This is a genomic window from Lachnospiraceae bacterium (assembly GCA_025758065.1).
In the GTDB taxonomy this organism is placed as follows: domain Bacteria; phylum Bacillota; class Clostridia; order Lachnospirales; family Lachnospiraceae; genus Enterocloster.
In genome coordinates this window covers 717,672-948,357 of record CP107199.1, presented here as the reverse complement: position 1 = coordinate 948,357, position 230,686 = coordinate 717,672, and the positions used below count along the sequence as shown (strand labels likewise).

Annotated in this window: 220 protein-coding genes, 4 tRNA genes, 4 pseudogenes and 1 other annotated feature (2 of these 229 only partly in view); of the genes and pseudogenes, 173 read left to right on the top strand and 55 right to left on the bottom strand. The window is 44.7% G+C overall.

Annotated elements, in window-relative coordinates:
* From OGM16_04420 to OGM16_04375, 10 genes are all read left to right on the top strand, one after another.
* Nucleotides 1-786, top strand: the 3' portion of a protein-coding gene (locus OGM16_04420) for a fumarylacetoacetate hydrolase family protein (GenBank protein ID UYJ47523.1). Its footprint begins 111 nt before the window's first position; the window shows 786 of its 897 coding nt (coding positions 112-897); the start codon falls outside the window, past its left edge; the stop codon is at nucleotides 784-786.
* Between the two features lie 64 nt (nucleotides 787-850).
* On the top strand, nucleotides 851-1,315 hold the full coding sequence (locus tag OGM16_04415; protein UYJ47522.1) for a methylglyoxal synthase: 465 nt from the start codon (nucleotides 851-853) through the stop codon (nucleotides 1,313-1,315).
* Between the two features lie 39 nt (nucleotides 1,316-1,354).
* Complete coding sequence (gene glgB / locus OGM16_04410) at nucleotides 1,355-4,087, top strand: 1,4-alpha-glucan branching protein GlgB (GenBank protein UYJ47521.1); 2,733 nt, start codon at nucleotides 1,355-1,357, stop codon at nucleotides 4,085-4,087.
* 209 nt (nucleotides 4,088-4,296) lie between these two features.
* The gene (locus OGM16_04405) at nucleotides 4,297-5,832 is read left to right on the top strand and encodes a sensor histidine kinase (protein ID UYJ47520.1); all 1,536 of its coding nucleotides are present in this window, start codon (nucleotides 4,297-4,299) and stop codon (nucleotides 5,830-5,832) included.
* On the top strand, nucleotides 5,807-6,613 hold the full coding sequence (locus OGM16_04400; protein ID UYJ47519.1) for a response regulator: 807 nt from the start codon (nucleotides 5,807-5,809) through the stop codon (nucleotides 6,611-6,613). The genes OGM16_04405 and OGM16_04400 overlap by 26 nt, the downstream gene beginning before the upstream one ends.
* A 150-nt stretch (nucleotides 6,614-6,763) precedes the next feature.
* Nucleotides 6,764-7,879 carry a TRAP transporter substrate-binding protein gene (locus OGM16_04395; protein UYJ47518.1) on the top strand — a complete coding sequence of 372 codons (1,116 nt, stop codon included), beginning with the start codon at nucleotides 6,764-6,766 and terminating at the stop codon, nucleotides 7,877-7,879.
* 91 nt (nucleotides 7,880-7,970) lie between these two features.
* Complete coding sequence (locus tag OGM16_04390) at nucleotides 7,971-8,492, top strand: TRAP transporter small permease (GenBank protein ID UYJ47517.1); 522 nt, start codon at nucleotides 7,971-7,973, stop codon at nucleotides 8,490-8,492.
* Between the two features lies 1 nt (nucleotide 8,493).
* The gene (locus tag OGM16_04385) at nucleotides 8,494-9,789 is read left to right on the top strand and encodes a TRAP transporter large permease (protein ID UYJ47516.1); all 1,296 of its coding nucleotides are present in this window, start codon (nucleotides 8,494-8,496) and stop codon (nucleotides 9,787-9,789) included.
* A 371-nt stretch (nucleotides 9,790-10,160) separates the two neighbouring features.
* A complete protein-coding gene (locus OGM16_04380; GenBank protein ID UYJ47515.1) occupies nucleotides 10,161-10,646 on the top strand; it encodes a YcxB family protein in 486 nt (161 codons plus the stop codon).
* 52 nt (nucleotides 10,647-10,698) lie between these two features.
* The gene (locus OGM16_04375) at nucleotides 10,699-11,715 is read left to right on the top strand and encodes a TRAP transporter substrate-binding protein (GenBank protein ID UYJ47514.1); all 1,017 of its coding nucleotides are present in this window, start codon (nucleotides 10,699-10,701) and stop codon (nucleotides 11,713-11,715) included.
* A gap of 86 nt (nucleotides 11,716-11,801) precedes the next feature.
* Here OGM16_04375 and OGM16_04370 read toward each other — a convergent pair whose 3' ends face one another.
* Nucleotides 11,802-13,016, bottom strand: a complete 1,215-nt coding sequence (locus tag OGM16_04370; GenBank protein UYJ47513.1) for a hypothetical protein — start codon at nucleotides 13,014-13,016, stop codon at nucleotides 11,802-11,804.
* Nucleotides 13,017-13,367: 351 nt separating this feature from the next.
* Here OGM16_04370 and OGM16_04365 point away from each other — a divergent pair, with 351 nt between their 5' ends.
* From OGM16_04365 to OGM16_04350, 4 genes and pseudogenes are all read left to right on the top strand, one after another.
* A complete protein-coding gene (locus tag OGM16_04365; protein ID UYJ47512.1) occupies nucleotides 13,368-13,898 on the top strand; it encodes an HD domain-containing protein in 531 nt (176 codons plus the stop codon).
* 12 nt (nucleotides 13,899-13,910) lie between these two features.
* The gene (locus OGM16_04360) at nucleotides 13,911-15,233 is read left to right on the top strand and encodes a polysaccharide deacetylase family protein (GenBank protein UYJ47511.1); all 1,323 of its coding nucleotides are present in this window, start codon (nucleotides 13,911-13,913) and stop codon (nucleotides 15,231-15,233) included.
* Between the two features lie 15 nt (nucleotides 15,234-15,248).
* Nucleotides 15,249-16,091 (top strand): 5-dehydro-4-deoxy-D-glucuronate isomerase, encoded by an 843-nt coding sequence (gene kduI / locus OGM16_04355; GenBank protein UYJ47510.1) that lies wholly within the window; start codon nucleotides 15,249-15,251, stop codon nucleotides 16,089-16,091.
* A gap of 334 nt (nucleotides 16,092-16,425) precedes the next feature.
* A pseudogene (locus tag OGM16_04350) lies at nucleotides 16,426-16,737 on the top strand (SAM-dependent methyltransferase).
* A 65-nt stretch (nucleotides 16,738-16,802) separates the two neighbouring features.
* On the opposite strand, the gene OGM16_04345 reads toward OGM16_04350, so the two are convergent.
* From OGM16_04345 to OGM16_04315, 7 genes are all read right to left on the bottom strand, one after another.
* Nucleotides 16,803-17,180, bottom strand: a complete 378-nt coding sequence (locus tag OGM16_04345) for a DUF6088 family protein (protein ID UYJ47509.1) — start codon at nucleotides 17,178-17,180, stop codon at nucleotides 16,803-16,805.
* Between the two features lie 280 nt (nucleotides 17,181-17,460).
* On the bottom strand, nucleotides 17,461-18,507 hold the full coding sequence (locus tag OGM16_04340) for an FUSC family protein (GenBank protein ID UYJ47508.1): 1,047 nt from the start codon (nucleotides 18,505-18,507) through the stop codon (nucleotides 17,461-17,463).
* A gap of 31 nt (nucleotides 18,508-18,538) precedes the next feature.
* Nucleotides 18,539-19,582 carry a HAMP domain-containing histidine kinase gene (locus tag OGM16_04335; GenBank protein ID UYJ47507.1) on the bottom strand — a complete coding sequence of 348 codons (1,044 nt, stop codon included), beginning with the start codon at nucleotides 19,580-19,582 and terminating at the stop codon, nucleotides 18,539-18,541.
* Nucleotides 19,582-20,253 (bottom strand): response regulator transcription factor, encoded by a 672-nt coding sequence (locus tag OGM16_04330; protein UYJ47506.1) that lies wholly within the window; start codon nucleotides 20,251-20,253, stop codon nucleotides 19,582-19,584. Before OGM16_04330 ends, OGM16_04335 begins: the two co-directional genes overlap by 1 nt.
* A gap of 18 nt (nucleotides 20,254-20,271) precedes the next feature.
* Nucleotides 20,272-21,705 carry a phospholipase D family protein gene (locus OGM16_04325; GenBank protein ID UYJ47505.1) on the bottom strand — a complete coding sequence of 478 codons (1,434 nt, stop codon included), beginning with the start codon at nucleotides 21,703-21,705 and terminating at the stop codon, nucleotides 20,272-20,274.
* Between the two features lie 172 nt (nucleotides 21,706-21,877).
* Nucleotides 21,878-23,437, bottom strand: a complete 1,560-nt coding sequence (gene cls, locus OGM16_04320; GenBank protein ID UYJ47504.1) for a cardiolipin synthase — start codon at nucleotides 23,435-23,437, stop codon at nucleotides 21,878-21,880.
* A gap of 489 nt (nucleotides 23,438-23,926) precedes the next feature.
* Nucleotides 23,927-24,133, bottom strand: a complete 207-nt coding sequence (locus tag OGM16_04315; protein ID UYJ47503.1) for a hypothetical protein — start codon at nucleotides 24,131-24,133, stop codon at nucleotides 23,927-23,929.
* Between the two features lie 308 nt (nucleotides 24,134-24,441).
* On the opposite strand from OGM16_04315, the gene OGM16_04310 reads away from it, so the two are divergent.
* The gene (locus OGM16_04310) at nucleotides 24,442-25,674 is read left to right on the top strand and encodes an ATP-binding protein (protein UYJ47502.1); all 1,233 of its coding nucleotides are present in this window, start codon (nucleotides 24,442-24,444) and stop codon (nucleotides 25,672-25,674) included.
* Nucleotides 25,675-25,699: 25 nt separating this feature from the next.
* Nucleotides 25,700-26,002 (top strand): annotated as a pseudogene (locus OGM16_04305) (ATPase).
* Between the two features lie 266 nt (nucleotides 26,003-26,268).
* Here OGM16_04305 and OGM16_04300 read toward each other — a convergent pair.
* On the bottom strand, nucleotides 26,269-26,670 hold the full coding sequence (locus tag OGM16_04300) for a MerR family transcriptional regulator (protein ID UYJ47501.1): 402 nt from the start codon (nucleotides 26,668-26,670) through the stop codon (nucleotides 26,269-26,271).
* A 101-nt stretch (nucleotides 26,671-26,771) separates the two neighbouring features.
* Between OGM16_04300 and OGM16_04295 the strand changes: the two are divergent.
* The 3 genes and pseudogenes from OGM16_04295 (at nucleotide 26,772) to OGM16_04285 (ending at nucleotide 28,552) form a co-directional block, all read left to right on the top strand.
* Nucleotides 26,772-27,221, top strand: a pseudogene (locus OGM16_04295) (aldo/keto reductase).
* 84 nt (nucleotides 27,222-27,305) lie between these two features.
* Nucleotides 27,306-27,647 (top strand): transposase, encoded by a 342-nt coding sequence (locus OGM16_04290; protein UYJ47500.1) that lies wholly within the window; start codon nucleotides 27,306-27,308, stop codon nucleotides 27,645-27,647.
* Entirely contained in the window at nucleotides 27,644-28,552 is a 909-nt protein-coding gene (locus OGM16_04285) for an IS3 family transposase (protein UYJ47499.1), read from the top strand. Before OGM16_04290 ends, OGM16_04285 begins: the two co-directional genes overlap by 4 nt.
* A 538-nt stretch (nucleotides 28,553-29,090) precedes the next feature.
* Here OGM16_04285 and OGM16_04280 read toward each other — a convergent pair.
* From OGM16_04280 to OGM16_04255, 6 genes are all read right to left on the bottom strand, one after another.
* On the bottom strand, nucleotides 29,091-29,549 hold the full coding sequence (locus OGM16_04280; protein UYJ47498.1) for an S-layer homology domain-containing protein: 459 nt from the start codon (nucleotides 29,547-29,549) through the stop codon (nucleotides 29,091-29,093).
* A gap of 129 nt (nucleotides 29,550-29,678) precedes the next feature.
* On the bottom strand, nucleotides 29,679-29,864 hold the full coding sequence (locus OGM16_04275; protein UYJ47497.1) for a hypothetical protein: 186 nt from the start codon (nucleotides 29,862-29,864) through the stop codon (nucleotides 29,679-29,681).
* A gap of 80 nt (nucleotides 29,865-29,944) precedes the next feature.
* Nucleotides 29,945-30,871 carry a hypothetical protein gene (locus OGM16_04270; GenBank protein UYJ47496.1) on the bottom strand — a complete coding sequence of 309 codons (927 nt, stop codon included), beginning with the start codon at nucleotides 30,869-30,871 and terminating at the stop codon, nucleotides 29,945-29,947.
* 33 nt (nucleotides 30,872-30,904) lie between these two features.
* A complete protein-coding gene (locus tag OGM16_04265; protein ID UYJ47495.1) occupies nucleotides 30,905-31,066 on the bottom strand; it encodes a hypothetical protein in 162 nt (53 codons plus the stop codon).
* 19 nt (nucleotides 31,067-31,085) lie between these two features.
* Nucleotides 31,086-31,448 carry a hypothetical protein gene (locus OGM16_04260; protein UYJ47494.1) on the bottom strand — a complete coding sequence of 121 codons (363 nt, stop codon included), beginning with the start codon at nucleotides 31,446-31,448 and terminating at the stop codon, nucleotides 31,086-31,088.
* 14 nt (nucleotides 31,449-31,462) lie between these two features.
* A complete protein-coding gene (locus OGM16_04255; protein UYJ47493.1) occupies nucleotides 31,463-32,086 on the bottom strand; it encodes a hypothetical protein in 624 nt (207 codons plus the stop codon).
* Between the two features lie 48 nt (nucleotides 32,087-32,134).
* Between OGM16_04255 and OGM16_04250 the strand changes: the two are divergent.
* From OGM16_04250 to OGM16_04205, 10 genes and pseudogenes are all read left to right on the top strand, one after another.
* Nucleotides 32,135-33,826, top strand: a pseudogene (locus OGM16_04250) (ATP-binding protein).
* A gap of 2 nt (nucleotides 33,827-33,828) precedes the next feature.
* Nucleotides 33,829-34,203, top strand: coding sequence for a DUF3851 domain-containing protein (locus tag OGM16_04245; GenBank protein ID UYJ47492.1), 375 nt, complete (start codon nucleotides 33,829-33,831; stop codon nucleotides 34,201-34,203).
* Entirely contained in the window at nucleotides 34,196-35,905 is a 1,710-nt protein-coding gene (locus OGM16_04240) for a CHAP domain-containing protein (GenBank protein UYJ47491.1), read from the top strand. The genes OGM16_04245 and OGM16_04240 overlap by 8 nt, the downstream gene beginning before the upstream one ends.
* 29 nt (nucleotides 35,906-35,934) lie before the next feature.
* Complete coding sequence (locus OGM16_04235) at nucleotides 35,935-36,186, top strand: DUF4315 family protein (protein UYJ47490.1); 252 nt, start codon at nucleotides 35,935-35,937, stop codon at nucleotides 36,184-36,186.
* The gene (locus OGM16_04230) at nucleotides 36,176-36,928 is read left to right on the top strand and encodes a DUF4366 domain-containing protein (GenBank protein UYJ47489.1); all 753 of its coding nucleotides are present in this window, start codon (nucleotides 36,176-36,178) and stop codon (nucleotides 36,926-36,928) included. The genes OGM16_04235 and OGM16_04230 overlap by 11 nt, the downstream gene beginning before the upstream one ends.
* A gap of 147 nt (nucleotides 36,929-37,075) precedes the next feature.
* Nucleotides 37,076-37,783 (top strand): conjugal transfer protein TraG, encoded by a 708-nt coding sequence (locus OGM16_04225; protein UYJ47488.1) that lies wholly within the window; start codon nucleotides 37,076-37,078, stop codon nucleotides 37,781-37,783.
* Complete coding sequence (locus OGM16_04220) at nucleotides 37,764-39,863, top strand: DNA topoisomerase 3 (protein UYJ47487.1); 2,100 nt, start codon at nucleotides 37,764-37,766, stop codon at nucleotides 39,861-39,863. Before OGM16_04225 ends, OGM16_04220 begins: the two co-directional genes overlap by 20 nt.
* The gene (locus OGM16_04215; protein UYJ47486.1) at nucleotides 39,860-40,138 is read left to right on the top strand and encodes an immunoglobulin; all 279 of its coding nucleotides are present in this window, start codon (nucleotides 39,860-39,862) and stop codon (nucleotides 40,136-40,138) included. The genes OGM16_04220 and OGM16_04215 overlap by 4 nt, the downstream gene beginning before the upstream one ends.
* Nucleotides 40,139-40,144: 6 nt before the next feature.
* Entirely contained in the window at nucleotides 40,145-43,195 is a 3,051-nt protein-coding gene (locus OGM16_04210) for a YodL domain-containing protein (GenBank protein UYJ47485.1), read from the top strand.
* Nucleotide 43,196: 1 nt separating this feature from the next.
* Nucleotides 43,197-43,412 carry a transposon-transfer assisting family protein gene (locus tag OGM16_04205; protein ID UYJ47484.1) on the top strand — a complete coding sequence of 72 codons (216 nt, stop codon included), beginning with the start codon at nucleotides 43,197-43,199 and terminating at the stop codon, nucleotides 43,410-43,412.
* 96 nt (nucleotides 43,413-43,508) lie between these two features.
* Here the strand turns inward: OGM16_04205 and OGM16_04200 are convergent, their stop codons facing one another.
* Nucleotides 43,509-44,276, bottom strand: coding sequence for a hypothetical protein (locus OGM16_04200; GenBank protein UYJ47483.1), 768 nt, complete (start codon nucleotides 44,274-44,276; stop codon nucleotides 43,509-43,511).
* Here OGM16_04200 and OGM16_04195 point away from each other — a divergent pair.
* The 9 genes from OGM16_04195 (at nucleotide 44,263) to OGM16_04155 (ending at nucleotide 57,249) form a co-directional block, all read left to right on the top strand.
* On the top strand, nucleotides 44,263-44,619 hold the full coding sequence (locus tag OGM16_04195; protein UYJ47482.1) for a TnpV protein: 357 nt from the start codon (nucleotides 44,263-44,265) through the stop codon (nucleotides 44,617-44,619). The two genes, OGM16_04200 and OGM16_04195, sit on opposite strands and share 14 nt — an antisense overlap.
* A 119-nt stretch (nucleotides 44,620-44,738) precedes the next feature.
* A complete protein-coding gene (locus OGM16_04190) occupies nucleotides 44,739-52,274 on the top strand; it encodes an SNF2-related protein (GenBank protein ID UYJ48389.1) in 7,536 nt (2,511 codons plus the stop codon).
* A 1-nt stretch (nucleotide 52,275) separates the two neighbouring features.
* Entirely contained in the window at nucleotides 52,276-53,094 is an 819-nt protein-coding gene (locus tag OGM16_04185; protein UYJ47481.1) for a DUF3849 domain-containing protein, read from the top strand.
* A 2-nt stretch (nucleotides 53,095-53,096) separates the two neighbouring features.
* Nucleotides 53,097-53,435, top strand: a complete 339-nt coding sequence (locus OGM16_04180; protein ID UYJ47480.1) for a MobC family plasmid mobilization relaxosome protein — start codon at nucleotides 53,097-53,099, stop codon at nucleotides 53,433-53,435.
* Between the two features lie 155 nt (nucleotides 53,436-53,590).
* Nucleotides 53,591-53,890 (top strand): CD1845 family protein, encoded by a 300-nt coding sequence (locus OGM16_04175; GenBank protein ID UYJ47479.1) that lies wholly within the window; start codon nucleotides 53,591-53,593, stop codon nucleotides 53,888-53,890.
* Nucleotides 53,891-54,011: 121 nt separating this feature from the next.
* Entirely contained in the window at nucleotides 54,012-54,608 is a 597-nt protein-coding gene (locus tag OGM16_04170) for a type IV toxin-antitoxin system AbiEi family antitoxin domain-containing protein (GenBank protein UYJ47478.1), read from the top strand.
* Nucleotides 54,605-55,459 (top strand): nucleotidyl transferase AbiEii/AbiGii toxin family protein, encoded by an 855-nt coding sequence (locus OGM16_04165; GenBank protein ID UYJ47477.1) that lies wholly within the window; start codon nucleotides 54,605-54,607, stop codon nucleotides 55,457-55,459. The genes OGM16_04170 and OGM16_04165 overlap by 4 nt, the downstream gene beginning before the upstream one ends.
* Entirely contained in the window at nucleotides 55,456-55,782 is a 327-nt protein-coding gene (locus OGM16_04160; GenBank protein ID UYJ47476.1) for a hypothetical protein, read from the top strand. The genes OGM16_04165 and OGM16_04160 overlap by 4 nt, the downstream gene beginning before the upstream one ends.
* A 54-nt stretch (nucleotides 55,783-55,836) precedes the next feature.
* Nucleotides 55,837-57,249: a relaxase/mobilization nuclease domain-containing protein gene (locus OGM16_04155; protein UYJ47475.1), complete on the top strand. Its 1,413-nt coding sequence runs from the start codon at nucleotides 55,837-55,839 to the stop codon at nucleotides 57,247-57,249.
* A 188-nt stretch (nucleotides 57,250-57,437) separates the two neighbouring features.
* On the opposite strand, the gene OGM16_04150 is transcribed toward OGM16_04155, so the two are convergent.
* Nucleotides 57,438-57,752 carry a helix-turn-helix domain-containing protein gene (locus tag OGM16_04150; GenBank protein ID UYJ47474.1) on the bottom strand — a complete coding sequence of 105 codons (315 nt, stop codon included), beginning with the start codon at nucleotides 57,750-57,752 and terminating at the stop codon, nucleotides 57,438-57,440.
* A 157-nt stretch (nucleotides 57,753-57,909) separates the two neighbouring features.
* On the opposite strand from OGM16_04150, the gene OGM16_04145 reads away from it, so the two are divergent.
* The 43 genes from OGM16_04145 to OGM16_03935 all read left to right on the top strand — a co-directional run bounded on the left by OGM16_04145 (nucleotide 57,910) and on the right by OGM16_03935 (nucleotide 91,042).
* Nucleotides 57,910-58,452 carry a DUF1273 domain-containing protein gene (locus OGM16_04145; GenBank protein UYJ47473.1) on the top strand — a complete coding sequence of 181 codons (543 nt, stop codon included), beginning with the start codon at nucleotides 57,910-57,912 and terminating at the stop codon, nucleotides 58,450-58,452.
* A 107-nt stretch (nucleotides 58,453-58,559) separates the two neighbouring features.
* Nucleotides 58,560-58,730, top strand: coding sequence for a hypothetical protein (locus OGM16_04140; GenBank protein UYJ47472.1), 171 nt, complete (start codon nucleotides 58,560-58,562; stop codon nucleotides 58,728-58,730).
* Nucleotides 58,731-58,745: 15 nt separating this feature from the next.
* Nucleotides 58,746-59,861 (top strand): hypothetical protein, encoded by a 1,116-nt coding sequence (locus tag OGM16_04135; GenBank protein ID UYJ47471.1) that lies wholly within the window; start codon nucleotides 58,746-58,748, stop codon nucleotides 59,859-59,861.
* Nucleotides 59,862-59,877: 16 nt separating this feature from the next.
* On the top strand, nucleotides 59,878-60,156 hold the full coding sequence (locus OGM16_04130) for a hypothetical protein (GenBank protein ID UYJ47470.1): 279 nt from the start codon (nucleotides 59,878-59,880) through the stop codon (nucleotides 60,154-60,156).
* An 18-nt stretch (nucleotides 60,157-60,174) separates the two neighbouring features.
* Nucleotides 60,175-62,193, top strand: a complete 2,019-nt coding sequence (locus OGM16_04125) for a DUF2185 domain-containing protein (protein ID UYJ47469.1) — start codon at nucleotides 60,175-60,177, stop codon at nucleotides 62,191-62,193.
* Nucleotides 62,194-62,427, top strand: a complete 234-nt coding sequence (locus OGM16_04120) for an immunity 17 family protein (GenBank protein ID UYJ47468.1) — start codon at nucleotides 62,194-62,196, stop codon at nucleotides 62,425-62,427.
* A gap of 13 nt (nucleotides 62,428-62,440) precedes the next feature.
* A complete protein-coding gene (locus tag OGM16_04115) occupies nucleotides 62,441-62,653 on the top strand; it encodes a hypothetical protein (GenBank protein UYJ47467.1) in 213 nt (70 codons plus the stop codon).
* Nucleotides 62,650-63,060: a hypothetical protein gene (locus OGM16_04110; GenBank protein ID UYJ47466.1), complete on the top strand. Its 411-nt coding sequence runs from the start codon at nucleotides 62,650-62,652 to the stop codon at nucleotides 63,058-63,060. Before OGM16_04115 ends, OGM16_04110 begins: the two co-directional genes overlap by 4 nt.
* The gene (locus OGM16_04105; protein ID UYJ47465.1) at nucleotides 63,036-63,623 is read left to right on the top strand and encodes a hypothetical protein; all 588 of its coding nucleotides are present in this window, start codon (nucleotides 63,036-63,038) and stop codon (nucleotides 63,621-63,623) included. The genes OGM16_04110 and OGM16_04105 overlap by 25 nt, the downstream gene beginning before the upstream one ends.
* 14 nt (nucleotides 63,624-63,637) lie before the next feature.
* The gene (locus tag OGM16_04100) at nucleotides 63,638-63,979 is read left to right on the top strand and encodes a hypothetical protein (GenBank protein ID UYJ47464.1); all 342 of its coding nucleotides are present in this window, start codon (nucleotides 63,638-63,640) and stop codon (nucleotides 63,977-63,979) included.
* 7 nt (nucleotides 63,980-63,986) lie between these two features.
* Complete coding sequence (locus OGM16_04095) at nucleotides 63,987-65,066, top strand: ankyrin repeat domain-containing protein (protein ID UYJ47463.1); 1,080 nt, start codon at nucleotides 63,987-63,989, stop codon at nucleotides 65,064-65,066.
* Nucleotides 65,067-65,078: 12 nt separating this feature from the next.
* Nucleotides 65,079-65,918, top strand: a complete 840-nt coding sequence (locus OGM16_04090) for a DUF2262 domain-containing protein (protein ID UYJ47462.1) — start codon at nucleotides 65,079-65,081, stop codon at nucleotides 65,916-65,918.
* Nucleotides 65,919-65,927: 9 nt separating this feature from the next.
* Nucleotides 65,928-66,338: a hypothetical protein gene (locus OGM16_04085; protein ID UYJ47461.1), complete on the top strand. Its 411-nt coding sequence runs from the start codon at nucleotides 65,928-65,930 to the stop codon at nucleotides 66,336-66,338.
* 32 nt (nucleotides 66,339-66,370) lie between these two features.
* A complete protein-coding gene (locus tag OGM16_04080) occupies nucleotides 66,371-66,925 on the top strand; it encodes an SUKH-3 domain-containing protein (GenBank protein ID UYJ47460.1) in 555 nt (184 codons plus the stop codon).
* Entirely contained in the window at nucleotides 66,922-67,926 is a 1,005-nt protein-coding gene (locus OGM16_04075; protein ID UYJ47459.1) for a DKNYY domain-containing protein, read from the top strand. The genes OGM16_04080 and OGM16_04075 overlap by 4 nt, the downstream gene beginning before the upstream one ends.
* Before the next feature lie 16 nt (nucleotides 67,927-67,942).
* Nucleotides 67,943-68,488: a hypothetical protein gene (locus OGM16_04070; GenBank protein UYJ47458.1), complete on the top strand. Its 546-nt coding sequence runs from the start codon at nucleotides 67,943-67,945 to the stop codon at nucleotides 68,486-68,488.
* 16 nt (nucleotides 68,489-68,504) lie between these two features.
* The gene (locus tag OGM16_04065; GenBank protein UYJ47457.1) at nucleotides 68,505-68,831 is read left to right on the top strand and encodes a DUF5713 family protein; all 327 of its coding nucleotides are present in this window, start codon (nucleotides 68,505-68,507) and stop codon (nucleotides 68,829-68,831) included.
* A gap of 5 nt (nucleotides 68,832-68,836) precedes the next feature.
* Entirely contained in the window at nucleotides 68,837-69,784 is a 948-nt protein-coding gene (locus OGM16_04060; GenBank protein UYJ47456.1) for a DUF4241 domain-containing protein, read from the top strand.
* A 27-nt stretch (nucleotides 69,785-69,811) separates the two neighbouring features.
* Nucleotides 69,812-71,293, top strand: coding sequence for a hypothetical protein (locus OGM16_04055; GenBank protein UYJ47455.1), 1,482 nt, complete (start codon nucleotides 69,812-69,814; stop codon nucleotides 71,291-71,293).
* A gap of 16 nt (nucleotides 71,294-71,309) precedes the next feature.
* Nucleotides 71,310-71,735: a hypothetical protein gene (locus tag OGM16_04050; protein UYJ47454.1), complete on the top strand. Its 426-nt coding sequence runs from the start codon at nucleotides 71,310-71,312 to the stop codon at nucleotides 71,733-71,735.
* 61 nt (nucleotides 71,736-71,796) lie between these two features.
* Nucleotides 71,797-72,396 carry a hypothetical protein gene (locus tag OGM16_04045; protein ID UYJ47453.1) on the top strand — a complete coding sequence of 200 codons (600 nt, stop codon included), beginning with the start codon at nucleotides 71,797-71,799 and terminating at the stop codon, nucleotides 72,394-72,396.
* A gap of 2 nt (nucleotides 72,397-72,398) precedes the next feature.
* The gene (locus tag OGM16_04040) at nucleotides 72,399-72,644 is read left to right on the top strand and encodes a hypothetical protein (GenBank protein ID UYJ47452.1); all 246 of its coding nucleotides are present in this window, start codon (nucleotides 72,399-72,401) and stop codon (nucleotides 72,642-72,644) included.
* A 10-nt stretch (nucleotides 72,645-72,654) separates the two neighbouring features.
* A complete protein-coding gene (locus OGM16_04035) occupies nucleotides 72,655-73,095 on the top strand; it encodes an immunity 51 family protein (protein ID UYJ47451.1) in 441 nt (146 codons plus the stop codon).
* The gene (locus OGM16_04030) at nucleotides 73,092-73,355 is read left to right on the top strand and encodes a S6 modification enzyme RimK (protein UYJ47450.1); all 264 of its coding nucleotides are present in this window, start codon (nucleotides 73,092-73,094) and stop codon (nucleotides 73,353-73,355) included. Before OGM16_04035 ends, OGM16_04030 begins: the two co-directional genes overlap by 4 nt.
* 10 nt (nucleotides 73,356-73,365) lie before the next feature.
* Nucleotides 73,366-73,680 carry a hypothetical protein gene (locus OGM16_04025; protein UYJ47449.1) on the top strand — a complete coding sequence of 105 codons (315 nt, stop codon included), beginning with the start codon at nucleotides 73,366-73,368 and terminating at the stop codon, nucleotides 73,678-73,680.
* Nucleotides 73,680-74,090: a hypothetical protein gene (locus OGM16_04020; protein UYJ47448.1), complete on the top strand. Its 411-nt coding sequence runs from the start codon at nucleotides 73,680-73,682 to the stop codon at nucleotides 74,088-74,090. Before OGM16_04025 ends, OGM16_04020 begins: the two co-directional genes overlap by 1 nt.
* The gene (locus OGM16_04015; GenBank protein ID UYJ47447.1) at nucleotides 74,080-74,562 is read left to right on the top strand and encodes an SMI1/KNR4 family protein; all 483 of its coding nucleotides are present in this window, start codon (nucleotides 74,080-74,082) and stop codon (nucleotides 74,560-74,562) included. The genes OGM16_04020 and OGM16_04015 overlap by 11 nt, the downstream gene beginning before the upstream one ends.
* 9 nt (nucleotides 74,563-74,571) lie before the next feature.
* Entirely contained in the window at nucleotides 74,572-76,209 is a 1,638-nt protein-coding gene (locus OGM16_04010) for a hypothetical protein (GenBank protein ID UYJ47446.1), read from the top strand.
* A 42-nt stretch (nucleotides 76,210-76,251) separates the two neighbouring features.
* Nucleotides 76,252-76,722, top strand: a complete 471-nt coding sequence (locus OGM16_04005) for a DUF4259 domain-containing protein (protein ID UYJ47445.1) — start codon at nucleotides 76,252-76,254, stop codon at nucleotides 76,720-76,722.
* Between the two features lie 3 nt (nucleotides 76,723-76,725).
* Complete coding sequence (locus OGM16_04000) at nucleotides 76,726-82,908, top strand: DUF2185 domain-containing protein (GenBank protein ID UYJ47444.1); 6,183 nt, start codon at nucleotides 76,726-76,728, stop codon at nucleotides 82,906-82,908.
* 15 nt (nucleotides 82,909-82,923) lie between these two features.
* Entirely contained in the window at nucleotides 82,924-83,787 is an 864-nt protein-coding gene (locus tag OGM16_03995; protein UYJ47443.1) for a CbrC family protein, read from the top strand.
* A gap of 9 nt (nucleotides 83,788-83,796) precedes the next feature.
* Nucleotides 83,797-84,348, top strand: coding sequence for a DUF4304 domain-containing protein (locus OGM16_03990; protein ID UYJ47442.1), 552 nt, complete (start codon nucleotides 83,797-83,799; stop codon nucleotides 84,346-84,348).
* 26 nt (nucleotides 84,349-84,374) lie between these two features.
* The gene (locus tag OGM16_03985; protein ID UYJ47441.1) at nucleotides 84,375-84,905 is read left to right on the top strand and encodes a hypothetical protein; all 531 of its coding nucleotides are present in this window, start codon (nucleotides 84,375-84,377) and stop codon (nucleotides 84,903-84,905) included.
* A 24-nt stretch (nucleotides 84,906-84,929) separates the two neighbouring features.
* Complete coding sequence (locus OGM16_03980; GenBank protein ID UYJ47440.1) at nucleotides 84,930-85,217, top strand: hypothetical protein; 288 nt, start codon at nucleotides 84,930-84,932, stop codon at nucleotides 85,215-85,217.
* 21 nt (nucleotides 85,218-85,238) lie between these two features.
* Nucleotides 85,239-85,598 (top strand): hypothetical protein, encoded by a 360-nt coding sequence (locus OGM16_03975; protein UYJ47439.1) that lies wholly within the window; start codon nucleotides 85,239-85,241, stop codon nucleotides 85,596-85,598.
* A gap of 20 nt (nucleotides 85,599-85,618) precedes the next feature.
* The gene (locus tag OGM16_03970; GenBank protein ID UYJ47438.1) at nucleotides 85,619-86,398 is read left to right on the top strand and encodes a hypothetical protein; all 780 of its coding nucleotides are present in this window, start codon (nucleotides 85,619-85,621) and stop codon (nucleotides 86,396-86,398) included.
* 28 nt (nucleotides 86,399-86,426) lie between these two features.
* Nucleotides 86,427-87,305 carry a DUF4261 domain-containing protein gene (locus OGM16_03965; protein ID UYJ47437.1) on the top strand — a complete coding sequence of 293 codons (879 nt, stop codon included), beginning with the start codon at nucleotides 86,427-86,429 and terminating at the stop codon, nucleotides 87,303-87,305.
* Nucleotides 87,306-87,446, top strand: a complete 141-nt coding sequence (locus OGM16_03960) for a hypothetical protein (GenBank protein UYJ47436.1) — start codon at nucleotides 87,306-87,308, stop codon at nucleotides 87,444-87,446. It abuts the gene before it with no gap.
* Between the two features lie 28 nt (nucleotides 87,447-87,474).
* Nucleotides 87,475-88,437: a WYL domain-containing protein gene (locus OGM16_03955; protein UYJ47435.1), complete on the top strand. Its 963-nt coding sequence runs from the start codon at nucleotides 87,475-87,477 to the stop codon at nucleotides 88,435-88,437.
* Between the two features lie 131 nt (nucleotides 88,438-88,568).
* Nucleotides 88,569-88,937 (top strand): helix-turn-helix domain-containing protein, encoded by a 369-nt coding sequence (locus OGM16_03950; protein ID UYJ47434.1) that lies wholly within the window; start codon nucleotides 88,569-88,571, stop codon nucleotides 88,935-88,937.
* Between the two features lie 11 nt (nucleotides 88,938-88,948).
* On the top strand, nucleotides 88,949-89,563 hold the full coding sequence (locus OGM16_03945; GenBank protein UYJ47433.1) for an ImmA/IrrE family metallo-endopeptidase: 615 nt from the start codon (nucleotides 88,949-88,951) through the stop codon (nucleotides 89,561-89,563).
* A 104-nt stretch (nucleotides 89,564-89,667) separates the two neighbouring features.
* Nucleotides 89,668-90,216, top strand: coding sequence for a hypothetical protein (locus tag OGM16_03940; GenBank protein UYJ47432.1), 549 nt, complete (start codon nucleotides 89,668-89,670; stop codon nucleotides 90,214-90,216).
* Between the two features lie 277 nt (nucleotides 90,217-90,493).
* Nucleotides 90,494-91,042 carry a sigma-70 family RNA polymerase sigma factor gene (locus tag OGM16_03935; GenBank protein ID UYJ47431.1) on the top strand — a complete coding sequence of 183 codons (549 nt, stop codon included), beginning with the start codon at nucleotides 90,494-90,496 and terminating at the stop codon, nucleotides 91,040-91,042.
* A 101-nt stretch (nucleotides 91,043-91,143) separates the two neighbouring features.
* Here the strand turns inward: OGM16_03935 and OGM16_03930 are convergent, their stop codons facing one another.
* From OGM16_03930 to OGM16_03880, 11 genes are all read right to left on the bottom strand, one after another.
* Nucleotides 91,144-91,572: a hypothetical protein gene (locus OGM16_03930; GenBank protein UYJ47430.1), complete on the bottom strand. Its 429-nt coding sequence runs from the start codon at nucleotides 91,570-91,572 to the stop codon at nucleotides 91,144-91,146.
* Nucleotides 91,573-91,580: 8 nt separating this feature from the next.
* On the bottom strand, nucleotides 91,581-92,507 hold the full coding sequence (locus OGM16_03925; GenBank protein UYJ47429.1) for a ParB/RepB/Spo0J family partition protein: 927 nt from the start codon (nucleotides 92,505-92,507) through the stop codon (nucleotides 91,581-91,583).
* Nucleotides 92,464-93,291: a ParA family protein gene (locus tag OGM16_03920; GenBank protein UYJ47428.1), complete on the bottom strand. Its 828-nt coding sequence runs from the start codon at nucleotides 93,289-93,291 to the stop codon at nucleotides 92,464-92,466. Before OGM16_03920 ends, OGM16_03925 begins: the two co-directional genes overlap by 44 nt.
* A 6-nt stretch (nucleotides 93,292-93,297) precedes the next feature.
* Nucleotides 93,298-94,227, bottom strand: a complete 930-nt coding sequence (locus OGM16_03915; GenBank protein UYJ47427.1) for a replication initiator protein A — start codon at nucleotides 94,225-94,227, stop codon at nucleotides 93,298-93,300.
* On the bottom strand, nucleotides 94,224-94,427 hold the full coding sequence (locus OGM16_03910) for a hypothetical protein (GenBank protein ID UYJ47426.1): 204 nt from the start codon (nucleotides 94,425-94,427) through the stop codon (nucleotides 94,224-94,226). The genes OGM16_03915 and OGM16_03910 overlap by 4 nt, the downstream gene beginning before the upstream one ends.
* 569 nt (nucleotides 94,428-94,996) lie before the next feature.
* Nucleotides 94,997-95,073 (bottom strand) — tRNA-Arg (locus OGM16_03905).
* A 256-nt stretch (nucleotides 95,074-95,329) separates the two neighbouring features.
* Nucleotides 95,330-96,223 (bottom strand): DUF3881 family protein, encoded by an 894-nt coding sequence (locus OGM16_03900; protein ID UYJ47425.1) that lies wholly within the window; start codon nucleotides 96,221-96,223, stop codon nucleotides 95,330-95,332.
* Nucleotides 96,224-96,368: 145 nt separating this feature from the next.
* Nucleotides 96,369-97,670, bottom strand: a complete 1,302-nt coding sequence (locus tag OGM16_03895) for a TRAP transporter large permease (protein ID UYJ47424.1) — start codon at nucleotides 97,668-97,670, stop codon at nucleotides 96,369-96,371.
* The gene (locus tag OGM16_03890; GenBank protein ID UYJ47423.1) at nucleotides 97,667-98,176 is read right to left on the bottom strand and encodes a TRAP transporter small permease; all 510 of its coding nucleotides are present in this window, start codon (nucleotides 98,174-98,176) and stop codon (nucleotides 97,667-97,669) included. The genes OGM16_03895 and OGM16_03890 overlap by 4 nt, the downstream gene beginning before the upstream one ends.
* An 11-nt stretch (nucleotides 98,177-98,187) precedes the next feature.
* Complete coding sequence (locus OGM16_03885; GenBank protein ID UYJ47422.1) at nucleotides 98,188-99,210, bottom strand: TRAP transporter substrate-binding protein; 1,023 nt, start codon at nucleotides 99,208-99,210, stop codon at nucleotides 98,188-98,190.
* A 30-nt stretch (nucleotides 99,211-99,240) separates the two neighbouring features.
* Nucleotides 99,241-101,742, bottom strand: a complete 2,502-nt coding sequence (locus tag OGM16_03880; GenBank protein ID UYJ47421.1) for a DUF4968 domain-containing protein — start codon at nucleotides 101,740-101,742, stop codon at nucleotides 99,241-99,243.
* Nucleotides 101,743-102,011: 269 nt separating this feature from the next.
* Between OGM16_03880 and OGM16_03875 the strand changes: the two genes are divergently transcribed.
* The gene (locus OGM16_03875; GenBank protein UYJ47420.1) at nucleotides 102,012-102,839 is read left to right on the top strand and encodes an AraC family transcriptional regulator; all 828 of its coding nucleotides are present in this window, start codon (nucleotides 102,012-102,014) and stop codon (nucleotides 102,837-102,839) included.
* Between the two features lie 242 nt (nucleotides 102,840-103,081).
* Here OGM16_03875 and OGM16_03870 read toward each other — a convergent pair whose 3' ends face one another.
* Nucleotides 103,082-104,032, bottom strand: coding sequence for a D-2-hydroxyacid dehydrogenase (locus OGM16_03870; GenBank protein ID UYJ47419.1), 951 nt, complete (start codon nucleotides 104,030-104,032; stop codon nucleotides 103,082-103,084).
* Nucleotides 104,033-104,281: 249 nt separating this feature from the next.
* Here OGM16_03870 and OGM16_03865 point away from each other — a divergent pair, with 249 nt between their 5' ends.
* On the top strand, nucleotides 104,282-104,446 hold the full coding sequence (locus tag OGM16_03865) for a rubredoxin (protein ID UYJ47418.1): 165 nt from the start codon (nucleotides 104,282-104,284) through the stop codon (nucleotides 104,444-104,446).
* 122 nt (nucleotides 104,447-104,568) lie between these two features.
* On the top strand, nucleotides 104,569-105,003 hold the full coding sequence (locus OGM16_03860; protein ID UYJ47417.1) for a hemerythrin family protein: 435 nt from the start codon (nucleotides 104,569-104,571) through the stop codon (nucleotides 105,001-105,003).
* A gap of 43 nt (nucleotides 105,004-105,046) precedes the next feature.
* Here OGM16_03860 and OGM16_03855 read toward each other — a convergent pair whose 3' ends face one another.
* Nucleotides 105,047-107,995 carry an insulinase family protein gene (locus OGM16_03855; protein ID UYJ47416.1) on the bottom strand — a complete coding sequence of 983 codons (2,949 nt, stop codon included), beginning with the start codon at nucleotides 107,993-107,995 and terminating at the stop codon, nucleotides 105,047-105,049.
* A 268-nt stretch (nucleotides 107,996-108,263) separates the two neighbouring features.
* Between OGM16_03855 and pckA the strand changes: the two genes are divergently transcribed.
* Nucleotides 108,264-109,871, top strand: a complete 1,608-nt coding sequence (gene pckA, locus OGM16_03850; GenBank protein ID UYJ47415.1) for a phosphoenolpyruvate carboxykinase (ATP) — start codon at nucleotides 108,264-108,266, stop codon at nucleotides 109,869-109,871.
* A gap of 81 nt (nucleotides 109,872-109,952) precedes the next feature.
* Here pckA and OGM16_03845 read toward each other — a convergent pair whose 3' ends face one another.
* Complete coding sequence (locus OGM16_03845) at nucleotides 109,953-110,627, bottom strand: cyclic nucleotide-binding domain-containing protein (protein ID UYJ47414.1); 675 nt, start codon at nucleotides 110,625-110,627, stop codon at nucleotides 109,953-109,955.
* Between the two features lie 266 nt (nucleotides 110,628-110,893).
* On the opposite strand from OGM16_03845, the gene OGM16_03840 reads away from it, so the two are divergent.
* The 7 genes from OGM16_03840 (at nucleotide 110,894) to OGM16_03810 (ending at nucleotide 118,066) form a co-directional block, all read left to right on the top strand.
* Nucleotides 110,894-111,949, top strand: coding sequence for a BMP family ABC transporter substrate-binding protein (locus tag OGM16_03840; protein UYJ47413.1), 1,056 nt, complete (start codon nucleotides 110,894-110,896; stop codon nucleotides 111,947-111,949).
* Nucleotides 111,950-111,977: 28 nt separating this feature from the next.
* Complete coding sequence (locus OGM16_03835) at nucleotides 111,978-113,477, top strand: ABC transporter ATP-binding protein (GenBank protein ID UYJ47412.1); 1,500 nt, start codon at nucleotides 111,978-111,980, stop codon at nucleotides 113,475-113,477.
* Nucleotides 113,474-114,565: an ABC transporter permease gene (locus OGM16_03830; protein ID UYJ47411.1), complete on the top strand. Its 1,092-nt coding sequence runs from the start codon at nucleotides 113,474-113,476 to the stop codon at nucleotides 114,563-114,565. Before OGM16_03835 ends, OGM16_03830 begins: the two co-directional genes overlap by 4 nt.
* Nucleotides 114,555-115,481: an ABC transporter permease gene (locus OGM16_03825; GenBank protein ID UYJ47410.1), complete on the top strand. Its 927-nt coding sequence runs from the start codon at nucleotides 114,555-114,557 to the stop codon at nucleotides 115,479-115,481. Before OGM16_03830 ends, OGM16_03825 begins: the two co-directional genes overlap by 11 nt.
* 12 nt (nucleotides 115,482-115,493) lie before the next feature.
* Complete coding sequence (locus OGM16_03820) at nucleotides 115,494-116,219, top strand: phosphatase (protein UYJ47409.1); 726 nt, start codon at nucleotides 115,494-115,496, stop codon at nucleotides 116,217-116,219.
* A complete protein-coding gene (locus OGM16_03815; GenBank protein UYJ47408.1) occupies nucleotides 116,216-117,031 on the top strand; it encodes a metallophosphoesterase in 816 nt (271 codons plus the stop codon). The genes OGM16_03820 and OGM16_03815 overlap by 4 nt, the downstream gene beginning before the upstream one ends.
* Before the next feature lie 132 nt (nucleotides 117,032-117,163).
* Nucleotides 117,164-118,066, top strand: a complete 903-nt coding sequence (locus tag OGM16_03810; GenBank protein UYJ47407.1) for a ribokinase — start codon at nucleotides 117,164-117,166, stop codon at nucleotides 118,064-118,066.
* Nucleotides 118,067-118,173: 107 nt separating this feature from the next.
* On the opposite strand, the gene OGM16_03805 is transcribed toward OGM16_03810, so the two are convergent.
* The gene (locus OGM16_03805; protein UYJ47406.1) at nucleotides 118,174-118,896 is read right to left on the bottom strand and encodes a gamma-glutamyl-gamma-aminobutyrate hydrolase family protein; all 723 of its coding nucleotides are present in this window, start codon (nucleotides 118,894-118,896) and stop codon (nucleotides 118,174-118,176) included.
* A gap of 156 nt (nucleotides 118,897-119,052) precedes the next feature.
* Nucleotides 119,053-119,220 (bottom strand): 4Fe-4S binding protein, encoded by a 168-nt coding sequence (locus tag OGM16_03800; protein ID UYJ47405.1) that lies wholly within the window; start codon nucleotides 119,218-119,220, stop codon nucleotides 119,053-119,055.
* Between the two features lie 316 nt (nucleotides 119,221-119,536).
* Between OGM16_03800 and OGM16_03795 the strand changes: the two genes are divergently transcribed.
* From OGM16_03795 to OGM16_03785, 3 genes are all read left to right on the top strand, one after another.
* A complete protein-coding gene (locus tag OGM16_03795; GenBank protein UYJ47404.1) occupies nucleotides 119,537-119,737 on the top strand; it encodes a DUF1858 domain-containing protein in 201 nt (66 codons plus the stop codon).
* 239 nt (nucleotides 119,738-119,976) lie between these two features.
* Nucleotides 119,977-121,059, top strand: coding sequence for a mannonate dehydratase (uxuA, locus tag OGM16_03790; GenBank protein UYJ47403.1), 1,083 nt, complete (start codon nucleotides 119,977-119,979; stop codon nucleotides 121,057-121,059).
* A gap of 34 nt (nucleotides 121,060-121,093) precedes the next feature.
* Nucleotides 121,094-121,771: a GntR family transcriptional regulator gene (locus OGM16_03785; GenBank protein UYJ47402.1), complete on the top strand. Its 678-nt coding sequence runs from the start codon at nucleotides 121,094-121,096 to the stop codon at nucleotides 121,769-121,771.
* 241 nt (nucleotides 121,772-122,012) lie between these two features.
* On the opposite strand, the gene OGM16_03780 is transcribed toward OGM16_03785, so the two are convergent.
* Entirely contained in the window at nucleotides 122,013-122,762 is a 750-nt protein-coding gene (locus tag OGM16_03780) for an adaptor protein MecA (GenBank protein UYJ47401.1), read from the bottom strand.
* Nucleotides 122,763-123,181: 419 nt separating this feature from the next.
* On the opposite strand from OGM16_03780, the gene OGM16_03775 reads away from it, so the two are divergent.
* The 8 genes from OGM16_03775 to OGM16_03740 all read left to right on the top strand — a co-directional run bounded on the left by OGM16_03775 (nucleotide 123,182) and on the right by OGM16_03740 (nucleotide 133,401).
* Nucleotides 123,182-124,939: an IS1634 family transposase gene (locus tag OGM16_03775; GenBank protein ID UYJ47400.1), complete on the top strand. Its 1,758-nt coding sequence runs from the start codon at nucleotides 123,182-123,184 to the stop codon at nucleotides 124,937-124,939.
* A 377-nt stretch (nucleotides 124,940-125,316) separates the two neighbouring features.
* Nucleotides 125,317-126,738: a serine/threonine protein kinase gene (locus OGM16_03770; GenBank protein UYJ48388.1), complete on the top strand. Its 1,422-nt coding sequence runs from the start codon at nucleotides 125,317-125,319 to the stop codon at nucleotides 126,736-126,738.
* Nucleotides 126,708-127,301, top strand: coding sequence for a hypothetical protein (locus OGM16_03765; GenBank protein UYJ47399.1), 594 nt, complete (start codon nucleotides 126,708-126,710; stop codon nucleotides 127,299-127,301). Before OGM16_03770 ends, OGM16_03765 begins: the two co-directional genes overlap by 31 nt.
* A gap of 102 nt (nucleotides 127,302-127,403) precedes the next feature.
* Complete coding sequence (locus OGM16_03760; protein UYJ47398.1) at nucleotides 127,404-127,694, top strand: hypothetical protein; 291 nt, start codon at nucleotides 127,404-127,406, stop codon at nucleotides 127,692-127,694.
* A gap of 378 nt (nucleotides 127,695-128,072) precedes the next feature.
* On the top strand, nucleotides 128,073-129,785 hold the full coding sequence (locus tag OGM16_03755) for a glycosyl hydrolase family 18 protein (protein ID UYJ47397.1): 1,713 nt from the start codon (nucleotides 128,073-128,075) through the stop codon (nucleotides 129,783-129,785).
* Nucleotides 129,786-129,823: 38 nt separating this feature from the next.
* Entirely contained in the window at nucleotides 129,824-131,323 is a 1,500-nt protein-coding gene (locus OGM16_03750; protein ID UYJ47396.1) for a metallophosphoesterase, read from the top strand.
* 89 nt (nucleotides 131,324-131,412) lie between these two features.
* Nucleotides 131,413-132,135, top strand: coding sequence for an N-acetylmuramoyl-L-alanine amidase (locus OGM16_03745; GenBank protein ID UYJ47395.1), 723 nt, complete (start codon nucleotides 131,413-131,415; stop codon nucleotides 132,133-132,135).
* A gap of 783 nt (nucleotides 132,136-132,918) precedes the next feature.
* Nucleotides 132,919-133,401, top strand: coding sequence for a DUF2798 domain-containing protein (locus OGM16_03740; protein ID UYJ47394.1), 483 nt, complete (start codon nucleotides 132,919-132,921; stop codon nucleotides 133,399-133,401).
* Between the two features lie 79 nt (nucleotides 133,402-133,480).
* Here the strand turns inward: OGM16_03740 and OGM16_03735 are convergent, their stop codons facing one another.
* From OGM16_03735 to OGM16_03710, 6 genes are all read right to left on the bottom strand, one after another.
* The gene (locus OGM16_03735; protein UYJ47393.1) at nucleotides 133,481-133,765 is read right to left on the bottom strand and encodes a hypothetical protein; all 285 of its coding nucleotides are present in this window, start codon (nucleotides 133,763-133,765) and stop codon (nucleotides 133,481-133,483) included.
* Between the two features lie 237 nt (nucleotides 133,766-134,002).
* Nucleotides 134,003-134,074: transfer RNA gene (locus OGM16_03730), tRNA-Gly, on the bottom strand.
* Nucleotides 134,075-134,100: 26 nt separating this feature from the next.
* Nucleotides 134,101-134,171: transfer RNA gene (locus OGM16_03725), tRNA-Gly, on the bottom strand.
* A gap of 4 nt (nucleotides 134,172-134,175) precedes the next feature.
* Nucleotides 134,176-134,248: transfer RNA gene (locus OGM16_03720), tRNA-Phe, on the bottom strand.
* Nucleotides 134,249-134,370: 122 nt separating this feature from the next.
* Nucleotides 134,371-135,756 carry an RNA polymerase factor sigma-54 gene (rpoN, locus tag OGM16_03715; GenBank protein UYJ47392.1) on the bottom strand — a complete coding sequence of 462 codons (1,386 nt, stop codon included), beginning with the start codon at nucleotides 135,754-135,756 and terminating at the stop codon, nucleotides 134,371-134,373.
* 302 nt (nucleotides 135,757-136,058) lie between these two features.
* On the bottom strand, nucleotides 136,059-137,240 hold the full coding sequence (locus tag OGM16_03710; GenBank protein ID UYJ47391.1) for a transposase: 1,182 nt from the start codon (nucleotides 137,238-137,240) through the stop codon (nucleotides 136,059-136,061).
* Nucleotides 137,241-137,761: 521 nt separating this feature from the next.
* Here OGM16_03710 and OGM16_03705 point away from each other — a divergent pair.
* Nucleotides 137,762-138,898 (top strand): aldo/keto reductase, encoded by a 1,137-nt coding sequence (locus OGM16_03705; GenBank protein ID UYJ47390.1) that lies wholly within the window; start codon nucleotides 137,762-137,764, stop codon nucleotides 138,896-138,898.
* On the opposite strand, the gene OGM16_03700 is transcribed toward OGM16_03705, so the two are convergent.
* Nucleotides 138,895-139,758, bottom strand: a complete 864-nt coding sequence (locus tag OGM16_03700) for a YitT family protein (protein ID UYJ48387.1) — start codon at nucleotides 139,756-139,758, stop codon at nucleotides 138,895-138,897. The two genes, OGM16_03705 and OGM16_03700, sit on opposite strands and share 4 nt — an antisense overlap.
* A gap of 194 nt (nucleotides 139,759-139,952) precedes the next feature.
* Here OGM16_03700 and OGM16_03695 point away from each other — a divergent pair, with 194 nt between their 5' ends.
* Entirely contained in the window at nucleotides 139,953-141,155 is a 1,203-nt protein-coding gene (locus OGM16_03695; GenBank protein ID UYJ47389.1) for a M20 family metallopeptidase, read from the top strand.
* 156 nt (nucleotides 141,156-141,311) lie between these two features.
* Nucleotides 141,312-142,232 carry a sugar phosphate nucleotidyltransferase gene (locus OGM16_03690; protein UYJ47388.1) on the top strand — a complete coding sequence of 307 codons (921 nt, stop codon included), beginning with the start codon at nucleotides 141,312-141,314 and terminating at the stop codon, nucleotides 142,230-142,232.
* 61 nt (nucleotides 142,233-142,293) lie between these two features.
* Here the strand turns inward: OGM16_03690 and OGM16_03685 are convergent, their stop codons facing one another.
* The gene (locus OGM16_03685) at nucleotides 142,294-142,560 is read right to left on the bottom strand and encodes a helix-turn-helix transcriptional regulator (protein ID UYJ47387.1); all 267 of its coding nucleotides are present in this window, start codon (nucleotides 142,558-142,560) and stop codon (nucleotides 142,294-142,296) included.
* A 129-nt stretch (nucleotides 142,561-142,689) separates the two neighbouring features.
* Between OGM16_03685 and OGM16_03680 the strand changes: the two genes are divergently transcribed.
* The 8 genes from OGM16_03680 to OGM16_03645 all read left to right on the top strand — a co-directional run bounded on the left by OGM16_03680 (nucleotide 142,690) and on the right by OGM16_03645 (nucleotide 150,050).
* Complete coding sequence (locus tag OGM16_03680; protein UYJ47386.1) at nucleotides 142,690-143,316, top strand: DUF1819 family protein; 627 nt, start codon at nucleotides 142,690-142,692, stop codon at nucleotides 143,314-143,316.
* Complete coding sequence (locus OGM16_03675) at nucleotides 143,313-143,648, top strand: DUF4869 domain-containing protein (GenBank protein ID UYJ47385.1); 336 nt, start codon at nucleotides 143,313-143,315, stop codon at nucleotides 143,646-143,648. Before OGM16_03680 ends, OGM16_03675 begins: the two co-directional genes overlap by 4 nt.
* Before the next feature lie 632 nt (nucleotides 143,649-144,280).
* Complete coding sequence (locus tag OGM16_03670; GenBank protein ID UYJ47384.1) at nucleotides 144,281-144,898, top strand: PBECR4 domain-containing protein; 618 nt, start codon at nucleotides 144,281-144,283, stop codon at nucleotides 144,896-144,898.
* Nucleotides 144,899-145,385: 487 nt separating this feature from the next.
* The gene (yyaC, locus tag OGM16_03665; protein UYJ48386.1) at nucleotides 145,386-145,895 is read left to right on the top strand and encodes a spore protease YyaC; all 510 of its coding nucleotides are present in this window, start codon (nucleotides 145,386-145,388) and stop codon (nucleotides 145,893-145,895) included.
* 69 nt (nucleotides 145,896-145,964) lie between these two features.
* Nucleotides 145,965-147,242: a LysM peptidoglycan-binding domain-containing protein gene (locus OGM16_03660; protein UYJ47383.1), complete on the top strand. Its 1,278-nt coding sequence runs from the start codon at nucleotides 145,965-145,967 to the stop codon at nucleotides 147,240-147,242.
* Between the two features lie 156 nt (nucleotides 147,243-147,398).
* Entirely contained in the window at nucleotides 147,399-148,682 is a 1,284-nt protein-coding gene (locus tag OGM16_03655; protein UYJ47382.1) for a DUF5711 family protein, read from the top strand.
* Between the two features lie 105 nt (nucleotides 148,683-148,787).
* Complete coding sequence (locus OGM16_03650) at nucleotides 148,788-149,732, top strand: ROK family glucokinase (GenBank protein ID UYJ47381.1); 945 nt, start codon at nucleotides 148,788-148,790, stop codon at nucleotides 149,730-149,732.
* An 87-nt stretch (nucleotides 149,733-149,819) separates the two neighbouring features.
* Nucleotides 149,820-150,050 (top strand): GntR family transcriptional regulator, encoded by a 231-nt coding sequence (locus tag OGM16_03645; protein ID UYJ47380.1) that lies wholly within the window; start codon nucleotides 149,820-149,822, stop codon nucleotides 150,048-150,050.
* A gap of 242 nt (nucleotides 150,051-150,292) precedes the next feature.
* Here OGM16_03645 and OGM16_03640 read toward each other — a convergent pair whose 3' ends face one another.
* From OGM16_03640 to OGM16_03625, 4 genes are all read right to left on the bottom strand, one after another.
* Nucleotides 150,293-151,366 (bottom strand): hypothetical protein, encoded by a 1,074-nt coding sequence (locus OGM16_03640; protein ID UYJ47379.1) that lies wholly within the window; start codon nucleotides 151,364-151,366, stop codon nucleotides 150,293-150,295.
* A 119-nt stretch (nucleotides 151,367-151,485) separates the two neighbouring features.
* Entirely contained in the window at nucleotides 151,486-152,892 is a 1,407-nt protein-coding gene (locus OGM16_03635) for a HAMP domain-containing histidine kinase (GenBank protein ID UYJ47378.1), read from the bottom strand.
* A gap of 4 nt (nucleotides 152,893-152,896) precedes the next feature.
* Nucleotides 152,897-153,607, bottom strand: coding sequence for a response regulator transcription factor (locus tag OGM16_03630; GenBank protein UYJ47377.1), 711 nt, complete (start codon nucleotides 153,605-153,607; stop codon nucleotides 152,897-152,899).
* A gap of 204 nt (nucleotides 153,608-153,811) precedes the next feature.
* Nucleotides 153,812-156,322 carry an endonuclease MutS2 gene (locus OGM16_03625; GenBank protein ID UYJ47376.1) on the bottom strand — a complete coding sequence of 837 codons (2,511 nt, stop codon included), beginning with the start codon at nucleotides 156,320-156,322 and terminating at the stop codon, nucleotides 153,812-153,814.
* Nucleotides 156,323-156,845: 523 nt separating this feature from the next.
* On the opposite strand from OGM16_03625, the gene OGM16_03620 reads away from it, so the two are divergent.
* The 17 genes from OGM16_03620 to OGM16_03540 all read left to right on the top strand — a co-directional run bounded on the left by OGM16_03620 (nucleotide 156,846) and on the right by OGM16_03540 (nucleotide 175,148).
* Complete coding sequence (locus OGM16_03620) at nucleotides 156,846-158,168, top strand: S1C family serine protease (protein ID UYJ47375.1); 1,323 nt, start codon at nucleotides 156,846-156,848, stop codon at nucleotides 158,166-158,168.
* A gap of 63 nt (nucleotides 158,169-158,231) precedes the next feature.
* Nucleotides 158,232-159,176, top strand: a complete 945-nt coding sequence (locus OGM16_03615) for an HD domain-containing protein (protein UYJ47374.1) — start codon at nucleotides 158,232-158,234, stop codon at nucleotides 159,174-159,176.
* 9 nt (nucleotides 159,177-159,185) lie between these two features.
* Nucleotides 159,186-160,547: a 23S rRNA (uracil(1939)-C(5))-methyltransferase RlmD gene (gene rlmD / locus OGM16_03610; GenBank protein UYJ47373.1), complete on the top strand. Its 1,362-nt coding sequence runs from the start codon at nucleotides 159,186-159,188 to the stop codon at nucleotides 160,545-160,547.
* Nucleotides 160,548-160,818: 271 nt separating this feature from the next.
* Entirely contained in the window at nucleotides 160,819-161,880 is a 1,062-nt protein-coding gene (locus tag OGM16_03605; GenBank protein UYJ47372.1) for a LacI family transcriptional regulator, read from the top strand.
* 233 nt (nucleotides 161,881-162,113) lie between these two features.
* Nucleotides 162,114-163,193 (top strand): TRAP transporter substrate-binding protein, encoded by a 1,080-nt coding sequence (locus OGM16_03600; protein ID UYJ47371.1) that lies wholly within the window; start codon nucleotides 162,114-162,116, stop codon nucleotides 163,191-163,193.
* Nucleotides 163,194-163,502: 309 nt separating this feature from the next.
* Nucleotides 163,503-164,018, top strand: coding sequence for a TRAP transporter small permease (locus tag OGM16_03595; protein UYJ47370.1), 516 nt, complete (start codon nucleotides 163,503-163,505; stop codon nucleotides 164,016-164,018).
* Complete coding sequence (locus OGM16_03590; GenBank protein UYJ47369.1) at nucleotides 164,015-165,301, top strand: TRAP transporter large permease; 1,287 nt, start codon at nucleotides 164,015-164,017, stop codon at nucleotides 165,299-165,301. Before OGM16_03595 ends, OGM16_03590 begins: the two co-directional genes overlap by 4 nt.
* A 210-nt stretch (nucleotides 165,302-165,511) precedes the next feature.
* On the top strand, nucleotides 165,512-166,906 hold the full coding sequence (locus tag OGM16_03585) for an L-fucose/L-arabinose isomerase family protein (GenBank protein ID UYJ47368.1): 1,395 nt from the start codon (nucleotides 165,512-165,514) through the stop codon (nucleotides 166,904-166,906).
* A 233-nt stretch (nucleotides 166,907-167,139) separates the two neighbouring features.
* Nucleotides 167,140-167,349 carry a hypothetical protein gene (locus OGM16_03580; protein UYJ47367.1) on the top strand — a complete coding sequence of 70 codons (210 nt, stop codon included), beginning with the start codon at nucleotides 167,140-167,142 and terminating at the stop codon, nucleotides 167,347-167,349.
* Between the two features lie 110 nt (nucleotides 167,350-167,459).
* Complete coding sequence (locus OGM16_03575) at nucleotides 167,460-168,101, top strand: cytidylate kinase-like family protein (GenBank protein ID UYJ47366.1); 642 nt, start codon at nucleotides 167,460-167,462, stop codon at nucleotides 168,099-168,101.
* Between the two features lie 108 nt (nucleotides 168,102-168,209).
* Entirely contained in the window at nucleotides 168,210-169,316 is a 1,107-nt protein-coding gene (locus OGM16_03570) for an AI-2E family transporter (protein ID UYJ47365.1), read from the top strand.
* A 103-nt stretch (nucleotides 169,317-169,419) separates the two neighbouring features.
* Nucleotides 169,420-169,638, top strand: a binding site (T-box leader).
* Between the two features lie 188 nt (nucleotides 169,639-169,826).
* Complete coding sequence (gene proS, locus OGM16_03565) at nucleotides 169,827-171,266, top strand: proline--tRNA ligase (protein ID UYJ47364.1); 1,440 nt, start codon at nucleotides 169,827-169,829, stop codon at nucleotides 171,264-171,266.
* 1 nt (nucleotide 171,267) lies between these two features.
* A complete protein-coding gene (locus OGM16_03560) occupies nucleotides 171,268-172,575 on the top strand; it encodes a CCA tRNA nucleotidyltransferase (GenBank protein ID UYJ47363.1) in 1,308 nt (435 codons plus the stop codon).
* A 388-nt stretch (nucleotides 172,576-172,963) separates the two neighbouring features.
* Nucleotides 172,964-173,332 carry a RidA family protein gene (locus tag OGM16_03555; GenBank protein UYJ47362.1) on the top strand — a complete coding sequence of 123 codons (369 nt, stop codon included), beginning with the start codon at nucleotides 172,964-172,966 and terminating at the stop codon, nucleotides 173,330-173,332.
* Nucleotides 173,333-173,416: 84 nt separating this feature from the next.
* Nucleotides 173,417-174,277, top strand: coding sequence for a hypothetical protein (locus tag OGM16_03550; protein ID UYJ47361.1), 861 nt, complete (start codon nucleotides 173,417-173,419; stop codon nucleotides 174,275-174,277).
* Nucleotides 174,278-174,528: 251 nt separating this feature from the next.
* Nucleotides 174,529-174,831 (top strand): type II toxin-antitoxin system RelB/DinJ family antitoxin, encoded by a 303-nt coding sequence (locus OGM16_03545; GenBank protein ID UYJ47360.1) that lies wholly within the window; start codon nucleotides 174,529-174,531, stop codon nucleotides 174,829-174,831.
* Between the two features lie 2 nt (nucleotides 174,832-174,833).
* On the top strand, nucleotides 174,834-175,148 hold the full coding sequence (locus OGM16_03540; protein ID UYJ47359.1) for a type II toxin-antitoxin system RelE/ParE family toxin: 315 nt from the start codon (nucleotides 174,834-174,836) through the stop codon (nucleotides 175,146-175,148).
* Nucleotides 175,149-175,198: 50 nt separating this feature from the next.
* Here the strand turns inward: OGM16_03540 and OGM16_03535 are convergent, their stop codons facing one another.
* Nucleotides 175,199-176,320, bottom strand: a complete 1,122-nt coding sequence (locus OGM16_03535; protein ID UYJ47358.1) for an SLC13 family permease — start codon at nucleotides 176,318-176,320, stop codon at nucleotides 175,199-175,201.
* A 161-nt stretch (nucleotides 176,321-176,481) separates the two neighbouring features.
* Between OGM16_03535 and OGM16_03530 the strand changes: the two genes are divergently transcribed.
* The 4 genes from OGM16_03530 (at nucleotide 176,482) to OGM16_03515 (ending at nucleotide 180,876) form a co-directional block, all read left to right on the top strand.
* Complete coding sequence (locus OGM16_03530) at nucleotides 176,482-177,237, top strand: MurR/RpiR family transcriptional regulator (protein UYJ47357.1); 756 nt, start codon at nucleotides 176,482-176,484, stop codon at nucleotides 177,235-177,237.
* Nucleotides 177,238-177,427: 190 nt separating this feature from the next.
* On the top strand, nucleotides 177,428-179,026 hold the full coding sequence (locus OGM16_03525; protein UYJ47356.1) for a PTS transporter subunit EIIC: 1,599 nt from the start codon (nucleotides 177,428-177,430) through the stop codon (nucleotides 179,024-179,026).
* Nucleotides 179,027-179,045: 19 nt separating this feature from the next.
* On the top strand, nucleotides 179,046-180,380 hold the full coding sequence (locus tag OGM16_03520; protein ID UYJ47355.1) for a 6-phospho-alpha-glucosidase: 1,335 nt from the start codon (nucleotides 179,046-179,048) through the stop codon (nucleotides 180,378-180,380).
* A 13-nt stretch (nucleotides 180,381-180,393) separates the two neighbouring features.
* A complete protein-coding gene (locus OGM16_03515) occupies nucleotides 180,394-180,876 on the top strand; it encodes a PTS glucose transporter subunit IIA (protein UYJ47354.1) in 483 nt (160 codons plus the stop codon).
* 94 nt (nucleotides 180,877-180,970) lie between these two features.
* Here the strand turns inward: OGM16_03515 and OGM16_03510 are convergent, their stop codons facing one another.
* The gene (locus OGM16_03510; GenBank protein UYJ47353.1) at nucleotides 180,971-183,226 is read right to left on the bottom strand and encodes a molybdopterin-dependent oxidoreductase; all 2,256 of its coding nucleotides are present in this window, start codon (nucleotides 183,224-183,226) and stop codon (nucleotides 180,971-180,973) included.
* 243 nt (nucleotides 183,227-183,469) lie between these two features.
* Between OGM16_03510 and OGM16_03505 the strand changes: the two genes are divergently transcribed.
* The 4 genes from OGM16_03505 to OGM16_03490 all read left to right on the top strand — a co-directional run bounded on the left by OGM16_03505 (nucleotide 183,470) and on the right by OGM16_03490 (nucleotide 186,549).
* Nucleotides 183,470-184,411: a MetQ/NlpA family ABC transporter substrate-binding protein gene (locus OGM16_03505; protein UYJ47352.1), complete on the top strand. Its 942-nt coding sequence runs from the start codon at nucleotides 183,470-183,472 to the stop codon at nucleotides 184,409-184,411.
* 290 nt (nucleotides 184,412-184,701) lie between these two features.
* The gene (locus OGM16_03500) at nucleotides 184,702-185,676 is read left to right on the top strand and encodes a methionine ABC transporter ATP-binding protein (protein ID UYJ47351.1); all 975 of its coding nucleotides are present in this window, start codon (nucleotides 184,702-184,704) and stop codon (nucleotides 185,674-185,676) included.
* Nucleotides 185,669-186,304 (top strand): ABC transporter permease, encoded by a 636-nt coding sequence (locus OGM16_03495; GenBank protein UYJ47350.1) that lies wholly within the window; start codon nucleotides 185,669-185,671, stop codon nucleotides 186,302-186,304. Before OGM16_03500 ends, OGM16_03495 begins: the two co-directional genes overlap by 8 nt.
* Nucleotides 186,305-186,363: 59 nt before the next feature.
* Nucleotides 186,364-186,549: a hypothetical protein gene (locus OGM16_03490; protein UYJ47349.1), complete on the top strand. Its 186-nt coding sequence runs from the start codon at nucleotides 186,364-186,366 to the stop codon at nucleotides 186,547-186,549.
* Here OGM16_03490 and feoB read toward each other — a convergent pair.
* The 4 genes from feoB to OGM16_03470 form a co-directional block, all read right to left on the bottom strand.
* Nucleotides 186,542-188,917: a ferrous iron transport protein B gene (gene feoB / locus OGM16_03485; protein UYJ47348.1), complete on the bottom strand. Its 2,376-nt coding sequence runs from the start codon at nucleotides 188,915-188,917 to the stop codon at nucleotides 186,542-186,544. The genes OGM16_03490 and feoB overlap by 8 nt on opposite strands.
* 127 nt (nucleotides 188,918-189,044) lie before the next feature.
* Nucleotides 189,045-190,580: a sodium/proline symporter PutP gene (putP, locus tag OGM16_03480; protein UYJ47347.1), complete on the bottom strand. Its 1,536-nt coding sequence runs from the start codon at nucleotides 190,578-190,580 to the stop codon at nucleotides 189,045-189,047.
* Between the two features lie 266 nt (nucleotides 190,581-190,846).
* Nucleotides 190,847-191,431, bottom strand: coding sequence for a TetR/AcrR family transcriptional regulator (locus OGM16_03475; GenBank protein ID UYJ47346.1), 585 nt, complete (start codon nucleotides 191,429-191,431; stop codon nucleotides 190,847-190,849).
* 35 nt (nucleotides 191,432-191,466) lie between these two features.
* Nucleotides 191,467-192,432, bottom strand: coding sequence for a LysR family transcriptional regulator (locus OGM16_03470; GenBank protein UYJ47345.1), 966 nt, complete (start codon nucleotides 192,430-192,432; stop codon nucleotides 191,467-191,469).
* Nucleotides 192,433-192,663: 231 nt separating this feature from the next.
* Between OGM16_03470 and OGM16_03465 the strand changes: the two genes are divergently transcribed.
* The 9 genes from OGM16_03465 (at nucleotide 192,664) to OGM16_03425 (ending at nucleotide 203,854) form a co-directional block, all read left to right on the top strand.
* A complete protein-coding gene (locus tag OGM16_03465) occupies nucleotides 192,664-193,854 on the top strand; it encodes a M20 family metallopeptidase (protein ID UYJ47344.1) in 1,191 nt (396 codons plus the stop codon).
* 1 nt (nucleotide 193,855) lies between these two features.
* Complete coding sequence (locus OGM16_03460; protein ID UYJ47343.1) at nucleotides 193,856-194,824, top strand: ABC transporter permease; 969 nt, start codon at nucleotides 193,856-193,858, stop codon at nucleotides 194,822-194,824.
* Nucleotides 194,821-195,687: an ABC transporter permease gene (locus OGM16_03455; protein ID UYJ47342.1), complete on the top strand. Its 867-nt coding sequence runs from the start codon at nucleotides 194,821-194,823 to the stop codon at nucleotides 195,685-195,687. The genes OGM16_03460 and OGM16_03455 overlap by 4 nt, the downstream gene beginning before the upstream one ends.
* A 13-nt stretch (nucleotides 195,688-195,700) precedes the next feature.
* Nucleotides 195,701-196,660 (top strand): ABC transporter ATP-binding protein, encoded by a 960-nt coding sequence (locus tag OGM16_03450; GenBank protein UYJ47341.1) that lies wholly within the window; start codon nucleotides 195,701-195,703, stop codon nucleotides 196,658-196,660.
* A gap of 18 nt (nucleotides 196,661-196,678) precedes the next feature.
* On the top strand, nucleotides 196,679-197,641 hold the full coding sequence (locus OGM16_03445; GenBank protein ID UYJ47340.1) for an ATP-binding cassette domain-containing protein: 963 nt from the start codon (nucleotides 196,679-196,681) through the stop codon (nucleotides 197,639-197,641).
* 77 nt (nucleotides 197,642-197,718) lie between these two features.
* Nucleotides 197,719-199,317, top strand: a complete 1,599-nt coding sequence (locus OGM16_03440; GenBank protein UYJ47339.1) for an ABC transporter substrate-binding protein — start codon at nucleotides 197,719-197,721, stop codon at nucleotides 199,315-199,317.
* 60 nt (nucleotides 199,318-199,377) lie between these two features.
* Nucleotides 199,378-201,051, top strand: coding sequence for a M28 family peptidase (locus OGM16_03435; protein ID UYJ47338.1), 1,674 nt, complete (start codon nucleotides 199,378-199,380; stop codon nucleotides 201,049-201,051).
* Nucleotides 201,052-201,067: 16 nt separating this feature from the next.
* Nucleotides 201,068-202,795: a M28 family peptidase gene (locus tag OGM16_03430; GenBank protein UYJ47337.1), complete on the top strand. Its 1,728-nt coding sequence runs from the start codon at nucleotides 201,068-201,070 to the stop codon at nucleotides 202,793-202,795.
* Nucleotides 202,796-202,801: 6 nt separating this feature from the next.
* A complete protein-coding gene (locus OGM16_03425; protein UYJ47336.1) occupies nucleotides 202,802-203,854 on the top strand; it encodes a C45 family peptidase in 1,053 nt (350 codons plus the stop codon).
* 56 nt (nucleotides 203,855-203,910) lie between these two features.
* On the opposite strand, the gene OGM16_03420 is transcribed toward OGM16_03425, so the two are convergent.
* Together OGM16_03420 and OGM16_03415 are read right to left on the bottom strand one after the other, a co-directional pair.
* Nucleotides 203,911-205,224, bottom strand: a complete 1,314-nt coding sequence (locus OGM16_03420; protein ID UYJ47335.1) for an SLC13 family permease — start codon at nucleotides 205,222-205,224, stop codon at nucleotides 203,911-203,913.
* Between the two features lie 56 nt (nucleotides 205,225-205,280).
* A complete protein-coding gene (locus OGM16_03415; GenBank protein ID UYJ47334.1) occupies nucleotides 205,281-206,141 on the bottom strand; it encodes a DUF6282 family protein in 861 nt (286 codons plus the stop codon).
* Nucleotides 206,142-206,341: 200 nt separating this feature from the next.
* On the opposite strand from OGM16_03415, the gene OGM16_03410 reads away from it, so the two are divergent.
* Nucleotides 206,342-207,268, top strand: a complete 927-nt coding sequence (locus OGM16_03410) for a LysR family transcriptional regulator (GenBank protein UYJ47333.1) — start codon at nucleotides 206,342-206,344, stop codon at nucleotides 207,266-207,268.
* Between the two features lie 22 nt (nucleotides 207,269-207,290).
* Here OGM16_03410 and spoIIID read toward each other — a convergent pair whose 3' ends face one another.
* Nucleotides 207,291-207,566, bottom strand: coding sequence for a sporulation transcriptional regulator SpoIIID (gene spoIIID / locus OGM16_03405; GenBank protein ID UYJ47332.1), 276 nt, complete (start codon nucleotides 207,564-207,566; stop codon nucleotides 207,291-207,293).
* Between the two features lie 302 nt (nucleotides 207,567-207,868).
* Between spoIIID and OGM16_03400 the strand changes: the two genes are divergently transcribed.
* The 24 genes from OGM16_03400 to OGM16_03285 form a co-directional block, all read left to right on the top strand.
* Nucleotides 207,869-208,543: a geobacillin-26 family protein gene (locus tag OGM16_03400; GenBank protein UYJ47331.1), complete on the top strand. Its 675-nt coding sequence runs from the start codon at nucleotides 207,869-207,871 to the stop codon at nucleotides 208,541-208,543.
* On the top strand, nucleotides 208,515-208,889 hold the full coding sequence (locus OGM16_03395; protein ID UYJ47330.1) for a hypothetical protein: 375 nt from the start codon (nucleotides 208,515-208,517) through the stop codon (nucleotides 208,887-208,889). Before OGM16_03400 ends, OGM16_03395 begins: the two co-directional genes overlap by 29 nt.
* A gap of 359 nt (nucleotides 208,890-209,248) precedes the next feature.
* Nucleotides 209,249-210,370 (top strand): DegT/DnrJ/EryC1/StrS family aminotransferase, encoded by a 1,122-nt coding sequence (locus tag OGM16_03390; protein ID UYJ47329.1) that lies wholly within the window; start codon nucleotides 209,249-209,251, stop codon nucleotides 210,368-210,370.
* 1 nt (nucleotide 210,371) lies between these two features.
* Nucleotides 210,372-211,100 (top strand): WbqC family protein, encoded by a 729-nt coding sequence (locus OGM16_03385; GenBank protein ID UYJ47328.1) that lies wholly within the window; start codon nucleotides 210,372-210,374, stop codon nucleotides 211,098-211,100.
* 176 nt (nucleotides 211,101-211,276) lie between these two features.
* On the top strand, nucleotides 211,277-211,900 hold the full coding sequence (locus OGM16_03380; protein UYJ47327.1) for a radical SAM protein: 624 nt from the start codon (nucleotides 211,277-211,279) through the stop codon (nucleotides 211,898-211,900).
* Nucleotides 211,901-211,929: 29 nt separating this feature from the next.
* Nucleotides 211,930-213,258, top strand: coding sequence for a polysaccharide pyruvyl transferase family protein (locus OGM16_03375; protein ID UYJ47326.1), 1,329 nt, complete (start codon nucleotides 211,930-211,932; stop codon nucleotides 213,256-213,258).
* Nucleotides 213,240-213,713 carry a GNAT family N-acetyltransferase gene (locus OGM16_03370; protein ID UYJ47325.1) on the top strand — a complete coding sequence of 158 codons (474 nt, stop codon included), beginning with the start codon at nucleotides 213,240-213,242 and terminating at the stop codon, nucleotides 213,711-213,713. Before OGM16_03375 ends, OGM16_03370 begins: the two co-directional genes overlap by 19 nt.
* A complete protein-coding gene (locus tag OGM16_03365) occupies nucleotides 213,701-215,647 on the top strand; it encodes a hypothetical protein (protein ID UYJ47324.1) in 1,947 nt (648 codons plus the stop codon). Before OGM16_03370 ends, OGM16_03365 begins: the two co-directional genes overlap by 13 nt.
* Before the next feature lie 2 nt (nucleotides 215,648-215,649).
* A complete protein-coding gene (locus OGM16_03360; GenBank protein ID UYJ47323.1) occupies nucleotides 215,650-216,204 on the top strand; it encodes an adenylyl-sulfate kinase in 555 nt (184 codons plus the stop codon).
* A 17-nt stretch (nucleotides 216,205-216,221) separates the two neighbouring features.
* A complete protein-coding gene (locus OGM16_03355; GenBank protein ID UYJ47322.1) occupies nucleotides 216,222-217,790 on the top strand; it encodes a hypothetical protein in 1,569 nt (522 codons plus the stop codon).
* A 1-nt stretch (nucleotide 217,791) separates the two neighbouring features.
* A complete protein-coding gene (locus tag OGM16_03350; GenBank protein UYJ47321.1) occupies nucleotides 217,792-218,850 on the top strand; it encodes a hypothetical protein in 1,059 nt (352 codons plus the stop codon).
* A 64-nt stretch (nucleotides 218,851-218,914) separates the two neighbouring features.
* A complete protein-coding gene (locus OGM16_03345; protein UYJ47320.1) occupies nucleotides 218,915-219,352 on the top strand; it encodes an IS630 transposase-related protein in 438 nt (145 codons plus the stop codon).
* Complete coding sequence (locus OGM16_03340) at nucleotides 219,279-219,845, top strand: IS630 family transposase (GenBank protein ID UYJ47319.1); 567 nt, start codon at nucleotides 219,279-219,281, stop codon at nucleotides 219,843-219,845. The genes OGM16_03345 and OGM16_03340 overlap by 74 nt, the downstream gene beginning before the upstream one ends.
* A gap of 86 nt (nucleotides 219,846-219,931) precedes the next feature.
* On the top strand, nucleotides 219,932-221,047 hold the full coding sequence (locus OGM16_03335; GenBank protein ID UYJ47318.1) for a glycosyltransferase: 1,116 nt from the start codon (nucleotides 219,932-219,934) through the stop codon (nucleotides 221,045-221,047).
* The gene (locus OGM16_03330) at nucleotides 221,047-222,348 is read left to right on the top strand and encodes a polysaccharide pyruvyl transferase family protein (protein UYJ47317.1); all 1,302 of its coding nucleotides are present in this window, start codon (nucleotides 221,047-221,049) and stop codon (nucleotides 222,346-222,348) included. Before OGM16_03335 ends, OGM16_03330 begins: the two co-directional genes overlap by 1 nt.
* Before the next feature lie 528 nt (nucleotides 222,349-222,876).
* Nucleotides 222,877-223,362, top strand: coding sequence for a hypothetical protein (locus OGM16_03325; protein ID UYJ47316.1), 486 nt, complete (start codon nucleotides 222,877-222,879; stop codon nucleotides 223,360-223,362).
* A gap of 13 nt (nucleotides 223,363-223,375) precedes the next feature.
* A complete protein-coding gene (locus OGM16_03320) occupies nucleotides 223,376-224,092 on the top strand; it encodes a hypothetical protein (protein ID UYJ47315.1) in 717 nt (238 codons plus the stop codon).
* Nucleotides 224,085-225,293: a glycosyltransferase gene (locus tag OGM16_03315; protein ID UYJ47314.1), complete on the top strand. Its 1,209-nt coding sequence runs from the start codon at nucleotides 224,085-224,087 to the stop codon at nucleotides 225,291-225,293. The genes OGM16_03320 and OGM16_03315 overlap by 8 nt, the downstream gene beginning before the upstream one ends.
* Before the next feature lie 21 nt (nucleotides 225,294-225,314).
* Nucleotides 225,315-226,358: a PIG-L family deacetylase gene (locus tag OGM16_03310; GenBank protein UYJ47313.1), complete on the top strand. Its 1,044-nt coding sequence runs from the start codon at nucleotides 225,315-225,317 to the stop codon at nucleotides 226,356-226,358.
* Between the two features lie 10 nt (nucleotides 226,359-226,368).
* On the top strand, nucleotides 226,369-227,457 hold the full coding sequence (locus tag OGM16_03305; protein UYJ47312.1) for a 4Fe-4S cluster-binding domain-containing protein: 1,089 nt from the start codon (nucleotides 226,369-226,371) through the stop codon (nucleotides 227,455-227,457).
* 7 nt (nucleotides 227,458-227,464) lie between these two features.
* Nucleotides 227,465-228,547: a class I SAM-dependent methyltransferase gene (locus tag OGM16_03300; GenBank protein UYJ47311.1), complete on the top strand. Its 1,083-nt coding sequence runs from the start codon at nucleotides 227,465-227,467 to the stop codon at nucleotides 228,545-228,547.
* Between the two features lie 13 nt (nucleotides 228,548-228,560).
* Nucleotides 228,561-229,436 carry a glycosyltransferase gene (locus OGM16_03295; GenBank protein UYJ47310.1) on the top strand — a complete coding sequence of 292 codons (876 nt, stop codon included), beginning with the start codon at nucleotides 228,561-228,563 and terminating at the stop codon, nucleotides 229,434-229,436.
* Between the two features lie 104 nt (nucleotides 229,437-229,540).
* The gene (locus OGM16_03290) at nucleotides 229,541-230,203 is read left to right on the top strand and encodes a ribulose-phosphate 3-epimerase (GenBank protein UYJ47309.1); all 663 of its coding nucleotides are present in this window, start codon (nucleotides 229,541-229,543) and stop codon (nucleotides 230,201-230,203) included.
* A protein-coding gene (locus OGM16_03285) for a 2-C-methyl-D-erythritol 4-phosphate cytidylyltransferase (GenBank protein ID UYJ47308.1) crosses the window boundary here: on the top strand, nucleotides 230,200-230,686 show its 5' portion. The gene runs 239 nt beyond the window's last position; the window shows 487 of its 726 coding nt (coding positions 1-487); the start codon lies at nucleotides 230,200-230,202; its stop codon lies off the right edge, out of view. Before OGM16_03290 ends, OGM16_03285 begins: the two co-directional genes overlap by 4 nt.

Sequence of the window (230,686 nt, the reverse complement as noted above, 5' to 3'; positions counted from 1 at the left end):
CAGGAACTGATCGAAGGGATCAGCGAGTCAGAAAAACAGCTGTTGGAGTACGTATCTGGTCAGGATCCGTACAAGATAAGAGGAGCGGCACCGATAGAGGAGGTCAGATTTCTGGCGCCGATCAAAAATCCAAAGCAGGATGTGATCTGTCTGGGCATCAATTACATGGATCATGCAGAAGAATCTGCCCGCTACAAAAAAGAGGCATTTGGAGGGGAGCGTCCCTACGCAGTTTACTTTTCCAAACGTGTAAATGAATCAGTGGCAAACGGTGATGGCATCCAAAGCCATTCTGACATTGTGACTGATCTGGATTATGAGGTGGAGCTGGCGGTTATCATTGGAAAAGAAGCAAAAAATGTGCCGGAGGAGGAAGTAAAGAACTACATTTTCGGTTATACCATTATCAATGATGTCAGTGCCAGAACCCTTCAGACACGGCACAACCAGTGGTATTTTGGAAAGAGCCTGGATGGATTTTTCCCAATGGGACCATGTATCACAACAGTGGAAGATATCCCATATCCGCCAAAGCTTTCTATCCAGTCCCGCGTCAATGGGGAATTAAGACAGGACAGCAATACAGAACTGCTGATATTTGGAATTGACCACATTGTCAGTGAGCTTTCCAAGGGAATGACATTAAAGCCGGGAACCATTATTGCCACAGGTACACCGGCAGGTGCGGGAATGGGATTTACACCGCCCAGATTTTTAAAGCCTGGGGATGTGGTAGAATGCACCATAGAAGGAATAGGAACACTGACTAATCCGGTAGTTGAGTAAGGAAACATTTTAGACACCGAAAGATCCTTAGAGTACACAGACAGCAAAAGGAGGCATGCATACAATGGAATTTATCCCAATGACTATTAAGAAAGAGAAAAACATTGCCCTGATCGCCCATGATCAGAAAAAGCATGAATTAATGGAATGGTGTAAGGCAAATAAATCTATTCTGGAGAAACATTTCCTATGCGGAACCGGAACTACAGCAAGGATGATCACTGATTATACAGGGCTTCCGGTAAAAGGATATAACAGCGGTCCATTAGGAGGAGACCAGCAGATCGGTGCCAAGATCGTAGAAGGGCAGATCGATTTCGTCATATTCTTTTCTGATCCGTTGACAGCACAGCCTCATGATCCGGACGTAAAGGCACTGCTGCGTATTGCGCAGGTTTACGATATCCCTATTGCAAACAACAAGGCAAGCGCAGATTTTATGATCTCCTCTCCGCTTATGGATGAAGAGTATGAGCATGATGTGATCAATTTCAGACAGAATATTTCAGAACGGGCGCAACAGTTATAGTAAGGCCAATGCTGCTTTTTGCCAGGAGGGGGAACACAGATGGAACAGAAATTATATGATCTTATGGATTGGGCGGGGATCGAGGAACTGACTTATTCCGAGTCAGCTGATCCCCATAGAATGTTAGGACCGCATGTAACAGAAGAAGGCTTATTAATACAGGCATTTATCCCGACAGCAACGGCCATTACTGTAAAGCTGACAGGAAATGGGAAAAAATATCCTATGGAGCTTGCAGACGAAGCAGGTTTTTATGCAGTATTGATCCCGAGAAAAACAGTGACCGCTTACACCTTGCTTGTCACATATGATAATGGAACGGAGGAAGAGATCCATGATCCTTACTCTTTCGGACCTCAGTTTACAGAAGAGGAATTAAAGAAATTCGGAGCAGGCATCTACTACGACATTTATGAGAAAATGGGTGCCCATCCTATGACGATTGATGGAATAGAAGGTGTTTATTTTGCAGTATGGGCTCCATGTGCCATGCGTGTCAGCGTAGTAGGTGACTTTAATTTATGGGACGGAAGACGCCATCAGATGCGCAAAGTAGGCGAAGGAGATGCCAGTGTATTTGAACTGTTTATTCCGGGACTGAAGGTGGGATGTCTTTATAAATATGAGATCAAGACCGCTGCAGGACTGCCTATGATGAAGGCTGACCCTTATGGAAACTATGCAGAGCTGCGTCCAAATAATGCTTCTATCGTATGGGATATCAACACTTATCAGTGGAAAGATAAAAAATGGATGGACAAGCGGGCTGTTACTGATACGAAGGACAAGCCTTTAAATATTTACGAAGTCCATTTAGGTTCCTGGATGCGCAAAGAGATCGCAAAGGACGAAAATGGGGAAGGTATCATTGGTTCTGAATTTTATAACTACAGGGAGCTGGCAGTAAAACTGGCAGAGTATGTAAAAGATATGGGGTATACCCATATAGAGCTTTTGCCGGTTATGGAGCATCCCTTAGATGCTTCCTGGGGATATCAGGTAACTGGTTATTATGCCCCCACCAGCCGCTATGGCACACCAGACGACTTCATGTATTTCATGGATTATATGCATGAACAGGGCATTGGCGTGATCTTAGACTGGGTACCGGCCCATTTTCCAAGAGATGCCTTTGGAATGGCATGCTTTGACGGAACCTGCGTTTATGAACATGCAGACCCAAGAAAGGGGTCTCATCCTCACTGGGGCACTTTGATCTATAATTATGGCCGTCCTGGGGTATCTAATTTCCTGATCGCCAACGCATTGTTCTGGGCTGAGAAGTACCATGCAGACGGCATCCGTATGGATGCAGTAGCTTCCATGCTGTATCTGGACTATGGTAAAAATGATGGCGAATGGGTGGCAAATATCTACGGCGGAAATGAAAATCTGGAAGCAGTAGAGTTTTTAAAACACTTAAATACTGTATTTAAGGGCAGAAAAAATGGCGCGATCTTGATCGCAGAGGAATCTACCGCATGGCCGATGATCACCGGTGATCCAAAGGACGGCGGACTGGGCTTTGATTATAAGTGGAATATGGGCTGGATGAATGATTTCACCAACTACATGCGCTGTGACCCGTATTTCCGTAAAAATAACTATGGGGAATTGACTTTCTCCATGCTTTATGCATACAGTGAAGACTTTGTCCTGGTATTCTCCCATGATGAGGTAGTTCACGGAAAAGGCTCTATGATGGGCAAAATGCCTGGAGAGACCTTAGAGGCAAAGGCAGAAAATCTGAGGGCTGCTTACGGCTTTATGATGTCCCATCCGGGAAAGAAGCTGCTGTTTATGGGACAGGACTATGGTCAGATCGACGAGTGGAATGAAAATGCATCCCTGGAATGGGATCTGTTAAAATATCCGCTGCACAAGAACATGCAGACTTATGTACGTGAGTTAAACAAGTTGTATCAGGCACATCCGGCACTGTATGAGCAGGATTTTGAAACAGAGGGATTTGAGTGGATCAACTGCAGCTACCATGAGGAAAGCATGATCATGTTTGTGCGCAGGGGCAAAGAAGAAACTCTTCTTTGTGTATGCAACTTTGATAATGTGGATCATGATAAATTCCGTCTTGGAGTGCCATTTGCAGGAAAGTATAAAGAGATCTTTAACAGTGATTCTAAGGAATTTGGCGGCGAAGGCCGTACCAACAGCCGTGTAAAATCTTCCAGAAAAATGGAATGGGATGAAAGAGAAAACTCTATTGAGATCCATATTCCGCCAATGAGCTTTATGGTATTTTCCTGCACACCAGAGGAGAAGAAGGAAAGCCCGAAGAGACTGGCCACGAAGAAATCTGAGCCGAAGAAGCTGACTACTGCGAAAAAATCTGAGCCAAAGAAATTAGCAACAAAGAAGGAAGAACCGAAAAAGCTGACTACTGCAAAAAAAGAAGAGCCAAAGAAGTTAACAACAAAGAAGGCGGAGCCTAAAAAACTGACTGCGGCGAAGAAAGAAGAGCCCAAAAAGCTTGCTACAGCCAAAACGGAGGCACACAAGCTGGAGACCAAAAAAGAAGAACCAAAGAAATTAGCTACAGCTAAAACTGAGGTACACAAGCTGGAGACCAAAAAAGAAGAATCGAAGAAATTAGCCACAGCCATAGAAGAGCCAAAGAAACTGGAAACAGCCAAACCTGATCCGGTTCCGGCACCAGCTGCGGAAATTCCGGCATCACCGGAAAAAACCACTCCGGCATCTAAAAAAGCTGCTCTCAGAGCAGCAAAAAAGCGGGGACGCAGCAGAAATAAATAAAAATACATATACCGAATTGCTACGTGCTTTGCACTCACGCAATTCTAAAAACATTCGTAATCCGCTCATTTTTCTTCAAAAAATGGCTTCTTACTCATGTTTTTGGCGGGTCCCAAGTTCAAAAATCCTCCTGCAAGCAAGCTTGCATCGGATTTATGACTTTTTGACCCTGGATCATATCATAAGTATTACAACATAAGGGGGTTATCATGCTTCCTTCCGTGAGAAAGCTATGGATGACGATCTCCATAAAAAGAAAAATAGGATTTTTTGCAGCCATGGTCATTTTGATCATGGCTCTTTCTGCTTCTTTTAATGTATGGATCACCAATGTATCCTTAGGAAGCTTTGGCAGGATCCTAAATGACAATTCCAAATGTAACGATTTTCAGGATGCACTGGACCTGGAAATAAAGGCCTTTGAACATTATGTGCGCAATTCAGATGAAGAAAGCCGCAATACTTACCGTGTAGCCTGTGTAAGGACAGAACGCTGCCTGTGGTCATTGCCTTCTGATTATAGAAGGATCGGAAAAGAGCGCAGTGCCAGAACCTGGAGTATAAGAAATGCTTATGAAAGCTACAAAGTTCATCGCGATGACGTTGCAGAGGGAAACAAAACAGGCAGTGAATTTGTGGAGGAATTGTATTACGTATACAGAATGCAGGAGTATATTCAGGAATATACAGGCCGTCTGGTACAGATAACCATGACAAAAGGAACCGAAGATTATCAGAGAGAAGCAGCCGTATTTTCTAATATTCCCTATATAATTCTTGGTATTTCCATTGTATTTATGGTCGCAGCAGTCTGGCTTACAAAGATTCTTTCAAATTCTGTTGCAAAGCCTGTTTTAGCACTGGCTGTAAGTACCAGAAAGATAGCAGCCAATGATTTTGACGAGCCGGACCTGATCATAGAGAATAAAGATGAAATGGGCGAACTGGTTGCGGCGTTCAATGTAATGAAGCACAGCACAAGAGGTTATATTGAGACCATGCGTAAGAACAACGAGATGCAGGAGCTTCTTTATAAAGAGGAAATGGAACGCAGCAATATGGAGAAACAGCTGAATTCTGCCAGACTGGAATTGTTAAAAAGCCAGATCAATCCTCACTTTCTGTTTAATACATTAAACATGATCGCATGTACAGCGAAGCTGGAAGATGCAGGGGATACAGAAAAAATGATCTTAAGCCTGGGGAACCTTTTTCGTTATAATTTAAAGACCACGGAGCAGTTTGTGACCCTGGAACGGGAATTAAAGATCGTAGAGGATTATATGTATCTGCAGAAAATGCGTTTCGGAAGCAGGATCAAATATAGACTGAGTCTGGAAACGGATGCAGCAGCAGTAATGATCCCCTCTCTTTCTTTACAGCCCATTGTGGAAAATGCGATCGTCCATGGTATTTCCAAAAAGGAAGGGGGAGGTATCCTCCATGTGCGTATCTGGAAAAAAAATCAGGACCTGATCCTCTCAGTAGCAGATACAGGTCTTGGGATAAGTGAAGAAAGGCTGGAAGAAGTAAGAAAAGCCATGGCAGAAAGACGTACAGCCAAAATAGGTATTGGACTGGGAAATATTTATAAACGTATCCACATGATATATCAGGGAGGAGACCTTCAAATTTACAGCTGTGAGGGTAAAGGGACCATCATACAGATGATACTTCCGCAAAAGGATGCAGGGATGAAATACAGGGGGGAAGATCAAAATGTACAGACTGCTGGTAGCAGATGATGAAATCATCGAGAGAAAAGTTCTTTTGAAGACTTTGCAAAAGAATTTAGAGGGACAATGCGAGCTTTTTCAGGCAGAAAACGGCAGGGAAGCTCTGGAGATATATGAAAAAGAAAAGATCCAGATCGCCATACTGGATATTGAGATGCCGGGCATTAATGGAATACAGGCAGCAGAAAAGATCAGAGAAAAAGATAAAAACTGCTGTATTATCTTTCTCACAGCCTATGATGAATTTTCTTATGCAAAAAAGGCTATCACAGTCCGTGCCTTGGATTATATTTTAAAACCATGGGATGAAAAAGAACTGATGCTGGTGTTAGAAGAAGCTATGCGTCTGGCAGGAGAAAAGGAAGAACAGACTAGGATACGAAAGGTGGCAGAACAGGCAGAAGCAGGTCAGCAGATCATGGAAGAAGAGCCAGATTATGCAAATGAAAATCTGCGCATCAGCAAAGTGACAGAGATGCTGAAGGATTATATCTGTGAAAACTATATGAAAGATCTTTCTGTGCAGCAGATGGCTGAAAAGACAAATTATTCCGAACCTCATTTCTGCCGTTTATTTAAGCAGAGTTTTGGCCAGAATTTCACATCATATCTTACGGAATACCGCATCAATATGGCAAAAAAGATGTTGGAACAACCTACGGTAAATGTAAAGGATGTAGGTAAAAATGTTGGATATGAGGATTCAAACTATTTCACAAAAGTGTTCAGAAGAATCACAGGACAGAGCCCGACGGAGTATAGAAATACAGTTTTCAGGGAAAAGGGATAAAAATTTCCTTATTAAGTCAAAATCGTACTAGGATTATCAAAAATTTACCATGTTCAGAACAAGATTTTACCCATATAATGAAATCAGCATAAAGAAAGCGTAAAAAACATAAAAAACATGTGAAAAACGCATTAATAGGAGGGTAAAAACATGAAAAAAAGATGGTTAAGTGCAGCACTTTGCACAGCTATGGTAGCTGGATCACTGGCAGGATGCGGATTAAAATCCCCAGAAACAACTACTACAGCAGCAGCTACTGAGGCAGCTAAGGAGGAAGCGACCACAGCAGCAGAAGCAAAAGAGGAATCCAAAGGAGAGTCTGCAGCAGCTGGGGAGCCTGTAGGACCTGCAGTTACTCTGGTAATGGCAGAGGTTAATCCACTGGATACGATCGTTGGACAGACTGATACAGCATTCAAAGAGAAGGTAGAAGAGCTGTCTGGCGGATCTATTACAGTAGACCTTCAGGCAAGTGGTGTTCTTGGTTCTGAAAACGATGTTCTGGATACCATGCTTGGCGGTGGCGGAACTATTGATATGTCCCGTATCTCCGCATTCGCACTGACAAGCTACGGCGCACAGAAATCCGTTCTTCTGTCTGTACCTTATACATTTGTAAACCGTGAGCATTTCTGGAAATTTGCAGACAGTGAACTGGCTCCAGAGTTCTTAATGGAACCTCATGACAACGGACTGGGCGTAAGAGGTCTGTTCTACGGAGAAGAAGGTTTCCGTCATTTCTTCACTGTTAAGCCGGTAAATACTATTGAAGACTTAAAGGGAATGAAGCTTCGTGTTTCTAACGACCCGATCATGACCGGTATGGTATCAGGACTTGGTGCAAACGCAACTGTAGTTTCCTTCAACGAACTGTACTCTGCACTGCAGACAGGTGTTGTTGATGGCGCTGAGCAGCCGATCGCAAACTATCAGTCCAACGCATTCCCAGAGGTTGCTCCTAACCTGATCCTTGATGGACATACATTAGGTGCTATCCAGGTTATCATTACTGATGAAGCTTGGGATAAGTTAACTCCAGAGCAGCAGGATGTTCTGACCGAAGCTGGAAAGTATGCATCTGAATACAACCGTAAGATCTCTGAAGAAGCAGAGAACAAGGTTCTGGATGAGTTAAAGGCTAATGGCGTATCTGTAGTAGATGTTGAAGATAAGACTCCATGGCAGGAAGCTTGCAAGGACATCATCGAATCCTCTACAAAGGATAACGCAGAACTGTATCAGAAGATTCTTGATATGGCAAAATAATCTGAGCCAGTCAGATAAATAGGCAAATGGTGTATCTGGCGCAGGAGAGCGCGTCTCTCCTGCGCTTTTAATTAAGAAAGGGGACTGAAAAATGCCTTCAATTTTTGAAAAAATCGATAAGATCCGTCCTTTATATGATGCAGCATACAAGTTTGTATTATTCATCTGCAAGCTTCTGCTTGTGATTGATATCCTCATTACCTGTATGTCTGTTGCAGGACGTTATATCTCATTTATCCCAGATCCGGCCTGGTCTGAGGAAGTAGTTCTTTCCTGTATGGCTTATATGGCAGTTCTTTCCGCAGCGCTGGCTATCCGTCGCGGTGCTCATATCCGTATGACTGCTCTTGACAGCTATCTGCCAAAGAATCTGGTAAAATTCCTGGATATCCTTGCTGATGTGGCTGTTTTAGTACTGGCTGTTATCATGTTGACTGTAGGCTGGAATTATGCTTCCGGCATCGGTGCAAAAGGTACTTATGTAAGTATGCCGACTGTATCCCGTTTCTGGATGTATCTGCCTGTTCCGTTAGCAGGTATTGCAATGATCATTTTCGAGATTGAAGCATTGTATAATCATATCAGAAGTTTTTATGTAAAGGAGGAAAAGTAGAATGAGCGTAGATAGTATGGCAATTTTAATATTACTTGGAAGCTTCTTCCTTATGATCATGCTGCGTTTCCCAATTGCGTATGCAGTAGCCCTTTCTTCTGTATTCTGTCTGATGTCTCAGGGACTTCCTCTGACCACTATCTGCCAGCAGATGGTAAAAGGAATCAGTTCCTTCAGTTTAATGGCAGTACCTTTCTTCATCACCATGGGATGCCTTATGGGGTCCGGTGGTATTTCTGAAAAACTGATCGCTTTGGCAAATGCCTGTGTAGGCTGGATGCGAGGCGGTATGGCAATGGTAAACATTGTTGCTTCTTATTTCTTTGGTGGTATTTCTGGTTCTGCATCTGCAGATACTGCTTCTTTAGGATCCATCCTGATCCCTATGATGGTTGACCAGGGATATGACGGTGATTTCTCTACAGCAGTTACCATTACTTCTTCCTGTGAGGGACTTCTGGTTCCTCCAAGCCACAACATGGTTATTTATGCTACTACAGCAGGTGGTATTTCTGTAGGAAGCTTATTCCTTGCAGGTTATGTTCCAGGCGCACTTTTAGCTGTATCCCTGATGGTTGGTTCTTACATTATTTCTGTAAAACGCAATTATCCAAAGGGTGACAAGTTCAGCATAAAGAACCTGCTTAAGCAGTTAAGTGTTTCTTTCTGGGCACTGGCAGCAGTCCTTATCGTAGTATTCGGCGTTGTAGGCGGTGTGTTCACAGCTACTGAGTCTGCAGCAGTTGCAGTTATCTACAGTTTGATCGTCAGCGTATTTATTTACAAGGGCCTTGACTGGAAAGGTGTATGGAGAGTATTAGGCGAGTGTGTAGATACATTATCTATCGTACTGATCCTGATCGCAACTTCCAGTATTTTCGGTTACTGCCTTACAAGACTTCATGTACCAGACCTGGCAGCCCAGGCTATTGTCGGACTGACCAGCAATCCGATCCTGATCGCTCTTTTATTAAACCTGATCCTTCTGGTATTAGGCTGTATCATGGATATGGCGCCGATCATCCTGATCGCAACTCCTATCCTTCTTCCAATCGCTACCTCTATTGGTATCGACCCGATCCAGTTTGGTATCATGGTTGTCCTTAACTGTGGTATCGGACTTCTGACACCTCCTGTAGGTGCTGTACTTTTCATCGGTTCCGCTGTTGCAAAGATCCCGATGGAAAAGGTTGTAAAAGCAACATTACCATTCTATCTGTGTATGATCATTACTCTGATCCTGATCACCTTTGTACCAGGAATCAGCTTATGGCTTCCAAGTGTATTTGCACACTGATAGGGGTATAATAAAAGTAAAGTATATATAAAAGAAGTACATATAAAAATAAGGGGGGTGTCGAGGACATCCCCTTTGTGATATAATGAGTCCAAAAGAAAAACAAACGACACCGAAGGTGGCATTTGTTTTTCTTGGACCATTAACGAAGGTTCCGCCTGCGAAAGCAGGCAGTAGAGCGCGTCAGCGCGGGGAACCTGAGTATAAGATATAATGAGCGCAGGGAAAAACAAGCGGCTGCGTCAGCAGACATTTGTTTTTCACAAGCCATTAACGAACGAATCGCCTGCGTAAGCAGGCAGTGGAGCGCGAATGCGCGGGATTCGTGAGTTTCGTAAGTGTATACTCACAGCTAGGGGGAAAATTATATTATGTATCAATACCGTTATAAAACCACCAGAGGAGAATACTGGAAAATGTCCATGTATTTCATTTACCATTCCATGACAGGCATGGTAAACCTGGTTTTTACAGCAGCTCTTTTAGCCCTCACTTTTGCAAAATGGGGATCTTCAGGAAACATATTCCGTATCTGTATGGTTTTAGGCTGCTGCCTTTTTACCATCTTTCAGCCTCTGGCTATTTACCTAAGTGCAGGAAAGCTGGCATCTGCATCCGGAGAAGATACAGAGATCCGTCTGGACGATGTTGGGATCCAGGTAAAAGTGGGGAATACCTACGATAAGATCCCGTGGAGAAAAATAGTAAGGATCGCAAAGCTGCCTGGTATGGCTATTATTTTTACAGATCCGTCCCATGGATATCTGCTTACAGACCGGGTAGTAGGAGAGGACAAAAAAGCCTTTTACGACTGGCTGATGAAGAAACAATCCCAGACCTTGAAAAAGGAAAAATAAAAGCAGGCACAGAAAGATTCTGAGAGAACATTTATAAGATCAGGAGGCAACAATGGTAAAAAAAGGGATATTCTGCTTGTGTATGACCGTTCTTATTTTAGGCGGCTGCACTCTGGGAGGGGTATCATTAAAAGGGAAAGAAAAGCTGGCAGAACCGGATTTTGTCCTGACTTATGCAGAAAACCAGGCTGAAGATTATCCTACGACCCAGGGCGCCTATAAATTTGCTGAACTGGTAAAAGAACGTACCGGGGGAAAAGTAGAGATTCTGGTAAATGCAGGGGGAATGTTAGGAGATGAAAGGTCTGTGATTGAACAGATCCAGTTTGGCGGGATCGATTTTGCCAGAGTTGCCCTTTCTACAGCAGCAGAGTATATTCCCAAGCTGAATGTACTTCAGATGCCTTATCTGTATACAGGAGCAGATCATATGTGGAAGGTACTGGAAGGTCCTATAGGAGATGAATTCCTTGAGGCTTTTCAGGGCTCAGGTATACTGGCTCTTTCCTGGTATGATGCAGGTGCCAGAAGCTTTTATAATGCTGTAAAGCCCATTGAAAAGCTGGAAGATATAAAGGGAATGACCATTCGTGTACAGGAATCAGAGCTGATGAGTGATACAGTCCGGGCGCTGGGAGCTACGCCGGTTCCTATGGTTTATGGGGAAGTGTATTCCGGCATCCAGACCGGAAAGGTAGACGGGGCAGAAAATAACTGGCCGTCTTATGAATCTGCAGGACATTATGAAGTAGCAAAATACTTTACCGTAGATGAGCACAGCCGTGTGCCGGAAGCACAGATCGCTTCCCAGTACACCTGGAACAAGCTTCCGGAAGAATACCAGAAGATTATCCGGGAATGTGCAGAAGAATCAGCACGTTATGAAAGAAACCAGTGGAAAATAAGAGAATCTATTTCCAGACAGCGGGTGGAGGCTAATGGCTGTATTGTGACCCAGCTTTCTCCGGAAGAAAAACAACGGTTTCAGCAGGCAGTTATGCCTTTATATGAAAAATACTGTGCAGAGTATGTGGATATTATTGATGAGATCGTGGCAGAAGGACGATAAGATTTAAGGTCAAAACGAAAAGATTAAATAAAAGCTGACAGGATGCTTTTTTGTGAGAAATCCTATCAGCTTTTTTATATATCCCTTTAGTTGTTTAATGGAGCTATAGTAGCCGGAGCTTCCGCTGTAGTTGGTTCATGTGCCGCTGTAGTAGATTTTGCTGCTTCTGTGGTGGACTTAGCCGCAGCAGAAGTAGATTTCTGCGCCGCAGTGGTGGATTTAGCCGCCGCAGAAGTAGATTTCTGCGCCGCAGTGGTGGACTTAGCCGCTGCGGAAGTGGATTTTTGTGCCGCAGTGGTGGACTTAGCTGCTGCAGAAGTAGATTTTTGCGCTGCAGTGGTGGACTTAGCCGCTCCAGAGGTAGATTTCGCTGCTGCGGTGGTGGATTTAGCCGCAGAAGAGGACTTGGCAGCAGATGATGCTTTTGTCTCTGCCTTGGTACTGCTGGCTTTTGCAGATTTCGTTTCGGAAGCTTTTGTTTCGGAAGTCTTTGCCTCAGAAGCTTTTGTTTCATTCTCCGCTTCGGTTGCTTCTGTTCCGTTCATACCATTCTTTCCGTCAGTTGGGAACTTGCTGTTCCGGTCTGATGTATTAATTCCGGACTGGTTGATAGAGAAGGCAGCCTGGTTCGGGTTTCCGGCCATATCTTCTACATAAACAGTGAGAGAGCCTTCTTCTAATTTAAAAGTGACTTCTCCGTTTTCTTTATCGCAGCTGTCAGGAAGGATCTTCGTTCCACTGTCATCGGTAGCATAAATAGAATCATAGTTGATGCCGGAAATGCTGTCTTCTATAGTGAGGATAAGCTTGCCGTTTTCCATAACTACGTTTTCTTCATCAAATGATGGGGCTGTATCATCCAATACTGCAATATGCTCAATATCCTGGGCCTGCATGCCGTTTAAGCTTAATGCGTAGATCTCTAGAGTGCCGTTACTTTCCAGTACAGCGTGGTAAACGCCCTTTTCTTTTTTGAATTCAATTGGCTGGGATTCCAGAGTGGTTGTCATCTTCTTTAAAGGAAGCAGGGAGTGGATCTTAAAGCTTACATCTAGAGTTTTGTAATCAGTTGTATCGCTGATATCTATTTCAATCTTTGGTGTAGCAGTAACGATAAAGAAAATTGCCAGATTGACCACTAAAAATGGAAGTATGTAGCATAATAAAATACGGGAAAAACCGGTATTTCCATTTTTTTGTGGTTTGTGTGTGCGGCGCTGATCCTGACGGGAAGCAGTGGAGCGTGTACGTCCAGATGCACGGCTGCTTCTTGGTGCGCTGTATGATGAATGGTGTTCCATTACCATTTCCTCCTTTAGTAAAAGCTCCCTATAGCATAGCAGAAAAACAGATTACTTACAAGGAATTATTCATTGAGAAAGTCTTACGAAAATGCTAGTAAGTAGCTTCAAAATGTTAAGGGGGTATGGTATGATTATACTAGTACATCGTTTTCGAAATAACTATACCACTCACTTGTCTGCGAATCTGATTGCACAGGCCTAAAAGCCTCAGCGTAGCCCGCTACGCCTGCGTTTTTAGACCTGCACACTCAAATCCACATCCTACGTGATTAGTACAGTTATTTACGAAACGATGTACTAGGATCTTAAGGGGACAGATAAAATGGGGGAAAAGAGGTAGAACGCAATATGATAAGAGAGGCGGCTGAATTTGCAGAGCGGGCACATGAGGGTGTTTACAGAAAGGGAACCAAGATCCCTTATATCACACATCCGATGGAAACGGCAGCCATTGTAACGGCATTTACAAATGAACCGGAAATGATAGCTGCGGCTTTGCTGCATGATGTGATAGAGGACGCCGGGGTTACGAAAGAAGAACTGGAGGAAAAGTTTGGTTCCAGAGTGGCATTTCTGGTAGAGAGTGAAAGCGAAGACAAGTCCAGAAGCTGGATGGAGCGCAAAGGCACTACAGTGGAACACTTAAAGTCAGCAACCAGAGATGAAAAAATACTGGCGCTTGCGGATAAGTTAAGCAATATCCGCAGTACAGTCAGAGATTATCTGGTCCTGGGAGATGAGGTCTGGCAGCGTTTTAACCAGAAGGACAAGGAAATGCAGGGCTGGTATTACAAAGGGGTGGCAGAGGCACTGAAGGAGTTTAAAGGCCACATTTATTATGAAGAATATCTGATGCTGTGTAAAAAGATATTTGGTTAAAGGAGAAGAAAAATGAGAAAAATGAAAAGCAGGATCCTGGCAGCGATCCTGGCAGCAGGAATGATCTTTACTGCACAGGGAATGACCGCTCTGGCAGGAACTACCGGAGTGGGAGCGGCAAAGACCGGGCAGTCCACAGGAGGACCGGGAGAGACCGTAAAAGATGTGGAGAATGCTACAGCAGATAATGAAAATGCTGGTTCAGGAGAGCAGGAAAAAGTATCCGGCGGTGATAATACAGGTACCACAGACCAGACTCCCACCAACGATCCGCTACAGGTAAATTACAGCGTATATTTCAGAAACCGGGGATGGAGTGATCCGACGGCAGATAATCATGCGCTGGCAGCGCCGGCTGATTCATGGGTCACATCCATGAGGGCTAATCTGATTAACATTCCGGCGGGAGCACAGATCGGTGTCCGTTATAAGGTAAATTTAAGTGGTACAGGCTGGCTTGACTGGGAAGCAGATGGAGCAGAAAATGGCGGTGCATCAGCAGAAATGCCATTGGAAGCCATTGCTATGGAATTAACAGGTTCTTCGGCAGCTTCTTATGATCTGTATTATAAAGTTTACCAGAATGGTTCCTGGACAGACTGGGCAGTAAACGGTGCAACAGCAGGAACGGAAGGTGCAGGACTGAGAGTGGACGGCATTAAGGCGTCTATTACAGCAAAAAATGCAGGCGCACCTGCAGAGACAGCTCCATCAACAATAGATCCGTCCAGACCAATGATCGCGCTGACCTTTGATGACGGGCCAAGGGCTTCTGTCACCAACCGTATTTTAGACAGCTTAGGCCAGTATGGGGGCAGAGCCACTTTCTTTATGGTAGGGACCAATGTTCCACAGAATGGCGAAGTGATCCGTCGTATGGTGGCTCAGGGCTGTGAGGTGGCAAATCACACCAATGACCATAAATACATATCAAAACTGGGCAATGAAGGCATTGTAAGCCAGGTAAGCGCTGTAAACCAGAAGGTAGCAGCAGCCTGCGGTGTATCACCAGTTGTAATGCGTCCGCCAGGCGGCTATATAGATGCCCATTCCCTTTCTGTACTTGGTTCTATGGGAATGCCTGCTATCATGTGGTCCATTGATACAAGAGACTGGCAGCACAGAAATGCCCAAAAGACCATTAACAATGTTTTAAGTCAGGTAAAAGATGGGGATATTGTCCTGATGCATGATATTTACGATGCTACTGCAGATGCTGCTGTGGCGCTGATCCCGGAACTGACCGCCAGAGGATACCAGCTGGTAACAGTCAGTGAGCTGGCAGCAGCCAGAGGAGGAATGGCAGCAGGACATAAATACAGCCAATTTAGATAAAAGGAGACAATAAAAATGGATATTCGTTATTCTGCAAACCAGAGAGATGTAAAACGCTATACAACAGAAGAGCTGAGAAAGGAATTTCTGATCCAGAACCTGTATCAGGCAGATGAGGTAGTTGCAGTGTATTCCCATGTAGACCGTATGGTCACAATGGGATGTATGCCGGTTTCTGAGAAGGTTTCTATTGAAAAAGGCATTGACTGTTGGAAGAACTTTGGAACCCACTATTTTCTGGAACGCCGTGAGATCGGTATTTTCAATATTGGCGGAAAAGGAAAGATTACTGCTGATGGACAGGAATTTGCTATGGGATATAAGGACTGTCTGTACATTACCAAGGGAACAAAAGAAGTTTACTTTGAAAGCGAAGATCCTTCTGATCCGGCAAAATTTTATATGGTAAGTGCTCCGGCCCATACTTCCTATACTACTACTTTCATTCCTATTGAAAAGGCAGCAAAGAGACCATGTGGTGATGCAGCTCTTTCTAATAAGCGTACTATCAATCAGTTTATCCATCCGGATGTATTAAAAACCTGTCAGCTTTCCATGGGTATGACCGTGTTAGAGCCGGGAAGTGTATGGAATACTATGCCGGCACATACACATGAGCGTCGTATGGAGGTTTATATGTATTTTGAGGTACCAGGTGACAATGTAGTATTTCACATGATGGGCGAACCAACAGAGACCAGACACATTATCATGAAAAACGAAGAGGCTGTGATCAGCCCTTCCTGGAGCATTCACAGCGGTGCAGGTACATCTAATTATACCTTTATCTGGGCAATGGGCGGCGAGAACATGGAATTTGATGATATGGACACCATGAAGCCTAATGAGATGATGTAATAATGTTTACGGGTATACAGGTAAAAAACAGGTGCTCACCCTATGGGGATCATAGGGTGAGCACCTCCTGGATCATGAAAAAGCTGTATGCCCATATTTCGGCGGCTTTTGCTGTTGTAACAGACCCTTTTGCCCCCAACATCATTAAATCTGTCTATTATAAATATTTCATTATTGTTGGCACGAGAATGTTCATATCTACGGGCTTTGCAACATGATCATTCATTCCAACAGAAAGAACTTTTTGTATATTTTCTGCAAAGACATTAGCAGTCATCGCAATAATTGGAATCCTGGATTTTTTAGCATCCTTCATCTTTCGGATGCGGTTAATGAATATAACGGTATTTGGGCTTGTTCCTCTATTTTGCATTTACCAAAGAAAGAGCTGCGTTCAGTATTACAAAAGATGTGCATTGCACTTAAAGATAACGGGATGATCTATACTTCATTTAAGTATGGTAACTTTGCGGGGGATCGTAATGGTCGTTATTTTACAGATTTTATAGAGGATTCTTTTCAAAAGATTATAGCTGACATATCAGAGTTAAAGATAGAGGACTGCTGGATCACCAGTGATGTCAGACCGGGAAGGGATGAGGAAAAATGGCTCAATTTATTACTCCGCAAGTCGAATATTCATTAAACATCAAGGGTGAGTATCATAATACTTTAGATATTGAGGGGTTTTCTCAGATGATGAAGGATCCCTCATATTGGAACTTCTCGTACTTTTGCCGCCATGTTATTGCTAACAATCTCAACTTTATTGGGAACCTGCGTTGAAATTCCCAGCTGATTAGCAAATGTATTACCAGAATAGAAACCATCTACTTTTCCACCTCTGGAAACATATTTGTATCTGGCAACCGTATCTGCATTTACGCCCACATTTGTTTTTAGTCGTGATTTCTTAGGCAAATAATAAATGCCATTCTCATATTTTTGTAGTTTTCCCTCATCGCACAGCTTTTTTAGCTGCTGATTTACTGCAGATTTTGTAATTCCCTTAATCACTATATCAGAAAAGAATATAGGCTCTGCTTCCTTATAATTGTCTTTCAAAAATTCATATAACATAAACCTCATTCCTTTCTCCTAAATATTTATAACCTATATGGTTATTTTTGTTAATTATATTCTATATTCTGTTTTCACGATCTGGCCATGTAATTTTAGCACTATGGTTAGTATATCCAAAGCAGAATAAAACATAAAAAAAGATCTGTCACCCTTAGGATTCTTCCCAAAGCCAACAGATCTTACATTTTCCCTTACATCTTTATACTCTTTGCCAGACTCGTCAGCAAAGCTGCCATCTTCGGATTAACCTTTTTTCTTTCTAACCCACGTTATTTTGCAGCCACGGTTACCACTGTTTCCTTTTTTTCGACATAAGCCAATAAAACATAGAACAAAATATTAATGCAAATACAACGCCAAAAACATTCTGAATCACTCTAAGACCAACTGCTCCTTTTAGTCCATAACTCTCTGTAGCAATGGCCAAAGCACCAAATGTGTTAAATACTGCCTGCCAGCCATATTTTGCAGAAAGTCCTACACCAATTCCGCCAAGGATTCCTATGTATGCATAGATAGATGACGGAAGCAAAAAATATAGTACTGTAAAGCATATTACACCTGCAATATTTCCGACAATCCTTTTGCGGACTCTGTATTGCATGTCCTCCATAAATGGTAAGATTGCTGACATTGCCGCAATTCCAGCCCACATTGCCCGTGGCATATTGCAGAGTTCCGCAATGCAGAGTACTGCCGGTACACATATGATCTGACATAACTGCCACTTTGTTCTGGAAGAAGATATATCAAATTCCTGTACCAAATCATTCAAATTTCTTTTATACGTTCTGTTTTTATGATTTCGATAAAATACGAAGCAGGTAAGTGCTGCACCTAATGCCATTCCGGTTAATCGCATCTGATAACTTTTTCCTGTTACATCATATCCATACAATAACAGATAACCAAGAACCAATGTGGATTGGTTAAACATGAATGGGTTATGACATCCGAACAGAATCAGCACTGCCAGTGCAGCAATGTTTAACAGCATTCCAAGTACCGGTGAAAGCTGGTTTGCTAAATGCGGACATACAGTCATAATTACAAAGAACAAAGCCAAAAGCATCGTAGATTGTCCGGTGTGGATCCCCAGATCCGCATTCCGAAATACCATAAGGCATAATAAAACTACTACACCCACAATACTATTCTCATTTCCAAATAAGATACTGAAAATAGTAACAAATAAAAAACAAAATGCCATTGTAACAGCTATCTTTACCAAATATACCAGCATATGATATGATTTTTCTTTCACTGTTTCACTCTTTTTCAACAGGTTTTTAGAACCTGCCTGATTTAACTGCAATTCCTGATAAAATGTCATGTAATTCCTCCTCTATCTGTTTTTCTTAAACTTATATGGCCTCATCTTTCTGTATTGGAAGCTCTACAACAAATCTGCATCCACCATATTCCCGGTTTTCTGCCTTGATCGTCCCGCCAGCACTATCTACGATCCGTTTCACAAGTGCAAGGCCGAGACCATTTCCTTCTGCTTTGTGAGAATCGTCTGCCTGATAAAATTTATCAAATATTCTGGTTTTCACATCATCCTCTATTCCCGATCCTTCATCTTCTAGAATAAACATTACAGAATCCTTTTCCTGCTTCAGAAACATCATAATTGTCCCCTTTGCAGGACTGAACTTAATCGCATTATCTAAAAGATTCATCCATATATGCATAAAAAGTCCTTCATTCCCAGTATATTTAACTTCCTCCAGCTCTACCTGGAAATCAATTTCTTTTTCTGTCCATTTTGTCTCCAGGGAAAGAAATGCCTGACGGATCTGTTCATCCAGACGATATTCTGTTTTTTTCATTGGTATGTTCTGATTCTCTAACTTGGATAACAGCAAAATATTTCCAACCAATCCGGAAAGCCTTTGGGTATTAAACAGGATTTTTTCTACATATTCCTCTTGCTCCTGAGACAGTTCTTCTCCCTGAAGAAGCATTGTATACCCTTCAATGGCATTGATCGGGGTCTTAAACTCATGAGAAACATTGGAGACAAAATCCATCTGTAGTACTTCTGTTGCACGAAGCTCTTTTGTCATCACATTAAAACTCTGGTAAGATTCTCCAACTTCTGCGATACGGCTGTTCGTTTCCAAGTGCTGTTCAAAATCTCCCTGCGAAACTTCCTTCATTGCTTTACTGAGTCTGGTAATTGGTTCCAGCAACCTTGCATTGATAAAGGAAGTAATCAGCCCTGCAATCAATGTATTAAAAATCAAAAGCCAGCCAAGCACAGGTATGCTACCAGGCAGATTAAAAAAATGATTCAAGAAAGCAAATAATAACGCAGATATGACTGTTGAAAATACAAGTGCCAGCCAGATTGCACCAGTCAGACAGGATCGGATCCGCAATCCTTTTTCTTTCTTTTGTTCCATTATTTTTTCACCACCTTGTATCCAATTCCACGCATTGTTACGATTTCAAAATCAGGGTTATCTTTCAAACGCTCCCTGATTCTTCCTATATGTACCTCTATCGTATGTGGGTCTGCCTCCGTCTCATATCCCCATACTTCATCCATCAACTGTTGTTTTGTAAATGTTCTGCCTGGCGAAGCTGCAAGCTTATATAAAAGCAGAAATTCCTTTTTAGGTAAAACAACGCTTTCCTCACCGGTTTTAACCGTCATTGCATCATAATCAAACTCCGTTGAACCAAGCACAATTTTGTGTTCATTCAGTATCTGCGCACGACGAAGCAATGCTCCGACTCTTAAAACCATTTCATTCACATTTACCGGTTTTACCATATAATCGTCACTTCCTGAAAGAAATCCCTGACGCATATCATCAAAGGTACTTTTTGCAGTGATCATAAGTACCGGTATCTGATATCCTGCTGAACGGAGTTCCGACACCAGTTCATAACCATCCATAACCGGCATCATAATATCGGAAATGATAAGATCAATATACTCTTTATCCAATATTTCTAATGCCAGTGCTCCATCCGATGCACTTTTGACCTGATATCCATTCTTTTCAAGCACTTTTTGGAATAGCTGGCTTAATTCTTTATCATCTTCTACAATTAATATTTGAAACACGATCTTCTTCCTCCTTTATCAGAACAGATATCTTGCCCATCCAAGCAGATGCTGTATCAAAAGTACGTTTCTCTGACGCTTCTTTGTCAATTCAATTGGCTCTACATGATACGGATCACGATAGGTTCCATCTTCCAATACCTGTCGAGACACTCTTTCATATTCCATCATGCCTTCTTCCAACTGTTTATTAATCTCTTTGCTACGTATTACAAGCATCAGTTCCGTATCCAGATACGTGCTTCTCATATCCATGTTAAAGGAACCGATTACGGATAGATCATTATCAATCAGGATGCTTTTTCCGTGGTAAGAATAGCCGCCTTCATACTCCCAGATATCAATTCCTGTATTTAAAATTCTGTTTCTGTTTCTCGCATAATCAGCAGATCCAAACGGATTTCCATTGTTGGCAACCGAATTGGTCATGATAGAAAAATCCGGAACTCTCTCCGCAATCTCTTTCCATGTATTATACATCATATCATTGCAAATAATATATGGTGTATGAATTTTCACGCGCTCTTTTGCATTTTTCATTAGTTCTCCCAGTTGATACCAGACTACTGGTTCCTTGGGACCTGTGTGGATAGGATTTGACACTAATGCAATCTTTTCTGTCTCAAAAGTTTCGTCCGTGTAATCGGTATCGCAGATTCTTTCCTTATTCTCTTCAAAATATTTCTGATAGCCGTTCTGCAGCTCTAAAACTGCGTTCTTTACAGATTTTCTATTTGCCAGTTTTTTATTGTCATGAAAATAACCACAGTCTTCTTGTTCCCATATCGTTTCAAAATACTCTAACAACTGGTTAACTGAATTTTCTTTCTCAGGTTCATCGCAAACCACTAACACATCTCTGTCATAGTTCTTATGTCCCAGAAAATCACCCAGGAAATAATTGTATGTATTTCTTCCACCAAGAATATATGTCTTACCATCTGCAATCAAATATTTATCATGCATTCTCCCCATCATCTTCCATGGTTTCAACGGATTGGCCTTATTATACAGTTTAATTTCAACATTCTTATGGGAAGATAATCCATAGAAATACGGATTGCCTTCCATATCAACCCAGCTCTCCATTCCATCTACTAACAGACGAACATGCACACCTCTGTCTGCCGCATCATGCAGTGCTCCTAAGATCAATTTTCCACTTTCATCTGATTGAAATGCAAAAGTAGAAAGAATAATGTCTTCTTTTGCATTTCGGATCAAACGCACTCTTTGTAAAAGTGCTTCTGGATTTTTTTCTATGATCACTGCTCGTTCCATATTCTCGCTGCGTTCGTTCCACGAATCATTTTGTGTTTCTTTTTTGATGGTATTAGACACTTCCGGCTGTTTTTTATATGCAATACAGATTCCAAATAATTCATAAAAAGCCACACATAAAAAAATTGACAGTATAACAAAAACAATTTTACATATCTTACGTTTTCCCATCGCACATCACCTGACTTTTTTTCATCTTATGTCTATACAATACAAAGTCAACCTCAATTTTACCTCAACAGAATTAATTTTATCCATGTAAATTTCCTGTACCGGCAATCAGACATTACAAAAACGACCTCTCAAAATCAACTATTTTTTGAAAGGTCGTTTCACTAAATTCTTATAACAATCCAGCAAATAATCTCATAAATAATTGTCCCAGTCGCAAATATGCACTGCGCCCAGTACAATATTGATCTGTTACATCACGACATTCTCCCATCGTTCTTATCAGATCATTTTTAATTTCCACAACTGCCTGACAATCTGCCATAAAACAGCCGTTTTCAAAATGATGATATAAGCTTCTATAATCCAGATTGATTGTTCCACAGGTTGCCATACAGTCATCCACTATACTCATTTTCGCATGGCAAAATCCTGGTGTCCATTCATAAACTCGCACTCCATGTTTAACCAATCCATGATAAAAAGAGCGAGTTATATTATAAATGAATTTTTTATCAGGAATTCCTGGTGTGATAATTCTTACGTCTACCCCTCGCTTAGCAGCCAGACATAACGCATGTGTCATTTCGTCTGTTATAATTAGATATGGTGTCATAAACCAACAGTAATTTTCGGCCTTATTTATCATACTGATATAAACTTCTTCTCCGACCTGCTCATTATCCATAGGACTGTCTGCATAAGGCTGAACAAAACCTGTTTGCTGTGCTTTATAATCGTAATGAATAATGTATTTACTAAAATCAGTATCATTCGTAGCTTTTTCACTAACAGCATTCCACATTTCTAAAAATGTCACTGTAAGCGACTGAACAGCATCTCCTTCTAAACGAATACCGGTATCTTTCCACTGCCCATACGGATGCGTATAATTAAAGTATTCATTTGCCAGATTATATCCACCTGTAAATCCAACTTTTCCATCAATTACTGTTATTTTTCTGTGATCACGATTGTTCAAAAATAGATTTAAGCCTGGCACAAATGGATTGAATACACGACAATGAATTCCTATACTCTCCATCTTTTTTACAAAATCTGTGTTAATAAAACCTATAGACCCCATATCATCATAGAATACCCTGACTTCCACACCGGCTTTTACTCTCTCTTCCAGAACATCTTGAATCTTATGCCAGGCTTCAGCATCTTCTATCGCATGATATTCCATGAAGATAAACTTTTGTGCTTTCGCAAGTTCTTCAAGCTGTGCCTCTAATCCCTTCACTGCTTCATCAAAATACTTAATATCCGTATTCTGATAGATTGGATACCGCGAATTTCTTTGTATGTAACTTGCAATATTTCCTGCTTTCGGAATCTTTTCTTTTATTCTGCTTAAACACTCCTGATTGTCTGGAAGCATTGGTAACAATTTGCTATCGATTTCTGCATATCGCTCACGCATTTTATGCGTACCACCATTCAAGCCAATCAATAAATACAGGCCTACACCCATAATTGGGAAAATCAGAATTAAAATGACCCAAGGCATTTTCATAGAAGATGTCTTATCTGACGCATACAATCTCAAAACTAAGATTCCACTTAAAATTCCGGTAAATAAATTTATGATTTCTGCATATTCATTCAAGCGCGTTACGATAGTAATAATAAAAATCACTTCAAGAAGAATACAGATTATGGAAAAGCACAATCGTTTTATTCCATTTTTTGTTTTTGCTTTTCCTTCTAAGGTATCTTGCTTCATATGTATTCCACCTCCAAAATATCTGTAACGAAAAAATCCGCCCAGAATAGATTCTTAATTTAATCTGAGCGGATAGATCCGTCAGGCCTGTTTTGTTCAGGCAAGAAAACCATATTTACATTCATTGACACCCCAATCCTTATCCTACGCTGTAGTTATCTCCGTTCGGTGCCAGGATTGAATTATTGCATTGGTGCCCATTAATAAATTTCGGTGCCCGATATCTGCGTTTAAGTGCTCTTTCGGTGCTCACAAGCACTGGAAAAAAGAAAATGCAGCAATGAGCTTTTACGATCATTGCTGTAAAAAATGCACGTTCCCAGGGGGAATCGAACCCTCAACTAGTGCTTAGGAGAACTCCAACCTATTGTCACTCTCTGTCAATCTATCTCCATCATTTTAATGCTAAATGATGGAGATTTCAATAGATTTGATGGAGATAAATTCTCCATATGCACAATGAATATACTCATTTGGATATAGAATTTATTACTTCATCGTCTTTGCCAGTGAATTGAGCAACGCCCGCATCTCTGGATTTGCCAATACTTTTGCCAGAAGTTCCGGATCGGCTTCATCAGCAACAGTTGCATTATTATTTTCCTGCTGTACATGCATCTGTGGATTCAGATTCTTTTTCTCATAAAATGCTTTCTTGAGTAATTCATAAATAAGATAATCATCAACCCCAAACAAATCTGCGACTTCCTTAACAGAATAGGATCAGGATTTTAATTCTTTCCCTGGCTCTTCTCTGGTAACTTTATGATATTTAATCTGATTGGCGTACCATTTTTCAAAGCTGGCAATATTGATTTGTATCTTTCCGGCAATTTCTTTTGATTCAAAAACATTTTTATTTTTCCTGAAATTAAGTAAAGCATCGGGTTGCCTTTACATAGTTTCCACTTTCAAAAAATAAAAAAAATTGTGTTTTTGAAAGCGACATCTTGCATATACTATTAGCAGACAGTATACTAAGTACAACGAAGCAGTTTCGAAAAATGAAAAAACTTCAGTTTTTGAAAGTGGGTGACTATATGAAAACAATCACGAGAGCAAAATATCTCGATAGAATCATTGAACTGAATGGCACTCCTGACATCAAGATCATTACAGGTATTCGTCGATCTGGTAAGTCCAAATTGATGCAGGCGTATATTGCGTATCTGAAAAGCAATTTTGAAAACATCAATATTATCTTCATCGACTTCATGGATTTGGCGTATGAAGAAATCAAGGAATACCATGCCTTACACGCCTATGTGGAAGAACATTATCAGGAAGGCAAAACGAACTACCTGTTTATAGACGAGGTTCAGATGTGTCCCAAGTTTGAGCTGGCAATCAACAGCCTATACTCTAAGGGAAAATACGACATCTATGTAACAGGCTCTAATGCTTTCCTGTTGAGTGCAGATCTGGCAACTCTGTTTACCGGACGCTATATTGAAATTCATGTGTTTCCTTTCAGCTTCCAGGAATATTGTCAATATTATGATGATATCAGTGACAAAGATAAGCTCTTTGATGAGTACGCTATCAAGGGCGGTTTAGCAGGTTCCTATGCTTATAGAACCGAAAAAGACAGAACAAACTATATAAAGGAAGTCTACGAAACCATTGTTACAAGGGACTTAGTACAGAAATATGCTATGCCGGACACTTTGGTTTTGCAGCGTCTGAGTGAGTTCCTTATGGATAATATCAGCAACCTGACTTCGCCTAATAAGGTCAGTCAGCTGCTGACAGCAAATGAGACTCCAACCAATCATGTAACCGTCGGTAAGTACATTAAGTATTTGTGCAATGCTTTTGTATTTTATGATATTAAGAGATACGACATCCGAGGTAAGAAATACCTTGAAAGCTCTGAGAAATTCTATTTGTGTGACAGCGGTATTCGATATGCAATACTGGGGAGCAGAAATATGGATTATGGAAGAGTATATGAAAACATCGTATGCATCGAGCTTCTTCGCCGTGGATATGATGTTTATGTCGGCAAGCTTTATCAAAAGGAAATCGACTTTGTTGCTCAGAGAGGCAGCGAGAAGATTTATATTCAGGTAAGCGACGACATTTCCAGGCAGGAAACATTTGAGAGAGAATACTCACCTCTGCTCCAGATTCGAGATGCTTATCCGAAAATGATTATTGCCAGAACCAAACATCCCCAATATAGCTATGAAGGAATCGAAATTCACGATATAGCCGATTGGTTACTACAAGAATAAACAGGGCGAAATATCTCCATCATTCTCTTTCATTTTGGAGAACATCGTGTATCTGGAGCTGCTGCGCCGGGACTACAAAGTGACTGTCGGCAGAACCGGAGACAAGGAGATCGACTTTGTATGTGACAAGAGTGGAGAAAAACAGTATGTTCAGGTTGCCTATCTGCTGGCATCCGATGAGACCGTTCAGCGTGAGTTCGGCGCGTATGACAATATCCGCGATAACTACCCGAAATATGTTGTCTCTCTGGATGAGTTCGACATGAGCAGAAACGGGATCAAGCACCGCAACATCCGCGATTTCCTGTTGGCAGAGGAATGGAATTAAAATGAAGTCAGCTTTTGGTGAGTCTATGGAAGTTTACAAGCTGAGCTTTTAGGACATTTTCCACGGTGCGCTGACGGTAGATACCGACACAGTGGGAAGCCCCCAAGGCCGAAAGGGGATCGTAAAACTGGATAGAGCTGCAAGCCCCACGGGAAATCACTCCCGTGGGGCTTTTTCCTGCCCGCTCCGCCGGAGCGGCGAGGGAGTGCATAGGGTTCTGTCCGGTGGCAAAAATCGAAATTTGCTGTGTCAACTGTACCGATATATCACTTAAGCAATTCCGGAACAAGATTACTGTAATACGCTGTCTTGCCTGACAGCACATCGTCATAGAATCTCTGCTTCCAGTCAATGTATGCCACTGCCTTTTGCAGTTCAGTAATGGATTGGAGCAAGGTTTCTTTTTTTTCTGCAAGAATCACCTTACGTTCCGGAATTGTGCCTTCGCCCTCCATGCACAAAGCAAGATATTGCTTCATCTCTGCAATGCTCATTCCACAGCTTTTCAGGCAGTTCAGACTCTGAATCCATTTGATGTCATGTTCGTCAAAGACACGATAATTTCGTCTGTCACGCTTGACATTGGGGACCAATCCCTCGTTGCAGTAGAATTTCAGATTTTCATAGGTCATATTGGTGAGAGTACAAGCCTCTTTCATAGAATACACAAAAAAGCCTCCTGTTTTTGAAAAATCCTTGACCGGTAGTAACTACCGGCTGTTACGATAATACCACAGAATAAAATTTAACACAACAGGAGGCTTTTGTTATGGACTATATTACTTTGAGCAACGGTGTGAAAATGCCACAGTTGGGCTATGGCGTATTTCAGGTGACACAGGAGGAATGCGAACGTTGCGTACTGGATGCACTAAAGGCCGGCTATCGTGCCATTGATACGGCACAAAGCTATTATAATGAAGAGCAGGTCGGTGCAGCAATTGAAGAAACCGGTGTTGACCGTAAAGATATTTTCCTGACCACAAAGGTCTGGATCGAACATTACGGCTATGAGAAAGCTAAAGCGTCGGTTTTAGACTCTATGGAAAAGCTACGTACAGATTATCTTGATCTTTGCCTGCTGCATCAGCCGTATTCGGATTATTACGGGGCATGGCGGGCACTGGAAGAACTATACGAAGAAGGAAAAATTCGTGCCATTGGTGTATCTAATTTTTATCCTGACCGTTTGGTGGATATTTGCTCCTTTTCCCGCATTAAACCTGATGGTGTATAAATAAAGTTGACAGCCTATTCTCAAGGATTTCATAGTATAATCAAGAGAATAAGGAGGTGCCCAACTATGGCACGAAGTCAACGTAAGTACGATCATGAATACAAAGTGCAGGCAGTTAAGCTTGCAAAAGAAATCGGTGGTGCGAAAGCCGCTAAAGAATTAGGAATTCCTGAAGGGACTATCCATACCTGGCTTAAAGCCGTAAGAACCGGACAACTGGATATTGGAGAAGGTGCCCATACTCCAGAATCTGCCATGAGCCTTGCGGAGGAATTAACCATGCTTCGAAAACGCGTGAAAGATCAGGATAAAGAAATTCGTCGTCTGAAAGAAGAAAACGAGTTTCTGGAAGAAGCCAGCGCTTTTTTCGCAGCGAGCCGTCGGAAGTCTCTAAGACCGAAAGAATGAAATTCATTGCGATTAAGACTGACGATGGCACCATCAAGGGAAAACTGGCTTTTTACTGTCGTATGTTACATGTGAGCCGCCAGGGATTTTATAAATATCTGTCCGTAAAAGACCGTCCGTGGAAATACCAGACGCTTGCAGATACCATGCTTGAAATCCATGCTGAGGATGTCTGCAACGACACCTATGGACGTGTACGTATGTTCCAGGCATTAACTCTTAAACGACCTGATGGCATTCCTATCCCCAGTGAGCGTACCGTTTATAGAGTCATGGAAAAAATCGGTCTCAGTCATCGTCCTAAGCGTAATCCGAAAGGAATTACGAAAGCAGACCGTGAGGCTCGTAAATCGGATGATCTTCTTAAGAGAAATTTCACATCAGAAAAGCCTCTTGAAAAATGCGTGACAGATATCACCGAAATCAAAGCAAAAGATGGAAAACTCTATGTTTCGGCAATCTTCGATTGTTTTGATTCAGCAGTACTGGGGCTGGCAATGGAAACCACGATGAAGGCAACGCTTTGCCAGCATACGGTAGAAAACGCTTTTATCGCATATCCTGAAATTCAAGGAGCAGTGCTTCACTCCGATCGAGGTAGCCAATATACCAGTGAGCTTTACCGCAGCACCCTGAGAAAATATGAAATCATCCAAAGTATGAACAGTGCCGGTGGTCGATGCCATGACAATGCCCGTTGTGAAAGCATGTGGGCGCGTCTAAAGACAGAATTATTGTATGACCGATACAACAGTGAAAACCTGACTGTGTCCGAACTGAAGTCTCTAATCTGGAGATACTTTATCAGTTATTGGAACAATCGGAGGATTTGCACCACCAATGGTGGTCTTCCTCCCATGCTCAAGCGACAGAGATACTATGATTCTCTGCGTATAGCAGCATAGTCCATGATGTCCTTGAGAAAAATGTGTCAACCAATCTTGACAACATCAAACGGTGTTCGCAAGCAGAATTTGAGACAGCCAAAATGTGAGAGTTTAGCCAAAATTGATTGAATTTTAGAAGTTTTTGATTGCTTTTATTTGAGAGTTAGCCTGAATTTGAGAGAATAAACACACAGCCAAAGGAAAAGTAGCGAGCATTTTGAACATCAAGCGTACACGCCCCCGAAAGGCGTGCGTTTGGTGTTTTCTTCTTTCATCCGGCGAATTTTCGTTCGGAGGCTAACTCTCATGGTATCTCGTATTAGGACGGCATTGAACGCCGCTATCAGAAACGCCACGGCGCACTACAACCGTGGCAGGGAATTTTCACGGAAGCGCACCCTTACACGCGAAACGGTCATACGCCTTTTGATTAGCGCGGAGGGCGGTAGTTTAGCTAAGATTTTGCACGATGCGGGCATTCAAGCTACCGCGTCGGCGCTCAGTCAGCGCCGCGCTCAAATCCCGCCCGAAGTGTTCCGCACAGTTTTCACCAACTTCAATTCCACTTGCGCCGACAATGAGTTCTTTTGTGGTTATCGTAGAGGGTGTTGTCGTAAATGGGGATACCTGCGGCGGCAGAGGCACTGTCATAGAGTGCGCCCCGGCACATCTGTGTCTCCGGCGCAGAGAAGATGGACGAATACATCCAGCCGTGGCTGTACGCCTCAACCATGGCGACGTAGCTCATTTCTTCCCATGTGTCGCCCTCAATGGGCAATCCATAGGCGCGGCATAGCATGACCGACCATTGGCGGACGGTCACGGGTGCGTCCGGAGAGAAGGTGTCCGCGCCGGTGCCGTTGGTAATGCCATGCTCTACCAGATAGGCGATGCTCTCAGCATAGGGTGCGTCCGGGGCAACATCGGAAAAGGGGCTGTCCGCCGCAAACGCTAGAACGGTCATCAGCAGGGGCAGTAGGAATGTCGTGCAAAGTACAGATAGTTTTTTCCGCATAAAGTTCTCCCTTCAAAGTGATAGCCGGTGCTGCTGCACCGGCTATCGGATAAATAAATGGCTTCTTTGCGGGGGGCAAACTGTAAGGAAATTTAGGTCGCTTTCAAGATCCAAAACGTTTACGAAAGATCACCACTTGCTCATAATCTTGCCGTACATCTGGAGCTTTTCCTGATCGTAGCGCTGCACCATCAGCATGACGTGCTCGCCCACCATGAAGTCCGCATCCTCGTGCTGATAGGAGTAGTTACACATACAGGTAACGCCATCAGGGAGGTTGCAGAACACGCCGCCGCCATATTTTCCGGAGATCATCGCAAAGCGGCGGGAGCCTACAGGGTGACGCTCCTCCGCACCAAAGAAGGGGTTGACTTCCGTTTCTTTCGCGGAAACAATCAGTTCACCAGTACGGGGTGATACTCCTTTACAATGCAGTCGATCTCCGAACCCGGGTGGAACTTCGTGCGAAGATCCGGGATGGCCGCGTAGCGGATCTCTTTCTGCGTCATATCAAGGTCGTAACCATAGCAGTCCACAAGGCAACGGCGGGGGCCGACCGCCAGCATCCTGCAGGTAATGCGGGAACCGCCAGCATGAAGATTCTCACGGGCAGCAAAAAAGCGGCGCTGGCTGCGACAGGCCTGACGGCGGGACGCCTGTGCACGGTTAGCGGTACGCTCCACCTTGGTGACGATTACATCGATGCTGGCCCCCACCATATTTCGAAGCACGAAGTCGGGTCGCTCCTCTCCCAGTTCCCACATTTCGGACTCGCGGATCAGAATGGGGATGCGATACGGCACCACAACGGCACAGAGTTCCCGCTTATTTTCAAGCATTCTTGCCTCGCTGCGCGGAAGGTATCTTGCGTAGAGATCCACACCGATGATCGTTCCGGTAATGGCGCTGCGGCCGCGGAAAGAGGCATAGATGGAGTTCCATTCTTTCCGTTCCTCTTCGCTCAGACCCCGATCCAGTTCATTGAAGTCCAGCTCGTAGAAGAGCGTGCGCTCGCTCTTTTCATCCGACGCATCAAGCGTTTCGGCGTTATCTGCTGCCAGGTATTCATCCTCCGCAGGTTCTGCAGCGGCTTCTTCCGTGACCGGCTCTTCAAAGCCACAATCCGCTCCATCGGCCTCAGAACCATGCGGCGCAGATGCGGGCAGATTTGAATGCAAATCCTCTGCTGCCTCAAGAAATTCCGACGTCTCTTCGTGCAGTTCCGCTTCTTCCGCTCTCTTCTCAACAGTATCATTTTCTTCTTGGGATGCAGTTTTTTCTGCTGCAGATAGTCCAAACGGCTTCGCCTCGGCTGCCTCCATTGCAGGAAGCGTCTCCGACTGCTCTGCCGTTTCCTACGCAGAAAGATCCCCCTCCGGCAACTCTGCGGGAACGTCGCCGGTATCTGTGCCTGCCTCGTCATGCAGCACGCTACCCGCAGGGACACTCCCCAGAGCGGTTCCTTCAACGGCAGTATTTACGATCTCTTCTTCAGGGGTAATTTTTTTCCTTGCCATATAATGTTCCTCCTAAGTGTTATATTTTTTCCGGCTCATTGGAGCCAAAAAAGCGATGAGTACCGTCCTTCTGTCGGGCGGCGAAAAAGTGATGCCGGGGCAGATCGATTTCTCCAAAGGAACCGCTCTCGGAAATCCAGATAATCCGCTCGCCCTTCATACGGGGGACGGTTGCAATGTGAGTAGCGGCGTCTAGCCATGCCACGCTGAAAAGGTATCCGGCCCCCTTTCCGTTTCCGGTAAAGCGCAGGAGAAATGGTTCATGCAGTCCGTCTTTCGAGTAAAATCCGGGCTGCACCAGAGCATGGAGCTGGCGGACACGCAGGTACTTAAACTCCTTGAGTATTTCGAGAATATACTTTTGCTGATTGGATAGCAGCATTGATCTTCCTCCCTTCAAACTACTGCGCAGATGGCGTTGAGATATGGGTCGATCATAAGATCGCTCTCACTTTCGGCAATGTAGTTGAACAGCACTGCCATGGTGTAGGCCGTGCTGTTTTTTACATTCCGCTCCTGATTGGCGCGGAGCTTACTCTCTGCCTCCCGCAGGATCATGCCGTCCAGCCGTCTGAGCTTTGCCCGCACGCGGCTTTGCGGAAGCGTGGCATTGCCAATACGGAAGCTGTCGGCATAAAAAAGCCGCTCAATGGCGTTTTCAAACACCAGAGCGGTTTCCGGTGCGAAGCATTCAAGCTCGCAGCCGTCCAAAATATCCAAAAGTTCTTCTTCTGCGTCCCCGTCGGTCCGTCCGTCCTGCGCTGGGGCTCTGACAGACGGACGGACTTCCATATGACTTTGATCAATCTTTCTTTTTTCTTTCTTACTTGGCGTCAATTTCTGCGGTTCTGGGAACGCGGATTTTGCAGTTCTTGAACCGCGTACTTCCGATTCATCCTCCGTGATAAACGGCGCACAGGAATAGTCCGGATCTTCGATCGGTGTGACACGGGCAAGATAGATCTGATTGGCATCACCTCGCCCGCAGCGTTTTTCCCATACCAGCTTGAGCTCCACCAACTTCTTAAAAGCTGCCGTGACCCGCTGCTCACAGATGCGCAGCTCTTTGGCAAGCAGTTCCGTATGGGCAAGAAATACGGGGCTGTTTCTTTTTTGCAGATTTTAGCCCCAGAGCTGAATGACCGTCTGCTGGCTGATTTTCTGGATATGGAAAGCTCGCTCATTGTGAGTATGCACATTCAGTCGGTGGATCAGGTGAAAGCCATCAAAACGGTAAAGCGTAAGATTACCGATCTGGACCGCAGTAAGATTGAGGAACAGAAAAAAGCAGTCCGCGCCGGATACAACATGGACATCATTCCTTCTGACCTTGCCACCTACGGCAGCGAAGCGAAAAAGCTGTTGCAGGATTTGCAGAGCCGAAACGAGAGAATGTTCCTGGTCTCCTTTTTGGTGCTGAACACAGCGGACACCCCCCGTCAGCTTGGCAACAACATCTTTCAGGCAGGCTCTATTGCCCAGAAGTATAACTGCCAGCTGACCAGACTGGACTTCCAGCAGGAAGAAGGGCTGATGAGCTGTCTGCCCCTGGGACTCAATCAGATCGAGATTCAGCGAGGGCTGACCACCAGTTCTACGGCTATCTTTGTACCATTCACCACACAGGAATTATTCCAGAACGGCAAGGAAGCCCTGTACTACGGCATCAATGCCCTGTCCAACAACCTCATCATGGTGGATAGAAAGCTGCTGAAAAACCCCAACGGCTTGATTTTGGGTACGCCGGGTTCCGGTAAGTCTTTCAGCGCCAAGCGTGAGATTGCCAACTGCTTTTTGCTTACCAATGATGATGTCATCATCTGTGACCCGGAAGCGGAGTACGCACCTCTGGTGGATCGTCTGCATGGGCAGGTCATCAAGATCTCGCCTACCTCAACCAACTACATCAATCCGATGGATCTGAACCTGGACTATTCGGATGATGAAAGCCCGCTGTCCCTCAAGTCTGACTTTATCCTCAGCTTGTGTGAGCTGATCGTGGGCGGTAAGGACGGATTGCAGCCGGTGCAGAAAACCATCATCGACCGTTGTGTGCGTCTGGTCTATCAGACCTACCTCAATGACCCGCGCCCGGAGAATATGCCCATACTGGAGGACCTATATAACCTGCTCCGTTCACAGGAGGAAAAGGAAGCCCAGTATATCGCCACGGCCCTTGAAATCTATGTAACCGGCTCCCTCAATGTGTTCAATCACCAGAGCAATGTGGACATCAATAACCGCATTGTCTGCTATGACATTAAGGAGCTGGGCAAGCAACTCAAGAAAATCGGTATGTTGGTGGTCCAGGATCAGGTGTGGAACCGCGTTACCATTAACCGCGCTGCCCACAAGTCCACCCGTTATTACATCGACGAGATGCACCTGCTTTTGAAGGAGGAGCAGACCGCCGCTTATACGGTGGAAATCTGGAAGCGATTCCGCAAATGGGGCGGTATTCCGACAGGTATCACCCAGAATGTCAAAGACCTTTTGAGCAGCCGCGAGGTGGAGAACATCTTTGAAAACTCCGACTTCGTGTATATGCTCAACCAGGCAGGCGGAGACCGTCAGATTCTCGCCAAGCAGCTGGGCATTTCCACGCACCAGCTTAGCTATGTGACCCACTCCGGTGAGGGCGAGGGCCTGCTGTTCTATGGCTCCACCATCCTGCCCTTCGTTGACCACTTCCCGAAGAATACTGAGCTTTACCGCATTATGACCACCAAACCCCAGGAACTGAAAAAGGAGGATGAATAACTATGAAACAGAATATTTGCGAACTTGATACCATGATTTTTTTCCGTGAGGCATTGGAGGCTCACGAATTCATGTTGCTTCCGGTAATGGCCTCCGCTGTTGTTGAGTGTCGTACCGCTGACAAAGAACTCAAAACCTTGAATGAGGATGGCGAAATTGGTCTTGCCCGTCTCTTTTCGATTTGGGCGAATATGATGTGTGCCCCTGGTGCAGCAACCATTGTAGGGTGCAGACCTATCACAATGCTCTCTGAGATTCTGGCGCAAGTCCATGCGTATCTCACCGTGCATCCGCTATATGATCCGGAAGGTTTGGCCCTCTATGTGGAGCTGCACCACATGATGGATGCTATCCTAATGGGTGATTGGTTTGAATAAAGAGCCGCGCCTGCGCTTTACTGATGAGGAACGGGCTGACCCTGCACTGGAAAAGCCGATCCGCAAAACGGAGAAAGCTACGGCCAGAGCAGATAAGGCGCAGGCCAATATTCCAAAGAAAAAAGTCAGACAGACGGTCATTGACCCGGACACCGGGAAAAAGACCTCGAAGCTGACCTTTGAGGACAAGAAAAAACCACCTTCCAAACTTTCTCAAGGGGTTAAGGAAGCTCCCGTCCATCTGGTCGCGGGCAAGTTTCACAAAGAGATCCGGGAAACAGAACAGGACAATGTGGGCGTGGAAAGCGCCCACAAGTCCGAGGAGGCGGTGGAGACCAGCGCTTATCTGGTGCGGGAGGGCTATCGCAGCCACAAGCTGAAGCCGTACCGCAAAGTAGCCCAGGCCGAGCAGAAGCTGGAAAAGGCAAATGTAAATGCCCTGTACCAGAAGTCCCTACGGGAAAATCCTCAGTTTACCAGCAACCCTCTCTCCCGCTGGCAGCAAAAACAGCGTATCAAAAAGCAGTATGCCGTCGCCAAGCGCACCGGTCAGACTGCCGGAAATACCGCCCAGGCTGCGTCCAAAACCGGAAAAGCCGCAAGGACGGTAAAAGAAAAGGCACAGCAGGCAGGGGCATTCGTCATGCGCCACAAGAAGGGCTTCCTGATGGCAGGGGTTTTTTTCCTCATCGCCTGTATGCTGATGAATACCATGTCCTCCTGCTCTATGATGGCACAGAGTATTGGTTCTGTAATTTCCGGCACTACCTATCCATCGGATGACCCGGATATGCTGGCGGTGGAGGCAGATTATGCAGACAGAGAAGCTCGGTTGCAGGAGAAAATCGACAACATCGAAAGCAGCCACCCAGGGTATGACGAGTATCGCTATAACCTGGATATGATTGGCCATGACCCCCATGAGCTGGCGGCAGTTCTCTCTGCTGTCTTGCAAGGCTATACACGCCACAGCGCACAGGCAGAGCTGGATCGTGTGTTTGATGCACAGTATCAGCTTACGCTGAGAGAAGAAATTCAGATTCGCACTTACACTGACGAAGATGGTGATGAGCATGAATATGAATATCGTATTCTCCATGTAACTTTAACAAGCCGTTCCATTGCCTCTCTTGCGCCAGAACTACTGACTCCGGAGCAGATGGAGATGTACCAGGTCTACCGACAGACTATGGGCAATAAGCCGCTGTTATTTGGTGGCGGTTCTCCCGATACAGGTGTTTCTGAAGATTTGACTGGTGTTGAATTTATCAATGGCACCCGCCCCGGCAATCCGCAGCTGGTGGAACTGGCGAAAAGTCAGGTGGGCAATGTGGGAGGACAACCTTATTGGAGCTGGTACGGCTTTGACTCCCGTGTGGAATGGTGTGCCTGCTTTGTATCATGGTGCTATGGTCAATCCGGTCGAACGGAACCACGCTTTGCTGGTTGTCAGTCTCAGGGTGTTCCGTGGTTCCAGTCTCATGGACAGTGGGGCGCACGAGGATATGAAAACATCGCCCCCGGTGATGCCATTTTCTTCGATTGGGATCTGGATGGTTCCGCAGACCATGTGGGAATTGTTGTCGGCACCGATGGCAGCCGTGTTTATACCGTGGAGGGAAATTCCGGCGATGCCTGCAAGATCAAAAGTTATGACCTGAATTATCAGAGTATCAAGGGCTACGGCCTGATGAACTGGTAACAGAGATTTTTTAGAAGGAGTGATAGACGATGGCAAAGAACAAAATTGAACGCATTGACCAGGAGATTGCTAAGGTCCGCGAGAAGATCGCAGAGTATCAGGAAAAGCTCAAGGCGCTGGAGGTACAGAAAACCGAGGCAGAAAATCTGGAGATCGTCCAGATGGTGCGCGCACTGCGTATGACCCCGGCTCAGCTGAGCGCCATGCTGTCCGGAGGCACAGTTCCCGGCAGTTTTGCTGATGACAACAACGAACAGGAGGAAAACAGCTATGAGGAATAAACGATTGCTCCGAACACTTTCCGCCCTTTGCCTGACGCTGGTGCTGGCATCGGGCTTTGCCGTTCCCGCTTTTGCCCAGGGCGCAGCGCCGCCCCCGGCAGAGGATACCACCAATGACAGCAATGTGGTGGTGGAAGAAACGGAAAAAGCACCTCCGCTGACCCCGGAGGGCAACGCCGCTCTGGTGGATGATTTCGGGGGCAATAAACAGCTCATTACCGTTACCACCAAGGCGGGCAACTATTTTTATATCCTGATCGACAGGGCCAACGAGGATAAAAAGACTGCTGTTCACTTTCTGAACCAGGTGGATGAAGCGGACCTGATGGCGCTGATGGAAGATGGAAAACCCAAAGAGGAGCCGCCTGCTGTGTGCAGCTGCACGAAGAAATATGAAGCAGGGGCAGTTAATGCGGCCTGTCCGGTCTGTGTAACTGATAAGAGTAAATGTACGGGAAAAGCACCGGAACCTCCGGCAGAAACACCGGAGCCGGAAAAAGAGAAGCCTGCCGGACTGAACCCGGCTGCGCTGATCCTTCTGCTGGCTCTGCTGGGCGGCGGTGGCGTATTTGCCTACTTGAAGCTCGTTAAGAATAAGCCTAAGACCAAGGGCAATGACAGTCTGGACGATTATGATTATGGTGAGGAAGATTCCGAGGAATGGGAAACCGAAGATGAGGAAGTCCTTGAGGATGGTTTTGAGGGTTCTGACCCTAATGAGGAACGCGATAGAGCAGATTGAACCATTTGAGCGTAGCGTATTTCAAATCATTGCGGGATAAGGGACAGAGGACAGGGAGAAATTCCTGTCCTCTGCTGCTCTACTCGCTCTCTTACTGTAAATCCACACCCAAAATCAGCACATGGTCAAAGAAAGGAGGACCTCACAATGAACACATGGAACTGGTTATTACACTTTCTGATTATTTTTGATCTGGTCGCCTTCGGAATTTACTTTGGAGGAGACATTCTTTTCACTGCTATCAGCAAAGTTCAAAAAAAGTCAAAGAAGGACGATGACTTGGATCTTTATGATTTTGAAATTGAGACCGCACCCCAAAAGCGCTCTTTATGTGTGGACTCAATCCGAATGCTTTATTCTGGTGAGATAGATGAATTTGTGGAAAAGGAACTGTTGCCTGATGCAGCGGAGACCATGAACGCTTTATCTGAAGCTGAAAAAACAGCAGTTAGCCTGTTACTAAAAGCTTATATCGGTTTTTTGAGCGAAGAAGCAACGGTAGATGAACAAAGTTTTCCCATGGTTAAGGAACTGTTGTCTTATACACAGGGCAGCAAAGAAGATGGTGAAAAAGATGCCATAGATTGTCTGATGGAAGATACGGTCAGCAGAACCCACAGACATCGAGAATATTACAACAATTATCAACGCTATCAACTGATGCAGGTGGATAAAGAGCGTGTGATTATGGCCTGCAATATCATAATCAATGATTTGATTGGCAGGTTGTACCGATATGATTATCGCTTTGGCTATGACATTACACTTGCCTCAGAACACAGCATTGCAAAAAAACTGTCTGATAATTGGCAGAATGAATGGGAGGTTGAAGATTATGAAGCTGGTGATTGCTGAAAAACCATCGGTTGCACAAAGTCTGGCGGCGGTGATCGGTGCAACTGCCCGTAAGAACGGGTATCTGGAGGGCAACGGCTGGCGTGTCAGCTGGTGCGTGGGCCATCTGGCCGGTCTTGCGGATGCAGACAGCTATGACCCCAAGTACGCCAAGTGGCGATATGATGACCTGCCTATTCTGCCGGAGCATTGGCAGATGGTAGTGGGAAAGGATAAGAAAAAGCAGTTTGATATTCTCAAAAAGCTGATGAACGCCCCGGATGTGACGGAGGTAGTAAATGCCTGTGATGCCGGACGCGAGGGCGAGCTGATCTTTCGCAGCGTCTATGAGCTGGCAGGTTGCCAAAAGCCGATGAAAAGGCTCTGGATTTCTTCGATGGAGGACTCCGCCATAAGGGAGGGCTTTGCAAACCTGCGCCCAGGTGTAGATTATGATGGACTTCGGGATGCTGCTCTCTGCCGTGCCAAGGCCGACTGGCTGGTGGGGATCAATGCCACAAGGCTTTTTTCCGTGCTGTACCACCGCACCCTCAACATCGGGCGCGTGATGTCCCCAACGCTGGCACTCATTGTCCAGCGAGAAGCTGAAATCGACACATTTAAGCCGGTTCCTTTTTATACCGTGGCGCTGGAGCTGCCCGGTCTTACCGTATCCGGGGAGCGCATGAGTGACCGAGCAAGCGCAGAGCAGCTGAAAGAAGCCTGTCAGGGTGCAGCTGTCACAATCAAAAAAGTGGAGTGCAAGGAAAAATCCGAAAAGCCGCCTGCCCTCTATGACCTGACTACTCTGCAAAGAGATGCCAACCGCCTGCTTGGATTTACAGCCCAGCAGACCCTGGACTATCTGCAAAGCCTGTATGAAAAGAAGCTCTGCACCTATCCCCGTACTGACAGCCGCTATCTGACCGGTGATATGGCAGACAGCCTGCCGGTGCTGGTGAATCTGGTTGCCAATGCTATGCCATTTCGCAAAGGGATCGCCATTACCTGTGATCCGCAGACGGTCATCAACGACAAGAAAGTAACCGACCACCACGCAGTAATCCCTACCAGAAATCTCAAGGATGCAGACCTTTCTGCCCTTCCTGCGGGAGAAAAAGCGGTGCTGGAGCTGGTGGCCCTGCGTCTGCTGTGTGCCGTGGCCCAGCCCCATATCTATTCGGAAACCGTTGTGATTGCAGCGTGTGCCGGTAGGGAGTTTACCGCCAAAGGAAAAACGGTGAAGCACCCCGGATGGAAAGCACTGGAGGACGCCTACCGTGCCAAAATGAAGGATGCGGAGCCGAAAAAAGAGGGCGCAGAGAAAGCCCTGCCGGAGCTGACTGAAGGACAGACCCTTTCGGTTGCTGCGGCAATCGTCAAAGAAGGCAAAAGCAGTCCGCCTCAGCACTTTACGGAGGACACCCTATTGTCCGCGATGGAGACTGCCGGAAAAGAGGATATGCCGGAGGATGCCGAGCGAAAAGGTCTGGGGACACCGGCCACCCGTGCCGGTATTTTGGAAAAGCTGGTATCTGCCGGTTTTCTGGAACGAAAAAAGAGCAGGAAAACGGTGCAGCTTCTCCCTTCCCACGATGCAGTTTCCCTGATCACCGTTCTGCCGGAACAACTGCAATCGCCGCTTCTGACTGCCGAGTGGGAGTACCGACTGGGCGAGATCGAGCGCGGGCAGCTTGCCCCGGAGGAGTTTTTGGACGGGATCAGCACCATGCTGAAAGATCTGGTGGGAACTTATCAGGTCATCAAGGGAACCGAGTACCTGTTCTCCCCGCCCCGTGAGGTGGTAGGCAAATGCCCCCGCTGCGGCGGTGAAGTTGCAGAACTGCAAAAAGGCTTCTTCTGTCAGAATGATTCTTGCAAATTTGCAATCTGGAAAAATAACAAATGGTGGGCTGCCAAGAAAAAACAGCCGACCAAGGCTGTGGTGTCTGCACTGCTGAAAGATGGCCGTGTCCGTGTAACGGGCCTATATTCGGAGAAAACCGGCAAGACCTACGATGCCACTGTGGTTTTGGAGGACGATGGACAGTACGCCAACTTCAAGCTGGAATTTGACCAGCGGAAAGGAGGCAGCCGATGAAGCTCTCTTTAGCGGAACGGGAAACCATTCTCCTCTATAACCAGGCAGAACCAATGGCTGAGGTCTACACCCACGATCCCCGTTTGATGGAGAAGCTGGAACTGCTGGCAAAAAAGCACCCCGACCAGATCACCCGAAAGGACGCCCATAACTTTACCGTCCCCAAGCGGTGTGTATCAGTCAGGGAGCCATACAGCGCCGAGCGTCGCAAAGCTGCCAGTGAGCGTGCGAAAGCTGCCGGATACCAGCCCCCTGTGAGAAAGTCCAGCAGTTAAAGGCACATGGCAGAGAATGTATTTGAAGCAGTCAAGCAGTCGGTCAGCACCAGAGAAGCGGCAGCGTTTTATGGGATCGAGGTCAAACGAAATGGTATGGCCTGCTGTCCCTTTCACGATGATAAGAACCCCAGCATGAAGGTAGATCAGCGGTTCCACTGCTTTGGCTGCGGTGCAGATGGGGATGTGATCGACTTTACCGCAAAGCTCTTTGACCTCTCCCCAAAAGAAGCGGCGGAGAAACTGGCACAGGACTTTGGCCTGATCTATGACAGTCAGGCCCCTCCCCGCAGGAGGTATGTCCGGCAGAAAACCGAGGCACAAAAGTTTCGGGAGGACCGGCAGCAGTGTTATCGCGTACTGTCCGATTACTACTATCTGCTGAAAAAATGGGAGGCCGACCATTCTCCCCGGACACCGGAGGAGAAACCGCACCCCCGCTTTGTGGAAGCAATCCATAAGAAAATCTATGTGGAGTACCTGCTGGATCTTTTTCTTTATGAAAGTGAAGAAGAACAAAAGGCATGGATTGCAGAACACACAGCAGAAATCACACACTTGGAAAGGAGATTGAAAATCATGGCTGAGAACAAACCCACCAACCGAGAGCGGCTAAGGGAAATCACAGACGGCATCGAGCAGGGCATCAAGGAACTGTTTGAGAGTGAAAAGTATATGCGCTATCTGTCCGTTATGTCCCGCTTCCACCGCTATTCGGTAAACAACACCATGCTCATCTATATGCAGAAGCCGGACGCCACTTTGGTAGCCGGATACAATAAGTGGAAAGACCAGTTTGAGCGTCATGTTAAAAAGGGAGAACATGGCATTACCATCATCGCCCCCACACCGTACAAGAAGAAAATCGAGGAGCAGAAACTGGACCCGGATACCAAGGCTCCGATTTTGGATAAAGACGGAAAGATCATCACAGAGGAAAAAGAAATCGAGATCCCCATGTTTCGCCCGGTCAAGGTCTTTGATGTGAGCCAGACCGATGGGAAACCTTTGCCGGAGCTTGTCTCCTCCCTTTCCGGCAATGTGCCCAATTATGAGGCATTCATGGAGGCCCTGCGCCGCAGTGCGCCGATGCCGATCACTTTTGAAGCAATGGCCGCCGATACGGACGGCTATTTTTCTGCCAATCATCAGAAAATTGCCATTCGTCAGGGCATGAGCGAGGTGCAGACGGTTTCGGCCACGGTTCACGAGATTGCCCACAGCAAGCTCCACAATCAGAAAAAGATTCAGATTGCCAATGACGAGCAATATCAGGAGATCGAGCTGTTTGATAAACCTGGTCTGTTCTCCAATGGGCGGATTGTCCGTGATAATCTGCCGGAGGGCGTTTATTGCTATGACCTGCGCGGTTCTGACTACGACCCCGGAGAGCCGGTCTGTGTAGAAGAACGAGTGGTTGTAAACCATGCAGGTTCCGTTCTGCTGACAGATCCGCTGGAGCTGGCGGAAAATGGACGCCTGATGCTGACCGAGGAAGAAGGACTGAATTTTGTTGGCGGCTTTTCTACTCTCGCCCAGTTTTTGCAGGAACAGAAGAAAGACCGTCACACGGAAGAAGTAGAGGCTGAAAGCATCTCCTATGCAGTCTGCAAATATTTTGGCATTGAAACCGGAGAAAACAGCTTCGGCTATATTGCCAGCTGGAGTCAGGGCAAGGAACTGAAAGAGCTGAGAGCCAGTTTGGAGACCATCAATAAGACCTCCGGCACTTTGATCTCTGACATTGAGCGCCACTATAAGGAAATCTGCAAAGAGCGTGGAATTGACCCCAATGCAAAAAAAGAGCCGGAAATGGCGGTTCTTGATGCGGAGGCAAACCAGCAGGAGGCTTTGTTTCTAATTGACGATGCCACCTATCTTCATATTCAGCCCTGTGACAGCGGCTGGGACTACACCCTTTACGATGCCGCGTCCATGAAAGAGCTGGATGGCGGTCAGCTGGATATGCCGGAGCTTTCCCGCATGAAGGCAGTTCTCCAGATTTGTGATGACAACGATCTGGACAGCACTTCACTTAGACACGCTCCCCTGTCTATGATCGAGACCTTGCAGGAAGCTGCCTATCAGCAGATGCAGGCAGAGGTCGGTCAGATGGCCGCTTCTTCCCAGTTGCCGGAGGCACAGGAGCAGGCGCTGGATGAATACCCAACGCCCGATGAGCAGGTCTCCACACCGGATATGCAGAAATACGGTTACTCTTATGACGGGATGCTCCCTGTTACAAGAGAACGGGCGCTGGAACTGGATGCTGCCGGTTTGACCGTCTATGTGCTGCATGAGGACAATACGGAGAGCATGGTGTTTGACCCGCAGGAAATCATGGAGCATGGCGGTCTTTTCGGTGTGGACCGCGAGGAATGGGAGAAAAGCCCTCAGTTCCACGAAAAGGTCATGGAGCGTCAGGAACATCAGCAGGAACGAGAACAGGCATTTCTCTCCCAGAACAGAAACTGCTTTGCCATCTACCAGGTGAGCCGTAACGATCCGCAAAATGTGCGCTTTATGAATCTGGACTGGTTAGAGTCCCATGATGTTTCCGTAGACCGCAGCAATTATGACCTCATTTACACCGCTCCGCTGAGTGAGTCTGGCACTGTGCCGGAGCAGCTGGAAAAACTCTATCAGCAATTCAATCTGGAAAAACCCGTAGACTTTCACAGTCCCTCCATGAGCGTCAGCGACATCGTTGCGATCAAACAGGACGGTAAGGTATCCTGTCATTACTGCGACAGCGTTGGTTTTACCCAGATCCCCGGATTCCTGCCGGAAAATCCGCTGAAAAATGCGGAAATGGCCCTGGAGGACGATTATGGCATGATCGACGGTATCATCAACAATGGCGCAAAAGAGCCTACGGTGGCAGAGCTGGAACAGCAGGCCCGAAGCGGTCAGCCCATTTCCCTGATGGAGTTGGCAGCCGCCACCCATCGGGAGGAACGGGAAAAGAAAAAGTCCGTCATGGAGCAGCTGAAAGGCCAGCCCAAGACAGAACACAAAAAGACAGCACCAAAAAAGAGTGCGGAAAGGGAGATTTGATATGGGAAACTTTACTTTTGAGGAAATGAACCTGATGTGCATTTACAATACCGGCAGCCGCACCGGATTGATCGACAGCCTGCGTGAGATGCGCGGCGAGCTTTCGCCGGAGGAAACGGAACTGAGGGAGCTAACCGACAGCGCCCTTACGAAGCTCTGTGCGATGACCGATGAGGACTTTGCCCAGCTGGAGCTGTACCCGGATTTTGACCAGTAAACAGCATAACCGCAGGGATGGGGTGGCAATTTGCCACCCCACCTCTTTACCCCAAAACTGAAAGGAGGACAGAACACCATGCTAACCAAAGCTGAACTATATGCACAGATGGCGGACAAGGTGGCAACACAGCTCACGGGGAGCTGGCAGGAATGGGCAGGGTTTCTCACCACTGCTTCCCGTCTTTACAAGTACCCGTTCCATGAGCAGCTGATGATCTACGCCCAGCGACCGGACGCCACCGCCTGTGCAGAGTACGATTTGTGGAATGAAAAGATGGGCCGGTATGTAAGACGCGGCTCCAAGGGGATCGCTCTGGTGGACGATTCCGGAGACAGACCACGCCTGCGCTATGTCTTTGATATTTCCGACACCGGAACCCGTGAACATTCCCGCACTCCCTGGCTGTGGCAGCTGGAGGAGCGCCATCTGGATTCCGTGCAGGCCATGCTGGAGCGCACCTATGATGTTTCCGGTGATGACCTTGCCGGACAGCTCACGGAGGTAGCCGGAAAACTGGCCGAGGAATACTGGACGGAGCATCAGCAGGACTTCTTCTATATCGTTGACGGTTCCTTTTTGGAGGAATATGATGAGTATAACATCGGAGTGCAGTTCAAGGCAGCCGCCACCGTCAGCATCACTTACGCTTTGATGTCCCGCTGTGGACTGGATCCGGAACGCTACTTCGACCACGAAGATTTCATGGCGATCTTTGATTTCAACACCCCGTCCACCATCGGGGCGCTGGGAACAGCGGTCAGTCAGATCAACCAGCAGGTGCTGCGGCAGATCGGCGTCACCGTCCGAAATGCAGAGCGCGAAGCCAACCAAGAAAGGAGCAAACAAGATGAACAATCCCATGACCTACATCCAGAACGGAGACTATCTGATTCCCGACCTGAAGCTGAGCCAGCAGCCGGAGAAACCTCTGGGCAAATACGGCAGGATGAGGAAAACCTACCTGAAGGAACACCGTCCCATCCTCTACAACCAGATGCTGCTGAGCGAGAAGCTGTACCAGCACCTTCTGGAGATCGACGAGACCGCCCAGAACAGACTGGAGCAGATGATGCCCCAGCTGGCGAAGGAAGCGGGAGCCACCGAGGAACTGAAAGCCAGCGATCCCATGAAGTGGGTGGGGCTGATGAACACCTGCAAAGCTCAGGCAGAGGAGATTCTGATGGCGGAGCTTATCAACAGCTGACCCTAAACCTGTTCCTCTCCGAAGCGGAACAGATCCAATCCATAGATGAAGCAGAGTATGTAGCGCATACATCCTCTGCTTTTTCTTTTGCCCAAAATGATATTGACCATGTGCTGCGTTTGGGCGGCAATACAGACCGCCAGAGGGAGCGTGTGGTTGCAGCCTTTGAAAAGCAGAAAACCACCGCTGAGATTGCCGAGATACTGAAAACGCTGTACCACGGCGGCAACGGTCTTGGCAGTGTGAGCGCATGGTATGCCGAGGATGGTATCCATCTTTCCCACGGGAAGTCTGTCCGTTATGACAGGTCTGCCCAGGTCATTTCCTGGGAGAGCGCCGCAGAGCGTATCGGGGAGCTTTTGGAAAGTGGTCAGTTTGCCTCCAATGTGGAGCTTGCAGAAGCGGCAGGCTATGAACGCTCCCTCCTTGCAGAAAAGCTCTGGTATCTGTATCACGATCTCAGTGAGGACGCCAGAAAAGCCGGATATTTGTCCTGCCTGTCAGAGATCAAAGGCAATGGGTTCCCGGAGGAGACCCACCGCCTGACGGAGCAGTTGAATGACCCGGCTTTCCGCCAGACACTCAAGGAAGAATACGCCGCCTTCTGGACTGCCTATCAGCAGGACCGTGACCTGTTGCGCTTTCATTACCATAGGCCAAGGGAAATCTGGGAGAACCTGAAAGACCTTGACCTGCCCCGCAGGACTTTTTCTTCGGACCTTTCCCAAGTGCCAACCGTCCAGCATTTCATTACGGAGGATGAGATCGACACCGCCATGACCGGCGGCAGCAGTTTTGCCGGAGGAAAAGGCCGTATCTATGCGTTCTTCATGGAAAACCATACGGATAAGGAAAAAGTGAGATTCCTTAAAGACGAGTATGGCATTGGCGGACGCTCTCATGCCCTGTCCGGCGCAACACACAGCGGCGAAGATCACGATGGGAAAGGACTGCACTATAAAAAGCAGGACTGCCCGGATGTTCACTTGAACTGGGAAAAGGTTTCCAAGCGCATTACCTCACTTGTCCAGAAAGGCCGCTATCTTACCGAACAGGAACAAGCGCAGTATGACAAGATCCAGGCTGAAAAGGATCTGGCAGAAGAAGATGCCATTCAAGCCCAGCAGCCGGAGATAGAGGAAGAAACGCCAAAGCCTACCCTTCGGGAGCAGTTTGAGCAGTATAAGCCTGTGGTGACTGCCGCCATATCTGAGGATGTGGCATATCGAAATGCCTGCGGTCATTCCGACCGTGAAAATGCTGTCATCGAGGGCAATGCCGCTGTGCGCCGTGCGGTTCTTGGCTCTAAGGATATGGAGCTGATCCGCCTTTATTCGGATGTGCCGGAGTTCCGCCAGCGCCTGCACCGGGAAGTGATCGACGAAACCTATCCAAAGCTCCATGAGCTTCTGCGCCCTCTTTCTCAGGAAGATATTGATACTGCCCTTTGTGCATGGAACGGCAATATCGAGAGTAAACACGCTGTCGTCCGTTATATGAAAGACCATGCAAGAGAGAAGGATACCGCTGCATGGCTGGCTCAGGAATACGGTGGCAGCAACAGCCCGTTCGTTGTCCGTGCCGGAAGCCCGGAGGAAACACAGCTGCCCTGGCCGAAGGTACAGCGCAGGCTTGCCCAGCTGATTCAGGAGGACCGGTTCTATACCGAAGAAGAACAGGATCGTTTTGACAATATCGACCCTATCGCCATCCGGGAAGCCCTGGAGGAAAGAGGGATCGTCAACGGACAGGTGGCAGACCCGGAAAAACTGGACAATGACCCGTTTATCCAACAGGTGATGTCGGATGCCGAGCAGATCGCAGCTGCCGAGACAGAACAGACTTCCGAGGTTTCCATTTCCGATGAGGAATATGATGCAGTTCGCCGCCCGACTCCGCAAAGGACTTCCTATGACCCTGCCGCCCCGGTCTATGCTGTGGGCGATACCGTGTATATCGAGAATGACGCCTATCAGATCACCGAGCTGCGGGAGGACACCGTGCAGCTTCTGCCCACCGGCATGGTATATCCCATCTACCGGGCAGAGCGCAAAGAACAGTTCGAGCAGCTGATTCGGGCAGACCGCCGCAATGCTTACTATACCGAGTTTCTTCCTATTGACCCGGACAAGGCAGATCAGGACCTGCGGGATGTATTGACCCATGGACTTATGGATGAAGCAGATAAAAAACAGGTTTCCACGCTGCTGCAATCCGGCAGGAGCAACAGCGAGATCGCTTATTGGCTGAGCAGAGCCTATTCTGGTGAGATCGAGACGCTGAATCTGGAGACCGGCGATACTGCCGATTACCGTACCACGGCACAGGGCATGGAGCTGGAAGTCCTGGACGCAGAGGAAAAGCGTCTGGCTGTGCTGTATTTTCGCTGGGATGAGGTTGCGCCTTTGCTGCGCGGGATGTATGCCCGTCAGCTGGATGGCTTTGGACAGGAACGCCCCGAACCGGCTGTCGAATCCCCGACCTTCCATTCCGAGACTGTGGCCGTCTATCCGGGCGATAAGAACAATCTACCTTATGATGTGGTGGTGGAACGGTTGCATATTGAGGAGCCGGAGCCGCCAGCCCCTGTAACAGAGCCGGAGAAAACCTTTGAGGAAGTGCTGGATGAACACCCGGTTTCCATTCAGGTCAACGGCCAGTGGCAGACCTTCCCCAATGCCAAAGCTGCCGAGGAAGCCTCCTATGAGGAATACAAGGACAACCTGCGCCGCAATGCACAGAACTTCCGCATTACCGATGAGCATTTGGGTGAAGGCGGTCCGAAAGCCAAGTTCCAGGCAAATATCAATGCCATTCGTTTGCTGAAAGAGCTGGAAGCTGCCGGACAGCAGGCAAGCCCGGAACAGCAGGAAGTCCTATCCCGCTATGTGGGCTGGGGCGGTCTTTCTGATGCCTTTGACCCGGAGAAACCGGCATGGGCTTCCGAGTATGCCCAGCTGAAAGAGCTGCTGACCCCGGAGGAATATGTCGCCGCCAGAAGCTCCACCCTCAACGCCCATTACACCAGCCCTACGGTCATTCAGGCCATCTATGAAGCGGTGGGCCGTATGGGATTTGAGACCGGAAATATTTTGGAGCCATCTATGGGTGTGGGCAATTTCTTCGGTATGCTGCCGGAGGAAATGAGAAACAGCCGTCTGTACGGCGTGGAGCTGGACCCGGTTTCCGGGCGCATCGCAAAGCAGCTCTATCCCAAGGCGGACATCACAGTAGGCGGCTTTGAGACCACCGACAGGCGGGATTTCTTTGACCTTGCCATCGGCAATGTACCTTTCGGTCAGTATCAGGTCAATGACAAAGCCTACAACAAGCTGAATTTCAGTATTCACAACTACTTTTTCGCCAAAGCACTGGACCAGGTGCGTCCCGGCGGAGTGGTAGCTTTTGTAACCTCCCGCTATACTATGGACGCCAAGGATTCCACCGTGCGCCGCTATCTTGCCCAGCGTGCTGAGCTGCTGGGAGCGATCCGTCTGCCGAATGACGCGTTCAAAAAGAATGCCGGTGCCGAGGTGGTATCGGACATCATCTTCCTCCAAAAGCGGGACCGCCTGCTGGACATTGCACCAGAGTGGACCCAGACCGGACAGACGCAGGACGGCTTTGCCATCAACCGGTATTTTATCGACCACCCGGAAATGGTGCTGGGCCGACAGGAACCGGAAAGCACCGCCCATGGCATGGACTACACCGTGAATCCCATTGAGGGGCTGGAGCTTGCCGATCAGCTGCATGATGCTGTGAAGTACATTCATGGCACTTATCAGGAGGCAGAACTGCCGGAGCTGGGCGAGGGCGAAACCATTGACACCTCCATTCCTGCTGACCAAAATGTGAAGAACTATTCCTATGCCATTGTAGACGGACAGGTGTACTACCGGGAAAACAGCCGCATGGTGCGCCCTGATCTCAACGCCACCGCCGAAGCCCGCGTGAAAGGTCTTGTGGGACTGCGTGATTGTGTGCAGGAACTGATCGACCTTCAGATGGATGCAGCGGTTCCAGACAGCACCATTACCCAAAAACAGGCGGAACTGAACCGGCTCTATGACAGCTTTTCTGCCAAATACGGTCTCATCAACGACCGTGCAAACCGGCTGGCTTATGCAGATGATTCTTCCTATTACCTGCTCTGTGCGCTGGAAGTTATCGACGAGGACGGAAAGCTGGAGCGCAAGGCGGATATGTTCACCAAACGGACCATCAAGCCCCATCAGGCAGTGGTTACTGTGGATACGGCAAGCGAAGCACTGGCGGTGTCCATCTCGGAAAAGGCCTGCGTAGATATGAGCTATATGAGTCGGCTTACCGGAAAAACAAAAGAAGAACTGGCCGGAGAGCTGCAAGGCGTGATCTTCCGTGTACCGGGACAGTTGGAGAAAGACGGCACACCCCATTTTGTGACTGCTGATGAATACCTTTCCGGCAATGTACGCCGCAAACTGCGTCAGGCGCAGCGGGCGGCACAGCAGGACCCGGTTTATGCAGTCAATGTGGAAGCCCTTACCGCCGCCCAGCCCAAAGACCTGAATGCGTCGGAGATCGAGGTGCGTCTGGGCGCTACCTGGATTGACAAGGAGTACATCCAGCAGTTTATGTACGAGACCTTCAACACCCCGGTTTATCTCCAGCGCAGCATTGAGGTCAACTATTCCTCCTTTACTGCTGAATGGCAGATCAAGGGGAAATCTTCTGTATCCTACAACGATGTGGCAGCTTATACCACCTACGGAACCAGCCGCGCCAACGCCTACAAGATTCTGGAGGATTCCTTAAACCTGCGGGATGTCCGTATCTATGACACCATAGAGGACGCAGACGGAAAAGAGCGCCGCGTACTAAACGCCAAGGAGACCACTCTGGCTGCCCAAAAACAGCAGGCGATCCGGGAAGCCTTTAAGGACTGGATCTGGAGAGACCCGGAGCGCCGCCAGACTTTGGTGCGCCAGTATAACGAAGAAATGAACTCTACCCGTCCCCGCGAGTATGATGGCAGCCATATCACTTTTGGCGGCATGAACCCGGCCATTACCCTGCGGGAACACCAGAAAAGTGCCATCGCCCATGTGCTGTATGGCGGAAATACCCTGCTGGCACACGAAGTAGGCGCGGGCAAAACCTTTGAGATGGTGGCCGCTGCGATGGAAGCCAAACGCCTGGGCTTGTGCCAGAAATCTCTCTTTGTGGTTCCCAACCACCTGACTGAGCAGTGGGCATCAGAGTTTCTGCGCCTCTATCCTTCTGCCAACATCTTAGTCACAACCAAAAAGGACTTTGAGACCCATAACCGCAAAAAGTTCTGCGCCCGTATTGCGACCGGTGACTACGACGCCATCATCATGGGACACAGCCAGTTTGAGCGTATCCCCATCAGCCGGGAGCGTCAGGAAAGGCTTCTCTATGAGCAGATCGACGAGATCACCGAGGGCATCGCAGAGGTGCAGGCCAGCGGCGGCGAGCGTTTTACCGTCAAGCAGCTGGAGCGTACCAGAAAGTCTCTGGAAGCCAGACTGGAAAAGCTGCAAGCCGAGGGGCGAAAAGATGATGTGGTAACTTTTGAGCAGCTGGGTGTGGACCGGCTGTTTGTGGACGAGGCCCACAACTACAAGAACCTGTTTTTATACACAAAAATGCGAAATGTGGCTGGTCTTTCCACATCGGACGCGCAGAAATCCTCCGATATGTTTGCCAAGTGCCGCTATATGGACGAGATCACCGGAAATCGTGGTGTGATCTTTGCCACCGGCACCCCGGTCAGCAACTCCATGACCGAGCTTTACACCATGCAGCGTTATCTTCAGTATGAACGCCTGCAAGAGCTGAACATGACCCACTTCGACTGTTGGGCTTCCCGATTTGGGGAGACCGTCACAGCATTGGAGCTGGCACCGGAAGGCACCGGCTACCGGGCAAGAACGAGATTCAGCAAGTTCTTTAACCTGCCGGAGCTGATGAACCTGTTCAAAGAAGTGGCTGACATTAAGACTGCCGACCAGCTGAATCTGCCTACCCCGGAAGTGGAATACCACAACATCGTGGCGCAGCCTACCGAACATCAGCAGGAAATGGTCAAAGCTCTTTCGGAGCGTGCATCGCTGGTACACAGCGGAACTGTTGACCCGTCCCAGGATAACATGCTCAAGATTACCTCGGATGGCCGCAAGCTGGGGCTGGACCAGAGGATCGTCAACCAGATGCTGCCGGACGAACCTGGCACAAAGGTCAATCAGTGTGTGGACAACATCATGCAGATCTGGCGGGACGGCAAAGCTGACAAGCTGACCCAGCTGGTGTTCTGCGACATTTCTACACCACAGGCCAAAGCTCCTGCAAGCAAGGCGGCGAAAACGCTGGATAATCCACTGCTTCACGCATTGGAAGACGCTGTGCCTCTGCCGGAACAGGAACCGACCTTTACGGTATATGACGATATTCGTCAGAAACTCATTGCTCAGGGGATGCCTGCCGACCAGATCGCTTTTATCCATGAAGCCAATACCGAAGTGCGGAAAAAGGAGCTGTTCTCTAAAGTCCGTACCGGTCAGGTTCGTGTCCTTTTGGGCAGCACCGCCAAGATGGGCGCAGGCACCAATGTGCAGGACCGTCTGGTGGCACTTCATGACCTGGACTGTCCGTGGAGACCGGGAGACCTTGCCCAGCGCAAGGGCCGTATCGAGCGCCAGGGTAACCAGAATCCTCTTGTCCATGTGTACCGCTATGTGACCGAAGGAACCTTTGACGCATACCTCTGGCAGACGGTGGAGAATAAGCAAAAATTCATTAGTCAGATCATGACTTCTAAATCGCCGGTACGCTCCTGCGATGATGTGGATGAAACCGCCCTCAGTTTTGCAGAGATCAAGGCTTTGTGTGCCGGAGACCCACGTATCAAAGAGCGTATGGATTTGGATGTGGAGGTATCCCGCCTGAAGCTGATGAAAGCCGACCACCAGAGCAAGCAATATCGTCTGGAGGACCAGCTGCTCAAATACTTCCCGGAGGAGATTGAAAAGCACAAGGGCTTTATCAAGGGCTTTGAATCCGATCTGGAGGTTTTGGTAGCGCACCCGCACCCGGAGGACGGTTTTGCTGGTATGGAAATCCGTGGCGATCTGCTGACCGATAAGGAGAACGCCGGCGCAGCCCTTTTGGATGCCTGCAAGGAGGTTAAAACCTCCGATCCGGTGCAGATCGGCAACTACCGGGGGTATGCCATGTCCGTGGAATTTTCCGCTTGGAAACAGGAGTATACGCTCCTGCTGAAAGGACAGATGACCCACCGGGCAACCCTTGGTACAGACCCTCGCGGAAATCTTACCCGTATCGACAATGCCCTTGCTCAGATGCCCCAGCGTCTGGAGTCGGCAAAGGCACAGCTGGATAACCTCTGTCAGCAGCAAGCTGCGGCAAAGGAGGAAGTCGGAAAGCCATTCCTTTATGAAGAAGAACTGAGATGCAAAAACGCCCGTCTGGTGGAGCTGGATACCCTGCTCAACATCGACGGAAAGGGACAGGCACACACCGAGTCTGTTGTTGCCAAAAGTACACGGCCTTCGGTGCTGGATAACCTAAAACGCCCGGTGCAACCCCGCAGTACAGACAAGAAACCAAAACAGCATGAGGAGGTGCGATAACATGAATACTAACGATCTGAATACAGCCCTTTATGAAAAGATGGCTGCCGAACAGGACAAGTTCCGGGACTGGCTGAAAAGACAGCCCCCGGAAGAAATCCTGCACCACACCTATGAGTACACGGTTCGTGAGGACATTGTGATGGCGATGGAGGAACTGGAGCTGACTGATGCCCAGGCTCAGGCACTTTTGGAATCTCCCTCTCCGCTGGCGGATGTGTACCGTTACTTTGAAAAGCTGGAGACCGGTCACATGGATGTGATCCGGGACAGCATTGAGAACCGTGCCGATGATGTGTGCAGAGCCAAAGAGGAACTGCGAACAACACCGGTCTATCCCCATTCTGCCGCCTATGCGAGAGAACATGGGGAGCTGGAGCAGTACCGGGCTTCCAACAATGCAAATCTCCAATGCAAGGAGTCCATTGAAGCGGCGGTGCGGGAACACTTCGACGGAATGTATCTCAGCCACGATGCGGCAAATGGTGTGATCGAGATCTATGGCATGGAGCGTGTGTCCATGGTTCTGTCTAACACGGTCCAGCTTCAGGACTGGGATGGGCGCTACTCCCGACGCAACAAAGAATGGGCTAAGACCATTCCCAACGATAATCCCGAAACTGTCCGTTGTGGTTATGCCTTAAACAGCCACCCTGCTGTGCTGGATGGCTTTATTGATCTGGTGCGTGTAGAACAGCAGCGCAGCCGTACTCAGGGAGAAAAACTGCAACCGTCCCGCCCCTCAGTACGGGATAAGCTCAAACAGGAGCTGCCTGCCCATAAGCCTGCCGCCCCGAAGAAACGGGAGCCGGAGCGATAACTATGGCAAAGCGTAAGCGGGATATGCAATTAAACTTTAGAGTTTCAGCGGAGGAGCTTGCTGTGATTGAGCAAAAAATGTCTCAGTTTGGAACCTCCAACCGTGAAGCCTATCTAAGAAAAATGGCGCTGGATGGGTATGTAGTCAAGCTGGAGCTGCCGGAGTTGAAGGAGCTTGTTTCCCTGATGCGCCGAAGCAGCAACAACTTAAACCAGCTGACCCGTAAAGTGCATGAGACTGGACGGGTTTATGATGCTGACTTGGAGGATATATCCCAGCGGCAGGAACAGTTATGGGAGGGCGTAGAGGAAATTCTTACCCAGCTTTCCAAACTTTTATAACAGGGATAGATACTCCATTTGCGGAGGGAGGAACGGCATTACTTCGCTGCTCCTCTCTCCGCTTTTTCTTTTTATCGGTATCCTTGTCTTTTGCCTGCCCATGCCGGATAATATGATTAGAAAAGATACCAAGAACGCTGCAAGGAGGAAATAACATGAAGATTTTGAAAGGGCTTTTGATGATTATAACTGCACCGGTCATTTTGGTGCTGACGCTTTTTGTCTGGCTCTGCACGGGGCTGATCTACATATCCGGTCTGGTGCTTGGTCTGCTCAGCACTGTAATTGCTCTGCTTGGCGTGGCTGTGCTTATTACCTATTCCCCGCAGAATGGTGTGATTTTGCTGGTTATGGCATTTTTGATTAGCCCGATGGGGCTGCCACTGGCTGCAATCTGGCTACTGGGCAAGGTGCAGAGTTTGAAATTTGCAATTCAGGAGTTGGTTTATGGATAAAAATACGCAAAACCATAAAAATGCCAGACACCGTCTGTTAAATTTGGGAAAAGGAATTTTATATCCACGACTTTACTTTTGAACTAATATTGAATATAATATTAGTACGAAAGGAAGTGACATGATGGGACAATTTGAACAGCTGGATCAGATGCTAACAGCACAAGAAGGAATGCTGCGAACATCACAGGTCGTATCCTCTGGAATTTCAAAGCCGGTATTTTATGATTATGTGCGTTCACGAGATTTGGATAGAGTTGCACATGGGATTTATCTGTCCAAAGATTCCTGGGTGGATGCCATGTATCTGCTTCATTTGCGATTTGAACAAGCAGTATTTTCACATGAAACAGCTTTATTTTTTCACGATCTGACAGACCGTGAACCAATAGAATATACAGTTACGGTCAAAACTGGATGCAATCCAAGCAAAATGAAAGCAGAAGGCATTCAAGTTTTTACGATTAAAGCAGACTTACATGATGTAGGACTTACAACAGCGAAAACTCCGTTCGGGCATACTGTGCCGGTTTATGATATGGAGCGAACGATCTGTGATTTGCTCAGAAGCCGTAGCAGAATTGAAATTCAGACCTTTCAGGGAGCACTGAAAGCGTATGCCCGTAGAAAAGATAAGAACCTGCGAGCTTTAATGCAATATGCCGGGATGTTCAAGGTGGAAAAAATTTTACGACAGTATTTGGAGGTACTTTTATGATAAAAACAGCAAGGCAGCTTAAAGATTTAATACGAAACCTTTCCAGAGAAAAATCCGCAGATGCTCAGATTTTAATGAGGAACTACATGATGGAGCGTTTTTTGGAGCGTATTTCTCTTTCTGAGTATCGTGATAAGTTTATCTTAAAGGGTGGTATGTTGGTAGCGGCTATGGTTGGATTGGATGCCCGCTCTACGATGGATTTGGATGCAACCATAAAAGGAGCTAATGTTAATGTGGAGGATATTGAGAATCTAATTTCATCAATCGTAACTGTTCCGATTGATGATGGTGTTAAATTTCAGCTGAAAAGTATTTCGGAGATTATGGATGAAGCAGAGTATCCGGGGATTCGTGTCAGCATGAGTACAACATTCGATGGTGTAGTGACCCCTTTGAAAATTGATATTTCTACGGGAGATGCAATCACTCCAAGAGAGGTTCGGTATTCATTCAAACTTATGCTGGAAGATCGCTCCATTGATATTTGGGCTTATAATTTAGAAACTGTGCTGGCAGAAAAACTGGAAACCATTATTACCAGAACCACAACCAATACCCGCATGAGAGATTTCTACGATATTTACATTTTAGAACAGCTGCATGGAACCACGCTGAACCCGAAAATTTTACATGATGCGCTTCTGGCAACTGCTCATAAACGGGGATCGGAGAAGTATCTTAACCAGGCTGAAGAAGTTTTTGACGAAGTGGAAAATGATTCGGTTATGCAAAAACTTTGGGAGGCATACCGTAAAAAGTTTTCTTATGCTTCTGATTTGGAATGGGATGTGATTATGAAAGCAATTCGCAGGTTATATGTTCTTTGCGAGAAGGGCATCAGCTTATGAAAAAGCATGGACACTATTGTAAAGTTTGTGGTGAATACAAAGCCAACGAAAAATTTTCAGGCAAAGGTCATGCATCCCACATTTGTAAATCCTGTGCTTCGCTACCAGCAGAAAAGCAGGCTGAACTGATGACACTGAATCGTCTTTTGAATCTTCCATGGAGGCTATCGAAAGAGCAGTTGTCCTGGCTGAAAAATCGACTAAAGGATAGGCGGCCTGATGTCCGTGCATTGGCGCAAGAGCAATATGAAATGAGATTTCCACCAAGACACTTAGAAGATGATGAGTTCAATTTTTTCGATGAAGAAAGTTTTATAGAATAGTGAAAGCGGTCTGCTATGGCAGGCCGTTTTCTTTTCGGGAAGGAGGTCTGACCTATGGCAACCACGAGAATCATGCCGCTTCATGTCGGCAAGGGCCGCACAGAAAGTCGGGCGATCAGTGACATCATCGACTATGTGGCCAATCCCCAAAAAACAGATAACGGCAGGCTCATTACCGGCTATGCGTGTGACAGTCGGACTGCGGATGCAGAGTTCCTTCTGGCAAAGCGACAGTACCTTGCCGCGACCGGACGAGTGCGAGGTGCGGACGATGTGATTGCCTATCATGTGCGCCAGTCTTTCCGCCCCGGTGAGATCACTCCGGAAGAAGCCAACCGGCTGGGCGTAGAATTTGCCAAGCGCTTTACCAAGGGTAATCATGCCTTTGTGGTCTGCACTCACATAGACAAGTCGCACATTCACAATCACATTATCTGGTCATCGGTCAGCTTAGAATATGACCGGAAATTCCGAAACTTTTGGGGCAGCACCAAGGCAGTCCGACAGTTAAGTGACACCATCTGCGTCGAAAACGGACTGTCCATTGTGGAGAATCCGAAACCTCACGGAAAGAGCTATAACAAGTGGCTGGGCGATCAGGCAAAGCCCTCTCACCGAGAGCTGCTGCGTGTAGCGATTGACAACGCATTATCACAAAGTCCTACTGACTTTGAGGCGTTGCTGAAGCTGCTGCAAGAGTCCGGCTGTGAAGTATCAAAACGCGGGAAATCATATCGCTTGAAGCTCCCCGGTTGGGAGAAAGCCGCCCGTATGGACAGCCTGGGCGAAGGATATGGATTAGATGATTTGCAGGCGGTTCTCTCCGGGAAGAAAGCGCATACCCCACGAAAGAAAATAGTTACACAGGCAGAGACGCAGAAGGTCAATCTGCTGGTGGACATTCAAGCAAAATTGCAGGCAGGAAAAGGTGCTGGCTATGCTCGATGGGCTAAAGTTTTCAATCTGAAGCAAATGGCGCAGACCATGAACTACCTATCAGAGCATAACCTGCTGGAGTATGCGGTTTTGGAAGAAAAGGCTGCGGCTGCCATGGCACATCACAATGAGCTTTCGGCACAGATCAAGGCGGCTGAAAAGCGCATGGCAGAGATTGCTGTTCTGCGTACTCACATCGTAAATTATGCCAAGACCCGTGAGGTCTATGTGGACTACCGCAAGGCCGGCTACTCTAAGAAATTCCGGGAGGAACATGAGGAAGAAATTCTGCTCCACCAGGCTGCTAAGAATGCCTTTGATGAGATGGGAGTCAAGAAGCTGCCCAAGGTCAAAGAGTTGCAGACGGAGTACGCGAAATTGCTGGAAGAAAAGAAAAAGACCTATGCCGAGTACCGGCGTTCCCGTGAAGAAATGCGGGAGCTTTTAACGGCAAAGGCCAATGTGGATCGAGTGCTGAAAATGGAGGTAGAACAGGATGTTGAAAAAGAAAAAGACCACGGCCAGCGATAAGCTGGTCCTGGTCAAAAGTGTTCGCAGAACGCGCAGCCACAGAATGAAATTCTGTGTTCAAAGGGGCTTGGGGGCACTGCCCTCAACAAGCAGTTTGTGGCGAAATGGATAGCCACAAGCATTGCTTGCCACAATATGCTGCGCATAAAATAAAAAACTAACGACGGGACGCTTACTGCCTCCTATCGTTAGTTTTCTGTGTTTAAGCGACTTATAAAACCAATCAGCATAATCAGATCGTCATCTGACATCTTTCTCATTCCGTCTAAAGCCTTCTTGATAAGCTGAGGGTTATTCTCCTGTGCATCAAAAAATTGAAGCGGCGTGATTTCAAAATACTCACAGATGTTGAGAAACTGCTTCATAGACGGCATAGAACGCCCGGAAGAAATCGCCTGAATATAGCTTCTGTTCTGCCCTAACTCCATGCTCATCTGATATTCTGAAACGCCTTTTTTCAATCGTAATTCTGTGATTCGATTGCGGATAAATTCTTCGTCCATACGCTCACCTCTCTGCTCTTTTAGCATAGCAGAAAGCAATTCTTGATACTTCGTATATGTTGTGTTATAATTTTGTAATATAACCTTTATACGCATTATTATTTGCGTTATTTTTGTTTTATATGCGTAATCAAGGCAGTTATCAAGGGTGATTTGTATGAATCAGTATGCCTGTGCCATTACCGGCCACAGACCAACAAGATTTTGCTTTGGATATAATGAGGAAGCTCCTCTATGCCAAAAGCTGAAAGAATGTCTCCTGGAGCAGTTTCGCATACTCCATGACGAGAAATTTGTCCGTACTTTTTTTGTCGGCGGTGCTCTTGGTGTGGATATGTGGGCTGGAGAACAGCTTCTAATATTGAGAGCACAAACAGGATACGAGGATATTAAAATTATCGTTGTAATTCCCTTCATCGGCTATGACTCTAAATGGCCGGATCAGAGTAGACATAGATTGAAAAAGCTGATCCAAAACGCAAACGATTCGATTGTTATTTCACATTCTGCGGATGTTTCCAGTTATAAAAAAAGGAATTACTATATGGTCGATCATGCAGAGTACCTCATCGGTGTGTTTGATAATCAGAAAAAGCTGCGCTCAGGCACAGCACAGACAGTCAACTATGCCTTGCATCAGGGAAAAGTAATCACTCTGATCCATCCAGACACTATGGAGATAACAGCCCCTGCGCCTTAACAAATTCACAAAAATTTTTCATTAGCATTTCCAACAAAATATTTTCATTGAAGGGGTGCTGTGATATAATAAGATATAAAACTACGCTCAGAACAAATGGTGCCGCTATGAACAAATATATTGAACAGCAATTTGCTGCTTTAAGATACGAAAAAAATATTTTGGTTGTTGAAGAAACTACATCTGCTGGTGGATGCGGCTCCTTCAACGCGGCTTCTTCATGTCCTGCGTCAGCCTGTCTTTATGACAGTGCGGCGTGGGGCTTTTTTATTGCCTGAAAGGAGTATGAGAACATGAGTCTGAAATATACCTGCCCCAGCTGTGGAACCCCATTGGGTTATGAGGGATTGTGTTGGAAATGTAAGTGCGAGCAAGAACGGCAAGCTGCTCTGGCCTGGACGCCGGAACAAATTGTCGAAAAACAAAGAAACTTGATACAGAACATCCAGAGGCTGGCGGATATGGAGGACCCGGAGTTCACCGACTTCTGGCAGCTGCTTGGCTACCATGATGCCATCACCCCGGAGATCCAGCGGGCGGCACTGGCCGCAGAGGTGTTCTGGCCCTGTGAGATCTATTATCACGCTCCCGCCGATGTGCGAGATGGTCTGATCCAGGAGCTGCTCTCCACAGAGGATTCCGGTGCGGCCTCCAACCTGATGAGTTGCCTTTCTATGCAGGGAGATGACAAGGCAATGGAGACTCTGCTGGAGCTGGAGCGAAATCCCCGGCCCTGGCGCAAGGGCCTCTATGTAGACCCATCCAGCTATGCGCAGATCGGCGGCTGGACCTTCGACAAGGAGGGCCAGAAAATCCAACTCAACTTCGACACCTGCTTTTCCTTGGTCAAGGGAACCGCTGGCGAGAAATCTCCCGTCCGCATTGGCCGGGCACGGGAGGACACCTGCCCTCACTGCGGCGGGCGTATGGTGGATATGTTGGTGCTGGATGGCCGGGATGAGCGTCTGAAATTTCTGGGGTTGGACGGCATCCTGACTGCCACCTGTTGCCCCAGCTGTGTGGGATTTTTGAAAGGCCCCGCCTTCAACCGGTTTACCCTGGATGGCGGCGTGGAGGTGTTCCCCTCCGAACTCTTTGACGGAGCGGAGAAGACGGATTGCTATGTCAGTCCCGAGGACTACAAGGCCCTCACGGAAAATCCCTTTGTGCTGGGCGAAGCGCCTGTGCCCCTGTTTTACGGTGCGGCCTGCCAGGATGTGAACACGGTGGGTGGCTTTGCCAACTGGGTACAGGACGCGGAATATACGACCTGCCCCCACTGCGGGAAACCTATGAAATATCTGGCCCAAATCCAGTGGGATATGGTGTTTGACTGTGCGGAGGGCACGCTCTATGTGGAATTCTGCCCGGACTGCCATATCGTGTCCATGCTGCATCAGCAGACCTGAGAGGAGACGCTGCTATATGTGCGAGCACTGCCGAAACATTCAAACATGGAGAAAATTTGATGCCCCCAAGGACTACCTGGCCTGTATTGCTTATATTCAGCAGTTGGTGGGACAAGGCCAATTTGAACTGATGGCAGAGGAGTCCACCTGCCCGCTGGAGAAGGTAAAGACTGAGGATGGATGGGCAGACGAAACTATGGCTCACATGATCCAGTGCAAGCACTGCGGCCAGATCTTCACCTGTGTGGTCAACACCTGGCGAGGCAGTGGACACTTCAAAAAAGGCAAGGGATAACACAGAAAAGGCGGTGAAATGATGAATCAGACAGAAGAAACAAAACTGCTGGAGCAGATTGAGAAGTGGAATGATGCGGACGAGTTCTCACGATGTATTGAGGCCATCGAGGCTATCCCGGAACAGGAGCGGGGCTATTTGATGACCGTCAAGCTGAGTCGGGCTTACAGCAACCTGGCGGTTCTGGGAAATCACGGAGTGCATGGGACCGACGGTGAAGTGGACGGGGATCTCATCCGACACGCCATTGATCTGCTGGAGTCCGTCCGCACCCAGGGAGAGAACGACCCTTACTGGAACTCCCGGATGGGCTATTCTTGCCTGATGGCATACAGCTCCGCAGCCACCGCCTATGAATACGCAAAACGCTGGCTGTCCCTGGCCCCGGATGACCCGGATGCCCAAGAGCTGGTGCGGGACTGTGAGAAATATCTGGAGGAGGAAAATTCCTTGGAACTGGATTGGAAAGAGCGGGAGGAGATCATCCGGCGGGAGACCATCCCCCCTGCCGATGATGACATCCTCGGCCATGTGAAAGTACATATCGACCAGTATTTTGGTGTCTATACCCAACTCCTCACGGACGACAGCGATCCGGATCACCCTCTGGAGATCGCCGTCATCCTGCCTCGACCGGAACATGACTACTACACCCTGGTCACTGTGGGCCTGAGCCGGCATCGGATGGATTTCTCGGAGGAGCGTCGGGAGGAAAAACTGGAACGGGCAGAGCTGCTCATCAACCTGCCCCGAGACTGGAAGCTGACAAAGGCAGACTGCCGGGAGGAACAGTGGAGCTGGCCCATCCGGATGATGCTGGCCACCGCCTACTTCGCCATGGAGGACCCCGAGGTAGGGCTGGAATCCAGAACTACACTTATGGAGGGTGAGGATGGCATCCCCTTTGCAGAGAATACGGACCTGCGGGGCGAGATCCTGCTCTATCCCGGTGTGTTTGGGGAGGAGTCCTTTTTCTGCCGTCTGCCGGGCGGCGAGGAGGTCAACTTCTATCAGGTGATCCCCCTCTACTGGGAGGAGCTCCAATACAAGCTGGAGCACGGCTCTGATTCCCTGCTGGACCTCTGCCCAGATGAGAGCCTGGAGGTCATCAATCCACACCGGCTGAATGTGGTCACCGACCGAGAGAAAATCAGCTACGACCCGGCGGAGATGGACAATGCCGCAGACCAGATCAAGAAGATCCAGGAGCTTCACTTGCCAGTGGACGAATTGGACGCCTGCAATCTGATGGCTTTCTTCCTGGGCTGGGCTATGAAGCGGGGCCAGATGAGTAACCCGTTCATCTCCGGGTATCGAGAGATAGTGGAGGCAGTCCAGTCCGGAAAGGAGCCTGATCTTCGGGTGTTCATCCTGGACAACCTGGATGGGAAATTGTCTACTCAGTTCTTTGACCGGAGAGGCTCCGGTTTTGCTCAGTGGTACGCCCAGGACAACCGATCCAACCCCTATGTCTACCGCCGGGATTGCCGGAATATCGTCTTGGCCAAGCTGCAAGACCGTGTCTGGAACAGCGCTACGGAAGAAGAAGCGGCCTACCTGCTTCTTCCATATACAGAAAAGAACCGTCAGAGTGTGGAGCACCTGCTGGATGAGCGGTTTCAGCAGTATCTGGAAGCGGAATTTGTAGATGACCCCGAGGAGCGGGTGGCACGGGCAGCGGAAGGAAAACCGGCTGTCATTCCTGACTGGGACGGTCCCCTGTTCTGCTATGCTTCCGACCGCGTCGCCCAGGATGGGTGTAAGGTGCAGATCATGGACCGGCTGATCCCCGAGCGTGAGGATATGGGTTGGGAGAGCGGTTGGGCCTTCTACTCTGGGGACGAGGGCGATGTGTACGGTGAAGGGGATGAATACTATGAGTTGCACTGCGGCTTCTATGATATTCGGGACATCTGCCGCATCGATCCAGACATTATCCCGTTCCTGAACCTGCCCTATGGTACCATGCAGATGCGCGGAGAAGATGGAGCGTGGTATGAGGTGATACGCGACGACGAAGGCGAGGAGGAAACCTAAATGAACATCGAACAGATCACAGCATTTTTGCAAGAGCATTGGTACATTGCCTCGGTGCTCATCGGAGCCGTGATTTTAATTGGGGCGATCCGCAACTGGAACTGGCTCTGCGACCCCACTGGTACGCGGGATGCCCACCGCCACAGCAGAGGATACCGGCGTGTGGTTTTCTTTCTGCTGGGTGTCCTCCTGATTGTGGTGAGTATCTGGGGATTTGTGCTGAAGTTGAAATAGGAGGAGCAATCCCATGACCCAAGAAGAACAAATCCGACTCTATCGGCTGATGGAAAAACTCAACTGGTTTTTCCACCAAGAGATGCACTACCTGAATAGAGATATTGCGGAAAAGACCGCACGGGAGTGTTACCCGGAGATTCGGGATTTTACATACGATATTTTGTGGAACGACCTGCCCAAAGAGATCCAGGAGCAGCTCATGGACGAGGAGGAATCCCTATGAGTACGCTGATTTGCTCTTTTGATGGCCTGCACGACAACAGAGTCCTGCGCTACTGCGCTGACTTTGAATCCCATTCCCTGCACATGGATACCAAGACCGAGGCCGGAGAGAAAGTATCCGTTCACTTCACCGGCCTGCTGGCCCACTGGTTTGAGAATGTGATCCAGGACAACATCCTCTTTGGTATGGACGAGATCACCGTGGACGGTTTTTTTGAACAGTATAAAGACCTGCTGGACGGTACCATCCCTTACAGCTTTCCCGCCTGCTGCAGTATCGAGGAACTGCGGGAGCGCATGGACCGGGAGCACATCCGGGTATTTGTCATCGACTCTTCCCTTGGACTATGCGGATTTGTGCTGGCTCAGGAGGTGGAACTGCAATGTCAATCACTGCTTATAAAATAGAAGCCGTCGGCCATGACCGAACCGGCAAGGACTTCGGTTATGTGAATATCATGTACCGATACGGCAACAAGCAGTCCTGTCCCCGGCCAGATCAATGTGAAAAGATAGAGGTCATGTGGGCGGATGAGAGCGTCTATGGGCCGCCCGCACCCGGAAGCAAGGTAGGCGATTTTATCATGACATGGCTCATGGGCTCCTGGAACTGTGGGGTGTTCACCCACCGGGAGATTGCCCAGCGGCTGATGGATGCCTTCACTGGCCTGAAACTCAAGGAGCTGGCGTGGTTCGAGAACCCCAGGGAAAAGACGCTGAAAAACGGAAAGCCCCGTGCGCGCCGGGCCAAGTGGCTGCCGGAGCGGGAGGTAGATCTGGTGTACCTCTACTCCGACCACTATCTTGACGCAAGAAATCCGACTCCCACCGAAACCGACTTCTTCACGGTTACAAGGATGGATGCCTGGGGCATGAGCACCTGGTTTATGTGTACCCCACAGGCCGCTGAAAAGCTGATCGCCATGGATTACGATAATCTGGCTATCCAGGAAACCACCATTGTGGGATAAGAGGAGAATACGGCATGATTGGAACAGATGAAAACCGGGCGGTGCTCTATGTGGAGGTCATCTTCTGGAGCGGCAAGCGAAAAACGCCCCCCAGCCTGGTCAGTGGAAAGTATTGTCCCCTTTTTATGGTTATTGGAACTACGGAATATCTGGGTGTATGCTTTCTGGACGGAACCGAGTGTATATTTGATACACCGGCTTTTGGAAATGCCCAGCCTCTCTATCCAGATACCATTGACTACGCCCCGCTGGAAAACAATGCGGAATTTTTGATCTATGAGGGAGCCAATGCCGTTGGCAAAGGCCGGGTGCTGGGCCGGACCGTTCCCTATCAAGTGAAACAACAACGAAAGTAGGTGCCTTATGTACCAAATTGCATATATTGGCCGCTGGGAGACCCTCCCGGAAACGGCTGCCGCCATCTGTGACCATGACACTTCCAAGCTGGAGGCGCTGCTCCAAGGCGGTCTGGATTTAGATGTTCCCATCCAGCTCAGCGAATACATCAAGCTGATGCCATTGGAGATTGCGGTTTTTCGGAATGATGTACCCATGATCCACTTCCTGCTGGAGCATGGAGCCGATCCCGGTCTGGCAGAGGAACAGCCCCTGCTGCTCACCGCCGCCCGCTGTTGTGGGCCAGAGGTGGTGGCGCTCTTTGCTGGACAGGCCGCAAAACTCAGCTCGAAGCAGAAAGAGCGGGCCTTCCAGGAAGTACGCTGGGGAAAGCGCCCGGAGAATATCCAGGTGCTGGAGCAAGCTGGGATCACAGTGGACAAGTTTGGCGGCGAGGCATTCCGGGCCGCTGTGTCCGAGGGCAACACCAAACTTGCCCGGCTGCTTCTGGAAAAAGGGGCAGACATCAATTACCACAAGCCGGACATGGTGTTTCCGAACGCCCCCACCGCTGTCACCGAAGCGGCTCGGCATAAGAATCTCCCCATGGTGCGCTGGCTCATTGAGCAAGGAGCCGACATCACCATTGCTGACAAATACGGCGACCGGCCTTACACCGTGGCGGTGCAGAACAAAAATCAGGAGCTGGCCGACTACTTAAAATCCCTGGAACCGGAAGACTGGCACAACGAACAAGAAAAGGTGCGTCAGCTCATGCCCTATAAACTGCCCGCCAAGCTGGTGGAATATCTGAAAACCGGCCCCCTGCGTTTGGAATTCCCGGAGCAGGAATGGGTGAAGTGGGCAGAGTTGTATTCCTACATGGATGTGCAGGAGATGACCAGGAAACGGAAGAAGCTACTCTCCCTCATGGCGGCCATGGACAATTACAGCGACTACCTGCTGCTGTGGAGCCCCAGGGACAAAAAGCTGTGGTATCTGGACATCGAGCACGAGGAGTTCCACCCTCTGGCCAAATGGGATGACTTCATCGCAGATCCCGGACGGTATCTGAACGGGATGATCGAGGGTGAGTTTGAGGAATAAGGAGAATGACCGATGTTTGAAGAATTTTATGAGATGTATGAACCCGAGGAGCAGGAAGTGGTCGCTCTGATCAATCGCTGCATTGGGGGCGGATTTAACTGGAAAGGCAACTTTTGGGAAATGACTGTTGTGACGCTGGGCATGGTGTTCTGTGACACCGGCAAAGTCAGCACCAAAGAGGAGCGACTGGATTGGCCGGTCACCGATGAGGAACGCAACAGCGATAAGGGCTGGGGACGCTTTCAAAACGAGCAGATCTGCCGCCTGAAGATCCGCCGGATGAAAGAAGAATGGGCAAAAGATCTGGTGGCATGGCCTTGGTGTATCTCCCAGGTGGTCAAGGCCCATGAGGACTGCCCGGAACTCCAGGCCGTTCTGGACGAGTACCACAAGCCGGTGGTGATCCAGGACGAGGTGCTGGGTGAGCTGAAGCTGGACAAGGACTATGATACCTTCGAGGGCGAGATCCAGTGGTGCGGAACGGATGTGAGCCTTTCTCTGGAGGTCAATGCGGAGAGCAAGCCCTCCTGGACCCGCGCCCGCAGCGCCGCCAAGAAGCTGCTGGCCGACTGTGACACCTGGGACAAGGCCATGCGGGAGCTTGCAGCAAAGAACCTGACCGAGTTGGCCAACAACTGGCTCTCCCAGGATGAGGGAAACCCCCGAAATCCGGAAACAGACCCAATCACAGAGGAAGAACTGGCCCGACGGATCAGTATGACCAGCCTGTCCGTCACCTCCGGCGGCAGCTTCACCGCCTGGTTTGACTGCGACGAGATGTTCACCGACCATGCGGTGACGGTCTACGGCTCCTTGAAAAAGGGCCTCAAAGCTGCCAGTATTGAGGGATAGGAGTTGTCTATGGAGAAAGCGACTGCTGTTAATACCTGCTTAGGTGTTTTGAAGGGACGGGACTGCATTTATCTGGATCAGGTGAAACAGGATGGACTGAACAATCTGACCTTTACGGGGGACATCAATGGCCATCTGGTCTCCCAGCACAGGGACGAAAAAGACTGGTTTCCCTACACACTCACCTTCCGGCGGGTGCTGGCCTATTTTTCTTGTGAATTGGACACCTATAAAAACATGGCTGGGACTGAGTATATAGCTGGCAGCTCCTTTGATTTGATCGAGGACAGCACCTGGCTGAAGTCTTTGCCGGTGCGGGAAGACTTTGACAAAGGCATCTATCAGCACTACCGGCTGTTTACATATGATGATGTTTACGACATCATTGCAGTTTCCTATGAGTTTGTGGCAAAGTTGTAAATGTCTGAAATCTGGTAATGGAGGTAACCAACATGATTAAAGAACGCGTCCCCATTTCTGGCGATCTCCAAAGCAAGGTCAAGCAGCTGATGGAGTACGCCGGATGGTACGAGGGCCGCAGTGTGGATATTTCCATTGCGGAGAAGTATTACGCCGATCATGGCGTCCCGATGATGAAGACCACCCAGCGGTTTTACCGCAAGTATTTCGGCCTGTGCTGTGAGTGGTACCTGGCGCAGAAAAAGCTGAAATGGGCGGCGGATTTTGAGTTTGCGTTGTTCCCTTACCTGGTCAACGGGATCAAAAACCATTTGGAGGACGCCTATTTCCGGGATATGTCCGGCTGTGAGCTGGCGGAGATCGAGCAGGCAGCTGGTCAGAAGTGCCAGCCCATCGGTCATATCGGCTACTACTACCCAGCGGAGGTTTGGATCTCGGAGTATGGGAAACTGTATGCGAAATATGAGTATCAGGATGAGATCGAGTGCTTTCCAGATGTGTTTGCCCTAATCGAACGGGAACTGCGGCAGTGCAACTTTGATTCCGCTGCCATGAAAACGGTTGAGGCACTGGACGGAAAACTATGAAACAGGATTTTACTATTTGGCGCAATCAAATATTGCAGAATCCCCAGAACATTTCACCGCTGAAATTCGGAATATCGCAGGATGAGATCATAGAAATCTTCGGGAATCCCGATGTCGTTTCCACCATGAGAAGCGACGGGAAACCTTTGATCCTCAAATATCATGACATTGAACTGCATTTCGATAGAAAGGCCCCTCATGGGCTCTACTTAGTTTATAGCGACGACGAGATCGAACTGAGCATAACAGATCATCACGAAGAACCGCTACAACCAATCACCAGCACAGAGCCGGTGGACAATGAGTTTTTCCTTCAAGATGAGGCCGTTTATTTCTCCGGCCTATATGAAAACAGCCTGCTCAATGGTGTTGCGCCCAAAGACTTCTGCTACTGGCATTACTGGGGCAAATCCTCTACGGCCTGCTTTCTCGGCGGAATTCGCCTGCGTGGAGCAGACCCGGCATCGTTTCGGGTGTTAAACTATGCCTATGCCATGGATAAAACAGCCGTCTACACCACCAGCGGGAGAATCCCAGGTGCAGATCTGGCAGACTTCCAGGTATTAGACAATGGCCAGAACGATTCGGGTGCGCCCCAGGGATATGCAAAGGACAGCCGACAGGTCTACTTCCACAACGGAGACGGCAAGGTGAAGATCATTAAAAGCGCGGAAGTTTCCTCTTTCCTCTCGTTGGGCGACACCTATTTTGCCAGGGACGAGAAACGGATCTATGCTTACGGTAAACAGCTTCCCAAGGCGGATCTGCCCTCATGGGAATTGCTCAGTCACTGGTATTCCCGCGATGCCAAGCGGGTGTACTACCTCAACCGGGAGATCAAGGGGGCGGATCGAGACAGTTTCACCGTATGCACCCCGCTGGACGCACCTCCGCTCGCTGACCATTTGGCCCGCGACAAAGATCACTTTTACCAAAATGATGAGATGATTGAAGAACCGCTGTGGCGGGAACAGCTACGCAAAATGACCCAAGAACCGTAAACGGAGGAAAACGACTATGGACTATTTGAAGATACTGCATGAAAACCCTGATTTGGCAGAGGAATTTGATTCGCTGTTTGACTTCTTCCTGCTGTATGAGTTGTCCCCGCGGGATGACGCAGAAGGCCGGTGCACTTTTTCAATGCCCGGCATGGCCTTTGCCAGGGATGGCTCCGGCGGAGAATACCACCTGTTGGAGGATGGCTCCATCGGCTATTACAGCAGCGAAGGGGAGGCAGGCCGCCTGGCCGAGAGCATGGACGACCTCTTTTCCCTGCTTGTGAGCTGTATCTGCTGGCACGACTGCTGTGACACAAAGCAGTATGTAGATTCCAAAACATTGGAGGAGTATGGGCAGAGACAGCGCAACTGTAACTTGGAAGATATGGATATTGACAGCTTGCAACGGGTGTCTGATGCCCTCGGCATCCCTAACGGTGAGCCGCTGGCTCCGGTTCTGGAGCGGTTCCGCAAAGCAACCCAGCGTGAGCCTCTGTATCAGTGTATATTTCACGAGGACGACGGAAGCCTGACCGAATCATACGGTTTGATGTTTGAATGAGAAAGGAGCAATCCCGATGAAAGCATTTGACCCCAATTACAAACTGCTGGACGAGATGTATCAGGACAATTACTATCCTGCTTTTTTGGTAGACAAGGTAAAGGACGAGCTTCAGAAGGTCATCGACCTGCTGGAGAACGGCGAAACCGATACCGAAGTGGTGCAGGAAACGCTGGATGAGGCGGTCTGCGGCATCAATGATCTCCAGGAGGAGTTTGACGAGCACGACAGCGAGATCGAAACGGTGGCACGGGAATGTATCGCGGCAACCGTGGCCTACATTCTGGAGTGGTTTGGCATCCCCATTGACACCGAAGAGGCCATCCGGGAACGGGACTGGTGATCCCTATGGCAGAAAAAGAACTGGCCGTTTGTGATGAGTGCGGCAGCCTGTTTTTCAAAGGCTCCTCACAGATGATGGGACTGTGCCCGGAATGTGCCCATATTCTCTATGGCTACCCGAATTGTGACCATCATTTCCAGAATGGCCGGTGTGTGAACTGCTACTGGGACGGCTCAAAGAGTGTGTACATCAAGAAACAGAATCAACAGGAGGAAACTGATATGCCTACAACTGAATGGCTGAACAAATACGAAGCAATCAAGAACAAACTGACCTGTAAAGATGACTTAGAGGCCCATTTCACAGAGAAAGTGATTGGGAACATGGCGGTGGATGTACTGGACATCGGTGTCGTCCATTTCCCTACCGGGCAGATCTTCGCCTGTGATCCGCTGGTGGAGCTGGAGGACACTCTGCCCTTCCTTCAAACGATCCCCGCTGGAACTTATCCCGTGAAAATCTGCGTGGTGCCCAGCGAACAATACGGCGACCGCTACGCCTGCGTCAAGCTGGAGGTTTCTCAGGAAAAGCCTGTCCGATATGAGCTGGGTATGGTGGGCAACGAGAATCTGGACGCGGCGCTGGGAGATGACGACTACTTCGGTTTCGGCGTAGACGCCGGAATGGGCTGTATTGCGGACATCCAGACCCAGGCGGCCTTCAGGACCTACTGGGCCAAGCGTTTGGAAGAAGACCCGGACATCGACCCCTACAACGACCTGTTCTGCGATCTCCTGGAGGAAAACGTCAAAGCCCACCCCAAATATCAGGGAGAGTACGGCGACTGGCTCAACTGGACAGTGCCGGACACGGACTGCAATCTGCCCATCTTCTCCTCTGGCTGGGGTGACGGTTACTATCCCGTCTACTTTGGCTATGATGCAAAAGGCGAAGTCTGCGCCGTGTATGTGCGCTTCATCGACATTGAAGCCAGTTATCAAGAACAGGATTAAAAATGTGACAGAACAAAGGAGAGTGCCATGAAAGCTAACGCCGGAGAGGTCTATACAGTCTATAACCAATATCTGAAACGCTACACCGCCTGCCAGGTGGCCTATATTGCGCCGCCGGACACGGTGAGCAAAGAGTCTTGGGCGGTGATCCTCTCTCTGGATTGGGTGGGCGACGCCCCTCTGACTGCGGAGGAATTGCCCCAGCTCCGCCCGCTCTACAAGGACTTTATGTACTGGCCCCGGGAGCTCCACCTGCTGCGGGTGCCGGTGGAGGTCCCGCCCCAGTACACGCTGGTGGGTACCCTGCCGCCCTTTACCGACCAGCCCTGCCGCTCCTACGGCGGCTGGAATGACGGCTACGATGTGTACCTCCAGATCCGATGGCAGGAGATTCCGGCGGAACGGCGGCGGGCCTTCAAGGAGGCCATGGAGAGCGAAGAGAAAACGGAGATCGGCGGTATCCCGGTGAAGGTCAGCAGCCACCGGGTGACGGACCAGTACGAACCATTCGATTCGGCGCTGGAACTAAAGTCGCTGCCTTGCCTCTCCACCCTTATCTGCGAGCGGTGGCACCCGGATCTGCTGGAGTTTTTGCGTGGAAATCCCTTCCTCGATGAACTGACTTTGCTGAACCACGGTCAGAGGACACTTGATCTGCGGGGCACCAGCATCAGAAAGCTGATGCTGGACATGACCGGCCTTCAGGAACTGTGGCTGGGTGAGGAAACGGAGCAGCTCCTGTTCCAGAACAAGGGCTCGGACGCCTGTACCATCCATGCCCCCGAAGATGGCAGCGGTTTGACCCTCCAATTTATCGGGCAATATTGCCCGCACACGGAACTGCCGAACCTATGGGGGCTGCATGGCATCCAGCTGAAGGACTTTGATCTGACCGGACTGGCTGCTGTCCATCCCCATCTGAAAGAGCTGAGGCTCTGGGGCGCGCCGGGAAACCTGGGGAACTTCTCCGCCGTGGGAGGGGTCCGGGAACTGACGAACCTATCCACCTTCGACCTGTTCGGTTTCGGGGCGGACGACATCCCTACCCCAGAGCAGATGCCGGAGCTTCGCTGGTTCTGGATGACCAGCCTGCCGGAGACAGCGGCAAAAGCGGCAAAGCAGCTCTGGAAAAGCAAGCCGGGAATGGATCTGCGGATTACCAAACCCCGGAAAACGGAGTGGCTGGCGCAAAACCTGGACAATCCCTTCCGGGGCTGGGACGGTGCGGAGCATATTCCTGCCGCCGCTGCGAAAAAGGCAGCCAATCAATACCGCAAGACCCGCTCCCAGCTGATGAAGCTGGCCGCTGAGCCGGGCGAGGCCGCCCAGGCCCAGGCGCTGGAAGCCGTGGCCGCCTACACCCAGACCTTCAACAAGATGGGCTTTATCGAAACCGAGGAACGGGATGAAATTTACATGGCCCTGCGGGGTATCCTGGATGCCCTGCCAGGTGACACGCTCCAGAAAGATTCCCTGATTGAGAAGTTTGAGGAGCTTCGAGATTTTTGAGGAGGTTGAAAAAACAATGGATACAAGAATCACAGAACTGTTGGAAGAGATAAAAAAGGCAATCGACAAGGCTGCCACCACAGGCGACAAATATCAGTTTATAGATCCGGTCTTTGATTTAACTGATGAACTGGAACAGTGCGAAACACCTTTTGATGCTGTAAGACCGATCTTGGAACTGATTGAATCTTCTCCCAATATTGATTTTGGCGGTCCTGGGCCGTTGGGTAGCTTTATGGAGAAGTTTTACCATGAAGGCTATGAGGAAGAATTGGTCGCATCGCTGAAAAGAAAGCCAACTGAATACACAATTGCTCTCATGTTCCGCATCATTGCAGATAAGAAAAATCCCAATCTGAGTGAATACAAACATCTGTTAAAGACACTTGACTGCACCTCTGAAATTGATACTTTCTGGTTGGATGAGATTGCAAAACTGTAAAGGATTTGAACCCATTTCGGTTTCGGCTGTGAAAGCAATTTCCTGAAAGGAGTGGAGGCGCATGAGCCGAATCATTGATGAACCCTACTTTACATACAGTGCATACAACGCCCTGACCTCCGGCATCCAGGTGAAATGCCCCAAGTGCCATGGCACGGGCATGGTAACAGCGGATGATGACAACGCCTATTTCCGCTGCCTGAGCTGCGGCCATCAGGAGACCCGCGACCGGACGATCTACCGTTATGATGTCCATAACCAATGCAAAAACTGCGGCAGGTACTATCGAGTGGATATTGAAGATACAGCAAAACAGCACTTTTCCGTTCTCCATGTGGCCTGTCCCTATTGTGGAACAACCATGTCAGGAGAAGTTCATAAAACAGCGGAGGCGTTTTCATATATTGGCGAAATCAGGGATGGACGAGAACCTTATTTCAGGTTGGAACTATGGTTTTTGACCTCCTTCCAGGGTAAGTCGGTCTGGGCACTCAACCGGGAACATCTTGCCTATTTGATCGGCTATCTCAGCGCCGACCTGCGGGAAAAGCCGCCGGGAAGAGCGAAAATGACCCAGGCTGACCATCTCCCCACCTTCATGAAAACCGCAAAGAACCGGGAGCGGATCGTGAAGCTGCTGAGGCAAATGCAGGAGGAATGAGGATGGAACAGGAAGTTATTTTCAACGGCCAAATTCTTACCCTGACTCGGTTTTGGGCAACAGGAGAACCTTGCCTGTGGATTACCGACCCGGAGCAGATCGGGATGCCTAAAATGGAATTTGTGGGAGGCCACCCGGACGAATATTGCATTTTCCTGAAAAATCTGACGGAAACAGAGCTGGCACAGATCACATCTCTGGACGGTGCTCCACTGGATGTAAAAGAAGAACGAAACGACATCGAATGAGGAGAACACTATGAAAGACCTTTGCCAATACGGAAACCGACCGGAGGACGAATGGGAAATCTTGCCCTGGATACCAGACCCGCGCCCGCCCTTCAAAATTTGGGCGAAGCCGGAGCAGATCGCGCCATTCTTTCTCATTCCCCACCACCCCTATGCGATCTCCCTTCTGCTGAAAATCAGTGACGGATTCCGGACAGAGGAATTCCGACGGCTGGGACTGATCGGCAGCAGCGAGGATTGGGAGCGGCTTGTCCGGGGCGTGATCCAGGAGTTCGAGGAAAACAACAGCGGCGTGGATCTGTTTCACTTCGACTCCGACGAAGATGTGTTCTGCGTGTACTCCCAATACATCGATGACCTGATGCTGCTGTCCAAAATGATCCGGGCGGCCTGTGACAATGAAAAAACGATGGGGATGTATCTGAACATGAGCGAGGTTGCGAAAGCATGAAAGAGTTGACCACTCAAACAGGGATTATAGTAAAATGCAGTAAAACGGCCATTGAATTTTTCCAAAATGCTCAATCAGTGGATTTCTTCTCTGCACTGGAGATTCCGAAGGAATTCCAAGACATAGCGGTTGAGTTTTATGATTTGATTCTGGAAAACGACCATCCTACAGCTTTGCTGGGCTGTCGCGGCAATTATGATATTGCGGTACAGATAGATGAAGTAACCGGCACCATGACGGGGTGGCATTGGTTCAAATGAGGGAAATGGAATGATCGAGTACATCAAACTCTTTTGGGAGGGCGCACCGGAGGGAGAACTGTCGGTGATCCTTTATGAAGTGGATACAGGAAATGGGCGGCTGGCCCTCCGCTCCATCGACATCTTTGCAGATTGCCGCACCCGTAACATCCCTGACCTTTACGACGGCGCCATCGAGATCACGCCGATCCCCACCGTGGAGGAATTGAACGCCCATGTCTGGGGCGAGGAATTCCACGCCTGCATCATAGAAAAAGCGGAATTTGAGGCCATCTGGGAAAGCCACACCTATGATGGAGCGTTAAAAGAATCAGGAGGGTTCTGATGAAACAGACAGATATTTATACCGAAGCTCTGACCTGTCTGCGCTCCATCCTTCTGGCAGACCATCCAGAATTTCAAAACTGGATCGACTGGCTGGAGAGGGATATTCAGGACTGGACCCAGCGCCGTGAGGTTGCCCACCATCTTCGGGCATACGGCGGCATGGGCTCATTCAATGATCTGCCCAGTATGCGTGGAAATCACGACTACATTTTCGGCTTTCTCAAGTCCGTGTGCTATGCCTTCGGCCATCTTTATGGCAAACGGGAAGGCATTTCTCCGGAGGCACTGATGGAGGAGTGCCTGCACGATGTAGAGCAGGCAGCCTATCACCCCCATAAGCCACTGAACCAAGCCATTGCCCAGCACTTGATGCAGGGCGATTTACAGGAAAACCTGGATGCTCTGTGAGGGAAATACAATGCATGACATGAATTTGGAAAAAAACCGCAGTAAAATTCAAACTGCTTATAAAGTAAGCCCCTTCACAAAGGGTACCTGCCCAGAACCGGAGGATGCTGTGAAACGATTTGAAAGCAGGTATACTCCCATCCCCGCAGAGTACCGCTGGCTACTTTTGAACTTCGGCGGCTGCTATTTGGCGGAGCCGTGGATCTTCACACTGAAAGAGTTGGAAGAAGCCTACCCGATTTTTCAAGAGGCTTATGAGGATTACATGAGCGAATATGACCACGGCCCCACCTTTCCAATCGGAGGATTGGGTGACGGGAGTATCGTATTTATCGACTTAGAGAGCGGCAGAGTCCGGGGCTATAACTGTGACTATGCCGATCTGGAGGAGATTGCCGAGAATTTTTCCAGCCTGCTCCTGGGCCTTGTGGAACAGGCATTGGAACTGGGAAACCTGTGCAAAGAATTGTGAGGTAAGTGTATGGCAAAGGACATCAGGGAGTGCCTGCTGGAGCAGGTAGGAAAATTTCATCAGTGGCAGGAAATCACTTATCCCGGAAAAACCACCGAGGAGATCGGCGGTGCATGGGAGGTCGATTACCCTGCGTGGAATGATATATTTGATGCCTTTTGCCATGTGTTGACCCAAATGGATGCAGAAACAGCAGACAGCGTCCTACTGGATGAGATGGTCTATCTGATCGCCAGGGACAACGAAGCGGAGGGGTTTATACAGGAGACCACTTCCCATCCCCAATGGTTCGAGCGCCTCTGCCGCAGGGCCGCAGCCTCCAATGAGAGTGAGGCCAAGTGGCAGTTTGCCGCATATCTGTCAGAATGTCCGTGCAGCCAGGAAGTCAAAGACATGATCCTGGACTTCGCAAAGGACCCCAATGAATATGTAAGCCGGCGGGCACTTTTGGCGATGCCCGCTCTGCGTCCTGACTGTGTGGAGCAGTTCGCTCCTCTGTTCTGGGAGCGCAACTGTTACTCTCCTGAACTTCCGGAATACCAGCGGATCGCCGTTCTGGTTTCACTGGACGCCATCCATTCCGACCTGCTTCCACAATACTTGGAACGGGCCAAGCAGGATGGTCGGAGCTATCTGCTGGAACACGCAAAACGAATCGAAGGAGGACTTGCCATGAACGAAAAACTGTCCCGTCCCCAATTCAATCAAATGGATACAACCGAGAAGCAAACGCTGATGGAAAGCTTGGCTGATCGTTATGATATGACCTTTCTCGGTCTACATACTTTTGACCGCTGGGGCCAGAGTTGCACCACCGGCATCTTCGAGAAAGATGGTCGGGAGTTCGTCTTTGTCCCCGGCGATACCGTCACCCTGGGCTGGGAGCAGTTTGCCGTGGGACTGAATCAGGAGAGCCGGGAGGAATTGGAGTATCTGTTCCGAGAATGGGAAATGGAGCGGGACCCGGAGGAGATGATTCGGGAAAGCATGGCTCCTGTTCGGCAGGCGGCCATTGGACCCATGTTGGTGGGCCGGGAGCTGGAGGAACTCTGCTGGGAGCCGGTCAAGATGGACGATCCCAGGCTGACTGCTCACCCTGACTGGCTGAAGGAATTCCGTGATTTTGCCTGGAGTGACAGCAGCAGTCTTACCTTGCATCAGTCGGCCCGCATTGAGCGGACGGAAAAGGGCTTTCAGATCTGTATCTATAACCGCACAGACTACGATGCGCTTCTTGCCATGCTGCAAAAACAGGGCTTCTCCCTGCCCACGGCGGACGAGTGGGCCTACCTGTGTGGCGGCGGGTGTCGGACCCTGTTTCCATGGGGAGATGGGTTAGACTACTCCATGCGTCTGCACTGGTTTGAGGACATGGATGAGGATGAGAACCGGCCCTATGACATGGAGGAACCCAACTTCTTCGGCCTGTCCATCGCCTATGATCCCTATATGCGGGAAGTGGTGCAGGCTGATAGACTTACCACCTGCGGCGGTGACGGCGGATGCAATATCTGCGGTGGGCTGGGCCCATTTCTCGGTTTCCTACCCTGTTCGCCCCACTGTAAGCCGGAAGTGCAGGAGGACAATGAACTAAACGGAGATTATGACTTTTATCGGCCTATCATTCGGCTGGAGAACTATGATTGACAATAGAAGCTTGATACAAAATAAAGAAAGAGAGGTGCCGACATGGGAGCATGGGGCATAAAAGCATTAGAGCGTGACGAAGGGCTGGATGTACTGGACATCCTCAAAAATGAATATGTACCGGAGCATCCGGTAATGGATCTGGGCGAGATGATCGAACTGATGAAAGAGGAAGTCATGCTGGGATCTGACTTCTCACAAATCGACTTCCTCTTTGACAATACTGCGATGGCTCTGGCGGAGCTGTATTTCCAATGGAAGGATAACGGCAAGCTGGACTACGATCATGAAGAAGCTGTATGGGATAAAGTCACCGGTTTCACAGCATCCAAAGAAGCACTTGCTTTCCTGCTGCGGCAGCTCACCGACATCAAAAACGAGGTGCCGGACGAGGACGGCATCCGTGAGATTGTGGATCTTTGGAAGAACGAGGACAGCGGTGAGATCGCTCCTGCGTGGTTGGAACACTTGAATCAGCTCATTGATCGACTGGATTCAGAACAGGAGGCGTGACAGATGTATATCAAAAAATATTGGGGCAACTTTATTGGCGGTTCAGATGACAGTCTGAACCTTGTGGCATTTTTAGAGGATCAGAAAAAGGAGGAGATCCCCCTCAGCGAGATTTTCGCCAAGATCGGTCTGGACAAGCAGAACTGGGACTTTCGCCAAACCGTGGAGTACCTGGAGTTTACACATTCCGATGGCGTGGAAATGGACTTCCACTTCGCCATTGATGTGGTCACCGACCTGGCCGCCATCCTGCTGGAGTGCAGCGTCAGTGGCAGTGTAAACCTTCAGGATCTGGACGAGTACAACACCCCCGATCGTCGTGTCCGCATCACTGCTACGCCAGAGGAGCACGAGGCCATGGACAAGGCCCTGGCGGACTTTGCCCATGCCCCGCTGGAATACGACATCAGCGAGATGATGGGCGAGGATGAGATCACGGATATGGCTTATCAGGTGGAGATGCTGCGGAAAGAGCTGTACGAAGCCTCCGGCCGTAATCGGAACTACCATGTAAAGGCGGAAGATGTAAAACATCTGCTCCCTGACTGGGCCGGCGCCGATGGCTGTATCGCCACCAACCGTATCACGGTGGAGGGCTGCAAGATTGGCTACTGCTACCGGGAGAAGGCGGACGGCGGCTGGGACAGTGGCTGGCGCTTTACCGCCGGTGACGAGAGCGAGGCGTACATGGACGACCCCAACAATGCCGGGATCTACAAGCTGAATACGATCTGCAACGACGATCCCGACATCATTCCTCTGCTGAACACCCCCGCCCCCTGCGCCTTTGCCCGGGACGAAAACGGCGTGTTTCAGCCGGAAGTATTGGAGCCAGAAGAAATGGAGGAACCGGATATGGATATTTTAGAGCAGTGCCAGAAGTGGCATGAAAAAGGCAAATACCAAAAAATCATTGACGCGCTGGAGGCCATCCCCGCCGAGGAGCGTACCCCTGAGATGGACAGCGAGTTGGCCCGCGCCTACAACAACCTGGCTGTTCCAGAGGATCGGGAACTGTATCAGAAGGCGATTTCCTTGCTGAAACCCCATGCAGACTACTTTGCAGAAGACTACCGTTGGAACTTCCGTATGGGCTATTCCTATTACTATCTGGATCAGGAGGGCCGGGCATTGCCCTATTTCCGCAAGGCGTTGGAGAAACTTCCTGGTGATGAAGATACCCAAAAGCTCATTGATGCCTGTGAGAGTCTTATTGCCTTGCCGCAATTCTCGGAGTGCTTCCGGGAGCGGACAGAGAACTGGTGGGAAACCTTTGCCGAGATGGAAGCAGAATTGCGCCAGATGATGGATGAGGACAAAGATCACACCCGCGGCGCAGAACTCGTGGCCCAAATGGAGGAAACTCTGAATCTGGTTTTTGATGAGATCTCTTTCGAGATGGGCTTCAACGGCAAAAAGCATGAGCTGATCCTCACCCCGGAGGGTGACAAGGTCAAGCTGTTTGAGCTGGTCTACTTCCAAAAGCACGCCCCTAAGGAGGTGCTGGAGCACTGGAACATCCTGGTGGGCCGTCAGCCAATCCGAAACATCGGCCTGCGTACTGAGGATGGCTGGGACATCTCCGGGGAGGATGTGCAGATCTGGCTGGAGGAGCAGGGTGAAAACAGCTTCGCCATCTCTGCCTACTGCGAAAAGCTGCTGCCTATGCTCCGGGAGGAGGAAGGCCGGGTCTGGTGGATGCTCACCACCCTCACCGACCAGGTGCTGGGAGAGATCCCCCACATGAGATACATAGATAGCTTTGATGTGCTGGAGGAACCCAAGACAGAGCCGTCCTTCCTCCTGTCCCAGCTTCCCGACGCTCTGAAGGAGCGGGGCCTGGAACTCTCCACCGACCCGGAAGCCTATCTGGAGAGCTATCTTGGCTACAAAATGGAACCCAATGAAGATCCCGACGCCGATTGGCGGCTGGATGTAATGGCCGGTTCCACCTGCTGTGTGCCGCTCATCAACGGCTACTTGAACGCCGACAATGACTTTATGGACGATCTTCATGCCGACGGCGCGGTAGCGGGCTTCTTCTGCTATCCTCTGGATACTCTGCGGGAGGAGGAAGGAACGGATAAGATTTTCGACTTCCGGGACAAGCTGGAAGAAGTGTTCACCACCGGCGACGGCCCGGAGGTTCTCACCCTCACCGGCGGAGCCACCGGCCTCTACTGCGGCTATGTGGACTTCATCGCCTGGGACATCCGAGAGGCGCTGAACATGGCGAAAGAGTTCTTTGAAGGCACGGACATCCCATGGGCCATCTTCCACACCTTCCGCCGTGAAGCCGGTTCTGTACCCCTAAAGCAACAAGATGATGGGACAGAAACTGAGAATCAGGATGACGAGTTGGACGAAACGCTGACGGGCATGGACTATATTCCTTACACCCAACAGAACGCCGAAGCATTCTTCGCTCAGCTGGAGCAGTGGAACGACGAAGACGAGTACACCCGCTGTATCCAGGCACTGAATGCCATCCCGGAGAACTGGAGGAACTACCGCACCGCCTACGCCCTGGCCCGTGCACTGGAGAACTACGCCATCATCGGGGACCATGACGAAGGTACTTTGAAATCCAAGGGAGACAAAGCCCTTCTGAGGGCCATTGAGGTGCTGGAGTCCGTCCGGGAGGAAGGCCAGGACAAGGCGGAGTGGAATATGCGGATGGCCTATGGCTATCAGTATCTCTACGGCCAGGAGGAAAAGGCCATTCCCTACGCCCAGCGGTGGGCAGAGCTGGACCCAGAGGATGAAAATGCCCCGGCGGTAATTCGGGAGTGTAAGGCGGAGATCCGGAAACGCCAGTGCAGCCGGAAAAAGAAGGCCAAATTCGTGCCTGGTGATACTCCATTTGAGGGCTTCGACCTCACCAACTTCTGGGATGATAATTGGTATGCACTGAAAGAATATGTCAGTGATCCGCCTTCCGATGAGCTGATTGCCAGCGTGGAGGAGGAACTGGGCTACAAGCTGCCCGCCGCCTACATCTGGCTGATGAAGCAGCACAACGGCGGCATTCCGGTGAATACCTGCTATCCCTGTGATGAGCCCACCTGTTGGGCAGAGGACCATGTGGCCATCACCGGCATTTTCGGCATCGGACGAGAAAAGAGCTGCTCCCTCTGTGGAGAGCTGGGCAGTCAGTTTATGATCGATGAGTGGGAGTATCCTGCCATCGGTGTGGCCATCTGTGACTGTCCAAGCGCCGGACACGATATGATTTTCCTGGACTACCGGGATTGCGGTCCCCAGGGAGAGCCTGCGGTAGTCCATGTGGATCAGGAAAACGACTATAAGATCACCCATCTGGCAGACAGCTTTGAGGAGTTCATCCGCGGACTGGAGCATGAATCCTTGTATGATCCGGATGAAGACGTAGAGGATCTTGAGGATGACGCCGACGAGGAGGAAACCGACCATAAGGGTTCCTTTGCCGGATCTGTGCTCCTCTCCAAAGCAGAGTGGGACAAGGAGCAGTTGATCCGAGATCTGCGGGAAGAATGGGGCATCGTAGATGAGGAGCCGGATGAGGGCGACGAAGATGTTGAGAACAGCGATGACGCTGTGGTAATGCGGGTCGGCAATATGATGCTGATCGTGACACTCTTCCACGGTCACATCCCGGACAATGAAGCGGAGATCAACGCCGAAAACAACTATATGTGGCCAGAGGCCGTAGAAGTGGCCAAAGCACACAAGGCCCATATCATGGTGGCTGTGTTAGGCGAGGAGGAAAAACTGCTGGAACGAGGTAAGCTGTTCACCAAGGCGATGGCAGTGTGCTGCAAGCAGAAATACGCCACCGGTGTCTATACCAGCGGTGTGGTATTTGAGCCTCGTTTCTATGAGGGCCTTGCATATATGATAAAAGAGGACGAACTGCCCATCTTCAACTGGATCTGGTTCGGCCTGTACCGGAGCGAGGGTGGCCTGAACGGCTACACCTACGGCATGGATGTGTTTGGCAAGGAGGAAATGGAAGTGCTGAACACCGACGCCGAGCCGGAGGAACTGCGAGACTTTTTGGCAAGCCTTGCCTCCTATGTGCTGGCGTGTGATGTGACGCTGCAAGACGGCGAGACTATCGGCTTTTCTGCGGACGATAAGCACACGATCACCCGCAGCCCCGGCGTCTCTCTGCCAGAAGAACAGATGACCCTGAAGATCGGTTACGAGCCTATAAAGGGAGATCCGGAGGATGACAGTTGCGACCACTCAGACAATGAGGACACGCAGGATGAGGAAGAATTCAGTAATCCCGAAGTCTACACCGAGGAGGAGATGGAGGCCGTCGAGGGACACATCCAGCAGTATTTCGGCAAGTTTGAGAATGTATTCCACGAGATCGTTTCCCCGGACATCCATGTGGACATCTGCATGGTGCCGCCCACTGAGGAGCGGGACTATTACACCTTGGTCACCATGGGCATGGGCGCCCACCGGATGAATGTGCCAAAGGAACTGGCGGAGTACAAGCTGGAGCGGGCAGAGCTGGCCATTGCCCTGCCTGCGGACTGGAAGCTGGATCAGGAGTCCATGAAAGACGAAAAGTGGTACTGGCCCATCCGCCTGCTGAAATCCTTGGCTCGTCTGCCCATTGCCAGTGATACCTGGCTGGGCTTCGGTCATACCATGGACAATGAGGAGGACTTTGCAGAAAACACGAAGCTGTGCGCCGCCATTCTGACCGGCCCCCAGGGTACGAAGGACGGCAGCGAGGTCTGCACTCTGCCGGGCGGCGAGGAGGTCAACTTCTATCAGGTCATTCCGCTTTATGAGGACGAGTTGGACTATAAACTGGAACATGATGTAGACGCTCTGCTGGACAAGATGGCGGGGATCAGCTTTGTGGTGAACCCCACCCGCCAGGATGCAATCACCCGTGGCACCCTTTCCAATGATGATTTTGACGGTGAGATGGACGATGCTTCCTATCATATCGAGAGCATTGAGGAGAAGGAACTGCCTATTGACCCCATCAATGCTTATAACCACATGGCCATCTACCTGCGCTGGTGTATGGAGCACGACCTGATGAGCGAGGACTTCTTGAAAGAATACAGCGAAGTGACCAAACAGGTCAAAGCTGATCCTGCCAATGTGGATCTGAGGGAGTTTATCCGGGATGAGCTGGACGGCTGTCTGTTCTCTGTGCTGTTCAATCAGCAAGGCCGTGCCTTTGCAGGCTATTACTACGGAGAGGGCGACAGCCCCTACTATCCTGCCGATGTTGACGACAACGCCCTCCGCTTCTTCGGCCCGGAGCGGTATCACTCTGATGAGTTCCAGGATGAAGCCTACCTGTTCATCCCCTTTGACGAGGACTACTATCAGGCTATGGCAGAGGTGATCGAAGAACGCTTTGAAAACTGGCAGGGACAGGACTTCGACGAGGACACGCTGGAGCCTTCCGAGGTGGCTCATGCCATCATGGAGTATCTGGACTGCGAGTGTACCTATTTCCCGTCCATGGCAGATGATGACCCCATCATGTCAGCATACAGCTACGCCCAGCGGCTGGGGATACGGGAAGGCTTTGTTCCCGTGCTTATCCAGGCGGATGATGAAACGCTGTTGGAGTGTCTGGTAATGAACGCCGATCCGGAGCATGATGCGGACTTCTATGAATTTGACCTCAAAACGGTAACGGAGTATCGGAAGAAGATGCTCTCCGCTCCCGTCAAAGATGGAAAGGCGGTTTTGGAGGAATTGACCGGCCAGCGTAAGGAAGAAGCCGAGGACGATGATCTGGACTGGGAGGAGGAAGTCCTGGGCGAGATGGAGGGCGGAGAACCCAACGACCGCTTCGCAAACTATTGGAACGATGATACCGGAATGACATATCCGCTCATTCTGGCTAAAATTCCGGTAAAGAACCCCTGGGAGATCTTCGCCTACCTGCCCTTTGGAAATTGGAATGAGTGTCCCGACACACCGGACCTGATGGCAGTGGCGAAATACTGGTTCGAGCAACATGGTGCCATCCCTGCCGCCATGAGCCACGATGAATTGGAGTTTGAACTTCCAACTCCGATTTCCAAGGAAAGAGCTATGGAGGTGGCTGTGGAGCAATATGGTTTCTGCCCAGATCTGGATCAGAATGAGGATGGAAGCATTGGCTCCTTGGCAGCTGTCCTGTGGCAGTCCACCGTCTGGTATTTCTGGTGGGATTGATGGGAGGTGCGACCAATGACAGAATATCAAAAAACCTATATCGAACTAAAAAAACAGTTTGTTGCGACCAATGAAGGTCCGGACAGTGTCCGCGCTCTATATACCTTCAAGGAAGAACTTGAGCAGAGTGAGGATCAGCAGGCCAAAGAAGTGCTGGTGGATGTGTATGATCTACTGGACTTCAAAAAGGATGCCTATGAACTGCTCTGCCAAATCGGAAATCGTTCCGATAAAAAGACCCTCAAGCGGCTGGGCACGCTGAAGGACTATGCGGACAACTGGGGCAATCATTATGCTCTCCCCAAGCCCAAAACGCCGGAGGAAAAGCAGAAAGAGAAGGAACGGCAGGCCCAGCTGGGCCTGCCCGCCTTCCGGTATCACCCAAACCCTCTGGAAACTGGGGCTTTTGAGGAATCCGCAGACGGCGTTGTCTGCGACTGCTGTGGCAAGACGACCCATATTTTCTATACCAATCCGTTCTTTTCAGTGGAGGATATTGCATATCTGTGCCCAGAGTGCATCGCCAACGGCGAAGCAGCCCGGAAATATGACGGTAGTTTTCAAGATGATTTCTCTGTGGACGATGGTGTAGACGATCCGGAGAAGCTGGACGAGTTGATCCACCGCACCCCCGGCTACTCCGGCTGGCAGCAGGAATACTGGCGCGCCCATTGTGGTGACTATTGCGCCTATTTGGGTAATGTGGGAGCCAGAGAACTGCGGGCACTGGGTGTGCTGGAGGAGGTGCTGGACGACCCCATGTGGGACGAGGAGCAGAAGGGAATGATCCGGGAATCCGTCAATGGCGGGCATCTGCAATGCTATCTGTTCCAGTGCCTCCACTGTGGAAAGCACCTGGTCTGGATGGATTTTGATTGAGGTGGCAACATGGAGAAGAAGGATTTTCCCAAGGGAACCAAGCCCCGTGAGATCTTCGTCTATACCTGTGAGCGGATCGCGGAGCCTTTGATCCCGCTGGGCTACAAATACCGCAAGAGCAAAAATGACATCTACAAAAAAGACGGCATCTTTGTGTTCTCCTTTTACTTTTCCCCCTCCATCCGCTTTGGCTCCACCACTTTTACTGCCTTCTTCGATGTGAGTTCCCCGGTGATTGCCCAGTGGCGCAGTGAGCAGGAAGGGACGGAGGAAACCTATGATGGTATCGTGGGTACCTCCATCGCCCGGCTGACCCACCGGTATGATGACTTCCCCCGCTATGAGGTATCTACTCTGCTGGAGCGGGAACGCTCTATCCAGGAAATTTCCGGGCAGATCCAGGACTATGCACTACCATTCTTTGCCCGGTTTTCCAATCTGCCCAAGCTGCTGGACGATGTGGAACAGGAGGGGTTCTTCCCCCATCGGAAGGGGTTCGATGTCCCTAAGCGGAATCGGGAGTTCATCGAATGCTTCCGGGAGTATCTCCAAAAGCAGTAGGAATCAGCAGAAAGGAAACAACACCTATGTCAAACAGTAGAGTATCCACTTGGAGTGGAATCCGGAACAAATTGGAGAATGACTATCTGTGTCCGGCGCTCCGGGGCCACATCCAGTATTTTGCCACCAGTTACAGCAAAAGCGCCGACCATGAGGGCCGGGCAGCCATCCGCATGGACGGTGTGGAAGTACTGCGGAGCAACTACTACATCTATTTTGAGAATGTGTGGACGAAATTCACGCAGCTCAGGTCAACAACCATGAAAGACTGTGACTCCACAAAGGAGGCAATCAACCTTTCTCATGCTCATGCACTGGAGCAGGGCACCTTTGACCAAAAGGTGTTCTATGAGGCGTTTGGTATCTTTGACAACCAGAGCATTGAGAAAAGCCTTGTCAGCGAGAATCCTCTTGTCCGCATCTTTGCTCTCCTGGATCGAAGGCTGGGAAAGCGCCGCCTGCTGGCTTTGGAGGAATCCATGGAGCAGGAGCTGGACTGGGTGCGGGCCTTCTATGTGACCCGGATGCAGGCAGAAGGGCTGATGGACAGAGAATAACGAGGGTTAGGAGAATTGTGCAGCATGAATTTTTCGGATATTGTCCAAGGTGAAGACGGTTTTTTGGTAGAACTGCGTTGTAATAACACATTTCAGGTGCAGTTGTTTGGAAAAATAAAAGCTTATCTTCTTGAAAATCAACCAGCATGGAAGGCAGCAGGAGCGATCCCTATTCCCGATGCAGTTGCTATGTTCAATCTGATTGACCAGCTGGCTGGTGGAAATCGGTATTGGAGCGAGGAAACAGGACGCCAGGCAGAAGATGCTCTTTTTGAATTACAGGAAATAATCGATTCGTTAGAGGAAACATAATTTCGGTGAGGAGGAATCACCATGTCACAGATCGCATTCTTTTATCTTCTCAAAGACAACCAGCGGAAGGAATTGTCCAACGGCGATTGCTCCGGCGCGGTCTATATGGCCATCTGGGACTGGTGTGAGAGCGAGCTGGATCTGGATGTCCGTTTTCCTGCTCCCCAAACGGAGGACACCTTGGACTGCGCTCTGCTGGAGGGAGAGATGGCGTCTAATGTGCTGGCAGCTCTGCGGGAGCAGGACCTCCCAGAGCTGGCCGCTGAAATTGCCCCAGACTGGGATCTGCCCACCGAGGCGGTGCAAAGCGGACTGGAAACGCTGCGCTCCCACCTGGAGCTGGTGCAGGGCGACGCTGCCCTGCTGTATGAAATGATATAGACAGAAAAGGAGAAAAACTTATGGGACTTGACATTTATGCCGGGACGCTGACCCGGTACTATTCTCACAACTGGAAAACTGTTGTTCAGCAGTGGGCAGAGGAAAACGGATATACCTTCAACCGGATTACGCCGGATGGAGAACCTGCTGACAACGAGGAGGAGCTGTCCCCGGCCGAGGTTCAGGCGGCAGTGGAGGACTGGCGAGATCAGATCTTAACCGCCATTTCCCAGCCGAACCAGCCGCCCTACACTCCATGGCCGGAGGACAACGAGCGGCCCTATTACACCGATAAGCCGGATTGGGATGCCTTCGGTGCTATGCTGCTGGTAGCCGCCTGTCATACATACGAGGAACCGGTGCCTCCCACCATGGAGAAGGACTGGGACTTCGGGGAGCATCCCCTGATTGCCCGCCTTGCATCGGACGACGAGCGGGTGTGGTCCCTGTTTCGTGGGGCTACCTGGTGGCTCCCTCTTTCCGACAGCTTTCTGTTCCAAGGCCCTGTGCCCACCGATGATCAGACGATGATCGCCACCTTGGGCGGACTGCGGAAGGAGCTGGAAAAGCTGAACCAGCTGGCATGGCAGGCCGATGAGGACACCATCCTTGGCTGGGCCGATACGGAGGGCTACCCGGTAGACGGAACCGTAGACTCAGATGGACAGTACAGCAAGGCAGACAGCCCGGAACACATCCAGTATGACACCCAATCCCTTGCCAAGTTCGCCTTCTCCATGTTCTGGCGGGCCATGCGGTTTGCCGAGGAACAGCAGGTGCCCATCCTGCTTGATTATTAAAGAGAATTTGTCAGGAGGTGGAAACCAAATGAGCAATAAAGTATTCCAGCAAAATCTGGACGACAAAAAAGGCCCCCAGCCCGGTGGCCCCTATCTCATTCAGATGCTGTTCAAAGAGCCGGTAGAAATGCCGGATAAAGCAAAAATGACTGCCGTAATGGAGAAGCATATCGGATCAACAGAGTGCTTCTGTTATGATAAGAAAATGGCCGGCTTTGCCGCACAGGAGCATATTGCAGAATTCAAGGACGGAAAATGCCCGGTGCAGCTGATGGTGATGAAATGCGACAAGTTCAAGGGAAAAGGCTTTGATGCCTTTCTCATGAGCCAGATGTGGGACTGCCAGGAGGACCGGGAGCGGATCTTCCGGGAGTGTCGGTATCATGTCATAGCCACCGATATGCTGGCGGCGGCGCTTCCGGCTCTGGAGCGGGCCAACCTGGACGCCGACTTTCTTGACGCCCTGGTGGAGCTGTACCCCACCTGCGAGGCGTTCTACTTCCAGAACTGCGGCAAGCTGTTTCTGGCAGAGGATGTGCGCTCCCATCAGATCGAAGGCCCGGATCGCTTCATCCGCTTTGGCGTCAATGTCCGCTTCTTTAACATTGAGGGCACCGAAGATATGCTCATCGACACGGTGGGCATGAGCACCCTGTTCCTGCCAGACCTCCAGTACCACTTCCACGGCATGGACCCCAACTGGGTGGTAAACCACGCCTACAATGTGGCATCGTACATATTGGAGCATGATAACCCCATTCAGGATGGGGAAACCATAGACGGCGTGGCGGATGGCCAGATGTGCCGAGAGATTCAGTGGAAGTGTCAGTATGAGGACGCCCTGATCCAGCCGCCCAGAGGGGTGCTGGACATCAACATGGGGAAATATGCCTCTGGAGGACGCTGAATGAACGGCGTTGTGCTCCTGGTGGGCGGACTGCTGCTTGTGGCGGTAATCAAGCTGATTATGGATCGAAATTGGCTGGGCCTGCTTCTCTGTGTTGTTGCCCTGCTTCTGGTCTTTGGGGCTGGACACCATACAAAATAGGCCATTTTAAGAATCGAGGAGGTGAAGTATGCAGAATTCAACAAATATGCGGGTACTGGAATTGCTCCGGTTTCTCTATGAGCGGACCAATGAAAACCATCCCGCCACAGTATCTGACATCATTGCCCATCTGAATGGAAAAGGAATTCAGGCAGTGCGGCAGACTGTTTACGCGGATACCAATGCGCTGATCGATGCAGGAATTGATATTGTGGTGGTCAAGAGTACCCAAAACCAATATTTTATGGGAAGCCGCCTGTTTGAGTATCCAGAACTGAAAATGCTGACAGATGCAGTAGCTTCCTCGAAGATCATTTCTGCCAAGAAATCCGAGGAACTGGTACAGAAATTATGCCGTCTGACCAGCACACATCAGGCAGAGCAGCTTCAAAAATTTGCTGCTTTATCCAGCCGTGTCAAACCGCATAATGAAAAGGTTTACTATATCATTGATAATATCCAAACAGCGATTGGAAACCATCAGCAAATTCGGTTCCAATACTATGAATATACTCAGGAAAAAAAGAAAATCTTAAAGCACGATGGATATTATTATGTCGTAAATCCTTATGCGCTTGAATGGAAAAATGACCATTACTATTTGATTGGATTTTCTCTGAAGCATCAGAAAATTGCTCACTTCCGTGTAGATCGGCTAACAGGCGTAGAAACCCTTGAAACTTGCTTTATACCGATAGAGGGATTTGATGTAGCCTCCTATACAAACAAAATGGTGGATATGTTTACCTCAGAGTCATCGAAAGAAGTAACCCTGGTATGTGAAAGCGAACTGATGCGTGTAATCATAGACCATTATGGAGAAGATGTACCTGTTGAGAAATATGATGATGGACACTTCACAGCAAGGATTGAAGTAAACCCCAGTGGAACTTTTTATGGCTGGATATTCAAATTCAAGGGAAAAATAAAAATCCTATCCCCAAAAGAGTGCATTACAGAAATGCAGCAAATTGCTCATGAATTTATATAGCGCAAAAGAGGTGTTATTGATTTTTAACACCTCTTTTATAATGAAATTTTTACCCTTGAACTGAACAGTTGTTCGATATACAATATAAGCAAGATGTTCGCAGTTCGTCGAACAAATGAGAGGTGAATGCTGTGGGCAATATAACTTTTGGATCATTTATAGCCGAGAAACGCAAGGCGCACAAATTCAATTTACGCGATACAGCCAAGCATTTGAATATTGCTTACGGCTATCTGTGTGACATTGAACAGAGCCGCCGTCCTGCTCCCAATGGAGATTTTGTGGAACGCATCTCCGCCTTTCTGAATTTGGATAAATCAGAATATGAGTTGCTTTTGGATCTGGCTGCAAAATCACGCAATACAGTATCTGCTGATTTGCCAGACTATATCATGGAAAAAGATATTGTTCGGGCAGCCTTGCGTGTGGCAAAAGAAGTAGACGCTACCGATGAAGAATGGCAGACATTTATGAAAATGCTAAAGGAGCGTAAACGATAGGGGGGAGAGCTTTGTCAATTCCACAAATCCGTACAGAAGCAATCGAAGCGGTAGGGCGAAAAATCCTGATGGAATATGATCCCTCTCTGCTATCCGGGCAACCATGTCCTGTGCCAATCGAAACCATTATCGAGACAAAGTTTGACCTAATCCTGGAGTTTCATACACTAAGCAAAAACCCCAAGATATTAGGGGAAACCATTTTCGATGACGGTGCTGTTGTCTTATATGACCAGATACAGAGACAGTATCGAATGATTGCAGTAAGAGCCGGTACAATCTTAATTGATGAACGGCTTTGTGATCCGTCAAAATTAGGGCGGCTCCGTTTTACCTGTGCCCATGAGCTGGCTCATTGGGTACTGCATAAGAAGTTATACTCCGGTACTGGAGATGTTGCTGCGTATAACGGAAATGTTTCTTCCGACGAAAGTCATGGCATAATTGAGCGTCAGGCAGACACTCTGGCCTCTGCTCTACTAATGCCTTTACCGCAGATCAAAAAATGTTTTTACCGGCTTAGAATAGGCCGGACAGATGAACAGCTCATTGTAGAAATGGCAAATATTTTTGAGGTTTCCAAGCAAGCAATGCAGATTCGTCTAAAATCCAGGAACCTGATATAACCAAAGGGAGGAATAGAGGGAGGCACTGCCCTCTCTCACTCTCCTCTGCTATGCTATTTTGTACCTAATATGTTCGCAATATTGCGAACAAGGAGGGATGTTCTATGAGAAAAGAAAGTACAACAATCCAAAAATGTAACAGCAGGCTAACAGCTTTGGGGCTTAACAGCGACGCTGCGTTTCATAGAAGTAAGCTGATTCTAAAGATTTACCGTGATGTAGTCTGGGTTCTGAGTGAACGGGCAGAAGAATTACAAGAAACTGCTTGGATTATGGGAGAACAAGATATAGAGTCTGGCCTCTGCTATCTTGAAAATTTTGCACCAGATATTGAACTGCAAGCCTTTGAAGAAAAAGTTTGCTGCCTTGTTCAAAATCAAATGCTGGTCAATATTATTGACCGTGCACTCCTTCGGCTGAAACGGTATCCGGATCGAGGAGAACTTTACTATGAAATTTTGACTAAGCAATTCATCTATCGGTTCAACAGTACAGAGAAAGAATTGCTGGAAGAACTAAATATAGAGCGCAGTGTCTTTTATGACCGAAAACGAGAAGCCATCTATTTATTTTCTGTTTGCTTGTTTGGATATTCTATTCCAGAAGTCCTGGAGGAGCTGCCCCGACTAAATCCCGACAAATCCCCGACCTAATCCCTACTCCCTTCCGACTTCCGACCTGCTATACTTGTTATAGTGGCAGGAATGCGCTAAATTGAATACTTTTCTACATAAGGCCCGGCATTAACCGGGCTTTTTTCATTCCTGCTGCAATATGGCGGCAGGAACATGGCTGGAGGTGAAAACACTTCCGGCCTTTTTCTTTGCCCGGTATTAGGAGGCCGGTATGCGCTGGGAGGCGTACATAGCAAAATATCCATGACACCGTTCAAATTCGCTGACTACCAAGAATTTGAACGGAGGAAAGGATATGACGAGAGTATTCATTTGGAAAAATAACAGCCCACAGGAATGGGAGGAAATCAGTTTTTCAGCGTTCAGTAAGGCACGCCGCAATGGTTGCTTTACTGGGCGCTTTTTTGTTGAAACAGTCAAAATGTTCCGTGATGAAGATGACCGCATTATCATGGAATGTTCTCGCAAAGATTTTGAAAAATACCAACAGGAGGACCGCCACAGCCGCTATCTCCAGGAACATGAGAAAAGTCGCTCTATATTCCCGGCTTCTCATGTGGGAGATCGTGACGGCACAGAGGAAGGTTATCAGGATACAGATTTGTTTGTGGATGAATCTGTTGATACTGCGGAACAAGCAATTTGTAATCTTCTTATGGCCGATCTGCACCGTGCTTTGCAGCAGCTGAGTCAGAAAGAACGCTCTTTTATCTTGGATTATTACGGCATGGAAAAGCCAAGTACACTGCAATTAGCCAAAAGATATGGCATTAGTCAGCCCGCAGCTCATAAGCGTCTGAAAAAAATTGAAGAAAAAATAAAAAAGTTGGTTATAGATTTCTAAAAAAAGTGGCAGTAGCAAGTGAGAGGGAAATCCTTTCACTTGCACCTTGACAACCTCATATACGAATCATTAAGTTTGATCCTCTTTGGGCGTAATAGCCGCTACATCAGCGGTATATTTTCTGAGAGCTGCCACTCACATAACAGGCCAACCCATTTTGCTGTATAGATGATTTTGCGGTTTATCAGAAATATATCAGGCTGGAATACATCGGATGGCATCCGGTCATGGCATAACAAAGAGGGGAGCTCTCTTATAGCCATAGTCCGAGCGTGATAACAACCGTCGCAGGCCATGGGTAAGACTAAACGAAGTGAGGTGAAATTCCTGAGAAGCGGGCCAGCCACCTGCGGCTTAATGATTACCCGAATCCCTGGGGTGTCGTGGACAAGTAACGACTTTGCCAGAAGCGCAGGAGAAATATCATCGAACTCCTCACTGTAGTTTACGAGCATATCTACCATATAATCAGGATCGCAAAGGTCGTAGAGTTCTTCCAAAGCGCCCTGAATGTTTTTGGGTGTAAACATTTTTTACCTTACCTTTCCATTGATTTTTCTCTTTTTTTCTGCCATTGCTCCAAAAGCTGAATGATTTTATCCTCCATCTGCTTGTTGGTATAGGACTTCGGGAAGTATTTTCGCAACGAATCCGTTTTGAAGGTTACTCTGTCCAGCTCTCCCTTCTTGATTTCATTCATAATCTCGCACATCGCATCCAGCGTACACTCGCCCTCCTGTGCGAGCTTTTTAATTCGCTGTGCTTGCGAAAGGGAAGGAGCTGCTTGAGCATAATCCATTGCAGAAAGAAAATCCTTCTGTTCTTCACTTGCCAGATAGGAAAGCTCCACCGCAGGATTGAATTTGATCTGACCCGTATCTACCATATCCAGCAGTTCCGGAATCAGTTCGGTCAGACGGATATAACGGTGTACCTGATTTCTGCTTTCTCCTGCCTCCTGACCGACTATATCCATTGCCTGCAACTTCATCCCAACTTGGGATGAAGTTAAATCGGTGCGTTGACCTTGATGTTTAATCGCATCCAGCTTCATCTTATAAGCAAATGCTCTTTCACTCGGCAGGATACTCTCCCTCTGCAAATTCGCATCAACCATCAAAATAATGGCTGCATCATCGTCCAGGTCACGAACAATCGCAGGCATGGTTTCCTTACCCGCAAGCTCCGATGCCCGGTGCCGCCTGTGACCAGAAACGATTTCATAACCACCGTCGGGGTCAGGACGGACAATCGCAGGAGTGAGAACTCCGAAATCTCGGACGCTCTCTGCCGTTTTCATCATTTCTTCATCATCAACCACACGGAAGGGGTGTCCCTCAAAGGGGTGTAGCTCAGAAAGCGGAATTTCCTGCACACGCTCCTGCTGGGCTTCAGCTCTGGATTGATCGGTGGAGAAAATATCATCGTACCCCTTCAAGCTGATGTTTGCGCCTTTTTTCTGCATTGTTTAACACCTCCTTCGTCAGAATTTTATAGGCTTCGGCAACTTTGCCTTTGGGATCATGCTTGAAGATACTGGTTCCCTCTGCGCTGATTTCCTCTGCACGGACAGAGCGGGGAATGTCGGTCTTGTAAACCTTCAGCTTTCCGCCGTAGCTCTCCCGAATCAGATTGCTGATGTCTTTGGAGTAGTTGGTGCGGCTGTCCACCATCGTCAGAAGAATCCCTTCAATCCTCAGTTTCGGGTTGATTTGCCTCTTGACCTTGTTGATGGTTCCAAGCAGCTGTTCCAGACCCTTTGCAGGAAGGTATGCTGCCTGAACCGGTATCAGCACATTGTCGGCAGCTGCCAACGCATTGACGGTCAGCATACCCAAAGACGGCATACAGTCAAGAAGAATGTAATCATAATTCTGTTTGACTGTATCCAGGTATTGCCGGAGAATGGTTTCCCGGCTCATGGCATTGACCAGTGCTACCTCCATACCTGAGAGTTCGATGTTGGACGGCACCAAATCAACGCCCTCCGGATGATGAAGAATCCCTTCATCGGGAGTAATAGGGTTTTCCATCATAATCTTTCCCATCAGATCGGAAAGTGTCGGAGACAGATCATCCGGGCAGGGATTGCCCAAACTGACCGTCAGGGAAGCCTGGGGATCGGTGTCTACCAGAAGCACCTTTTTTCCTTCAAGAGCCAAGCCAACGCCCAGATTCTCGGTGGTGGTGGTCTTTCCAGTGCCTCCTTTCTGATTGACCACCGCAATGATGGTTGCTTTTTTCGACATTTATCGTCACTCTCCTTCCTCTCGCTTCATTTTCAATTTCTTAAATCCTCCTTCCAAATATCCGTGTGACATATCGTGCCGAACAAGAGCATCGTAGTAGGTGTCTATTGTCGTCGGCGCATTGTATATCGTAGTCAGCATATACTGACGGATATTTCTAATCTTTGTGGTGTTCTCCTTGAAGCAGTCCATAACATATCGAATGTGTTCGGCATTCAGTTTCATAAACCGACTGCGGACAATTTCTGCCGGACGCTCCTCTGCACCAATGCGAATCAACGGTCGCTTCGTGCAAACTGTTTCAACGATCAACTCCAGAATGTTATCCAGCATTTCGGAATCGTAAGGGTAATCCTTCTTCAACAAATCCATACTGAGCTGATCCGAGAAATAATCAAAGTATTCTTGATACCGGTCATTCTCGTCCATCATTCCACCATTTCCGGAAGGAAAGATAGAATCAGTATCACTAAATTCAGTATTTTTAATATCAGTATTATTACATTGTGATTTCGGAAGTTCTTGAGTTGTGATTTCCATTGTTCCAGAATTGTGATTTTCACAATTCAAGAGTTGTGAATCCACAGCAGAGATAAAGTTCTTCACATAGATCAGGTTGGGCTTTCCCAAACCCTGGCGCTTACGTTCAATCAATCCTGCTTTCTTCTCAAGTTCACTGAGCAGCTTGATAGCCTTTTGTTCAGCACAGTTCAGAGCCATCTTCGCTTCGTCGATTGTAAAAATGATATACACTCTACCGTTTTTATCTATCCAACCATTCTTGGCAGACAGGCTCATGCGGTCAAGCAAAATGCCATACAGCATCTTGGCATCGGCAGAAATATTCCAGAACCTCTCGTTCGTGAACAACACCTTCGGAACTCGATAGAATGTGAATAGATCGGATTGCTGACCGTAAAAATAATCAAAACTCACACGGCTTCACCACCTTCTTTCTGCGGAAAACTTTCTGTTGTCAGCGGAATGCTGCGGAAAGTCGTATCCGTCTTTTCGTAAGGACATCGGGCAAAATAGTAGAAGCGGTATTCCTGTTCATACACATCCATATCAACGAAGCCCCACTTCACGCATAACCTTCTTCGTACACCAACCAATGCACGGGTGATCTCGCCCATAGGGACAGCCATCACATTCCGACTTGGGTTTCGGCGGCAAAGAGATTAAGTAGTAGCAATTATTTCTACCCAGACGGCAGCCCTTTCTGCCATTCGTCCAGAAGTAGCAGTAATGACAGTCGCTCGGCTTGTCTGCGGTATAAACAGGCTTGCTCAAATAAAACACCTCCAATCTCTTGTATTTGCCCATGGGTTTGGGCATAAAAAAAGAGCGCCTATCCATCCCCAATGCGGGGCAAATAGACGCTCTATGTACATAACGATATTTAATTTTATCTGCTATAACTGCATGGTATTCAAAACATCCGCCTTTTTTGATTAGCTGGATTTTTGGCACGATTTTGGGGCTGATTAGCAGGAAGGGCATTTTCATTAGCAAGAACAGCCCGTTTTCTGCTAAAAATTAGCTGGCGATTTTGTCTTATAACAACCGTTCGATTCTGGAGGGGTTGTCAAAAATCAAATTTTGGAGTAGAATTTTATCTCATACAGTGAAAGAGCTTTTTCGTAGCTTTTTATATAAGAAAAGCCGAAAACCCTTGAAAACAAAGGCTTTCGGCGTTGTTCACTGGCGTCCATAAGAGGATTTGAACCTCCGACCCCACGCTTAGGAGGCGTGTGCTCTATCCAGCTGAGCTATATGGACGTGTCTGATATATGATTATAGCCCGATCAAAGTCGAACTGCAATCCCTTATTTAGTTTTTTTTGAGGTGGCCGTTGTAACGCAACCTTAGGAGGGGGACGCTCTATCCTGCTGAGCTATTGACGCAAATATAATATAAAATAAAATTGAAATACAATCCTTAGATATTTTAACCTTTTTCCATGAAAAATGCAAGTCTTTTATGTATACAAAAACGCCCCCGCATATGCGGGGGCAAAACATATAGGAAAATTCATTTAACACAACATATCATTTACACCAAAATCAACAAGTCCCTGCATCCAGATCTGACCCTTAAAACGTCTGCCAGGTGCCGGTTCACCTAAAAGGTCGGCTTTGTTGATGGCAACAGTAAATACCATATCATTGCATTCTACACGCAGACGGTAGATTTCTTCTTTTGTCAGTTCATTTTCCACCAGGTTTACGCTTAAGATATTTCCGATAATGGAATACTGGTCGCATTCAATGCCGCTTGGCATAAAGCTGGTTTCGATAATAGAGTACATATCCTCTTTTATAATACGCCTTGTGACCATTGAATACAGATCCATATCCTCTACAGTCAGGGTTTCAATAGCGTCCGTATCACCCCGGCGGGCAGCTTCTAAGAGATTTCCTCGTTTTCTGGCGGCCTGTTTCAGGTCGGCAGCCTGCTTGGGAGTCTTTTTTACTGGCAGCAAGACCTTTCCCTGGGAAGCAAGTCCGGACAGGCATATATTTTTTGCCAGTACCGGAAGTCGCTTTGACCGGCGGCTTCTATATTCTATGGAATTAGTTATATAAAAGATAAGGGAAATGCCTACGCGGTATTCATCTAAAAGGCCGGCATAGGTTTCACGTTCAGCATGGCGCTGGATGGAACATTCAGCAGAAGATGAAATATCGCTGCCGGTTACATAAGGGAATGCATATTCCCGTTTAAAAGTTCCTTTTTCTGTCATCTGACCGATCATGACGATCCCCATTCCCGGTGCCAGTTCCGCACGGAGCTCATAAAGACCGGGGTGGTCGTTTCTTTCCAATACAGCCGTTTTTGTAGCTGTTTTTGCCAGCTTTCGCATGATCTTATCTATTTCCAGGTCACTGTCGCAGCCGCTAAATCCTATGGTGCGCATAAATTTGTGCATTTCCTTCACCCTCTTTCTCTAAGTCTGTTCAGCTACTAAATGTTTTTTCGCTTTATTATAGCCTACTTTATAAGAGATTACCAGAGATTTTTCAAAGAAATAGGAATGCCGGTCTGTTCAGCGTTGTTGTGACAGATTTTGGTGATCAGATCAATCCCATTAATTTTGGTACACCTAATGACAGTGCAGGAATATAGGTAACAGCTAAAAGAAGAAGGAACAGCACTGCAAAATAAGGAAGCAGGGTCTTGGTAACGTCTTCAATACTGATCTTACTGATCCCGCAGCCTACAAACAGAACAGAACCTACAGGAGGTGTGATGTTTCCAAGGCACATGTTGAAGATCAGCATAACACCGAACTGGATATCGCTCATACCAAGGCTTTGTGCGATCGGCAGAAAGATCGGTGTGAAAATAAGGATCGCAGGAGTAATATCCATGAACATGCCAACTACCATCAGGATCACATTCATCAGGAAAAAGATCACATACTTGTTAGTTGAAATGGACATAATTCCGTTAGAGATAGCTGCCGGGATCCCGGAGTATGCCATTACAAAGGACATGGCAGAGGAGGCAGAGATCAGAAACAGGATGATGCCGCTGGTGCAGGCACTGCTTACTAAAATCTTCATGAAAGATTTTACAGTAATGCTGCGGTAGCAGACAGAAAGGATCAGGCAGTAAAGCACACAGATACCTGCACCTTCTGTAGCAGTAAAGATACCAGCTACAATACCACCGATAACAATGATAATAAGAAGCAGACTTGGGATAGCTTCCAATGTTACTTTAAGAGCTTCCTTCATCGGTGTCTTTCCAGAGGTAGGATATTTATGCTTTTTGGCATAAATAAAAGCTACGACCATGGAACCAACTCCCATGAGGATACCGGGAATATAACCAGCCATGAATAAGGTGGAAATGGATACACCGCCTGCTACTGTGGAATATACGATAAATGCACTGGTAGGCGGGATCAGAAGGCCTGTAGGAGCAGAAGCAATATTAACAGCAGTTGCAAATGCAGGATCGTAGCCTTCATCCTTCTGGATCGGGTAAATACAGCCGCCCATAGCAGATGCAGCAGCAACAGAAGAACCGGAGAGGGCACCAAAAAGCATGTTTCCTACAATGTTGGCCTGTGCCAGTGAACCTGGGATCCAGCCTACAAAAATCTTGGCAAAATTTACAAGACGTCTTGCAATACCGCCGTTATTCATAATGTTTCCTGCAAGGATGAACAGTGGGATGGCAAGCAGAGAAAAGCTTTCAACACCGCTGTTCATTTTCTGCATGGTGATAAACGTGATCTGATCCCATGAAAGAGAAGACATGGCAGCAACGATCGATGCGATCACGATGCTTACGGAAATGGGGCAGCTTAAAAAAAGCAGGATTCCAAAAACTGCAAACAAGATAACCGTTGTAAGTCCGATACTCATGATTCATTTCCTCCTTCAATATCAATGGCAGTTCCGGTTACATCTTCATAAATATTAATAATCTGAGCCAGAATGATAAATAATCCTGATATAGGAGCCATAGCATATACCAGGCTTCTTGGGATACCAAGAAGTGCAGAAAATACCTTCTGTGCACTTAAAGCCAGCTTAAAGCCACCGATGGTAATAACAAAAATAGAAAAGATCAGGATCAAGATATCAATAAGAGTCATTAAAATCCGTTTTCCGGAAGGACTTAAGCTGTCACGAACCAGTATCAGACACATATGCTCTCTTGTAATGAAAGCATAGGCAGCACCGATAAAGCTGGTCCAGATCAGGAAATAACGGACAAGTTCTTCTGTAAATGCAGCCGGGCTATTTAAAATATATCTTGTAAATACCTGATATAATACCAGCAGTGTCATAATGGATAAAAGGACAGTAGCAATACCGGCTAACAGGCGGGTCATCCATTTTTTGATCAGCGATAAAAATTCTTTCATGACGGTCCTCCTTATTCTACAGAATCAATAATATCAAGAAGCTTTTTAACACCTGGATACTGCGCACAGTAATCGTCGATCATACCGCTTGTAGCTTCACGGAAGGCTTCTTTGTCTACATCATTGACAAATTCAACACCCATTGTAGTTTTAGCTTCTTCGATCGCCTGCTGGATCGCACTGTCCCAGGCAATTTTATGGCTTTCTGTGGATTCACGGGCTGCTTCAAGAATGATCTGCTGATCCTCAGGGCTGATGTTTTTCCATACCTTGGAACTCATGACCATAACATCAGGGATCATGGCATGCTGGTCAGTGGAGTATACCTTGCAGATCTCACCGTGTTTACCGGTAGTAAGGGCAGTTTCATTATTTTCAGTTCCATCGATAATACCGGTCTGTAAAGAAGTATAAACATCACCATAAGACATAGCTACCGGGATGCCTCCAAGAGCCTTCATCATGTCTGTCTGGGATTTCATATCTTGGACACGGATTTTTAATCCCTTCAGATCCTCCGGCTTACGGATGGCTTTATTTTTCGTATAGAAGGAGCGTGCTCCGGAAGTATAATAAGTCAGTGTTACAAAGCCGTCATTTTCGGAAGAAAGGAAGAAATCATGCATCTGGCTGGAATCCATGACATGATAAAAATCTTCTGTGCTGTCAAAAATATAAGGAAGTCCGAATGCGTGGTAGGATTCATTATAAGTTGCAAGACCAGGAGCAGACACCTTTGTCATGGAGATAACACCGGACATCAGCTGTTCCATGTTTTCATTTTCAGATCCTAACTGGCCATTTGGGAAGATCTGGATCTGTATCCTTCCATCGGTGCGTTCTTTTACTTTCTCAGCAAACTCTGTCATTGCAATATGGACTGTATGGGTTTCGCTAAGGCCGTGGGCAAGTGTAAGCACCATCGGGTTTTCCGGTGTAGCTTCTGCACTGGTTTTTACTCCGCTTTGAGCGCAGCCTGTAAGACTGAACAGGGCCAGTCCTACAGCGGCTGCAATTGCTGCCAATTTTTTCATCGTATTTTATCCCCTTTCTATGTTGCATTATTACATGCCGATCAGGTCAAACTGTTCAAAGGAAACTACAACCTGATGATCCTTTTTAGGATTCAGGTATTTTACCTGTACGGATTTTAAAGTCTGGCTGTAATACCAGCCGCATTCAGCCTCTTCAAATTTTCTTCTGTGAAGGAAATGAGGGATTTCTTTTCCATCTACAGTTACCCAGTATGGGGCTTTTTCGCGGTGGATCATATCTAAAGCCATAGTTTCTACAGAAGTAACATAGGAACCTTCCTGTTTAAAGGTGAGAACGGTGCGCTCCCCAGCAGTCATGGAAATAAAAGTCTTTAAGTAACAGCCCTTTTCATAATCCATAGAAACACCGTCATCTTCATATAAGGTAAAGGAACCATCGCAGTCAGGAGAGCAGAGAATGGAAATTCCTGAAGGCTGCTCAGTCATAAGATTCTTCATCTGGTTGGAAGCCATAGGAATGATGGCGCCGCCTTTTACAAACAGAGGGATACTTCCAAAATCTACAGGAAGTTCAATGGTCTGTCCGCCGCTATATGGAGTTCTTGTATAAAAATCATAGAAGGTATTTCCTTCCGGCAGATAAACCTTGCGGGTTTTTGCGCCTTTTTCTACTACATTTGCTACCAGCAGGGAATCACCAAACATAAAGTCTACGCCTTCCTCGTAACATTTAGGGTCATTCTGGAACGCACTGCACATTGCCTCCATAATAGGAAGTCCGGTTTCATGTGCACGTTCCATTAAGGAATACAGATAAGGGAACAGGCGGTAGCGGAATTTAATAGCAGTTCTGATATATTCCGTACAGTTGCTGTACATCCATGGTTCGGTGACTGTATTGTCAATATTGGTAGAATGGATAGAGAAACGAGGCTGGAAAATACCATTCTGGATCCATCTGACTAACAGCTCAGCTTCCGGGGAAACTCCATAGAAGCCGCCAATGTCGCATCCCTGGTTTGCAACGCCGGATAAGCCCATACCAAGGATGGTAGCAATATTATATTTCAAAGAATCCCAGCAGGTTAAATTGTCACCTGCCCAGGTCTGCGCATAACGCTGGATACCTGCATGACCGGAACGGCATACTACGTAAGGACGGGTATTATCAAAGGTTTCATGAACTGCTTCATTGGTGATCTGGCACATAATATTGGACATAACAGATTTTAACTGTCCAATGGTACCGCCTTTTCCTTCAAAAGAGCAGCGGCAGTCCTTGTCAACCATGCTATCATATTCACAGTTATCGTTCCAGACAGAGCTGGTACCGTAGTCAAGGACATTTTCCTTTAACATTTCCTTCCAGTTATCTCTGGTTTTCTGGCTGGTAAAATCTACAAACATACCCTTGCCGCCCCACCAGGTTCCAATACCAGGTTCTTCTGTTTCGCTGGCTTTAACAAACATTCCTTTTGCCTTCATTTCTTCCAGCTTTGGATGGATCAGGAGAATACCAGGTTTTACGTTTGGTGAAACGCAGACGCCTCTCTTTTTCATCTGGGCAAAAAAGTCTTTTGGATCTTTAAAACGTTTTTTATTCCATGTAAATACACAACGCTTGATGCCCTGTTCAGTTTCAATGGCACAGTAGCCGGAAGAGAGCTGGAAACCATCTACAGGGATATCTTCTTCTTTAGTAGTATCGATAAATTCTTCAATGGCATCATCACAGTCTGCATCCAGTTCAGGATAATACATGGAAGATCCAAGATATCCTAAAGCATATTTGGGAAGCATGGCAGACTTTCCGGTCAGATCTGTATAACGTTCTACAACCTGGCGCATAGCAGGTCCTTCAATAAGGAAAAGGTCGATATCTCCGCCATTTGTAGAATAGCTGCTGTAGCGGTGCCAGTAGTTGCGCTTTTCACGGCCCATATTAAAATCACATTCCCAGGTACTGTGATAAAAATATCCAACTGCTTTTTTAGTAGTCTGGTTTAATTTGATATAAAAAGGAATGTGTTTATAAAGAGAATCTGTTTCTTTTGGATCATATCCCATGGAATCCCCGGGGCTTAAAACCATGTATTTCTGCGCTTTATTTAATTCACCGCTTTTTTCACCAAAACCATAGAAGCAGTCATCGGCTTCAATCTGGCTGGTGTGGATACGGCGGTGGTTGCTGTCTTCACGGTAAGCAAGGTCCACGATATCTGCATGGATCATAGTTCCTTCTTTATCGTATACACAGATGCGGAAAGGATCTTTTTCAACTACTACCTTCAGTTCTTTTCCCTGGATCACTGCCTGATCTGCTCCATCTTCTAAAATTGCATCGGCAGTCTGGATCCTCTTTCTGTAATCTTTTAAGAATGTATCCATTCTGTCTTCCCAGGCGGTAGTAACAAGACTGTAGGATTCTTCTGCAAAATCCCCGTCAAATCCGGCTCTGATACGGATGATGTGATCGGTAAGAAAGAAGATACGGATTTCTGTGCAGTTTGTAGCAACAGAAAAATAATTTTCTTTCTGGGTTACGGTTGTCGCATTCATGCATATTTTCATGAATCTGTGCCTCCTTAAATATTTCCATTTACCTTGGTTTTATGGTATGATGTGTCCAAAAGAAGGACAATCAGCATTCAAGGTGTTTTTTGTACGTGATAATCACATGATAATAAAATAACACGGTCAAAACTAGACAAAAATTGCACAGTATAAGCTTATATTTTACATATCTTGCTCTGGTGTATGGAGAAAAATACATTTAATGAATGAGAGCTTTGTTATAAATACATAAAAAATGGAAAAATGATAGACAGGAGGACACAGATATGATCGATCAGGCGGGGATCCTGATGGCCCAGGGACTTGGAATAGCCAGTGAACGGATACAGGGTGTAAATGATAATATGTCCCAGTCACATTACCACGAATATTATGAGATCTATTATCTGGAAGCAGGGGAACGTTTTCATATGGTGGAAGATCAGCTTTATAAAATGGAGGCAGGGGAATTTATGATATTCCCGCCTTATGTAATGCATCATTCCTATGGAGAAGAAAATATACCGTTTAAAAGACTGCTATTGTATTTTAAGCCGGAGGAGATCCTGTGGCCATCTGTACGTGATGCATTAAAGGAAGAAAGCGGTATCTACAGGACAGATATAAAGAAACGTCAGGAAATCCACCGGGTCATGGAAGATATTTTAAAAGAACAGAAAGATCCTGGAGCTTTTCATGAAGAGTATGACCGGGGAATGTTAAATGTGCTTTTGCTGCTGATCGCAAGGGAAAAACGGCCGGAAAAGGCTCCTGGAAAGAGCAGCCGGATCGGAGAAGTGATACGTTATATCCATAGCCATTACCAGGAAGATATCAGTCTTGAAATGCTGGCACAGATGTTTTATGTCAGCCCTTATTACCTGTGCCGTGAATTTAAAAAAAGTACAAATAGTACAATTGTACGTTATATTAATGTTACACGTATTATGAATGCACAGCGGAAATTTATGGAGACCAGTAAAAATATCACAGATATAAGCAGAGAAACTGGATTTTCCAATCTGACTCATTTTAACAGGGTATTTAAGTCAGTGACTGGTATGAGCCCCTCCCAATATCGCAGACAGTTTGTAAATAAACCCATAACATCATAATACTTTCTTAAACTTTTTTAGAAATACTTTATGACTGCTTCAAACTTAGGACACAACTCTTTTGTATACTCTTTTACATAAACAAGCAGTCAGAGCTTTTTACATAGAGAAAGGACAGATACCTGTTCAGCAGAGTGAAACAGATATCCGTCCTCAAAAACAAATATAAGCCGGTGGGGTTGACAAATGGGCAGCCTTACCGGCTCAACCTAATTATACCACTCACTTTCTGAGAATCTGCTTTATGAAACAACATTTACCGGATTTCCATTAATAAAACCGTCAATATTTCCCGTTAAGATACTAAGAAGTCTCTGACGTGTCTCCAGGCCCTTCCAGCCCATGTGTGGGGTTAAGATCACATTATCCAGTGTGTATAATGGACTGTCTTTAACAGGGGGTTCTGTTTCCTGTACGTCCAGTCCGGCTCCTGCGATCTTATGATCTTTTAATGCCCGTATCAGTGCCTGTTCATCAATGAGGGCACCTCTGGAGGTGTTGATCAGGAAGGCAGTTGGTTTCATCAGCGCCAGAGTATCAGCATTGATCAGGTGTCTGGTAGCAGGTGTCAGCGGGCAGTGAAGGGAAATATAATCGCTGTTTTTCAGTACAGTTTCCAGGTCTGCATAATGTACATTTTCCTCATCATCTTTTGGGGTTCTTGTATACACGAGAATATTCATATCTAATGCTTTTGCAATTTTCATAACAGTGCGTCCAATATTTCCGGCGCCGATGATACCCAGGGTTTTTCCGTTTACCTCCACATGAGGAACCTGGAGATTTTTTGTAAAATTATCGTGGTTTTCCTTTGCCAGCATAGCCATCTGGGTCTGCATGGTGGAGCTTAAATTCAAGATCATCATAATGGCAGTGTGAGCCACACGTTCAGAGCTGTAAGCCGGGATATTACATACGGTGATGCCTTTTTCCCGTGCAGCATCCAGATCCAGGTTGTTATAACCGGTTCCCGCTTCGCAGATCAGCTTTACACTGTCTGGCAGTGCCAGGATCTGTTCTCTGCTTACAGGCATTTCCTTAGTGACAAGGATCTCTGCGTCTGCTGCACGTTCTAAAAACTGATCTGGCGTGGTATCGCTGTAGGTGACAACTTCTGGGGAAAGGACGGAAAAGTCAAGGTTTCCGTCAAAGTTCATTTTTGCTTCGTTAAAAACAACAGTCTTGTGATCCATGGATGATTCTCCTTTGTGTTATGATGTTCTCTCGGATTTTTTCTGTGCCCATTATATAACAAGTTTGGCACTATGAAAAGCTGTAGAAAACAGAAAGCGTGGTAGAACTGTAATAAAATAAAATAATAATAATAATAATTATTATTATTTTTATTGACAAGAGAATAATTATCATGTATAATACAGACATACAAAACAAAGCAACACAACAAACTATATAGAAATAAACATCGAAAAGGAGAAACGGCTATGAAAAAATATGAATGTGAACCATGTGGATATATTTACGATCCTGCAGTAGGAGATCCGGACGGAGGTATCGCTCCTGGAACTGCTTTCGAAGATATTCCTGATGACTGGGTATGCCCTATCTGCGGAATGGGAAAAGAAGTTTTTGTACCGGTAGAAGAGTAATAAACACTCCCGGAAGAATTGTCAGCTACAAAAAACGATCAGCTGCAAAAAACTATTAGTTACAAACCACAAAATACAAAAAGATTCCAGGAGAATATAATTTCAGAAATGGAGGCCAGACTATGACTTACGATTTAAATATTACCTTTGATGATAACTTAGTAACAGGAAATAATACTATTGATACCCAGCACAAAGAGCTGATCGATCGTATCAGAAACTTCGTAGTTGCCTGTCAGAACGGTGACAGCAAGGTAAAAGCGATTAAAATGCTGGATTATCTTGACGAGTACACTGACTTCCATTTCAAAGAAGAGGAAGAGCTTCAGGAAAAGGCCGGTTATCCGGAGCGTGGAAAACACCATGAAAAACATGAAGAATTTAAAAAGTCCATTCAGGAGCTGTATGAATATCTTCAGGATTATGAAGGACCTACAGATCAGTTCAGTGAACTTGTACAGAAGAATGTAGTTGACTGGCTGTTTGGACATATTAAGACATTTGACCGCTCTGTAGCAGAATTTATCTTTATGAGAGAAAATCCGGACCGGTGTTAAAATGGATCAGGGAACGCGTCGATCACGCGTTCCCTGTATTTTTTTATGACTGCAGTTTCATCACTTCATCAAATAAATCTTTATTTTCATCGATCATTTTTTCATTTCCCACCACAGCAGAAGGACTGTTCTGTAAGATCTTATGGATCAGCCTGGCAGCTGTTTTCTGGTCTTTTAAGGAACTGTTTCTGATATCTGTTATCATTTTATTGATATGATCCGTTGAAATACCAAATAATCTGCGGCGCAGGAAACGCATCCGGCCGTTTAACATGCCGGAAGGGGGCAGTGCCTGGGCATAGGCGCTTAAAATATAGCCACGCAGATCCTCTTTACTGATGGCCAGATCCTCAAGCTGTTCTCCGGCAGAGGCGAAGGTTTCAAGAGTAGAACGGATCTGTGAGTCAGAAGTGCTCCATAAGGTAAAATACTGGTTTGGAAGGAGAAAATCCACACCGCTGTCATAGGCACAGCCCTGATAACGGACGGCAGGTTTAATATATTTATCTGATGCAGCCAGGAGAAATGGCAGATGACGGCCCATAAATCCAGGAACACTGCTAAAATCACCGGTCATGCGTACTTCCTCTAAAGGACTGTCAATGGCAGCTGCACTCCTTCGGGGGCAGGCGAAGATACTGTCTGAAAGAGGTATGCCATCTGTAATTTCGTGAAGTAAGGCAAGGCGCTTTGTGCCATATTCCAGAATAGAAGTAAGGCTGTTTTCATCTGCACAGGCGAGAAATACAAGTCTGTGTTTATTCAAAATGCAGTCAGCTGTCCGGCGCAGGTTTTGGGAGATTTCTTTTGCAGCCTCTCTCATTTTTTCACTATTATTTTCCTGCTCCAGAATATCCCGTACTTCCTTTAAAAAATCATACACGCCTGGCTGGTTGAGCAGATACCTGAAGCAGCTGTCCCGCCGGATATACCGTTCTGTAAGGCTGTAAGCCAGAGAAGGTCCATTGTCAGATCTTGACATATCATAATCCGGCAGATACTTATGGATGACCCGCAAAATAGTTTCCCGGTCCTCATAATCGCAGCTCCCCATAAGCTCCAGAAGCAGCTCCAGTCCTTCCTCAAAATCCTCTGTAAGTCCATACCAGAACACGCTCATCATAGGATGACTGTTCTCACCGGCTTTTTCTTCCGGATACAGTTCATCAAAGGTGCAGTCGTAAAGCAGCTCCTGTTCCTTGTTTTTCTGCTGTTCTACAGTAAAACGGCTGGTATCCAGTTCTGTTAAAAGCATCTGATAGAGAGTCAGATAATTCCAGTCAGAAGGTGCCAGTCCACTGATATCAAAGAAAAGCTGATAGCAGCCGATCTCCTTTAGGGACACCGCACTGGAAAGGCAATGGATGCCATGTAAGACAGACTCCAGGATTTCCGGTTCCGGCTCCGGTCCGGGCAGCTCTTCCGGCTGGATGAGAAAATCCAGATTGCACTGGTCTTTCTGGTTCCAGATCTTGAAATCCTTTGTATCCTCTATTAATTTAAAGATCATTTCCTGGCTTAAAGAAGCCTTTTTCTCTTTTAAATACTGTTCCTTTTCTTTTTCTATGGCCTCCGCCAGTCCGGGCTTTGGAACAGTGGTGACAACAGCACTTAAAGCCGGGGCTAAAGCATTACCTGTCAGTCTGCGTAAAATAGACTGCCCCTTATCCTGAAGGAAGGTATTAAAACAGTTCTCATAAAGAGTAAAATACCCGGTTTTATCTGTTGTACTCCAGTACTTACCGATTTCCTCAGAAATATGGAAGCCAAGATGAGGAGCCTCTCTGGTGAGACAGTCAGAAAGCCGGTTTTCTTTCAAAACCGCATGGAACAGATCATCAGAAACCCCATTTTCATGAGCTTCCTTAAGCCCCGCCTTTACAGCAGCTAAAAAATCCTCTTCTTGTTCCGGCTTTGCATTGTGCAGGCGGAATTTCAAAGAAGGAAGGGCCGGTGCTGTATCCAGGTAAACTTCAATTACATTATTAAGGCCTTTTTCACGGGCAGACCGGTGGATGGCAGAGGTATCCTGATCCAGAATATCTGTTACCAGATCCCAGTAGACCAGATCATCTTCACTGCAGCCGGAAAGGTCGATACCATAATCAATGATCCCGTTATTATTTCCCGGATTTCCCTCATAAGCCGGACTTTCCCCTTTGCATCTGAAAAATCCCCGGTTTACCGGTTCATGGAAATAAGAAAGAAGCTCATTATCCACAGAGTCGGCTGCCGGAAACCGGGATAAATGTTCTCTGTCCAGAAAATCTAAAATCCGGGCAACATCCATTTTGCCATATAAAACGATCAGGCAGTTGGAATAACGGTAAAATTTCTTAAAACGTTCCTGGATACGTTTAAAAGAAATATCTTTATAATGAAAATGTGCACGGCCAAGCAGATGGGAAGCAGTCTGTCCTTTATAAAGAGTTTCTGCCATAAAGCTGTCTGCATTTTCCTGGATATCGGTTAAATGGCCCCAGTCTTCATTAAATACGGTTCCTTCTAAAGAAAGATCATCTTCTTCATTTTCCAGTTCATAGCGAAGCGCCTCACGCCGGAAAAAATAGTCTTCTTTTAAGGCGTCAGGTTCTTCCATGCAGCATAAAAATACATCCATCAGCTTTAACAGCTGGTCCTCACTCTGGGAACACACCGGGTAGCAGGTGTAAGTATTATCTGTAAGGCCATTCATAAAGGTAGAATAGCTTTTGCTGTCCATATCAAAGAAAATATCCCTGCTGGGATAACGGGAGCAGGAGCACAGCATCAGATGCTCTAAAATGTGGTTGCTGTCTGACTGGTCCAACTGGGGCGTGCGGTAGATCAGGTTAAAACCCAGCTCCCGGTCATCATTTTCTATATACAGGACTCTGGCGCCGCTGTAAATGTGGGAAAATTCTGTTATTTGGGCTCCCAGCATGGAAACAGTGGTCCGGTCCATTATCTTATATCCAAAAATCCCTTCGCCTTTTTCCGGCAGAGTTGTCATGTAAGATCCTCCTGAGTTTTAAGATCATTTTTTCCGGATCTATTTGTTGTGTCTCTATTCCCAATTATTTTAACACGGAGAGCCCTTTTTTACAATTTCTACAATTCGCTGAATAAATACACAAAGAAATGATAAAAATACGTTAAAATATTATCATTATCCTTTGTTGACATTTTAACAAATTAGTGGGATAATCTGTAGTGCATGCGAAAAAATACAATCGCATCTATCCCTTATAATCAATTACGAAAGGAAAGAGGTTAGTAAGATGGCAGCAAAAATCGATTTAACAAAGTATGGTATTACCGGAACCACCGAAATTGTGTACAACCCTTCTTATGAGATGTTATTTGAGGAGGAGACCAAACCAGAACTGGAAGGTTATGAAAAAGGACAGGTCAGCGAACTGGGAGCAGTTGACGTTATGACTGGCATCTATACAGGACGTTCTCCTAAAGATAAATTTATCGTTGTAGATGAGAACTCCAAGGACACTGTATGGTGGACCTCTGATGAATACAAGAATGACAACCATCCAGCATCCCAGGAAGCTTGGAAGGCTGTTAAAGAGATCGCTCAGAAGGAGCTGTCCAACAAGAAACTTTACGTTGTAGATGCATTCTGCGGCGCAAACAAGGACACTCGTATGGCAATCCGTTTTATCGTTGAAGTAGCTTGGCAGGCACATTTTGTTACCAACATGTTCATCAAGCCAACTGCTGAAGAACTGGAAAGCTTTGAGCCAGATTTCGTTGTTTACAACGCATCTAAGGCTAAAGTAGAGAACTACAAGGAATTAGGTCTGAACTCTGAGACTGCAGTTGTATTCAACATCACAAGCCGTGAGCAGGTTATCATCAATACATGGTATGGCGGCGAGATGAAGAAGGGTATGTTCTCCATGATGAACTACTATCTGCCATTAAAGGGCATCGCTTCCATGCACTGCTCCGCAAATACAGATATGAACGGTGAAAACACCGCAATCTTCTTCGGTCTGTCTGGTACAGGTAAGACCACTCTGTCTACAGATCCTAAGCGTCTGCTGATCGGTGATGATGAGCACGGCTGGGATGACAATGGCGTATTCAACTTCGAAGGCGGATGCTACGCTAAGGTTATCAACCTGGATAAGGAATCTGAACCAGATATCTATAATGCAATTAGGAGAGACGCTCTGCTTGAGAACGTTACTCTGGATGAAACAGGAAAGATCGATTTCGCTGATAAGAGCGTAACTGAGAACACCCGTGTTTCCTATCCGATCGACCACATTGAGAAGATCGTTCGCCCAGTCTCTGCAGGTCCTGCAGCAAAGAACGTTATCTTCCTGTCTGCAGATGCTTTCGGCGTACTGCCTCCAGTATCTATCCTGACACCAGAGCAGACCCAGTATTACTTCCTGTCTGGATTTACAGCTAAATTAGCTGGTACAGAGCGCGGAATCACTGAGCCTACACCTACCTTCTCTGCTTGCTTCGGCCAGGCATTCCTGGAACTGCATCCTACAAAGTATGCAGCTGAGCTGGTTAAGAAGATGGAAAAGAGCGGTGCTAAGGCATACTTAGTAAATACCGGATGGAATGGTACTGGCAAGCGTATCTCCATTAAGGATACCCGTGGTATCATCGACGCTATCTTAAGCGGCGACATCTTAAAGGCACCTACCAAGAAGATCCCTCACTTCGATTTCGAAGTACCTACCGAACTTCCAGGTGTAGATCCTGCAATCCTTGATCCACGTGACACCTACGCAGATGCAGCTGAGTGGGAGAAGAAGGCAGAGGATCTGGCAAGCAGATTCATCAAGAACTTCGCTAAGTACGAGAGCAACGAAGCTGGCAAGGCACTGGTAGCAGCTGGTCCACAGAAATAATCGAACGTAAAAAGTTTTTATAAAACTTATAAGAAAAACGCAGTTCCACAAATTCGGAACTGCGTTTTTTAAAACTCTTTTTTAAAAATCAATCTCTAATTTTCCCTGGGATAACTGATCTAACGCCTGGCGGTCCAGGATCAGATATCCCTTTTTTGTTTTCTGAAGGATATTGGCAGCGCACAATTTATTAATAACACGGAAAAGGTGCCTGTAACTGGTATCTAACAGTTCTGCACAGGTAGAGATCTTAAAAGAAAATACATTATCCTGACTGTTGGTAATAAGAAAAGAGGCAAAACGAACCTCTACCGGGTCAAGAGAGGTTATAAAATTGGAAGAATGGAGGCGCTCAGAAAGGATCTGACAGACATAACGAAGAAAATGGTTATCATTTAAAAGCTGTTCGCCATGCTTTTTCACAGAGATCCCCACACAAGTTCCTTTTGTAAGAGCCTGGACCGTGCTGATCGGTGTCTTGCCCCACAAAATAGAAGCCTCTCCCAATATAGGGGCAAGTCCATGGTAATAACACTGGGAATGAAATTTTTCAGAAATAGTATAAGTGCAGACCATGATCTCCCCTGAAGTCAGAAAATAAAGATAGTCGCTGTTATGGCCGACCTCGATCAGGAATTCCTGGGGCTGAAAGGAAAATAACTCAGCAATGGTAGAGACATCAAAAGAAAAAACATCCTGCATGTGGGATTTTTTAATATGCTCCATAAGAAGCGTTGTCTGTTGGATCTTTTCCATAAATTGGGTCCCTCCGAGAAAATATGATTTCCTTTGCTGAAATAATTATATCTGAATGATCACATTACAGATATGATAACAAAAAGGCAGATAAAATGCAAGAAACGCAAGGTTTCACAAAAACGCAATTATTTTACATAAAAATTACTGCAAAATTACCAAAAGTGGGACCTGTGTCATTGTTGATAAAAAGAGGTATATGCTATTCTGAAGTTACAAAAGATCTCGAAAGCACATGGCGATAAGAAAAAGGAGGATTCCCGGTTATGAAAAAAAGAATAATGTGTCTGGTACTTGCTGCGTCCCTCGCTGCAACGATGGCAGGATGTGGAAAACAGAATGCAGGCAGTACTGCAGAAAACAAGTCTGATGATAAGAGTGCCCACAAGATCGCACTGATTACAGATACCATTGGAACAGAACAGTTTATTCTTCAGGCTTATCATGAAATGGAAAAACTGAGCGAAGAGTATGGTTTTGAGTGGTCCAGTATTGAATGTGCAGATGCGGCACAGTGGACAGAAAATTCAGAAGCAGCTTCACATGAAGGTTATGATCTGATCATTGGACTGGGCTGGCAGGCAGCAGACTCATTTGGAACTCTGGCAGATGCCAATCCGGATATAAAATATGCAGTTATTGATACTGTATGTTCTAATGACGCAGTTACAAGTATCGGATTTAAGGAGTGGGAAGGCGCTTATGTACTGGGAACTATGATGGCAACTGCTTTCCCGGAGGAAAATAAGTTTGGTTATATCTGCTCCTATCAGACACAGGCAACTTATAAGTATCGCTACGGCTATTCCGAAGGTGTTCTGTCTGTAAATCCTGATGCCGAGTTTATGTATAATTATACAAATTCCTATGCAGATACCACACTTGCATATGAATATGCGCTTCAGCAGCAGGCAGCAGGATGCAAGATCATTATGGGCGGTGCTTCATCAAGTTCTAATGCGGGGATCTATCAGGCTGCTTTAGAACTGGCGGACCAGGGAAAGACCATTTACACCACAGGTTTAAGTATTGACCAGACAACAGAAGAAAATCCGTATATCCTGGGCGGGCTTCTGAAAAATACCAATATCTGTACAAGAAATGTTGTGGAAAATTATCTGAATGGTACCCTTGAGGGCGGTTCACAGCTCCTTGGATTAAAGGAAAATGCTTTTGGAGTAGTTTACATAACAACAGACAAAGAAAATTACCGCAATACAGACATTATCACAGATGAAGTGATCGCAGCAGGAAAAGAAGCGGCAGATAAGATCATTTCCGGTGAACTGGTAATAGAAGTACCGGAAGAAGCAGCTCATTAATGACACTGCACATGGGAGGATGGACCATATGCTATTAGAAATGAAAGATATTGTCAAGGTCTATGGCCAGGTAGTGGCTAATGACCATGTAAGCTTTTCCCTGGATAAAGGAGAGATCCTTGCTGTTGTAGGTGAAAATGGAGCCGGAAAATCTACGATTATGAAGGTCCTTTATGGAATGGAAAAAGCCACCAGCGGGGAGATCTTCTTAAATGGAGAGAAAATGCATTTTCGCAGCCCAGCTGATGCTATTGCAAAGGGAATTGGCATGGTACAGCAGCATTTTATGCTGTTTCAGACAATGACAGTTGCAGAGAATATTGTTTACAGAAATGAAAAGCATAAAGGTATTTTTTATGATAAAAATGCCAATAACCAGATAGTCTCTGAACTGGCAAAGACATATGGCCTTCAGGTCGATCCGAAAGCGGTGGTCCATGATCTTCCTGTAGGAACACAGCAGAGAGTAGAGATCTTAAAGATCCTTTATCAGAATGCGGATATCATCATTTTCGATGAGCCCAGTGCAGTTCTTACACCTCTTGAGGTAGATGAGCTTTTAAAAACCATGAGAAAACTGGCAGATATGGGAAAAAGCCTTATTATCATCACTCATAAACTGCGGGAGGTTATGGAGATTGCAGATCGCGTTGTTGTAATGCGCGCCGGCAAGGTAGTTGGTGAAACAAAAAAAGTGGACACAAGCATTGAGCAGCTGTCTTATATGATGGTTGGGCGCCAGATCCTTACCCGTCAGATACCTTCAATGCAGGCTGGAGAACGTCTTTTAGATGTACAGGATATCGTACTTCAGGATAATAGCGGAAAAAATATCCTGGATCAGTTAAGCATCCATGTAGACCGGGGAGAGATCGTAGGAATAGCAGGCGTGTCTGGAAATGGCCAGTCTGAACTGGTGCGCTGCGTGTCCGGTCTGCAGAAAGTAGACAGCGGAAAGATCCTGCTTCAGGAAAAAGATGTGACCAATGCATCTGTGCGTTCTTTCAGGGACAACGGAATGTCCTGTATTCCGGAAGACCGGTATTTCTGGGGAAGCGCGCCTGAGGCAACTCTGGAAGAAAACAGCCTGATGGGATATGAAGACAAAGAAGCGTTTTCCCATAAAGGATTACTTGATCTGAAACAGGTAAAAGCCCATGCAAAGCAGCTGATCGAAGATTATAAAGTTAAAGTGGGAAGTCCCCGACAGAAGATCCGGGAACTTTCCGGCGGAAATGCCCAGAAGCTGATCGCGGCAAGGGAAATAACTCTGGGAACCCCATTTTTGATCGCCTGTGAACCTACCAGAGGCATTGATATCGGAGCAATGGATTTTATCCACGACCGTTTGGTGGAAAAAAGAAACCAGGGCGATGGCATCCTTTTAGTTTCCAGCGAATTAAGTGAGATCATGACCCTTAGTGACCGTATCTATGTTATTTACGAAGGCCGGATCAACGGTGAGTTTGTCCGTGGCGATATTGATGAAAAGTCATTAGGACTTTTAATGGTGGGAGGTCATGTATGAAGCAGGGAAACCAAATAAAAAATATGTTGAATAAAAAAATGGAACATCTTGCCCTTCCGCTGTTTGCCATCTTCCTTGGATTTGTCATTGGAGGACTGGTGATCGCATTGTCAGGATATGATCCCTTTGCAACTATTGGCGGGATCCTGGCAGGTGGATTTGGTTCCGGTTATTATCTTTCTGCCACACTGACCCGTGCAACTCCTATCATTTTTGCAGGACTTGCAGCAGCGTTAGCCTGGGGTTCCGGATATCCAAGTATGGGAGCAGCCGGACAGATGGCTTTAGGAGCTCTTGCGTCAGCAATCACAGCAATCTACTGCCCAGGTCCTTCTATTGTAGTCTGTATTGTGTCTTTACTGGCGGGTTCTGCAGTGGGAATGGCAGTGTCATATTTTTCATCTTATATCTGTAACCGTTTTGAAATGTGGCTTTTGATCGTTACGCTGATGTTAAATTATGTGTGTGAAAATATTTGTTCCTATCTTACCACCTATGTATTTAAAGATCCTATGGCATCGGATGCATCTGCGATCCAGACACAGAAGATAACAGAAGGGATCCTTCCAAAGCTGTTTAAAGGTTATGCAGTTCATGGAGGTTTTATCCTGGCGCTTTTAGCAGTTGCAGGGATCTGGTTTATGATGCGCAGGACCAGTTTTGGTTATAAGGCAAGAATGGGTGGTCTGAATCCTCATTTTGCTGATTACGGCGGTATTTCCAGCCGGAATATGATGTTCCGCATTATGATGATCAGCGGCGCTTTGGCAGGGATCGGCGGTGCATGTGAGGTTTTAGGAAGCCGTTACCGCTATGTAGATGCAATGATCTCTTCTCCCGGTTATGCATGGACAGGCGTTATCACTACTTTAATGGCAGGACACAGTCCGTTAGGTGTACTTTTCTGCTCTATCTTTATGGCGGGAATTTCCACAGGAGGAAGTGCTATTGAACGCAGTATGGGACTCTCCTCAGATATTGTATCTATCATTTCAGGTGTTATCACACTTTTAGTTACAGCCAGATTTTCATTGAAGTTGAAGCGTAACAAAAAGCAGCAGAAGGGAGGAAAGACCAATGACAATTAATGCTACCTATATTGCTACTGTGTTAAATTCCATGATCCGTATGACATCTCCTATTTTGCTGGCTGCTTTAACGGCTGCGATCTGCAATAAGGTAAAAGTATTCAATATCGGCATGGAAGGCACCATGATGGCCGGAGCATTTTTCAGTATTGTTGCCAACTATTATACACACAGTATTTTTCTTGCTGTTTTGGCAGGTGCTGCCAGTGGTCTTGTTATTTCTGCTATTAATGCCATTTGCATTATCCGTTTTAAGGCGTCAGCAACAGTAGTAGGAATGGCAATGAATACGCTGATGACAGGTGCGACTACCTATCTTCTGTATGTGATCTTTGGAGTCAGAGGAGTATTTACAGACAGCAGTCTGCTGCCGCTTCCACGTATCAATCTTCCGATCATCAAAGATATTCCGTTTATTGGAAAAGTTCTGGCAAATCTGACACCTATCGATTATTTTGCTATTTTACTGGCTGTGGGAATGCATATTTTTCTCTATAAAACAGTTATGGGCTATCGTTTAAGAGCTATTGGCATCAACCAGAAGGCGGCCCGCAGCCTTGGAACCAAAGTAGAGCGGGATCAGTTCCTCACAGTGGCGCTTTCTGGGATCCTTTGCGGTCTGGGAGGATGCGTATTATCTATGGGAAGTGTAACGCTTTTTATCCAAAATATTACAGCCGGCCGCGGATATATGGCTATGGCAGCCTGCAATATGGGCGGAGCAAATCCGTTAGGAGTTCTTTTTGCCAGCTTTTTCTTTGGGGCATGTCAGGCAATTGGAAATGCAATGCAGAATACATCCTTAAAAACACAGGTAACAGCTTCCATCCCTTATGTTGCTACCATTGTTGCATTGATGGTATTTTATGTTTTCCGAAAAAGCGCAGTACGGCGTCAGAAAGAATTGAAAGGTTAAGGAGAGTAGTTTATGAAGTTGAAAGTTGACTCACATACACATACACTGGCCAGTGCCCATGCATACAGCACGATCCTGGAAAATGCACAGGCAGCAGCGAAGCAGGATCTGGAACTGCTTTGTATTACAGATCATGCTCCTGCTCTGCCAGATTCTCCGGACCGGTTCCATTTTATGAACTATAATGTTCTGGACCGTGAACTTTTTGGGGTGCAGATGCTTTATGGGGTAGAACTGAATATCCTGGACCGCGAAGGCAATATTGATCTTCCAGAGGACCTTTTAAAAAGACAGGACATAGTGATCGCAAGTTATCATACCGTGTGTACACCGGCAGGAAGTAAGGCAGAAAATACCCGGGCTTACCTGAAAGCTATGGAAAATCCCTATGTACAGATCATTGGTCATCCGGAAGACGGATATATTCCAGTAGATTTTGAAGAGCTTGTCCTGGCTGCAAAAGAAAACAAAGTACTGTTAGAGGTTAATAATAATTCTCTTAAAAATGCATATTTCCGGCTGAATACCAGGGAAAATCTCATGGAGATCTTAGGTCTGTGTGAGAAACATGGTGTGGAAATATCCACTGGAACGGATGCTCATTTTGCGACAGCAGTGGGATACTTTGATAAAGTGACAGACCTTTTAGAAGAGATCCATTTCCCAGAAGAGCTGATCGCTAATACAGATGCAGATAAATTTTTGCGTTTGATCCACAGAAAAGGGGGATGCAGGTGAAACTGTTGCATATTTCGGATCTGCATTACCGGATGCAATATAAAAGCAGCAATAAGGCTTTTGCCTATGATTCTATTTTCCCAAATATGGTTCCGCCAATGCAGCAGTTAGATATCTGCCTTCAGAAAATGGGGGAGAAAGAACGGGAACAGCTTTCAGCAGTCCTGATCTCCGGGGATATGACAGAATATGGTACGCAGGAGGATTATAAGCAGCTGCACACAGAAATAGAAAAGCGTTTTCCAGATATTCCCATTATTGTTACACCAGGAAACCACGATGAGCGCCAGACCTTTCAGAAAGGCTGGCTTGGCTGGGAGACAGTAAAAGATGAACCCTATTGCTACATCCGGCGTCTGGGCTCTGTAAGTATTCTTTCAATGGATAATTCATATCCGGGAAGCGCAGACGGAAAAATTGGCTGGTATCAATGTGACTGGCTGAAAAAAGCTTTAGAAAGTGAAAAAGGGCAGGCGATCCTGCTTATGACCCATCATCACCTGCTGCCTCGGCAGGCAGAATTTCCGGCATGTGAAGTAACAGAAGGATTTAATGAAATTTTACGAAGGTCGTCCATATCCATGATCCTTTGTGGCCATACTCATCAGTTATATCGTGGTTTTTATGAAAATATCCCTTACAGGACGGCTATGAGTCTGTCTTTTGTGGGAGAAGACCAGGAGCAGAGAGTATGTATGCGGGGATCCTGCGGATACAGCCTTTATGAATTTGATAATAATAATGGGATATTGATCAGAGAACGTCACGAGGCCCTGGGAACACAGGAAATTCTGGGATACGTGAAGTTTTAGGGTAAATGATTCCGGGCGTTTATAAAAACATACTTGCAGAAGTTTAAAATACTAAATGCTGCAAGTATGTTTTTTTGGTATAATACCCCTTGTGGGAGAATGTAAAAACATTATGTGAAAAGGGGAATTTACATGAAAATATTAAACTTTGGTTCATTAAACATCGACTATGTATACAACGTAGACCATTTTGTCCAGAAAGGCGAGACTATCTCATCCAGCCAGATGAATATTTTCAGCGGCGGAAAAGGTTTAAACCAGTCTGTTGCCTTGGGACGCGCCGGGGCAAAAGTTTTTCACGCAGGACGGATCGGAAAAGATGGAGAATTTCTGGTAGAGCAGTTAAAAGAAGCAGGTGTAAACACAGATCTGGTAGTCGTAGACGAAGATTGTTCCACAGGCCATGCCATTATCCAGAATGATGCAGAGGGAGATAACTGTATTCTTCTCTATGGCGGAGCCAACCAGAGGATAACAAAAGAACAGATTGACGCTGCATTAGAACAGTTCGATGCAGGAGATTATTTAGTCTTACAGAACGAGATCAGTAATCTGCCTTATCTGATGGAAAAAGCAGCAGAAAAACAGATGAAGATCGTGTTAAATCCGTCCCCAATGGATGAAAAAATAAAAGCGCTCCCTTTGGACAAGGTAACGCTGTTCTTTGTAAATGAGATCGAAGCAGCCCAGATCTTAGGGCAGAAAGAACTGGAGAGTACAGAAAAGGCTGTGGGAGCTTTCAGGGCTATGTTCCCACAGGCTGCAGTCGTCCTTACTTTAGGTTTCCAGGGCTCTGTTTATATTGATAAAGACCAGGTGATCCCACAAAAGTGCTACAAAGTAAAAGCCGTAGATACCACAGCTGCAGGCGATACTTTTACTGGTTTCTTCGTATCCGCCATCAGCAAGGGCAAAAGCCCAAAAGAGGCACTGGACCTGGCATCAAGAGCGTCTGCAATTGCAGTGTCAAGACCAGGGGCAGCGCCCTCTGTACCGACTTTGGATGAAGTTGAGAACTGGGAATTTGCGGAGTAAGCAGACTACAGTTACACAATGTGCAAAACCAAGTATCAATTTGTGGATAAAGCAATCATATTGAAGTATATCTGTTGAAAACTGTGGTTTTTACAGCGGAGAAACTATTATTTACAAGCATCCACAAAGGCCTGAAACAGTCCCATAGCAGCCTCATCTCTGTCCCAGAGATATTCCGGATGCCACTGCACGCCCAGGAAGAAATTTGGGTAATCAGGCTTTTCAACAGCCTCGATGATCCCATCTGGAGCAACGGCAGAAGCTATCAATCCCGGTGCCGGAATATGTATACTCTGGTGATGGCAGCTGTTTACGGAAATCTGATTCCTGCCATGGCAGATAGAATGAAGCAGAGTATTCTCTGTAACATTAACACGGTGACAGGGGATATTATAGTAAAATGGCTGTTGGTGGGCGATGGGAAAATCCCGTTCTGTCTGGGAAGAGATATCCTGATACAGGCTTCCGCCAAGGCCTACATTTAACACCTGAATACCGCGGCAGATGCCGAAAACAGGCTTTTTGGCGTTCATGGCAGCTGAGAGAAGACGAAATTCCAGATGATCTCTGGCAGCAGATATATTTCCACATTTTAGATGAGTATCTTCCCCAAAGAGAAATGGATTAATGTCTGGTCCGCCTGTAAAGAGAAAGCCGTCACAAACGTCCATAAACTGCTTAATATCCTCATTACTGCATTCCAATGGAAGCAGGATGGCAAGTCCTCCTGCAGTGGCAATAGCCTTTGGGTAAGTAGAACGGAGGCTGGTATCATTGTTTTCTGTGTTGTGTGAGGGTGTGATGCCGATAATTGGCTTTTTGGGTGTCATAGTTGAAATCCTCTCTTATCTGGATATGATAAGCGCTCTCATATGCGCTTCAGTATCTGTCAGCGCAGACGTTTTGCTGTTTTTTATTATTTGGCATATCAAAAAAAGATGCCACAAAGCATTCGCTTCGTGACATCTTCTTATGTAGCTTAATAATTAGCCTTCGATAGCGCCAGTTGGACAAGCAGCAGCGCAGGTTCCGCAATCGATGCAGGAATCAGCGTCGATAACGTACTTGCCATCTCCTTCAGAGATTGCGCCTACTGGACATTCGCCAGCACAAGTTCCGCAGCTTACACAACCATCAGTAATTACATATGCCATGGTAAAATACCTCCTTATATATTTAGATGTTTCCGGAAAACTCCAAAAACAATCTCTCTTATTGTCCCTTTATTGTAAACGATTCCGGATAATTATTCAAGAGGAAAATACCCCCTAAAGCTGTATAAATTGTACAAATTTGGGAGCAAAATAGTTAGTTAAAACTATCTAAAAAGTCAATAAACATAAGGCTTTACGGGTTTTAGCCATAAACCTCATAAAAGAAATAGGCTTGCCAAAAAATCCAAAATGTATTATGCTGATAAAAGCGTATAGAATAATTACGTACAGTCTATAAAATTAGGAGGAAATACACATGAAGATCGATAAGACAATGCTGATCGGTGAGCTGGTTCACATGGATGAACTGATCCCTCAGATGCTGATGGCAGCAGGAATGCACTGCCTTGGATGCCCATCTTCCCAGGCTGAGTCTCTGGAAGAAGCATGCATGGTTCATGGAATCGACTGCGATGATCTGGTTTCCAAGATGAATGAGATCCTGGCTGACAGATAATATCCACATGACAGAACATGTAAGGGGCAGCAGCCCCATGTAAAAAACCGTCTGTTGTAAAGTATGGGCTGAAAAGCACATTACAACAGGCGGTTTTTGCGTTTTATAAAAGCAATACTCTTGACAATGCAGGGAATTCTTATTATATTAATTACATGATGTAATATATTAGTATATCGAAATACCGTTAAAATAAGTTATAGTCTAACTAAAATAATGATCATCAGGAGGTAAACATTATGGAAATGACACTGCGTTGGTTTGGCGAGGGCGTTGACTCTGTTTCTCTGGAGCAGATCCGTCAGATTCCCGGAGTAAAGGGTGTTATCACTACATTATATGACATTCCTGCAGGAGAAGAATGGCCTATGGAGCGTATTCTTCAGATGAAGGAGCAGGTAGAGGCAAAAGGCCTTAAGGTAATGGGTATTGAAAGCGTAAATATCCACGATGCTATCAAAGTAGGAACACCGGACCGCGAAAAATACATTGCTAATTATATTACCACATTGGAGCGTCTGGGAAAGGCAGATATTCATGTAGTCTGCTACAATTTCATGCCAGTATTTGACTGGACCCGTTCTGATCTGGCAAAGGTACGCCCAGATGGTGCTACTGTTTTAGCATACGATCAGAAAGAGATCGACAAGATTGATCCGGAAAATATGTTTGAGTCTATGGGCGAGAAGTCCAATGGATTTGAGCTTCCAGGCTGGGAGCCGGAGCGTATGGCAAGAATTAAAGAGCTGTTTGAAATGTACAAGGACGTAGATGAAGAAAAATTATTTAACAATCTGGTATATTTCTTAAAAGCCATTCAGCCTGTATGTGAAAAATACGATATCCGCATGGCAATCCATCCAGACGATCCGGCATGGCCTGTTTTCGGTCTTTCCCGTATTATTACTGATAAAGAACACCTTTTAAAGCTGATGAAGGCAGTGGATGCACCATTTAACGGGGTAACACTCTGCACCGGTTCTTTAGGTAGCAATCCGGAAAATGATATCCCGGACATTATCCGTTCCTTAAAAGGCCGTATTCATTTTGCACATGTGCGCAATTTGCAGTATAATGGTTACAGGGATTTCCAGGAAGCAGCCCATCTGTCCGCTGACGGCAGCATGGATATGTATGAGATCATGAAGGCACTGTATGATATCGGCTTTGACGGCATTATCCGTCCAGACCACGGAAGAGCGATCTGGGGTGAGGTTTCTATGCCGGGATATGGTCTGTATGACCGTGCGCTGGGTGCATGTTATCTCAATGGCCTCTGGGAAGCGATTGTAAAGCAGAATGGAAATGTAAACCAGAAATAAGAAATAGAGGCAGGAACAGGAGAAACGGACACGCATGAACGCACAGGGAAGAAGAAAGGGAGAAACAGCCAGAGAATACGCATACCGGATGATAAGAGAGCAGATTATTTCTCTTGGGTTAAAGCCGGGAGAAGCCTTTAATGATATGGAATTTGCGGCTAAGATCGGTGTCAGCCGGACTCCTGTGCGGGAAGCGGTGATCCAGTTAAGCGAAGAGTCACGTATTATAGAAATATTCCCCCAACGTGGTATGCGCATTGCCCTGATCGATGTGGAACTGGTAGAAGAAGCCCGTTTCCTGCGTGTGCTCTTAGAGAAGCAGATAGCAGGAATGTGTTGTGAAATGGCAACAGAAGAAGACATAAAATGGCTGCAGGAAAAGGTAGGATTACAGGAATTTTATATGGAAAATTCACATCCGGAAATGATGATGCAGTTAGATGATGAGATGCACAGGAAACTGTTTATGATCTGTCACAGGGAACTGACTTATGGTATGTGCCAGAAGCTGGCGATCCATTATGACCGCATCCGCAGCCTTTCTGTGAATACTGTAAAAGACCATACGGTTATTGAAGACCACAAAAAGATCATCAGGTTTATTGCCGCCCATGAAAAAGAAAATGCCATGGCACAGATGGAAAAACATCTGAGCCGGTGGCAATTAAATGAAGGGAAATTCCGTCAGGAATTTCCGGATTATTTTAAATAAAGGGGCTGTGAAAAAACATAGCCTGTAAAAAGAGGACCAGGGATTCATAAAGAATCCCAGAGTCCTCTTTTGTTTTACAATGTCCTCTCGGAGTCTTTCCTGCACTTGCCTTTGTGGTCGATTTTTCGCCAGTTGCACCCGAATTTCAGAGGCGGACGCAACGCCAACGCCTCTGAAATTTGGGCACAACTGACAAAAAATCTTCTCACAAAATCAGGTACAGAAAGATTCCGAGAGAACATTACAGATTTTTCAGTTTCTGCAAGGCTTTTTCACCGATCATTACCTCATAATGTTCTTTGTAATAGGCTTCCTTAGCATATTCATTTGGCAGCTTGGCTGCATATTCAGCCAGCACATTGCAGACTCTGGAGAAATCCAGTTCATTGCAGTCTGCATTATTTAATACCAGATAATACTGACGTGTGGATGGCTTCTTATAAAGGGCGTTGTGAATATCGTCACAACTGTTTCCGGCTGCTTTTGCAGCTTCACTGACCTGGTCTAAGCTGTCAAAACGGAAGGTGCGCAGCTGGATCTGGGGAGCTTTTGCCTCGTCTGTTCCAGGAATTTCAGCAGCTGTATCCATATCCGATTTCAGGCCAGCAGGTCCATTTTGCCCCAGAAGTTTTTCCAGATCCCCGGCGCCTTCCAGAAATTCATCTGCCAGCTGGGATAGAAGATTTTCCGATTCTGCTTCCGCAAAAGGTGAAAATTTGGAGAAGCGGGTATCTAACTCTTCCGTATCTTCTACCTTTGTTACAATAAACATAATGCTTTCGGAAGACAACGGAATGGCTTCTACCATTAACGGAATATCTTCCGCCTCAAACCCTACTTCTTTCGCCGCCTGCTGGATCATTTCATGAAACAGGTTTCTGGCCTTTTCAGAGCCATAAGCCAGTTCCGTCAGATTGATTCCCCGTGAGCTTAGATCTAAGCTTGTCAGGGTGCAGCGTATCTGATTGTCATTGATTCGTTCTATTTTCATATAGGATCACTTCCTGTTCTCTTTTGGTTATTCTGTGTGTTTTAAGATATATGTGGTGAAGATAAACTTCTACAATTAAAATATACTACATAATGGGGTGAAATATCAATCAAATCTCAGGATATTTAAAATTTTCTGGTTACAGTCCAGCCATATGCTGGAACTGTAACATTTTCTGTAATGGATGCAACAATTTTTTGAAGAAAAATAGGCGGATTACGAATGCCCGTTTTCCGTCGTAGTACTAGGAAATTTCCGTCGTTTTCTTCTTGTCATTTTTTTATTTCTTTTCCTGCATCTCGATTTTTCCTTTATTTACAGCAAATTTTCAATGCCCTTTTGGGGCTTTTTTTATTGAAAAAATTTTTTTGATATATTATAATAATAGTACTCTATAGCACTTTGTTCGGAGGTCGGTTATGGCATACTATTTAAGAAAAGAGAACAAGAAAAAAGGTACCTATTTGCAGATGTATGAATCTCACTGGGATAAAGAAAAGAAACAGCCGCGTTCAAAAAGTGTCATGGCTTTTGGCTATGTGCACGAGCTCATCTCTGATGAGATCCCCGATCCTGTCGCTTACTACACAGACTTTGTTGCAGAAAAAAACAAAGAATGTGCCGCCGCATTCACAGAGGAAACTCGTCCCCGTGCCTTTGTTGCCCCTGTGGAATATAACCTGGGACAATTTCTTCTGTATACGCTTTTAGAAGAACTCAACGTCAAGGAAGTAATAGACATCCTGGCTGCTCAAATGCGCTTTCAGTTCCGCATATATGATATGATTGCACAGCTTATTTTTTCCAGGATCATCTATCCATGCTCAAAATCCAAAACGGTTTCTTCCGTTTTCCCTCATCTTTACAACAGTTCTCCCATCTCGGAAGATCAAGTTTACGATGGATTATCCTTTATTGGTGGATCTTATAAAAAATATATTGAACTTTTTAACCATTGCTATGAGCAGCATTATCAGAGAGATTTCAGCAATGTTTTTTTCGACTGTACGAATTACTATTTTGAGATTGACCTTCCCTATGAAGATAAACAGAAAGGGCCTTCCAAAGAAAACCGACATGACCCTATTATCGGGCAAGCACTTCTCCTGGATGCAGATCTAGTGCCGGTTGCTATGCAGATGTACCCTGGTAATGAATCTGAAAAGCCGTATATCCGAAAAGTCATCGAAGAAATGAAAAGCCGCTATAAAGTTTCCGGGAAAACAGTACAGGTCGCTGATAAAGGCCTCAACTGCGCCAGAAATATTTATGCTGCCGTGAAAGAAGCCAATGATGGATATATTTTTTCCAAATCCATACACGGCAGAAATTTAAGTGAAAAAGAAAAGAAATGGCTCTTATTGGAAAATGAGCAAAATATATGGAAAGACTACAGGGATAAAGACGGGAATCTCTTATACCGCCTCAAGTCCTGCGTAGATAGCTTTTCCTATCAATTCAAGGAAATTGATCCTGAAACGGGCAGGGATGTGGTAAAAACTTTTTCAGTAAAAGAAAAAAGAATCGTATCTTATAATCCGGCACTGGCTAAAAAACAAAAGGCGGAGATCCAGAAAATGGCGGACAAAGCTGCCAACTATGCTACTTACAAAGCAATGACAAGAGAGGATCTGGGAGATTCTGCAAAATATTTAAAGATTACCAACAAAGATAAGAACGGGAAAAAGATAACTCCTGTGATAGGAATTGATAAAGAGAAGGTTAATGAGGATCTGAAGTATGCAGGATACAACCTTATGGTCACCTCAGAGTTGGATATGGAACCGCTCCAAATCTATCAGACCTACCACAGCTTATGGAAGATTGAAGAATCCTTCCGGATCACAAAGTCTTATCTGGATGCACGCCCGATTTACGTGCACAAAAAAGAAACAATCTATGGGCATTTTTTAATCTGCTACCTTAGCTTGTTTCTTTTAAGAGTGCTTGAGATTAAAGTTTTTAAAAATCAGATTAATTCTTATGATCTGATTGATTTCATACGGGACTTCCGGGTTGTCAATAAAGGAGATGGCTCTTATATTAATATTTCTCGAAACCAGACAGTAAACGAAAAAGTCAAAAAAGCTACTGGCCTGACGAATCTTGATGCTTTGTTTCTCACTGAAAAAGAAATCAACAATCTTTTTCAGAACTGTATCCTCCTGGACTCCTGAGTACTATGTTTTGAGAGAAACGACGGAAGTCAGGTACTACATAATGGGGTGAAATATCAATCAAATCTCAGGATATTTAAAATTTTCTGGTTACAGTCCAGCCATATGCTGGAACTGTAACATTTTCTGTAATGGATGCAACAATTTTTTGAAGAAAAATAGGCGGATTACGAATGCTTTTAAAACTGCAAAAGTGCAAATCTTGACAGAAAAAATAGACATGAAAACATGCATATGACGTACATGTGATATAAGTGTAGTCATTATGTGAACCATGGACAAGTAACAAAATGTAGGATAGAATGGCAGCAAGAGATGATATTGTAACGAAAGAGAGGTGAAAAGGAAGGGAGATCCTGTTTGGAAAATACAGGCTGATACAAGCAGTGGGATCGGGACGCACAGGAACGGTATGGAAAGCAGTCCACCAGGGATTAAATGAATACCGGGCGATCAAATGTGTACCGAAGACTCATAAGGACTACGAAGGATTCCGAAAAGAGGCTCTGATCTTAAAGGAGCTGCGGCATCCGGGGATCCCACTGGTTTATGACATGGAAGAGGACAGCCATTACTTTTATCTTATTGAGGAATATCTTGAAGGCAATTCTCTGTATGACCTGATAAAAGATCAGGGACCATTTCAGGAAAGAGATGCAGTCCGTTATGGAAGGCAGATCTGTTCATTAGTTGAATATTTACATCATTCTTGTGATAAACCCATATTACATTTAGACTTACAACCGAAAAATCTGATGCTTTGGAAAGATACCATGCAGTTGATCGATTTTGATCATGCAGGGGAAGCGGACAGTGCCAGTTTACAAAAAGAACGGTATGGGACCGCAGGCTGTGCAGCGCCTGAGCTATATACTACAGACCAGTCTTTAGACCAGAGAACGGACATTTATGCCATTGGTGCCGTCCTTCACTTTATGCTCTATGGAACCCTGAATGCAGGGGCTGGAACAGACTGCAGAGCAGAGGTATCAAAACCACTCCAGAATGTCATCAGAAAATGCATGGAACCGGACCGGGAAAAGCGGTATGCTTCGGCAAAAGAACTGGAGCAGGCACTGGAAGGTTCTGTGTGGTCCGGGCGTATGGTAAGCGCCCACAAAAAAGCGGTATCATCTCTGAATATTGTGATAACAGGCAGTACACCAGGTGCAGGAGTCACCCATCTGGCTTTTGGACTGTGCACCATCCTTACAAAAATGGGGATAAAAGTCCTTTATGAAGAGAAAAACCAGACAGGTGCATTAAGGAGGATGGCAGAAAAAGAAGGTGTGACACGTATGGACCATTTTGGGATTTACCATATCAGAGGCTGCCAGATGAAGCCATGGTATGGACCGGCCATAAGACTGGAGGAAAAAACAGATGTCCAGGTGATCATAAAAGATTTTGGAACAGACTGGGAAGATGCAGCGCGGGAGTTAAAAGAGGAGAAACATTTTCTGGCAGCAGTGATAAGCGAAAACCTGTGGGAGTACGGGAATGCAAAAAGAATGCTGGAGATCATGAAAATATCCGGAAATAATAAGGAAATACCAGTGTTTTTTATCTGGCGCCACAGGCACAGGAAAAAAGGAGCAGATATGACACTTGGCTGTAGTCCGGTCCTCTTTTGCACACCGGAATATGCAGACCCCTTTCATCCAGGATCGGAAGGTGCCGGTTTTCTAACCTCTCTTTTTAACTGTATACAGGAGCATTGTATACAAAAAACAGCAAAAGATAGGATGGGGGCAAAAAGGAGGTTTCCATGGAGCATACAGCACAGGTTATGGGGATAGCCGGAGCTGGAAGAGGAACAGGTGTGACTCATTTTGTGATCCAGGCGGCTAATTATCTTTGCAGCTGCAGACAGAAAAAGACAGCTATCCTACAGTGGAATCCACAGAAAGATCTGGAAAAAATAAGGGCATTTTTAGGTGCTGGCGGAAAAGAAGACAGCCGTTCTTTTAAGAAGAAAGATCATTTTCGTTTATTGGGTGTGGATTACTATTATGAAGGAGATCCGGCGGTGCTGGCTGCGTGTATGGAAAAAGATTACCAGGAAATACTTATTGATTTTGGAAAAGTCAGGGAAGAGGTTTTTCCGGAATGGCTTCGGTGTACAAAAAAAGTCCTGGTCGCAGACCTGTCAGAATGGAAGCTGGAAGCATTTCTGGGACTATTGGCAGAGAAAGGGGAAAGTGCAAAAGAATGGATCTGTATGACTGCATTTGGCAGCGAGATCATGAAACAGGAGATAGAGCGGCAGTTCCGTATTTCCTTAAAACAGATCCCACTTTCAGCAGATGCATTTTCAGTAGACGTTCAGACCATGGAATGGTTTGCGGATATATTTAAGTAGAAAAGGAGAACAGGCGGTATTTCGTAAGGTCTTACAGGATGTATGTCACAAAAATCTCTTTGGGTGAGAAAAGAGTACCGTTCTGGCATGGGGAATTACAGTATGAAAAGCAAAACGCAAAATGAGGATGCAAGAAACAGGAAAGACTATTTAGAAGGCTTAAGGAGATTCCAAAAACGGGGGATTCCCATCCTCATAGATGGAAAAATATGCCGGGAAGCTGACTGGAACCGTATTTTTGAAGTAGGAGAAGACGGAGGTTTCTATATGGGAGACTACGTCTGTTCAGAGAAAGACGGTTTAAAAGAAATACGTTTCGACAAAGTATACCTTTCTGTGGATGAAAAAAGAGATAGGCAGGTGATAGATGGAATAGGACAAGATATAGAGTAAAACATAAAACATATGGAACAGATTAGAAATTAAAAAATATAGAAAATCAGAAATCATGCTTAGAGTACCCTGTAGACAGCAGTATGAGAAAATAACCATCTCAGCCTGCAAGCGATAATAGCTGTCTATGGGGTATTTGCATGTTTGGTGCATGTTTGGTATTTGCAGAAGATCAAAAAAGCGGGGAGGTGGGATCATGGGTTACAGTTCCTGTGAAAACGCTTGTACAATAAGGTGGAATAATATAAAATGATACTAAACCTGCACACTCAAATCCGCATCCTACGTGATCAGTACAGTTAGGGTGGAACGGACAGACAAATACAGCAATTGATAAAATACAGGCAGAAAATGCATAACACACAAGAGGGCATTCATATGGAAAACAGATCAACAGGACGAAGCAGAAAACGGACCAGAAAGAGAAAAAGAGGCTGCGGGCCGGCGGTGATCGCGAGATTCTTGCTCCTTGCAGCGGTTGGCTGCGGGATAGGATTTTTATATGGAAAATATCTGAAACCAAGTAATGAGATGGCAGACAAGAGGGATGTTTTTCAGGTCAAGGGAGAGCAGGTGACTCTGTTTTTAGACAATGAGCTTCAGGACGAAAAGGGTATTTATGAAGATGGTCAGGTATATCTGCCTGTAGACTGGGTGGATGATCATATAAATCAGAGATTTTACTGGGATGATGGGGAAAAACTTCTGGTTTATGCCCTTCCGGAAGAGATCGTCTATGCAGACGCATCTACAAAAGGTGATGCAGGCCCTCTTTTAAAAGAAAAAGACGGGGAAGCGTATCTGGCTTTAGGGCTTGTGAAAAATTATACGGATATCCGGGAAGAAGCCTTTGCTACCAGCGAGATCAAACGTGTATTTATTGATACTAACTGGGATACATATGAGACAGCTGCACTCCGCCATAAGACCTCTGTCCGTGTAAAAGGCGGCATCCGCAGCGAGATCATTAATACAGAAGAAAAGGGAACCACTGTACAGATCATAGAACAGATGGATAAATGGTCCAAAGTCCGTACAGAAAACGGATATATTGGTTATGTACCAAACAGTCGTTTAAGTAAAATAGAGGAAGAAACACCAGTCAGCGGATTTCAGGCACCTGTGTATACAAACATTTCCCTGGACGGGAAAATACGCCTTGGTTTCCATCAGGTGACCACAAAAGATGCCAATGCAACTCTTGACAAGGTGGCAGATACTGCAAAGGGTATGAACGTGATCGTGCCTACCTGGTTTAATATAACAGATAATGAGGGTAACTATACTTCACTTGCCAGCAAAGAATATGTGGACAAGGCACATGCCCTGGGGATGCAGGTATGGGCTATGTTTGACAATATCAGTACCCAGGAAAGTGTAAAAAATGTAGATTCCAGCAAATTATTTTCTTCCACTGCCACAAGGAAAAAATTGATCCAGAATCTGATGAAAGAGGCAGATACCTATGGTTTTGACGGCTTCAACCTGGACTTTGAAAGCCTGAAATCATCAGCAGGTCCTCATTATGTACAGTTTATCCGTGAAATGTCTGTATCATGCAGACAAAAGGGACTGGTATTATCAGTAGATGACTATGTTCCAGCTGCGTACAGTGCATTTTATAACCGGAAAGAACAGGGAACTGTAGCAGATTACGTGATCGTTATGGGATATGATGAGCATTTCGCAGGGGGTGCTGCAGGTTCTGTTGCTTCACTTTCCTATGTGGAAAATGGCATTACAGATACGCTGGAAGAAGTTCCGAAGGAAAAACTGATCAACAGCGTTCCTTTGTATACAAGAGTATGGACAGAAAAAGACGGAAAGACCACATCAAAGGCTTACGGCATAACAGCAGCACAGAACTGGGTAGAAGAGAACAATGTAGAACTGACCTGGCAGGACAATATTGGCCAGTATTATGGTGAAACAGAAAATGAAAATGGGACTCAGAAGATCTGGATGGAAGAAACGAAGTCACTGGGGCTGAAAAAGGATCTGGTCAATAAGTATGATCTGGCGGGGATCGCCTGTTGGAAACTTGGATTTGAAACAGCGGATATATGGGCTGTTATAAATGATGTAAAGTGATTCCGGGAGAACATATAAAAGAAACAGAGGGATGAAGGATGAAAAAGAAGAAACAGATCATGGCAGCAGCGTTGTTGTCTGTAGTTTGCATGTCTGTAACCGGCTGCAGCCTGTATCAGGGAAATAAAGATAGGCAGCCAGTCAATGCTTCCCAGGCAGAAACAGACACAAAGGAGGAAATAAAACAGCAGCCGTCCGGGAAATCAGAAGAAGAAACAAAGAAGCCTACAGATGCCCATCCGGAAGATATAGAGCCATTTCCCCATGGAGAAAAAGAAACGCAGGCACAGCCTATGAAAAATGGAAAGCGCATTGTCCTTATGACGGATATACACTATCTGGCAGATTCTCTTACAGACAAAGGGGAAGAATTTCAGTACATGGTGGAACATGGGGACGGAAAGCTGACCAATTATGTGTGGGAGATCACAGATGCAGCTTTTGAACAGGCAGAAATGCTAAAGCCGGATGTGATCATTTTAAGTGGTGATCTGACTTTAAACGGGGAAAAAGAAAGCCATAAAGAGCTGGCGAAAAAGCTGGAGCAGGTGGAAAAAGCTGGTGTCCAGGTAGTGGTCATTCCTGGAAACCATGATATCAACAATAAGAGTGCGGCTTCTTTTGACGGACGTTCCAGACAACCGGCCCAGATCATTACTGCCGATGAATTTGCAAAAATCTACAATGATTTTGGCTATGAGGAGGCACTTGACAGAGACCCGGCATCCTTAAGCTATACCTATGATCTGGGACCGGATATGCGCCTTTTGATGTTGGACAGCTGTCAGTACAGTCCAGTTAATAAAGTAGGTGGAATGATAAAAACAGAAACCTATGACTGGATCGATAACCAGCTGGAAAAAGCATGGGAGGACGGTGTGATCCTTCTTCCTGTGGCTCATCATAACCTGCTGGATGAAAGCAAGATCTATGTGGAAGATTGTACCATTGAGCATAGCGAAGAACTGGTAGACCGGCTGGAAGAGGAAGATATACCATTATTTTTAAGCGGACATCTCCATGTACAGCATTATATGAGAGATGAAGAAGACAGAGGGATCTATGAGATCGTTACCAGTTCCCTTTCTACACCGCCATGTCAGTACGGAGTGCTAGAATACCGGGATGATGAAACATTTTCTTATCATACCCAAAAGGTAGATATGGAAAAATGGGCCAGAAAGCATAAAAGCACGGATGAAAATCTGCTGAATTTTAACACCTATGCCCCAGTGGCTTTAAAGACTATTTTTTATAACCAGTCTTATGATGCCATGAAAGATTCTGAGGAAGAAGAAACAGGAGACATTTTTGTTAAACTGACCAAGAGCCAGAAAGAGCAGATGTCAGAGGTGTATGCACAGTTAAATGCAGCCTGCTACGGCGGAAAAGCCTATGAGATTGTCAAAGAGGCCACAGGTACAGCCGCCTATAAAATGTGGCAGGAATACTGCTATCCGATGATATTATTTGAGTATCTGGAATACATTGTGGAAGATGCAGTAAAAGATTACAACTATCTGGAAGCAAATGACTGATCAATAACAGAATAGATTTCGGATGTTTTCTGACTGATTTTAAATGCCACTGAATATACTGGATAAAAAGAGTGTGCAGGTCTGATCTTATGAAACAGTCTCCTTATCAGCTTTTTATGGGAGTGGTTCTTCTTTGCACAGTTACGTTTTTATCCTGGCAGGCAGGTTCACTGGCGGCAGCCGGGGTGCAGTTTATACATGCAGAAAATGGTTCTGGAGAGAAAAAGAAATATATTGTCTGTGTGGATCCGGGTCACGGCGGCACTGACCCTGGAAAAGTAGGAATCAATGGACAGCTGGAAAAAGATATAAACCTGGCAATCGCAAAAAAGCTTAAAACCTATCTGGAAGCATCGGATGTGACAGTGGTCCTTACCCGTGATAAAGACATGGGGCTTTATTCTTCTGGTGACGCTCATAAAAAAATGGCGGATATGCGTAAACGTTGTCAGCTGATCGAGGAGGTAAAGCCGGATTTGGTGATTAGCATCCATCAGAACAGCTATCACGAAGAGGCCATACGTGGCGGACAGGTATTCTATTATAAGACTTCTGTCCGGGGCAAAAAGCTAGCCCAGATCCTTCAGGAACGCTTTGACTATGTGCTGGGAGATGCTAATAAAAGACAGGCAAAGGCTAATGACAATTATTACCTTCTGCTTCATGTAAAAGAGCCTATTATTATTGCAGAATGTGGATTTTTATCTAACTGGGAAGAGGCGGAAAAACTGGAAACAAAAGAGTACCAGGACCGGCTGGCCTGGACCTTACATATGGGGATCATGGAGTATCTGAATCAGGAAATAGGATAAGCGTAATTGGCATATAACAGGAATGGATATTGTAAGTGCCGTACAAAATATATTGTATATAGATAAAATGTATTATATAAAGTGCCGAAATGCAAAAAAAATAAAAAAAACACTTACGAAACAGGAAAAGAGCCGTTATAATAGTGCCTTGTTAAAACAGAATGCGCAAGCGTACGACGCAGTGAGATTGCATACAGACATATTATGATGTGAGTGTCAAAAGTAAATTTTGCCACTCACTTATGTAACCGGATTGCTCCATTGCTATGCAATTCCCGCAATCCTCGAACACCTCAAACTCCCATAAAATGGAGTGTTCACACCATTTTATTTCGTTTTCGGTGTTCGGCGTGTCAATAAGTATAAATTGCTTATTTGTGCGAGCACAAACGCAATTTATACTTTTGACACTTACATCATATTATATGAAATATAAAAGTAGAGATCAAACGAGTCACCGTGAAACATTAAAATATGTTTCCAGGTCCCCGTAGGGTCTCTTTTTTGTGGTCGTATGCACGAAAAAAATATTAAGATGTCCTTTCAGGGTTTTTCATATACCTCATCAGGTACAAAAAGATTCCGGGAGTACATTAAGATGTACTCTCAGAATCTTTCCTGCACTTGCTTTTACGGCTGATTTTCCGCCAGTTGCACCCGAATTTCATCAACGTACGCACCGCGTACGCCTCAGAAATTTGGGAACAACTGACAAAAAATCTTCTCGTAAAATCAAGTACAAAAAGATTCCGGGAGTACATTAAGTGAAAAGGAGAAATGAAAATGCCGCAGAACAAAAGAGAAAGTCTGATCTACAGTGTAATGATGTGTTTTACCATGGTGCTCTGGATGAGCATGTATAATGTTACCCTTCATATGGGTGGCTTTAGCACAGAGGTGCTTCGTGAAGGATGGCTGGGATTCCCCATCGCCGTAGTATTTGCCTTCTGCATGGATTGGTTTGTAGTATCTGGTCTTGCAAAGGGAATTGCTTTTCGCTTCTTTGCAAACAGAGACAGCAGCGTTTTAAAGAAGGTGATCGTTATTTCTACCTGCATGGTAGTTCCTATGGTCATTATCATGTCCTTCTATGGTGCAATGGAAGCCTGTGTCCGTTCCGGACAGTGGGGCTTGCTGCTTATCATCTGGTTTACTAATATCCCTAAAAACTTTATCATGGCACTCCCATTCCAGCTGATCGTTGCAGGTCCGTTAGTAAGAACTGTATTCAGAAGCCTGTTTCCGGAAGGAAAGGTTCTGGCCTGATCTGACTATATAAAGCCTGAAAAAGAGCCGGTGTCCGCTAACTAAATGTGGCAGACACCGGCCCTTTTACATATATAGATTATTGTCTGCTGATGACTGAACCATCATATGTATACATAAGTCCGGGACATGCAAACATGATGCTGCCTTTGTCTTCGGCAGAATCAAGATCAAAATATGTGATTCCATTATAGCTGTCGCTGTATATATAATCATGCTCAAAGACTTCGCCATCGCTATATATAGCCTTTTCATGAATAGAATTTGTGCTCTTGTTATATGTGAGCACATAGGTTGCGTAGGAAGTTACATAAGTTCCACTGTAATCATCATTCTGGTTGCTCTTTGAAGCATCCATCGGCATAATATCCGCCGAAATCATCCTGCCACCACCAGCCGTTTGCATAACTTTGCCAGCCAGCTGCCAATGATGTAAATCCGGCTCCCATAGTCATAGATGCTGCAAGGGCGATAAGGGCTGCTTTTTCATAGTATTATTCCTCCCTCTGGCTTAAAATGTTATAATACCATTATACTGCAATTATATTGGAAATCAATTAATACACAAAAAAATCCCGGCATAACCGGGATAAAAAATAAGAGCGCGAGACGGGATTCGAACCCGCGGCCCCCACCTTGGCAAGGTGGTGCTCCACCCCTGAGCCACTCGCGCATAAAATGAAAATATTTAATTTTTAAAGCAGGTGATGGGAATCGAACCCACGTATCTAGCTTGGAAGGCTAGTGTTCTACCATTGAACTACACCTGCACAGTGCCCAAAGTCGGAATCGAACCAACGACACGAGGATTTTCAGTCCTCTGCTCTACCAACTGAGCTATCTGGGCATCCCGGTCAGCAATGATCTGTATTACCGACAACGGTGATATCATACCTTTTTTTAGAAAAAAAGTCAAGCATTTTATATAAAAAATTTTTAAATTTTTTTTATAGTTTTACCGGCTGCTTATCAGGTATATTCTTTCCTGCCGCTGGCATCCGGAATTCCTTCTTCTTCCCTGTATTTTGCAATGGTTCTTCTGGAAATGGAAATCCCCTTTTCCGCCAGCTTTTCCCCCAGAATGCGGTCACTGTATGGCTTTTTCTTGTTTTCCTCTTCAATGATCTCATGGAGGAACTGTTTTATTTTGTGGGCGGTTATTTCTTTTGCCGGATTGTTTGATCTTTCAGAAGCAGAAGCTCCTACGTTTCTGGAGAAGAAGAAATTCATAGGATATACACCCCAGGAGCACTGAAGATATTTCTTGCTCACAGCACGGCTGACTGTGGATTCATGGATTCCCAGTGTTTCTGCAATATCTGCCATACGCAGAGGTTTTAAATAATTAGGGCCGTGTGAGAAAAAAGCTTCCTGACGTTGTAAGATCACCCTTGATACATCCATCAGGGTCTTGCTGCGCTGTGTGATACACTGCTTTATCCATTCTGCCTGCCGGATCTTATTTCCAAGATATTCCTTTAATTCCTGTGAGTCAGGTGCCTGGTTCATCTGGCGGTAGTAGCTGTTGACCTCAATGCCCGGATACATGGACTCGTTTAACAAAATATCAAAATGATCTTTGAATTTTACGATGGTAACATCTGGGATAATATAGCGCAGCTGGTCACGGCTGCTGAAGGATACGCCAGGCTTTGGGTTCAAGGATTTAATGATCTGGCAGTAGCCGGCTGCTTCACCAGAAGAAAGGTGGAGTGTTCTGGCAATAGCCGGGATCTGGTTTTTTGCCACCATATCCAGGTGGTCATCGATCAGTGATTCCATAACAGGTGTGAGCATTTTTTTACGTTTTAATTGTATCTTTAAACATTCTTCCAGGTTAAAAGCACAGACACCGGACGGGTCTAAAGATTTTAACTCATCTAAGATATGGTCAATAGTGGCAATATCTGTTTTAAAATATGCGGCAATATCCTCAGGCATTTCAGTGAGATATCCCCGGTTGTCCAGGCTGTCCAGACAGAAATGGATGATCTCAGTCTCTAGCTCAGAAAAGTTTTCTGTGACCAGCTGTGACCAAAGATAGTCTGCTAATGTTTCCCCTTCGTCTGTATTAATGTTCCAGGTGTCTTTAAAATCATAGTCATCATCATTATTCTGGCGCTGGTACAGATAATAGTTTTCTTCGTTAAAGGAATTAAGCCACTGCTGCTGTTCGATAGATTCTTTCTGATCGTTCCCGGCAACAGGCTCTACAATGTCGATAACCGGATTTTCCAGTGCAAGGTCATTTACATATGTATTTAATTCCTGAGATGTCATCTGAAGGATCTCTGCAGACTGTATCATGCGTTGTGATAATATCTGTGACTGCTTGACCTGTAGTTTCAGATCCATAGTAGTTCCCCCTCTTTTTCTGTAGCATGTATTCTCCGAATCTTTTTGAGTGCATTAGTATATAAACAGACTCGTAAATTTGTGCTGACGCATTCATTACAGTATAACATAAATCCAGAATTGCTACAATGTCGGGGGTTTTATGCCAGGGATTTCGCTTTTAGCACTGTATATTTATAAATAGTGCCCCTCTCACGCTTATTTTCTCTTTTGCTTCCTGAATAGCTGAATGCGCACAACGTCCCCCCTTAGTTAAATTTAGCTCATTTCAAAGCGCCTGTTTTTATTTTCCCACTGACAGACTATCCGCCCTTTTCATACAAGATACTTTTTACTTTTTCCAATAATAGCTCATCACAAAACTTCCGGTTCACACTTTTTCGGCTGATTCCACTTTCTTTAAATCTTTGAATACGGCGATACAGGTATAATTCTCTCATGTTGAAGCCGATGATCATCAGATCAAATATTACTTCTGTTGCTGCATGGCAATAGCAATGTTTTGCGTGATAATACGTTTTCAACTGGTGGAATCCATTCTCTTCTATATCCCATCTTCGGTTCATCATCTCCCATAAAACCCGAGGTTCCCCTTGATCCAGAGTCGTTACCAGCCACATCCGGCGTTCGTTTTCTTTCCAGCTTTCATGATATCGGATCACACGAAGCTTATGGGGACTATTATCTATCTCAAATCCTGAAAGATCCCAGACTTCTATATTCTTTTTTCCACAGGTAAACGACCTTTTTTTCCCCTCATCCCGCTTAAACAGGCTTTCCGCATCCTGAAACAGTTCCCTTCGTTCATCTTTTAGTCGGATCACCGCATCCAGTCCGCACTCTTTTATCGTATTGATAAATGGGGCATTCAGATACAGCGCATCTGCTACGATCACATCTGCGAAATGTCCGTGTCTTTCCTTCAGACGTCTGATCAGCTTTTTTCCTCCTGTCAGTTCTCCTTCATCTTTTTCCGCTCCGTCCCTCGGTTTTAACATTTCCTGGCCCAGGATTACATGTGGCGTTTTTCCTACTGTCATACAGACCACGCTCCGGTGGAAATATTCTGTTTCACCTGCACGGTTTTTCCGGCTAAGGCAGTCCGAACAGGACTTTTTTGTGCTGTTGAACAATTCCACTCCATCGATACCGGCTACAACATATCCACCTATAGTCCCTTCCCGAAATACACGGTTGCTTTTTATGATATCGATCGTCTGGTCGTGGATCTCACGGATCTCATCTGGATCTATCTGGGTAAGAAGGTCACGGACCGCATCAATTTTAGGTATTTTTCCATGTATGCAGTTTTTCAATCGTTTTCCCATACTTTCAGGCGCAGAAAAAACTGTATGAAAACTCTCATACTGCAGCATCAGAAAGAGCAGTGCCGGCATGACGATATTAAATAATGGGATCGTTCTTCTTTTTCTTTTGTCCGATAACCCCTTGATTTTCTCCGGGATTTTATATACACTTTTCATATAAGTTAGCAGCTTCTTTAATGCTAATTTTTCATTAAGGACACCTTCTTTCGTGTTGTTTTGTGGGTAACATAATTATACAATAAAAGGTGTCCTTTTTGATTGCTTATGCAGAAAAAACAGTAACTTTTTATTCAATATGAGAATTCCCCGTTCTGCCAGATGGATCCCTTGCAAAACGGGGAACTTTTTATCTTAAAAGCGAAATCCCTGGTTTTATGCGAATGGTTTTTTGTGCCATGTTTTTTATGAGATAGTATCATGCCGCAGGGCAACACTTTAATAGAAATATGCCAGATAATTTGCTATAATAAAGGAAGTGGATTGGAAAAGGAAAGAGAACATTATGTTCTATCGGAATCTTTCTGTGTTTGATTTTGTGAGAAGATTTTTTGTCAGTTGTGCCCAAATTTCTGAGGCGTACGTTGATGAAATTTGAGTGCGACTGGCGGAAAATCAGCCACAAAAGCAAGTGCAGGAAAGACTCTGAGAGGACATTATATAAAAACAGGAGGAAGAGAATGAAGTACAGAACCATGCGCTTTATCGGCGGAGAGGAAAATGTGTCCCTTTTGGGTTTAGGATGCATGCGTTTTCCATTAAAAGAGGACGGAACCATTGACGAAGTCCAGGCAGAGGCAATGATCGAAAGAGCAATAAATGCAGGTATCAATTACATTGATACAGCGTATCCATATCATAAGGGAGAAAGTGAGCCATTTTTAGGCAGAGCCCTGAAGAAATATCCCAGAAACAGCTTCTATCTGGCAACCAAGCTGCCGGTATGGCTGGTAAACTCTGTAGAAGATGCGGAGAGACTGTTTAAAGAGCAGTTATCCAGGCTTCAGACCAAATATATTGATTATTATCTGCTCCATGCTTTAGATGCAGGCAGATGGGAAAAACTGGTAAAAGAAGGGATCATCCAGTGGGCAGAAGAGAAAAAGGCAAGCGGACAGATCCGTCATCTGGGATTTTCTTTCCATGATACATATCCGGTATTCAGAAAGATCCTTACTTATCGCCAGTGGGATTTCTGCCAGATCCAGTACAATTATATTGATACCCAGATCCAGGCGGGAGATAAAGGCTATGAGCTTGCAGCTAAAATGGGTGTTCCTATGGTGATCATGGAACCTGTAAAGGGCGGCCGTCTGGCAGAACTGCCGGAAGAAGTAGAGGAAGTTTTAAAAGAAGCAGATCCGGACCGGTCTGTTGCTTCTTACGCACTGCGTTGGGTAGGAAGTCATGAGAATGTAAAAGTGATCTTAAGCGGAATGTCCTCTATGGAACAGTTAGAGGATAATCTGGAAACATTTGGAAAATTCCAGCCGCTGACAGAGTTGGAAGAGGAAGCAGTTGAAAAAGCTGCTGACCTGATCCGCAGCCGGATGAAAAATGGCTGTACCTCCTGCCGTTACTGTATGCCATGTCCATTTGGAGTAAATATTCCGGAAATGTTCTCCATCTGGAATAACTGTGCTATGTTTGATGAAGCAGAAAAAGCAAAGAAAGCCTATGGTGAGCAGAAGAAGCAGAATGCATCTGCTGACCTGTGTAAAAAGTGTGGGGCATGCGAAAAGGTCTGTCCTCAGGGATTATCCATAAGGGCAGACCTTGAAAAAGTAGCAAAGGAACTGAATACAGAAGAGGTTTAATTTGCAAGAAAGCCTTTTCCGATGATCTCGCTGGAATTGGAGATCAGCATAAATGCAGTAGGCTCTACACGTTTAATATAGTTGCGGAGCTTTAATGCCTGACTGCGTTTCATGGTAGTCATGATAACGGTTTTATCATGGTGAGTGAAAGCACCTTCTGCGTGGTATACAGTAGCACTGCGGTTTAAATCATTGATAATGAAATCACAGATAGGTTTCGGATCATCGCAGATGATATTGAAACATTTGCAAAGGTTGATATTCTCGATCACATCATCGATCACCAGTGATTTTGCGGCAAGACCGATAGTAGAGAATAGACCGGTCTCCACGCCGAAAATAAAGTAGGAAGCGATAACAGAGGCGATATCTACTAACATCAGTACAGTACCGATATTCATGCTGGAATATTTCTTTAAGATCATGGCAATGATGTCGGTGCCGCCGCTGGATGCCCCGATATTAAAGAGGATCGCAGTTCCCACAGCCGGAAGGAAGATGGCAAACATCAGCTCAAGAAGCGGCTGGCTGGTAAGCGGTGCGCTTAATGGGCAGAAACGCTCAAGAAGGGATAAGCTGACGGACATGACCATGGTTGCGTATACAGTTTTCAGTCCAAAGCCTTTGCCCAGGAATAAGAATCCGAACAGCAGAAGGGCTGTATTGGTAACAGATGTAAAATCACTGGCAGACCAGTGGGTCAGCTGGCTGACAACAGTGGAAAAACCGGTGATGCCACCAAAGGCGAAGTGGTTCGGGAATTTGAAAAAGTAGATTCCTACTACCATGATCCAGATACTGACGGTAATTAATCCATATTCATAAATGGTACGCAAAAATGGACTTTTTATTTCTTTCATCATCATAATGACTTAAATGCTCCTTGATCATATTTCTTAATTTTATTAAGTGGGCTTTTCATATCCTTAACCCTCTCTTATAATAGTAGGGTAAGGTTACAAGTGCAATCACCTTTTTTGCTAATATAACCACAATAAAATGGCTGTGATAAGCGCTGGAGTGTGAGTTGCTTAGAAAGGAGAAGGTAATTACTATGGAAAGAGAAAAACAGGAAGCCTGGGAACTGGCAAAACAGCTGGTGCAGATCGACAGCTCAGATCCCGGAGCCTATGAAGAAGAGATCGGTCTGTGGATCACAGACTGGTTCAAGAAACAGATCGCAGACTTTGGGGGCCAGCTGGCAGACCAGATCCATGTAAGCCGTCTGGAAGTTCTGCCCGGACGTTATAATGTAATGGCAAAGATACCTGGAAAAACAGAAGGACCGGGACTTATTTATATCTGCCATATGGATACGGTCATGCTGGGGGATGGCTGGGATGAGGATATTTCCCCGCTGGGTGCTATGATCCGTGACGGAAAAATGTATGGTCGTGGTGCCTGTGATATGAAATCCGGTCTTGCCTGTGCTTTAACTGCCTTTAAAAATATGGTAAAGAAGGTGGGAGAAAGAGGCGAACTGCCAGAAAAGCCATTTTCCATGATCTGTTCCGTAGATGAAGAGGACTTTATGCGTGGTGTAGAAGCTGCTATTAAGGCCGGATGGGTCACAAAAAATGACTGGATCCTGGATACAGAGCCAACTGACGGCCAGATCCAGGTAGCCCACAAGGGAAGGACCTGGTTTGAACTGACCATGACAGGAATTACTGCCCATGCCAGCAATCCATGGAAGGGAGCCGATGCTATCGCAGCTATGGCAGAAGCCATCAGCAGCATAAGAAAAGAGATCAAGGCATGCCCGGCCCATCATGATCTGGGAATTTCTACAGTCACTTTTGGCCAGATCACTGGCGGCTACCGTCCATATGTAGTTCCGGACAGTGCGAAAGTCTGGATTGATATGCGTCTGGTCCCGCCTACAGATACAGCGGCAGCCAAAGCCATTGTAGACCGGGCTATCAGGAAAGCAGAGGAAGAGATACCGGGAGTTAAAGGAAGTTATATTATTACCGGAGACAGACCATATGTAGAAAAAGATGATGATTCAGAGCTTTTGGCGAATTTAAAGGCAGCTGTAAAGGAAACAACGGGAGAAGAAGCTGTAGTAGGTTCCTTTAACGGTTACACAGATACAGCAGTAATCGCAGGGACTTTGATGAACCACAACTGCATGTCTTATGGACCGGGAAGTCTGGAGCTGGCTCACAAGCCAAATGAGTATGTTCCGTATGAAGATGTGTGCAGAGTGGAGAAGGTGTTGTCTGTTCTGGCTGAAAATGTGCTGTTTAGCTGAGGATTTCCGTATTTTTAAGACTTATTTAATGATTTTCATGGGGTATTGGTTTTGCCTTTTAAAAGAAAGTGTGCTATAGTGTAACCAATGCGCAGAACATGGATTTCTGTGGTTTTATAAAAGTCTTATTAAATACGTGGTTTAAGGAGAAAAAGTATGAAAGAAACTGCATTGGTGATCATGGCAGCTGGTATTGGCAGCCGTTTTGGCGGCGGAATTAAGCAGTTAGCACCGGTTGGCCCAAATGGTGAGATCATCATGGATTATTCCATTCATGATGCTATTGAAGCAGGATTTAATAAAGTAGTATTTATTATCCGTAAAGATCTGGAAAAGGATTTTAAGGAGATCATCGGAAACAGGATCGAAAAACAGATCCCGGTCATCTACGCATACCAGGAGCTGGATGCTCTTCCAGAAGGATATGAAGTGACAGAAGGACGTACCAAGCCGTGGGGAACCGGTCAGGCAGTTCTTACTGTAAAGGGCCTGATCGACTGTCCATTCCTCGTTATCAATGCAGATGACTATTACGGAAAAAAAGGCTTCTGCAAGATCCATGAATATATGGTAAATGAGATGAAAGAGGACGGAGATGTTTATGACATCTGCATGGGCGGTTTTATCTTAAAGAATACCTTAAGCGACAACGGCGCTGTTACCAGAGGTGTCTGCGAAGAGGAAAATGGCATTCTGAAAAAAGTAACAGAGACTTATAATATCCGCATGATGGAAGATGGGCTTCACGCATCAGATGATGCAGGAAATCCTGTAAAAGTGCTTCCTGAGCAGCTGGTTTCCATGAATATGTGGGGACTTCCGGTCAGCTTCTTAAACGAACTGGAAAAAGGATTTCCTGAATTCTTAGATAACTTAAAGCCAGGTGATATCAAAGCAGAATACCTCCTTCCAAAGATCATTGATCAGTTAGTACACGAAGGCAAAGCAAAGGTCCGTGTTCTGGATACACCAGATAAGTGGTTTGGCGTTACCTATAAAGAAGACAAGCAGGCAGTTGTAGATGCCATCAGAGGCCTGATCAGCGCCGGAGTTTATAAAGAGAAGCTGTTTGATTAATTAAACAGGTAATGTAGAAAATATACTACGTAATTTATAGAAGACACAGCAGAAATGCAATTTACGCTTTCTGCTGTGTCTTTTTTTCTTCTGGACAGTGATAATGGATGATGTCACCTGGCTTACAGTCAAGAACATAACAGATCCGGGCGAGAATATCTCCGTCTATCTTTTCTACCTGTCCTCTATACCATTTGTCTACTACTTCAAAACGGGTATTGATCTTACGAGCCAGAGCATTTCTGGTAATGCCTTTGGCATCCATGGGAGATTTAAGCTCAATTTCAACATACCCGTATTCATTGATCGTGATGATTTCTTTTTCCATGGTTTACCCCCTGTTTTTATACTAGCTGAAAAGTAACAGCTTGACGAATCTAATCAGTAAAGTTACTATGTATATAGTAACTTTGTATATGGATGCAAAAACGTAATACTACACAAACGGAGAAGTTATATGTCTCATTCAATGAAATATAATGGAGCGATCACAGCAGAAAAATTCCTTTTTTATGAAATGCGCATTGCAGCTCGTTTTTATACACAGAATGTACCTATTGAAAAAGCCATAGAAGAGGTCAGGGAAAATAATCTTTTTCAATATCCTACAGAACGTCAGGTTTCCCGAATGGTAAGAGCCTGCTACAAACGGCTGGATGCTCTTGAAAATGAAAATTTGCAGCGAGAGATCCTTTTGGCGCCAATGGATGCGGCTAAGCAGATCAATCTTTATGCCATGATGTGTCAGAACCGCCTTGTATGGGAATTCATGGTAGATGTGATCGGTGAAAAATACAGGCAGCAGGATCTTTCTTTCTCTAAAAAGGACGTGTATGTTTTTCTGACCCGGCTTCAGGCACAAAATGATGAAGTGGCTGGTTGGAGCCCATCAACGATTTCAAGGATAAGCCAGGTTTTGGTGAAGATATTGGTGGAAACAGAGATTTTAGATAATATACGGGCATCAAAATTAAATACATTGCTTTTGTGTGAAGAACTGGAGAAAGGCATCCGCGAAAACAAAAATACAGAGGCATTGGAAGCGTTTAACTGTTTCCGGGAAGAAAGAGAGGGAATGATATGAGTAATCTGAAACAGGATCTGGACCGTATCCGGGAACGCATATCAGATCCTTCTTTTTTAAAAAATGAAGGATTGTGCAATGAAGTGGGAATACATATCCAGGATGTGGATCATTGCACAGTTATCAGTTCACATATTATTGACAGTCCTATACTGGGAGCCATAACGCCACGCGAATTGTCTGGCGGAGTGAAAGTTTTGATTCTTATGTTGAAAGACGATTCTTTTATTTACAACATGTCGAATTGTGGAGATAACTGTGTATATTTTGAAGTGGATGCCTTTCTGCCGGTATGTGACAGAACTTCTTGGGGTACTCAAATGGGAAATTGAGGAAAAAGTGACCAGCAGCGGAACGGTAATCGGAGAATTCCCTTATGGAATTACTAAGACGGATGAACTTAGAGTGTAGTTTTACCCGGAACTGATCAGTGAGTTCAAAGCGGTTTCTGCCTACTATATCAGTACCAAGATGGATGGAACCAGCGTGACCATGTACTGGAAAGACGGTAATTTCGGAGTATGCAGACGAAACTACGAATATGAAGATAACGATAAATGTGCCATATGGAAATATGCTCATGAGCATAAGATCGAAGAGCGCTTAAGGGAGAATAATATTCCAGTCATAAAATTAAAAAAAGATTGCTATTTTCAGAGATGCTGAGTATAATATAAGTACCAAGAGAGAAATCTCTTCCTGATTTCAGGATACGAAGCATAAGGTGTTTGCTTCCGTTGCGCTGGCAACGTTAAAACTTTGCGCTTACTCTTCAGCCAGAGGATAATCAAGCCGGATAGGTGAAATGCCTGTAATTTGGTGGCAAAGCACCATAATGAAACCAGTTTTATGAGAATTATGGAGAAACCTTTGATACAAAGGTTTCTCTTTTACGTTAAGGGGAAATATGAAATGTACGGCACGGAATGTAAGAATATTGACGTCTGAGGAAATGTTAACTATATTGCGTAAAAGCGCAACTTTATATTCGGAATACGTTGATACTACCTTATTGTTCATATTTAGAAAGAGCAAGTCAGATACCTATGACCATTATGAAGTCCGGTTTGGTAAGAATAATTTCATGCATTTGGCAGGGATAAAGAGTGAGTCCCTAAATGCCAATGAATTTTATGAAGCTTGTATATCGGGAGAAATTACCAGGGAGCAATGTAAGCCACGGAGAGATGCAAGCACCATGTATTCAAAAATAGGAGTAATGGAGAAAATATTGGATCTGAGAAATAGTAAGTGTTATAAGATCGGAGAAAAAGATTTAGTAACACGAGACAATGACTTTGAAATGGCTACTGGAAATTCAACAGGGGTAATAGGATACGATTCGCGAATAAAGAAAAAGGGAACTAATCAGGTTGACCGGACAAAGGCATCTGTTCCAACGACATTACTGAACAGTGCTATTACGAATTATTGCTCAGATCCACAGAAGATTATGTTTGTTTTACAAAAGACAGATGCTGATGATACATACAATAAATTGTTTTACGAAATAAAGAAAGATCTATTTCAAATAGAAAAAGATGGTTTCACAGATGCGTTGAAATCATTGATTTCATTGTAATGGTCAATTTGTATTTATTGGGGGAAAATAATTCTTAATTGAGAAAAGTCAATTCATATTGAGGCGAGGGGAATGGTGCTATATATATTCCGCAGGGGAGGATTTAGTATACTAAAGTGGAAATGGATAGCAGGACATGCTGGACCATCTCCGCTTTTTTTCTTGGTCAAAAAAATCCTGCTAACCAAATCTAAGCTATTAGGTGGTAGCTGAATTTGGAGTATATGAGATTTTCTTTTTGCTGACAAACGGGATTAAGAATTAAGAATATTGAATAAAACTCATCACTGTCGCCTATACTATAAAAACGGAATCAGTACAGTTATTTACGAAACGATGTACTGGTTATAAGAAAACAGGCAAACATGAAACGGATACCGGGGTGGAGAACTTGGCGATGAGATTGTGGAAGTCTTTTCGTATGCAGCGAAGAGACGATATTTCTTATTATGATACAATGGGGGAGTTTGAGGCGGAGCGGTTTGCGGTGAATTTGAACCAGCTGATCGCCGAGGAAATGGTAGAAAAACAGAAAGCAGGGGTAATATTTCTGTGTATCGGTACAGATCGTTCTACAGGGGACAGTCTGGGGCCGCTGGTGGGGCATAAGCTTCGAAAATACAGATTGAAAAAGGCGGCTGTGATCGGAACTCTGGATAAGCCGGTCCATGCCATGAACTTAGAGCTTTATGCAGCCTATATACACAACCATTTCCCAAATCATGTGGTAGTGGCCATCGATGCATCCGTAGGAAGTCCGGATCACGTTGGATTTGCAACATTGGGAAAAGGGGCACTGCAGCCGGGACTGGGAGTTTCCAAGGAACTGGGAGAAGTAGGGGATATTTCCATTACCGGGATCGTGGGCGGTGCAGGCAATCATGATCCTGTGATGCTCCAGAGTGTGAGGCTTTCTATGGTGATGAAAATGGCAGACTGTATATGTGAAAGCATTGCCCTTGTCGAACGATTTTGGGAAAATACAGCCATAATATGACAAAAATTTAGCACCTCTTTTGCTATTCTTATGTGAGAACATATAGGAACAGCAAAAGGGGTGTTAAATATGGGCGAATTATATGAGCTTTATCCCAAACTGCCGAAAAATATCCGGCAGATCGGGGAACGTGATACAGTATTGCGGCTTTATGTGGAAGATTATGTGAATACATATTTAAAGCGGCTGAAACCAGGAAATGGGCAGAATCTCCGTGTGGGGCTGCTTCTTGGAAACCGGGAGATCCATGAGGACATGCCGTATGTATTTGTGGATGGTGCCATGGAGATGGAACTGCTGCCTCAGGACGGTGAAAAGGTGGTATTTACAGAGGAAGCCTGGAAAAGGGCATATCAACAGGTAGAGACCATGTTCCCAAGAAGAACGGTCCAGGGCTGGTTTTTATGCGCAGGAGAAGGCATTACCTTAAATCCGCTGAATTACTGGCGGCAGCACAGCCAGTATTTTACAGGAAAAAACCAGCTGATGTATTTAAACAGCGGTCTGGATGGGGAAGAAGCGGTTTACATCACATCCACAGATGGCTTTTATCAGCTGCGCGGCTACAGCATTTATTATGAGCGTAACCAGCTGATGCAGGATTATATGATTGCCAGAAAGGATATCCTTCGGGAGGAAAGCAGGACAGATGACCGGGCGATCCGTGATTTCCGCAAAAAAATGGACGAGCACAGAACGGCGGCTGTACAGCAGAAAAGTACGGTAAATGTCCTTTCCGGCCTTTGCAGCGTACTGGCAGTCATGGTACTGGCCGGAGGTGTTGCCATGTTCAATAATTATAAAAAGCTTCATGAAATGGAAGAGGTAGTGGCATCAGCAGACCTGGGGGCAGTGATCCGGGAAGCAAGAGGCGGTGTATATCCGAGTGAGGGGGAGAAAAAAAGCCGGGAATCAGCCATGGAGGTATTGCCGGAGACTATGGTGCCGGATGATGGGTTGTCTGGAACTGAAACAGACACTTCAGAGAGTGGAAGTGAAGCTGGTGCCGCAGATGCAATGGTTTCAGGGCAGACAGATGCTGTTTCCGGGACAAACGAAGATACAGCCCGGTCAGGACAGATGCTGCAGTCCAAGGTGGCTGGTTCCGGTCAGGAATCTGTACCGGAAACAACAGATGGCGCATCTGCACAAACCACTGCTGCTTTTGCAGAACCTGCTAATTCCACACCATCTTACAAAGTATATATAGTAGGTGAAGGAGAGACGCTTTATGGAATCTGTTTTAAGGAGTACAATAATATCAGAAAGCTGGAAGAGATCTGCCGTATTAATTCCCTGACAGATGAAAACAGTATTTATGCGGGCCAGAAGCTGCTGCTTCCCTGAAATGTTCCAAAAAGTCAGAGATATTCAGATTTATTCAGAGCTATTTGCATGGATTAGTTGTCGATTTTTCCAGTGAAATGTTGTATACTTAAGCGGGTGTAAGAGAATATGAACATTATACGATTGCTATAAAAGAACATTTCACAGGAGACAAGGATGGATAATTCCAGTTTAATGAACCGTGAAAATAAAAAAAGGCAGCTGCGACGCCAGATCGTTCCTCCTATGTACCAGAATGAACAGGAAAGCGAACAGGCGATCCGCAATGCCCATAAAAAGACCGTCAGAAAACGTATGACGATCTTTATCATTGCAGCAGTGCTTTTAGGCGGCGCTGCTTTTAGTATTTATTATTATGACCGCTATCATACCTTCTATGATTTCCAGGTGGTGTGGGAAAAGAGCCTGACTGAGGAAAATCAGGAAGCAGCGATCCAGGGGGAAGGTAGTTTCTGTGGATATATGGAGTTTGGTGACGGTGTGATCAAGTACACCAAGGACGGAGCTTCTTACATAGACAGCAGGGGAAAAGCCATCTGGATGCAGAGTTATGAGATGAAATCACCCTTTGTCACTGTAAATGGCGATTTTGCAGCTATTGGGGACAAACAGGGAAATTCCATTTATATCTGCGACCGCAGTGGCTGTCAGGGACAGGTTACTACCACACTGCCGGTCCTTTCATTGTCCGTATCTGCAAAAGGAGTGGTAGCTTCTGTACAGGAGGATTCCAAGGCAAGTTATATTTATCTGTATAAAAAGGATGGAAGTGCCCTGGATATTTATGTGAAATCCCTTCTTTCCGGAGATGGTTATCCGGTGGATGTAAGCCTTTCACCAGGCGGAACCCAGTGGATCACCTCGTTTATGTATCTGGAACAGGGAATGATCAAAAATAAGATCGTATTTTACAATTTTGGCCTTGGAAAGAATGACCCGAAACGGGTAGTGGGCATTTTTCTTCCAGAGGATCTAAGTGATGCCATGGCAGGAAGAGTCCGGTTTATGGATGAAAGCCATGCAGTGGCCTTTACTGATAAGGGACTGCAGTTTTTCTCTACCCGTGTGGAAACTTCTCCGGAATCCACCAGTCAGATATTGCTGGATGAAAATATACGCAGCATCAGCTATAATGATCAGTATGCCGGTGTTATAACGGATAATGGGTCTGGTGCTGACCCATACTGTCTGCGCATTTATAAGCCGGATGGAAGCACTGTATTTGAGACTACCTTCAGTTATCAGTATACCGGTTTTGACATAGAGGATGATCTGGTAATGCTGTATAATGATAATTCCTGTTGTATTTACAACATGGCGGGAACCCGGAAATTCAGCGGAACCTTTGATTTTACTGTAAATAAAGTTCTTGCCGGCCGTTTCCCCGGAACTATTCTTATAATGGGAAACCAGAAAATGGAAGAGATACGGCTGAAGTAAGGCAGTCGTACAATCGTAAACCAGTCGTACAATAAATAGTAAATCAGCCATACAATAATAAACCAGTTATATAATAATAAAACCAGGAAAGAGAGGATATATACTATGGGGATGAAGTGCATCGGTGTTGATATAGGGGGAACCAGTGTAAAGATCGGTCTTTTTGAGACTACAGGAGAGCTTTTGGACAAGTGGGAGGTAAAGACCTGTAAGGAAGATGGCGGAGTGAATATCCTGCCGGATGTGGCAGCGTCTATCCGTAAAAAACTGGATGAAATGGGACTGGACCTGAAGAAGGATATTACAGGCGCCGGAATGGGTGTTCCGGGACCTGTTATGCCTGACGGATATGTGGAAGTATGTGTAAATCTTGGCTGGCGGGATCTGAACCCGCAGGAAGAGTTAAGCAGTCTCTTAGACGGCATTCCTGTAAAGAGCGGAAATGATGCTAACGTGGCAGCTCTTGGTGAAATGTGGCAGGGAGGCGGAAAAGGATATTCTGACCTGGTCATGGTCACTTTAGGGACCGGAGTTGGCGGTGGTGTTATTATTGACCAGAAGATCATTGCGGGAAAACATGGACTCGGGGGAGAAATCGGCCATATTCATGTGCGTGATGATGAATGGGAACACTGCAACTGCGGCGGTGTAGGCTGCTTAGAGCAGGTAAGCTCTGCAACCGGTATTGCAAGAGAAGCAAGAAGGACCATGGCAAAATCTGATAAGCAGTCCATGCTTCGACAATTCGGTGATAATGTAAGTGCAAAGAACGTGTTAGATGCTGCAAAAGCAGGAGATGAGATGGCATTGGAGGTAATGAAGACCGTCAGCCACTATTTAGGTCTGGCACTGGCACAGGTAGCTCTTACTGTAGACCCGGAAATTTTTGTTATCGGAGGCGGTGTATCAAAGGCCGGACAGTTCCTTATTGATATGGTCCAGAAAGATTATGACTATTTCACCCCGATCTCCAAGAATAAGGGTAAACTGGGGTTAGCAACACTGGGAAATGACGCAGGTATTTATGGAGCAGCAAGATTGGTATTGTAGTAGTAAATCATTGCATATTGTGAAAAAAATAATTATAATGATGGTATGGGGAATCATTATGAAATATACAGAAAGAGTGGGAAATTTATGCCTATACCATCGAAAACTGAGAGTATCCAGACTCTCAGTGTAAAAGACAGGATTTATAATGTTGTGTGCGAATGGATCATTATCGGAGTCCTTAAATCCGGGGAAAAGATCCTTGATTCAGAGCTGGCCCAATATTTTGATGTAAGCCGCACCCCTGTAAGAGAAGCCATCCAGATGTTAGAAAGACAGAAGCTGGTAAAGGTGATCCCAAGCAGGGGAAGCATGTGAACGGATCAGTGAGGAACAGCTGCATATCAGCAGGGTAACAAGCTTTATAATAGGAATAAACGTTAAAAACAGATATAAACAGAGCCCGCCGGGAAGTGATATTGATCACAAACCGGCGGGCTTTTTATATTGCTGTGTATGATATTTGGAGTGTCAGCTGCACGCAGCAACTGACATTTATTTGTGGTGACGGATCAGCACAGTTATTTACGAAACAATGTACTGGCAGGTCATATGTCTATTTACTGGACCCATACACCGTCTGCATTTACATTGTAGCCATCTGGTGTGGTGCAGTTTACATACAGAGCACCGTCAGGAGCCAGGCAGTAATCTAAGCCGCCGACCTTGATCCAGCCGGTAGCCATATAGCCTTCTGCATCGAAATAGTACCATTTTCCGTTGATCTCTTTCCACTGGGATGCCGGATAGGAACCATCAGCGTTCTGATACCACCAGCGTACATTGTCAGCAGCATTCTTCCAGCCTTCGGTAACGGTATTGCTGTCGCCGGAAGTGGAGCCAGGAGTCCAGGCAAAGGAAGTCACCCATTTGCTTTTTGCATTGTTGCTGGCTTTTACGGAACGTACTTTAAATGTATAGCTGGAACCGTCGGTCACCCAGTTGGAGAAATCATAGTAAGTTCCATATACGGAAACTGTGGAACTGGAGCCATCTGGAGGTGTTACCAGGGAACCGTCCTTATATAACTGCAGCTGGTAATATTTGGCAGAAGGTACCTCGGTCCAGGTTGCCATACCGGGAGAGTAGGTGAACCACAGTGCACTGCCTGGTGCAGGAGCAGTGCTCATATCTGCATCTTTATCAAATACCAGGCGGACACGCAGTGCAATGGTAGCACCGCCGTCTTTTTTACTTGCGCTGACATACTCTACTTTATCATAACGGGACTTAATGGAGTTTGCAAGTGTGAGCTTGAAGTTGCTGGAACTGGTTCCGGAGAAGGTATATTCATCTTCGTCTTCCAGCCCAATGAGGATCTCAGCTTCCGGTGGATTGGATTTGCTCCAGTCTTCCCCTTCATCATTGGTAACTTCTACAGAATCAAGGTAGTAATAGTTGGTGTTGTCACCGGTGGCAGTTACTTCAACCTCGCCTCCGCTGCTTCCTGAGCGGATGTCAGTATCAATGGTCAGGTTGATCTTTCCCACTTTCTTTTTGCTTGCCGCAAAGGCGCATGGTGCCATGCAGGAAGAAACAAGAAGTGCGGAAAGGAGAAGTGCAGTTGCTTTTTTAAAACGGATCATGTTCATCGTCCTTTCTTTTGCAAAACTGTCGTTGGACAATTTTGGCATTCTTAGTTAATTCCTACTATAACATAAAATGGGTCCTTTTAAAAGCAAAGAACCCATTAGAAACAGTTTTACCCCAAATCGTAAGAAAAAGGTAAAATATACGTTATATACATAAAACTTTATAGAGAGGTAGAACCTGGCAGTGAGAAGATAAACTCGGTTCCCACACCTTCTGTGCTGATCACATCAATGTTTTCCCCATGTGCCTGAATGATCTCTTTTACAATAGAAAGTCCCAGACCGGTGCCACGTTTGTCTTTGCCTCTGGAAAGGTCAGTCTTGTAGAAGCGGTCCCAGATTTTTTTAATACTGTCTCTGGGAATGCCGATACCTGTATCTTTTACAGAAATAAAGATCTTTTCGTATTTGCTGGATGCCTGGATATAGATCACAGAGTCATCGTGGCTGAATTTGATGGCATTGTCAATGAGATTATAAAGAACCTGTTGGATCTTTCCCATGTCCGCATAGACCATCTGGATGTTATCAGAAAATGTAAGGTCAAAACGGATATGTCTGGAATCGCAGGTGCCTTCAAAAGAAGCGGCTGTGTCCTTGATCACCCGGTTGATGTCAAAATTGGTCCTGGATAAAAAGCCTTTTGCATCTAAGGAGTTTAAGGTCAGCATGCTTTCTGTCAGTTTATGAAGGCGTTCTGTCTCAGAAATAACTCTGGATAAGTATTTTTCATACATTTCCGGTGGAATGGTGCCATCTAAAATAGCTTCAAGATAACCTTTGATAGAGGTCAGCGGTGAGCGGAAATCATGGGAGACATTGGCAATGAAATTGCGCTGGTATTCCTCCATTTTATTAAGCTCATCAGACATATAATTTAAGGTGTTGGAAAGATAGCCCATTTCATCGTGTGCATTTACCTTGATCCGGTAGTTTAGATTGCCGGCAGCGTATTCATTGGCACCTGCTGCGATCTTTCGCAGGGGCAGATATACAGTGATGGTAAATACCACAAGGATGACTAGTGACAAAGCAAAGATAATGGCACAGGTCATATAGAGGATATCTAAAATATGGCTCTGGGAATCGGCGATCTCACTGACCGGCAGGTGGATGAGTACATAGCCATAAGTGGTATAATTGCCGGTTACAGGAGCAGATACACTGAGTACATTCTGGTCAAAAAGCTTATAATAGGTGCCAATGGTATAGGAACGGTTTCCGGTAGCAGTGGGGTCAAAATCCGGGATGATGGTATGGATCCTGGCACCATTTTTGCTGTCCATGATCACAACGCCGCTTTTATTGACTACCCATATTTCTGTGCGCAGGTAGGTTGACACATTTTTCAGCTGGGTGGAAAAAAGGTCCATATCCTGATGCTGGCCCTGGTACATAAGGCTGCAGGAGGCAGCAATATCATTTGCCTCATCGTATAAGGCATTGGCACGGTCTTTGACCAGATAATCACGGGTTATGCCGGAAGAAAAAGTGGCAATGGTAAGTACGCTTAAAAGGCCGAAGATCAGATAACCCAGTATAAATTTAGAGTAAAGAGAGCGGGCCATCTGATCACCTCTTCACTTCAAACTTGTAGCCGATGCCCCATACAGTAGTAATGGCCCAGTTGCCATGATCTTTGATCTTTTCACGAAGACGTTTGATGTGGACATCTACAGTACGGGTATCACCAATGTACTCATAACCCCAGATATGGTCCAGAAGCTGTTCTCTGGTAAATACCTGATTAGGAGAGGAAGCTAAAAAGTATAAAAGCTCCAGTTCCTTTGGAGGCATTTCAATGGAATGTCCCTTATAAATGACAGAATAGTTGGTCAGGTTTACGATCAGGTCCGGGTATTCTACATATTCGCCCTGCTGCTTTGGCTCTGATACTGCGGCAGCAGGGGAAGCCTGATATCGGCGCAGGACTGCTTTTACCCGGGCTACCAGCTCTTTAGAATCAAATGGCTTGATCATGTAGTCATCTGCTCCCAGCTCCAGGCCAAGGACCTTATCGAAGATCTCACCTTTGGCGGAGAGCATGATAATGGGCACCTGGGAACTGGTACGCAGCTCCCGGCATACCTGGTAGCCGTCCATGCCCGGCAGCATCAGGTCTAAAAGGACCAGGTTTGGCTTAAAATCCGGAAAACGCTTTAATGCTTCTTCCCCGTCACCTACGATCATAGTTTCATAACATTCTTTCATCAGATAAAGCGAGATCAGTTCTGCGATGTTTGCATCGTCATCTACAATGAGTATCCGCTGTTTTTCTGCCATTGCAAGTTACCTCCCTGTATAATTATCTGTTCTCCTGGAGCTGCCCATGTACCAGCTTTTGTGGCAGATCTTCCACCAGCCGCACCCGGATTTTAGAGGCGGACGCAACGCCGAACCTCAAAATTTGGGCACAACTGACAAAAAAATTTCACAAGCTCAGGTACAGAAAGAGTGTGGGAGAACATTTATGGTTGTGATCTGATGCTACTTAAAAGTAACGATGGTCACACCGGTTCCGCCTTCGCCGAATTCGCCCAGGCGGAAATCTTTTACGTATTTTAATTGTTTTAATCGTTTGTGGCAGGCAGTTTTTAATGCTCCTGTGCCTCGCCCGTGGACTACACGTACGCTTGGCAGATGGGCCAGATATGCGTCATCCAGATATTTCTCCATAGCAGGAACAGCTTCATCTGTAGTCATGCCGATAAGATTGACTTCCGGTGAAACAGAGAAGGATTTTGACATCTTGATCTGTCCGGAGCCGGAATGAGAGCCCTTTGCCTGTGAAAAGGTCTTCTTGGATTTACTGGTTCCTGTTCCGGAAACGGCACCGTAGGAGCGGGATGAGCCGTCTCCTAATGTGGCGCTGATATCGTCTTCACGGATCAGTTCAATATCCCGTATATTGACTTTGGAACGCAGGATGCCCATCTGCACAAACAGATTCCCGGTACTGTCCGGAAGAGAACTGACAGTACCCTTTAAGTTCATGGAAAGGACCTTAACGCCGTCACCGATCTTTAATTTTTTCGCAGAAACAGGCTGGCTTGGGCCTTTGGCTTTAACTGCCAGTTTGTCATCCGTTTTCTTTAGCTGTTCCCGTAATTTGGTGCGCTGTGCCTCTAATTCTTTATTCACCCCGGAGTCTGCAGCCAGTTTGTTGATCTGGCGGATGGTCTGGTCTGCAGTTTCCTTGGCTTCGCGCAGGATGCGCTGTGCTTCTTCAGCTGCATTGCGGATCATCTTGTCCTTGCGTTCATCCAGATGCTCTTCCTTGCGGGTGAGACGGGATTTTAACTGGGCGATCTCTTCTTTATAGGAGCGGATCTCTTCCTGTTCTTTTTCAATGGTCACACGGCTGTTTTCCAGGCTGGTGAGCAGATCCTCAAAGGACTCATCTTTGGCTTCCAGATGGTTTTTTGCATCCTCGATAATGTAATCCGGCAGTCCAAGCTTTTTGGAAATAGCAAAAGCATTACTCTTTCCTGGAACACCGATGAGCAGGCGGTAAGTTGGCTGCAGGGTTTCAACGTTAAATTCGCAGCAGGCATTTTCCACCCCCGGTGTGGTAAGGGCAAATACCTTTAATTCGCTGTAATGGGTAGTTGCCATGGTGCGGCATTTCATATTGTGTAAAAATGACAGCATGGCAATGGCAAGGGCAGCGCCTTCAGTAGGATCAGTGCCGGCTCCCAGCTCATCGAAAAGACAGAGAGAACGGGAGTCTGCCTCACTTAAGATACGGACGGTATTGGTCATATGGGCAGAGAAGGTACTTAAGCTCTGCTCAATGCTCTGTTCATCACCGATATCCGCGAATACATTGTCAAAAACAGCTAATTCAGAGCCTTCCCAGGCTGGAATATGAAGTCCCGCCTGACCCATTAATGTAAAAAGCCCCACTGTTTTTAAGGAAACGGTCTTACCTCCGGTATTAGGGCCTGTTACGATCAGCAGGTCAAAGTCTTTTCCAAGCCATACATTAATAGGAACAGCTTTTTTCTGGTCCAGTAACGGGTGGCGGCCGTCTTTGATGTTGATATAGCCTTTATCGTTGAAAATGGGAGCTGTACAGCGGTACTGGTGGGATAAGGCTGCTTTGGCAAAAATGAAATCCAGCTGGGCTAACAGCTCCATATCTAACTGCAGTTCTTCTATGTGCGGTGCTGTCTGGTTGCTTAAAGAAGCTAAAACAGCCTCGATCTCTTTTTGCTCCTGGATCTCCAGCTCGCGGATCTCATTGTTTAATTTTACAATGGCCATTGGTTCGATAAAAAGGGTAGAACCTGTGGCAGACTGGTCATGGACCATGCCGGATACCTGGCTTTTGTACTCTGATTTAACAGGGAGACAGTACCGGCCGTCACGCATGGTGATCACAGCGTCCTGTAAATAGGTACGGTGGGAGTTCAGGATAGAGTTCAACTGGGTATGGATACGGTCTGCGCAGGCTTTTAAGGAACGGCGTACATGGGACAGACCGGGACTTGCGTCATCAGCAATCTCATCTTCGGAAAGGATGCAGCGCTTGATCTCATTGTTCACTGGTGTAAGCGGCTCTAAGGCCTGAAATAAGGGGTCTAAGGAGTCAGGCGCATATTCTTCAGCTGCTGTCTGTTTAGGAGGCTGCTGTCCCGGAAAACGTGGTGTAAAGGTGTTTTCAGGAATATCCTGACGGCCGTAGGCTTTAGCACGGGCAGTGACGGTAAGGACGGAGCTGATGGAAAGCAGTTCGCTGATGCTTAAGGAGCTGCCAATCTCCAGGCGTTTTAAGGAGCTGCCGATATCCCGCAAGCCAGAGAAAGATACTGTACCTTTTAAGCGGACTCTGTCAGCTGCATCTGTGGTCTGCGCCTGCCAGGTACGTACCTCTTCCAGATCTGAAGATGGAACAAGATCCCGGCAGAGGGATTTTCCCAGCGGGGAAGCCGCATGGGATTCCAGCTGTGTGATGATCTTTGTATATTCTAAAGTTTTTAAGGCTTTTTGGTTCATATTTATTGGTTCCTCCAGGTATTGCATAAGGTTCACGCAACAGACCTGTGCTTACGCAAGGGGGCTGTTTCGTTGAAATGTTTCTTACAGAGTGGGCGTGAAAGGTTCACTCACAGCCCTGCGCTGACGCGCTCTGCTGTCTGCTGGCGCAGGTAAAAACAAATGCCGCCGTTGGCGTCGCTTGTTTTTCTGCTGTGCCTTTACATTATAACAGCAAATATTATGTTTTACTATGGGAAATTTCTCAGGAGAAATGGGGAGAAAACGGAGGATATATCGTTACAGTTCAACCATGACATCTTCTTGTTTCCATATTCATGAAAACAAGAAGCTTGGTGGTTCCACCATATGCTGATTTGGATGAGAAAGTGCTTATGCAAGCAAGCTTGCAACACACTCCCTCATTCAAACCAGCGCATGGCTGAACTGTAATGATATATCGGCAAGAATCCTATAGAACATCTTGCATAATGCCAGGAAGAACCTTATAATAGGAATAAGATTCTTCGCAAGGAGGAACACAATGGCGGATAAGCGTACAGATAAGGATGACAATGTAAAAGAAGACCGCTCCTGGCAGTTTATCCAGGAGAAGATCGTGCGTCAGCCGTTATCAAGAAGGCAGATCATCAGATATATCATCTTGACGGTTATTTGCGCAGTGCTGTTTGGAACCATATCAGCGGTTTGTTTTACAGTGACCAAAACTGTGGCTAAAAAGATAATGGGCCAGGAAAAAGCAGAGGAAAGCCGTCCTATTACCATACCAAAAGATGAGCCGGAGACGCAGACTCCGGTACCTGTGCAGGAAGCTTCTACAGAGCCTACAGAGCCGGTAGAAGAAAAAGTCCGTTCAGAATTAGAGAAATATCCCTATTCTCTGGAAGATCTGAATAAAATGTACGGTAATTTAAGAACACTGGCATCGGAAGCAGATAAATCCATTGCTGCGATCCATTCCATCCAGCGGGAAAAAGACTGGTTTGATAACCCCATCGAAACCACAGGTCAGTTTTCAGGCGTTGTGATCGATGTCAGAAGAGAAGAAGTGCTGGTACTGGCTCCGTCAAAAGCAGTGGAAACAGCAGATTCCCTGGAAGTGGTATTTTCAGACAGCGAAGTAGTGCCGGGCACTGTAAAACAGACAGATTCCCAGATGGGCCTGACTGTGATCTGTGCAGATGTATCTTCTTTAGAGGATGTCCAGTATGAGAAGATCAAACCTGTAAAACTGGGAAATTCCTATAGCTCAAGACAGGGAGATCTGGTGTTTACTATGGGTTCACCAGCAGGAATGGTACATTCCAGCAGCTATGGTTTTATTTCCTATATAGCAAAAAATGTACAGATGACAGATGGAAATGCCCGGGTTCTGTATGCAGATGTTAAAAGCAGAGCAGATGCCGGTACTTTCCTGTTTAATACAGATGGAGAGCTTATTGGCTGGGGGACAGACCGCTATGACCAGGATGTGGAAACTGGGATGAAGACATTTATGTCTATTTCTGATTACAAGGGAATTCTGGAACTTTTGAGCAATGGGATTCCGGTTCCTTATTTGGGGATCGAAGGCCAGGAAGTCACCACAGAAATGGAAAAAAATGGAATGCCGGCAGGTATCTATATTACAGCGGCAGCTCCGGAAAGTCCTGCTTACAATGCCGGACTTCAGTCTGGTGATATCTTAGATGAGATCAACGATGTTAAGATCGAGGGAATGAAGAATTTCCAGGCCCAGGTGGAAAGACTCCATGTGGGTGATCACATTACAGTAACAGTCCAGAGAAATAATGGAAAAGATGAGTACAAAGAGATAGAATTTGCAGTAACAATGGGAGCCAGGTAGAAAAGGTGCCGGGCTCTCTTTTATGGAAAAATCAATGAAAATAATAAAAAATGAGGTAGAAAGATGAGATATATCGAAAGCTTCCGTGAAGGAATGCATGTATCAGATGTATATTTATGTAAGAACAAGCAGATCCAGCTTACAAAAAATGGAAAAGAGTATGGAAATGTGGTCCTTCAGGACAAGACAGGAACCATTGATGCCAAGATCTGGGACTTAAATTCTCCGGGAGTGGGGGATTTTGATACTATGGACTATGTGTGCATTGAGGCTGATGTGACTCTTTTCCAGAATTCCAATCAGTTAAATGTACGACGGATCCGCAAAGCAGGAGAAGGAGAGTACATAGAGTCTGATTATCTGCCTGTATCTAAGAAGGATATTGGAAAAATGTATGAAGAACTGCTGGGATTTATTAAGAGTGTAAAGAATCCATATTTGAACCGTCTGTTGTCCAGTTTCTTTGTAGATGATGCCGCTTTCGCAAAGGCATTCCAGTTCCATTCTGCAGCAAAGACAGTTCATCATGGTTTTGTAGGGGGATTGTTAGAGCATACTTTAAGTGTTACAAAGCTGTGTGACTATTATGCAGGCTATTATAAAGAGTTAAACCGGGATCTGCTGATCGCAGCAGCTATTTTCCATGATATCGGAAAAACAAAAGAGCTTTCCCGCTTCCCGGAAAATGATTATACCGATGATGGTCAGTTACTGGGCCACATTATTATTGGTACAGAAATGGTGTCTGAGCGCATGAAGGAGATCGAAGGCTTCCCTGCAAGTATTGCAGTTGAGTTGAAGCACTGCATTTTGGCACATCACGGGGAACTGGAATATGGTTCTCCAAAGAAGCCTGCGCTGCTGGAAGCGCTGGCACTGAATTTTGCAGATAATACAGATGCAAAAATGGAAACCATGATCGAAGCATTAAATGCCGGTGGAGAAAACAAAGGCTGGCTGGGATTCAACCGCCTGTTAGAGTCCAATATCCGCAGAACAACGGAGTAAAATCAAAATATGGAAAAAAATCAGGAATTTACAGTATCCATTGAGGATATGAGTGAAGACGGCGCAGGGATCGGAAAACTGGACGGTTATATCTGGTTTATTAAAGATGCAGTGATCGGCGATGTAGTCCGGGCCCGTGCCATGAAGATGAAAAAAAATTACGGATTTGCAAGGCTGATGGAGATTCTTACTCCATCTGCAGCACGGGTAGAGCCAAGGTGTCCTGTTGCCCGTCAGTGCGGCGGCTGTCAGCTTCAGGCCATGTCCTATGAAGAACAGCTGAAATTTAAGGAGCGGAAGGTGAAAAACCATCTGTTAAGGATCGGGAAATTTAGAGAAGATGAGATCCATATGCTTCCTATTATGGGAATGGAAGAACCATGGCGCTATCGTAATAAGGCACAGTTTCCTTTTGGAATGGATAAAAATGGAAATATTGTGGCCGGATTTTATGCAGGACGCACCCATGATATTATTGAGTGCGAGGATTGTCTGTTAGGTGTAGAGGAAAATAAGGATATTCTGGACATTATCAAAGGATTTATGAGAGACCATAATATCCGTCCCTATGATGAGACTGCCCATAAAGGCCTGGTGCGCCATGCGCTGATCCGCAAGGGCTTTCATTCCGGTGAGCTTATGGTCTGTCTGGTGATCAACGGAAAAGATATTCCGTTAAAGGAACAGCTGGTGGAAGAATTGTGCCGGATAAAAGGCATGACCAGCATTTCCTACAGTATCAATCAGGAAAAGACCAATGTGATCATGGGAAAAGAGATCGTTAATTTATATGGTCCTGGTTATATTACTGATAACATTGGAAATGTGACTTATCAGATCTCACCATTATCATTTTATCAGGTCAATCCAGTACAGACGGAAAAGCTGTATGGAACAGCCCTGGAGTATGCAGGACTTACCGGAAGTGAAACAGTCTGGGATCTGTACTGCGGGATCGGCACCATTTCCCTGTTTTTAGCACAGAATGCCAAAAAGGTATACGGCGTGGAGATCGTTCCCCAGGCAATTGAAGATGCCAGAAGAAATGCAGCTTTAAATCATATTACTAATGCAGAATTCTTTACCGGAAAGGCAGAGGAAGTCCTTCCGGAACAGTATGCGAAAAACAAGGTCTATGCCGATGTCATTGTAGTAGATCCACCAAGAAAAGGTTGCGATCAGGTCTGCCTTGACACCATTTTAAAAATGGCTCCCAAGCGGGTTGTCTATGTAAGCTGCGATTCCTCTACGCTGGCAAGAGATCTGAGATATCTGGCAGATGGCGGATATGAGGTAGAAAAGGTAAGATGTTGCGATATGTTTGGACAAAGCTGTCATGTGGAGACGGTTGTCTTTTTGTCCAAACATTGAGACAAGAATACTTGTCTCGATGAACGTGGCAGTCGGCAAATCGAGAGGCAAGCATCCCGGCTTGCCTCATTGCTCGCGTAAAAGCCGGATGACACGATAGTGATCGTTCTGTAGAAACTTGAGAAGCCAATTCCCTATTCAAACCATTGATAAATGAACTGTACCCCCAGAAATTTGCATAAAATTTAAATAATACTTGAAAAAATCCTATCGATATGCTAATATAAAAATGCACATGGAAAACGATTTCCATTTAGCAGATAGGAACAATATGAACAAAGATAAAGTAACTATCCATGATGTAGCGAGAGCGGCTAATGTTTCGCCGGCTACAGTTTCCAGGGTTTTAAACAATTCAGACCACCCGGTGAAGCCGGAGTTAAAGGAGAAGATCCTTCTTGCTTCCAAGCAGTTAGGATATATCCCGAATCTTCAGGCCAGGAACCTGAAGAGTAAAAAAAGTACATCTATAGGGATCATCATTCCGTCTATTGCGAATCCATTTTATCCTTCTATTGTAAGGGGAATCGAAGATGAGATCGTCAGCCGGAATTATCACATGTCCATATCAAGCTGTGACAGAGATAAAGAACGGATCAACTACAGCATTGAAAATATGCTGGCAGTAAACGTTCAGGGCATCATCAGTATTTACATTGATGAGATACCGGAAGCTATGTTCCGCCTGGTAAAACGAGGTGGAGTTGCTTTAAATGTTGTTTCTAACGGTATCTGTATACCGGATATGCACACCATTATGGTAGACAAGGTAGAAGAATGCGAGCTGGCAGTACAGCATCTGCTGGATCTGGGACATAAAAAAGTTGCCATGCTGTTTGACAAGCTGGATAACTCCATCCGAAGAAGCCGTCTGACGGGTTATAAGCAGGCACTTGGAAAAGCGAAGATCCCATACAGGGAAGAATATGTTTATATCTGGGGACGCGATGCAATTGCTGATGTAACAGAATCCGCAGACAAAGGCTATTATCTTACTAAAGCTCTTTTAGAGAGAACACCGGAAGTTACAGCTTTTGTATGTATGAATGATGCTATGGCATTAGGCGCTTTCAAAGCAGTCCGGGAAGCCGGAAAGAAAGTGCCAGACGATTATTCCATTGTCGGATTCGATGATCTGGTATTTGCAGATTCCATTGATCCATCTCTTACTACGGTAGGTTTGGACCAGTATCTATGGGGAAAGAAGCTTGCCCAGTATTATTTCTCTTTACTGGAACATCCTCAGGTGAAGGAATCCTGTGTAAGTGAGGAGGAAGTTCTGGTAAGATCTAGGCTGATCCCGCGCCAGAGTACTAATAAGATCGTATTATGATATATATTTGCACACCACAGCAGGTGTGCAAAAAAATCTGAAAAGTGGAAAACGATTTCCATATATTTTTTATCAGAATGGAAAACGTTTTCCACAAAGAATCAATCTGTCTGGGGCAGATGACGTGATAAAGGAAAGTATGTTTATTTCCGCAAAAAAGGCTATATACAGTGACTGCACTGTATGAGTATAAAACCAAACACATTTTATGTATTAGAAAGGGGTTATTTATTATGAGAAAAATGTTTTATGTAATGTGCGCAGCAGGCGTAGCAGCATCTTTAGCAGGATGTACAAAGATGGACACTGCAGCTACTACAGCAGCACCGGCAGCTACAGAGGCCGCTGCAAAGGAGGAAACAAAAGCAGAGGAAAAAGCAGAACCAGCAGCAGAAGCAGAGGTAAAACTGATTGGTGCCCATGTTAATACGGTTGACAGTTCCTATCAGGCTGGTTTTGATGCAATGAAAGAAAAACTGGAAGAAGTATCTGGCGGAAAGATGACCGTTGAGATCCATCCAAACGGCGAGTTAGGCGGAAATGAAGCAGAATTAGTTGAGAAGATGGCAACAGGAACCGTTGATATGATCGTTGCTTCTCCAAACTTCGTGGCAACCACTGGTGTTAAAGAAGCAGACCTGTTCTCCATCCCATTCCTTTACACAGGCTTAGATCACTGGACAGCAGTTGTAGATGGAGAAGTTGGAAAGACTATTTCTGATAAGATCAATGCAGGCGGCGTTCTTCATAACTTAGGCTACTGGAGCTGCGGTACCAGAGAGTATTTTGGTGTTAAACCCGTAAATACAGTAGAAGATTTCAAGAACGTAAAGATCCGTGTACAGGACTCTGATGTAGTACGTTCTGTATGGTCTGCGCTGGGAGCAAACCCAACCACACTGGCTTACAACGAATTGTACAGCGGACTTCAGAACCACGTAATCGATGCAGCAGAAAATGATCTTGGAAACATCTTACTGCAGAAATTCTACGAAGCTGGTCCTTACGTATCTTTAACAGACCATGACATTGCAACCAGAATGTTCCTGATCGGAGCTAACAAGTACAACAGCTTAACTGATGAGCAGAAGCAGTGGGTAGATGAAGCAGCAGAATATGCCTGCAAAGAGCAGAGAGCATTTGATAAAGACCTGAACGATAAAGCACTTGAGACCATCAAGGAAAATGGCGGTATCGTAAACGAAGTAGATAAAGACAGCCTGATCGCAGCTTGTGCAGACGCTAAAGATGCAGCAGCTGAGAAGATCGGTGTAACTGATCTCTACAACAAGGTAAATGAAGCAGCAAAATAAGCAGGCATAGCAGATACGGCATTGTAAGGAAAACGCGTATGGCTGTGTAGATAGTTGTACGCGTTTTTCATATGTTTTTCCAGAATGTTTTGCACCTGATCCCGTGAAAAGATTCCGGGAGAACATTATGTCCTCTCGGAGTCTTTCCTGCACCTGCCTTTGTGGCCGATTTCCCGCCAGCCGCACCCGAATTTCATCAACGTACGCACCGCGTACGCCTCAGAAATTTGGGCACAACTGACAAAAAATCTTCTCACAAAATCAGGCACAGAAAGATTCCGGGAGAACATTGAAAATGGAGGTTTTAACGTGAAAAAGATATGTGATCTGATGGAAAAAGTTCTGTATATCGTAGGAATGGCATCTGTTGCAGTTTTCTTTGTATGCACTACAGTACAGGTATGTTCCCGTGTATTTGGATTTCAGGCGGCTTTTACAGAAGAGGTTGCCAACGCAGCGTTGGCATGGTGCTGCTTTATCGGATCAGCACCAATGGTTCGTTCCAATGAGCATTTTAAATTTACAGCATTAACCGAAAAATTAAAAGGAAAATCCCTTTTTGCAGATGAACTGGTAGGACATGTATTTGTCCTGATCTTCAATCTGGTAGTTGGCATTTACGGCATTAAGCTCGTACAGCAGTTTGCAGCCTGGAAAATGACTTCTATGCCAGTAAGTAAAGGATGGAGCTGGTTATGTGTTCCTATTTTTGGTCTGACAGCAGCAGTGTTCTCTGTAGAAAATATCATAGATTGTATTAAGCATCCTGACAGAGGCCAGGTAGAAGATGCAGTTGAAAAGGCAATGAAGGAGGCAAAATTATGATACTAGTACTGGTTGCAGCATTTCTTATCTTATTGTTTGCAGGAATCCCCATTGCCTACATTTTAGGTCTGGTGGCACTTCTTGGTATTTCCCAGTTAAATTCTATTTCTTTAATTACAGTTGTACAGAAAATGTTTACCGGTCTGAACAGCTTTACACTGCTTGCAGTTCCGCTGTTCGTTCTGGCGGCAAACATTATGAACCGTGCAAAGATCAGTGAGAAACTGATCCAGTTCTGTAATGGTATTGTGGGAAGATTCCCAGGCGGTCTTGCATATGCAAATGTTTTAGTTTCCATGTTATTTGCCGGAATTTCCGGTTCTTCCCAGGCTGATACAGCAGGTATCGGTTCCATTTTGATCCCGGCAATGGAAGAAGAAGGTTACAGCCAGGAAACTTCAGTAGGTGTAACGGCAGCTTCTTCTACGATCGGTATTGTTATCCCGCCGTCTATTCCTATGGTTGTTTACTCTTCTGTAGCAGGCGCATCCATTGGAGCACTGTTTTTAGGCGGTGTTGTTCCTGGTATTTTGGTCGGTCTTGGACAGATGTTTGTTATTTTTATGGGAAATAAGAAATATCATTATCCAAAACAGGATCCAATGTCATTTAAAGACTTCTTAAAACTGGCTATAAAATGTCTTCCTCCAGTATTAACACCTGTTATCATTATCGGTGGTGTTATCGGGGGCTTATGTACGGCAACTGAATCTGCAGCTATTGCATGTATTTATGCGATCATCCTTGGTGTATTCGTATTCAAAAACCTTTCTTTAAAAGATGTAAAGCCATTACTTTATGACACACTTCGTACCAGTGCCACTTCCCTGTTTGCACTGGCAACTGCAAATGCATTAGGACAGCTTTTAAGCTACTACAATGTAAGTACCAGTGTTCAGCAGATGTTCGCTACCTACTTCCCATATAAGTGGCAGTTCTTACTGGCAGTTATTGGATTCTATTTATTCCTTGGAACATTCATGGATGCGATCCCTGCAATGATCCTGTTTGTTCCTGTATTAATGCCTGTTGCAACTGCATTTGGTATTACACCGGTACAGTTAGGTCTGATCATCGTTATCACACTGGCAGTTGGTCAGGTAACACCGCCTTATGGACTGTGTCTGCTGATCGCAGGAAGAATTTCCGGAATGAGTGTGCAAAAGTCGTTTAAGGCAGTTATCCCGTATATCATGGTTTCTGTAGTAGTAGTAGTACTGATCGCATTTTTACCGGATATTGCCTTTGCATTACCGAAACTTATTAAGCCAGAGTGGTTTTAACAGGCGGGTACTTTTATAGTCATATGTTCTCTCGGAATCTTTCTGTATCTGATTTTGTGAGAAGATTTTTTGTCAGTTGTGCCCAAATTTCTGAGGCGTACGCGGTGTGTACGGTGATGAAATTCGGGTGCGACTGGCGGAAAATCGGCCACAAAGGCAGGTGCAGGAAAGACTCCGAGAGGACATTCATTTCCAAAGGAGGGATTTTTCATGGAGAAAAAGAAGGTAGCGATCGTCACATTAGGTGACAGCCGTCGCGAATTTTATAAAAAGAGAGAAGCAATTGTAGCAAGCGAGATCGAAAAGGTGAAAAAGGCATTTGGGGATAAATATGACCTTTATATCTCACCTATTGTATTTGACACAGAAGATGGACAAAATATTTCTGATGAGATCAAGAAACAGGGCATTGAAGCTGTGATCATCCATGTGCCCATCTGGGCAACCCCATCTTTAGCATTCCGCATTGCCTATGGAACTTCTTATCCGGTGCTGCTGTTAGGCAACCTGCAGCGCAATACGTCCAGCCTTGTAACACTGCTGGCAGTTGGAGGTATGTTAGACCAGACCGGAAAGAAGTGCATCCGTGTATCTGGTGATTATGAAGATCCCAAGATCCAGGAAAAGGTGGATAACTTTGTAAAAGGCGTTTATGTGGCAGAAGGCATCCGCCGTTCCAGCTATGGAATGATCGGCGGAAGAAGTATTGGTATTGGAACTACAGTAGCAGATCCAAGCCAGTGGCAGAGTACCTTTGGGGTAGAGTTTGACCACTGCGATCAGTATGAGATCGTATACCGTGCAAAGGCACTGGACGAAGAACGTGTCCAGAAGCATTTAAAGTGGGTAAAGGAAAATGTACCGAGGATAGAATTCGGGGACAAGTTTACAGAGAAAACACTGGAATTACAGGTACGCAGTTATCTGGCATTAAAGGATATGGCTGCGGAAAAGAAGTATAACTTTATGGGCATCAAGTGCCAGCAGGATATGAGCGATCATTTCGTTCTCCAGTGTCTGGGTGTGGCATTATTAAACAACCCATATGACGCAGACGGCGAAAAGACACCGATCCCAACTTCCTGTGAGTGTGACTGCGACGGTGCTATGACCATGCGCATCTTAAATCTGTGCGCAGAAGGAAAGCCTTCCTGTTTGCTGGACATCAAGTTCTTTGATGGAAACGATAAGGAATTTGTACTGGCAAACTGCGGCAGCGTGGCACCATATTTCGCTGATCCGGACAACAAAGAAGAAGCTATGAAGAAGATCGCTTTAATGCCCCATATCTTCGGGGAAGCAGGCGGTGCGTCCATCCAGTTTATCTCCAAACCAGGTGATGTGACTGTTGCCAGACTGTTCCGCAGCAATGGAAAGTATGTATTGGGCTGCTTTGAGGGAACCACAAAGATGTATCCTCTTGAGAAGTTAAAAGAGACTACATACTGCTATCCACATGCATTCGTAGAAGCAGAGGCAGACTACGAAAAGTTCTACGAGAAGATCAACTCCAACCATCTGCATATGGTTTATGGAAAGTATGCGAAGGTTTTAAAGATGTTCTGTGAGATCGTGGGAATTGAGTATATCTGTTTTAATAAGTAGTGCTTGTACAAAAAGCAAATGAATGAGTTGTAAAATTTACAGGTTTACACAGCAACGTCAAAATGTTATGATACTGGTACATTATTTACGAAAACGATGTACCGGTGTCCTGAGGCCAGAAATCTTCCTGCAAGCAGGCTTGCATCAGATTTCTGGCCTTTTGGCTATGGTATTATCATGATGTTGTGGCAAAAGGTATTTTGCGGTGATTAACAGAAGGTGAGGGGGAATATATGAGACTCTTATACGAGTTATCCTGGTTATGGGAGATGATGGGTATCGCCATGGCTGCTGCGGTTGTCTGTGTAGCTTGCGCTGCGCTGATCTGTAAGGCAGCAAAGAAGAAACTCAGCAGGAAAGTGATAGCAGTTGTTGCTGCTGCGGCGTTTGCGGGCGCTGTTTTGGCAGTTATTCTAATCGCACGGACACCTATGCCCCTTTGAAAACACTGATCCACTTATACGGTTTAAGATAAAATTAACCCCATTTTTCCAGGAAATGTGCTATACTATCAGCACAGCAGTTACCAAGGAGAAAGGCGGGGAAAAGTATTATGAACAAGGTGATTACAGTGAGCCGTGAATTCGGCAGCGGGGGAAGAGAACTGGGGGTGAAGCTGGCGGAGACACTGGGGATTCCTTTTTATGACAAGGAACTGATCTCTATGGCAGCAGATGATATTAATATTGCAGAGGAAGCGTTCCGTAAATACGATGAGCATGTGATAGAGGATGATCCTTTAGATCATAAGATCCATCATTCTTTTTCAGAGCTGTATAAAGTGCCTATGTCTGATCAGATCTTTGTGGCTCAGTCTAATGTGATCCGCAGACTGGCTTCCCATGGTCCCTGTGTGATCGTAGGCCGCTGTGCAGATATGATACTGGAAGACAGCGTAAACATTTTCATTTATTCAAAAATGAAACAGCGCGTAAAGCGATTAATGGAACTGGAGCCGGAAGAAGGCGCCAATGAAAAAGGCATGGAAATGAAGATCCGTGCCGTTGACCGCAAGCGCCGGGATTATTACCAGTATTATACAGGAAATACCTGGGGAAGAGCCCAGAATTATCATCTTTGCGTGGACAGTAGCTTGGTTGGTGTTGATGGCTGTTTAAGGGCTGCACTGGCATATCTGGAAGATGTATGCAAAGATGAAGAAAAGCCGGAAGAGAGTGGAAATGCAGCTGTATAACGGATAAAAAAATATCAGATCGTAATTAAAAACGGTGAATAATTCCCGTCCATAAGACTCATAATAAGAACGTGCAAAAGAAGTACAGATCAAAAAACAGGTGAGTCCATGGAAAAGCCGGGAAAGAAACTGAAGAAATTTTTTATTATAATAGGAACTACAGGAATGGTGTATGCAGGTCTTAAATATCTGCTGCCCCTTGTAGTTCCTCTTTTATTAGGCTATACACTGGCTCTGCTGCTTCGGCCGTCAGCACGTTTTTTGCAGCACCGGATCATAATATGCGTATTTGGAAAAAAATGGAAACCATCACTGGGATTGCTGGGAACGGTTCAGCTGCTGATCCTGGGAGTGCTTGGCAGTTTTATGTTGACTATGGGAGTCCGCCGTCTCTGGGAAGAGACTTCTACCCTGATGGACCAGCTGCCGGTATGGCTGGACGGGCTGTATTTCTGGATCGAGGAAAAATGCTTTGGGCTTGAAAAGCGGTTTGGCTTTGATCCGGGATGGGGAATCCGTGTGGCAAGAAGCATGATCGAAGCAGGAACAAAATATGTGAAGGAAAAAACAGTGCCATCTTTGATGATGGGCTCTTATTATACAGCTGGAGTTATAGGTCGTATTGGATTTATAAGTTTATTTACTTTCTGCAGTGCTATTTTAAGTTTACAGGAAATGGAAGAGCTGAAAGAACGGCGGGACCGGTCTGTTTTTAGCAGGGAGTTCCGCCTGATCGGAGACCGGCTGGTAAGCACTGGGAAAGTATGGTTTAAAAGTCAGGGGATCATATTTTTGCTTATTTCATTTTTGTGTACGGCAGGCATGTTCCTAGTGGGAAATCCGTGTCCCGTACTTGTGGGAATGGGGGTCGGGATCATGGATGCTTTTCCAGTGCTGGGAGCGGGAACGGTGCTGATACCATGGGCAGTCGTTGAGGTTGTAATGGGAAAGTGGAAAACAGCGTTGATATTAGCCGGTTTATATCTGATCTGCACCCTTATACGCCAGTTTTTGGAGGTACACCTGATGAGCGGACAGATGGGGCTTTCTCCTTTTGAAACTTTAGGAGCAGTGTATGTAGGACTTAAGTTGTTTGGGATAACGGGGCTGTTTCTGGGACCACTGGGGTTATTGCTGATCGAGGATATGACAGAATTATTGCTTACTCAGCCTGTAAATGGAAAGACACAGAAGAATGGAACACGTCAGCTGTAACACGGGGGACGGCAACCCGTTTTCAGCCCATTGACAAAACTCCCGTTCTGACGTAAAATCGAAAGGAAATGACGAAGATCAAAGAGAATCTATGAAATTCCATGAAAAGGCGTTGAAAGGGATCATTAAGTCAGAAAGCCCGTTACAGAGAGAGGAACACTGGTGGAAGTTCCTTACGAAAGCGTGACCCAACCTGCCCTGGAGCTCTGTATGATAAATACAGCGAAATTCCCGCGTTAAGGGATAAATAAGAGGGTTTCTGCCACAGATTATTTTGCAGGAACTAAGAAGGGTGGTACCGCCGAGTCATTCGGTCCCTTGCAGTAAGTTTTATGCATGGGATCGGATGGCTCTTTTTGATGATACCAAAACATGAGTAAGTAGCTATTTTTTGTAAAAAAATGAGCGGATTACGAATGGTTTGAAGATTGTGAGAGCATGTAGTGTGTAACAATCTGGTATCATGGATTTCAGAAAGAAAAGTATATAGAATGTAAAAGGAGAAAAATCATGGCAGACAACAAAAAAATGGTAGAAGCGATCACATCCATGGATACCGATTTTGCCCAGTGGTATACCGATGTGGTTAAAAAAGCAGAACTGTGCGATTATGCAAGCGTAAAGGGATGTATGGTCATCAAACCGGCTGGATATGCGATCTGGGAGAACATCCAGAAAGAATTGGACCGCAGATTTAAGGAAACAGGTGTACAAAACGTATATATGCCTATTTTCATTCCAGAAAGCCTGTTAGAGAAGGAAAAAGACCATGTAGAAGGTTTTGCACCGGAAGTTGCATGGGTAACCCATGGCGGATTGGAGCCACTTCAGGAGAGACTTTGTGTAAGACCTACTTCTGAGACTCTGTTCTGCGATTTCTACGCAAGAGACATCCATTCTTACCGTGACCTTCCAAGGGTATACAACCAGTGGTGTTCTGTTGTCCGCTGGGAGAAGACAACACGTCCGTTCCTTCGTTCCAGAGAATTCTTATGGCAGGAAGGACATACTGCCCATGCAACAGCTGAAGAAGCAGAGGCACGTACCATCCAGATGTTAAATGTATATGCTGATTTCTGTGAGCAGGTATTAGCTATCCCGGTTATTAAGGGACAGAAAACTGACAAGGAGAAATTCGCAGGTGCAGAGGCTACTTACACCATCGAATCCCTGATGCATGATGGTAAGGCATTACAGTCCGGTACCAGCCACAACTTCGGTGACGGATTTGCAAAGGCATTTGACATCCAGTTTACTGATAAGGACAATACATTAAAGCATGTTTACCAGACTTCCTGGGGTATGACAACACGTATGATCGGTGCTATCATCATGGTACATGGTGATGACAATGGTCTGGTCCTGCCTCCAAGGATCGCTCCTGTGCAGATCATGGTAGTTCCGATCCAGCAGAAGAAGGAAGGCGTATTAGACAAGGCCTTTGAGTTAAGAGACCGTCTGATCAAGTCCGGATTTTCTGTAAAGGTAGACGACAGCGACAAGAGCCCAGGCTGGAAATTTGCTGACTGCGAGATGCGTGGTATTCCGTTAAGGGTAGAGATCGGACCTAAGGATATGGAAAATAACCAGGCTGTCCTGGTACGCCGCGATACCCATGAAAAGACTATTGTTTCTTTAGACGAGTTAGAAGCAAAGGCAGAAGAGCTGCTTGATACCATCCAGCATGATATGTTAGAGAAGGCAAGAAAGCACAGAGATGCCCACACTTATACCGCTTTAGGCTGGGATGAGTTTGTTGAGACCATTAACACAAAGCCAGGTTTTGTAAAGGCTATGTGGTGCGGATGCCAGGAATGCGAAGACAAGATCAAGGAAGTAACCGGCGCAACTTCCAGATGTATGCCATTTGAGCAGGAAAATCTGTCTGACAAGTGCGTATGCTGCGGAAAGCCAGCTAAAAAGATGGTTTACTGGGGAAGAGCATATTAATATGAAAATGAATATCCCGGAACCTGCAAGAAAGATCATTGACAGGTTAAATGAACATGGTTATGAGGCCTATGTAGTAGGCGGCTGTGTCCGGGACATGATCCTGAAAAGAGAGCCGGGGGACTGGGATATCACCACCAGTGCCAGACCGGAGCAGGTGAAGGCTCTCTTTACCAGGACACTGGATACAGGCATACAGCATGGCACTGTGACCATTATGGTTGGAAAAGAGGGATATGAGGTAACTACATTCCGGGTGGATGGCGATTATACAGATGGCCGGCACCCGGATACTGTTACCTTTACCCCTTCTCTTGAAGAAGACTTAAAGCGCCGTGACTTTACCATCAATGCCATGGCTTATAATCACAATACGGGTCTGGTGGATATTTTTGGCGGAAGGGAAGATATTGAAGGCAAAGTCATTCGCTGCGTTGGAAATCCAACGGAACGCTTTACAGAGGATGCCCTTCGCATCCTGCGTGCTATCCGTTTTTCTGCCCAGCTGGGATTTGAGATTAAAGATGCTACGCGACAGGCAATCACAGAGATTGCCCCTAATCTGGTCCATGTAAGCAAAGAGCGTATCCAGGTGGAGCTGACCAAGCTGCTGTTAAGTGACCGACCGGAAGCTATGAAGCTGGTATATGAAACCGGCATCAGCCCTTATGTTTCAGAAACATTTCACAAAATGGGAGAAATGATAGGGGATATGCCTGTTACGGTTCCTGCAAAAAAGTCCCTTCGCTGGGCTTTGTTTTTAAGAAAAGGAACACCGGAGCAGGCAGTGCGCATTTTACGGGATTTGAAACTGGATAATGATACTATTTACCAGGTAAAGGTGCTGACCGGGTGGATAGAAAGGTCTATTTGTGGAGAGATCGCCCTTCCAGATGAAATGTGTACGCGGGAAAACGCAGCGGAATTGGAATTTATGCCGGGTGCTGAAAGTAAACCCCAGATCCGCAAGGTCATGAGCCAGATGGAGCCGGAACTGTTTGATGATCTGTTAAATATTAAGCTGTGTCTGGCAAAGTCGGCGGCAAAGGATAGTCAAAGTGTGGCAGTAAGGCAGTTAGAGAATATTTGCGCACTGCGGGATGAGATCCGCGCTGACGGCAACTGTATTTCCTTAAAAATGCTTGCTGTTACTGGAAATGACCTGATAAAAGCTGGAATGAAGCCGGGAAAAGAAGTGGGGCAGACGCTGCATCATTTTCTGGAACTGGTTTTAGATGAGCCGGAGAAGAATGATAAGGAATATCTTCTGGAAATTCTGAAATTGGAGTTATATGATCGCAAAATGTAAAGCATTTAATATTTTTGTGAAAGAATATGCGATAGAATAAAATGGATAAAATAGTCTGCTTTAAAGAATATGAGTCACTATGTTTTACAAAAATATTTAGGCTTATAAAAAATAATCATGTATGTTTTTACTTAATTTAAATGATGTATGCGTATAAAAACATTGCAATATTTACAAAGGTTGACTATAATATTTGGTACAGGATGTTCTTTCGAGGTTTTCTGTATTCGATTTTGTGAGAAGATTTTTTGCCAGTTGTGCTCGAATTTTTGAGGCGTACGCGGCGCGTATGTTGATGAAATTCGGGTGCAAGTGGCGGAAAATCTGCCACAAAGGCGGGTGCAGAAAATCCCGAGAGGACATCACAGTTCAAAGGAGGATTTGAAAAATGAAATTGATCAACACAGAAAAAGCACCAGGCGCAATCGGACCTTATTCTCAGGGTTTTGAAGTAAACGGTATTGTTTATACTTCCGGTCAGATCCCAGTAAATCCAGCTGATGGCACTGTACCAGAAGGTATTGCTGCACAGGCTGAGCAGAGCTGCAAGAACGTAGGAGCTATTCTGGAAGCAGCAGGAAGCGGCTATGACAAAGTTATCAAGACCACCTGCTTCTTAGCAGATATGGGTGATTTCGCAGCATTCAACGAAGTATACGCTAAGTACTTTACTTCTAAGCCAGCTAGAAGCTGCGTAGCAGTTAAGTCTCTTCCAAAGGGTGTTCTTTGCGAGATTGAAGCAATTGCTGAGAAATAAGTAATAGTTGTAAAATGAAAATGGCTGCAGCTTTCTGGAAGCTGCAGCTTTTTTGCTGTAAGTAGTCAGAAGGGTGGTTTAAGCATGAAGAATAACATCATGATCATGAATTTTAGCGGAGTTTATGAAATGCAGGGGCTGAAGACGGCGCTGGAGAAGAAAGTGGACAGTGTGGTGGCAGAGGCAGAGAATATGGCTGCAAAACCAGTGATCACCCAGCTGGATTTCCAGGACATTCCTGGAACCAACTGTTATTGCGATAGTCTGGCAGAGGAAGAGATCGGAAAGAGGATCATTCCTTTTGGGCCGGAGGGACTGCATTTTTTAGACTCCGGCAATTACCATTATCTGACAAAGCTGTGGCTGGAGTTGGTAAAAGAACCCTTTGAACTGTTAGTATTTGACCACCATACTGATATGCAGTGTCCGGCCTTTGGAGGGATCTTATCCTGCGGTGGCTGGATCCGGGAAGCACTGGAGACCAACGATAATTTAAAGCATGTGATCCTGGTAGGACCGCCACAAGCTGCCATGGAAGAAACGAAAAAAGAACTGGCAGAAGATGGGGAAGAACTGTTGGGGAAAGTAACCTGGATATCTGAGGAAGAATTTCTTCAAAATGTGGAAAAGCCGAACTGGATACAGAAACTTTGTGGACAGTGTAATGTGACCGGCGCAGAAGCTGATGAAAAAGAACAGCTCCCATTGTATATCTCCATTGATAAAGATATTTTATCAGAGTCTGAAGGAAAGACCAACTGGGATCAGGGAAATGTGGTTTTGGACCAGGTTTTGCAATTTATAGATGTCTATATGCAGCAGACACCAGGCAGACAGTTTATTGGCATGGATATTTGCGGGGAAGACCCGGAAGCAGACAACGAGGAAGTCCAGACAGTGTGCCGCAAGACCAGTGAAAAGATCTGTGGTTTTTTCCTTTGTTAAGTTTCATGTTAAGAATGTAAGCTGTTTAATAGAAAATGAAAGCCATTGTGTATTTGGAAGCAGGCTATCGGATTCCGGAGGCAAGTGAAGTATTAAAGAGATGTCAGGGCACGCATTTATTCTCCAAAATAAGTTGAGTGTCAGTCTCTTTTGTATTGGAATATACGGGCTATTTATTAATCATAATATTATGCAGACTTGAAATGTAATGACGTTTGCGTTACACTATAGGCAGTAGGAGGTGTTATGTTATGGAAAAAACAGCTACATTAAATTTAAGAGTAAATCCCACTGTAAAAGAGCGTGCAGAAGCAGTTTTATCAAAACTGGGAGTTCCTATGTCAACGGCTATTGATATGTATTTAAACCAGATTTCCCTTACTGGCGGCATTCCGTTTGCAGTGACATTGCCAAAAGCTCCGGATGTGATCAACGCAGATCTGATGACAGATGAACAGATTCATGAAAAACTGCAAAAAGGATATGATGATATGCAGGCAGGAAGAATACAGGATGCAGCCAGTGCATTTGCAAAGTTCAGGGAGAAGCGCTGAGAATGGATAAATATAAAGTGCAGATCACACAAGAAGCGTTGGCAGATATGGAACAGCTTTATAATTATATTGTAGTTACATTGTTAGCACTAGAAAATGCAATGAGACAGTATAACAGGATTGCAGATGCAATTTTAAGGCTGGATATATTGCCAGAACGTTTTCGGGAGATAGGATCGGAGTTTGGGCGTGCTGAAAAATTACGAAGAATGGTCGTGGACAATTATTCAGTATTCTATGTGATACAGGAAGAAAGTGTTATTGTGACGAATGTACTTTATAGTGCGTCAGATATTGAATATAGATTAAAAAAGTAAAAATGTAATAGATTTCCCCGCCAGATCAGCGGGGATTTTTGCTATAGATTTTAAAGGATTTTCCAGGCCACCAAAGCCAGAATAATCAGAAAAATCACATTATAAAGTGTAAATACCTTCATATAACGTCCGGTATGTGCATTTTCTGTTCCTACATAAAAACGATAGGAGATCAGACTTGCTAAAGATGCGATCAGAGTTCCCAGACCGCCGATATTCACTCCATACAACAGAGAAATGACCTGGTCAGTGAAGCCTGAAAGAAGGATGGCAGCAGGTACATTGCTGATGCACTGGCTTAAAAGGATCCCGGCGCCCAGTTCCCGGCCCCGGATCAGTTTATGGAGCAGATCAGATACTGCGGGAATGTTTTGCACATTTCCTATAAACAGAAAGAAAAAAACAAAGGTTAAAAGAAGAAAATAATCTGCTTTTTGAAACAATGTCCGATTAATAAAAAGCAAAGTTATAAGGACGAGAACCAACATAACAGGATATGGGATCAGGTGGGATACACATCCAAGGCAGGTCATAAAAAGTACCAGATAAACAGCTAATTTTTTCGGTTCAGGCCGTTCAGCCGCAGTCTGGGAAGCGATGTCTACTGGTGTAGAGGGGAGCATACAGGCTGCAGCAACCAGCAAAACCAGAGACAAAGCTGTAAGGGGGAACATGCGTATTAAAAAGGTTCCTGTGGAAAGGGAAAATGCAGAAGCCAGATACAGGTTCTGGGGATTTCCTACAGGTGTGAACATGCTTCCCAAATTCGCGCCAATGGTCTGCAAAACAATGGTGGAGATCAAAAGCTTTTGCTGTCCGGCCATAGTCAGTATCATAATGGCAAAAGGAACAAAGGTAAGCAATGCCACGTCATTGGTGATGAACATGCTGGAAAAAAAGCATAACAGGGAAAGCACCAGTATTAATTGCCTTGTGGTATGTACTTTTGTAAGAAGTGCAGAGCCGAGGCAGTGAAAAAGACCGATGCTCTGAAATCCAGCTACAACCAGCATCAGGCTGAAAAGCAGAGACAGAACCCGAAAGTCGATATATCCCATATAAGCAGCAGAGGGATGTACAAAAAACGCGGAAATAAAGGCTAAAGATCCGGCGATACATAATACAGTTTCTTTTTTAAAAAAGCGGATGCAGGTGTTTATAAAAGTTTTCATAAATAACAGTTCCTTCGCAATATTCAATAAATAAATCTGATCTATTTAAAATAAAAGTATACAGCATATGGAAGGATTTGTAAAATTAAAACAAAAATGGTATACTTTTGTATTAGTTCATTCAGAGACAATGCAATGAAGATGAAGGGGTACGGTTGTATATGGATATCGACATTGAAAAGCTGACGTGTGGGATACAGCTGACAGATATAGAAAGAAATGTTTTAGAGTATCTGCTGACACATCTTGATCAGGCTTTAAAGTTAGGAGTACGTGGTGTGGCCCGGGAAAACTTTACGTCCACATCCACAGTTATGAGGCTTTCACGTAAACTGGGTTATAATGGTTTTATTGAGATGTATTATAAACTTTTGGGAACTGTGGGTGGAGTTAGCCGCGGTTATGAAGTAAATGAAGATTTTATCAGTCATTTTGCTGGAAGAGAAGCTATATCCTTAGAAAACTATCAGAATCTGCGCAGGGCAGCAGAAAAAATCTGTGAAACCTCTGATACCGTATTTATCTATGGAATGGGTTTTTCATCGATGATGGCAAATTATCTGGGGAAAAAGCTTCTGGTTTTAGGTATTAAATGTATCTTGTCAGATGGGGCAGATTCTATTGGTATTTTTGAAAATAATATGGAATCTATAGGTGTTTTTATTGCTTTTTCAAGATCAGGGCGTTCGCCTCATGTACTGAATCGGGTAAGGACAGCAGAAGAAAATGCTATTTTTACAGTAGGATTTACACATGCGGGAGATAGTCCTTTAAAAGAGTACAGTGACTGTGTGATCGAAGTAGAAGACGATAATCCTTTAGATGACAGGAATATGAAACCTACTCTGTACTTTGCAAAAACAATGATGATGATCGAACTTTTGATCTATGAATATTATCGGATTTCTATAAAATAAAAGCATATTTATATAATTTCATACAATTCTGTGAAACGTGTTACGTAATTGGGTAACACGTTTCCTTTTGGTCTGAAAATCTGTACTTTTTCCCAGTAAGCTGTATAATTCCAAATATCACCACGTGGAATAAAAAACATGATATTTTACAGATAGTGAATATTATGTTGGAAAAATGGAGAGAGGTAACATGAAAGAAAAAGTAATGAGTGCTATGCAGTCCTTTTCAAAGGCTATGTTCATGCCTGTGCTGATCCTTCCTATTGCAGGCCTTCTGATCGCGGTGGGAAATGTTTTGACAAATGCAAGATTAATGGAGATTCTGCCATTCCTTGATAATCCGGTTACAAAAGGATTTGGAACGATCCTTTCCGGGGCACTGGTAGCAATACTTAATAACCTGGGACTGATATTCTGTACCGGTATTGCAATCGGACTTGCAAAGAAGAAAAAAGCGGAAGCTGGATTTACAGCACTTCTTGCATTCCTGGTATTTATCAATGCCATGAATAAATTCATGGGACTGAGAGGAATGTTAGTAGATGCTGATGCATTAAGAGGAAGTGGCCAGGCGGTAGTTTTAGGAATCCAGATCCTGGATATGGGTGTATTCCTGGGAATCATTCTTGGATGTGTAAGTGCCTATGTGCATAATCGTTTCATCGATACAGAATTTAACAATGCATTCCAGATTTATGGGGGCGCAAGATTTGTATTTATCGTTCTGATCCCGGTTATCATCATTCTTGCAGTTGTTCTTACTTATGCATGGCCTCCTGTACAGATGGTGATCGACAGCTTAGGATATTTCATCAACAGAACCGGAAATTTTGGTATTTTTATTTATGGAGCATTAGAACGTCTTTTGATCCCTACAGGCCTTCATCATCTGGTTTATACACCATTCCTGTATACAAAACTGGGTGGTACAGAACAGATCGCAGGCCAGGTATACGAAGGATGCCGAAATATTTATTATGCAGAGATGGCAGATCCGTCTATTTCAATTTTATCGTCTTCTGTAGTATGGGATGCAAGGGGACTTTCAAAAATGTTTGGTCTGGTTGGCGCGTGCCTTGCAATGTATCACACAGCAAGACCTGAAAATCGTCAGAAGATCAAAGCAATTCTGATCCCGGCAGCATTTACATCTTTTATTGCCGGTGTAACAGAACCGATTGAATTCTCTTTCCTGTTTGTAGCGCCGATCTTATTTGTAGCTCATGCAGTATTAAGCGGACTTGGAATGGTAGCATTTAATATATTAAGTTGCCGCGCCATCGGACCAAATGGATTTATTGATTTCCTTCTGTATAATATCCCGTTAGGAATCGGAAAGACACATTGGCCAACTTATCTTTTAATAGGAATTGCAGAATTTGTTATTTATTATTTCTTATTCCGTTTCCTGATCACCAAGCTGAACTTAAAAACACTTGGCCGCGAAGATAATGGAATGGAAATGAAACTGCATACAAAGGCAGAGTATAAAGAAAAGACAGCAAAGGCATCTGCAGAAAAAACAGCAGCATCTGACAATGGGGAGATCAATGCAAAGCTGATTGTAGAAGCATTAGGCGGTCCGGACAATATTGAAAAAGTAGATAACTGTTTTACACGCCTGCGTCTGATTGTAAAAGACAGTTCACTTGTTAAGGATGAGGTTTTAAAGCAGCAGACAGGAGCTGCAGGTGTATTTAAGAAAAATGAAACGGTTCAGGTAGTTTACGGTCTTCAGATCAATCAGGTAAGAAAGGCAGTAGACAAGGAACTGGGCTTGGATCAGTAATAGAAGGGAGATCATAAAAATGAACGGAAAAAAATTTAATGTAGTGATTGCCGGAGGCGGCAGTACTTACACACCAGGAATTGTAAAAATGATGCTGGAGCATCAGGAAGATTTTCCACTGGATTCGGTAACACTTTATGATAATGATGAAGAACGTCAGGCGGTTATAGGAGAAGCACTTGAAATATTAATGAAAGAAGAGGCTCCGCAGATTCATTTTGCATATACAACTGATCCAGAGGCTGCATTTACAGGAAAAGATTTCTGTATGGCACATATCCGTGTAGGAAAATATGCGATGCGCAGACTGGATGAGCGAATCCCAATGAAATACGGCGTAGTTGGCCAGGAAACCTGTGGCCCAGGTGGAATTGCTTATGGAATGAGAAGTATTACCGGCATGCTGGAGATTATTGATTATATGGAAAAATATTCTCCGGATTGCTGGATGCTCAATTACTCTAATCCTGCATCCATCGTTGCGGAGGCCTGCCGTGTATTAAGACCGAATGCAAAGGTGATTAATATTTGTGATATGCCAGTAGGTACCAGAAGAAGAATGGCATATATTGTAGGAAAAGAATACGATGATCTGGATGTACGTTATTTCGGGCTGAATCATTTTGGCTGGTGGACCAGTGTAAAGGACAAAACAACTGGCGAAGATTACATGCCTAAATTAACAAAGTATGTTGCGGAAAATGGCTATCTTACCCAGAAAGCAATTGAAACACAGCATATGGATGAAAGCTGGCAGGCAACACACAAAAAAGCAAAAGATCTTCTGGCTCTGGATCCGCAGTTTTTGCCCAATACGTATTTAAAGTACTATATGTATCCGGATTATGTAGTAGAACATACAGACCCAAACCACACTCGTGCAGATGAAGTTATCGAAGGCAGAGAAAAAGAGGTGTTTGGTGCTGCAAGAGAGATAATCCGCAAAGGAACTGCTACAGGTGGTGAGTTTACTGTTGATAATCATGCTGCTTTTATTGTATCATTGGCAAGAGCGCTGGCTTATAATACACATGAGATCATGCTGTGCATTGTGGAAAATAAGGGTGCCATCAGCAATTTTGATGACGATGCTATGGTAGAGGTTCCCTGTGTTGTAGGCTTTAATGGTCCGGAGCCTATGAGTCAGGGTGAGATCCCAACATTTGAAAGAGGCATGATGCAGGAACAGCTGGCAGTTGAAAAACTGGTTGTACAGGCATATGTAGAACACAGCTATTTGAAGTTGTGGCAGGCACTTACCTTATCGAAAACAGTTCCCAGTGCTTCTGTAGCAAAACAGATTCTGGATGATCTGATTGAAGCCAACAAGGATTACTGGCCTGAATTAAAGTAATCGGGAGGAGCATATGGGTTTATTTAACTGGCTGAAAAAGGATCCGGAAATAAAAAAAGCAGAATTTGTATCTCCAGCAACAGGAAAAATAATTCCTATAGAGCAGGTGGAAGATGAAACATTTGCTTCTAAAATTCTGGGAGATGGTTTTGCTGTGGAACTTACAGATGGCGAAGTGATCGCACCATTTGATGGTGAGGTAACTGCAGCATTTCCTACAGGACATGCCTATGGTTTAAAACGTGAAGATGGTTTAGAATGTTTAATCCATATTGGTTTGGATACAGTAGAATTAAATGGTGCCGGATTTGATGTAAAGGTAAAACAGGGGGATCAGGTAAAACAGGGACAGCTGCTGGTAAAGGTTAATCTGGAACAGATAACAGGCGCTGGTAAATCTCTGGTATCACCGATCGTATTTTCAAGTGGAGCAGCATTTACGTTGTTGAAAAATGATTCAGCTGTGAAGGGTGAAGAAATTTTACATCTTGAATAGTAGTTATAAATTGATACGGTTGATCAATAGCTTAGTTATAAACAGGAGTTATCCAAATAATATTTTTCGGATAGCTCCTGTTTTTGTTTTTTTGCTATATTTTCTGCACTTCCACCAGATTGGTATGCTGTCCATTCCCTCTTGCAAATGGAGTGGGGCGCTGGGAAGTGAGTACGTTAATGGAACCCCGGGTATCTACACCGTTTTCATCGGGTGTATACCAGGTGCCCTGGGAAAGGGTGGTGACACCTTTGGCTACCCGGTCGGTGATCTTAGCAGGGATCTTTACCTGACCACGGTCATTGTATACAAGGACCATATCGCCATCGTTAATACTGCGGGCGGCAGCATCTTCCGGGTGGATCCAGAGTTTTTGCGGATCCAGTTTGCGTAAATTTAAGTTATTGTCATGGACTGTGTGGGTGCGGCATTTGCTGTGCCAGCCGGATAACTGAAGTGGGAAGCGCTTTGTCAGCGGGTCTTGCGGGCCTTCCGGCGGTGCTACGTACCGGGGAATAGGCGGCATGAAATCTTTCATAGGAGTTTTCCATAATTTGGTGGAAAACAGCTCGATCTTTCCGCTTGGTGTGGGGAATGGGTAATGCTTTGGATCTTTTACTTCTTTTTCAAAGGAAATGGGATAATGCCCTTCTTCAAATTTATAAATGCCTTTTTCACGGAATTCATCATATTCCGGGAGCTCCGGTTCGCTGGTGCGAAGATCTTCATAAATATAACTCATCCACTGGCTGTAATCACGGCCTTCTGTAAATTCTTCTTCTAAGCCGATCCCCTTTGCCAGTTCCCGTATCCATTCATATTCCGTCTTACATTCATAAAGAGGTTCAATGACCTTATTATTAAATCCAAGAAATTCTGTAAATTTCCATGGTTTGGTAATGTTTTCCTCTTCAAACATGGAAATCCCCGGAAGGAGCAGGTCTGCAAATTTGGCACTGGCTGTCATAAATAAGTCAGAGCAGACAATAAATTCGCACTTAGACGTGTCTTTTAGCAGCTTGGCGGTGCGGTTAATGTCACCGTGCTGATTTATAAGGGTGTTGCTTGCCAGGTTGAAGATCATTTTTATATTGGAATCCAGTGCAATATCCTTTGGATCATCAAAGATCCCCTGATCGCAGGTGCGGATGCCATCATATTCATGCATTTCCTTACCGTGGTCTATTGCATCAGTCCAGAGGAAAACAGGAAGTTCCCTGTTATAAGGGTTATCCGGTACCGGGAATTTCGGCAGCTTATGGGTAGAACAATCTCCGGATCCGGCTGCAGAGCCGCCGCTGATCCCTACATTTCCAGTAAGGCAGGTAAGAAGGATAACGCCACGGGCGCTTTGCTCGCCATATGCATTTCGCTGTGCACCGTATCCCTGGATAATAGCAGCTGGTTTTGTGGTAGCATAGCGGATAGCCAGTTCCCGGATGGTGTCAGCTGGAATGCCAGTGATCGTTTCACCCCATTCAGGTGTCTTTGGAATGCCGTCGTTTTCACCCATTAAATAGGAAAGGCAGTTAAGGGACGGATCCACGCCTTCTGGCATATGGGCTGCGTCAAAGCCAAGACAGCATGTATCTAAAAATCCCTGATCCTGAAGCCCTTCTTTTATAATAAAGTATGCCATGGCATCAGCCAGAGCACTGTCTGTAGCAGGGCGGATGGGGATCCACTGGGCATCTAAGGCCAGGACGGTATCATTTTTTCGCGGGTCAATGACAATAACAGGAATACCGGCAGCTTTTGCCTTCTTCAGGTAGAACATGGAACTGCTGTCAAAGCGGGTTTCTGCAGGATTGTGCCCCCAGAGGATGATCAGCTGGCTGTTTAACCAGTCGGAAGGATGTGTTCCGGTTTCGCTGGTGCCGTAGGTGATGTCTGTTGCATTACGGATGCAGGCAGAGCTGTAGGAATTGTAGCTGCCAAGATAACCTCCGTCTAAGGCCAGCAGGCGGCGCATTATGCGGTCCCCCCGCATAACAGCGCTGATTCCGCAGCCATCATTCACATAGCGGGAGCCGGGTCCGTAGGTATCCCGGATGCGGATATATTCAGAAGTAAGGATATCCAGGGCTTCTTCCCAGCTGATGCGGGAAAATTTGCCTTCCCCACGTTCACCGGTCCGTTTCATAGGCCAACGCAGCCGGTCTTCACCTAAAAATGTTTTATGGTAGTTTAAGCCTCTGGCGCAGGCACATAAGGGAACGGGATGTTCTGGTGTTCCCGTTGTTTCTGTGGAAAGTTTTTCAATAATACCGTCACGGACGTGGGCATAGATGATGCAGCGGCCACCGCAGTTGTTCCGTCCGGTTGTGGGGATGATCTTTGTTTCGCTCATAGGGTGTGACGCCTTTCTGTAATAAATGGTGAGTCCAAAAAGTTGTTTACGCATTAGAGTATAACATAACCGGGATCTGCTTGTTATAGGTTTTACCTATAGCTAGATAAAGATTTTATGAAATAGACAGACTAAAAGGGATGTGCTAAAATGCAGACTATCAAAAGAAACACAGGAAACAAATAAAAAACAAGCAAGTGAGATCAGACCACCGGGGCCTGGTCAGGAGAGGAGACAAATATTATGAAGAAAAAATGGTTAACATTAGCATTAGCAGCAACAGCAGCAATTACTGTTCTTGCAGGATGCGGCAGCAAGACAGCAGAGACAACAGTAGCAGCAACTGAGGCAGCAACTACAGCAGCAGCTTCTTCTAAGGCAGCTGAAAGCAGTGCAGAAGAAACAAAAGCAGAAGCGGCAGCAGAGGGAGAAATTCCTGCTCCGGAAGGTGATGACAACAAGATCGCTATCGGTGTAACACCAGTTCCACATGCTGAGATCGTAAATGATGTAGTAGTTCCAAAGCTTGAAGCAGCTGGATGGACTGTAGAGGTAGTTGAGTTTAATGATTACGTTCAGCCTAACACAAGCTTGGAAGATGGCGAGATTGATGCAAACTATTTCCAGACTATCCGTTATCTGGAAGAGCAGAACAAGGAAAGAGGACTTCATTTAGTAGAAGTTGCAGGCATCCACTTAGAGCCAATGGGCATCTATTCCAAGAATTACAAGAGCCTGGAAGAGCTTCCTGACGGAGCAACCATTGCAGTACCAAACGATGGATCAAATGAATCCAGAGCTATTAAGCTGTTAGCAGACAATGGACTGATCACTCTGGCTGAAACAGAGGATCTTTACAACCTGACCAGCATTGCAGAAAATCCTCACAATTTCGAGATCACTGAGCTGGATGCAGCAAACCTGCCAAGATCCCTGGACGATGTGGATGCAGCAGTTATCAATGGAAACTACGCACTGGAAGCAAACTTAAATCCTGAGAAGGATGCTTTAGCAGCAGAGCTTGCAGACAGTGACGAAAGCTATAAGTACATTAACTATCTGGTTGTTAAAGAGGGAAATGAAGAAAGCACTAAGACCAAGGCTCTGATCGCAGCATTACAGAATGATGATGTAAAGAAATACATTGAAGAAAAGTACAGCGGTTCCGTTATCCCGGCATTCTAGTACATCGTTTCGTAAATAACTGTACTGATCACGCAGGATACGATTGCCGTTCCTGTATACAATAGCAACAGGTAGAAACATCCGGAAAGCCCCCACTTCTGAATGTTTTGGGAATTGCCAGAGTGCAAAGCACGCAGCAATTCGGTATCGGAGGGCAAAATACCTTTTGCCCCCAACATCATAAAAATGGCGGTGGCTGCTGTAAAAAACCTGAAATCAGGAAATTTTTGCAGCAGCCCTTTGCCCGTTTTTATATCTGCTTTTATACCGGTTTAGATTAGGAGAATTTTATGATCAATATTGAACATGTAAGCAAACAATTTGGCAGCCTTCAGGTGCTGGAGGATATTTCCATTAACATTGAACAGGGAGATATCTTTGGAATTATCGGACAGAGCGGTGCCGGTAAATCTACATTGCTGCGCTGTATAAATGGACTGGAAAAGTATAACGGCGGTTCTATTACAGTAGATGGAAAGGAAATTGCAGGTCTGAGTCAGAAACAGCTTCAGTTGGTACGCAAGGACATGGGAATGATCTTCCAGAACTTCAATCTGTTAGGCCGTCTGAATGTGTATGATAATATTGCTCTTCCTCTTCAGTTCTGGGGACAGAATAAGAACAGCAAAGAAAATCATGCCCGTATTATGGAGCTGTTAGATCTGGTTGGTTTAAAGGATAAGGTAAACAGTTATCCGAAACAGCTTTCCGGCGGACAGAAGCAGAGAGTGGCAATCGCAAGAGCCCTGGTCTTAAATCCAAAGATTCTTCTTTGTGATGAAGCGACCTCCGCTCTGGACCCCCAGATTACAAAGGGTATCCTGGCACTGCTTTCCAAGATCAACAAAGAACTGGGAATTACCATTGTTGTGGTAACACATCAGATGGAAGTTGTAAAAGAGATCTGCAATAAGGTTGCATTCTTAAAAAATGGTAAAATGATCGCTGCCGGAAAACCGGAAGAATTGTTTGTGGCACCAAATAAGGATGTTCAGGAGTTTGTAGGTGACAGTGTGGAATTTCTTCCAAAAGACGGTGTCAATGTCCGTCTGTTCTTTAACGATGAAACAGCCAGCGACAGCGCTATTACTCATCTGGCACATGACCTGGGCATCAATTTTGGTATCTGTCAGGGAAAACTGGAGAACTTCCGTGGAACCATTATGGGAAGCCTGGTGATCAATGTAACAGAAGCAGATAAAGAGCGTGTGACTGCATGGCTCACAGACAGATGTATCTTATGGGAGGTGCTTGAAAATGTATGATGTAATTATGAAAGCCTTTGGGCAGACTGTATATATGGTCATTGGTTCTACCCTTTTTTCCGTGATCTTAGGTTTTATCCCAGCCATTGTGCTCACAGTAACAGCACCGGACGGCCTGCGGCCTAATAAGATCATTTATGGGATCTTAGATATCCTTGTAAATGTATTCCGCAGCTTCCCATTTATCATTTTAATGGTTATCGTCATCCCGTTTACCCGTATGATCGCAGGAAAAGCCATTGGTACAAAGGCAGCTTTAGTGCCTCTGACCATTTCCGCAATTCCTTTTGTAGCCAGAGTTATTGAATCTGCTCTCCGCAGCGTAGATCACGGTCTTATTGAAGCCGCCCGTTCTTTTGGTGCAGGAGATCTGCAGATCATTTTCCGTGTATATTTAAAAGAAGCTCTTCCGGCTATTCTTTCCGGTATTACGCTGACCATGATCAGTCTGATCGGTTACAGCGCAATGGGTGGTGCCATTGGTGCCGGCGGTCTGGGTGACGTGGCTATACGTTATGGCTACCAGGCGTATAAAATGCCATATCTGGTAACTACCAGTATTGTGCTGATCATTTTTGTGCAGGTGATCCAGAGTATAGGAAATCTGCTGTATAAGAAATTATCATGATACCAGGGTCAAAAGGTCAGAAATCCGATGCAAGCTTGCTTGCAGGAGGATTTTTGAACTTGGGACCCGCCAAAAACATGAGTAAGAAGCCATTTTTGGAAGAAAAAATGAGCGGATTACGAATCAACATCATTATCATAAATCTATATAAAAAAGCAGCTGCTTTGCCACAGCCCCATATGAAAGGGCTGACAGAGCAGCTGTTTTTTATATCCGCAAAACAGGGACTGGTCTTATCTATGTAAATAACAGGCCGGACATGCAAAATCCCCCAACAAGATAAACCACATAAGCGGTGATCCATGCAATGGCACATTGCAAAAGCACTACGGCCAATGCCCATTTTCCGCCAAGCTCTCTCTTAATAGAGGCTATAGCGGCGATACATGGGGTATACAGCAGGCAGAATACTAACAGGCTGGCTGCAGACAATGGTGTAATGCTGGAAACCAGAATACTGGTTTTTCCAAAAAGGATGGATAATGTGGAGACTACACTTTCTTTTGCCAGAAATCCGGTAATAAGTGCTGTGGTGATACGCCAGTCACCCAGACCCATTGGATGCATCAAAGGTGCGGCCAGACCGGAGATCATAGCCAGGATGCTGTCTTTTGAGTCGGTCACAATGTTCAAATGCAGGTCAAATGTCTGCAGGAACCAGATCACCAGAGTAGCCATGAAAATAACGGTAAAAGCCCTCTGAAGGAAATCTTTTGCTTTATCCCACAGAAGATGTCCCACATTTTTAGCACCTGGCATGCGGTAATTTGGAAGCTCCATAACAAAAGGAACGGCCTCTCCTTTAAAAAGAGTGCTGCGGAAAATAAGTGCCATGAGGATCCCGATAATGATACCGCCGAAATATAAAGCTACCATCACCAGTGCACCATTTCCAGGGAAGAAAGCTGCAGTAAAAAAAGCATAAATGGGCAGTTTTGCAGAACAGCTCATAAATGGGGTAAGCAGGATGGTCATTTTACGGTCACGTTCCGATGGCAATGTACGGCTTGCCATAACGCCCGGTACAGTACAGCCGAAACCTACCAGCATAGGAACAATACTTCGGCCGGACAGACCGATCTTTCGCAGAAGTTTATCCATTACAAAGGCCACCCGCGCCATGTAGCCGCTGTCTTCCAGAAGGGACAGGAAGAAAAACAGGGTAACAATAACAGGAAGGAAGCTTAATACACTTCCTACACCATTAAAAATACCATCCATAACGAGAGAATGGATCACAGGATTTACATTCCACTGAATGAGAGAATGATCTACAAGAGTGGAAAAAGCAGAGATCCCGCTGTCTAATAGGTCTGATAGAAATGATCCGATGACACCAAAGGTAAGGTAAAATACAAGCCCCATGATACCGGCAAAGCAGGGGATTGCTGTGTATTTTCCAGTAAGGATCTTATCCATTTTTACGCTTCGCAGATGTTCCTTGCTTTCACGGGGTTTGATCACAGAGGAATCGCATATCTTCTCGATAAAATCAAAACGCATATGGGCGATCGCCGCTGCACGGTCAAGTCCACGTTCTGTTTCCATCTGCTGGATGATATGTTCCAGCATTTCTTTTTCATTTGTATCCAGATTGAGACTGCTCATGATCAGAGGATCGCCTTCAGCCAGTTTGGAAGCGGCAAAACGGACCGGGATCCGGGCTGCTTTTGCATGGTCTTCGATCAGATGCATAATGGCATGGAGGCAGCGGTGGACAGCACCGCCATCATCATTTACATCGCACAGGTCCATTTCTTTTGGCTGCTCCTGATATTTGGCAACATGAACAGCATGCTGTACCAGCTCATCGATACCTTCATTTTTAGCAGCAGAAATAGGAATGACCGGAATACCAAGCATTTCCTCCATCTGGTTTACAAGAATGGAACCGCCATTTTCCCGTACCTCATCCATCATATTTAAGGCAAGTACCATGGGAATATCCAGTTCCATTAACTGCATGGTCAGGTACAGGTTTCGCTCAATATTTGTGGCATCTACGATATTGATGATACCCTTTGGGTGTTCATCTAATAGAAAGCTTCTGGTGACCAGTTCTTCGCTGGAGTAAGGTGACATGGAGTAGATACCGGGAAGGTCCGTTACGGAAGTATTACTGTATCCCCGGATCACACCATCTTTCCGGTCAACTGTTACACCTGGAAAGTTTCCAACATGCTGGCTGGAACCTGTCAGCTGGTTAAATAATGTAGTCTTACCACAGTTCTGGTTTCCTGCCAGGGCAAATGTAAGTATTTCTGTATCAGGAAGGGGATTTTCGGTGGATTTCTCATGGAATTTTCCGCCTTCACCAAGTCCGGGATGAGGAATGGGCCGCTGTGTCTGAAGCACTGGCTCCTTTGACGTGCTGGCGGGCTGAGGGTCTCTTACATCTGTAATCTCAATTTTTTCTGCATCTGCAAGGCGCAGAGTAAGTTCATAGCTATGGATACGCAGTTCCATAGGGTCGCCCATAGGGGCGTATTTGACCATGGTCACTTCCCCTTTTGGGATAAGGCCCATGTCTAAAAAGTGCTGGCGCAGAGCTCCTTCCCCGCCAACCGAAAGTATAGTTGCAGTTTTTCCAATGGGTAGATCGCGAAGTGTCATACAAGGCTCCTTTTATTGCCCCTGGAGTAACGGAAACATGTTTCTGCACCAGGGGCAATTATTGATAAAAATTATCATTTTTTACTTGTCTAACGTATGACACGAAAGAAGATTTGTCAAGACTTTCTTATTTTCCTAAAGAATCAAACTCATCATAGATTTCTTTTGAAGGCTCTTTTGTAAGAAGAGAGACGATGATGATAGCAAGGCAGGAAAGGATAAATGCGGGAAGCAATTCATAAATATTGAAATTTCCGCCTAATGGGCGTACCAGATATTTCCATACAAAGACCATGATGCCGCCGGTAAGCATACCAGCCAGTGCGCCCTGCATATTAGTGCGGCGCCAGAAGAGAGCAAATAGTACCAGAGGTCCGAAGGAGGCTCCAAAGCCGGCCCATGCAAAGGATACGATAGTAAATACAGAGCTGTCCGGGTTCCATGCCAGAAAAACAGCAACAATGGCAATTCCCATAACAGTGAAGCGGGCTGCATTCATGGAAGCAGCAGTGCTCATTTTGATCTTTAAAAAGTCCTGGAGCAGGTTCTGGGATACACCGGAAGCAGCAGTTAAAAGCTGGGAATCAGCAGTTGACATGGTACATGCCAGGATGCCAGCAAGGACAACGCCTGCGATCAGTGACAGTAAGAAGCCGTTCTGTCCAAGAAGATGGGCAAACTGGATGATAACAGTTTCAGACTGGGAACTGGTGGTAAACATTGGGATAGAACCTGCTACAGAAGCACCGTATCCGATGATACCGATGAGAATGGCAACACACATGGAGATCAGTACCCATACAGTTGCGATTCGGCGGGAAAGCACCAGTTTCTTTTCTTCTTCAATAGCCATGAAACGAAGAAGGATATGGGGCATACCGAAGTAGCCAAGCCCCCATGCAAGTGTAGATATAATGGAAAACAGGCTGTATGGTGCAGCAGAGGCAGCTGCTCTGTCATGAAGCTGGGTCATGGAAAGATAACCGGCTAAAGATGTAGCGTTGTTTACAACTTCGTTCCAGCCGCCAGCCATATGGATGCCATAAAATACGATGACTATCAGGGAAATGGACATAACCACGCTCTGGATCAGATCCGTAGTGGAAACTGCCATGAAGCCGCCCATGACTGTATAGCCTACGATAACAACCGCACCAATGATCATGGCAATATGGTAGTCAGTGCCAAAAAGACTGGAAAACAGTGTTCCGATAGCTTTGAATCCGGATGCCGTATAAGGAATAAAGAAAATAAGGATGATAATGGCAGAAATGCACATCAGGATATTCTTATCGTCCTTAAAACGACGGGAAAAGAAATCGGGAATAGTAATGGCATTGCATATGATGGAGTAACGGCGCAGACGCTGTGCTACGATCAGCCAGTTTAAATAAGTACCGATGCCCAGGCCGATGGCGGTCCAGCCTGCATCTGCAATACCGGTGAGATAGGCAACGCCTGGGAGTCCCATTAGCAGCCAGCTGCTCATATCAGAGGCTTCTGCACTCATAGCTGTTACAAAGGGGCCGAGCTTTCTGCCGCCCAGATAGAAATCATCAGCGGAATCACCGCTGCCTTTTTTGCTGAAATAGAATCCTACGTATACCATTGCAAGCAGATAGATCACAATGGCTGACAGAATACCTACCTGTCCTGAGATCATAATATTATTCCTCCTCGAAATAATGTTCTCCCGTAGCCTTTCATGCACAGAAAGATTCCGGGAGAACATAATATTGAGGACGATTATAGCATACATAAAAATAGACTACAATACAGAATAATGTATAGAATAAATACTGTACGAATATTAAATAAATATGATAAAAATCAAGTATTTATATAGAAAAAATAACTGTACGATTATAAAAAATAAAACTTATACAAAAAACAAGAATTAAAATAATATCACCAGCAGGATGTACACTTTTAAGGAAGAAAGCTGCTTAAAAATCCCGGAAGGACCTTTGCGCTGTATTCTGTCAGGGCATATTCTCCTGCGCAGAGACACCAGTCATAAAGAAGGGCCCGTTCGCAGAGCGCATACAGCTTTACCATTTCATTTACATTGGAACGGCTGCTTAACTGGCCTTCAGACTGACCTTTGGCGATGATCTTTCGCAGCAGCTTGTAATAGGTCCGGTTGTGGTCTAACAGATGTTTTTCCCCATTGGTAGTCAGCTGGGTAGAATAAAGCCTTGCTAACAGGTCCAGGGAAATGCTGTCCTCGATCATATGAAAAAGTTCCCTGTTTAAAAACAGCAGCTGCTCCATAGCAGTCATTTCCGGTGTCAGAAGTCCGGTGAGTTCCTCGTATTTCTCATCAAAAAGAGAGCTTAAAGTAGAAAGAAGGGCATCTTTGCCGTCAAAATAGTGGTAAAAAGAGCCTTTGGAAGTACCAGAAAGCTCGATGATCTCTTCTACCGTTGTATCTTCATATCCCTGCTCATAAAACAGCTTCCAGGCTGCACTTACAATGCGTCCCCGGGTGTTGCGGTTGGATTTTTTGGCCATGTTTTTGTTCCCCCACTTTTAGTAAGATATAAAATTTATTTACAAAACATCAGCTGACAGCTTGGAATGGAAAAGATGGAGTCTGTATGTATAACCTGATTTAATAACTCGATAAAATAGGTTGCCTGCATAGATAAAGGCATTTTTTTCAGGTAACAATAGCATCGTTTACGTATGTAAAGAGGATTGTCCAGAGAAAAGTACGCCATGGGCTGTATAAGCTGCATACGTAAAGGTGTTTTAACAGGACAAAAGACCATACCGACTCCGGCTGAGGCAATTTTAACAGCAGTTTCGTTCCGGCTGATCTCCAATACAATATTAGGAAAAAGTTTATGCCTTTGAAACATAGCTGCTGCAACGGCTCCGATTCCTAACTGAGTTGGACATACAATAAAGTTTTCATGCCGGATTTTAGAGGACTCCAGGTAGTAAGGTGTAAGAGGGGAATTAGCGGTAAGGTTAATGGTTTTACATAATGGATGTGAATAGGGAACAGCCAGTATGATTGGATCTTCCATAAAAGTTTCCGTGCAAATTTCACTGTCCTGATAATAGGAGGTTACAATAGCCAGTTCGATTTTTTCTTCTTTTAGTAATTGGATCAGTTTTTCATTATGTTCTTCTATAAAATGAAGTTCAACATTGGGATGTCGCTGCTTAAATGTGGGAAGTATATAAGGCAGTACCTGGGCGGAAAATTCTGGAGTAAGACCGCAGGTAAAGGATCCTTTTAAAGTTAGTTCCTGTTTTTTTATATCATTTAAAAGCGCATCCTCCAGATTGGAAATGGTAGAAGCAGCTTCTATAAAACGCCTTCCAGATTCTGTAAGTGTAATAGGTGTTGTAGAGCGGTTAAAAAGACGGACACCAAGATCTTCTTCCAGGCGGTTGATATATTTTGTTAAGGCCGGCTGTGTAATGCATAAAGAGGCAGCTGCTTTTCTCATATTTCGGTAATTTGCAACTGCAAGTACATATTTGTAGGAGATATTGATCATAAAACATTCCTCCGCAGGATAATACATATGATAACAATATGTTATCAAAAGTTGAGAATAAATGTCATTGGACATAACCTTTTATTTATAATATACTGCAAATATACAAAAAGTAAACGAAAATTTAGAAAAAAACTGCAAAGACGCAAGAAAAACCTGTGTATTTTCTGCGCTTTTTTTATAATTTCTAAGATTACAAATTAATGTGATAAATTGATAAAGGAGGTACGCATGGATAGTGTAAAAAGTAAAATGAATAATCTGATCGACTCAATGAAGGAACAACTTTTTGAAATGGGAGATGCCATTTATGACCATCCTGAGATCGGATTACAAGAAGTATTTGCCGGCAAGCTATTGGAAGATTGGTTGGAAAATCATGGTTTTCTTGTGGAAAGAGGACTGGGAAGCATGCCAACGGCATTTCGGGCTGTATATGAGCAGGGCACGGGGGGACCTTCTATTGGACTTTTGACAGAGTATGATGCATTAGCGGGAATCGGACATGCTTGCGGGCATCATCTTCAGGGACCATGTATTCTTGCAGCAGCTAATGCAGTTTTAAGAGCTGGGATTGAAAAACCGTTTAAGCTGGTGGTATATGGGACTCCGGCAGAGGAGACCTTAGGCGGAAAAATCAATATGGTTCAGGAAGGATATTTTCGGGATATTGATGTAGCACTTATGATGCATGGAAGTCCAACTACAACCTGTGATGTTAAATCCATGGCAAATTATAGTTTGGATGTAACTTTTTACGGAAAAAGTGCTCATGCAGCTATTAATCCGGACAAGGGACGAAGTGCTCTTGATGCGCTGCTTTTAACATTTCAGGCTGTAGAATTTTTAAGAGAACATGTAAAAGAAGATGTACGTATGCATTATACGGTGAAAGACACATATAACATTCCAAGCAATGTAGTTTCTGAAAAGGCAACAGGCACTTTTACATTAAGATCTTATAATAATGCTACATTAGATGATGTGTATAGGCGTTTCAAAAAGATTACGGAAGGCGCTGCGCTGATGACAGAAACAACTTGTGAGATTACGGAAAATATGCATATGGCAGCGAAGATTCCAGCTTTAAAATTGAACGAGGAGATCATAAGATGTGCCAGAGATGTGAATGCACCAAGAATCAGTCCGCCGAGACAGAAGACAGGTTCTACAGATTTAGGAAATGTAATGGAGCTGATTCCTGGTTCCTGCATCAGAGTTGCATTTGTAGATGAACATGCGGCTGCGCATTCACAGGAATTTTTAGATCAGGGAAAGACAGAGCAAGGTCATAATGCAATCCTTTATGGAGCGAAGATCCTTGCAGATGTCTGTTACGATCTGGTCACGATACCTGGTCTGATGGATGAAATCAAGGCAGATTATAATGCACAGAAAGAAAAAATGAAACAGGAGGCATGATATGTGGAAGTATATTGTAAAAAGAATCCTAATGTTGATTCCGGTTATGCTTGCAACGATTTTTGTTGTGTATTTTATCATGGATCAATCTGATGTAGATCCGGCAAAAGTTATGTTAGGAGAAGGTGCTACGGAAGAATCTATACAGGAGCTTCATGATGAGCTGGGGCTGGATGATCCTTTTGTAGTACGCTATGTAAGATATGTAGGAAAACTTTTAAAGGGAGATATGGGAGAATCATATACTTATAAGACTGATGTTTCTGCGCAGATCATGGAACGATTACCTAATACAGTATTATTGGCTTCCTGTGGCGTTTTATTTTCTGTCATAGTGGGAATACCAATTGGAATCATAGCTGCTAGGAAGCAATATAGCATTTTTGATAATGTTTCAATGGTATTTAGTTTAATAGGAGCTTCTGCTCCGGCTTTCTGGATCGGCCTTTTACTGGTATTGATATTTAGCCTTAATCTGAAGATATTCCCGGCATCCGGAATGGGAAAAGGATTTGCAAATGTAGTAAGGTCACTGGTGCTTCCGGCTATTACCATTGGAATGAGCGGTGCCGCAACAACTGCAAGGATCACCCGTTCTTCTATGCTGGAAACAATCCGGCAAGATTATATTGATACAGCCCGTGCAAAAGGTACCAGTGAAATTACCATCACATTCCGTCATATGTTAAAAAATGCGCTGATCCCGGTTATTACAGCTGTTGGTTTAAATTTTGGCGTTCTTTTAGGAGAATCTGTTTTAACGGAAACAGTATTTGCATGGCCCGGAATAGGAAGATTTGTTATTGAGTCGATCAAAACTCAGGATATTCCCAGTGTTTTGGGATGTGTAGTAACACTTTCTGTTATGTTTACAATTGTAAATCTTCTGGTGGACATTTTATATGCTTTTGTAGATCCAAGAATCAAAGGACAGTATAAAACAGCGAAAAAGGTGGTGATCCGTAAATGAGTAAGAAACAGGCTGCAGAAATAGAAAATTATGCCGGACGCAGTTTATGGGAAGATGCGTGGTACCGTTTTAAAAAAAATAAACTGGCTGTTTTAGGGCTTATATTTGTACTTCTTTTAATAGTTATTGCATTTGCGACAATCATTATTGATATAGCTACCCATGGATCTGTTTATCAGGCACTGGCAGTAAAACAGAACCTGAGAATGAAACTTCATGGTCCTAGTTTACAACATATCTTTGGATGCGATGAATTCGGAAGAGATATATTCTTCCGCCTTATATGGGGAACCAGGTATTCACTGTTTATAGGAATCATATCCATTATCTTTGCATTGGTAGTAGGAGGACTTTTAGGTGCGGTTGCAGGCTTTTATGGTGGAAAGGTAGATAATATCATTATGAGAGTTATGGATATTTTTCTTTCTATACCATCAATGGTTATGGCGATTGCGATTGTTTCTGCACTGGGAACCAGCACATTTAATCTGCTATTATCAATTGCAGTACCTCAGATGCCCCGATTGGCACGTATTGTCCGGGCACAGGTTATGACTGTAAAAGGAAAGGATTTTATAGAAGCGAGCAGAGCTGTAGGAGCTGGGGATATGCAGATCATTGTGCAGGCATCCTTAAGCATAGGTTCAGCAATTCTGTCAATTGCAGGTTTAAGTTTCTTGGGAATTGGAGTACAGCCACCAACTCCGGAATGGGGTTCTATTTTGAGCTCAGCCCGTACTTATATGCGGGATGCCTGGCATATATCAGTTATTCCTGGTCTTATGATCATGCTTACAGTATTATCTTTGAATCTGGCAGGAGATGGTCTCCGTGATGCACTTGATCCGAAGATGAAGAACTAGGAGGAATGATAAAATGGCAATATTGGAGATAAAAAATCTAAGAGTTGATTACCAGACAGATGATGCCCTGGTACATGCCCTGAATGATGTGAATCTAAAAATGGAAAAAGGAAAGACATTGGGGCTTGTAGGAGAAACCGGAGCTGGAAAAACAACACTGGCTAAATGTATTATGGGAATACTTCCTCAAAGAACAGGAAGGATCCGGTCAGGAGAAATATTTTATGAAGACAAGGATCTTCTGAAAACAGAAGAGTATGAGATGAGAAAAATCAGAGGAAGCGAAATTGCAATGATCTTTCAGGATCCCATGACGTCATTAAATCCGGTTATGACAGTAGGAGAGCAGATTGCAGAGGCTGTTGAAAATCATGAACATTGTAAAAGAGAAAAGGCGATGGAAAGAGCCTGTGAGATGCTTGAATTAGTCGGAATACCGGCAGCCAGATCAACAGAATATCCGCATCAGTTTTCTGGAGGTATGAAACAGAGAGTGGTAATAGCAATAGCTCTGGCATGTAATCCGAAACTTCTGATTGCAGATGAACCGACAACGGCTCTGGATGTAACAATTCAGGCACAGGTTTTGGAAATGATGCAGGATCTAAAGCAGAAATTCAATACATCTATGCTGCTTATTACACATGATCTGGGTGTGGTAGCTCAAAACTGCGATATGGTAGCAGTGATCTATGCAGGACAGATTGTGGAGTACGGATCGGTATTGGATGTATTTAAACATATGCATCATCCCTATACAGTTGGTCTGTTTGATTCAATCCCTCAGATCGATTCGGCAGTGACTCGCTTGAAACCAATTCCTGGTTTGATGCCGGATCCAACTGACCTGCCGGAGGGATGTAATTTTTCCACACGTTGTCCTTATGCAGATGAAAAATGTAAAGCGAATGAACCTGAATTAGAAGAAGTCCGACCAGGTCATTTTGCCAGATGTTTTCATTGTAAACATTGAGAGAAATGAGGTATGCAGATGGAAAAACATGAGGAATTACTCAGAATAAAACATTTAAAAAAATATTTTCCGACACCAAACGGTCTTCTTTATGCAGTTGATGATGTGAATTTTTCAATTTCTAAAGGAGAAACACTGGGAGTTGTAGGTGAATCTGGCTGTGGAAAATCTACACTAGGAAGATGTATTTTAAGACTGATTGAGCCAACAGATGGTGAAGTAATATATCAGGGAGAAAATATTGTTGGATGTAGTAAGGAAAAAATGAAAGAACTGCGAAAGGAATTACAGATTATTTTTCAGGATCCTTATGAATCCCTTAATCCCAGGATGACAGTAAGCCAGGCAATTCAGGCGCCGCTTATTATACAGAAGATATATAAGGCCTCTGACCGGGTGGGGCTGGAGAAGAAAACCCATGAAATGATGGATCTTGTAGGATTGGCAAGAAGAGTGGCAAATTCATATCCACATGAACTGGATGGAGGAAGGCGTCAGAGAATAGGAATTGCCCGTGCATTGGCGTTAAATCCTAAATTCATAGTGTGCGATGAGCCAGTATCAGCTTTGGATGTGTCTATTCAGGCGCAGGTATTAAACTTAATGCAGGATCTGCAGCAGCAGCTGGGGCTTACATATATGTTTATTACTCATGATCTTTCGGTTGTAAAGCATTTATCTTCCAGCATCGTGGTTATGTATCTGGGGCAGATGGTGGAACAGGGGACACCGGAACAGTTATTTAATGATCCACGTCATCCTTATACAAAAGCACTTTTATCGGCAATCCCAATTCCGGATCCAGAAAAGAAGATGGAAAGGATTCAGTTAAATGGTGAATTGACGTCTCCTATTAATGTAGGAGCAGGATGTAGGTTTGCAAAAAGATGTTTGTATGCAAAGCCAGAATGCAGTACACAGAATCCGCAGCTGACAGAGGTAGAACCAGGACATTTTGTTTCCTGTATCCAGTGTAAATAAAGATAAAATTTACTCTCGCAAAATCAGATCCAAAAAGATTTCGGGAGGGCATAAAATTATAAAGGAGGAAAGTATTTATGAGGTTATCAAAGTTAGTCCAGATCAGAAAAAAAGGAATGTTGATTGCGGCAGCAGCATTGACAGCATGCGCACTTGCAGCATGTGGAGGTTCAGGATCTTCATCTGATACGAAGGGCGGAGAAAATACCAGTAAGGAAACATCAGCGGCTGAGACTGGTGGAACACAGAAAGATACATTGATCGTTGCAAAGGATGAGGATGTAACTTCACTTGATCCACAGGCAATTGTAAATCAGAAATCATTTTCTGTTTATTGTAATCTTTATGAAGGACTGGTCACATATGATGCTGAAACAAAAGAGATAAGTCCGTGCCTGGCTACAGAGTGGGAAGCAATAGATGATAAGACCTATCATTTTAAACTTCGCGAAGGTGTAAAATTCCATGATGGAAATGTAATGACATCTGAGGATGTATGCTTTTCTTTTGAACGTGCTATGAGCAGTGGCGTAGTATCTACTTACTTCAATTATCTGGATAGCATTGAACCAGATGGTGATAATGCAGTTATCATGCATTTAAAGATGCCGTATGCACAGCTTTATCAGGCACTTTCTAATCCATCTGCAGTAGTTGTTTCTAAAAAAGCAGTAGAGCAGTATGGAGATGATTTTGCCAAAAATCCATCTGGAACAGGCGCATATAAATTAAAGGAGTGGAAACAGGCAGATTCTATAACTCTGGAAGCTTTTGAAGATTACTGGAGTGAAAAACCAGTAACACCAACAGTTGTTTATAAAGTAATTCCGGAAGGTTCCCAGAGAACGATCATGCTGGAGAATGGAGAGGCAGATATTGCATATGCAGTACTTCCAAATGATGCAGGACGTATTGAAGACTCTGCAGATCTTACTATGATCCATGAACCAGGATACAAGTGCATGCTGTTTTATCTTAAAACAGATTCCAAAACATCTCCTGTAAAAGATAGTAAAGTTCGCCAGGCTATTCAGTATGCGGTTAATAAGCAGGAAATTGCAGATACAGTTGCTTATGGGTATGGACAGGTTGGTTCTCTTTACTGTACACCACTTACAACAGGTTATAATGCAGAAAAAGACCAGGGCGATATGTATGATGTAGATAAGTCTAAAGCATTGCTGGCAGAAGCAGGTTATGCAGATGGTTTTGATCTTGATTTTTATTGTCAGACAGGCCAGACTTATGAAGAAGTAGCTACAATCCTTCAGGCACAGCTGGCAGATGTTGGAATTAATTTAAACGTTATCACTATGGAGTCTAATACGATCAATGAAAAGGTTTACAGCGGTGAAGAAATACCGATTCGTATGGGATTTTATAATAACCTTTGTGGTGATGTAGATCTTGTAATGCAGAAATTACTTCCAAGTGCGTACGGTCAGGTTTATTTTAACGATGAAGTAGAAGAACTCATGAATGAAGCACGTTCTAAGACAGACGCAGCAGAGAGACAGAAAGTATATGATAAATTCTGGGATCTTATGGCTGAGGATGTTCCGTGGATCACAATTTATTATGAAGAGACCATGATCGGTCGCAGTAATAAAGTAGACGGATTTAAGCTTAATCCAGTGGGTGCTCATCAGTTAAAAACAGTAGCAGTATACGAATAGTAACTATATGTACAGAAAATCCCGCTTATTCGGGATTTTCTGTTTCAAAGGAGAACGCGGATGAATACATACGAGAAGATTACTGAAGAAGTAAATGTAGATCATATGTTGGAAGTGGCTAGTGGGCTGGCAAAATGGGAACGTCTTTCTGGATCTGACGAAGAATATGAAGCTTTTAAATGGCTGGAAAAGCAGTATCAGGAATATGGATTTAAAACTAGATTGATCCGCCATGATGCATATATCAGTCTTCCTCAGTTATCCAGACTTACTGTAAATGGAAAATGGGTATATTCGCAGACCCATTCTATGGTTCCATCTTCTCATTGTAGGGGAGAAATGGTTTATTGTCCTTCAGTGGATATGATAAAGAATACAGATTGTAAAGGAAGGGTGGTACTGACTAGAGGATGGGTTACATTTGCATCAGTGGAAGCGGCTCAGAAAAAAGGTGCAGTGGGAGTAATATCTATTCAGGATAAGGTGATCCGAGAATGCATACCATCTGCTTCTTGGGGTAGTCCTACGCCGGATGATTGGAAATATATTCCTGTTATTCCGGTGGTATCAATCCGTGATGATGATGGAGATCTTTTTGTGGAAAAGATGAAAGCAGGAGAAGTGTGCGTTGCCGAATTTACAACAATCGTAGATACGTCATGGAGAAAAATCCCTCTTTTGATTGCAGATCTGAAAGCACCGGTGGATACAGATCAGTTCTGTATGTTTACCGGTCATGTAGATTCATGGTATTATGGTGCAATTGATAATGGAACCGCAAATGCAGCACAGATGGAAGTAGCCCGTTTAGTTTCCGCCCACCAAAAAGAATTAAAGAGAAATTTCAGGATCGTACACTATTCAGGACATTCCCATGGTAGATATGCAGGTTCTGCCTGGTATGCAGATAATTTTTGGGAAGAACTGCATAAAAGCTGCGTTGTCAATGTTAATGCGGATAGCCTGGGTGGAAAAGATGCTATGGATGTGCAGCATTCAACGATCATGCCAGAAACAATGGGGCTGGCAGTTGAAGTGGTAAGACATCAGACAGGTGAACAGTTTGAGGGACTCAGGGCAGCCAGAAATGGAGATCAGAGTTTCTGGAATGTAGGAGTTTCCAGCGCATTTGCGTCCTTTTCAAGACACCAAAAAACACTGCAGGCGAATGGAGAAATGGGATTTGACAGAGGAGTGGCTGCTTTGGGAGCATGGTGGCATACGTCGGATGACCTTCCTAAGAATATAGATAGAGATAATCTATTGAGAGATGGAAAAGTATTTGCTGAATATGTAATGACATTTCTTACAGAACCTGTTGTACCGCTTAATTTCTGTGATACAGTAAATGATATTATGGATCATTTGAAAAATTGGGATGATATGGCTGGAGAAGAATACGATCTTTCAGAATCTGTTAAAAAGGCAGAAACGCTTCTGAACATTTGCGATATGTTTTATAAAAAGCAAATGGATCCAGAGAAGAAAAATCATCTGATCCTGAAACTGGCGCGCATTCTTGTACCGTTGGATTTTACCAGTGGTAATATCTATACAAATGAGCCGGCAAAGGCTATTGATGCGATGCCGTCTCTTTCTCTGATCCGGCAGTTGGTTTCTTCGGATACAGATGAGAACAAAAAGATGTCCATTAAGGTTGCTCTGAGAAGACATGTTAATTATGTGAATGATAGTTTAAATCAGGCACAGGAGCTTTTAGGAGAAGTGATTTAGGAGGAAAATTTACAATATGGATGTAAATGTACTTTTTGATTTAGTATCGAAAGAAATCAATAAAGAGAAGATGGTCCAAAATGTAAAAGAAATAGGAAAATGGCATCGTTATACTGGGGCAGCTGGTGGAGAAGCCTGTGTTGATCATCTTTTATCCGAACTGGAAAAAGCTGGGGTACCGGCAAAAGCAGAAAGATATCAGGCCTTTGTCAGTCTTCCTATAGATGAAGGTACAGAACTGGTACTGGAAAGTGGAGAACATTTAAGGCTGATCGGTGAAGTTTACAGTAAAGCAGTTGAAAATCTGGATTGTGAGATGGTTTATGATCATTGGTCTGAACAAAAGAAGATATATGAGTTAGAAGAAAAAGAAAGATTGAAATCATTTCGAGGTAAGCTCGTGCTGACTCATTCTGGTGGCGGTGATTTTGCAGAAAAACTATTTCGTGCAGGTGCGATCGGCATGATCCATATAAGTATGAGCAGAGGGGGATATATACATCATTGCAATATAGGTGCAGAATGGGGAACTCCTTCAGCAGATGCAATGAACCGTATAGTAAGTATTCCAGCAGCAGATGTATCTTTTGAAGATGGGCAAATGCTTATAGAACGATTGGAACAGGGAGAGACAATAAAAGGATTTCTTACGATCCGTATGGAATCAGGAGTAAGGAACAGTAGAATGGTGATTGCTGATATTCCTGGAAAAAGTGAAAACTTTATACTGATCAATGGCCATTATGATTCCTGGTATGAAGGCATTACAGACAATGCTACAAGTGATGCTATTATGTTGGAATTAGCCAGGGTATTCTGGAAACACAGAGAAAAACTGGAACGAAGTGTGAGAATAGCCTGGTGGTCAGGTCATTCTGATGCCAGATATGCAGGTTCTACCTGGTACTGCGATGAACATTTAGATGAATTGAATAAAAAATGTGTAGCGGATATCAATCTGGATCTGACAGGTTGTAAGCTGGCTGAACAAGTGAGAGCAAGAACAACCTGCATGGAAGGAGAAGATTTTACTGCCAGTGTAATTGAAGAATATACAGGATATAAGGCAAAACCATATATTCCAATGATACGTGGAGGAGATCAGAGCTTTTGGGGAGCTCATATTCCGATTGATATTATGTTCAAATATGAGCCAGTAGATGAAAAAAGAGTTTCTGCCTGCCCAAGTGGAGGACCATGGTGGCATACAGAGCAGGATACTCTGGATAAGCTGGATAATGATATTCTCTACAGAGATGCATTGATGAATTTAAAAATTGCATGCCGGATATTAAATTCTCAGGTTCTTCCTGTAGAAATGTGTGGTTTTGTGGAGAAGATGCAGGGATTCTTAAATGATATAAATGCGTCCACAGAGCCTGATTTTGATTTGACGCAGGTTATAAATGCAATAGAAAAAATGAAACCAGTCCTTAAGAAATTTGAATTCGAGATTAAACGTGTAGGTTCTGTAGAGGATGACAGGATCATTAAGGAGACAGCAGGAGAATTGAGCAGGCTTGTATATACAAGCGGAAGCCCATATCAGCAGGACAGATCTTGTGCATATGCACCATTTGGGGTATTAAAGCAGCAGGAAGGGGTCAATTTGAAAAACGTCTCAGAAGAGTGTTATTTGTTTAAGAAGACAGAATTTAAGAGGGCTTGCAATCGCATAATAGGTCAGTTAGAACATGTAATGTGGGTAATGGAACAATATTTGGACAGAAAAGGAGAAATGTAAAATTTTATGTATCCAATTATTCGATTAACACAGGAAGATCCATATGAAAGAGGCTTGGAATATGGAAGACAGGCAAGAGAAAAAATAGAAATCTGTGTAGAATATTATAAAAAACAATTTCTGAAAAAGGGAATGTTATGGGAAGTATTAAAAAAATATACAAACAGATTTTCGGAAATAATTACAGAGACCTGTCCGGAACAGATAGAAGAAATACGGGGAATATCAGCAGGTTCTCAGATACCTTTAGAGGAAATATTGATCATTAATGCACGTTATGAGATTTCAAAGTTTCCTAAAGAGCTGGAATGCACAACAGGAGCTGTTTGGGGTAAAGCAGTAAAAGACGGGCATATGTATGGATTTAAGAACTGGGACTTTAATCAGTGTGCACGCCCTCATATTGTAATTCTGGATATCCAATTAAAAAACGGTCCTCATATGATCGGCTTTTCTGAAGCCGGACAGATAATGCGAGATGGATTCAGTAGTAATGGAATTGCGATATTGGCCAATAATCTTCAGTCTGTTAATGATCATGCGGGATATGGTCTTCCGGTAACCTGTCTTAGAAGAAAGGTTCTTACATGTGCCACATTTAAGGAAGCAGAACAATTTATTTTAGCATCAGAACGAACTGTGTCAAATAATATCCTGTTAATAGATGGTTTTCATAATAAAGCAGTTGATTATGAGTGGCAGCCAGACGGTACTGTGGATATAATCGGACCAGAGCAGGATATGATCACACATGCTAATCATTTTATAGTGCATCCGGAAAGAGATGCTTTGGCTGGTCGGCCTAAAAACCGAGATCGCCGTTTAAGAGAACTTTTGATGGAACACTATGGAAAAATTGATTTGGATATTATTAAAGAATGCTTGAAAGATCATAAATATTATACTTTATCAGTATGTGGGCATCCAGATCCGCAAGGAGATGCGTATTCAAAAGACCGGATGACCGTTTCTTCTATGATAGGAGATTTTTATAATAAAAAAGTTTATATTACAGCCGGTCCGCCGTGTTGTAATGAATATGTAGAGTTTGAACTGTAAAAGAGAAGGCTGTTCTGCAATAGATGTTTTATCTGCAGAACAGCCTTTTAATTTACTTACAGAACCATAGCGATCACAAAGTTATAAATAGTGCAGGTGATCACGCTGATGGGGACAGCTACCATGAGAAGACGGTTAAACAGCTCATTGCGTTCTTCTTCTTTCGGGGTGGAACCAAGGATCAGGGAACCGCCGGAAGAAAATGGGCTGATGGCGCTGGACTGGGCACCAAGGATCGTGCAGGCAAATAATACCGGTGCGCTTAAACCTACAGAAGCAGCCAGATTCGGGATCAGCGGGAACAATGCAGGAGCAACTACTCCTGTGGTGGAGCTGAAGAAACTCATGATGGCACCTACCAGGCAGAAAGCAATAGGAACCAGAGGCTTTGGTACATTGGAACCGATCCAGGTGGAAAGTGCTTCAATGGTTCCTGCTTCTACTGCAACAGCGATCAGCATACCGGCGCCTGCGATCATGATAATAGTATTCCAAGGGATGCGGGCAATGGCTTCTTTCTGAGGTGCCAGCTTTAATAAGAGGGCGATCACAGTAAAGATAATAGCAACCAGACCGACATCCACTTTTCCACTGATATATTTAACAGCAGTATTTCCTGACATAAGGATATTTAACAGCGGGAAGATCAGAACTACAGCCATCATGGCTAACATTAAAGTGAGAGTGGTCTTCTGATCTTTTGTAAAAGCTTCAGGTTTTTTAAAAGTAACGCCTTTTCCAATATTTCTGTTTTCCTTAAAACCAAAGCGGAAAATGGTAATGAGGATCAGGGAGAAGATGATAGCAAAGATAAAGATCTTCATTTCCATATTGAAGGAATCTACGGCTGCGATATCAGGAGAAGCCTCATAGGCTGTATCAGCCAGACCGCGGAAAACGACCCCAAGATTGGAAGTTGGAAAATTGCCACCTGCTAAGGCACCACAGTTAATGGCAACAGCACCGGTTAATTTGTCCATTCTGGACTCATCGCAGATCACAAGGGTGATAGGAGCCAGGAATGCAAGAACCGTAAAATAAGTAGCACCCATAACAGAAAGGATGACAGCTACTGCAAACAGTGCATAAGGAAGCAATCCCGGAAAATTGCGACAGGCATATAACAGGGCGCCGGACATTTTCTCCAGAGTTCCGTTGATAGCAGCAAAATTATAAAATAACGAAACGGACAAGATAACAAACATGGTGTTTGTAGGCCAGAAAGCGATGACCTGTTTTGGTTTTAATCCCATAACGAAACATCCGATGATGTAGGCAAATACAATACAGAAAAGACCAGTGTTGATCTTTGTTCTGTATCCGAGAAAGATTGCCAGCGCGATTGAAAGAATGATAATGATACTTAACATACGTTCCCCTCCTAATATATGTTATATTTTACTGAAGCTTTTATTCAGCAAGCTTCTTATTCAATTCCAAGAAGCTTGTAAGGAATTGTTTTTGTCATGTGGTAAATATGTTCTTCCGGGATACCATGATCAGCCAGATATTGCATATATTCCTCTAAAGCCAGCTCCCAGTTTGGATTTTCTGTCTGCCCGCCGTCTGTATCTACCATAACATGTTCATAGCCTACTGTTTTGATGATTTCCAGATTGTCCGGGAGATTGCTCTTGTAAGCGCCACCGCCCATGTTCTGTGCATAACACCGTTCAAGGATCACATCATAATCTTTTACCAGGCGGATCTGGTCTTCCATGCTCATGTCTACTACCCACCATTCCGGATGAGTAATAACGATCTTCTTTACGCCGGCATCTCTTGCGGCTTCCACAACTACAAATGCTTCTTTTGGAGAAACATGGGCAGTTCCGAGGACTGCATCATGGTCGCGGATCAGCTTAAATACATCAATAAGCTCTGGAACCACCTTTCCATCCCGTACCAATTCAATCCCATCAGCTGGATTCTGCCCCATTTTCTCTAAATGGCGTTTTGCAGACTGGGTAGGAAGCCAGATCTCTTTTGCGCCCAGCTTTAAGCCCTTTTCTACTGCTTCAGGGTTGATGCCACCGATGACTTTGTTCATAACAACGCCGCCGTACATAGTGAAGCCGGTATTTTCACCATAAACTCTTTTTACGTATTGATTAGTGAGGTAAGCACGGTTTACCGTAAAGCCCAGATGGGTCTTTATAACAATGGCTCTGGCGCCCACTCTGATCGCAGCATCTGCCAGCTGAAAATCATCATAAGCACGAAGTCTTAAGTCTGGATTTGTGTGTACGTGCATATCGCACACGCCTTTCATGGAAATCTTTCCCATAGTGAACCTCCATTTTGAGAGTATGTTTTATTGATCTGTTTTTATCAGTTTATATCATTATAATAATCTATTTTTGCCAACAGAAAAATGCAAAATATGATATAATATATATCGGAAAAACCGATATCAATAAGTGAAAAGCAGATGGGAATGTGCAGATCCGTCAGTGCAGGTTGAACAGATGAAGGGGAATACAGATCATGGAAATGAAAGAATTATATTATTTTATTGCCATAGCAGAAGAGAAGAGCATTTCAAAAGCGGCAGAGCGGCTGTTTATGGCCCAGTCCAGCCTTAGCCAGTTTTTAGGCATACTGGAAAATAACGTAGGAAGCAAACTGTTTATCCGTACTTCTAGAGGCGTATGTCTGACCCAGGAAGGGGAGCTGATGCTTCAGTATGCTTATAAGACACTGGCAGAATACAGATCGGTACAAAATGAGATCAAAGATATCAAACAGTTAAAAAGCGGTCGTGTGATCATGGGGATCAGTACGTTCAGAGGTTCCTATCTTCTTCCGCCTGTGTTGAACGCATTCCATCTGGAGCACCCGGATGTGAAGGTAGAGATTGTGGAGAAAAATTCTATGGCATTGGAACAGATGCTGCTGTCCGGTGAGATTGACATTGCCCTTCTGGTCATGTCTGAGGCAGATCCTAGACTGAACATAGAGCGTGTTATGAAAGATGAGATATGCCTGCTCACCAGCCCTACTCATCCGATCATGGCTTTTGTCCGAGATAATGAGGATAACTCTGATTCCAGGATACCCCAGTACGTGAATTTAAAAGATACCCTTGCATATGAATATCTTCTCAGCGACTACGATACCATCCTGGGACGGGAAGCAAGGCGCATCTTTAACAGAAATGGGGTACAGCCCATTGCCAGCAACCATGCGCTGTCAGCCCTTATGTCAGCAGCTATGGGAGCAGCGGGACTTGGACTTGCATTTACTTATTACAGCTCCAGACATTATTTCAGAAATGCAGAATTTTTATCTTTAGGCGCAGAAAGTGCCTTTGTAGACTTAGGTATAGCACTGCCGCCTGGCAGATACCATTCCAGAGCAGCTTTAGCGCTAAAAGATACCCTGATGGAGGTTTTACAGGCGGCAGATGGGTGAATATACGAATGTTGCCAAGCAGTTATTTCTCCTCACGGCTGCAGATTGCCAGCCGGTGCTGGTATTTCTCCCTTGTAGCCATTCCGCCCCTGATATGGCGCTCAGATTTGTTCAGATCCAGGACCACTCGGGTCTGGGCGGCAAGAGATGGATTGATAGAGATAAGTCTCTCCGTGCAGTCCTTATGCACTGTACTCTTGCTTATCCCAAATCGTTTTGCAGTCTGGCGTACCGTAGCGTTGTGATCTATAATGTAATTAGCAATGGCCACAGCCCGTTCTTCAATATAATCTTTCAAAGGAAAACCCCTCAGAATACTTTTGTACAGTCTATGAAAGTATCTGAGGGGTTATGTATAGAGATTGTATCAGTTTTGAATCACATGCGATTTGGAAAGTTCTTTTCCCTGTTAGAATAAATATATCTTATTACTTTGTGAATATTGCTGAAATATATGATATAAAAGTTCAAATGGATATGGAAAGTTGATAAACGTGGCAGAGGGGAGGTACTTGAAAGGTAGATTGATGATTTTAATATACTAATGGTACACACTCAAAGTTGAAGGTATTGTTATTGTCAGAAAGGAGTATGATGTTTATGAAAAGAATATTATCACTATTATTATCTGCTATGCTTCTGTTGTCAATATCATTTACGACTTTTGCGGAATCAAACGTCATCACGACTAATATTCAAACCTTAGAAAAAAGTGATGAGAAATGTGTAGTAAAAGAAACGAGAACAGATAGTATTATTATTTCTACAAACGATAAAGTTAATAATACATTGACAATTGAAACTTACGATATATCTGATAAAAGAAAGCTTAATACCCAAACGTATTTCCTGAATGTATTAGAAAAAAACATTGAACTGAATAATAAAATTGAGCTTTTGAGCGGAGATGAGTATGAACATACTTTTTCTGATCGCGAATATGATATTTATTTTGAGTATGAATCCCCTCAATGGCAAATCCGTTCTAAGAATGAACGAAAATTAGGATATGAAAGTACTGTAAATGATATGAGTTATCTGGAAAACTTTCGTTTAGCAGTTAAAGATGTTAACTCTGCCGAGAAAAATATCATAGGTTCTGTAGGTAGTACAGTTGCAGTAACAGCAATTGCTGCATATTTAACAGGTGGCATTGGTGCCGGTTCTGCTGCCGCAGGGGGGAGTGCAGCTATAGTAGCTGCTTTTACAGACTTAGATAATGCTTGTGATAATGCAGACTACTACTTTGGAAGAGTTGAGTTTGCTCCATATTAAAGAGATGAATAAGCCCATTATAGTAATTGATTTTATAGGATCAATTTTTATTGTTTTTATGGTTTACCCCGTAACTATAAAAACATATATGGATATATATGTGTTATGTTTAGATATACTCTATATTTTTTTATCAGTAGTCGTATTGAAAAAAAATATGTTTAATAGACTGAACATAAATATCTTTATGATTGCCGGACTATTAGTTGGTATTGTTTTTGAAGTTTTGCTTAATTTTGGACAAGCTTCCATGTCCGATTATTTTAACTTGAAAGCCTTTTTACTTTTTATCATTTTACAGGTATCTTTGATCAATGCAGGAAATTATCTTTTAAAAACTTTTTAACTTTTTTTGACTATTCGCTCAACATCATAAAACACAGCCATGTATTTCAGAAAGGGACTATAGGAGGATATGTTGTAGCTGGTATCGGTGGAGTGGAATTGTTATTTGCCAAAAAGACTGGTGTCCGTATCTCCAAGAGAATTTTCAATGGATTTGGAAATGCTGTTTTCTGCAAAATAGTAGATTAATAAATTTTCACTTTTGGTCGATATGTAATATAAGATTAAAATGGGAACTTGGTTTTGAATTGGATCTTGATCAGGTGTGGTGTTGAAAAGAATAGGAACGGGTATTTAGCCATCTGGACAATTAGATTCGGGTGGCTTTTTACTGTAGAGTGAATAGGACAGAAGGGAAATATGGACGAAAAGATACTAGTGACAAGGCCTTCAATGCCGTCATACGATGAATATATAGAGGCGATAAAACCATTGTGGGATTCTCATTGGATCACAAATATGGGAACATATCATCAGCAACTTGAAAAAGAACTAAAAGAATATCTGGATGTGCCGGGACTGTCATTAATGGTTAATGGACATATGGCACTGGAACTTGCGATCCAGGCATTTGATTTTCCAGAAGGAGCAGAAGTTATAACGACTCCGTTTACCTTTATATCTACGACACATGCAATCATAAGAAACAGATTAAAGCCGGTATTTTGTGATGTTAAGCTAAATGATGGAACAATAGACGAAACAAAGATAGAAGACCTGATAACGGAAAATACAGTGGCAATCCTGCCGGTACATGTCTACGGAAATGTGTGTAATGTAGAGAAAATTCAAAAAATTGCAGACAAGCATGGTCTCAAAGTGATCTATGATGCCGCCCATGCTTTTGGAGTGAAATACAAAGGGAGAGGAATTGGAAGTTATGGCGATGCATCGGTGTTTAGCTTTCATGCCACAAAGGTCTATAATACGATCGAAGGCGGCGCAGTATCATTTTCAGATCTCAGCTTATACGAAAAATTACATAATTTGAAAAATTTTGGAATACGGGGAGAAGATCGGGTGATCTCCATAGGTGGCAATGCGAAAATGAATGAATTCTGTGCGATCATGGGATTGTGCAATCTGAAGCATATTGATGAGGCGATTCAGGCGAGGAAAGAGAGATACGCACATTACATAGAATTATTAAAAGATACTGTGGGAATTAAACGGCTTGGGAGAAATAAAAACGCAACCAATAATTATGCGTATTTTCCAATACTTGTCAAAACGGAATATGGAAGAGACAGAGATGGGCTATATGATTATTTAAGGCAAAATAATATATATGCGAGAAAGTATTTTTATCCCATTACAGCGGACCAGGAGTGCTTTAGGGATAAATATAAAAAACTGATGCTGCCGGCAGCAAGAAATATTTCAAAACAAATATTGACTTTACCGCTGTATGAAAATCTGGACATGAGAAGTATATCAGATATATGCACGATAATAAACGATACGAAGGAGAGAAAGCATTAGCATGAAAATAGCAATTATGCAGCCGTATCTTTTTCCATATATAGGCTATTTTTCACTTATAAAAAATACGGATCATTTTGTATTCTTTGATACGCCGCAATATATCAGAAAGGGCTGGATCAATAGAAACAGGATTATAGGGGCTACGGGGGAAGCAGTCTTTTTTACGATACCTGTGCAAAAAGCGAAAAGGGAAACGCCCATTAATAAAATAATGATCTCACAAAATGAAAACTGGAAAATGAAGATACTGGGGCAGCTTAACGTGTACAAAAGGGCTCCTTATTATAACGAGGTGATCCAGCTTGTAAATGATACATTAGGTATACAAACATCAAGCATATCGGATATGGCAATAGCCAGTATTGTAAAAACATGTGAGTATCTGGGAATACACATGAAAAGCGATGTCTTTTCAGAAATGAATCTGCGTATACCAAATGTAAATGCACCGGATGAATGGGCTTTATATATTACGAAAGAATCAGGATATGATACATATGTAAACCCACCGGGCGGGAGATCCTTCTTTGACCCGGAAAAATATAAAAAACATAATATAGATCTGCAGTTTCTGGAACAGGAGATCGTGCCATACAGACAAAAAGGAAAGGAATTTATTCCGGCTTTGTCAATCATTGATGTTATGATGTTCTGCAGTAAAGATCAAATTGCCAGTATGCTGCGCCAATATCAGATAAGGAGAAAAAATGAGAACGGATATCAATAGAACAGCCTTAAATATTTCTACATTTTGTAATCTTCGATGCAAACACTGCCTGGCTTTTATCCCATACTATAAGGATCCACGCAATATGGAATATAGGGAGGCGGTTTTACAGCTTAAGATGTATTTTACGGTCGTAGATTCGGTGGAACACTTTACTGTGACGGGGGGGGGAGCCATTGTTAAATAAAGATGTTTATAAAATTTTAACAGAGGTATATAAATATTCTGGACAGATCAGAAAGTCAGTAGATTTTGTCACGAATGGAACATTGGAAATACCATTGGAACTATTAGAGCTATTTGAAAAAAACAAAAATAAAACAAAGGTGGTTATAAGCAACTATGGAGAAAATCTGTCAAAAAAAGCTGATATCATACAGCATGAGTTAGAAAAGAGGGAAATACCTTTCAGAGTATCAAAATTTTATGGTGATAATTTATATTACGATGGCTGGATAGATTTTTCGGATCATTCATTAAAATGGGATACAAAAGAAAAAAGGGACGAAAATGCGCAGAAATGTATTCACAGGGTTGGAAAATACTTTGTTATAAATGACGGGGAAATACATTGCTGCTCGAGATCCTATTGGAGAATGAAACAGGGAATAATTCCTAAGGTGAGGGGGGAGTATGTTCCGCTAATGGATCCGTCAATTACGATAGAAGAGAAAAGGGAAGATTTGATGCAAATGTTCAATCAAAAAAGCAGTACATCATGTGCCTATTGTGTAGGCTTGTGCAATGAAACCAAGAGAGTTTTACCTGCCCAGCAGTTAAACAATATACGTAACAGTTAGCAGAAAAATGAATAAAGTGGAATGGTAAGATGAAAAAAATTTTAGTTACAGGTTTATGCACATTACATTGGGGAAGACTGCAATATGGAAATATCGGAAACTACTATATTATAGAGCCACTATTCAGACTTTTGCACAAATACTTCCCAGGATATGCCATAACAACTACTTTTCAAATGACAGAGGAATTTGCCAGGAAGGAAAAAATTGAGATTGTCCCGATGTGGTTATATTATAATTGGGATTCTCAGAATGATCTAAAAAACGCATATGATGATGTCGAAAAAGCAAGAGGATATATTCGGAAAGAGGTCTGTTATAGCGGCTTAACGGAGTATGGTAAGCTGGTATCACAGTGCGAATTTGTTTTAAATGTATCGGGAGATATGTGGGGAGATAACGCGGAGCATGTAGGGCATCAGCGTTTCCTGGTAGACTGTTTGAAAATGCTGACCGCACAGGTGCTGGGAATAAAGACAATATTATATGCAGTGACACCGGGACCGTTCAACAGGATTGAGGATAAAAAGCTTGCGCTGCAGGTGTTCAAAAATTTTTCCATGGTCGTGATCAGGGAAAAATTATCTAAAGAAAATCTTGTTAAATGGGGATTTCCAACGGATCACGTTGTCTGGGCTCCCTGCCCCTCTTTTTTATTTGAGCCAAACAAGGAATATCAGTCGAAGTGGATAAGAAGAATTGAACGGTTGCACCAAAGCAACGAGAAGGTAATAGGTTTAACATTTGGCGGATTTAATATGCCGGTGGGTCCCTATGATATGTGGCCAAGAGATCCGGAACAGTATCGCGTATTTTTGAATGTGGCGGAATACATTATTAATGAATTAAAAGCGGATATCATGATATTTTCCCACACTAACGGCTTTGAGCTTCCGCCGCAGTTTAAACTAATAAATGGTCGTGATTTCATGATCCTGAATCAGTTTTATAAATTGCTGGTTGACAGGAATCAAAATTATAGAGAACATGTAATATTAGTTGATGAACCGTTATTGCCGTGCAATATTAAAAAATTAATAGGCAGACTGGATATGCTGATCACAGGCAGGGTTCACGCTTCTGTTGCAGCGACAAGCCAATGTGTCCCGACTGTGTATATGGAATATAACCAGAATGTGATCTACAGTGATAAAATGTATGGATTTTCATCCCAGATCGGCATGGAAAAATACGTGTCGGCGCCAGGAAATTTTAATGATCTGGCAGCGATAATAACGGATTGCTATGATAATATTGATCTTGTGAGAAGACAGCTGGAAGAAAAAATCCCTGTAATAAAAAAACAGGCAGAAGATATCTTTGAGGATATCAGAAAAATATGTGTGAACAAAAAATAATATATGAATGGTGTAAAGGGAAAAAATACACGGAAAGAATCAGCACTTTTTTAAAAGAAGTTGATCCGGTCATGATCCCAAAACTGAGTGAACGCGTAGCAGTTGATGAATATGCAGAGAAGCTGGCATGTAATGCGGATACGGTATTTGCAAAGAATAAATATCAGGATATAGCAGCATGCTCTGTTTATTGCAATAGAGGGGATGCATTTGTTTCATCAGTAGCAGTAAAAAAAGCGTTTTGGAATCAAGGAGTGGCAACAGGACTCTTGAAAGAGACAGCAATACATGCGAAAGAGAAAAAATGTTTAAGAATATTTTTGAAGGTCTGGAGCGAAAATATACCTGCCGTGAAATTATATGAGAAAGCAGGTTTTTCATTAGCCTCAAAAGAAGGTGAATGGAGTATCATGGTGATGCTTATAGATGAGGAGAAGGGTATATGCTATATATGACATTACAAGAAGTCAGGGAACGAATTGATAAAAATTATGAATGTATCCGGGAAATTGAAAAACTAGTCCCGGAGCAAAAACAGGAAGAACAAATGCTGGGGCTGATCTCCCTGATCGGATCAATGTATTCAGAATTTGTAACAGGGGTATATTCAAGTGAAGACCTGGAACGATATATTAGCAATATTGGAAGAAAAGTAAGGCTTTCAGACAAGATTAAAGCTCCGGATAATAAAGTATTGATTGTCATGAGCAAAGCGTCCTATATCGGTGGGCACACGGTTTTAGTCCATAACTGGATAAAGTGGGATGATACGAAGCAGTATTCAATCGCATTTACGGATTCGGATGAACTGGATACACCGGATTTTATCAGGGACGCTGTCGATAGTTCAGGAGGAAATATTGCATATCTCAGGGGAGATTATTTGCAAAAGGCGGAAAAGTTAGCGAACTTATCGGAAGAATTTGAGAGAATAATTTTATTTACACATATGAATGATATTATTCCGATACTTGCATATAGCAATCCCGGATGGAAAATACCGATATATTTTTATAATCACGCTGATTTCAGGTTTTCTTATGGGTTTCGAATTTCAGACGCCGTATTGAATTTAGGGCAATTTGATGTAGATAAGAGCATACGATACAGGGGGGTTAAAAAAAATCAGAGTGTATATATGCAATTTCCCGGAATGGGGGAATTTGAACAGGAAAAAGACAGGATTGTCATTAACAGGGATAAGCTGAGAAAAAAAATAAATTGTAAATACGGCTTAAAACAAAATGATAAATTAGTTGTTTCCATGGGAGCTGATTTTAAGTATGAAAGCATTGTCGGATATGAGTTTGACAGGTATGTAAAAAAAATTGTTGAAAGCGACCGGAAAAGTGTTTTTTTTATTATAGGAGCAGATAAAAACAGACCAAAATGGAAGCAGCTGGAAAAGAGTACGCAGGGAAGAGCGAGAATTTTAGGAGTTTTGCCGCGCGAGGAAGCAGATGAATTGATATGTGCCGCTGATCTATACATTGTATCATTCCCAATGATGTCTTATGGCAGAAAGCTTGCGGATAGCATGAAAATTCCAAGTCTCTGTCTCAATATTATTGGCAGAAATGTGGATACAAATGATATCAGAACGGCGGATTCCGTCGATGAGCTGGTTGAAAAGACGATAGATGTACTGAATGGCAATGAAAAGAAATACCTACATACATCGCAGATAGAACAGTGGTCCAAAGAACGGTGGCTGAAAGAATGGGAAAAGGTATGTGCGGCTTTTCCAACACACAAAATACAGGAATTTCATCCGCAAAGACATATCGAGAAACAGGAATACGTTAATTGTCAGCTTATGCAGGAAACAGCAGGACGGTCCATTGCCTATTATATGAGTACGCATCCGGTCAGTAAAGAGGTAAGACAGAAAATAGCCGAACTGGATGAAAGATATGAAATGGATATTTTTCAAAGAGACATATATGAATCATATAATAACGCAATTGGCATGGCGGATAAAAATTACAAATTATACCAGACCGCTGTAAAATGGCTGAGAATAAAGCAGTCGGGTAAAAAAATCGCACAGTACCTGAGCCGGAAAGACTGTCATACGGTGGCAATATATGGAATGGGCTATATGGGGCAGACACTGGCGGACGAATTGACGGATGGAAATGTAAAAGTATTATACGGAATTGATCAGAATGCTGGAAATCTGAAATGGAAAATAAAAATATGCAGACCATCTGATAAGATCGAACCGGTAGATTTAATTATAAATACAACAGTTATTGATAATTCAATGATACTGCATGGAATGGAAGAGAAAAATATACCAATGGCTGCATTTGATGAATTATTAGACCAGATATTGCCGTATACGCATTGTATAGACGGTAACAATCAGATAGAGCGAGAGGAATAAAAGTGCAAGGGATTTTATATTGGATAACCGGATTATCAGGCGCGGGTAAAACAACGATAGGAACCAGGCTTTATTATGAAATGAAAAAAACACATGATAATGTCGTTCTTCTGGACGGAGATATATTAAAAGAGATCGTGGATGAAAATGTAGGATATTCGGATGGGCAGAGAAGAAAAAGGGCAATGAAATATGCCAGAATTTGTAAAATGCTTACAGATCAGAACATATATGTAATTTGCTGTACCGTGGCAATGTATGATGAAGTGCGCAAATGGAACCGGGAAAATAACAAAAGATATGTTGAAGTGTTTTTGGATGTTCCGGTGGAAGTATTAAGGGAAAGAGATCAAAAAGGGCTGTATTCGAAATTGGAAAATGGAAAAATAAAAAATGTAAGTGGTATGGATTTACAGGTGGAATTTCCTAAAACACCGGATATCACGGTTAGAAATGACGGTAGCCGCACAGTGGCAGATGTTGTAAAAGAGATCATGGGCTTTCAGCCGCAGTATAGATCAGATTTTGACAGGGATACGGGTAATTACAAAAAATAGTATAAGGCGGAAATGTTATGATAAATGGTCAAGCCATAGAAAAGTATATTAAAATGCTCATAGATCAGAATATTACAAGATTTGTGATATATCCATATGGTGTAAATGGAAAGAGCATTCATCAAGTGTTAAAAAATAAATTTAATATTGAGCCGATCTGTATTGTAGACAATATAATATGCCAGTGGAATACCGATATTATCAGTTTAGAGGAGTTTAAAAGAAGAGAAAAGAAAGATTGTTATGTGATATTAACTGTAGAAAAAAATGAATTGAATACAAAAATGTTTGAACAGTTAAAATCATTCATGGGAGAAGAAAAAATCATTAATATATTGGATTGTGAAAACTACATACCCGAAGATGCATTCCCAGACTTTTCAGCTTTTCAGCTTAAATCCTTATTAGGAAAAAGGAATTATGGTATTGCCCAGGAACAAAGCAATATGATGAAAGTCAGGATTTTAAATTTTTCCAGTGCTACATGGAATGCAATTCGTACAATTTGTCAGGCATGTCAGGCGGATGCACAAATTGATTTACTGGTCATAATGGGACAAAAAAATATGTCAGAGGATATGCTTGATGAAATGAGAACACATGGATTTGACTATATTAGTATTCATGAGTACAGCGTGAAAGATGACAAACCTGATATATTGGTCATTAGCCATCCGTATGATATATTTTCTAATATACAGGACTGCCGCAGATACTGTAAGTTAATTGTAGTTGCATCTATGCAGTTAGTAAGATATGCACACAACTGGACAAGCTTTTTTTTAACCCAGAGGCATGGATTTGGAAGATTTTATCCGGACTATTATTTGTTTGATTCGTTATTGTACCATGATATTGTAAATGCAGGATATGGGTCGGACAGGGTTGTTGAAATGGGAAATCCTAAATTTGATGGTATATTTGAAAATATACAGAAAAAACAGATACCTGAAGGATGGAAAAAAATTCTGTGGGGGGAGGGGGTAAAGAGAGTAATTTTATGGACGACGGATCATGGTGTGCATGATGGGAAAATAACAGAAGATGTTACACTGGATTTATATGGAAAACATCTTTTTGAATATGCAGAAAGTCATGCAGAAACAGGATTTATATTTAGACCACATAAAGCACTTATTCGTGAACTTCAGGATGCAGGATTGTGGTGTGAAGAAGATTTAGAAGAATTGAAACAATACTGTATGCGGAGCGGAAATATAGTATTTGATGATACTTTTACATATGATGCGGCATATTCAGTGGCAGATGCCGTTATTACGGATGCATATTGTGGAATTACCTGTTCAGCGCTGCCATTATTAAAGCCAATGCTTCTCTTGTACCGTACAAAAGATAGTATGCCATACCATAAAGAAATAGCAGAGTGTACTTATTCGGCTGCAACAAATGAGGAAATAGATGAGTTTATAGCACATGTTGTCTTGGGCGAAGAAGACCCCAAGTATGAATTACGCAAGATAAATGCTGCAAAATGTGTAAAAAATTTTGACGGCAAAAACGGATGGAGAATTAAAGAATTTTTAAAGCAGAAATACTGGACCATGGGCAGGTCTGAAAGAGGATAAAATGGAGAGATTTAAAAACAACACAGTTATTTTTAGGGACTGCGCATATAAGAATGGAAAATTATATTTTTTTGATGCCGATAACGTAATTCCCATCAGTTTGGATCTGGATAACGGGAAATTCAAGATTTTACCGATCGAGAATATAAAACAGTTCCGTGGGAACCCATTCGATTTGGAGACAGAATGGGAAAACTGTTTGTATGCAGTAGAAATGGATGGAAAATATATGTGTCGGTATCAGCTGGATACAGGACATGTAAAATATATAGAAATTAATTGTGGGATAAGAAAAGATGGTAATCTGGCCTTCTTGGAGGCATATAACGATTATATATATATATTCAACCGCTTTGGCATGGTTGTTATCTATGACACAAAGACGGAAACGGTACATACTGTAGATGCGGCAGTCCAGGATAAAGAATTTATTACAGGATGTCATTATGGACAAAGCTATTATCTGTTTTCCAATGATGGTACCACAGTGCTGGAATTTGATATAGGAAGTGGAAACTGGAAGACACATAATAGTACGGATATGCTGGCAGGTCAGGCAAAAGTGGTACATGCAGTATGTGATGAAACCAAAATATATATTCTTTTTGAAAATGCTTCAATTGTAGTGTGGAATGTCATGGAAAACAGGAAACAGCAGATAGATATCGCAAAATTCTATTACAAAAGTAATCCGGCTGTTTCAAGAATATGTATTACAGACAGGAACATAATTGTTTTGCCATCCCTGGAGAAAGATATTGTATGTATTGAAAAACAGACGGGTGAGGCATACTGTATGGATACTTATCCGCCGGATTTCCAATATGATGCCGGAAAGAAAAAATGGAGCAAATATATAGGGTATTGCGAGAATGACACAGCATATTATTTTGCCTGCCGCACAAGCGAATACATTTTGGAGGTTTCAAAGCTGAGCGGAAAGCTCAAGTGGATAAAATCAAAGATCGATGCAGATGAACCGTTTTATTATGATATAGCGCATGGAGTGCTATACGAAAAAGAGGGATATCTGGAACTGATGCTAAAAGAGATACTATAGCAAGTCTCTTAAATAACGCATCTTCTTTACAGCGGTGATAAAATATAGTGTAGGAGATGATAGTATGCTACACAATGAAGCCAGAAAACTGGTATTGGAAGCCTGGGATAAAACCCATAATGCCAGGGAGATTGCAAAATATTTTTCAGTAAATGAAAGCACTATATACCGCCTTGTAGAGGAGCGCGCACGTACTGGCAGTTACGAGACCAGAACGCAGCTGAGAGGACGGAAAACAATTCTTACAGAAAAGCATCACCACGATATTCTGGAACTTGTGCAAAAACAACCGGATATCACAATGAAGGAGATTGTCGAAACGCTTCATTTACCGATAGGCGACGAAGCCGTCAGACGTTTTCTGATAAAACAAGGTGATACCTATAAGAAAAAGTCTTTGCATGCAAAAGAACAGGAGCGTCCCCGATGTGCAGAGAAAACGCAGCAAATGGACAGAAACTATATCTGGTGCAAATGCAGAACATCAAATATATATCGATGAAAGCGGTATTAATACAAATCTCACAAGGCACTATGCACATGCAGTACATGGGAAACGTGCCATGGATGCTACCCCGATAAACACACCTGCCGGAACAACTGTTTTGTCATCCATCCGACTTAACGGCAGTCTGGTATATACTACGTACCAAGGTGGAACAACTGCACAACGATTTCGCGAATATATGGAAAAACAATTGATACCGAGTCTTGAGAAAGACGATGTTGTGATCATGGATAATATGCGTTCCCATCATGCCAAAATAGTAACGGAACTTTTGGACAAGGCAGGTATTTCCTATCTGTATTTGCCACCATACAGTCCAGATTTGAACCCCATTGAAAAAATGTGGTCAAAAATGAAGTCCATCCTCAGAAAGAGGAAAATCCGCATTGCTGCTGATCTACCTGTGGCTGTAAAAGCGGCCTTAGAAACAATAAGCATGAATGATTGCAAAGGGTGGTTCCACGCGTCAGGAATTTGCGTTAATTAAGAGGATAGCTATAGGTTATAGAAAAATGAAAAGGTGAATCACATATGGAGGAATTACAGATTATTTCATAATATGGGAATAAAACGATGAAGTATACAAACGCGTCAATAAAAAAATTTGCGCAATATGTAAAAAACAACAATAAAAAAATAATATTATTTGGCTCGGGTGCGGTATGTAAAACCTTTATTCCATATATATTAGATCAATATGGAATTTCAGAACATGTTCTTTTGGTAATTGATAATAATCCGGCTAAACAGGGTCTGACGATTCGATTTAATAAAAAGGTTGTAAGGGTCTGCTGCATAGATGTTTTAGAACGCTGTAAAGAAGACTATTGCATTGTAATAACAAACGGAGATTTCTATTCCGTAATGGATCAGCTTGATCGGATAAAAGAATGCAAAGACAAGGTCTGCTTTATTGCGGCTGTCATTCAATTAGACCGGGAATATGATAAGAAGCTGAATTTTGTATATCATGATTTTCAATCTCCTCAGATTCCTAAAATCATTCATTATTGCTGGTTCTCAGGAAGGGAAATGCCAATGGACCTGCAGAGATGTGTTGCGACCTGGAAGGAAAAATGCCCGGATTATGAGATCATCTGCTGGAATGAATCGAATTACGATGTGAACAAGTACAGGTACACAAAAGAGGCATATGCCTTACAAAAATGGGGGTACATTCCCGATATTGTCAGGCTGGATGTCTTGTATGAATTGGGAGGATTTTATTTTGACACAGATGTAAGGATATTGAAAAATCTCGATGATCTGCGATATCAGCAGGCTTTTTGCGGCAGGGAGAGAGCCGGACATGTTAATTTTGGCGGAGGATCGGGAAGCATTCCTCACAGTGCTGTTGTAAAAAAAATCCTGGAATTCCGCCAGGATGAACCGTTTGCGCTCGGGAATGGATGCTATAATGCGGAGGCAAGCGGCTATTATGAGACCGCTCCATTGATGGAACTTGGGTTAAAAATAGAAGATATAAATCAAAAGCTTGATGGAATTAATGTTTATGCTTCGGAGTTTTTTTCCCCGTATAATTATATCAATGGGGACAATATTAAAAATGAAAACACCCATTCCATTCATTATTTTAGCGGAAGCTGGATCGAAGGCGGAGAAAAGTTAAGAAAAGAAACCAGAGAAAAATATAATGTTGTAAAAAATGAACTGGGAGAACTGGTGTAATGGCAAGATTTGTATTTGGTATGGGAATTGCCTTAATTAATCATTGGAAAATAATTAAAAAAAATTTCAACCCGGATTATGGAATCGATAATGACAAAAGCAAATGGGGAAAAAGTGACACATATACAAATCTGACATGTATTGCGCCGGAAAAATTGTATGGACAAAAAGATGCAGAGGCCTTGATCACTGTCGGAGATCCATACATAATAGAAAAAATAAAAAAGCAGCTTGAGGATATGCATATTCCATACAAGGTGCTCGTGCAAGAGATCGACAAATGGACCAGTGGAGAGAAGCTGCCGGAGCATTTACGATCAATGAGTGATAATGAAAAGAAGATTTTACTGTTTAATACGCCGGAACATGACAATATTGGGGATCATTTAATTACGCTTGCGGAATTAGATTTCCTGAAAAAATATTTTAAGGATTATAAAATATATGAAATAACGGATATTGAATATAGCTGGTATCATTTGAAAATCAAAAAAAACGTTACAATAAATGATATCATACTGATCACGGGCGGTGGGTTCCTTGGCTCATTATGGTTGTACAATGGGGAGAAAAATGTCAGGAATATTTTAAAGGAATACCATCATAATAAAATAGTTATTTTGCCACAAACAATTTATTTTGAGGAAAATGATAGAGGAAAAAAAGAATTAGAGGAGACGAAGAAAATTTATAACAGTCATAATAACCTTACAGTTTGTGCCAGGGAGAAAAAATCATATGAGATATTATCCCAAATATTAAAACCACATATCCGGGTAGAATTATTACCGGATATGGCACTATTTTATCATGTAGGACGTGTGGGGAAGAAAGAGGGAAAAAGGGAAAAAAAGGCAATCCTATGTCTGCGGAATGACAAGGAAAAAATTCTTACATCCATGGAACAAAAGAAAATCGAACAGGAGCTTATCCTTCAAAACTGGGAAATACAAAAAACGTCGATGCATTCCGGGGAATTTTTGGGGATAAATGGACGGAAAGAACAGGTTTACAATAAGCTGGCACAGATCCAGGATTCCGGATTAGTTGTGACGGATACATTACACTGTATGATATCGGCGGCCCTTACCGGAACACCGTGTATTGCATTTAATAATCTTTCGGGAAAAGTCGAAAATGTATATAAATGGATAGAAAAAATGCCATATATCCAACTGTGCAACGAACGAACTGAATTTGAGGACAAGGTGCAGGCGCTGGATAAAAAATCAGAAATCTGTAACAACGTCCGATTTAAAGAGTATGAGGAACGATTGGAAAAAATTATCAGAGGAATGTGAATTGTGGATAAATTAAGACCTAAACGGTTTATTAATTGCTATGTGCCAACACAGGCATGTAACTTCAGATGTACGTATTGCTATATTGGACAAAAAAAAGTTTTTGACAATAAGATGTTTCATTGTATATATCTGATTGAAACTATGAAAAAAGCGACTTCCAAAGAACGGCTCGGAGGGATGTGTATTTTCAATTTGTGTGCCGGTGGAGAAACGTTACTGACACCGGATATATTGCCGGTGATCAGAATGCTGCTGGAAAATGGACATAATGTTTCAATTGTAACAAATGGGACGGTGACAGCATCATTTGAAAGGCTACTGGAGCTGCCGGAAGAGATAACAAGATTTTTATATATAAAATTTTCGTTCCATTTTCTTGAATTAAATAGAACAGGACAGCTTAATGTTTTTTTTAAAAATGTACATAGAATACAAAACGCTGGCATTTCATTTTCAATAGATATCACGCCATGTGATGAGCTGATTCCATATATCAGTCAGATAAAGGAGATTTTCGACAAAGAAATGAATGGTGCGATGCCGCACATTTCGGTTGCAAGAGATACCACCAGTACAGAGTTAAAGATTTTATCCAATATGGATAAAGAGGAATATCAAAAAGTATGGGGGCAATTTGATTCAGCGAAGTTTGACTATAAAATAAAGGAATTTCTGGTTCCGCACCGGGAATATTGTTTTGCGGGGAAATTGAGCTTTTCACTGGAACTTGCTACCGGAAACTGCAGAATATGCGATGGGGCGCCTGACCCGAAAAGCATGGATTTTTATAATTTGTACGAAAATCCGGAGGAAGAAATTCCCTTTGTGGAGATTGGATGCAACTGTCCTACAGCGCATTGCTATAATTGCCATGCGCTGCTGACATTGGGAACAATACCGGAGCTGGTCACGCCGACATATACGCAAATGTTAGACCGGACCGATAAAGATGGAAAGCATTGGCTTACAGAGGACCTGCGGGAATTTTATTCCTGTAAGCTGGGGGAGTAAAGGAACGCATACCATGGGCAGATTACATATTTCATTAGATGATGTAAAGGGAATTTTTAAAGTATTGGCAGAGGATTCCATGGATAGTATCTTTGAAACAAGAACATTGGCATTTTTAAATAAAATGCATGAATTATATGGAATGCAGATCGGTCTGTTCTGTACATATCAGGATGGAAATTTTTCCCTGGAAAAAGTATCTGAAAAATATGTAGATGAATTTAGAAGAAACCAGAACTGGCTAACATTCGGGTTTCATTGTTATGATGAAAATCTGACATATGATAGAGATAATTTAAATGATTTTCAAAGACATTTTGATAGATTCCAAAAACAGATCAGACGGATAACCGGACAAAAAAATACTGTTGATGCACTTAGACTGCATTCTTTTGGGGGCAGTCTGGAAAATTGCAGATTTCTCCGGGAAAAAGGCGTTAAAACATTATTTACAGCCGATGATGACCGTACAAGCTATTATCTTAATGGGATTCAAATGGAACAATTAAAAAAAATGGGATCGTATTATGATAAAAAGGAAGACTTAATGTTTATCCGTTCCTGCACCAGATTGGAGAAAAGTACCGATATTATTTCTGAGATAGAGAATTATAAAAACATATCGGATGGAATGATATCCGTTTTTACGCATGAATGGCAGATGGACAGGAACGATGTCAGGAAACAATTAGAAGCGTGTTGTCGTTGGGACGGTGAGATGAGTGATTAAAATATCTATAATAATACCAGTGTATAATAAAGAAAGATTTTTGGACAGATGCATTCAAAGCGTATTAGACAGCCCATTGAAAGAATTTGAAATAATATGCATCGAAGATGGATCTACCGATGGATCAAAAGAATTGTTACAGGAAATTAAAAAAGATAATAGCAGCATCACTGTATTTACAAATGAAAAAAACCGGGGGGCAGCATATTCACGGAACATAGGGATAACACATGCAAAGGGAAAATATATTATGTTCCTGGATGCAGACGATTATCTGGATACAAATGCGTTGGAAATATATTATGAAACAATGGAAAAGTCCCAGGCGCAGGGATGCTTTATCAGATTCCAGATCAGCAGCGATCACGCAAGCAATGAAACGGGGATCATACATGAATATAAAGATGTATACAGGGGTCTGGACTTATTAGACAGGTTTGTCAATAACAATGAAAATTTTTTATATGCCTGCAATGCAATCTGGCAAAGGGAATTTTTACTGGAAAACAAGATACAGTTTAAAAATACAAAAATTGGAGAAGGGGGTCTGCTCATTCTTGAGGGACTTTTAAAAGCAGAGCGGGTAGTATGCAGCAATTTTGCAGGATACCATTACATGATAAATCCCACTTCAACAAATAAGGGAAAAGACGCGTTTCAGGAATCAGCGATCGGTCAGCTAAAACAGCTTATATTTATGATAAAACACTTAAAGGCTGATACAGAAAACAGGGAAATTGCCAATTTTTTAGACTGGTATATCAAAAAAAATATTGGAGGAATTACGAATCTGCGTTTGGCTGAAAATCAATATACAGAAAAAGGATTTTCGAAACCGGAAGATATTGTACTGCTTTCATTAATCCAGGGGAATTATTTAGAGAGAAAACTACAAATTGAGGATAGGATAGAATCAATACTAAAACGAAAGAAAAAGGTATATCTATACGGAGCCGGGTATGAGACAGCTGCGGCGATTAGGTATTGCCACCGGATGGGTATAGAGATAGTAAAAATATTTGTAACATCGAAGGAGAATAATCCTGATAATATATATGGATTCCATGTATATGAATTTGATGAAAAATCAGTAGATGATTTTAGTGTTCCGTTTCTGATAACAGCACATAAAAAGCATCAGGGGGCAATTATACGGACACTAAGAAAAAAAGGCATATTGAACATAGCGGCCGCTGTTTAGCCGGAATATCAAGGAAGGGTCATGATGGGAATTTATCCATTGGTAATTAAGGAGACAGAAAAGATATTAATTGTCGCTCCGCATCCAGATGATGAGAGTATTGGCACAGGGGGGCTGCTTTCCCTGTATTCAAATCAGTGTGATGTAATCGTAATGACAGATGGTCGATATGGCAATACTGAAATTCCACCGGATCAGATGCGGGAAATCAGGAAGAAGGAATTTTGCCAGGCAATGAAAAAGGCGGGACCACACCAATATATATTATGTGATCTTGAAGACGGAAAGCTTATTTTACATGAAAAGTATTTCAGGGAAATTGATTTTTCCCGATATACATTTATTTTTTTGCCAAATCCAAAGGACAATCACAGTGACCACATGGCAGCATATTTATATACGGTCAATGAAATAAAAAGACGAAACATAAAAAATATAAAGGTGTTTCAATATGAAGTACATACGCCGCTGCCTGATGCTACATGTTACCTGGATATTAGTACGGTTATAGAAAAAAAACAGGAACTTGTCGCGTGCCACAGTTCGCAAATGAAAGTCCATCCATATGTACAGCAGGTGAGAATATTGGCGCAATACAGGGGATATCAGAATGAACAGCCAGATAAGTTTTTAGAGGTTTATACAGAGGTTAAACTGGAAGAAAGACAAATAACGGCAGGAACGGAATTTGAACTTTCAAAATATAAGCAATTTACAAGAGTGCTGCTGAAATGGATTGATATCCGGAATTCGGGGAAAAGTATAGCGGATTTCATGAAGGGAAATGGATACTGTAAGGCAGCTGTGTATGGATATGGACCAATAGGAAAGCTGTTATATGAGGAATTAAAAAAAGCAGGCTGTGATATTCCGTATATTGTTGATAAAAATCCAGCCTTGCAGGCAGAAAATATCCATATATATCATGATATGGAAAACTTAAAAAAAGTAGATGTCATTATCGTAACCGCAATGTCCCATTACGAGGACATCGCAAAAGAGATAAGGGATCATACCGATATAAATGTTGTATCACTGGAAAAAATTATAATGAGCTATGAATGAGGAAAATCTTATGAAAACATATATATATGGAGCTGGAAACATAGCGTTGCATATTATCGCAAAAATGAAAGAATATGAAGGAGAGATCACGGGCTTTATCGATTCATATAAGAAGGGAGAATATGAAGGATATCCGATCGTTCTATTAGAGGATGTGGAGAAAGACAGCAATGTGGTCATCTCTGTGCTCAATACGAACAGCATATTGGAAATATACCAAAAATTAAGACAGGCAGGAATCTCTAATATTTACTGGTTCTATGATGCAACCCAAAAAGATATAAAGTATGATAATGCTGGATTTCTTGGAAAGGAATGTCTTAATCTGAGCGGTTGGGGAGATGTTGTGATGCCTCATATTGAACTGCACATTTCAGATAAGTGCAATTTGAATTGCAAAGGATGTACACATTTTTCCCCATTGTTTGAAGATGTAGGAGCAGTGTTGGAAAAAAAGATGGCGGACATAAGACAGCTGAAAAAAATGTTTTCAGATATATTCAGAATCGATATCTTGGGCGGCGAACCATTGCTTAATCCGCAATTAAAGGAATATGTTGTAGAACTCCGAAGAGAGCTTCCGAATACATTTATTCAAATATATACAAATGGATTACTGATTCCGAAACTGGGAAAGGATGTACTGCAGGCGATCCACGACTATAATATTGGAGTGTCGGTATCGGAGTATTATCCAACACATCAGATGATCGATAGGATTACGAAGTGCCTGAACCAATATGGTATAAGATACAGAATTGCGGAATACGATGGGAAGCAGCTGTTCAACAAGCCGATATCAATAAGTGAAAACAGTAAATATCCTAAAAAATGTATTTCGAACGGCTGTATAACAATCAATGATGGACTTATCGCACGATGCCCGACCCTGATGTATATTAGCAGGTTTAATGAATATTTTGATCAGAAGCTGCCTACGGATGGCATTTATCGGATCAGTGATTATAACAATGGGAAAGAACTGTTAGATGATATGAAGAGGGAAGTCCCTTTATGCAAGCATTGTATCGAGTGTGACATGGAATGGTCCGTATGCGGATCACAAAAACAAATGAAAGATTTTGCTGTAGAAGATTAGGTGAAAAATGCAGAAAATATTTATATTTGGAAGAGGTCAATATTTTAGAGAGAAATATATAACGTTTAAAACAAAATATAATATTTGCGGATTTATAGATAATGCGGTCGGGAGCGAGGAAGAGGACGGATTTTTACATATTCCTGTCTATAATCCGTTAAGGTTAAAGGAGCTTCCGCAATATGACATATATTGTGTTTCAGCTGATTTTATATCGATGTGGCGTCAGCTAAAAAGCCTGGGGATCAGTGAGCATCGGATAAAATTTGGGGCAATGATAGAACCGATGCAGGAGGGGATAGAAAAAGCGGCATTTTCCAATGGGGAAATATTATCCGCAAAAAATGGAAAGCTGTTATATTCATCACAGAAATATAAAAATGTGAGTATATCTTCGATGGAGGATATCAAGGAAATTGTCAGGGAATCTGTAAAAAATAAAAATCATGATATCGCAAAAATACAGGCGCTGTCGACAAAGCCGGTCAGTAAAGTATTTGGAAGCGAAAGAGGAAAAGCAGTAGACCGCTATTATATAGAAAAATTCTTGAGCAGCAAATCGAATGTAATACGTGGAACAGTGCTGGAAATTGCAAATGACCAATATACTAAAAAATTCGGCGGAAATAATGTCGAAAGATCGATCGTAAGCCATGTGAAAGGCTGGGGGAAGAATAGTATACTATGCAATTTTGAGACAGGTGATGGAGTGATCGAAAATTCGGTGGATTGTGTCATATGTACACAGACATTGCAGTATATTTTTGATCTTCGCAGCGCAATAAAAAATATATATAAAATGTTAAAAGCCGGGGGGACTGCATTGATCACAGTCCCTGGGATCAAACCCTTATGTGAATATGATAATGATAATTGGGGAGAATATTGGAGCTTTACACCTAAATCCATAGAGAAATTATGCAGGACCGTCTGTGACGGGGAACATTTTGAGCTGGAACAATTTGGCAATGTAAAAACGGCGACAGCGTATCTATATGGATTATGCGTTGAGGATATGCAGGAAGAAGATTTTACAGAAAAGGATTTACAATATCCTTTTATCATATGTGCTAAAATTAGTAAGGAATGAGGCGACACTGGGAATGCCGAAGGTAAGTATATTGATGCCGGCTTATAATGCTGAGAGATACATAGGAACAGCTATTGAAAGCGTGCTTTCCCAGTCATACGATGACTGGGAACTGATAATAGTTGACGATGCGTCTGATGATAATACAGGAGCTATTTGTGAGCGGTATGCATCAAAAGATAAGCGGATAAAGACTTTACGTCATACGGAAAACAAGGGGATCTCCATTGGGAAAAATGAAGCGTTAAGGCATGCTTCAGGAGACTATATTGCTTTTTGTGATGATGACGATATTATGGCATCTAAGACATTAGAAGATAATTTATATTTAGTAGAAGAAAATAATGCGCAAATTGCAAGATGGTCATATAAAACTGTTAAAATTAGCAGTGAAAATGTTGTGATAGGCGAGATACCAAGAATATGCAGAAACAATATATACCATAATCGGGAGGAAATTTTCCGCGATTATGAAAATGTACATGAGGTGTTAAGCTGCGACTGGACAGGATTGTACGATAGAAAATTTTTAAACAGGCATAATATAAAATTTAATGAAAAATACAGGTATGGAGGAGAAGATACGGAATTTAATATTTTAACATTGCAATATGTTGAAAGAATGGTCATGAGTTCCGAAATATATTATGCATGGCATTTAAGGAAAAATCACAGTACAACGGCAAAAAGAAACATTAATTTTTGTTATAGCATGATAGAGGTGGCAAAAAAAGAACATGATCTGCTGGAAAAAAACTGTGAGGATTTTGAGAAATTATGGGCGTCATACGGATCATTCTATAAAAATCTAATATTAGATTATGCGGAAAAATTACCGGAAAGTGACAGAACAATTATAGAACAGATCATGAGAAAAAACGGCTGGTGATCGCTGTATTCAGCAGGCGCACAGACCTGCGGAACAGCTGTTCCAAATATTACATGGCAGGTCATCAACCGGAAAAAAGACAGAATAAAGAAGGGAAATACAACATGCAGTTTGAATTAACAGCCTCGATGATGTGCGCGGATTACGGGAATCTTGCGCAGGAAGTAAAATCCCTGGAAGAAAGCGGGATCGATTCTTTCCATATCGATATTATGGATGGAAGGTATGTCTCCAATTTTGCCATGTCGTTAAACGATATGCGCTATATTGCTGGAGCGACAGAAAAGCCGCTGGATGTGCATCTGATGATCGAACATCCAAACAATCTGATTCATTTATTTTTAAAAAATTTAAGAAAAGGTGACACGGTGTATATCCACCCGGAGGCAGAGTATCATCCGTCAACCACATTACAGAAGATCATTGACGCAGGGATGGTACCGGGGATTGCAATCAATCCGGGGACATCGGTGGAGACGGTGCTTGAAATGCTCCGGATTGTCAAAAAGGTACTTGTAATGTCGGTCAATCCCGGAAATGCCGGGCAGATGTATCTGCCTTATGTGGGGAAAAAGATCACGAAGCTCCTGGCATTAAAGGAAGACATGGATTTTGAAATGTACTGGGACGGCGCGTGCAGTGCCGAGCGTATCCTGGAATTTGCTCCAAAGGGCATGAAAGGGTTTGTACTTGGAACAACGCTGCTGTTTGGGAAGGACAGGCCTTACGGGGAAATCCTGAAGGATATCAGGAATTTGAGGCTATGAACACAGCACTGATCTTATCCGGCGGAGTCGGCAGCAGGCTCGGCGGGGATATGCCAAAGCAGTATATAGAAGTGGGAGGACGGATCCTTCTGTCGTATTGTCTGGAGCGGCTGTCGCGGCATCCGTTGGTGGACGCGGTCCAGATCGTGGCGCAGGAAGAATGGCAGGGGACGATCCGCAGCTGTCTGAAGCGGTATGATATAAATAAAAAATTCAGGGGCTTTTCAAATCCGGGGGAAAACCGCCAGCTCTCCATTTACAATGGCCTTCGGGACATTTTAACCTATGCGGCGGGGACGGATGATACCGTGCTGGTCCATGATGGGGCGCGTCCGTGCTTGCCAGGGGCATTGATCACGGAATGCGTCAATGCTCTGGAGAGACATGACGGAGTGATTCCGGTCCTTCCGATGAAGGATACCGTTTATGTAAGCAGTGACGGAAAACATGTGTCATCCCTGCTAAACAGGGGGGAGATTTTTG

Bases quoted from the DNA above. Each gene is read 5' to 3' on its own strand.
- OGM16_03530 (UYJ47357.1), top strand. From the start codon at position 176,482: ATGGATATCGACATTGAAAAGCTGACGTGTGGGATACAGCTGACAGAT.
- OGM16_03515 (UYJ47354.1), top strand. From the start codon at position 180,394: ATGGGTTTATTTAACTGGCTGAAAAAGGATCCGGAAATAAAAAAAGCA.
- OGM16_03960 (UYJ47436.1), top strand. From the start codon at position 87,306: ATGAACGGCGTTGTGCTCCTGGTGGGCGGACTGCTGCTTGTGGCGGTA.
- OGM16_04125 (UYJ47469.1), top strand. From the start codon at position 60,175: ATGATGAATCAGACAGAAGAAACAAAACTGCTGGAGCAGATTGAGAAG.
- OGM16_04415 (UYJ47522.1), top strand. From the start codon at position 851: ATGGAATTTATCCCAATGACTATTAAGAAAGAGAAAAACATTGCCCTG.
- OGM16_03290 (UYJ47309.1), top strand. From the start codon at position 229,541: ATGCAGTTTGAATTAACAGCCTCGATGATGTGCGCGGATTACGGGAAT.
- OGM16_04215 (UYJ47486.1), top strand. From the start codon at position 39,860: ATGAAGCTCTCTTTAGCGGAACGGGAAACCATTCTCCTCTATAACCAG.
- OGM16_03510 (UYJ47353.1), bottom strand. From the start codon at position 183,226: ATGAGCGAAACAAAGATCATCCCCACAACCGGACGGAACAACTGCGGT.
- glgB (UYJ47521.1), top strand. From the start codon at position 1,355: ATGGAACAGAAATTATATGATCTTATGGATTGGGCGGGGATCGAGGAA.
- OGM16_03795 (UYJ47404.1), top strand. From the start codon at position 119,537: ATGAAGATCGATAAGACAATGCTGATCGGTGAGCTGGTTCACATGGAT.
- OGM16_03635 (UYJ47378.1), bottom strand. From the start codon at position 152,892: ATGGCCCGCTCTCTTTACTCTAAATTTATACTGGGTTATCTGATCTTC.
- OGM16_04205 (UYJ47484.1), top strand. From the start codon at position 43,197: ATGGGAAACTTTACTTTTGAGGAAATGAACCTGATGTGCATTTACAAT.
- OGM16_03825 (UYJ47410.1), top strand. From the start codon at position 114,555: ATGACAATTAATGCTACCTATATTGCTACTGTGTTAAATTCCATGATC.
- OGM16_03365 (UYJ47324.1), top strand. From the start codon at position 213,701: ATGCTATATATGACATTACAAGAAGTCAGGGAACGAATTGATAAAAAT.
- OGM16_04385 (UYJ47516.1), top strand. From the start codon at position 8,494: ATGAGCGTAGATAGTATGGCAATTTTAATATTACTTGGAAGCTTCTTC.
- OGM16_03860 (UYJ47417.1), top strand. From the start codon at position 104,569: ATGACTTACGATTTAAATATTACCTTTGATGATAACTTAGTAACAGGA.
- OGM16_04040 (UYJ47452.1), top strand. From the start codon at position 72,399: ATGGAACAGGAAGTTATTTTCAACGGCCAAATTCTTACCCTGACTCGG.
- OGM16_03525 (UYJ47356.1), top strand. From the start codon at position 177,428: ATGAAAGAAAAAGTAATGAGTGCTATGCAGTCCTTTTCAAAGGCTATG.
- OGM16_04365 (UYJ47512.1), top strand. From the start codon at position 13,368: ATGATAAGAGAGGCGGCTGAATTTGCAGAGCGGGCACATGAGGGTGTT.
- OGM16_04275 (UYJ47497.1), bottom strand. From the start codon at position 29,864: ATGATCTCCGGAAAATATGGCGGCGGCGTGTTCTGCAACCTCCCTGAT.
- OGM16_04035 (UYJ47451.1), top strand. From the start codon at position 72,655: ATGAAAGACCTTTGCCAATACGGAAACCGACCGGAGGACGAATGGGAA.
- OGM16_03570 (UYJ47365.1), top strand. From the start codon at position 168,210: ATGGAAAAGCCGGGAAAGAAACTGAAGAAATTTTTTATTATAATAGGA.
- OGM16_03590 (UYJ47369.1), top strand. From the start codon at position 164,015: ATGATACTAGTACTGGTTGCAGCATTTCTTATCTTATTGTTTGCAGGA.
- feoB (UYJ47348.1), bottom strand. From the start codon at position 188,917: ATGACACTTCGCGATCTACCCATTGGAAAAACTGCAACTATACTTTCG.
- OGM16_03760 (UYJ47398.1), top strand. From the start codon at position 127,404: ATGAAAAGCAAAACGCAAAATGAGGATGCAAGAAACAGGAAAGACTAT.
- OGM16_03370 (UYJ47325.1), top strand. From the start codon at position 213,240: ATGTGTGAACAAAAAATAATATATGAATGGTGTAAAGGGAAAAAATAC.
- OGM16_03980 (UYJ47440.1), top strand. From the start codon at position 84,930: ATGAATTTTTCGGATATTGTCCAAGGTGAAGACGGTTTTTTGGTAGAA.
- OGM16_03430 (UYJ47337.1), top strand. From the start codon at position 201,068: ATGGATGTAAATGTACTTTTTGATTTAGTATCGAAAGAAATCAATAAA.
- OGM16_04380 (UYJ47515.1), top strand. From the start codon at position 10,161: ATGTATCAATACCGTTATAAAACCACCAGAGGAGAATACTGGAAAATG.
- OGM16_03415 (UYJ47334.1), bottom strand. From the start codon at position 206,141: ATGGGAAAGATTTCCATGAAAGGCGTGTGCGATATGCACGTACACACA.
- OGM16_03325 (UYJ47316.1), top strand. From the start codon at position 222,877: ATGAATGGTGCGATGCCGCACATTTCGGTTGCAAGAGATACCACCAGT.
- OGM16_04155 (UYJ47475.1), top strand. From the start codon at position 55,837: ATGGCAACCACGAGAATCATGCCGCTTCATGTCGGCAAGGGCCGCACA.
- OGM16_03545 (UYJ47360.1), top strand. From the start codon at position 174,529: ATGGAAAAAACAGCTACATTAAATTTAAGAGTAAATCCCACTGTAAAA.
- OGM16_04270 (UYJ47496.1), bottom strand. From the start codon at position 30,871: ATGGAGGCAGCCGAGGCGAAGCCGTTTGGACTATCTGCAGCAGAAAAA.
- OGM16_03810 (UYJ47407.1), top strand. From the start codon at position 117,164: ATGAAAATATTAAACTTTGGTTCATTAAACATCGACTATGTATACAAC.
- OGM16_03645 (UYJ47380.1), top strand. From the start codon at position 149,820: ATGCCTATACCATCGAAAACTGAGAGTATCCAGACTCTCAGTGTAAAA.
- OGM16_03685 (UYJ47387.1), bottom strand. From the start codon at position 142,560: ATGGAAAAAGAAATCATCACGATCAATGAATACGGGTATGTTGAAATT.
- OGM16_03890 (UYJ47423.1), bottom strand. From the start codon at position 98,176: ATGAAAGAATTTTTATCGCTGATCAAAAAATGGATGACCCGCCTGTTA.
- OGM16_04135 (UYJ47471.1), top strand. From the start codon at position 58,746: ATGAGTCTGAAATATACCTGCCCCAGCTGTGGAACCCCATTGGGTTAT.
- OGM16_04360 (UYJ47511.1), top strand. From the start codon at position 13,911: ATGAGAAAAATGAAAAGCAGGATCCTGGCAGCGATCCTGGCAGCAGGA.
- OGM16_04285 (UYJ47499.1), top strand. From the start codon at position 27,644: ATGAAATTCATTGCGATTAAGACTGACGATGGCACCATCAAGGGAAAA.
- OGM16_03625 (UYJ47376.1), bottom strand. From the start codon at position 156,322: ATGAACCAAAAAGCCTTAAAAACTTTAGAATATACAAAGATCATCACA.
- OGM16_03390 (UYJ47329.1), top strand. From the start codon at position 209,249: ATGGACGAAAAGATACTAGTGACAAGGCCTTCAATGCCGTCATACGAT.
- OGM16_03745 (UYJ47395.1), top strand. From the start codon at position 131,413: ATGAAACAGTCTCCTTATCAGCTTTTTATGGGAGTGGTTCTTCTTTGC.
- OGM16_04195 (UYJ47482.1), top strand. From the start codon at position 44,263: ATGAACAATCCCATGACCTACATCCAGAACGGAGACTATCTGATTCCC.
- OGM16_03385 (UYJ47328.1), top strand. From the start codon at position 210,372: ATGAAAATAGCAATTATGCAGCCGTATCTTTTTCCATATATAGGCTAT.
- uxuA (UYJ47403.1), top strand. From the start codon at position 119,977: ATGGAAATGACACTGCGTTGGTTTGGCGAGGGCGTTGACTCTGTTTCT.
- cls (UYJ47504.1), bottom strand. From the start codon at position 23,437: ATGAAGCAAGATACCTTAGAAGGAAAAGCAAAAACAAAAAATGGAATA.
- OGM16_04170 (UYJ47478.1), top strand. From the start codon at position 54,012: ATGATGGGACAATTTGAACAGCTGGATCAGATGCTAACAGCACAAGAA.
- OGM16_04265 (UYJ47495.1), bottom strand. From the start codon at position 31,066: ATGGCAAGGAAAAAAATTACCCCTGAAGAAGAGATCGTAAATACTGCC.
- OGM16_03400 (UYJ47331.1), top strand. From the start codon at position 207,869: ATGAAAAGAATATTATCACTATTATTATCTGCTATGCTTCTGTTGTCA.
- OGM16_03410 (UYJ47333.1), top strand. From the start codon at position 206,342: ATGGAAATGAAAGAATTATATTATTTTATTGCCATAGCAGAAGAGAAG.
- OGM16_03895 (UYJ47424.1), bottom strand. From the start codon at position 97,670: ATGAGTATCGGACTTACAACGGTTATCTTGTTTGCAGTTTTTGGAATC.
- OGM16_04090 (UYJ47462.1), top strand. From the start codon at position 65,079: ATGTTTGAAGAATTTTATGAGATGTATGAACCCGAGGAGCAGGAAGTG.
- OGM16_03735 (UYJ47393.1), bottom strand. From the start codon at position 133,765: ATGCCGATGGATGCTTCAAAGAGCAACCAGAATGATGATTACAGTGGA.
- OGM16_04110 (UYJ47466.1), top strand. From the start codon at position 62,650: ATGAGTACGCTGATTTGCTCTTTTGATGGCCTGCACGACAACAGAGTC.
- OGM16_03655 (UYJ47382.1), top strand. From the start codon at position 147,399: ATGGATAATTCCAGTTTAATGAACCGTGAAAATAAAAAAAGGCAGCTG.
- OGM16_04030 (UYJ47450.1), top strand. From the start codon at position 73,092: ATGAAAGAGTTGACCACTCAAACAGGGATTATAGTAAAATGCAGTAAA.
- OGM16_03740 (UYJ47394.1), top strand. From the start codon at position 132,919: ATGCCGCAGAACAAAAGAGAAAGTCTGATCTACAGTGTAATGATGTGT.
- OGM16_04005 (UYJ47445.1), top strand. From the start codon at position 76,252: ATGGGAGCATGGGGCATAAAAGCATTAGAGCGTGACGAAGGGCTGGAT.
- OGM16_03900 (UYJ47425.1), bottom strand. From the start codon at position 96,223: ATGCACAAATTTATGCGCACCATAGGATTTAGCGGCTGCGACAGTGAC.
- OGM16_03820 (UYJ47409.1), top strand. From the start codon at position 115,494: ATGAAGTTGAAAGTTGACTCACATACACATACACTGGCCAGTGCCCAT.
- OGM16_04175 (UYJ47479.1), top strand. From the start codon at position 53,591: ATGAAGATTTTGAAAGGGCTTTTGATGATTATAACTGCACCGGTCATT.
- OGM16_03785 (UYJ47402.1), top strand. From the start codon at position 121,094: ATGAACGCACAGGGAAGAAGAAAGGGAGAAACAGCCAGAGAATACGCA.
- OGM16_03875 (UYJ47420.1), top strand. From the start codon at position 102,012: ATGATCGATCAGGCGGGGATCCTGATGGCCCAGGGACTTGGAATAGCC.
- OGM16_04210 (UYJ47485.1), top strand. From the start codon at position 40,145: ATGGCAGAGAATGTATTTGAAGCAGTCAAGCAGTCGGTCAGCACCAGA.
- OGM16_04370 (UYJ47513.1), bottom strand. From the start codon at position 13,016: ATGGAACACCATTCATCATACAGCGCACCAAGAAGCAGCCGTGCATCT.
- OGM16_03620 (UYJ47375.1), top strand. From the start codon at position 156,846: ATGGCGGATAAGCGTACAGATAAGGATGACAATGTAAAAGAAGACCGC.
- OGM16_04080 (UYJ47460.1), top strand. From the start codon at position 66,371: ATGATTAAAGAACGCGTCCCCATTTCTGGCGATCTCCAAAGCAAGGTC.
- OGM16_03435 (UYJ47338.1), top strand. From the start codon at position 199,378: ATGAATACATACGAGAAGATTACTGAAGAAGTAAATGTAGATCATATG.
- OGM16_03880 (UYJ47421.1), bottom strand. From the start codon at position 101,742: ATGAAAATATGCATGAATGCGACAACCGTAACCCAGAAAGAAAATTAT.
- OGM16_04185 (UYJ47481.1), top strand. From the start codon at position 52,276: ATGAATACTAACGATCTGAATACAGCCCTTTATGAAAAGATGGCTGCC.
- OGM16_03930 (UYJ47430.1), bottom strand. From the start codon at position 91,572: ATGTTTACACCCAAAAACATTCAGGGCGCTTTGGAAGAACTCTACGAC.
- OGM16_03420 (UYJ47335.1), bottom strand. From the start codon at position 205,224: ATGTTAAGTATCATTATCATTCTTTCAATCGCGCTGGCAATCTTTCTC.
- OGM16_04165 (UYJ47477.1), top strand. From the start codon at position 54,605: ATGATAAAAACAGCAAGGCAGCTTAAAGATTTAATACGAAACCTTTCC.
- OGM16_03580 (UYJ47367.1), top strand. From the start codon at position 167,140: ATGAGACTCTTATACGAGTTATCCTGGTTATGGGAGATGATGGGTATC.
- OGM16_03870 (UYJ47419.1), bottom strand. From the start codon at position 104,032: ATGGATCACAAGACTGTTGTTTTTAACGAAGCAAAAATGAACTTTGAC.
- OGM16_04390 (UYJ47517.1), top strand. From the start codon at position 7,971: ATGCCTTCAATTTTTGAAAAAATCGATAAGATCCGTCCTTTATATGAT.
- OGM16_03695 (UYJ47389.1), top strand. From the start codon at position 139,953: ATGGAAAGAGAAAAACAGGAAGCCTGGGAACTGGCAAAACAGCTGGTG.
- OGM16_04225 (UYJ47488.1), top strand. From the start codon at position 37,076: ATGAACACATGGAACTGGTTATTACACTTTCTGATTATTTTTGATCTG.
- OGM16_04340 (UYJ47508.1), bottom strand. From the start codon at position 18,507: ATGACATTTTATCAGGAATTGCAGTTAAATCAGGCAGGTTCTAAAAAC.
- OGM16_04000 (UYJ47444.1), top strand. From the start codon at position 76,726: ATGTATATCAAAAAATATTGGGGCAACTTTATTGGCGGTTCAGATGAC.
- rlmD (UYJ47373.1), top strand. From the start codon at position 159,186: ATGGAAAAAAATCAGGAATTTACAGTATCCATTGAGGATATGAGTGAA.
- OGM16_03660 (UYJ47383.1), top strand. From the start codon at position 145,965: ATGGGCGAATTATATGAGCTTTATCCCAAACTGCCGAAAAATATCCGG.
- OGM16_04075 (UYJ47459.1), top strand. From the start codon at position 66,922: ATGAAACAGGATTTTACTATTTGGCGCAATCAAATATTGCAGAATCCC.
- OGM16_03375 (UYJ47326.1), top strand. From the start codon at position 211,930: ATGAAAAAAATTTTAGTTACAGGTTTATGCACATTACATTGGGGAAGA.
- OGM16_03920 (UYJ47428.1), bottom strand. From the start codon at position 93,291: ATGTCGAAAAAAGCAACCATCATTGCGGTGGTCAATCAGAAAGGAGGC.
- OGM16_04290 (UYJ47500.1), top strand. From the start codon at position 27,306: ATGGCACGAAGTCAACGTAAGTACGATCATGAATACAAAGTGCAGGCA.
- OGM16_04405 (UYJ47520.1), top strand. From the start codon at position 4,297: ATGCTTCCTTCCGTGAGAAAGCTATGGATGACGATCTCCATAAAAAGA.
- OGM16_04060 (UYJ47456.1), top strand. From the start codon at position 68,837: ATGGCAGAAAAAGAACTGGCCGTTTGTGATGAGTGCGGCAGCCTGTTT.
- OGM16_03835 (UYJ47412.1), top strand. From the start codon at position 111,978: ATGCTATTAGAAATGAAAGATATTGTCAAGGTCTATGGCCAGGTAGTG.
- OGM16_03495 (UYJ47350.1), top strand. From the start codon at position 185,669: ATGTATGATGTAATTATGAAAGCCTTTGGGCAGACTGTATATATGGTC.
- OGM16_03750 (UYJ47396.1), top strand. From the start codon at position 129,824: ATGAAAAAGAAGAAACAGATCATGGCAGCAGCGTTGTTGTCTGTAGTT.
- OGM16_03455 (UYJ47342.1), top strand. From the start codon at position 194,821: ATGAGTAAGAAACAGGCTGCAGAAATAGAAAATTATGCCGGACGCAGT.
- OGM16_03710 (UYJ47391.1), bottom strand. From the start codon at position 137,240: ATGAAAAGTGTATATAAAATCCCGGAGAAAATCAAGGGGTTATCGGAC.
- OGM16_03935 (UYJ47431.1), top strand. From the start codon at position 90,494: ATGACGAGAGTATTCATTTGGAAAAATAACAGCCCACAGGAATGGGAG.
- OGM16_03990 (UYJ47442.1), top strand. From the start codon at position 83,797: ATGGAGAAGAAGGATTTTCCCAAGGGAACCAAGCCCCGTGAGATCTTC.
- OGM16_03555 (UYJ47362.1), top strand. From the start codon at position 172,964: ATGAAATTGATCAACACAGAAAAAGCACCAGGCGCAATCGGACCTTAT.
- OGM16_04375 (UYJ47514.1), top strand. From the start codon at position 10,699: ATGGTAAAAAAAGGGATATTCTGCTTGTGTATGACCGTTCTTATTTTA.
- OGM16_03840 (UYJ47413.1), top strand. From the start codon at position 110,894: ATGAAAAAAAGAATAATGTGTCTGGTACTTGCTGCGTCCCTCGCTGCA.
- OGM16_04310 (UYJ47502.1), top strand. From the start codon at position 24,442: ATGAAAAAACTTCAGTTTTTGAAAGTGGGTGACTATATGAAAACAATC.
- OGM16_03305 (UYJ47312.1), top strand. From the start codon at position 226,369: ATGAAAACATATATATATGGAGCTGGAAACATAGCGTTGCATATTATC.
- OGM16_03885 (UYJ47422.1), bottom strand. From the start codon at position 99,210: ATGAAAAAATTGGCAGCAATTGCAGCCGCTGTAGGACTGGCCCTGTTC.
- OGM16_04150 (UYJ47474.1), bottom strand. From the start codon at position 57,752: ATGGACGAAGAATTTATCCGCAATCGAATCACAGAATTACGATTGAAA.
- OGM16_03615 (UYJ47374.1), top strand. From the start codon at position 158,232: ATGAGATATATCGAAAGCTTCCGTGAAGGAATGCATGTATCAGATGTA.
- OGM16_04335 (UYJ47507.1), bottom strand. From the start codon at position 19,582: ATGGAACAAAAGAAAGAAAAAGGATTGCGGATCCGATCCTGTCTGACT.
- OGM16_04130 (UYJ47470.1), top strand. From the start codon at position 59,878: ATGTGCGAGCACTGCCGAAACATTCAAACATGGAGAAAATTTGATGCC.
- OGM16_03575 (UYJ47366.1), top strand. From the start codon at position 167,460: ATGAACAAGGTGATTACAGTGAGCCGTGAATTCGGCAGCGGGGGAAGA.
- OGM16_03350 (UYJ47321.1), top strand. From the start codon at position 217,792: ATGGAGAGATTTAAAAACAACACAGTTATTTTTAGGGACTGCGCATAT.
- OGM16_03985 (UYJ47441.1), top strand. From the start codon at position 84,375: ATGTCAAACAGTAGAGTATCCACTTGGAGTGGAATCCGGAACAAATTG.
- OGM16_04325 (UYJ47505.1), bottom strand. From the start codon at position 21,705: ATGGGAAAACGTAAGATATGTAAAATTGTTTTTGTTATACTGTCAATT.
- OGM16_03335 (UYJ47318.1), top strand. From the start codon at position 219,932: ATGAAGTATACAAACGCGTCAATAAAAAAATTTGCGCAATATGTAAAA.
- OGM16_03755 (UYJ47397.1), top strand. From the start codon at position 128,073: ATGGAAAACAGATCAACAGGACGAAGCAGAAAACGGACCAGAAAGAGA.
- OGM16_03940 (UYJ47432.1), top strand. From the start codon at position 89,668: ATGAGAAAAGAAAGTACAACAATCCAAAAATGTAACAGCAGGCTAACA.
- OGM16_04260 (UYJ47494.1), bottom strand. From the start codon at position 31,448: ATGCTGCTATCCAATCAGCAAAAGTATATTCTCGAAATACTCAAGGAG.
- OGM16_03295 (UYJ47310.1), top strand. From the start codon at position 228,561: ATGCCGAAGGTAAGTATATTGATGCCGGCTTATAATGCTGAGAGATAC.
- OGM16_03800 (UYJ47405.1), bottom strand. From the start codon at position 119,220: ATGGCATATGTAATTACTGATGGTTGTGTAAGCTGCGGAACTTGTGCT.
- OGM16_04180 (UYJ47480.1), top strand. From the start codon at position 53,097: ATGGCAAAGCGTAAGCGGGATATGCAATTAAACTTTAGAGTTTCAGCG.
- rpoN (UYJ47392.1), bottom strand. From the start codon at position 135,756: ATGGATCTGAAACTACAGGTCAAGCAGTCACAGATATTATCACAACGC.
- OGM16_03965 (UYJ47437.1), top strand. From the start codon at position 86,427: ATGAGCAATAAAGTATTCCAGCAAAATCTGGACGACAAAAAAGGCCCC.
- OGM16_04395 (UYJ47518.1), top strand. From the start codon at position 6,764: ATGAAAAAAAGATGGTTAAGTGCAGCACTTTGCACAGCTATGGTAGCT.
- OGM16_03865 (UYJ47418.1), top strand. From the start codon at position 104,282: ATGAAAAAATATGAATGTGAACCATGTGGATATATTTACGATCCTGCA.
- OGM16_03445 (UYJ47340.1), top strand. From the start codon at position 196,679: ATGGAAAAACATGAGGAATTACTCAGAATAAAACATTTAAAAAAATAT.
- OGM16_03765 (UYJ47399.1), top strand. From the start codon at position 126,708: ATGGAGCATACAGCACAGGTTATGGGGATAGCCGGAGCTGGAAGAGGA.
- OGM16_04010 (UYJ47446.1), top strand. From the start codon at position 74,572: ATGGCAAAGGACATCAGGGAGTGCCTGCTGGAGCAGGTAGGAAAATTT.
- OGM16_03970 (UYJ47438.1), top strand. From the start codon at position 85,619: ATGGGACTTGACATTTATGCCGGGACGCTGACCCGGTACTATTCTCAC.
- OGM16_03465 (UYJ47344.1), top strand. From the start codon at position 192,664: ATGGATAGTGTAAAAAGTAAAATGAATAATCTGATCGACTCAATGAAG.
- OGM16_04085 (UYJ47461.1), top strand. From the start codon at position 65,928: ATGGAGAAAGCGACTGCTGTTAATACCTGCTTAGGTGTTTTGAAGGGA.
- OGM16_04120 (UYJ47468.1), top strand. From the start codon at position 62,194: ATGAACATCGAACAGATCACAGCATTTTTGCAAGAGCATTGGTACATT.
- OGM16_03505 (UYJ47352.1), top strand. From the start codon at position 183,470: ATGAAGAAAAAATGGTTAACATTAGCATTAGCAGCAACAGCAGCAATT.
- OGM16_03320 (UYJ47315.1), top strand. From the start codon at position 223,376: ATGGGCAGATTACATATTTCATTAGATGATGTAAAGGGAATTTTTAAA.
- kduI (UYJ47510.1), top strand. From the start codon at position 15,249: ATGGATATTCGTTATTCTGCAAACCAGAGAGATGTAAAACGCTATACA.
- OGM16_03955 (UYJ47435.1), top strand. From the start codon at position 87,475: ATGCAGAATTCAACAAATATGCGGGTACTGGAATTGCTCCGGTTTCTC.
- OGM16_03535 (UYJ47358.1), bottom strand. From the start codon at position 176,320: ATGAAAACTTTTATAAACACCTGCATCCGCTTTTTTAAAAAAGAAACT.
- OGM16_04025 (UYJ47449.1), top strand. From the start codon at position 73,366: ATGATCGAGTACATCAAACTCTTTTGGGAGGGCGCACCGGAGGGAGAA.
- OGM16_03440 (UYJ47339.1), top strand. From the start codon at position 197,719: ATGAGGTTATCAAAGTTAGTCCAGATCAGAAAAAAAGGAATGTTGATT.
- putP (UYJ47347.1), bottom strand. From the start codon at position 190,580: ATGATCTCAGGACAGGTAGGTATTCTGTCAGCCATTGTGATCTATCTG.
- OGM16_04400 (UYJ47519.1), top strand. From the start codon at position 5,807: ATGTACAGACTGCTGGTAGCAGATGATGAAATCATCGAGAGAAAAGTT.
- OGM16_04065 (UYJ47457.1), top strand. From the start codon at position 68,505: ATGAAAGCATTTGACCCCAATTACAAACTGCTGGACGAGATGTATCAG.
- OGM16_03585 (UYJ47368.1), top strand. From the start codon at position 165,512: ATGGAGAAAAAGAAGGTAGCGATCGTCACATTAGGTGACAGCCGTCGC.
- OGM16_03780 (UYJ47401.1), bottom strand. From the start codon at position 122,762: ATGAAAATAGAACGAATCAATGACAATCAGATACGCTGCACCCTGACA.
- OGM16_04140 (UYJ47472.1), top strand. From the start codon at position 58,560: ATGAACAAATATATTGAACAGCAATTTGCTGCTTTAAGATACGAAAAA.
- OGM16_04345 (UYJ47509.1), bottom strand. From the start codon at position 17,180: ATGAGGTTTATGTTATATGAATTTTTGAAAGACAATTATAAGGAAGCA.
- OGM16_04095 (UYJ47463.1), top strand. From the start codon at position 63,987: ATGTACCAAATTGCATATATTGGCCGCTGGGAGACCCTCCCGGAAACG.
- OGM16_03605 (UYJ47372.1), top strand. From the start codon at position 160,819: ATGAACAAAGATAAAGTAACTATCCATGATGTAGCGAGAGCGGCTAAT.
- OGM16_03995 (UYJ47443.1), top strand. From the start codon at position 82,924: ATGACAGAATATCAAAAAACCTATATCGAACTAAAAAAACAGTTTGTT.
- OGM16_04070 (UYJ47458.1), top strand. From the start codon at position 67,943: ATGGACTATTTGAAGATACTGCATGAAAACCCTGATTTGGCAGAGGAA.
- OGM16_03310 (UYJ47313.1), top strand. From the start codon at position 225,315: ATGATGGGAATTTATCCATTGGTAATTAAGGAGACAGAAAAGATATTA.
- OGM16_03975 (UYJ47439.1), top strand. From the start codon at position 85,239: ATGTCACAGATCGCATTCTTTTATCTTCTCAAAGACAACCAGCGGAAG.
- OGM16_03520 (UYJ47355.1), top strand. From the start codon at position 179,046: ATGAACGGAAAAAAATTTAATGTAGTGATTGCCGGAGGCGGCAGTACT.
- OGM16_04245 (UYJ47492.1), top strand. From the start codon at position 33,829: ATGAAACAGAATATTTGCGAACTTGATACCATGATTTTTTTCCGTGAG.
- OGM16_04115 (UYJ47467.1), top strand. From the start codon at position 62,441: ATGACCCAAGAAGAACAAATCCGACTCTATCGGCTGATGGAAAAACTC.
- OGM16_03300 (UYJ47311.1), top strand. From the start codon at position 227,465: ATGCAGAAAATATTTATATTTGGAAGAGGTCAATATTTTAGAGAGAAA.
- OGM16_04235 (UYJ47490.1), top strand. From the start codon at position 35,935: ATGGCAAAGAACAAAATTGAACGCATTGACCAGGAGATTGCTAAGGTC.
- OGM16_03805 (UYJ47406.1), bottom strand. From the start codon at position 118,896: ATGACACCCAAAAAGCCAATTATCGGCATCACACCCTCACACAACACA.
- OGM16_03425 (UYJ47336.1), top strand. From the start codon at position 202,802: ATGTATCCAATTATTCGATTAACACAGGAAGATCCATATGAAAGAGGC.
- OGM16_03470 (UYJ47345.1), bottom strand. From the start codon at position 192,432: ATGATCAATATCTCCTACAAATATGTACTTGCAGTTGCAAATTACCGA.
- OGM16_04220 (UYJ47487.1), top strand. From the start codon at position 37,764: ATGAAGCTGGTGATTGCTGAAAAACCATCGGTTGCACAAAGTCTGGCG.
- OGM16_03550 (UYJ47361.1), top strand. From the start codon at position 173,417: ATGAAGAATAACATCATGATCATGAATTTTAGCGGAGTTTATGAAATG.
- OGM16_03925 (UYJ47429.1), bottom strand. From the start codon at position 92,507: ATGCAGAAAAAAGGCGCAAACATCAGCTTGAAGGGGTACGATGATATT.
- OGM16_03330 (UYJ47317.1), top strand. From the start codon at position 221,047: ATGGCAAGATTTGTATTTGGTATGGGAATTGCCTTAATTAATCATTGG.
- OGM16_04160 (UYJ47476.1), top strand. From the start codon at position 55,456: ATGAAAAAGCATGGACACTATTGTAAAGTTTGTGGTGAATACAAAGCC.
- OGM16_04280 (UYJ47498.1), bottom strand. From the start codon at position 29,549: ATGCGGAAAAAACTATCTGTACTTTGCACGACATTCCTACTGCCCCTG.
- OGM16_04045 (UYJ47453.1), top strand. From the start codon at position 71,797: ATGAGCCGAATCATTGATGAACCCTACTTTACATACAGTGCATACAAC.
- OGM16_04050 (UYJ47454.1), top strand. From the start codon at position 71,310: ATGGATACAAGAATCACAGAACTGTTGGAAGAGATAAAAAAGGCAATC.
- OGM16_03355 (UYJ47322.1), top strand. From the start codon at position 216,222: ATGATAAATGGTCAAGCCATAGAAAAGTATATTAAAATGCTCATAGAT.
- OGM16_04200 (UYJ47483.1), bottom strand. From the start codon at position 44,276: ATGGGATTGTTCATCTTGTTTGCTCCTTTCTTGGTTGGCTTCGCGCTC.
- OGM16_04055 (UYJ47455.1), top strand. From the start codon at position 69,812: ATGAAAGCTAACGCCGGAGAGGTCTATACAGTCTATAACCAATATCTG.
- OGM16_04015 (UYJ47447.1), top strand. From the start codon at position 74,080: ATGCTCTGTGAGGGAAATACAATGCATGACATGAATTTGGAAAAAAAC.
- OGM16_04145 (UYJ47473.1), top strand. From the start codon at position 57,910: ATGAATCAGTATGCCTGTGCCATTACCGGCCACAGACCAACAAGATTT.
- OGM16_03460 (UYJ47343.1), top strand. From the start codon at position 193,856: ATGTGGAAGTATATTGTAAAAAGAATCCTAATGTTGATTCCGGTTATG.
- OGM16_03680 (UYJ47386.1), top strand. From the start codon at position 142,690: ATGTCTCATTCAATGAAATATAATGGAGCGATCACAGCAGAAAAATTC.
- OGM16_03450 (UYJ47341.1), top strand. From the start codon at position 195,701: ATGGCAATATTGGAGATAAAAAATCTAAGAGTTGATTACCAGACAGAT.
- OGM16_03500 (UYJ47351.1), top strand. From the start codon at position 184,702: ATGATCAATATTGAACATGTAAGCAAACAATTTGGCAGCCTTCAGGTG.
- OGM16_03705 (UYJ47390.1), top strand. From the start codon at position 137,762: ATGAAGTACAGAACCATGCGCTTTATCGGCGGAGAGGAAAATGTGTCC.
- OGM16_04100 (UYJ47464.1), top strand. From the start codon at position 63,638: ATGATTGGAACAGATGAAAACCGGGCGGTGCTCTATGTGGAGGTCATC.
- OGM16_04230 (UYJ47489.1), top strand. From the start codon at position 36,176: ATGAGGAATAAACGATTGCTCCGAACACTTTCCGCCCTTTGCCTGACG.
- OGM16_03845 (UYJ47414.1), bottom strand. From the start codon at position 110,627: ATGGAAAAGATCCAACAGACAACGCTTCTTATGGAGCATATTAAAAAA.
- OGM16_04020 (UYJ47448.1), top strand. From the start codon at position 73,680: ATGAAACAGACAGATATTTATACCGAAGCTCTGACCTGTCTGCGCTCC.
- OGM16_03855 (UYJ47416.1), bottom strand. From the start codon at position 107,995: ATGACAACTCTGCCGGAAAAAGGCGAAGGGATTTTTGGATATAAGATA.
- OGM16_03690 (UYJ47388.1), top strand. From the start codon at position 141,312: ATGAAAGAAACTGCATTGGTGATCATGGCAGCTGGTATTGGCAGCCGT.
- OGM16_03775 (UYJ47400.1), top strand. From the start codon at position 123,182: ATGGCATACTATTTAAGAAAAGAGAACAAGAAAAAAGGTACCTATTTG.
- OGM16_03540 (UYJ47359.1), top strand. From the start codon at position 174,834: ATGGATAAATATAAAGTGCAGATCACACAAGAAGCGTTGGCAGATATG.
- OGM16_03640 (UYJ47379.1), bottom strand. From the start codon at position 151,366: ATGCCAAAATTGTCCAACGACAGTTTTGCAAAAGAAAGGACGATGAAC.
- OGM16_03475 (UYJ47346.1), bottom strand. From the start codon at position 191,431: ATGGCCAAAAAATCCAACCGCAACACCCGGGGACGCATTGTAAGTGCA.
- OGM16_03650 (UYJ47381.1), top strand. From the start codon at position 148,788: ATGGGGATGAAGTGCATCGGTGTTGATATAGGGGGAACCAGTGTAAAG.
- pckA (UYJ47415.1), top strand. From the start codon at position 108,264: ATGGCAGCAAAAATCGATTTAACAAAGTATGGTATTACCGGAACCACC.
- OGM16_03675 (UYJ47385.1), top strand. From the start codon at position 143,313: ATGAGTAATCTGAAACAGGATCTGGACCGTATCCGGGAACGCATATCA.
- OGM16_03345 (UYJ47320.1), top strand. From the start codon at position 218,915: ATGCTACACAATGAAGCCAGAAAACTGGTATTGGAAGCCTGGGATAAA.
- proS (UYJ47364.1), top strand. From the start codon at position 169,827: ATGGCAGACAACAAAAAAATGGTAGAAGCGATCACATCCATGGATACC.
- OGM16_03560 (UYJ47363.1), top strand. From the start codon at position 171,268: ATGAAAATGAATATCCCGGAACCTGCAAGAAAGATCATTGACAGGTTA.
- OGM16_03700 (UYJ48387.1), bottom strand. From the start codon at position 139,758: ATGAAAGAAATAAAAAGTCCATTTTTGCGTACCATTTATGAATATGGA.
- OGM16_03830 (UYJ47411.1), top strand. From the start codon at position 113,474: ATGAAGCAGGGAAACCAAATAAAAAATATGTTGAATAAAAAAATGGAA.
- OGM16_03630 (UYJ47377.1), bottom strand. From the start codon at position 153,607: ATGGCAGAAAAACAGCGGATACTCATTGTAGATGACGATGCAAACATC.
- OGM16_03600 (UYJ47371.1), top strand. From the start codon at position 162,114: ATGAGAAAAATGTTTTATGTAATGTGCGCAGCAGGCGTAGCAGCATCT.
- OGM16_04105 (UYJ47465.1), top strand. From the start codon at position 63,036: ATGTCAATCACTGCTTATAAAATAGAAGCCGTCGGCCATGACCGAACC.
- OGM16_03910 (UYJ47426.1), bottom strand. From the start codon at position 94,427: ATGGGCGAGATCACCCGTGCATTGGTTGGTGTACGAAGAAGGTTATGC.